This is a genomic window from Sphingopyxis sp. EG6 (assembly GCF_003609815.1).
GTDB lineage: Bacteria > Pseudomonadota > Alphaproteobacteria > Sphingomonadales > Sphingomonadaceae > Sphingopyxis.
Genome location: NZ_AP017603.1, coordinates 3,122,304 through 3,346,988 on the forward strand (window position 1 = coordinate 3,122,304; position 224,685 = coordinate 3,346,988).

Here is a 224,685-nt window from a genome sequence, read left to right on the forward strand (position 1 = left end):
ACCTCGACGGGCTTGTCGCCTTTTGCACCGCACACGCGATCGACTTCGTCGTCGTCGGCCCCGAAGCGCCGCTCGTCGCGGGGCTCGCCGACCGGCTGCGCGCGCGCGGCATCGCGACCTTCGGCCCCGGCGCCGCCGCGGCGCAGCTTGAGGGCAGCAAGGGCTTTACCAAGGATCTGTGCGCCCGCGCCGCGATCCCGACGGCAGGCTATCGGCGCTGCACCTCCGCCGCAGAGGCGCTGGCAGCGCTCGGCGACTTCGCCATACCCGTCGTCATCAAGGCCGACGGCCTCGCCGCGGGCAAGGGCGTGATCATCGCCGAAACGCGCGCCGATGCCGAAGCCGCGGTCGACGACATGTTCGATGGTGCCTTTGGCGGCGCGGGCGCCGAAGTGGTGATCGAGGAATATATGACCGGCGAGGAAGCGAGCTTCTTTGCCCTGTCCGACGGCACCAATGTGATGGCGTTCGGCAGCGCGCAGGATCACAAGCGCGTCGGCGACGGCGATGTCGGCCCCAACACCGGCGGCATGGGCGCCTATAGCCCCGCCCCCGTGCTCACCGCCGACCTCGAAGCGCAGGTGATGGACCGCATCATCCGCCCGACGGTCGCTACCCTCGCCGCCGAGGGGACGCCTTATGTGGGCGTGCTGTTCGCGGGGCTGATGCTCACCGACAGGGGGCCGAAGCTGATCGAATATAATGCGCGTTTCGGGGATCCCGAATGCCAGGTGCTGATGATGCGCTACGCGGGCGACCTTGCCGCCCTGCTTTACGCCGCATCGACCGGCGCGCTGGCGGATGCGCCGCCCCCCGCCTTCGCCAGCGACTATGCGCTGACGGTGGTGATGGCCGCGAATGGCTATCCGGCGACCCCCGAAAAGGGCGGCGTGATCCATGGCATCGCCGATGCCGAAAGCGGCGGCGTGCGCGTATTTCACGCGGGAACCGCGCGCGACGGCGATACCATCATTGCCGCGGGCGGGCGTGTGCTCAATGTCACCGCGACGGGGCGCACCGTTACCGAGGCGCAGGCGCGTGCCTATGCCGCGGTCGACAAGCTCGATTTCGCCAGCGGCTTCTGCCGCCGCGACATTGGCTGGCGCGAAGTCGCGCGCGAGGCGCGCTGAGGGGCTGGCGCGAAGTCGCGCGCGAGGCGCGCTGACGGGCTGGCGCGCCCGGCCAGGCAAAGCGTTGCTGGACGGCGCGGACGCGCGCGCATAGGCTGACGGCAAGACAGGGAGAACATCATGGCGTGGCTTCAGGAAAATTATGTCATCGCGGTCGTCGGGCTCGTCGTCGCGGTTGTCCTGCTCTGGTTCCTGTTCGGCCGCAAAAAGGCCGAGGATGCCGCGCCGATCGTCACCCCTCCCGCCGAACCGAAAAAGCCGCTCGAAGCGGCAAAGCCCGAGATCGTCGCGGCCGAACCCGCCCGTTTCAAGCCCAGGGAGCCGGCGCCCGCCCCCGCACCGCCGGTCACGCCCCCGGTCGCCGCCCCGCCGTCGGCGCCCCCGACATCCCCGGCACCCGAACCGGTCGTCGAGGTGGCACCCGAACCCGCAGCGCCGCCGCCCGCCGAACCGGCACCTGCTCCGGCGCCTGCGCCCGAACCTGCTCCGGCTCCGGCTCCGGCTGCCGCCAAGGCAGACAATCTGCAGTTGATCAAGGGGCTCGGGCCCAAGCTCGCGGGCCTGCTGAACGGCCTTGGCGTCACCAGCTTCCAACAGATCGCTGACTGGACCGACGCCGATATCGCCGCGATCGACCCCCAGCTCGGCGCCTTCCAGGGCCGCATCGCGCGCGACAATTTCGTCGATCAGGCGGGGTATCTGGCGCGCGGCGACAAGGCGGGGTTCGAAGCGAAATATGGCGCGCTGGGGGGCGAGCTGTAACGACAGGTTCCGACCGGTTGCGGACGTAGCCGATCCTCCCCCAACGGGGGAGGGGGACCACCCGAAGGGTGGTGGAGGGGCACAGGAGGTTACCGCAGCGCTGGGCTGGAAGAGCCAAGCGTTCCGGGAACGTAGCAATGGAGCACGACTTCGGCGGCAAGGCAAACCGATGGTGCCCCTCCACCAGCTTCGCTGGTCCCCCTCCCCGTTCCGGGGAGGATCGCTGCGTCCGCGCCCCAACCCAGACCCGACCGTTCGCCTCCGCCGAAAAAGTCCTTTCCTACATTATTTCACTATGTTCCAAACTGGTCCATGGAACATCCCGACTCGTCCGCCCCACTGCTCGCCGGCACCTGCCTCGCCTTCACCCCCGTGTCCGCACAGCGCCGCCGCGCCGGCGGGTGGACGCCCGAAATCCAGCTATGCTTCATCCGCGCCCTCGAAGCGATGGGGTCGGTCGGGCGCGCGGCGAAGGCCGTGGGCATGGGGCGCCGCTCGGCCTATCGCCTGCGCGAACGACCCGGTGCCGAAGACTTCGCAGCGGCCTGGGACCGTGCCCTGTCGATGGGCCGGATGCGCCAGTTCGACTATGCGATGGACCGCGCGCTCAACGGCGTGACCACCGTCCGCATCCTGCGCGGCGGCGCGATCGGCGTCACCGGTGGCCCCGACATGGATATTGTCCGCGCTTCGCTGCGCGAAGACGCGGCGCCGCTTAAAGCCACAAAGGACACATTTTGAATGCGCGCGGGCGAGGCTTTTGTGGCTTTAAGCCGCCAGCGGACCCTGTTCGGCCTAGGCTTCGTCGGCGTCCTTGGGCCGCGACAGCTCGGTCACCAGCAGCTTGTCGATCTTGCGCCCATCCATGTCGACAATCTCGAACCGCCAGCCCTTGTCGGTGAATTTCTCGCCCAGCTTTGGCAGGTGCTTGAGAATCGCCAGCACATGACCCGCGGCGGTCGCATAATCGCGATCATCGTCAAGCTCGATCCCCAACCGTTCGGCCATCTGGTCGGCTGGCATCGATCCGGCAATCAGCAGGCTGCCATCATCGCGTTCGACGACGAACGGCTCGCTGCCGATGTCCTGGTCCGACGCAAATTCGCCCGCAATCGCCGCCAACAGGTCGGCGGGGGTCACCAGCCCTTCGAAATGCCCATATTCGTCGTGGACAAACAGCATCGGCACGTCCGCGGCGCGCAGCGCCTCGAGCGCGTCCATCGCGTCGATCTGATCATGGATGACCTTCGCCGACCGCATAAGTTGCTCCAGATCGAGCGCTTCGCCGCGGAACAGCGCCGCCGCAATGTCGCGCGCCTGCACGACGCCGACGATGTCGTCGACCGATCCGCGCGCGACCGGCAGGCGGCTGTGCGGCGTTTCGACCAGCTTGTCACGGACCCCGCGCGCGTCGAGCGAAATGTCGATCCAGTCGACGTCCTTGCGCGGCGTCATCACTTCGCGGACCGGGCGATCGGCGAGCCGCACGACGCCCGAGATGATCGCGCGCTCGCTTTCCTCGATCACTCCCGATTTCGACGCCTCGGCGACGATCAGGTGGAGCTCTTCGGCGGTCACCCTGTCTTCGGACTCGCGGTTCAGTCCGAGCACGCGAAAAACCAACGCCGAGCTGCGGTCGAGCAGCCACACGAGCGGTGCGCCGATTTTCGACAACCACAGCATCGGCAGCGCCATGAAGATCGCGATCGGCTCCGGCGCACGCAGCGCAAATTGCTTGGGCACCAGTTCGCCTGCGATCAGCGAGAAATAGGTGGTGACGGCAATCACCACGGCAAACCCCGCGGTCAGCGCGGTTTCGTCGTCGAGGCCGAGCAGCGCCTGCAATCGGTCGCCGACCGGTCCGCCCAGGCTGGCGCCCGAATAGGCACCCGCCAGAATGCCGATCAGCGTGATGCCGACCTGCACCGTCGACAGAAAGCGCCCGGGATCGGCGGCGAGTTGGCGTGCGACCGCGGCACCGCGGCTGCCGCGCTTTTCGGCGGCCTGAAGGCGCGGCGCGCGCGCCGAGACGATCGCGAGTTCCGACATCGCGAAAACGCCATTCAAGAGGATCAGGACGGCGATGATCGCCACGTCGGACCAAGGAAAAGGGCTCATCGGGCGGTCGTGCGGCGCTTCAGCGCCTGGCCCCTGTCATCGTCGATCATGGCGATCCTATAGGGCAAAGCCACCGCAATGCAAAACGCCAGCTGAATTGGCGCATCAGCGGCGGTTCAGGCGAAATCGGGAACCAGATCGCCAGCCATATGTTATCGGCAGGAGCGGCGGTTTGCTCGGGACCAGATGCAGCCGCCAAAAAAGGGAGCGACCTATGAATATCAAGACGATCAAACTTGCGGCAATGGCCACCATGAGCGCCGTGGCGCTGGCGGGCTGCGTTACCGACCCGGTGACTGGCGAGCGCAAGATTTCGAAAGCCGCGATCGGCGGCGTTGGCGGCGCACTCGGCGGTTATCTGCTCGGCGACCTGATCGGCGGCAAAAACAGCCGCACCGAAGAAATCGTCGGCGCGGGCATCGGCGCGGTCGCCGGAGCCGGGGTCGGCTATTACATGGACCAACAGGAAAAGAAGCTGCGCGAGCGCACTGCCGGCACAGGCATCGATGTCGAGCGTCAGGGCGACCAGCTGGTGCTGAACATGCCGGGCGACGTCACCTTCGACCTCAACAGCGCGATGGTGAAAAGCCAGTTCCGCGGCGCACTCGACAATGTCGCCTCGACGCTGGCCGAATATCCCAGCACCTATATCGACGTCTATGGTCACACCGATTCGACCGGCAGCGACAGCTATAACCAGGGTCTGTCCGAACGCCGCGCCTCGTCGGTGGCCGACTATCTGGCCGGTCGCGGCATCCAGCGCGCGCGCATGGCGACGATGGGTTACGGCGAATCGCAGCTGAAGTGCACTCCGGAGCGCAGCGAGGCCGATTATCAGTGCAACCGCCGCGTCGAAATCCGCATCGCGCCGGTGACGCAGGCCGACGTCAACGCGGCGCGCTAACAGGGTTCCATTCCCGTGGAAAAGAAAGGGCCTCGCCGAAAGGCGGCGCCCCTCTTTATCCGAGGCTGGGGAAGCTGGCTTTCAGCCCGTCGATAACGAACTGCGCGGCCAGCGCGGCGAGCAGCACACCAAGTAGCCGGGTGATCACCGCCTCGCCCTTGTTGCCGATAAAGCGCATCAAGGGGCCCGCCGCGAGCAACGCGGCGAGCGTCATCAGCAGGACGAGCAGCAGCGCGGCGAAAATGACGAACGCGCGGTCCAGCCCGTTGTTTTGGGCGACGAGCAGCATCACCGATGCGATCGATCCCGGCCCGGCGAGCATCGGCATCGCCATCGGGAACACCGACACATCCTCGACATGCGAAGCCGCAACCTTTTCCGCCCGCTGCTCACGCCGCTCGGTGCGCTTCTCGAACACCATGTCGATCGCAATCATGAACAGCATGATGCCGCCCGCGATGCGGAAGCTGTCGAGATCGATGTGCAGGAAGCTGAGCAGCGCTTCGCCGAACATCGCGAAAAAGACGAGGATGCATCCTGCGATCACCGTCGCCCGGATCGCCATCGACCGGCGCTGCTGCGCGCTCGCGCCCGTCGTCAGGCTGGCATAAATCGGGGCGCAGCCGGGCGGGTCGATGACCACAAACAGCGTGACAAAGGCCGAGATGAAGAGGTCGATCATGGCTGTTTGGGCACCGCGACCTGATCGTCGATTACCGTCGCCATCGTCTTGCCGTCCCACAGCCGGATGGTGATCCGCCGCGATTGGTCGGGGCGAACGGTCGAGGTCCAGCTCAATGTCTGGTCGGGCGACAGGCCGACCGCCATATCTTCACCCTCGGCCCCTGCCTCGATTGGCACCGCAGGGCGCGATCCGCATACCGCCTGCTTCGACGCAATGAATTCGGGCGCTGCGCGCGGCGTGGTCAGCCCGTCGCCATGGTCGAGGATCCAGTTGATCTTGCCGCTTTTGGGATCGCGCAGCCAGACGGTGCTGAAGAAGCCGTTCGCCGGTCCCTTTTGCCACGCCCCGGTCGTCGCCCCGGCATTGCCGTCGCAGCTGACATAGACAGCATGCGGCTGCCACTTCACCGCCTCGGCAGGGTCGGCCTGCGTCTTCAGCCAATCGCGCGCCTTCACCCGCTGCGGCACAAACATCACCGCGTCGGGGGCCGATGTTTCGCGAAACGCGGTCCACTGGCCCTTTTCCTGCGCCAGCCGCGCGAACGCGATTTCCGCGGCGACAAAGGCGCTGGGGTTCGCCGCCAGCGGACGGTTGCGGAGGTCGTCGGGATTGCCGCCGCACCCGGCGAGCACGGACAGCGCGAGGGCAGGAAGCAGGACAAAGCGCATCAAAATCCTTCCGGATCAGCAAGCCCCGCGCGGCGGTGCGCGGCGACGAGCGTGTTGCGGAGCAGGCAGGCGATCGTCATCGGACCGACCCCGCCCGGAACCGGGGTGATCGCCGACGCCAGCGCCTGCACCTCGGCATAATCGACATCGCCGACCAGCCGGCCCTTGGCCGCGTCGTCGGCGGGGGGCAGGCGATTGATCCCGACGTCGATCACCACCGCGCCCGGCTTGATCCAGTCGCCCTTGACCATTTCGGCGCGCCCGACCGCGGCGACGACGATGTCGGCGCGGCGGACCAGCGCGGGCAGATCCTTGGTACGGCTGTGCGCCATCGTTACCGTGGCGTTCGCGCCGAGCAGCAATTGCCCCATTGGCTTGCCGACCAGGATCGAGCGCCCGACGACGATCGCATCCTTGCCGCTGAGGTCGCCGAGCCGGTCCTGGAGCAGCAACAGGCAACCATAGGGGGTGCACGGCACCATGCCTGGGATGCCGAGCGCCAGCCGTCCGGCGCTGACCGGGGTCAGCCCATCGACATCCTTGTCGGGGTCGATCGTTGCGACCGCAGCCTGTTCGTCAAGGTGGCCGGGAAGCGGCAATTGCAGCAATATGCCGTCGACCGCGTCATCGGCGTTGAGCGAGGCCAGCAGCGCTTCGACCTCGGCCTGCGTCGCCGTGGCGGGCAGGCGATGCTCGAAACTTTCCATCCCGGCGGCCACCGTCGCCTTGCCCTTTGAACCCACATAGACCGCGCTCGCCGGGTCGTCGCCGACCAGCACCACCGCCAGCCCCGGCGCGCGCCCGGTGGCGGCGACAAAGGCCGGGACAGCATCGGCGATCCGCGCGCGCAGCCCGGCGGCGAACGCCTTGCCGTCGATCACATGCGCCGTACCGTCGGCCATCGTCACGCCATGCCATTCGCATAAGCGAGGCGCCCGAGATAATTGAGCACCGGGCCATCCAGAATGATGATGATGATCAGCACCAGCATCGGGGTCAGGTCGAGCCCGCCGAAATCCGGCATGATGCGGCGGAACGGCCGGTACAGCGGCTCGGTGATCCGGTCGAGCACCGTCCACAGCTGATTGACGAAATCATTGTGCGTGTTGATCACGTTGAACGCGATCAGCCACGACATCACCGCCTGCGCGATGATGAACCACCACAGGACCGTCAGGATGATGTGGACGATCTGGAGGAGCATGAGAACCAAGGCGATTTCTCCGAAAAAGGATCTTGCCGCGTCTCTTAGCGGTGAATGAGCGTCCCCGCACCCCTTGCGGTGAAAATTTCGAGCAGCATCGCATGCGGGATGCGCCCGTCGAGGATGACTGCTGCCTCGACCCCGGCATCGACCGCGGCGACGCAGGTTTCGACCTTGGGGATCATCCCGCCGGTGATCGTTTCATCGGCCTTTAGCGCGTCGATCGCCGCGCGGTCGAGGTCGGTCAGGAGGTTCTTTTCCTTGTCGAGCACCCCGGCAACGTCGGTGAGCAGGAAAAACCGCTTGGCGCCCAGCGCCCCCGCGATCGCGCCCGCCATCGTGTCGGCATTGATGTTATAGGTCGCCCCATCGGCGCCGAGCGCCACCGGCGCGACGATCGGGATGAAATTGTCATTGGTCAGATTGACCAGGATCGTCGGATCGACCGCGACAGGTTCGCCGACAAATCCCAGATCAACGTGGCGCTCTATCCCCGAATTGGGGTCGGGCTCGGTCCGGCTAACCTTTTCGGCGAGCACCAGATTGGCGTCCTTACCCGAAATGCCGACCGCCCGCCCGCCGAGCGCGGCGATCCAGCTCACGATTTCCTTGTTGATCTTGCCCGCCAGCACCATTTCGGCGACCTCCGCCGTGGCGGCATCAGTGACGCGCAGCCCGCCGACAAAGGTTGATTCGATCCCGAGCTGTTTCAGCATCGCGCCGATCTGCGGTCCGCCGCCATGGACGACGACCGGATTGATGCCGACGGCTTTCAGCAGCACGACATCTTCGGCGAAATCGCGCTGCGCCTCCGGGTCGCCCATCGCATGGCCGCCATATTTGATCACGAAGGTCTGGCCCGCATAACGCTGCAGATAGGGCAGCGCCTCGACGAGCGTTTCGGCCTTGGCGAGCAGATCGGGCATTTTCGACGGATCGGTCATCGCCATCATCCGCCGTTCTTCGCATCGAGGCTGCGGCCCAGCGCGACCAGCCCGGTGATGACGAAGGGAATGACCGCGATCGACAACACGACCTTGGCCAGCATCTGGCCGCCCATCAGATTGGCGATCGGGAACACGCCGTAAAAGGCGATGGTCACGAACAGCAAGGTATCGACGATCTGGCTGAGCGCGCTCGCGACCGCGCCGCGGATCGCCAGCCAGGTCGTGCCGGTCCCGGCGCCTTCGCGCCCGCGCAGCTTGCTGAAGATCGTGACGTTCAGAAATTGCGAGGTGCCATAGGCGACGATGCCCGCCGCCATCAGGCGCGGCGTCTGACCCAGAATCATGTTGAAAGCGGCCAGCCGCGCAGGCTCCATCTCAGGCGCAGCGGGTAGCCAATAGACCAGCGACGTCAGCATGATCGACAGGACCAGCGGGACAAAGCCCCACAGCACCAACTTGTTCGCGGTGGATTGACCTTGCAGTTCCGACACTGCGCTCGACAGAGCAACGAGGATGAGGAACGGGAAGATCCCGGCTTCCACCGCCAGCCCGCCAAACAGCGCGACCTGCTTGTTCCCCAGCACCCCGGCGAGCACGACCATGCCGCCATAGATAATGGTGAAAAGAAAGAGCGAGGGCGAAAGCGTGCGCGGCAGCGCCGTCGATGTGGTGTCGGTCATGCCGCCCGATAGTCGCTTTTGTTCAGCGTGGAAAGATGCGCGTGGCACCGGCACTTGCCCCACCGCCAAAGCCCGCTAGACAAGGCGCAACAGATTGCGGGGGACGCACAAGAATATGGAACGCCTGATTGGTTTGGTTGGCATCGTCGCGCTGCTCGCGATTGCCGTGCTGTTTTCGTCGAACCGCCGCTGGATACGCCTGCGCGTCGTCATTCCCGCCTTCCTGCTCCAGGCCGGTTTTGCCCTGCTGGTGATCGGCACGCCGTGGGGCCGCGCGATCATCCAAGCGATGTCGAACGCGGTGTCGAACCTGCTCGGCTATGCCAAGGCGGGAACCGATTTCATCTTTGGCCCGCTCGCCTCGCCCGAAATCGGCGCCAATAGCTTTGCGATCGCCGCGCTGCCGGTGATCGTCTTCTTCGCCTCGCTGATCTCGATCCTCTATTATCTCGGCATCATGCAGCTGGTGATCAAATGGGTCGGCGGCGCCATCCAGAAGATCACCGGCATCACCAAGGTCGAAAGCCTCGGCGCGGCGGCGAACATCTTTGTCGGCCAGTCCGAATCGCCGCTGGTGATCCGCCCCTATCTCGCAGGCCTCACCCCGCCGCAGCTGTTCACGATCATGACCGTCGGCATGGCGGGGGTCGCCGGGACCATTTTGGGCGCCTATGCCAGCATGATCGGCGAACAATTGCTGCCTTATCTGCTCGCGGCCAGCTTCATGTCGGCACCCGGCGGCATCCTGATGGCCAAGATCATGATGCCCGACGATCCCAAGGATCTGGGCATCGAACCCGTGATCATGCCCGAGGCGAGCCATGACGAGGAGAAGCCCGCCAACATCATCATGGCGGCGGCGCAGGGCGCGCAGACCGGGGTCAAGCTGGCGGTCGCGGTCGGCGCGATGGTGCTCGCCTTTGTCGCCCTCGTCGCACTCGCCAACGGCATTCTCGCCGGGGTCGGCGGCTGGTTCGGCTATCCCGACCTGTCGTTTCAGGCGGTGATCGGCACGCTGTTCCGCCCGGTCATGTGGCTGATGGGTGTACCGTGGGACGAAAGCGCCGTCGTCGGCGGGCTGTTCGGCAGCAAGATTGTGCTCAACGAGTTCGTCGCCTTCATCGACCTCGGCAAGGTCCAGGGCGATATGTCGCTCGCCGCGGTCGCCATCGCCACCTTTGCGCTGTGCGGTTTTGCCAATTTCAGCTCGATCGCGATCCAGATGGCGGTAACCGGCGGCCTCGCCCCCAACCAGCGCCCGATGATCGCCAAGCTGGGGCTGAAGGCGCTGCTCGCAGGCAGCCTGTCGAACCTGATGTCGGCAGCGCTCGCCGGGTTGATGCTGGGCATCGCACCGCCGGTCACCGCGCCGCCCGCGGCACCCGCGACCCCCGCCGCCCCGACCGAAGCGCCTGCGGCGGCACCCGAAGCCGAGGCCGCTGCGACCAAGGCGCCCTGACCCGGCCAAAACCGCGCTTGGGAGAATTTGCAAGCCCCCGGCAAATGGCGTAACTTGCGGTTCGGAAACGAGTCCCGGGTCGCCGTCGCCAACAGGGAGTTTGCCATGAAAATCGCATATCGTTTGTCGATCCTCGCCGCCGCTGCCGTATCGATCGGGACGGGAGTCCTTGCGACCTCCAGCGCCCAGACGCCCGACGACAAGATGTACCGCCCGCCCGAAGCAACGATTTACCGCGATGCCGGTTATCGCGGCCCCGCGGTGTTCGTCGGCGAAGCCAAGCCGAACCTCGGGCTCGCGTGGCCAGTCAATTCGATCCGCGTGGCCAGCGGCCGCTGGGAACTCTGCGAAAAGACGCGCTTCCGGGGCAATTGCCGTACGGTCGAGCGCGACACGCCGATGCTGAACAGCATTTTGCGCGGACTGACCATCCAGTCGATCCGCCCGGCGGGTAGCGGTGGCGGCTGGAATCCCAACCCGCCCGCCAATGATCAGGTGGCACGCGGCAATTTCGCCGAATTCCACACCCAGCCATCGACCGGCGGCACCCGTGTGCTGGCCTGCACCAGCGGCTCGTCGACTGCGGCCTGTGCGGCGCGCGCGGCCGACAATTGGTGCCGGACGATCGGGTGGAACGGGTCGGCGCGCGAGCATATGGAAACCGTCGGCGGCCGCGAATATCTGGCCGACGTGCTCTGCGTCCGTTCGGGCTATTGAGGGAGGATGCGATGATGCACGGGATCAAATTTGCCGCGCCCGCGGTCGCGGTCGCCGCGCTGCTGTTGTCCGCCTGTATGTCGGTCGGCGGACCGGGGGTCAGCACCTATTATGAATGCGACCGCGGCACCCGGCTGAAGGTCGATTTCAGGGGCGACCGCGCGCTGGTCAGCGTCAACGGGGGCCGCCCCGAAGCGATGCGGTCGACCCCCGCGGCGAGCGGCGCGATTTACGAGAACCGCGCCGGCTGGCGGCTGCATACCAAGGGGAACGAGGCGATGTGGAGCACCGCGCTGCGCTCGTCGCCCGAAACCTGCCGTCAGGTGGTGGTGCCGCGCTAGCGCCAGTCTTGTTGCAGCACAATCATATGCTACCGGTAGCCCTGAGCCTGTCGAAGGGCGCTTATCGGCGATAGGCGCCCTTCGACAGGCTCAGGGCTACGGTATAATCTGAACAGAACGGATCGAGGTCCCTTGACCGCATCAAAGTGCCATCTTCGCCAGCGCGGCGCGGACCTCGCTGACGAACAGTTCGGGCTGCTCCCACGCGGCGAAATGGCCGCCGCGGGGCAGTTCGTTCCAATGGACAATATTCTTGTAGCGCCGTTCGGCCCAGCGTCGCGACAGCCGCATGATTTCGTTCGGAAACAAGCTGCACCCCGTTGGCACCAAGATTTCGCCCGCGGCGAAATTGCGGAAACTGTGCCAATAGAGCCGCGCCGATGACGCCGCGCTCGCGGTCAGCCAATAGAGGCTGATCGTGTCGAGCATCGCATACTTGGGCAGCGCCTTCTCCGGATGGCCACCGATCGACTGACCGCCCGGCTGATGCCCGCAATCGGTCCACCCGTGGAATTTTTCGGCAATCCACGCCATCTGTCCGACGGGTGAATCGGTCAGCGCATAGCCGATCGTCTGTGGCCGCGTGGCGTGCTGGGTCGAATAACCGCTGTCCTTTGCCTGATACCAGCCAAAGCGCGCTAGATAGAGTTTTTCCGCCTCGCTGAGGTCCGTCATCAGGTCGGGCGGCGGCGCGCCCACCACCATATTGACGTGGATCCCGGCGCAATGATCGGCGTGATTCATGCCGATCGCACAGGTCACCGCGCTGCCCCAATCGCCGCCCTGCGCAAAATAGCGATCGTAGCCGAGCGCGACCATCAGCGCATCCCACGCGGCGCCGATATGCTCGACGCGCCATTTCGCCTCGGTCGGCTTGCCCGAAAAGCCATAGCCGGGCAGCGACGGGATCACGAGGTGATAGTCGACCGACAAAGGCTCGATGACGTCGAGAAATTCCAGCACCGACCCCGGCCAGCCGTGGGTCAGCACCAGCGGCCGCGCGGCGGGATTGCCAGAGCGGATATGGAGGAAATGAATGTCGAGCCCGTCGATCGTTGCGAGATAATTCGGGAGCGCGTTCAGTCGCGCCTCGATCCGCCGCCAGTCGTAGCTGTCCCGCCAATAGGCCGCGAGTTCCTTCGCATAGGCGAGCGGGATGCCCTGATCCCAGTCGTCCACCGTCTCCTTCTCGGGCCAGCGCGTCCGCACCAACCGGTCGTTGAGATCGTCGAGCGCCGCCTGCGGCACATCGATCGCAAAGCTGCGGATATTGCCGACGTCCATCGCAATCCCCTCCTATTGCGCGCCGCGTGTCAGGGCCGCGCGGGTGCCTTGCATCCGCGTTGCAGGCCGACGCCTTTCAGGAAACCGCGCCGCACCGTCCCCGCGTACACCGCCGCAGCATAGCGCCGCCGTTCGGCATTGGCGCCAGTGACTTCGCCGATCAGGCCGCGAAAGGGGATGATCGATCCGGCCAAGCTGCCTGCAACGCGGCCCGCGGTTTCTTCGCGCTTCTTTTCGCGGTCCTTGTCGACCACTTCATTGACGTCGGGACCCAGCACCTCGTTGAGCTCGGTCACTTCGCGAATGATCGCCGAACATTTGCCCAGCCCCGCCAGCGAATAGGGATCGGCCTGGACCGCGACCAGTTTGGCGGGGGCTTCCTTGCCGTCGAACGGTTCGGTGACCTGATTGGCGGTGTCCTTGAGCGTCGAATCTTCGGGCGCCCCCTGCTGGGCAAAACCGGGCGCCGCGATGGCCAGTGCGGCGACCGACAATCCTGCGAGAATCTTCCTGAGCATATCAAGCCTCCTTGCGGCCCCCTGACCGCCAATCCGCTAACGCGTCGGAACCGGTTCGGCTCCCGTCCAGTCGTAAAAGCCGCGCCCCGCCTTTTTGCCGACCCAGCCCGCCTCGACATATTGGACGAGCAGCGGCGCGGGGCGAAATTTGGGATCGCCGGTGCCGCTATGTAGCACGCGGATGATTTCGAGGCAGGTGTCGAGCCCGATGAAGTCGGCGAGCGTGATCGGACCCATTGGGTGGTTGAGGCCGAGACGGCACCCGGCATCGATGTCCTGCATCGTCGCGACGCCTTCGCCGAGCGCGAACACCGCCTCGTTGATCAGCGGCATCAGCACCCGGTTGACGATGAAACCCGGCGCGTCGTTGGCGTGGACGATTTCCTTGCCGAGCCCGTGACCGAACGCCTCGACGGCTTGCAGCGTCGCGTCGCTGGTGGCGAGGCCGCGGATCAGCTCGATCAGCCCCATAACCGGCACCGGGTTGAAGAAATGGACGCCGATAAAGCGCGCCGGATCGGGCGACGCCTGTGCAAGGCGGGTGATCGGGATCGAGCTGGTGTTGCTGGCGAGGATGGCGGTCGCCGACAGATGCGGACCAACGCTGGCAAAGATTGCGCGCTTGATATCTTCACGTTCGGTCGCCGCCTCGATGACCAGATCGGTGGGCGCGAAGGCGCTGTGATCGGCGACGGGGGTGATGCGGGCGAGCAGCGCGTCGGCGTCACCCTGCGTCATCTTGTCCTTGGAAACCAGGCGAACGAGCGTCTTGGCAATGCCCGCCTTGCCTGCTTCGGCGCGCGCCAGGTCGATGTCCGACAGCAGCACGTCATGCCCCGCCCCCGCCGACACCTGCGCGATGCCCGCGCCCATTTGCCCTGCCCCGATGACGCCGACGATCATGTTCCTATTCTCCGAATATTCTTTAGCCCTCATCCGTCATCCCGGCGAAGGTCAGGATCCCGCCGTTTCGGTAAAGCGCTTCGGTGAGATCCCGGCCTTCGCCGGGCTGATGATTTGGTGATTGCCCTACGGTATCGCTCGTCTCGGTCAAGGGGCCGATCGGAACGCCATTGCTTCGGCGAGGATCAGCGCGAAGGCGGGATCGGCATCGTCCCACGTCGCGATCGGGGTCCACCCTCCGGCGCGCAGCAGCAGATTGGCGTCGCGCGGGCCATATTTGTGGCTGTTCTCGCTGTGGATCGTCTCGCCCTTCGCCATCTGATATTCGCGGCCGTCGACGGTGAAATTCATGTCGCACGCCGCCACCAGGTGCATTTCGATCCGCGCATGTACGTCGTTCCAGATCGCGCGATGGGTGAAATTTTCGACCGGAATGTCGCCGTCCAGCTCGCGGTTGATCCGTTCGAGAAGGTTGAGGTTGAACGCCGCGGTGACTCCAGCCGGATCGTCATAGGCGCGCTCCATCACCGCAATATCCTTGATCCGGTCGATGCCGATGAGCAGCAAAGACCCGTCGCCAAGCGCCTCGCGCCAGTTGCGGAGCAGGTCGATCGCGGTCCGCGCGACCATGTTGCCGATCGTCGAGCCGGGGAAAAAGCCGAGCTTGGGCAGCGGGCAAATCTCGCGCGGCAGCGCAACGCGCTGGGTGAAATCGGCCTCGACCGGATAGACTGAAAGGCCGGGGAAACGCGCGGCGAGCGCCGCGGCGCTGTCGCGCAGGAAATCGCCCGAAATATCGACCGGCACATAGGCGGCGGGCGCGATCGCGCCGAGCAGCAGCGGGGTCTTGGTCGAACTGCCCGACCCCAGTTCGACCACCGCCCGGCCCGGGCCGATTGCAGCGGCAATATCGGCGGCATGGCGCGTCAGGAGGTCGGTTTCGCTGCGCGTTGGATAATATTCGGGGAGCGCGGTGATATCCTCGAACAGCGCCGATCCGGTCGCGTCATAAAACCAGCGCGCGGGAATCGCCTTTTGTCGTTGCGCCAGACCGGCGCGGACGTCGGCGCGAAAGGCGATGTCGACCCCCGCGTCGTCCGCCGAAACCTGACGAAGATTGCGCACGACGCCCATGGTCTCAAATATCCTTTGCGAGGCGGAGGCCGGTGAACTGCCAACGCTGGTGGGGGTAGAAGAAGTTGCGGTAACTGGCGCGAAGATGGCCGCGCGGGGTGGCGCAGCTGCCGCCGCGCAGCACGAACTGGCCGCTCATGAACTTGCCATTATATTCGCCGACCGCGCCGGGCGCGGCGCGGAAGCCGGGATAGGGGCGATAGGCGCTGCCGGTCCATTCCCAAACGCTGCCGAACATCTGTTGCAGATCGGTGTCATCGCCGGTCGCCGCGGGTTGAACCGGCCCGGCGGCGTCGAGCTGCTGTCCCGCAGCCGGATCGAGCCCCGCCGCCGCGGCTTCCCATTCAAATTCGGTCGGCAGGCGCGCGCCCGCCCAGCTGGCGAAGGCGTCGGCTTCGAAAAAACTGATGTGGGTGACGGGCGCAGCGGGGTCGATGTCCTGCCAGCCCGCCAGCGTGAACTGGCGATCGCCATCCCAATAGGCGGGCGCGTCGACTCCCTCGGCCTGCACCCACGCCCAGCCGTCGCTGAGCCATAGCGAGGGGGTGTGATAGCCGCCGTCGGCGATGAACTGTTGCCATTCGCCATTGCTGACCGGGCGGCTGGCGAGCGCATGGCGCGCGAGGAGCGTATCGTGGCGCGGGCCTTCGCAATCGAAGGCGAAGCCGCCCCCAGCATGGCCGACGCCGACGATACCCGCCTTGCCCTCGATCCATTTCATCGCCGAAAACTGCGAAACTTTACGCGCGATTTCACGTTCCCAGACCGCCGGGCCGAGGGGGTTCTGCGCAAAGAGATGCTTGAGGTCGGTGAGCAGCAATTCCTGATGCTGCTGCTCGTGATGGATGCCAAGCTCGACCAGCGTCAGCGCAGCGGAGGGCAGGTCGGGCAAGGCGGTCTGCACCGCGGTGTCGACATGCGCGCGCCAGATGCGGATGTCATCGAGCGACGGCCGGGTCAGCAATCCGCGCTGCGGGCGGGCGTGACGCGGACCTTCGGCCTCATAATAGCTGTTGAACAGATAGGCGTAGCGGTCATCGAACGCGCGATAGTCCGGCACAGGATCGCGCAGGACGAAGGTTTCGAAAAACCAGGTTGTATGCGCGAGGTGCCATTTGGCGGGCGAGGCGTCGGGCATCGACTGCGCGCTGGCGTCGGCGTCGGAGAGCGTTGCAACGAGGTCGAGCGACAGGCGGCGCGTCGCGGCGAAGCGCTGCGCGAGCAGGCCCGGCTTGTCGGTCGTTGGCGCGATGGACGAAGCGTCGGTTTGGCTGGCCATGATGAGACAATCCCCCGCAGTGCGATTCGGTTTCGCTTGGAGAAGGAATATGGTTACGGCGGGAGGGATTGTCTAGAACATTAAGGGAACACGATCGTCGCCCCCGCGAAGGCGGGGGCCGCTGCCGTTTTACGCGGCAATGCAGAGATAGGCCGATCGCGGCCCCCGCCTTCGCGGGGGCGACGACACGCTATCGCGTCGCGCCGGGTTTCCAGAGGATGTCGCCGGCCACCGCCTCGTTCAGGTGGCGGGTCAGCACGAAGAGATGGTCGGAGAGCCGGTTGAGATAGGTCAGCGCGAGCGGGTTGAGGTCGCGGTCCGCACCGGCCGCGACCGCCGCGCGTTCGGCGCGCCGTGCCACCGCGCGGGCGACGTGCAGCCGCGCCGCGGCCTCGGTGCCGCCGGGGAGGATGAAACTGCGCAGCGCCTCGAGATCGTCGTTCATGCGGTCGATCTCGTCCTCCAGTCGCGCGATCTGGCCGGGGACGATGCGCAGCGCCATGTCGTGCGGCCCGAAGCCGAACTGGATGTCGGCGGGGGTGGCAAGGTCGGCGCCGAGGTCGAACAGCTCGTTCTGGATCCGCGCCAGCATCGCCGCGGCGACGCTGCCGGGATCGAGCGCGGCGACCGCGACACCGACCCAGCTGTTCGCTTCGTCGACATCGCCGATCGCCGCCATCAGCGGCGCCGATTTGGCAATCCGCGATCCGTCGACCAGCCCGGTGGTGCCGTCGTCGCCGGTGCGCGTGTAGATTTTGTTGAGCTTGACCATGTGAGGATAATCCGTTGTGCGACCGTCACCCTAACCCGTTCGTATCGAGCCCTTCGACCGCCTTGGCAGGCGCTCAGGATAAACTTGCGCCTTTGGCGGAAGTCGAGACACCGGGAAGGCGAGCATGAACGATGCGTGTCTCGACTTCGCTCGACACGAACGGAAAAAGAAGCGCCCCGATCAGCCGCCCGCGGCGAGCAGGCCGATCAGGACGAGCAGGATGATGGTGATCGCCTGCCATTTGACGCGCGCCATCATCATCTTGTTTTGCATCACCTGATTTTCCTCGACTTTCCCGTCGATCACCGCCTGATGACCTTGCGAAAAATAGAAGAGCCCCCGCGCGAGCGAGAACAGGACGAAGCCGGCCGCCACGACGACGCCGATGATCAGCAGAATGTTCATGCCCCCTATTTAGGGCATTTGCAGCGAATAACCAGTGGGAAGCCGCGCCGCGAGCAGATCGGCGGCGAGCGCGGGGCCGTCCACGCCCGCGGCGCGGAGCGACGCGAGCGAGGCCGCGGCGTCGCGCTTCGCCAGCCTTTTGCCGTCGGGGCCGCAGACGAGCGGATGATGCCGGTACAGCGGGGTCGGCAGGGCGAGCAGTGCCTGGAGCAGGCGGTGGACATCGGTCGACGCGAGCAGGTCGGCGCCGCGGATGATATGCGTGACCCCCATCATCGCATCGTCGAGCGTGCTGGCAAGGTGATAGCTGGCGGGCGCATCCTTGCGCGCGAGGACGATGTCGCCATGCGCGCGCGGGTCGGCGATCCGCTCCCCCTGCCCCTGTTCCTCCCACGTCAGCGCGCCGGTGGTCAAAACCGCGCGCGCCATGTCGAGGCGCCAGCAATGCGGCTCGGTCGCCATCCGCCGTTCGCGTTCGGCCGCGGGGAGGTCGCGGCAGGTGCCGGGATAGACTGGCCCCGAAGGTCCGTGCGGCGCGCTCAGGCTGGCGGCTATGTCGGCGCGGGTGCAGAAGCAGGAATAGACAAGGCCGCGTGCGCGGAGCGTATCGAGCGCTGTAGCATAATCGCCCAGTCGCGCCGACTGACGGACCGGCTCGCCGTCCCAGGCGAGCCCGAGCCACACAAGGTCGGCGAGCGAGGCGGCGACATATTCGGCGCGCGAACGGCTGCCATCGATATCGTCGATGCGGATGACGAACCGGCCGTTCGCGGCGCGCGCCGCATCATGCGCCAGTACCGCGCTATAGGCGTGGCCGAGATGAAGGTCGCCGGTCGGGCTGGGCGCGAAACGGGTCAGCATCGCGCTGGTAAAGATTCCATATACTGTGCCGCGCTCATCGAAATCCTTCCATATCTTGCGGCAGATGCCCCCTTGACGTCAGAATCTGATGCGGCATGTAATGATCGTGTCACGCAGGGAAGGCAGTGGCGCGCCATCCCGAGAAGCGAAGGGGGCTGCGTTACCAAGCCATGTTTCATCCCGATCTTGCCCGGCATCCCGATAGTTGTCCCGCGCTGGTCCTGAACGCCGATTATACGCCGCTCAGTTACTATCCCTTGAGCCTGTGGCCGTGGCAGACCGCGGTCAAGGCGGTTTTCCTCGACCGCGTCACCATCGTCGAAAATTACGAGCGCGAGATCCATTCGCCGACGCGGACGATGCCGATCCCCAGCGTCATCGCGCTGCGCCAATATGTGAAGCCGTCGCAGCACCCGGCGTTCACGCGCTTCAACCTGTTCCTGCGCGACCGTTTCGCCTGCCAATATTGCGGGTCGGGCAAGGATTTGACCTTTGACCATGTCGTCCCTCGGCGGCTGGGCGGGCGGACGACGTGGGAAAATGTCACCACCGCCTGCGCGCCGTGCAACCTGAAGAAAGGCGGGCGCACCCCGCAGCAGGCGCATATGCCGATCCACCGCCAGCCGTGGCGACCGACGAGCTGGCAGTTGCAAGACAATGGCCGCTGTTTCCCGCCCAATTATCTGCACGAAAGCTGGATCGACTGGCTCTATTGGGACGTCGAGCTGGAAGGCTGACCGCCGGGCAACAGGTCGGACAGACAGGGTTCATCGCGGCGAGGCTAATCGCCGCGCGCCATAACAGGAGAACAGCCATGGTCCGTATCGCCCGCGCGCTCGCGCTCAGCCTCGCCACCCTGCCGCTCGCCGCGTGCGCGACGCTGGGACCGTCCGAACAGCCGGTGTCGGTCACCGGCCAGATCAGCTATCGCGAGCGCATGGCGTTGCCGCCGACCGCGCAGGTGCAGATCCAGCTGAGCGACGTCAGCCTGATGGACGCGCCGTCGCGCACGATCGCCGAGCAGAGCTTTACTGCCGACGGACGCCAGGTTCCCTTCGCCTTTTCGTTCACCGTCGATCAAAACAAGCTCGATCCGCGGCACAGCTATGCGGTGTCGGCGCGCATCACCGACGCATCGGGGCGGCTGATGTTTATCACCGACACGCGCAACAGCGTCGCGTTCGATGGCCGCAGCCGGATCGACATGGGGACGCTCATGCTGGTGAAGACGCGCTGATCCCCCTGATCGTCTGATCGTCGCCCCTGCCGCGGGGCGGGAGCGACGATCAGATTACCGCGCCAAAGCCAGCAGTGGACGACCGGCGGCGAGGTTTGCGCGCGCGGTGCGGGCAGCCCAGCGCGAATCGACATAATCGCCATTCGCCAGTTCGAGATCGTACCGGATCGGGCTGGCGAGGGCCGCATCATAGGCGGCGGCGGCTTCGCTGGTGCGACCCAGACGAGCATAAGCGGTGCCGAGGTTGATCAGCCGCGACGGATCGCGGGCGTCGAGATTGGTGTCGCCGGTCAGCTTGGCGATCGCGGCGTGATTTTCGCCGGCGCGCAGTTCGGCATAGGCCACCGGCAGCGCGGCCGAATCGGCCTGCGGTCCGGTGACGACGATGATCGATTGCGCGGCAGCCGGGGTCGCGAAAGCCAATGCGATCAGCGGCAGCAATATTTTTTTCATCTCTCTATCCCCTCGAAAACTTTGGCCGATTTTCTCGCTCATCGGCGGAAAAGTCAATGTTTTCGGCACTTTGTAACACTCGTGTCACAATCACGAATTATGCTAGTCGCAAGGCGTATTATAAGTCAGGATTTTCAGAATCTTGGCTTGCCCGACTCGTTGTCACAATTTGGTGACGTCGATTGTCACAATTGCGCCTGCTGAAAATTAATTTTGGCGCCGGTGCATTTTGCGCCGCCGATTCGCGTGTCCGCGCCGTTCGGCGGATCGAGCCCGGATTGCGATATAAAGAAAAGTTTATATTTGATCGGCGGCGCGCTTTCGGCTAGAGCGCGCAACATAATTACCCATGACTTCGTGGCCGCTCGCCTGCGGTCGTACTTGCCGATATGGAGAATCCCCGTGGCCACTCTTGCCGCCGACACCCGTGATTATGTCGTTGCCGACATCAGCCTCGCCGATTTCGGGCGCAAGGAAATCAACATCGCCGAAACCGAAATGCCGGGCCTGATGGCGCTGCGCGCCGAATATGGCGCGGCGCAGCCGCTGAAGGGCGCGCGCATCACCGGATCGCTGCACATGACGATCCAGACCGCAGTGCTGATCGAGACGCTGACCGCATTGGGCGCCGAAGTGCGCTGGGCGACGTGCAACATCTTCTCGACGCAGGACCATGCCGCCGCCGCGATCGCCGCGACGGGCGTGCCGGTGTTCGCGGTGAAGGGCGAAAGCCTCGCCGATTATTGGGACTATGTCGGCCGCATCTTCGACTGGGGCGTGGAAGACGGCACCACCTGCAACCTGATCCTCGACGATGGCGGCGACGCCACGATGTTCGCGCTGTGGGGCGCGAAGCTCGAGGCCGGCGAGACGATGCCGGCGCCCGAGAATGAGGAAGAGATCGAGATGCAGCGCGCGCTGAAGGCGTTTGTCGCGGCGAACCCCGGTTACCTGACCAAGACGGTCAAGGCGATCAAGGGCGTGTCGGAAGAAACGACGACCGGCGTCCACCGCCTGTACCACATCGCCAAGAAGGGCGAGCTGCCCTTCCCTGCGATCAACGTCAACGACAGCGTCACCAAGTCGAAGTTCGACAACCTCTATGGCTGTAAAGAGTCGCTGGTCGACGCGATCCGCCGCGGCACCGACGTGATGCTGGCGGGCAAGGTCGCGACCGTCGCGGGCTTCGGCGACGTCGGCAAGGGCAGTGCCCAGAGCCTCCGCAACGGCGGCGCGCGCGTCCTCGTCACCGAAATCGACCCGATTTGCGCGCTGCAGGCGGCAATGGAAGGCTTCGAGGTCGTGACGATGGACGAAGCGGTGAAGCGCTCGGACATCTTCGTCACCGCGACGGGCAACGCCGACGTGATCACCGCCGAACATATGGCGGCGATGAAGAATATGGCGATCGTCTGCAACATCGGCCACTTCGACAGCGAGATCCAGATCGCGGCGCTCGCCAATTACAAGTGGACCGAAGTGAAGCCGCAGGTGGATTTGGTGGAATTCCCCGACGGCAAGCAGATCATCATCCTGTCGAAGGGTCGCCTCGTGAACCTCGGCAACGCGACCGGCCACCCGTCGTTCGTGATGTCGGCGAGCTTCACCAACCAGACGCTGGCGCAGATCGAGCTCTGGACGCGCAGCGAGAAGTACAAGAACGACGTTTACGTCCTGCCCAAGCATCTCGACGAAAAGGTCGCGGCGCTGCACCTCGAAAAGCTGGGCGTGCAGCTTTCGAAGCTGAGCCAGAAGCAGGCCGATTATATCGGCGTGCCGGTCGAAGGGCCGTTCAAGCCCGACCATTATCGTTACTGATTAAGTTCCACCAACGTGGATCAGAGCGGCCCGCTCCCTTCGCCGGGAGCGGGCCGTTTTACGTTCAGCGCGCGAGCGGCCCCAGCGCATCGCGCAGCGGCCCCAGCCATTCGGCATAGGGTTTCCACACGTCCATCCCGTCGCGGTTGAGCGGGCGGCGCACCTGCTCGCTCGATGGGGTACGCACGACGCGGTCGAGCTTGTGAAATTCGAGCAGCGCCGGATCCCAGTCGAGGCCGAGATAGCCAAGCGCCGGGCGCAGCTGCGCTTCGGGGTCGGCGACCATCGCTTCATAGTCGATATGATGAACCAGCGTCGGCGCGACGCGATCCAGATGCGCCATCATCCGCACATAATCGGTGTAGCATTGGCCGATGTCGGCGAGCCGGAACGATGAGGCATGGGCGCGCGAAAAGCTTTGCGAGAAATTCGAAAAGCAGCAGTCCATCGCATCGCGGCGGATATCGAGGAACTTCGCCTGCGGCAGGATGCGGCGGATGAAGAGGATGTTGCTCCAATTGTGCGGCAGCTTGTCGATGAAAAAGCCGCGGTCGGTCTTGCGATGGAGCGCGGCGCGGCGAAGATAGTCCTGCCCCATCGCGGCGGCGGCAGCGTCGGGGATCTGCGCGATCAATTGCGGGACCGTCACCTTGCCGCGCCGCGTCGCCATTTCCATCGCGCCGCGCAGGATCGCGGGGGCATAGGGTAGCTCGCCGACGGGTTCGATTGCGGGGTGGCTGCCGAGCATCTGTTCGAGCAGCGTCGAGCCCGAGCGCGGCAGGCTGACGATGAAGACCGGCACCGCGTCGCCGACCGGCTTGGCGCCAAGCCGCGCGACAAAGGCGGGGTCGACGGCCGCCTCGACCTCGGCGACTTCGGCGGTCAGTTCGCGCGCGTCATAGCCGATGTCGTCGGCGCGCTGCTGGTTGCCCTGCTCATAATGATCGAACGCTTCGCGATAACGCCCGCGATCGTGGAGCGCGCGGGCGAGCGCAAAGTGGAGCGGGGCGCTGTTGCGGACGTCGATCGCGATGCCGATCATCCGCTGCATATGATCGACATCGGCGTCGGTCAGCACGCGGCTCTTGATATTGGCGAGCGCCCACCAGGCCTCACCGCATTCGTCGTCGGCGGCGATCGCGTTGCGATAGGCGGCGATCGCTGCATCGACCTCTCCCGCGGCGCGCAGGCTGTGGCCATAGGCGATCCAGTGGTGCGGCTTGTCGCCATGCTGCTCGGCCAGCCGCTGCTGGATCGCCTGCGCGTCGGCATTGTGGCCCAATTTGTCGAGGATCAGCGCGTGCATCGCCGGGATGACGGGATCGTCGATCTCGGTTTCCAGCGCCGCGAACAACGCCGCCGCTTGGTCGAGCCGTTCCTGCTGGTTGAGCACCGACGCGAGGTGGCGGCGGACCTGGACATCGCGCGACCCGGCGGCGAGCGCGCGGCGCAGGAAATGTTCGGACTGGCCAAGCGCGCCGAGCAGCATCGCGATCTCGCCCAGCTTCGCGAGTCCCTGCGGCTCGTTGGGACGCGTCCGCAGATGGGCGATCACCTGCTGCGCCGCCTCTTCGAGGCGTCCGGCGTTGGCGAGCGAGGTGGCGCTGATCAGCAGCGGAAAGGCGCTGACGGTGCCGCCGATGGTCATTCGCTGTAGCCCAGCACGGCGCGCAGCCCCGGCGCCTGATAGTCGACCAGCGCGCGGTGGCGCGCGCCGAGCGTCGCGGGAAAGTCGAGCGCCACGCCGGTGAGGTTGCCGCGCGCGGTACCGCTTTGCGCCGGGTCGGCGCCGATGCGGACGCGCAGCCGCCAATCGTCGGGGCGATCGATGCCGCAGGCGGTGAGCAAGCCCGTGAAAAAGGCCTCGGCGGAAGGCGTATCGAGGTCGGCCAGATGCCGGATCAATTCTTCATAGGTCACGACATGGACGCGCGCGCCGAGCCACGCCGCGGCGTTCATTTCATAGATGTCGTTGAGCGATGGCGCCTTGCCGGGCAGGCCAAAGATCATCATCGTCAGCAGTTCATCGACCGTCAGTGCGCCGGTCTTGAAGAAATCCATGTTCCCGGAAAACTGCTCCGACGCGAAAAAGCGCGCGCGCGCGATCACCCAGTCATAGGGATCGCGATAGAGCAGGATGCGCCGCGCCGGCGCGGTTTCGATCGCCGAGGCATCGGCAAAGAACAGATGGCCCCAGCTGAGCTGCGGCCGCGCGGGATCAAAAGCGCCGCGATGCTGTTGCAGGTTGGGCCACTGGATGAAATCGCGCGCATATTGCTGTGCGACCGGCACGAACATGCGGATGATGTTGCGCAGCAGGTGGCTGCCGCTTTTCGGAACGCTGTTGAGGAACACCGGCTGGCGCAGCGGCGCCTGGACAAAGCGGCGGTTTTCGGCGTCGAGCGTGTCGGCTTTCACCGTGACTTCAGGCATCGGGCGCGGGCGTTCCTTTGGGATTATAAAAACAGTTGGGGCGGCATGTTGCCATGCCGCCCCAATGTTTGCGTTGTCAAATCGATCAGAACTTCGACTTGACGTTGATGAAGCCGCGGCGTCCGCTGAACCCATATTGCGACGCGGCGACCACCGGCCCGATCATCGAGATCGTGCCGCCGTTCAGCGTCGATACGCGCGGCGGGCGCGTGTTGAACAGATTGCTGACCCCCAGGGTGATTTCGAACCGGTCGCCCACTTCCTGCGTAATCGACGCATTGTGGTAGAAGACCGCTTTCGTCGTCAGCACGGGGCAATAGCGACCGCGCAGCGCGCTGTTCACGCAGACGTCGCCGTTGCGATCGACATATTCCTGCACGTTCGACGTACCGCCGATGACGTTCATGCCGTAAAACAGCGTCGTCCCGCCATTGGCGGCCCAGGTCATGCGGAAATCGCCGACCCACTGCGGCGACCCGACTTCACCCAAATCGTCCTCGACCGGCGAGGTCGGCAGCAGCTGGAAAATATCCTTGGTCTGCCAGGTCATGTCGGCGGTGAAGGACAGGCGTCCCAACCGGCCAAGATCGTGGCGGATATTGACGTTCAGATCGACACCGCTGTTACGCTGGCTGGCGATATTCACATATTGGTCGCGCACTTCGTTGATATTGTTCGGCGCCCCGGTCTGGCCGCGAGTGAACAGGTCACACAGCGGATCGGCCGGGAAATTGTCCGAATCATAGCAACCGAAGATGATGTTGCGGCCACCCAGCTGGGTGATCTGGCCCTTCACCTTGATGTCGAAATAATCGACCGCGATGTTGATCGTGGTATCGGGCAGGAAGCCGAGCTTGGGCGTGAGCACGCCGCCGACCACCAGCGCCTTGGACGTTTCGGCGTCGAGCAGGCCGATGCCGCCGCGCGACGTTGCGGTTGCGGTGGCGCCGCCGCCCGGATGGTTGTTCGGAATCCCGTCAGCCGCGCAATTGTCAGCGATACGCTGCGTGATGCGACCGGACGCCAGGTTCGCCGCCCAGTTGACGCAGGGATCGATGTCGGTCTGACGCGGGAAGCTGGTTTCGTCGGCGAGGAACTGTTCGAACAGCGCCGGGGCGCGGAACGAGGTACCATAGCTGGCGCGCAGGCGAAGGGTGTCGTTGAGCGCCCAGTTGGCACCCAGCTTGTACGTCCAGTTGCCATTGTCGCTGTCCGAGAAACCGTCCGACGCGCGCGTCGATTTGACGCTGGTGATGCGCGCCGCCGCCGAGAGCGTCAGATTCTGGAAGAAGGGCTTGTCGGCCAGCACGGGGACGTTGATTTCCCCGAACGCTTCCTTCGTCATGCTCTTGCCCGCGGTGATCCCCGACGTCGAGGCGCCCCAGGCGTTGCCCGCGCGGGTGATTTCGCCCGGAACGTCGTTGATGCGGTCCTGGCGGATGGTCGCGCCGAGCGCCACCTGCACCGCGCCCGCCGGCAGTTTGAACAGATCGCCGGTCAGCGTCGCTTCACCCGACTTCTGGGTATAGACGGTCTTACCCTCTTCCCACGAGAAGTAGAAATCCTTCTCGGCCTGCGTCAGGTCACCGGCGAGGAAGTTGGGATCGAGCCAGCGCATGTCGACGCACTGCTTGCCCGAAACCGGGGTGACGGTGCCGACGCACGATGCGGTCTGGAAATAGCCGGTGTCATAGGCGTCCTGCAGCGCCTGCTGCTGGCGGTACTTGCCGATGCTCTTGCTGTACTGGCCATAGACTTCCCAGCGCCAGTTTCCGGTGCCACCGAAATCGCCGCGGGCGCCCGCGACGCCGCGATAATAATCGACCTTCTGGCTGCTGTCCGACTGATCGGTGATTGCGGTCGGGCTGATCAGGTTCAGCCCCTGCCACCCCGCCGCCCAGCTGGTCGCCGGGGTGCCGGTGCCGTACAGGTCGCCGGTGTAGCCAAAGTTCCAGAACTGGCGCCAGCCGTTCTGGTAGGTTTCGCGGCGATTGAACAGGAATTCGCCGAACAGTTCGACCGAATCGCTGATTTCGAACGCGCCATCGACGAACGCCGTATAAAGGTCGGTTTCGGGGATCAGCGTCTGATCGGCCTGGAACGGGTGATAGGCGTTCTGGATCGCCAGCGATGCGGTGTCATAGCCGGTCGGGAACCAGCCGGCAGGCATGCCAAAGTCACCCGGATAGGCGGGCGCGCCATAGGTCGGCACGCCGAGCACTTCGCCGGGATATTGGAACTGCATCAGCACCGTCGCGCCGGTCGGCGAGGTGTTGAGCCCGGTGTTCGGGCCACCCGGACCGTCGAGCTGAAGATTGTCGATCAGATTGTAGGTCCAGGCGTGGCCCCAGCGCAGATCCTCGCATTTGAACTGACCGGTGCGCGGATCGATGATGTCGGCGCGGCTGCCATCTTCGCGGAAGGTATAGGCTTCCGGACAGGCGAGATAGGCGCGATCGCCGCGCTTGAGTTCCTTGACCTTGGTATAGTCGCCCGCGATCAGAATGTGGCCGCGGCTGAAGGTTTTACCCCAGATCGCGTTGATGCGATATTCCTCGCCGCCGCCGCCGAAGGGCGCCGAAACGGTGCCGTTGAGTTCGAGGCCGTTGGTGCTGGTCTTGGTCTTGATGTTGACCACGCCCGCGACCGCGTCCGACCCATAGACCGACGAGGCGCCGGTTTTCAGGATTTCGACGCTTTCGGCAATCGACTGCGGCAGGACGTTGAGGTCGAACGCCGACACGCCGCCGCGGGTACCCGCGGGACCGGCACGGCGACCATTGAGCAGCACGAGGGTGCGGTTGGGGCCGAGCCCGCGAAGGTTGATCGTCTGCGCACCCGGACCACCGTCGGTGACGAAGTTCGACGAAATGGCGGCGGTAATCTGGGTCGAGCCGGCCGCGATCGGCGAGCTTTGCAGCGTCGATGCCAGATCGAACTTGCCTTCCTTCGATGCGATATCGGGATCGATCACCGCGATCGGATCGGGGCTATTGAACGGCGTCACGCCGCGCAGGCGCGAACCGGTGACGACGATCGCGTCTTCGGGTGCGGCGGTTTCGGCGCTGGTTTCAGCCGGTGCGGTATCCTGCGCCATCGCTGGCGCCGCGATCACAACCGCCATGGCGGAAAGGCTCGCGAAACCCAGAATCCGACGCGCATGCAGCGACGCCCTGCTCAAATCATTCATAGATAATCCCCGGTTTTTAATGCCCCGACCAACCCGATCGGGTTGGCCGAAAAGTGAAAGGCGCGTCTTTTCAATCTCTTGGAGGATTTGTGACTTGCCGATGACACAAGCTATTCAAGCCCGCGCCGCGAAGTCAAGGGTAGCGCTATGCAATTCACCGCATTGTCAGTCGCCTGTGGCCCAATTGTCGCAGCGCATTTCATGGACGATCGCCAGCATGATCGGGCGTTCCGGCGCCTAGCGATTGAAACGGTCGGGGACAGTCGATAGGGCGGGCAGATGGGCCGACGCCGCTCTTTCCTGACCACCCGCCTCGCGGCGCGCGCTTCATGACGCTTTCGTCGGGGGCGCTCTTTGCGCTGGGCCTTTTTGTCGCGCTCTGGCTGCTTGCCGGATTGTGGGCGGTCGGGCGCGGGATTGCGATGCAGCGGCGCGCGGCATTTGTCGCCGGACAGGGCGAACGGCTCGCGAGCCTGGTCGAGGCGTCGCCGCAGCTGCCGGTCATCGTCCGCGCCGACTGGCGGATCGAGGCGAGCGAGAAATTGGGACGCTGGCTGGGTCTTGCCCAGGGACCGCGCAATTTCGACGAACTGCGCGGACTGGGCAGCGGGCTGGACCCCGATGGCCATGACGCGCTGCGCCAGGCGATCCTGGGCGCGCAGCGCGGCGCCAAACCCTTTACGCTGAGCCTGAAACCCCAAGGCAGCGAGCGGACGATCATCCTGCATGGCGCGCCGGCGCCGCAGGCCGTCGGCGGCCCGGGAAGCGTGCTGTTGTGGCTGAGCGATGCGACCGACGGCCAGCACGCGCTGGCGCAGGCGCGCAGCGAGCGCGACGAGGCGATGGCGGCGTTCGAAGCCTTGTCGGGACTGATCGAGGCCGCGCCGTTCCCGATGTGGTTCCGCGGCACCGACCTCAACCTCGCGCTCGTCAACGGCGCCTATGTCCGGGCGGTCGAGGCGAAAAGCGCGGTGGCGGTGATCGATGGCGGCATCGAATTGTGCGAAACCGTCGCCGGGGTCAGCGCCGCCGAGGCCGCCGAAGAGGCGCGCATCGCGGGCGCGGCGCAGGTCCGCACGATCCCGGTGACGATCGAGGGCGAGCGGCGGATCATGCGCGTGGTCGACGTGCCGCTGGCGCCGACGGGCGGACGGGTGATCGGGATCGCCGGCTATGCGATCGACATTCAGGAACTGGAGAGCGAGCGCGGCGCGCACCGGCGGTTCGTCGACACCCAGCGCGAATTGCTCGACCGTTTGTCGGCAGCGGTGGCGCAATTCGGCCCCGACCAGGGGCTGAGCTTTGCCAACCTGCCCTTTCGCCGCCTGTTTGGGCTCGAAGCCGAGGAGGTCGCCGAGGCGGCGCCCTTTGCGCGCCTGCTCGACGCGTGGCGCGAACGCGGGCGGACCCCGGAAGTGCGCAACTATCCCGAATGGCGGCAGGCGCATGTCGACTGGTTCGCGCAGCCGGGGGCGAGCGAGGAGGATTGGCTGCTGCGCGACGGCACCCACCTGCACGTCGTCGCCCAGCCGACCCCCGACGGCGGGCTGTTGCTGATCGCCGAGGACAAGACCGAGCAGGTCCAGCTGGCGGGTGCGCGCGACACGCTGCTGCGCGTGCGCACCGCGACGTTCGACAATTTGTTCGAGGCGATCGCGGTGTTCGCGCCCGACGGGCGCCTGCATCTGTGGAACCAGCGCTTCCGCCGCCTGTGGGGGATCGACGAGGCGACGCTGGCGGCGCATCCGCGCGTCGATGCGCTGATGGGCGGGCTGGCCGACCGGTTGGTGAAGCCGAACCAGATCAGCATCGTCCAGGAAGTGATCCGCGCCGCGACGCTGGAGCGGCAACAGCGCGGCGGCGAGATCGGATTTGCCGACGGGCGTTATTTCGACTTCGCGTCGATCCCGCTGCCCGACGGCAACGCGCTGCTGATCATGCTCGACATCACCCCGAGCCGGAAGATGGAGGGCGCGCTGCGCGAACGCAACGAGGCGCTGGAGGCGGCCGACAAGGTCAAGACCGCATTCCTGTCGCGGATGAGTTACGAACTGCGCACGCCGCTCACCTCGATCGGCGGGTTCGGCGAGATGTTGCAGGCGGGCTATGCCGGCAAGCTCAGCGAACAGCAGCAAGGCTATGTCAATGCGATCATGGATTCGGTCGGGGTGCTGGGGCGCCAGATCGACAATGTGCTCGACCTCGCGCAGGGCGAGGCAGGGTCGTTGGTTGTCGAGCGGGCGCCGGTCGATGTGCGCCAGCTGCTCGACCGGGCGCTCGCCGACGCGCAGGCGCTGGCTGCCGCCGAAAAGGTCGAGCTGGTCGGCAATATTTCGCCCGATCTGGGCCGCATCGACGGCGATGCGCCGCGCCTGTCGCGGCTGGTCGCGGGGCTGCTCGACAATGCGGTGCGCTACACCGCCCCGGCGCGCAAGACCGACGGTCGCGTCCTGCTGCACGCGACGGGCGATGCGCGCGCGGTCGAGATCATCGTGTCGGACAACGGCCCCGGGATGCCCGAGGCGGTCGCGGCGGTAACCAAGGGCCAGCAGGCGGGAACCGCGTCGGGGGGCATCGGCCTCGCGCTCGCACGCCAGCTCGTCGCTGCGCATGGCGGGACGATGGAAGTGGTGAGCGAGGCGGGACAGGGTACGTTGGTGCGGGTCAGCTTGCCGCGGCGGGTATGAGCCAACGATACGACTATACGCTGGCCGAGGCCGACCGCATCGGTGCCGCGATTGGCGCGGCGCTGCTACCCGGCGATGTCGTGCTGCTGTCGGGCGACCTCGGCGCGGGCAAGACGACGCTGGCGCGCGCGATGCTGAAGGCGCGCGGGCTGGCGGGCGAGGCGCCGAGCCCGACCTTTGCGATCGTTCAGCCCTATGCGCCGCCCGAGGTCGACTTGCCGATCGCGCATGTCGACCTCTACCGGATCGAGGATGAAGGCGAGCTGGTCGAGCTTGGCCTCGACGATTATCTGTACGACGGCGCGCTGCTGATCGAATGGCCCGAGCGGCTCGGGGCGCAGGGATGGCCCGGCACCCTGTCCATCACGATTTCGGGGAGCGGCGACGCGCGCGTCTTGACAGCCGACGTGCCGACGTCTTGGGGGAGCCGATGGCCGCTCCGATGATTCCGCCCCCCCATGCGCCCGCTTTCCTCGCCGCGCATGGCTGGGGCGATGCCCAGATTTTGCCGCTCGCCGGCGATGCGTCGTTCCGGCGCTATTTCCGCGTCGTCGACGGCGACCGGCAGGCGGTGCTGATGGACGCCCCGCCCCCGCACGAGGATCCGCAGCCGTTTATCGCGGTCGCCGAATATCTGTGCGGCGAGGGGTTGACCGCGCCGACGATCTTTGCGCGCGACCTGGCGCAGGGATTGCTGCTGATCGAGGATTTTGGCGATGTGCGGCTGCGCGAGACCGCCGATGCGGCGCTCGACCGCGAGGTCGAATTGTATAGCGGGGTGACCGACCTGCTCGTGCACCTTCACGCGCGACCGCCGATGCCGGGGCTGCCGGTGCTGGGGCTCGAGCAGTGGCTCGACGAGGTGATGCTGTTCAGCGACTGGTATTGCCCGACGCTGGGGATCGAGGTCGACCGCGACGCCTTTCGCGCCGCATGGGACGCCGTGCTGACCCCGGTCGAGCATGACGGCCTGCCGCGCGTCACGGTGCTGCGCGATTATCATGCCGAAAATATCATGCTGGTGCCTGGCAAGACGGGGGTCGCCCATTATGGCCTGCTCGATTTTCAGGACGCGCTGATCGGGCACCCTGCCTACGACCTTGCCTCGGTGCTCGAGGACGCGCGGCGCGACGTGACCCCCGCGGTCGAGACGGCGATGCTCGCGCGCTACCAGGGCGCGACCGGCCAAGACATCGAAAGCGCCTATTGGGCGCTCGCGGCGCAGCGCAACACGCGCATCCTGGGCGTGTTCGTGCGGCTGTGGAAGCGCGACGGCAAGCCCGGCTATCGCCAGTTCCAGCCGCGGATGTGGGGGCTGCTCGAACGCGACCTCGCGCATCCGGGATTGGCGCCGGTGCGCGCGTGGTTCGACGAAAATATTCCGGCCGACAAGCGCGCGGCGGCTTGGTGATGGACGCAAAGATCGACAGCGCGATGGTGATGGCGGCGGGCTTGGGCAAGCGCATGCGCCCGCTGACCGCCACCCGCCCCAAACCGCTGGTGCGCGTCGCGGGCAAGGCGTTGATCGACCATAGCCTCGACCGCATCGAGGCGGCGGGGGTCGGTCATGTCGTGGTCAACGTCCATTATCTCGCCGACGCGCTGGAAGCGCATCTGGCGGCGCAGAAACGCGCGTTCACGATCGCCATTTCGGACGAGCGCGACCTGCTCCTCGAAACGGGCGGCGGGATGGTCAAGGCGCTGCCCCAGCTCAGCGGCGATCCGATCCTGATCGTCAACAGCGACAATATCTGGACCGACGGGCCGGTCGACAGCATCCAGCATCTGGCGCGGCATTGGGACGGCGATCGGATGGACGCGTTGCTGCTGGTCATTCGGCAGGCAAGTGCGACCGGGCACGGCGGCAAGGGCGATTTCCATATGGACCCCAATGGCCAGCTGTCGCGGCGCAAGCCCGGCCGCATCGCGCCCTTTGTTTACACGGGCATCCAGCTGATCTCGCCGCGCCTGCTCGACGGCGCGCCCGAGGGCGCGTTTTCGACGAACATCCTTTGGGACCGTGCGATCGCGGCGGGGCGGCTCTACGGATTGTCGCATATGGGGCAATGGTTCGACGTCGGTACCCCGGCGCGCATTGCGCCGACCGAAGCCGCGTTGAGTGAGGTTTGACCACTTGCTCCTCCCTGTCGCGCAGCGATGGGGAGGGACACCGCTTGCGAAGCAAGTGGTGGAGGGGCCGCGACGTTAGCGCCACTGCCCCTCCGTCAGCGCTTCGCGCTGCCACCTCCCCATGGCTTCGCCACAGGGAGGAGCGGCTTGCGCATCACGGGCAAGCCTTGAATAACCGGGTCATATGACGACATCCCCCACCATCTTTTCTGTCCCCGTCCAGCGGGCCTTTGCCGATGCCCTCGTCGCTGGGCTGATCGACCGTTTTGCCAACGGCGCCTTGGGGCTGGCCGAAGGATTGATCCTGCTGCCCAGCAATCGCGCGCGGAGCGCGGTGCAGGCCGCGTTTGTGCGCGCCAGTGGGGCGGGGTTATTGATGCCGCGGCTGGCGGTGATCGGCGATGCCGACCTCGACGAAAGCGTCGCGCTGGCGCTCGATGTAATCGACGAGGCCGAACCGATCCCCCCCGCGATCGATCCGCTGCGGCGGCGGCTGATGCTGGCGGCGCTGATCGAGCGGCATAATCCGGCGGGCGAGGAAGCAATCACCGGCGCCGCGGCATTCCAGCTCGCCGAAGGGCTGGGCCGGGTGATCGACCAGCTGCATTATGAAGAGGTCGCCCCGGCGCGGCTCGGCGACATCGAAGCCGCGCTCGGCGATCTCGCGGGGCATTGGCAGGCGTCGTGGCAGCGGCTGCGCCTGTTGATCGACCATTGGCCCGCGATGCTCGCCGCGACCGGGCATATCGACCGTGCCGACCGCCGCAACCGGCTGCTCGCACGGGTCACCGACGGGTGGCGCGCAGCGCCGCCAGGGCGCTTTGTCGTCGCCGCGGGCGTCACTACCGCAGCGCCCGCGATCGCGCGGTTGTTGCGCACCGTAGCCGACCTGCCGCAGGGCATGGTGGTCCTGCCGGGGCTCGACCTCGGCATGGCAGCGGAGGAATGGGAGGCGCTGGGGCCGGTCAAGCCCGATCCCGATCAGCCGGGGGAGCGCCCGCTCGAAACGCATCCGCAGTATCATCTGAAGCTGTTGCTTGCTCGCATGGGAATCGCACGCGACGAGGTCGGCGCGTGGGCCGCGACGTCGCCGTTCGACGGCCCCGACGCACGCGCGCCCTTTCTGTCGCTGCTCTTTGCCCCCGCCGCTTATACCGCGCGCTGGCAGGCGGCGGCCGACGTCGCGCCCAGCCTGACCGGAGTCAGCGCCGCAACCTTTGCCGACGACGGGCAGGAGGCGCAGGGCATCGCGCTGATGATGCGGCGCACGTTGGAAGAACCGGGGCGCACCGCGGCGCTAGTGACCCCTGATCGCCTGCTCGCCGAGCGCGTCGCGGCGGCGCTCGCGCGCTGGGAGATTGCAGTCGATGACAGCGCCGGGCAGCCGCTAGGACAGACGCCGCCGGGCGCGCTTTTGTCGCTGCTCGCCGAATTTGCTGCGGCGTTCGATCCGGTGCGGCTGGTCGCGCTGCTCGGGCATCCGCTAGTGCGCGCGGGCGAGGGACGGCTGGGCTGGCTCGACCAGGTGCGGCGGCTCGATCTCGTTTTGCGCGGGCCGGGGTTGGTGCCGGGCTGGGGCGGGGTGACTGCGCGCATCGGCGAGATTGCGACCGACGGCGACCGGCGCGGGCATGGCGCCGCGCTGGCGATCGCCGATTGGTGGGACGAGGTGGCGATGGGGCTCAGCGCGATGCTTGCGCCTTTCGCGGCGGGCGTTCCCGCGCCGCCGTCAGTGCTGCTCGGCGCGTTACAGGACGCGCTCGGCTGGCTCACGGGCGAAGGGGCGTGGACGGGGCATGCGGGCCGCGCCTTGTCCGACCTGTTCGACCGCTGGGCGCTAGCGAAGGGCGATGGCCCGGCGCTGGTCGCGCCCGCCGATTTTCCTGCGATGCTCGCCGATCTGATGTCGGGCGAGAGCATCCGCCCGCCCTATGGCGGGCATCCGCGGCTGTTCATCTGGGGTCTGCTCGAAGCGCGGTTGCAGCGCGCCGATTTGATGATTTTGGGCGGGCTCGACGAGGGGCGCTGGCCGCCGCAACAAAGCCCCGACCCCTGGCTCGCCCCCGGCATCCGGCGGATGCTGGGTCTTGCCGCGCCCGAGCGGCAGCAGGGGATGGCGGCGCATGATTTCGCCGGTGCCTTTGCGGCGCACGCGGTGGTGATGACGCGCGCGATGCGCAGCGGCGGCGACCCGGCGGTGGCGTCGCGCTTCTGGCTGCGGCTCGCCGCCTTGGCGGGCGACTTGCCCGAAGCGATGCTCGGCGGGCAGCCGGTGACCGCGCTCGCCGCGATGCTCGATGTCCCGCCGGGGCAGAGCGAGCCCGCCGACAGGCCGCGCCCGTCGCCACCCCTTTCGGCGCGCCCCGACCGGATCAGCGTCACCGGGGTCGACCAGCTGGCGCGCGATCCCTTTGCCTTTTACGCCGCGAAGATATTGCGGTTGAGCGAACTCGAGCCGCTGAGCAGCGGCCCCGACGCCAAATGGTTCGGCACGCGGGTGCATAAATTCCTGCAGGACTGGCAGGCGGCGGGGCTGAGCGAGGCGGCGTTCGATGCCGAGATCGCGGCGCTGCGCGCCGATCCGGCGCTCGATTCGCTGGGCCGCGCCTTCTGGCTGCCGCGCATCGAGCCGTCGCTGCGCTGGGCCGCCGAGCGGGTGTGGGCGGCGCGCGACGAGCGCTGGCCGGTTGCCAATGAGGTCAGCGGCAAGCTTCTGGTGGACGGCATCATGCTGCGCGGCACCGCCGACCGCGTCGATCAGGCCGCCGACGGTACGGTGGCGATCGTCGATTACAAGACCGGCGCCGCGCCGTCGGCCAAGTCGGCGGGCGAAGGGTTGAACAGCCAGCTCGGCCTGCTCGGGCTGATCGCCGAGGAAGCCGGGCTCGGCGATCTGGCGCCCGAGCCGGTCGGGGCGTTCGAATATTGGGAGTTGAAGCGCGACCGCAAAAAGGGCCTCGATGGCGCGGTCAAGGTGATCAAGGGTCAAAAGCCGAAGCCATCGACCGCCGCAGCGGTGATCGAGCGGGCGCGCGAAGCCCTCGCTGACCTCAGCGCGCGCTTCCTGCTGGGGCAGGAGCCGTTCGTGCCGGGCGACAGCGCCAAACGCTATCCCGATTTCGACCAGCTGATGCGCCGCGACGAATGGTTCGGGCGCGGTGATCCCGATCCGGGCGTGACCGACGGGGGGGCGGCATGATCGATCCCGACAAGCTGCTCAAGACCCTCGACGGCGGGCAGCGCGCCGCGGCGCAGCCTCAGGACCATGTCTGGCTGGGCGCGTCGGCGGGGACGGGCAAGACGCAGGTGCTGTCGGCGCGCGTGCTGCGCCTGATGCTGGCGGGGGTGTCGCCCGAGGCGATCCTGTGCATCACCTTTACCAAGGCGGGCGCCGCCGAAATGGCGCATCGCATCCACGAACGGCTGGCGATGTGGGTGCGGATGGCTGACGGCGATCTGCGACTCGACCTCGCCGCGCTGGGCGCCGACTGGGCCGAGCCGGGCATTCTCGACCGCGCGCGATCGCTGTTCGCAACGGTGATCGACAGCCCCGGCGGCGCGGTGCGGGTGCAGACGATCCACGCCTTCTGCCAGACCTTGCTCGCGAGCTTTCCGCTCGAAGCGAAAATCCTGCCCGGATTTCGCGCACTGGAGGATAGCGAGGCGAGCGCGCTCCAGCGCGAGGTGCTGGGGCAATTGCTCGCGCGCGCCGATATCGACGGCGAAACGATGCGGACGATCGCGGCGATGCTGTCGCAGCGATTGGGGCAGGATGCAGCGATCGCTTTTCTGGCGCGCTGCGCGAGCAGCTTCACCGCCGCCAACACGCCGCGGCTGGCGCCGCGCGCCGCGGACCTGCGCGCGCAGTTGGACTTGCCGCAGGGCGATCCGCTGACCTGGCAGGCGGCGGCGCTGGGCGGGGGCGCGATTGCCGATGCCGACATCGCGGCGGTGGCTGCGAGCGGGCGCGGCTGGGGGACCAAGACCGGCGACGGGCGCGCCGACATCATGGACGACTGGTTCCGCGCCGACGCGCATGGCCGCGCCGCGATGTTGACCGCGGTGCGCGGCTGTTTCCTGACCGGCACCGGCGACATGCGCGCTGATTATACCAAGGACAAGGGCGGGATGCGCAGCTGCCTCGCCGCCGCCGAACGCATTGTCGCCGCGGCCGACGAACTGCTCGCGACCGCCACCGCGATGGCGGTCGCCGACGATCTGGCGGCGGCATGGGATCTGGGCAGCCGCTTTGCCGAGGCCTATGCGCTGGCGAAGCGCGAGCGCGGGCTCGCCGATTTCGACGATCTGATCAGCATCGCAGGGCATTTGCTGGCGCAGGGCGATTTTGGCGACTGGGTGCGCTTCAAGCTCGACCAGCGCACCGACCATATTTTGGTCGACGAGGCGCAGGACACCAATGCGCGGCAATGGGCGATCGTCGCCTCGCTGGCCGGCGAGTTTTTCGCCGGGGTCGGCGCGAAGGACGATCGCGTCCGCACGATGTTTACGGTGGGCGACCGCAAGCAGGCGATCTTTGGCTTTCAGGGGACCGAGCCCGCGGCATTCGAGGCAGCGCGGCTCAGCTTTGCCAAGCGCGCGGGCGAGGGCGGCAAACCGTTCGAGGATGTCGATCTCGACACCAACTACCGGTCGAGCCCCGCGGTACTCGACGTCGTCGATGCGTGGATCGCGGCGGGGGCGACCGAATTGATGGGCTTGGGCAGCGACGAGCCGCCGCACATTCCCGCCGAATTCAACCGCGACCGCGCCGGACGCGTCGAGCTGTGGGCGCCGCTGCCGGTGGGCAAGGCGCTTGATGCCGATACCGAGGATGAAAGCGTTGGCGAGTTCGAGAGCGATGACGAGGGGAGCAGTCTGCGCGATACGAGCGCGGCGGCGAGCGACCCGGCCAGTCTGCGGCTGTCGCGCGCGATCGCCGACGAGGTGCGCGAGTGGATCGAACATGGCAAGGACGGGCGCCCCGTCGCGCCGGGCGACATATTGATCCTCGTCCGCCGCCGCAAGGACGTCGCGGCGCGGATCGTCGCGCGGCTGCAGTCGCTGCATGTCCCGGTCGCGGGGGTCGATCGTTTTTCGCTGACGCAGTCGCTCGCGGTGCAGGATCTGCTCGCCGCGATGCGCTTTGCGGTGCAACCGCTCGACGACCTCAACCTTGCCAGCCTGCTAGTGTCGCCGCTGTTCGGGTGGAGCCAGGACGAACTGTTCGCCTTTGCTCATGGCCGCCAGAAACGGGCGCTGTGGGAGCAATTGCGCGCGCACGAGGAAGAGGTTCCGCCCGCAACGATGGCGGCGCTGCGCAGCCTGCTCGGCATGGGCGATTTCACGACGTCGTTCCGCTTTCTGGAACGCATATTGTCGGGGCCGCTCGATGGACGGCGCAAGCTGTATCACCGGTTGGGGCGCGAGGCGCGCGACCCGATCGACGAACTGCTCGCACAGGCGCTGGCGTTCGAGCGTCAGGAAGCACCGTCGCTGCTCGGCTTCCTGTCGCACATCGCCGCGAGCACCGCCGAGATCAAGCGCCAGAGCGAGGCGCGCGGCGACGTCGTGCGGGTGATGACGGTGCACGGGTCGAAGGGCTTGCAGGCACCGATCGTGATCCTCGCCGATGCGTCCGACGATCCCAAGCCAAAGCGGGTGAGCTTTGGCCTGTCGATGGGCAATTGGGACAAATTGCCGGTGTTTCCGCTCGGCAAGGACGAGCGCCATGGCGCGATTGCCGCCGCGCACGACGCCAAGGAAGCCGCAGAGCGCGAGGAGCATTGGCGGCTGCTGTACGTCGCGATGACGCGCGCCGAGGAATTGCTCGTCATCACGGGGACACGCAAGGCGGACGAGCTTCCCGAAAACAACTGGCACAGCGCGGTCGATGCGGTGCTGGCCGGCATGGGCGCCGAGTGGCAGGACGCCGGGCCGCGCTGGGGCCAGAAGCGCGTTCATGCGGTCGCGGGCAAGGCGCGGGCAGCGAAGGACAAGGTGCGCCCGATTGCGGCGCCGGTGGTCGTGCCGACGTGGGCGCGGCATGCGGCGCCCGAGGAGGCGCGTCCGCCGCGTCCGCTCGCGCCGTCGGCATTGGGCGACGATGATGTGGCGGTGGTGCCGCAGGGCGCAGCGCGCGCCGCGGCGGTGAACCGTGGGTTGTTGCTCCACGCCCTGTTCGAGCGGTTGCCGCCGGTGGCGCCCGAGCGGCGTCGCGCGGCGGCGCTGCGCTGGCTGGGCGTTCAAGCCGCGGATCTCGACGAAACGGCGCGCGCGACGATGGTCGATGAGGTCCTGGCCGTGCTGGACGACCCCGCACACGCCGCGCTGTTCGGGCCGGGGTCGCTCGCCGAAGTGCCGCTGTCGGCGGTGGTCGACGGCGCGGTGGTCGCGGGGATCGTCGACCGGCTGCTGGTCACCGACGATGCCGTGACGGTGATCGATTACAAGACCGGGCGCCACGTCCCCATCAGTACCGCCGAGGTCCAGCCCGCCTATCTGCGCCAGATGGCGGCGTATCGCGACGCGCTGGCGGCAATTTTCCCGTCGCGGCGGATCGCGGCCGCCTTGCTGTACACCGCCGCGCCGCGGCTGATCGACCTGAACGACGCGCTGCTCGACGCGCACAAGCCGGGCTTGCTGGCAACCAAGGCGAATTTGGGCGGTTGAGCCCTTGAGCCGGAGGCTGCAAGCCCTTAGCTTGAAGGCCAAGCGAAATTCAGGAGTTTTGATCATGGGTACCAAGGCAATCAGCGACGACAGCTTCCAGGCCGACGTCCTCGACAGCGACACCCCCGTGCTGGTCGATTTCTGGGCCGAATGGTGCGGCCCGTGCAAGATGATCGGCCCGTCGCTCGAGGAAATCGCCGATGAACTGGGCGAAAAGGTCGTGATCGCGAAGCTCAATATCGACGATCATCCGAACGCCCCCGCCAAATATGGCGTGCGCGGCATCCCGACGATGATCCTGTTCAAAAATGGCGAAGTCGCCGACACCAAGGTTGGTGCGGCACCCAAAAGCGCGCTCAAGGGCTGGCTCGAAAGCGCGCTTTGATCGGTCGTTCGTCGCCCCGCGCCTGAGCCGGGGCGGCGACCAGGTGCGCCTTTCGCGCGCACCGCATATTCCCCCTTGCACCCGCGTCCCATCGCGCGCAGACTTGACGTTAACGTCAACGATAGACGGCGAACGGGAGAGTTTGGGATGGCGAAACGGGTCTGGACGGCCGCGCTGCTCGGCGGCGCGGCTTTGGCATTGGCTTCATGCAACGCGTCGAAGAACGACAGCCTCTCGGGCACCGCCGCGCTCGACGAAGCCGAGAAAGCCAGCGAGACCCTGCTCAAGACCGGCGGCAGCGGCGACGATTGGGGCGCGATCGGCTTCAGCTATGACGAGCAACGCTTCAGCCCGCTGACCGACATCAGCGACAAGAATGTCGGCGAACTCGGCATCGCCTGGACGGCCGATCTGGAGGACGCCCGCGGCCAGGAAGCGACCCCGGTGGTCGTCGACGGGGTTATGTATGTCAGCCACGCCTGGTCAAAGGTCAGCGCCTGGGACGCCGCGACCGGCAAACCGCTGTGGAAATTCGATCCCAAGGTTCCGGGCGAACGCGCGGTTCACGCCTGCTGCGACGTCGTCAACCGCGGCATCGCGCTGTGGGGCGACAAGGTTTTCGTCGGCACGATCGACGGGCGACTGATCGCGCTCGACCGCAAGAGCGGCAACGAGCTGTGGTCGACGCAGACGGTGGACGCCGACAAACCCTACACGATCACCGGCGCGCCACGCGTCGTGAAGGACATGGTGCTGATCGGCAACGGCGGCGCCGAATTCGGGGTGCGCGGCTATGTCACCGCTTATGACGCCGATACCGGCAAGGAACGCTGGCGCTTCTACACCGCGCCCAACCCGACTAAGGCCAAGGACGGCGCCGCAAGCGACGAGATTTTCGCGACCAAGGCCAATGCCACCTGGTCCGACAAGGGCGAGTGGCAGACGTCGGGCGGCGGCGGCACCGTGTGGGACGCGATCGTTTACGACAAGGATCTCGACCAGATCTATCTTGGCGTCGGCAACGGCAATCCGTGGAACCACGGCACGCGCTCGAATGGCGAGGGCGACAACTGGTTCCTCTCGTCGATCGTCGCGCTCGATGCCACGACCGGCCAATATAAATGGCATTATCAGGAAACCCCCGGCGAGACGTGGGACTATACCGCGACCCAGCCGATCATCCTCGCCGAGCAGGCGGTGAACGGCACGCCGACCAAGGTGCTGTACCATGCGCCGAAGAACGGTTTCTTCTTCACCATCGACCGCACCAGCGGAAAGCTGATCGACGCCAAGCCCTTCGTCGACGGGATCAACTGGGCGAGCGGCTATGATCTGTCCACCGGGCGCCCGATCGAGAACCCCGAGGCGCGCTTCTACAAGACCGGCAAGCCCTTCATCGCGATCCCCGGTGCGCTGGGCGCGCACAATTGGCACCCGATGAGCTACAATCCCGCGACCGGCCTCGTTTACATCCCGGCGCAGCAAATCCCGCAGGGTTATCTCGCCGACATGAACGAGCTCGATCGGCGCAAGGTCCTGGGGTTCAACGTCGGCACGTCGCTGACCGGCACGCTGCTCCCTGACGACAAGGCGGCGTTCCGCGCCGCGGTCGCCGCGACGACCGGGCGCCTCGTCGCCTTTGACCCGCGCACCGGCAAGGTCGCGTGGGCGGTCGATCATCCCGCGGCGTGGAACGGCGGCACAATGACGACCGCGGGCAATCTGGTGTTCCAGGGGACCAGCCTCGGCCGTTTCCGCGCTTATACCGCCGACACCGGCAAGCAACTCCTCGATCTCGACATGCAGTCGGGGATCGTCAGCGCCCCCTCGACCTTCCGCGTGAACGGCGTCCAATATGTCGCGTTCATGACCAGCAAGGGCGGCGCCTTCCCGCTCGTCGCCGGGGTGGCGGGCGGCGCGACGCGCAAGATTCCGAACATCCCGCGGCTGGTCGTGCTCAAGATCGGCGGCACCGCCAAACTGCCCGCCCCGCCCGCGACGACGACGCTGGCGTGGAACCCGCCGCCGATGACCGCGAGCGCGGCGCAGGTAGCGGCGGGCAAAGCGCAGTTCGGGCGCTATTGCATGGTCTGTCACGGCGATAGCGCGATCGGCAACGGCTTCACCCCCGACCTTCGCGTATCGGGAACGCTGGCCAATGCCGACGCGTGGAAGGCCGTGGTCGTCGACGGCGCACTGAAGGAGCGCGGCATGGTGAGCTTCGCCAAGGTGCTCACCCCGCAAGACGCCGAAGCGATCCGCGCCTATGTCATCGAACGCTCGAACTGGACCAAGGCCAATTTGCCCGAGGCGTCGGCGCCGGTCGGGCGCTGATTGCCCAAATATTAGGCATCGAGATAATGCCGTTGCCCAGCCCTTGGGCAGCGGCGTCATTTCGTTTCAAAATTCTTACCGAAACCCCACGATTCGCCAATTGGCACGGCTTTTGATTGGTGCAAGATGGCGGGACATCGCACCGACTCGACGACAGACCGGGCAGCGCAGCTGATCCGGCTTGACGCGCAAGGCGCGGCGGCCAGCCCAAAGGGGGACGAAAAGCGTGAAGAAGATTGAGGCGATCATCAAGCCGTTCAAGCTCGACGAAGTGAAGGAAGCGCTGCACGAAGTGGGTGTCAGCGGGATCACCGTCACCGAGGCCAAGGGTTTCGGACGGCAGAAAGGTCATACCGAATTGTATCGCGGCGCCGAATATGTCGTCGACTTTCTGCCCAAGGTGAAGCTGGAAGTCATCGTCGAGGATTCGATGGCCGAACGCGTCGTGGAGGCGATCGCCGCCGCCGCGCAGACCGGCCGGATCGGCGATGGCAAGATCTTCGTCATCCCGGTCGAAACCGCGCTTCGCATTCGCACCGGCGAACGCAACGAGGACGCCCTTTAACTTTTCGCATTTTTCGAAAACCCGACAGTCACCGGCACGCCGGACCATTTCGCAAGAAGGAAGCATAGATCATGGCTACGAAGCCCAAGGACATCATCGCGCGGATCAAGGAAAACGACATCGAGTGGGTCGACCTGCGCTTCACCGACCCCAAGGGCAAGTGGCAGCATCTGACGATGGTCGCCTCGGTCCTCGGCGAAGACGAACTCGAAGACGGGCTGATGTTCGACGGATCGTCGATCGAAGGCTGGAAGGCGATCAACGAGTCGGACATGATCCTGAAGCCCGATCTTGACGCCGTCTATGACGATCCTTTCTCGGCCACCCCGATGCTGGTGATCTTCTGCGACATCGTCGAGCCGTCGACCGGCGAAGGCTATGCCCGCGACCCGCGCACGACGGCAAAGCGCGCCGAAGCCTATGTCGCCTCGACCGGGATCGGCGACACCGTCTATGTCGGCCCCGAAGCCGAATTCTTCATGTTCGACGACGTCCGTTTCGAGACCGGCTACAACAAGTCGGGTTTCGAGATCGACGACATCGAACTGCCGACCAACACCGGCCGCAGCTATGAAGGCGGCAACCTCGCGCACCGCCCGCGCGCCAAGGGTGGCTATTTCCCCGTCGCGCCGGTCGACAGCGCCGTCGACATCCGCGCCGAGATGGTCTCGACGATGCTCGAAATGGGCCTGCCGTGCGACAAGCATCACCATGAAGTCGCCGCGGCGCAGCACGAACTCGGTCTGACCTTCGGTACGCTGACCGAAACCGCCGACCGCATGCAGATCTACAAATATGTCGTGCACCAGGTCGCGCACGCCTATGGCAAGACCGCGACCTTCATGCCGAAGCCGATCAAGGACGACAACGGCAGCGGCATGCACACCCACATCTCGATCTGGGAAAAGGGCAAGCCGCTGTTCGCCGGCAACGGTTATGCGGGGCTCAGCGACATGTGCCTCTATTTCATCGGTGGTGTGGTCAAGCACGCCAAGGCATTGAACGCCTTCACCAACCCGACGACGAACAGCTACAAGCGGCTCGTCCCGGGCTTCGAAGCGCCGGTGCTGCTCGCTTATTCGAGCCGCAACCGCTCGGCCTCGTGCCGCATCCCCTATGGCGCGGGCGCCAAGGCGAAGCGCGTCGAGTTCCGCTTCCCCGACGCGATGGCGAACCCCTATCTCTGCTATTCGGCGCTGCTGATGGCGGGGCTCGACGGCATCGCGAACAAGATCCACCCGGGCGACCCGATGGACAAGAATCTGTACGACCTGCCGCCCGAAGAATTGAGCGAAGTCCCGACCGTCTGCGGCTCGCTTCGCGAAGCGCTCGACAGCCTCGCCGCCGACCACGACTTCTTGCTCAAGGGCGACGTGTTCTCGAAGGACCAGATCGAAGCCTATATCGAATTGAAGTGGGACGAGGTCTATCGCTTCGAACAGACGCCGAGCCCGGTCGAGTTCGACATGTACTACAGCGCCTGATCCGCAAGGGTCAGCGACGCCAAGGGGGGCGCCCGGTTCGGGGGAACCGGGCGCCCTTTTTGGTGGGCGTTTAGCGCGGCGCCATCATCCCGCGGCGGCCCGCCGCGACGAAGCAGGCAAGCAGCATCGATCCGAACGCCAACGACACCAAGTCGAGCGGCTGCGGACCGGCGGTCAATCCCGCCGCCGCCGCGCCGCCCCAGACGATCGCGACGAGCATCAACACATTTCCCGTGATCGCGGAAATCTCGACGGTCAGCTGCCGCCAAAGCTCGTCGAAACTTTGCCACATCCATAGCGACACCGCGGTGAAGCCGCCGAGCACGACGAGCAGGATCCAGTACGCCGCCGCGGGGCTGACCAACGCCGCGGCGCCCGCCGCCACCGAATATGCCAGCAGCATCAGCGCCGCGCCGAGGATCAGGCAACAGGCCGAGCTGGCGCCCATGCTCGATCGTTCCTCGACGATTTCTTCGGCATCGGCGACGTTGAGCAGTCGCCGACCGAGGAGGTTCGGCGCCGCGGTGCCGAGTCCGACGAACAGCCCCATCAAGGCAAAGATAAACCCGACCCCGAACAGGATGATCGACGAGGGTGCCCAATCGACCCCGCCCTGCCCCTCGGCGAGCGTGAGCCCCACCGACATGCCGCCCGCGCCCGCGATTGCGCCGACGGTCGCCTGCATCGCCGTCTTGCGCCATCCCGCCGTCTTGCCTGCCTGCGTCGTCATTTCATCACTCCTTCGGCGACCAATGGTCGATGAACAGCTCGCGCACTTCGAGCGCAAACAGGCCCGCCATGCGCAGCGCGAGCGGCAGGCTGGGATCATATTTGTCGGTTTCGACCGCGTTGATCGTCTGGCGCGACACGCCCAGACGGCGTGCGAGTTCGCCCTGGCTCCACCCCGCGGCCTCGCGATATTCGCGCACCCGATTTTCCACATCCGCTTCCTTACCTGTCAAGAGCTCTTTACAGAGACAGGGACCACTTGTCAAACACTCTTTACATGTAGCGAAATCGGTCGTTGACCCTTTTGCAAACTGTTGTCGCTATCAGGGCGCTGCATTTCAGGGGGAATTGCGATGCTACGTTCGACATTACTGGTCGCCGCGATGCTGCTGACCGCAGGTTGCGGCAAGATGGCCGAACTCGCCAACCAGACCCGCACGGTCGCGGCGCCGCGAGAAGAGGTGTTTGCCAAGATGTTCGGCGACGGCAGCGCCTTTACCGGCATGCCGCTGGTCACCAATGGCGGCTCGACGCGCCTGTATGAACTTGTCGCCGAAAAGGGCGATCCGGGTTTCGAAAAAATGGTCCCCGACGAACGGCCCGACGCGTACAAGATCAAGATCGCCGTTGCGATGGAAATCCCCCGCGAGGCCCATCTGATCTATAATGTCGACGACGGCGCGCTGACGACGGGGCTGAAATTCACCTTCGAAGAACTGGCGCCCGACCGCACCCGCGTCGATTTTGCGATCGACGATCTGGCCGGCGACGGCGCGAAGGGCTTGACGGTCAACCGATTGGTTTTGCGCAAGATCGCGCAAGAGGCGCTCGGCAAACTCGACGATTTCGAAGAAGCGAAAGAGCCCGCCTGAAGGCGCTGCGCGCGATCGCAACATGGTAAACCGCCAGGGTTGCGGTCGCCACCGACCAGTGGCAGGTTGCGCGCGGGGTGGCACGATCGCGAAAGGCATTCAGGCCATGCGGAAGCGCGTCCCCCTCCTGCTCACACCGCTGCTGCTTGCGTCATGCGGCGGCGGTAGTAGTGGCGGCGGCACCCCGCCCGCGGCCAATGCGCCGCCCAGCTTCACCTCGCTGCAAACCGCCAGCGTGACCGAGAACGGCACCGCCGCCTACCAGGCGACCGCGACCGACCCCGATGGCAATGCGCTGACCTTTTCCATCGACGGCGGCGCCGATGCAGGCCGTTTTGCGATCACCGGCGCGGGCGCGCTCAGCTTCAGCGCCGCGCCCGATTTCGACCTTCCCGGGGATGCCGACGGCGACAATGTTTATGCCGTGGTGCTGCGCGTCAGCGACGGGGCGGCAAGCGTCACACAGGCGGTGAACATCACCGTCACCAACAGCCGCGAGGGCATAGCGGTGGCCCGCGTCGGCACTGGTTTCAACCAGCCGCTCTACGTCGCCGCAATCCCCGGCGACAGCCGCGTCTATGTCGTCGAAAAGGGCGGCAACGTCTATCGGTTCGACCCCACGAACGGCAGCCGCACGCTGGTGCTCGACATCACCGACATTTCGACGAGCGGCGAGCGTGGACTGCTCGGCCTTGCTCCCTACCCCGACCATGCGACGTCGCAGCGGCTGCTCGCGGTCGCGACGGCCACCAATGGCAATGTCCAGGTGCGCCGCTACACGCTGGGCCAGCCGAACAGCTCGGCCAGCTATGACACCGTGCTCGACATCCCGCACCCGGGGTTCGACAATCACAACGGCGGGTGGATCGGCTTTGGTCCGGATGGTCTTGTCTATGTCGGGGTCGGCGATGGCGGCGGGGGCGGCGATCCGAACAACAATGCCCAGAACCGCAATGTGCAGCTCGGCAAGATCCTGCGCTTTGCCGTCGGCGCGGGCGGCAACAGCTACGCCCCCGCGCCCGGCAATCCTTTTATATCGGGGGGCGGCGATCCCTATATTTTCGCCTTGGGCCTGCGCAATCCGTTTCGCGCTTCCTTTTCGGGATCGACGCTGCTGATCGGCGACGTCGGTCAGGGTGCGATCGAAGAAATCGATGCGGTCACGACGGCCCAGCCGGGGCTCAATTTCGGCTGGCGCTTTCTCGAAGGCACCCAGCCCTATTCAGGCACCGCTCCCGCTGGCCTGACGCCGCCCGTCGCCGAATATGGCCATGGCAGCGGCCCGCGGCAGGGACGATCGGTGACCGGCGGCTATGTCTATCGCGGCCCGGTGACCTCGCTGGTCGGCCACTATGTCTTTGCCGATTTCGTCACCGGCAATATCTGGTCGGTTCCCTTGGCCAGCCTCGTCGCCGGGCAGACCCTCCCCGCGTCGCGTTTTGCGCGGCGCAACGAGGATTTCGCGCCCGACGCCGGGGCGCTCAGCAATATCGCCTCGTTTGGCGAGGACAGCGCGGGCAATCTTTTCCTTGTCAGCATCGGCGGCGATATTTTCATGGTGCGCCCCGGCTGACCGCTTGCCCCTGCAGATCAATGAAGGCACACACGTGCCGTCGCCCCCGCGCAGACGGGGGCCGCTGGCAGCTACGCGCCGCGCCGATAGCGGCCCCCGCCTGCGCGGGGGCGACGATGAGATGTAACCGGAGATTCCCCCCAATGAAATCCTTGCCGCTCACTGCCCTCGTCGCGCTTCAACTCGCGCTCGCGCCTGCCGCCGCGGCGAAACTCTCCAAAGCCGAAAGCGGGATGGCGAAGACGGTGGCGGCCGAACAGGAGCGGTCGCTTGCGCTGCTCGAAAGGCTCGTCAACCAGAACAGCGGCTCGCTCAATCTCGAGGGCGTTGAAAAGGTCGGCGCGATGATGCGCGCCGAGCTCGAACCCCTGGGCTTCAAGGTCGAATGGAAGCCGATGCGCGATACCGGGCGCGCGGGCCATCTGATCGCGACGCATGTCGGCAGAACCGACACCAAGCGCCTGCTACTCATCGCCCACCTCGACACGGTGTTCGAACCCGACTCGCCCTTCCAGACGTTCACCCGCAAGGGCGATATGGGCGAAGGCCCGGGCGCGGGCGACGACAAGGGCGGGATGGTCGTCATCGTCGCGGCGCTGCGCGCGATGCAGGCGGCGGGGACGCTGAAGGGCGCCAATATCGAGATCCACATGACCGGCGACGAGGAGGATGCGGGCCACCCGATCGAGAAGGCGCGCGCCGACCTGATCGCGGCGGGCAAGCGCAGCGACGTCGCGCTCGATTTCGAGGGGCTGGTCCGCGATGGCGGCGCCGACATGGGGTCGGTCGCGCGGCGCTCGTCGGACAGCTGGACCGTCACCGCGACGGGCAAGAGCGCGCACAGCTCGGGCATTTTCAGCGCCGCGGCGGGCGACGGCGCGATCTATGAGCTGACGCGCATCATTCACCGCTTCCGCACCGAACTTCCCGAACCGAACCTCACCTTCAACGTCGGGCTGATCGCGGGCGGGCAGCAGGCCGATCTCGACGCGGGCGGGATCCGCGCGACGGTGAACGGCAAGACCAACATCATCGCCCCGATCGCGGTCGCGCGCGGCGACCTTCGCGCGCTGTCGCCCGAGCAGATCGTGCGGGTGAAGGCGAAAATGACGGCGATCGTCGCCGACCATGCGCCGGGGACCGACGCAAGGATCGCCTTCGACCCCGGCGGCTATCCGTCGATGGCGCCGACCGACGGCAATCGCGCGTTGCTGGCGAAGCTCAACGGCGTGAACCGCGACCTCGGCCTTGCCGAAATGGCGCCGCTCGACCCGCTCAAGCGCGGCGCGGGCGATATCAGCTTTGTCGCCGCCGACGTCGACGGACTCGCGGGACTCGGCCCCTACTCGACCGGCGACCACGCCCCCGGCGAAGCGGTCGATATTCCCAGCATCGCCCGGCAGGCGACGCGCGCCGCCATATTGATGTCACGCCTTTCTGCTGAAAAGCGCTGAACTGCCGTCTTTGGCAGTTGGCTCAACTTGATTCATTCGCCACAGTGATTAGGTAGCAATCCGAGACGGAATTGACCGCCGATGGGAGAAGAATGATGAGCACCGAAACGCACCTCAAGCAAAATTACATCGGCGGCCGTTGGGTCGACAGCAAGGGCGGCAAGCTCCACGACGTCATCAATCCCGCGACCGAAGAAGCCGCCTCGACCGTCGTGCTCGGTACCGCCGCCGACGTCGACGACGCCGTGGCAGCGGCGAAGGAAGCGTTCAAAAGCTTCTCGCAGACCACGCGCGAGGAACGGCTCGACCTGCTGAACCGCATCGTCGAGGAATATAAGAAGCGCGGCGCCGACCTTGCCAAGTCGATGGCATCCGAAATGGGCGCGCCGGTCAGCTTCGCGGGCACCGCGCAAGTCGGTGCCGGCATCGGCGGCTTCCTTGGCACGATCGCTGCGCTCAAAGATTTCAGCTTCACCGAAAAATATGCCGCGGGCATGATCGCCTATGAACCGATCGGCGTCGTCGGCATGATCACGCCGTGGAACTGGCCGCTCAATCAGATTGCGCTGAAGGTCGCCCCCGCGCTCGCGGCGGGCAACACGATGGTGCTGAAACCGTCCGAAGAATGCCCCGGCAACGCGGTGATCTTCGCCGAAATCCTCGACGCCGCGGGCGTCCCCGCCGGCGTGTTCAACCTCGTCCAGGGCGACGGCCCGACCGTCGGCAACGCGATCAGCGCGCATCCGGGCATCGACATGGTGAGCTTCACGGGCTCGACCCGCGCGGGCATCCTCGTCGCCAAGGCCGCAGCCGATACCGTCAAGCGCGTCCATCAGGAACTTGGCGGCAAGTCGCCGAACATCGTCCTGCCCGACGCCGATTTCGCCGCCGTCCTGCCCCCGACGGTGCAGGGCGTGCTGGTCAACACCGGCCAGAGCTGCATCGCGCCGACGCGCATCCTGGTCCAGAAGGAGCGCGAGGCCGAGGCGGTCGGCGTCATCAAGGCGATGTTCGACGGGACGCAGGTCGGCGACCCGATGAGCGAGGGCGGCCACATCGGCCCCGTCGTCAACAAGGCACAGTTCGACAAGATCCAGGGATTGATCCAGTCGGCGATCGACGAAGGCGCAACGCTGGAAACCGGCGGCACCGGCCTGCCGTCGAACGTCAACCGCGGCTATTACATCAAGCCGACGGTCTTTTCGGGCGTCACCCCCGACATGCGCATTGCTAAGGAAGAGGTGTTCGGCCCCGTCGCCACGGTCATGGCCTATGACACGCTGGAACAGGCGGTCGATATTGCCAATGACACCGAATATGGCCTGTCGGCGGTGGTTTCGGGCGACCCCGCCAAGGCCGCCGAAATCGCGCCGAAGCTGCGCGCCGGCATGGTCGCGGTCAACGCCTGGGGGCCCGGCCCGGGCGCAGCGTTCGGCGGCTACAAGGCGTCGGGCAACGGCCGCGAGGGCGGCGTGTTCGGGCTCAAGGATTTCATGGAAGTGAAGTCGATCAGCGGTATTCCGGCCTGACACCAAAATCCTCCCTGCGGCGAAGCCGTGGGGAGGGGGACCGCCGCGAAGCGGTGGTGGAGGGGCAAGCGCGGGTAACGCCATCGCCCCTCCGTCAGCGCTTCGCGCTGCCACCTCCCCATCGCCGCGCGACAGGGAGGAACACCCCCTCCCTTGCAGGGAGGGGTTTTTCTTTGGGCGCTGGAAAGCTATGCGCCCGTGCATGACCACGCGCTCCCCCCTCGCCCCAGCCGCCTTCCCCGCCCTCCCCGACATCGCCGGGGTCACCCGCCGCGTCGCGCGCGCGCAGTATAAAAATTGGGATCGCTGCGACCTGACCTATGTCGAGCTCGCGCCCGGCACGACGGTCGCGGGCGTCTTCACACGCAATGTCTGCTGCTCGTCGGAAGTCGAGCTCGGCCGCGAACAGGTGAAGGGCGGCAAGGGCCGCGCGCTGATCGTCAACGCGGGCAACAGCAACGCCTTTACAGGCTATCGCGGGCGCGAGGCGGTCGAGCAGATCATGGGCCAGGTCGCCGCCCATCTCGGCTGCGACGCGAAGGAAGTGTTCGTCAGCTCGACCGGCGTCATCGGCGTGCCGCTGCCCAAGGACAAGGCGCGCGCCGGGGTCGCGGCCGCGCTCACGGCAGAGCCCTGCTCGTGGGAAGACGTCGCCGATACCATCGGCACCACCGATACCTTCGCCAAGGGCTCCGCCGCCAGCGCGATCGTCGGCGGCACGACCGTCCATGTCGTCGGCGTGGTCAAGGGATCGGGCATGATCGCCCCCGACATGGCGACGATGCTCGGCTATATCTTCACCGACGCCGCTGTCGCGCCCGCGCTTCTACAGGACATGCTGAGCGAGGCGACCGGCGGCAGCTTCAACAGCATCACCGTCGACAGCGACACCTCGACCAGCGACACGGTGCTGCTCTTCGCAACGGGACAGGCGGGCAATGCGCCGCTCACGACACGCGACGATCCGGGCGCCGATGCGCTTTATGCCGCGATCCGCGCGGTCGCGCTCGACCTCGCGCATCAGGTCGTCCGCGACGGCGAAGGCGCTTCAAAGTTCATCGAGATCGAGGTCAGCGGCGCGACCAGCGACGACAGCGCGAGGCGGGTCGCGCTGGCGATCGCCAATTCGCCGCTCGTCAAGACCGCGATCGCGGGCGAGGACGCCAATTGGGGCCGCGTCGTCATGGCGGTGGGCAAGGCCGGCGAACCCGCCGACCGCGACCGGCTCGCGATCCGTTTCGGCGATCATTGGGTAGCGAAAGACGGGCTGCCCGTCGACGGTTATGACGAGGCGCCCGTCGCCGCGCACCTCAAGGGGCAGGACATCCGCATCGGCGCCGACCTCGGCCTTGGCGATGGGCGCGCGACCGTATGGACGTGCGATCTGACGCACGGCTATATCAGCATCAACGCCGATTATCGCAGCTGACGCCTGACGCGGCGACATTGCCCGGACTGGTGGCGGGCGTGGCGCCCCCGGATGTCAATTCCAGGGCGGAGCGTTCAGTCCTTTGGGGCTCGCGGTAAAAATCTCGCAGCCCGTTTCGGTGATGCCGATACTATGTTCGAACTGTGCCGAAAGGCTGCGGTCGCGGGTCACCGCGGTCCAGCCGTCGGCGAGCATCTTCACCGCATATTTGCCGGTGTTGATCATCGGCTCGATGGTGAAGAACATGCCGGGGCGAAGCTCGGGGCCCGTCCCGGGGCGGCCCGCATGGACGACCTCGGGCGCGTCGTGGAACATCTGGCCCAGTCCATGGCCGCAAAAATCGCGCACGACCGAATAACGGTGGCGTTCGGCGTGGGTCTGGATCGCGTGCGCGACGTCGCCCATCCGATTGCCGGGCTTCGCCTGCTCGATGCCCAGCATCAGGCATTCGTAAGTGACTTCGACGAGGCGCTTCGCCTTGATCGGCACGTCGCCGACCAGATACATGCGGCTCGTGTCGCCATGCCAGCCGTCGACGATGGAGGTCACGTCGATATTGACGATGTCGCCCTCGCGCACCGGCTTGTCATCCGGAATGCCGTGGCAGACGACATGGTTGATGCTGGTGCAGCAGCTGTGCGTGAAACCGCGATAGCCGAGCGTCGCGGGGATGCCGCCGCCATCGAGCATCATCTGGCGCACAAGGTCGTCGATCGCCGCGGTGGTCACGCCCGGCTGGACGAAGGGGACCAGCGCGTCGAGGATTTCGGCCGACAACCGCCCCGCCTTGCGCATGCCCGCGAAGCCCGCTTCGTCGTGCAGCTTGATCGTGCCGTCGCGCACAGGCGTGGGGGCGCCAGCGTCGGCGGTGGTTACGGAGACATAGTCGTACATGGGGGTGATATAGGCTAGGCAGGCTCAAAAAGCGAGGGGTGGGCACCAGTCAACTGGGTACCAAGCGTTCACGAAACCATCGTGCCAATTCTGCTTCGCCGAGGTCGCCCGCCGCTATCGCGAGAACCGTCGCAATAGCGTCGTCAGGCCCAAACTCTAAATGATGTCCATTGAGTCGCAAAAAGAGCCGCGCGAGCACCCACGCGGTCCTCTTGTTGCCGTCACCAAAAGGATGATTCCGCGCTACGCCGAACGCATAGGCGGCGGCGAGCGCCATAGGGTCGTCTTCGCCATAGGCCCATTGGTTCCTTGGCCGGGCCAAGGCCGATTCCAGCATGCCCGGATCGCGCACTCCCGATATACCACCATGTTCGGCCAATTGTCGGTCATGGATTGCCAGTGCCAAATCGGCATCGAGCCAGACCGGCTCGATGCGATCGGTCACTTTGCCAGGACGCGCAATATATCGCGATCCTCACGCATGATTTCCTCGGCAACCGCCATTTTGGCGGCGAAATCCGGATTGGAGGCGGTCAGGCGCAAGCCATCGGGGGCTTCCGTGGCATAGAGTGTATCGCCCAATGCGACGCGCAACCGCGAGAGCAGTTCCTTTGGCAAGATTACCGCAGCGCTATTGCCGACTTTGGTGATTTTGAGCGGCGTGTTCATACGTTCGTTATAACACGCCGCTCCGAAAAATCAAGACAGCGCGTTACTCCGCCGCCTTCTTCGCCTTGTCGGCCTTTGGCGTTTTGGCCTTGCCCTTGCCCGCTTTTGGCGGGGCTGAGACGATTTCGAACGCCAGCGGGTTGCCGACATGGGCGTCCTCGCCGGTCTTCATCTTCACCTTGACCTCGCCGCCATGGACCAGCTTGCCGAAGAGCAGTTCCTCGGCGAGCGGCTGCTTGATCTTTTCCTGGATCAAACGGCCCATCGGACGCGCGCCATAGAGCTTGTCATAGCCCTTGCCGGTCAGCCATTCGCGCGCCGCATCGTCGAGCTGGATGTGGACGTTGCGGTCGGCGAGCTGCAGTTCGAGTTCGAGGATGAACTTGTCGACGACGCGCGCCACGACCTCGGGCGGCAGATAACCGAAGGGGACGATCGCATCGAGGCGGTTGCGGAATTCGGGGGTGAACATGCGCTTCACCGCCTCTTCCTGCACATCCTCGCGCGTCGACTGGCCGAAACCGATCGATTCGCGCGCCATGTCGCTCGCGCCCGCATTGGTCGTCATGATCAGGATGACGTTGCGGAAGTCGACCGTCTTGCCGTGGTGGTCGGTCAGGCGGCCGTTGTCCATCACCTGAAGCAGGATGTTGAACAGGTCGGGATGCGCCTTTTCGATTTCGTCGAGGAGCAGCACGCAATGCGGGTTCTGGTCGATCGCATCGGTGAGCAGCCCGCCCTGATCGTAACCGACATAGCCCGGCGGCGCCCCGATCAGGCGGCTGACCGAATGGCGCTCCATATATTCGGACATGTCGAAACGCTGGAGCGGGATGCCCATGATCGACGCGAGCTGCTTGGCGACCTCGGTCTTGCCGACGCCGGTCGGGCCGCTGAACAGATAATTGCCGATCGGCTTTTCGGGATCGCGGAGGCCCGCGCGGCTTAGCTTGATCGCCGACGACAGCACCTCGATCGCGGTGTTCTGGCCAAAGACGACGCGCTTGAGGTCGGTTTCGAGGCTGGCGAGCGTCGCCTTGTCGTCGGTCGACACCGACTTGGGCGGGATGCGTGCCATCGTCGCGATGACGGCCTCGATCTCCTTCGCGGTGATCGTCTTCTTGCGCTTCGACGGGGCGACGAGCATCTGCATCGCGCCGACCTCGTCGATCACGTCGATCGCCTTGTCGGGCAATTTGCGATCGTTGATGTAGCGCGCCGACAGGTCGACCGCGGCGTTGATCGCATCCTGCGTGTAGCGAACCTGATGATGCGCCTCGAACGCGCTGCGCAGCCCGGCGAGGATCTTCTTCGTATCCTCGAGCGTCGGCTCGACGACGTCGATCTTCTGGAACCGGCGGAGCAGCGCGCGATCCTTTTCGAAATGGTTGCGGAACTCCTTATACGTCGTCGAGCCGATGCAGCGGATGACGCCGCCCGACAGCGCGGGTTTCAGCAGGTTCGACGCGTCCATTGCGCCGCCCGACGTGGCACCCGCGCCGATTACGGTGTGGATTTCGTCGATGAACAGGATCGCGTGCGGCAGCCCTTCAAGTTCGGTGACGACCTGTTTCAGCCGCTCCTCGAAGTCGCCGCGGTAGCGCGTACCCGCAAGCAAAGCGCCCATATCGAGCGAATAAATGACCGCGGGCAGCAGCACTTCGGGCACGTCGCCCTCGATGATCTTGCGCGCGAGGCCTTCGGCGATCGCGGTCTTGCCGACGCCGGGATCGCCGACATAGAGCGGGTTGTTCTTGCTGCGGCGGCAAAGGATCTGGATCGTGCGGTCGACCTCGGCGCTGCGGCCGATCAGCGGATCGACCTTGCCTCCCTTCGCTTTCTCGTTGAGGTTGACGGTGAACTGGTCAAGCGCGGTTTCCTTTTTCGACTTGCCGTCGCCCTTGTCCTTCGTTTCTTCCTTTTCCTCGGGCTCGGCGGTGGGCGAGGGCTTGCCGCCCTTGCCGACGCCGTGGCTGAGGTAAGATACAGCGTCGAGGCGCGTCAGGTCCTGCTGCTGCAGGAAATAGACGGCATAGGATTCGCGTTCGGAGAAGAGCGCGACGAGGACGTTGGCGCCCGTCACCTCATCCTTGCCCGACGACTGGACGTGCAGGATCGCGCGCTGGACGACGCGCTGGAAACCCGACGTCGGCGACGGATCGCTGTGCCCCTCGACCTTCAGGCTGTCGAGTTCGGTGTCGAGATAGTGGACGACCGCCGATTGCAGGTCATCGAGCGCGACACCGCAGGCGCGCATCACTTCGGCGGCATGCTCGTCGTCGATCAGCGCATAGAGCAGATGCTCGAGCGTCGCATATTCATGGTGGCGCTCCGAAGCGGCCTTCAGCGCGTTATGGAGGGTCTTTTCGAGGCTTTCCGAAAAGGACGGCATGGGTCTCATCTCCTTGCGGGGACGACGCCGGGGAGATGGCGGCCCCCTTAGGCACGTAACGTGGCGATGCCGCCGCCCCACCGCAAGGGAAAAGCGGTCGGCATTGTGAAATTACGATGACGGGGTTGTATTATGGTTAACGAGATGTTCGGATTGGGTCGAGGTTCTGCAATTCGCCTCGCGACGATCCGTTCAAGGGTAGAAAACGCGACCCTGGGCTTTGGGCGCATGCGGTATTTGCGGTCCGTCGGGCCTTAAAGCCACAAAAGCCCCGCATGGGCGCCTCGAAACTGTGTCCTTTGTGGCCTTAAGGCGACAAAGGGCGCGGATGTTGATGTCGAAAATGTCTCCTGTGTCGCTTTGGGCGAGGGTTGCTGAAGCCGACCATTTCAAAGAGCGTGGCGGAGGCTGGCACGGCGGAATAAAGTAGGACAGCGATTTTTTGTCGCTCGCCCAATCTCTGTTTTGGGGTGGGAAGCGGCCGTTCCAACTGACCGTCGCCCCCGCGAAGGCGGGGGCCGCTAGCTGCCTATCCCTGCGTCGCTGCGTAAACCGACAGCGGCCCCCGCCTTCGCGGGGGCGACGTCATGATTCGGTCGTTACCTGCCGTCCTCCGCGCCCGTCCGATCCACCATATCCATGAAGTCGCGCGCCGTGTCGCGCTCGCTCTCATCCTTGAACGCGACGTCTAGGTCGGGGGCGACGCCGAGCATGTACATTAGCGCCCACAGGGCGAAGCGGCGGCCGGGGTTGGTTTCGAGGCCGAAGTCGACGCGCATGCGTTCGGTGCCCGCGGCGTGCGCCTCGGGATGGATCGCCGCCAGGTCGGCGGTGCCGAAGTAGCGGCGGAGCTGGTCGTCGAAATCCATGTCGTCCTTTTGGACGCTTCACGCCGCTTGGCAAGTCGGGCCAGCGTCGGTTCCGTTTCTTTCCCTCCCCCTTGATGGGGGAGGTAGCGAGACTTGGCAGCTTGCTGCCTAATCGCAGCGGTGGGGGTGATCTCTCGACCCGAAGCGGCGACGCAAGAACGCACCGTCACCCCCATCCAACTCCGCCTAGCCGCTCCGCGGCAAGGCTGCGTATCCTTCCCCCATCAAGGGGGAAGGTTGTTGATCCGGTTGTCATTGGCCAAGCGCGCCGATAGGGCGGCCAGTGTGAAAACCAGCATCGACATCGGGACCGACAGCGCGGGGCAAAATGTGCGCGTCGACGTGCAGGAGCTGCTCGCGACGCGTTTGCTCGTGCAGGGCAATTCGGGGTCGGGCAAGTCGCACCTGCTGCGCCGGATTCTCGAGGAAAGCGCCGCGCTGGTGCAGCAGATCGTGATCGATCCCGAGGGCGACTTCGTCACGCTCGCCGATGCGTACAGCCATGTCGTGATCAACGGCGGCGACTATAACGAGCGCGAGATCGCGGCGATGGGTGCGCGCATTCGTGAGCATCGCGCGTCGATCATCCTCAGCCTGGAGTCGCTCGACATCGAGGCGCAGATGACCTGCGCCGCAGCGTTCCTGAATGCCTTGTTCGATGCGCCGCGCGAGCATTGGTTTCCCGCGCTGGTGGTGGTCGACGAGGCGCAGATGTTCGCGCCGAGCGTCGCGGGTGACGTCGCGGACAATGTCCGCCGCGCAAGCCTGTCGGCGATGACGAACCTGATGTGCCGCGGGCGTAAACGTGGTTTAGCGGGGGCGATTGCGACGCAGCGGCTGGCGAAGCTCGCCAAGAATGTCGCCGCCGAGGCGAGCAATTTCCTGATGGGGCGCACCTTCCTCGACATCGACATGGCGCGCGCCGCCGACCTGCTCGGCATGGAACGGCGGCAGGCGGAGGCGATCCGCGATCTGGAGCGCGGGCATTTCCTGGGGCTTGGCCCCGCGATCTCGCGGCGCCCGATCGCGGTGCGGATCGGCTCGACGCAGACCTCGACGCGGCTGGGCACGCACGGGCTGATGCCGCTGCCGTCGGCGGGCGGCGACGATATGCGCTCGATGCTGTTCACCGAGATGGAGGCGCCGGTGGCGCCGCGCATCTTTGCGCCCGAACCCGAACCGGTCGCGGCGAGCGAGGTTATGGAGCGCATCGCGGCAAGCGAAGGACTTCACGAAGATCGCGATGCGCCGCCCGTCCTCGACATCATCGCCGCGGTCGAGGAAGCGGAGCAGAGCGACGCGGTGGTGGTTGCGATGCTCGAGGACATGCTCGCCGACCCCGACAGCGCTTTCCAGCCCGAATCCTTCCTCTACCAGGATTTTTCGGTGCGGTGCCGGATGGCGAAGCTGAAGAAGGTGCCGCTCGACCTGGCGGCGTTTCGGTACCGCTTCGCGCTTGCCAAGGGCGGCGTGTTCGACCCGTCCGCGCCGCGCTGGGCCGAGGCATTGCGCGTGGCCGAACGCCTGCCCGACGATATGCTCGCACCCTTCCTGCAAATCGCCCGCGCCGCGCTCGACGGCGAACCCTGTCCCGACGACGAGGTGCTGGGCCGCGCCTATGGCAGCCATTCGCCGGGGCGCATCCGGCGGCTGGTCGAATATATGGAGAAGCAGGGCGCGATTGTCGTGCGCTCGGATTTCGGTGGGCGGCGGTCGATCGGCATTCCCGAACTAGGGCTCAGCACCGAGGCGGAGTGAGGCGAACCGCTTGTTGACACGGCTGTCGAAAAAGCCGTTTGTGCCGAGCTTGTCGAAGCACTGCCCTTCTTCCCAACGCAGAAAGAAAGGAACGGCCCTTCGACAAGCTCAGGGCGAACGGATGATGGGAGCGGCCGCCAAATGCGTCGCCCCTACCCCTTTTTGAACAGCGCGTCGGCGATCGCCTTGTGGCTGGTGGCGGCGGCGCGGTGCGCCTTGACGCGCGCGATTTCGGCCTCGAGCGTCGCGATACGGTCATCGAGTTCGCTCACCGACAGCGGGTCGAGCGGTTGCCGGGTCAGCGCCGCGAGCGCATCGTCGCGGCGGCGGGGAAGATCGTCATCGTCCATGGCGGTTCCTCCTGAAAAGCCTCGCGACTGTTGACCCGGTGCGCCGCGCTGTCAATAAGGTGGCCGTAAGGGCGAAGTGAAAAGTGGGGAAAATCAACGTGACCAGCCTGCCAGCGAGCATGACCGCGATCGCCATCAGCGCGCCCGGCGGACCCGAGGTTCTGGTCCCCGAGCAGCGTCCGGTCCCGCAGCCGGGGCCGGGCGAAGTGCTGATCCGCGTCGCCGCCGCGGGGGTCAACCGCCCCGACGTGCTGCAACGGATGGGATTTTACCCGCCGCCGCCGGGCGCATCGGACCTGCCCGGGCTGGAGATCGCGGGGACGATCGTGGCGGTCGGGCCGGGCGGCGATCCCGAATTGCTGGGACAGGCGATGTGCGCGCTGGTCGCGGGCGGCGGCTATGCCGAATATTGCCTCGCGCCGGTCGGCAGCTGCCTGCCGGTACCGCCGGGCTTTACGATGGCCGAGGCCGCGGCGCTGCCCGAAACCGTCTTCACCGTCTGGCACAATCTGTTCGAGCGCGCGTGGATCGCGGAGGGTGAAACGGTGCTGGTCCATGGCGGCACCAGCGGCATCGGCACGACCGCGATCGGCCTTTGCAAATTGTTCGATATCAAGGTCATCGTGACGTGCGGCAGCGCCGACAAATGCGCCGCGGCAATGGCGCTGGGCGCGACCCAAGCGATCGACTATTCGGCCGAGGATTATGTCGACGCGGTCAAGACGTTTACCGGCGGCAAGGGGGTCAACGCCGTGCTCGACATGGTCGGCGGCGATTATGTGCCGCGCAACCTGGCGTGCCTCGCCGAGGACGGGCGCCACGTCACCATCGCGTTTCAGCGCGGTGCAAAGGTCGAGATCGACATTTCAGATGTCATGCGCCGCCGCCTGACGCTGACCGGATCGACGCTCCGCGCGCGCAGCGCCGACTTCAAGGCCGCGCTGGCCGACGAGATTCACCGTACGCTGTGGCCGCGCCTTGCCGCGGGCGGATGGAAGCCCGCGATGGATCGGATATTCCCGCTCGCCGAGGCAAGCGCCGCGCACGCGCGGATGCAGGCGGGCGAGCATGTCGGAAAGATTGTCCTGGCCGCGGCTTAGCCCGGACATAGTCCGCCGGGGCACCCCGGCTGCACGCGCGCGCGGTCCATGACTTCGCGGGTACCGTCCTGCGCATCGCGCGCCAGACGTTCGATGTCTTCGCGCGTCTGGCAGGTGCGAATCGCCTTGACCAGCGAGCCGGTGGTCCCTTCGCGCTTGCAGACGATATAATAGCGGTGATCCTTGGGCAGCTTCGCGTTGAACGCCCGGATTTCGGCCAGCGTCATCTTCGGCGCATCGGGGCGCTCGACGTCGGTGGCATCATTGGCCGAAACCGCACCGGCGCTGAGCATCAGCGCGATGCTGCTGATGATGGCAGCGCCCGACCTGATCGTCTTCATGAACTTCCGCTCCTGAAATATCTGTATTTGACGGATGATTGACACATATTCCGCAGAGGTCAACGCCCCAAGGCGTAACGCTTTGCAGATCGGGCGGCAACGTCAGCGCCGTACCGGTACGCTGGTCGCCGGTCGCGGCAATCGCCCGATATGGCTGGCCCCTTGCCCCTTTTGCCAATCCGGTTTACAGCCGCCGCCATTATTCGGCCGCTCCGCGAGGGGCGGCCCTTTTATTTCCGCTTGGAGAAATCGCCATGGCCACCGCCGACGCCACCCCGCTGATGCCGCATGCGACCGCCGCCTGGCTGGTCGACAACACCGGCCTGACCTTTGCCCAGATCGCCGAATATTGCGGCATCCATATCCTGGAAGTGCAGGCGATCGCCGACGAGACCGCCGCGACCAAATATACCGGCCGCGACCCCGTCCGCGCGCACGAGCTGTCGATGGAAGAAATCGAAAAGGGTCAGAACGACCCGAACTACAAGCTCAAGATGAGCAAGCAGGCGCAGGACACGATCCGCCGCACCCGCGGCCCGCGCTACACCCCGGTCAGCAAGCGCCAGGACAAGCCCGACGGCATCGCCTGGATCCTGAAGAATCACCCCGAGGTGTCGGACGGCGCGATCGGCAAGCTGATCGGCACCACCCGCAACACGATCGGCGCGATCCGCGACCGCAGCCATTGGAACAGCGCGAACATCGTCGCCAAGGATCCGGTGACGCTGGGCCTGTGCTCGCAGCGCGAACTCGATGCGCTGGTCGCCAAGGCGGCGAAAAAGGCCGGTATCGAAGCGCCGACCGACAACCGGCTGGAGGGTGATCGCGAAGCGCTGCTCGAAGAATTGCGCGCCGAACGCACCGCCGCCAACGAGGCGCGCGCCGCCGAGGAAACCGCCGAAACCGACGGCGAGGCGTAATCTATGCCGGGTAGCGATGACGACCAGATCCCGGCGGCCAGCGGCTCGCCGGACGCATCGCTGACCCAAGACGACAGCTTTACCGCGACCAGCCACGCCGGCCTGACCTATCCGTGGGGCGACGCGGCGCCGGGCGCCGGCGAGGTGATCCGTATCGCGCCGGGGATCAGCTGGGCGCGCATCCCGATGCCGGGGTCGCTCGGCCATATCAACAGCTGGCTGCTCGACGACGATGCCGATGGTGATGATGGCGCCGCGATCGTCGATACCGGCATCTGCCTGACCATGTGCTCGGACGCTTGGAAGGCGCTTTATGCGGGCGCCCTGAACGGCAAGCGGATCACGCGCGTCATCGGCACGCATTTACACCCCGACCATATCGGCCTCGCGGGCTGGATCGCAAAGAAACAAGGCGTCAAGCTGTGGATGACGCGCGGCGAGATGCTGACCGCGCGCGCGATCGTCGCCGATTCGGCGGACACCGCGCCCGACGAGGTGCTGGCGCAATCGCGCGCCGCGGGCTGGAACGATACGGCGATCGAGGCGCAGCGGTCGCGCGGCTGGAACATGTTCCAGCGCATGATCTTTACCCTGCCGCGCAGCTATGTGCGGATGCGCGACGGCGAGCGGCTCGGCTTTGGCGCGCACCAATGGCGCGTCGTGACGGGGTCGGGGCACAGCCCCGAACATGCGTGCCTGTGGAACGAGAAGGAAGGCGTGCTGGTGTCGGGCGACCAGGTTCTGCCGCGGATCAGTTCGAACGTATCGGTCAACATCACCGAACCCGACGCCGACCCGCTGGGCGAATGGCTGGCCTCGATCGACAAATTGCTGGCGACCATCCCCGCCGACGTCATCGTGTGTCCTGCACATGGCGAGCCGTTCAAGGGGCTGCACGTCCGGTTGATGGCGCTACGCGACGAGCATCGGATGCGACTGTATAATCTGGCCGAAGCCGCGGCCAAGGCGCCGATGCGTGCGATCGACAGCTTTCCGCTGCTCTTCAACCGCCCGATCGGCGAGCATAATCTGGGGCTGGCGACCGGCGAAGCGCTCGCGCACCTCAAGCGACTCGAAGTCGAAGGCCGCGTGAAACGCGAAGACCGCGACGGGGTGTGGTGGTATCACGGCGTCGCATAAGCGCGCGCAGGCGGCAAAACCCGCCCGGCCCGAATGACGAATAGCGCAGACGGCGCATAGCTATGCGCGGCTTGACGCTGCGCCTTCGCAGGTGCAGCAATCGCGCCATGGGGCCGCCGATCCAGATCTCGCAAAATCCCGACATCCGCTACCTGGGGCGGATCCTGGGTGATGTCATCCGCGCCTATGGCGGCGACAAGCTGTTTCGCCAGACCGAATATATCCGCTCGTCGAGCGTCGACCGCCACCGCGGCATAGCGGGGGCCGAGGCGATCGACCCGGGGCTCGATGCGCTCAGCCTCGACGACACGATCGCGTTCGTGCGCGGGTTCATGCTGTTTTCGATGCTCGCCAATCTGGCCGAGGACCGGCAGGGGGTCGCGGCGGAGCCCGAGGCCACCGTTGCGGCGGCGATCGAGAAACTGAAGGGCGACGGGATCGACAGCGACGCGATCGCGGCGCTGCTGAGCGCCTCGCTCGTCGCGCCGGTGCTGACCGCGCATCCGACCGAGGTGCGGCGCAAATCGGTGCTCGACCACAAGAACCGCATTGCCGAGTTGATGCTGCTGCGCGATGCCGGCGCCGACGAGACGCCCGAGGGCGATGTCGTCGAGGAGGCGATCCGGCGGCAGATCATCCTGCTGTGGCAGACGCGGCCGCTGCGCACCGAAAAATTGTTCGTTGCCGACGAGATCGACAATGCGCTGACCTATTTGCGCGACGTCTTCCTGCCCGTGGTGCCGAAATTATATGCGCGCTGGGAGGCCGAGCTCGGGCAGCGGCCCGCAAGTTTCCTGCGCGTCGGCAGCTGGATCGGCGGCGACCGCGACGGCAATCCGTTCGTCACCGCCGAGACGATGCACATGGCGACCGTGCGCAACGCGGCAGCGGCGCTCGGCCATTATATCGACGCGGTGCATGGGCTGGGCGCCGAATTGTCGGTGTCGGCGAGCCTTGCCGCGGTTCCCGATGCGGTCGAGGCGCTGGCCGAGGCGAGCGGCGACAATGCACCGAGCCGCCGCGACGAACCCTATCGCCGCGCGCTGTCGGGCATTTATGCGCGGCTTTGCGCGACCTATACGCAGATTGTTGGCAAGGCGCCGCCGCGACCATCGGCTCTGAAGGGGGAGGCTTACGCAACGCCCGCCGATTTTCGCCGCGGCCTCGTGACCATCGCCAACGGGCTGTCGGCGAACAGCCAGGGCCAGTTCGGCGGTATCGGTGCGCTTGGGCGGCTGATCCGCGCGGTCGAGGTGTTCGGGTTCCACCTCGCGACGCTCGACATGCGGCAGAACAGCGCGGTGCACGAGCGGGTGCTGGCCGAGCTGCTGGCGATTTCGGGCGTATGCGCCGACTATCGCGCGCTCGACGAGGAAGCGCGCGTCGCACTGCTGACTGCCGAGCTCGCCAGCGACCGACCGCTCGCCGCGCCGTGGCACGAATGGAGCGACGAGACCGCGGGCGAACTGGCGATCGTCCATGCCGCCGCCGATGTGCGGGCGCGGTTGGGCAAGGACGCGATCTGCCAGTGGATCATCAGCATGGCGCAGACTTTGTCCGACCTGCTCGAAGTCCATGTCCTCGCCCGCGAAGCCGGATTATGGCGCAGCGGCGAAGCGGCGGGGCAGAGCAACCTGATGGTCGTCCCCTTGTTCGAGACGATCGCCGATCTCGACAAGGCGCCGGACATCATGGCGCGCTACTTCGCGATGCCCGAGATCGGCCCGCAGATCGGCCAGCGCGGGCATCAGGAAGTGATGATCGGCTATTCCGATTCGAACAAGGACGGCGGTTACCTGACCTCGACCTGGGGGCTGCACCAGGCGTCGCAGGCGCTGACCTCGGTGTTCGAGGAAGCCGACACCGCGATGCAATTGTTCCACGGCCGGGGCGGCGCGGTCGGGCGCGGCGGCGGCAGTGCCTTTGCCGCGATCCGCGCGCAGCCCGCGGGTACCGTGCAGGGGCGCATCCGGATTACCGAACAGGGCGAAGTGATCGCGGCGAAATATGGCACCGCCGACAGCGCGGCGACGAACCTGGAGGCGATGGTGTCGGCGAGCCTGCTCGCGAGCCTCGAGCCCGAGGCACTGAGCGACGCCGACGCCGCGCGCTTTACCGCCGCGATGGACGCGCTGTCGGACAGCGCTTTCGCTGCGTATCGCGGGCTGGTGTACGACACGCCGACGTTCAAGGATTTCTTTCGCGCGATGACCCCGATCGCCGAGATCGCGACGCTGAAGATCGGTTCGCGCCCGTCGAGCCGCACCAAATCGAGCGCGATCGAGGATCTGCGCGCGATCCCCTGGGTGTTCAGCTGGGCGCAGGCGCGCGCGATGCTGCCCGGCTGGTACGGGACAGGCGAAGGCTTTGCAGCGTTCGGCGACAAGGCGCTGCTCGCCGACATGGCGCAAAGCTGGCCATTCTTCGCCGCGCTGCTCGGCAATATGGAGATGGTGCTCGCGAAATCCGATATGGGGATCGCGGCGCGCTATGCCGAACTGGCGAGCGGAGTCGAAGGCCATGCGGCAATCTTCAACCGCATCCGCGACGGCTGGAACCGCGCGCATGACGGACTGCTCGCCATCACCGGCCAGACGCGGCTGCTTGAAAAGAACCCGGCGCTCGAGGCGTCGATCCGGTTGCGGCTGCCCTATATCGAGCCGCTCAACCTGCTCCAGATCGAGCTGATGAAGCGGCATCGTGCCGGGGAAACGGACCCCAGAATTGCCGAGGGCATCCAGCTGACGATCAACGCGATCGCGACGGCGCTCAGGAATAGCGGTTAATAACCGTCGACCCCACGGAGGCGGGGGCCGCAATCGGTTTACGCGGCGAGGCAGGAACAGGGCAACAGCGGCCCCCGCCTTCGCGGGGGCGACGGCCAGTTTCAGCTATTTCGAAACGATCACCACCTGACCCTTGGCATTCGCGCCATCGGGAGCAAAGCTGATCGTGAAATCGTCGCCATCCTTGGCGGTGCCGCGCAGCGTCGTACCGGCGCGTTCGACCTGGATGTTGCGCTTGGCAAATTCGGCGCCCATCCAGTCCGCGGCGACTTTGGGCGCGGCGGGCGAGCTGAAGCCAAATTTCACCGTCGCGGTGTCGGCGCCATTCTTGTCGCTAGCGTCGATGTCCATCGCGTTGATCTTGCTGCCGGGATAGAGTTTCACCCCGTCGATATCGAAATCGGTGTTGATGTCCATGTCGCCCAGATCGGGGATGTCGAGGTCGATATTGACCCCTTCGCCGCCGATCTTGATCTTGCCGCCATCCTTGCCCGAGGTGATCTGGACCTTGCCGCCATTATCGCCGTCGGCGTTGATCGAAATATCGGGGCTGTCGGCGGCCTTCTCGTCCTGCCCGCAGGCGGCGAGCAGCATCATCGGGGGGATCAGGAAAGCGAAACGCATGGCACATCTCCTTGGTGCATTAGTTGAATAATACACCTTGGAGTTCGCGGAGTCAACTTCGCAGCTTCGTCATCCCGGACTTGATCCGGGATCCATCCAGCCACTTTAGTCGTGGACCCCGGATCAGGTCCGGGGTGACGACCGCGAGATCAGGCGTCGATGCTGGTCTTCAAATCGCCGTGCACCAGCCCGCCGTCGACGGTGATTGTGTCGCCGACGACATAGTCGCCCGCCTTCGACGCGAGGAAGATCGCGGCCCCGGCCATATCCTCGGGCACGCCGATGCGCTTCACGGGGATGCTTTTCGCGACCGCATCGCCATGGTCGCGCGCCGCCTTGTTCATGTCGGACTGGAAGGCGCCCGGCGCGATGGCGGTGACAAGGATATGATCGGTAACGAGGCGCGCCGCGAGCCGCTTGGTAAGGTAGAGAATCGCCGCCTTCGACGCGTGGTAGCTATAGGTTTCCCACGGATTGAGGCGCTGGCCGTCGATCGAGCCGATGTTGATGACCTTTGCCGGGCGTTCATGCGAACCGCCGGCCTTGAGCAGTCCGTGCAGCGCCTGCGTCAGGAAGAAGGGCGATTTGACGTTGATGTCCATCACCTTGTCCCAGCCCGCTTCGGGGAAGCCTTCGAAGGGTTCGCCCCACGCCGCCCCGGCGTTGTTGACGAGGATGTCGACGCGTTCCTCGCGCGCTTCGAGTTCCTTGGCGAGCGCGCGGCAGCCCTCAACCGTGGCGAGGTCGACGGGCAGGCCGATGACCTTGCCCGGATAGCGCGTTTCGAAATCGGCGACGGCCTCCTCGATCTGCTGCGTCTTGCGCGCCGAGATGTAAACGCGCGCGCAGCCCGCGGCTAGGTAACCCTCGACGATCATCTTGCCGATGCCGCGCGAGCCGCCGGTGACGAGCGCGATGCGGCCGTCGAGGCCGAACATGTCCTGGAGGTTCATAAAACTGTCCTTTCGACTCCCTCCCCTTCAGGGGAGGGTTGGGGTGGGGCCTGTGGGCCGTCTGCCCTCCCCGCTGCGACTAGGGAACTAGTTCCCAAGTCTCGCTGCCCCTCCCGCAAGCGGGAGGGGATGGATTCAACTCAATACCCGTTCATCCGCGCGACCTGGTCGATGTGATAATGCACGTCGCCCATAAACTCGGCGAGCGCGCGGTCACGCTTCATATAGAGGCCGATGTCATATTCGTCGGTCATGCCAATGCCGCCGTGCATCTGCACGCCTTCGCGCACCGCAAGGTTCGCGGCGCGACCGGCCTTGGCCTTGGCGACCGAGACCATCAGCTTTGCGCCTTCGCTGCCCTCGTCGAGCAGCTGCTGCGCCTTCATCACCGTCGCGCGCGCGACTTCCATCTCGCCATAGAGATGCGCGGCGCGGTGCTGGAGTCCCTGGAACTCGCCGATCAGCTTGCCGAACTGCTTGCGTTCCTTGAGGTAGGTGACGGTCATGTCCATCGCGCCCTGCCCGACACCGACCATTTCGGCGGCGGCACCGGTGCGCGTCGCAGCGAGCAGCGCGTCGAGGATCTCGCCGCCGGCATCGACCTCGCCGATCACCGCGTCGGCATCGACCTCGACGCCGTCGAGCGTGACATGGCTCGCGAGGCTGGAGTCGACGAGGCGGCGCGGGTTGGCGGTGACGCCCTTGGCGTCCTTCGGCACCGCGAACAGCGTAATACCGCCGTCGGTCTTCGCCGCGACGATGCTCATGTCGGCGACATGGCCGTGGAGGACGAAGCTTTTCTTGCCGTCGAGGCGGAAGCCGTTGCCGGCGCGCGTTGCGGTGGTGGCGATCCGGTCGGGGCGGTGCTTCGCGCCTTCGTCGATCGCGAGTGCGACGATCGCCTCGCCGCTGGCAATGGCGGGGAGCCAGCGGCCCGCCTGCGTGCCGCCCGCTTTCGCCAGCGCGGCGACCGCGCCGACGCTGGTCGACAGGAAAGGCGACGGAGTCAGGTTGCGGCCGATTTCCTCGAGCACGATGCCCGCTTCCACATGCCCGATGCCGAGCCCGCCATGGGCTTCCGGGACGAGCATCCCGGGCAGGCCCATTTCGGTGAACTGCGCCCACAGGTCCCGCGAGAAGCCGGTCGCGTCCGCGCTGTCGCGCAACTTGCGGAGATGCGAGACCGGCGCCTGTTCGGCGACGAAGGGCGCGACGCTGTCCTTGAGCATCGCCTGATCGTCATTGTGGTACAAGGGCATGGGTCAGGCTCCGGGCAGGTCGAGAATACGCTTGGCGATGACGTTGAGCATCACTTCGCTCGTCCCGCCTTCAATCGAATTGGCCTTGGTGCGCAGCCAGCTGCGCGCACGCGCGCCGCCCTTGCTTTCTTCGCTGTCCCATTCGAGCGCTTCGCTGCCGCCGCCCGACATCACCAGCTCATGGCGCCGCTTGTTGAGTTCGGTGCCGACATATTTCATCATGTTCGAGCTGGCCGGATGCGCGCGGCCGGTCTTCCACATGTCCATGAAGCGCTCGCCCATCGCGCGATAGGCAAAGACGTCGGTGTCGAACGCCGCCATCTCGGCGCGCAGGATCGGGTCGTCGAGCTCGCCGGCGGCGTTCTTGCCGAACGCCTTGGCAAAGGCGCCGCCGATGCTGATCATGTCGCCGCCGGAGCCGCCGCCCGAGATCATCTCGCGTTCGTGGCCGAGCAGATATTTGGCGACGTCCCAGCCGCGGTTGATCTCGCCGACGAACTGGTCCTTCGGCACCTTCACATCGTCGAAGAAGGTTTCGCAGAACGGGCTGTTGCCGCTGATGAGCAGGATCGGCTTGGTGGTAACGCCGGGGCTCTCCATGTCGAAGAGCATGAAGGTGATGCCCTGATATTTGTTCGCCTTGTCGGTGCGAACGAGGCAGAAAATCCAGTCGGCCTTGTCAGCGTAGCTCGTCCAGATCTTTGACCCGTTGACGACCCAATGGTCGCCCTTGTCTTCGCCGAATGTCTGCAAGCTGACGAGGTCGCTGCCCGAGCCGGGTTCCGAGTAGCCCTGGCACCAGCGGATTTCACCGCGCGCGATCGGGTTCAGATAATGGACCTTCTGCTCCTCTGTGCCGAATTTGAGCAGCGCGGGGCCGAGCATCCAGATGCCGAAGCTGTCGAGCGGCGAGCGCGCCTTGATGCGCTTCATTTCCTGCTTCAGGATTTTCGTCTGTTCGGGGGTCAGACCCGCGCCGCCATAAGGCTTCGGCCAGTCGGGAACGGTGTAGCCCTTGGCCACACAAGCTTCGAGCCACGCCTTCTGGGCATCGTTCTTGAATTTGAAGTTGCGCCCGCCCCAGCAGACGTCGTCTTCGTCGCGGATCGGCTCGCGCATTTCGGGGGGGCAGTTCGCCTCCAGCCATTCGCGCACCTCGGTGCGGAAAGCGTCCAGTTCGCTCATCCTTTTGGCTCCTCTTCTGGCCGCAAACCTACGTCGGCTTCGCTACTTTACGCAAGCGTCAACTTGGGCGGGCCCACCTGCCGTTACGGCGCCGTAGCGTCCGACAGGCCGCCGTTGACGCGTCCCCTTTGGCGCCTAAGCTAAGTGGCAAAAGAAAACGGGAGCAGGATATGCGATTCGCAGGCAAGGTCGCCGTCGTCACCGGCGCGGCATCGGGTATCGGCAGGGCCACGGTCCTGAAACTGGCGGGCGAAGGCGCGCATGTGTTTGCCGCCGACATCGACGAAGCGGGCGGGCGCGCGCTCGCCGAAGCATCGAACGGCAAGATCGATTTCGTCCGCTGCGACGTGACGCGGCCGTCGGACATCGAGGCGCTGATGAACGAAGCCGCGGCGAAGGCCGGCGGCATCGACATCGTCTTCAACAATGCCGCCGCGGGCGGCGACCGCGCGCCGATCGACGAGATCACCCCCGAAGGCTGGGACCGGACGATGGACCTAGTGCTGAAATCGGTCGCGATGGGCATCCGTTACGCCGCGCCGCACATGAAGGCGCGGAAGGGCGCGAGCATCGTCAACACCGCGAGCGTCGCGGCGCTGGGCGCGGGCTATTCGCCGATCGCCTATGCCGTCGCGAAGGCGGGGGTGCTGCACCTTAGCAAGGTCGCCGCCACTGATCTGGCGCAATATGGCATCCGCGTGAACGCGATCTGCCCCGGCTTCATCAACACCAATATCTTCACCGCGTCGCTCGACGTCCCCGGCGAGATGAAGGAACAGGCGAATGCGATCATCGCCGGGATGAGCGCGCAGGCGCAGCCGGTCGCGCGCGGCGGCCAGCCCGAGGACATCGCCAACGCGGTCGCTTACCTCGCGAGCGAGGAGTCGAGTTTCATGACCGGCACCCATCTGCTGGTCGATGGCGGACTGACGATCGGCCAGCGCCACGCGTGGGACAAGGAAACGCCGGGCATGTTCGACGCGCTGGTCCAGATGGAGGAGGCTGCCAAGGCCGGAGCGGCGGCGTGAACGCGTCGGCCGCGGCGGTGCCGAAAACCCGGCGCCTGCCCGTGTGGTTGAAAGCGACGCACGGGCTCGGCAGCATCGCCTATGGCGTCAAGGATAATGGTTTTTCGACTTTTCTGCTGCTGTTCTACAATCAGGTCGTCGGCCTCGACGCCGGGATCGTCGGCACCGCGATCATGGTCGCGCTGATCGCCGACGCCTTTGTCGATCCGGTGATCGGCGAGCTGACCGACCGCACGCGGAGCCGCTGGGGCCGCCGCCTGCCCTGGCTCTACATCGCCCCCGTGCCGCTTGCCATCGCATGGATGCTGCTGTGGCACCCGCCCGCCATGTCCGATTCGATGACCGTGCTCTGGCTGATCGGTTTTGCGATTATCGTGCGGACTTTGGTGTCGTGCTGCGAGGTGCCGTCGGTGGCGATCGTTCCCGAACTGACCGCCGATTATGACGAGCGGACGATCGTCATGCGCTATCGCTTCCTGTTCGGCTGGGGCGGCGGGCTGCTGATCCTGCTGCTTGCCTATGGGGTGTTTTTCGGCGGGCCTAAGGGGCTGGTCGATCCCGACGGCTATGGTCCCTATGCACTCACCGGGGCGCTGATGATGCTGGGCGCGGTAGTGATTTCGGCGGCGGGACAGCATCGGCGGATCGCGGTGTCGAACCTGGCCGACGTCAAACCCGTGATGACGCTGCGCCAGGTGCTCGGCGAAATGCGCGACACGCTGTCCAACCGCGCCTTCCTGTGGCTGGTGTTCGCTGCGCTGTTCGGCTTCGTCAACCAGGGCATCACCTTTTCGATGACCAATTATCTGCTCGGCTTTTTCTGGCAGCTGACGCAAGGCGAGCTGATCGCCTATGTCTTTCTGCTGTTCGGATCGATGATCGCCGCCTTTCTGTTCGTCGCGCCGCTGTCGGCGCGGCTCGGCAAGCGCGACGGCGCGATCGTCGCCGGGGCGATCGCGCTGCTCGTCAACAGCGGCATGTACTTGGCGTGGACCCAGGGGGTTTTTCCGGGCCTGCCCGGCAAGCCGAGCGCCGCGGTTATGTTCGCGCTGGTGTTCATTTCGAACAGCTTTTCGATCATGCTGATGATCCTGTCATCTTCGATGATGGCCGACGTCGTCGAGGCATCGCAAAGCGAGACCGGACGGCGGTCGGAAGGGCTGTTCTTTGCCGGTTATTTCTTCATGCAGAAATGCGCGACCGGCATCGGCATCTTCATTGCCGGGCTGATCCTGTCGTTCGCGGCGTTTCCGGCGTCGGCCAAGCCGGGCGAGATCGAGCGCGCGGTCCTCGGCGACCTTGCGCTCGGCTATGCGCTGGCGGTGCTGGTAATCGGGACGCTGGGGCTGATCGTGATGCGGCGCTTCCCGATTTCGCGCGCCGATCACGAAGCGCGGCTGGCGCTGCTCGACGATACGGCGCGCGCCGAACCGGACGGAAGCGGGGCGCATCCGTAACGGAAAATGTCGGCGCGCGACCAAATGAGGTAATAATCGGCCCGCAGGGGTTGGCAAAGCAGGACGAATCGGTCCAAAGGCTTACGCGAACGTAAACGGAAAGGATGCTCAGATGGATTTCGACCTTACCGACCGGCAGGTCTATTGGCGCGACCGGGTGCGCGATTTCATCGAGCGCAAGGTCCGTCCCGCCGTCCCCACCTATAACGAGCAGGACAAGGCAGGCGATCGCTGGAAAGTCATCCAGGTCGTCGAGGATCTGAAGGCCGAGGCGAAGGCCGCGGGCATCTGGAACCTGTTCATGCCGCCGCGCAGCAGCGCACACCACCATGTCGACGAGACCTTCGAGTTCGAAGGCCCAGGCCTCACCAACCTCGAATATGCGCTGTGCGCCGAGGAAATGGGGCGGATCGGTTTTGCGAGCGAAGTGTTCAACTGCTCGGCGCCCGACACGGGAAATATGGAAGTCTTCCACCGTTACGGCACGCGCGCGCAGAAGGAAAAATATCTCGGCCGGCTGATGAATGGCGAAATCCGTTCGGCGTTCCTGATGACCGAGCCCGCGGTCGCCTCGTCCGACGCGACGAACATCGAAACGCGGATCGAGCGCGATGGCGACGATTATGTCATCAACGGCACCAAATGGTGGTCGTCGGGCGCAGGCGATCCGCGCTGCGAGGTCGCAATCGTGATGGGCAAGACCGACTTTGCCGCCAAGCGTCACGCGCAGCAGTCGATGGTGCTGATGCCGCTCAACGCCCCCGGCGTGACCATCAAGCGTCACCTCCCCGTCTTTGGGTATGACGATGCGCCGCACGGCCATATGGAAATCGAGCTGAAGGATGTCCGCGTCAATGCCGAGGAAGCGATGCTGCTCGGCGAGGGTCGCGGCTTCGAGATCGCGCAGGGGCGGCTTGGCCCGGGCCGCATCCACCACTGCATGCGCACGATCGGGGTCGCCGAGGAAGCGATCGAGAAAATGGCGAAACGGCTCCAGTCGCGCGTCGCGTTCGGCCGCAAGGTCGCCGAATATAGCATCTGGGAACATCGCCTGGCGCGCGCGCGCATCGACATCGAAATGACCCGCCTGCTGTGTTTGAAGGCCGCCGACATGATGGACAAGGTCGGCAACAAGTCGGCCGCGGCCGAGATCGCGATGATCAAGGTGCAGGCGCCGAACATGGCGCTGAAGATCATCGACGACGCGATCCAGGCGCATGGCGCGGCGGGCGTGTCGGAGGATTTCGGGCTGGCAAAAGCCTATGCGCATCAGCGCACCTTGCGGCTGGCGGACGGTCCGGACGAGGTGCATGAACGCGCGATCGCCCGCATCGAGTTCGCCAAATATAGCGACGCCGCCGATCCCGGCTTTTCGTCGGGCGACGTCGGGGTGTCGCGCTAAATACAAACTCCCCTCCCGCTTGCGGGAGGGGTTGGGGGAGGGCTTATTCCTCTCCCGTTCGGAATTGACATGCCCTCCCCTAGCCCCTCCCGCAAGCGGGAGGGGGACTGAACGGAGATTTTGAATGACCAAAGCCGCAATTCTGATCGAACCCGGCCAGCCGCTGTCGATCGAGGATGTCGTCGTTGCCGACTGCGGCCCGCACGAGGTGCGCATCCGCACCGCCGCCTGCGGGCTTTGCCATTCGGACCTGCATTTCATCGACGGCGCCTATCCGCACCCCCTGCCCGCGATCCCCGGCCATGAAGCCGCGGGCATCGTCGAGGCGGTCGGCAGCGAAGTGCGTACGGTGAAGGTCGGCGACGCGGTCGTCACCTGCCTGTCGGCCTTCTGCGGCCACTGCGAGTTTTGCGTCAGCGGGCGCATGTCTTTGTGCATGGGCGGCGACACCCGGCGCGCTGCCGGTTCGGCGCCGCGCATCACGCGGCCCGACGGGTCGCCGGTCAACCAGATGCTCAACCTGTCGGCCTTTGCCGAGACGATGCTGGTCCACGAACATGCGTGCGTCGCGATCGACCCCGACATGCCGCTCGACCGCGCCGCGGTCATCGGCTGCGCGGTGACGACGGGTGCCGGGACGATCTTCAACGCGTGCAAGGTGACCCCGGGCGAGACGGTCGCGGTCGTCGGTTGCGGCGGCGTTGGGCTCGCGACGATCAACGCCGCGAAGATCGCGGGCGCGGGGCGGATCATCGCCGCCGATCCGGTTCCCGAAAAGCGCGCGCTGGCGATGAAGCTGGGCGCGACCGATGTGGTCGACGCGATGGATGCCGATGCCGCGAAGCAGATCGTCGAACTCAGCAAGGGCGGGGTCGATCATGCGATCGAGGCGGTCGGGCGTCCGGCGTCGGCAAGCCTTGCGGTCGCGTCGCTGCGCCGCGGCGGCACCGCGACGATCCTGGGCATGATGCCGCTGACCGAAAAGGTCGGGCTCGGCGCGATGGACCTCTTGTCAGGCAAGAAATTGCAGGGCGCGATCATGGGCGGCAACCGCTTCCCGGTCGACATCCCGCGCCTCGTCGATTTTTACCTGCGCGGGCTGCTCGACCTCGATTCGATCGTCGCCGAGACGATCCCGCTCGAGAAGATCAACGAAGGGTTCGACAAGATGAAGAAAGGCGACGCCGCACGGTCGGTGATCGTATTCGACCAGTGACCATCGACGCACAAAAGGCGTTCAGCGGCACCGTCGCGCCCGAAGGGGCGGACGTGCTCGACGAGGCGAAGCTGACCCAGTGGATGGAAGCGAATGTCGAGGGTTTCCAAGGCCCGCTGACGCAAAGCAAGTTCGCGGGCGGCCAGTCGAACCCGACCTATAAAATCTCGTCGCCGTCGGGAAATTATGTCCTTCGCCGCAAGCCCTTCGGCCCGCTGCTCCCCTCGGCGCATGCGGTCGACCGCGAATATAAGGTGCAGGCGGGGCTGCACAAAATGGGCTTTCCCGTCGCGCGCCAATATGGCCTCTGCACCGACGACAGCATCGTCGGCAGCTGGTTTTATGTGATGGGCATGGTCGATGGGCAGACGATTTGGGACGGGTCGATGCCCGGTTCGACGCCGGAAAACCGCCGCGCGACCTATGAGGCGATGATCGACACGCTCGCCGCGCTGCACAAGGTCGACGTCGAGGCGGCGGGGCTGTCCGATTTCGGCAAGCCGGGCAATTATTTCGGGCGGCAGGTCGACCGCTGGACCAAGCAGTACAAGCTCGCCGAGACCGAGACGATGGACGAGATGGAGCGGCTGATCGCCTTCCTTCCCGCGACGCTCCCCGAACAGACGCGCACCAGCGTCGTCCACGGCGATTACCGCATCGACAATATGATCTATGCCAAGGACCGGCCCGAGGTTCTGGCGGTGCTCGACTGGGAACTGTCGACCTTGGGCGATCCGCTCGCCGATTTCACCTATGTCGCGATGGCGTGGGTGACCGAGAATGGCGGGCGTTCGGGGGTGATGGATCTCGATCGGCAAGCGCTGGGCATTCCCGAACTCGATGAAATGGTCGAACGCTATTGCGCCGCCACCGGGCGCGACGGCGTGCCCGACATGAACTGGTATTTCGCCTATAACTTCTTCCGCCTCGCCGGGATCATGCAGGGAATCAAGAAGCGCGTCATCGATGGCACCGCTTCGTCGGCCCATGCCAAGGCGATGTCGGAGCGCGTGCAGCCGCTCGCGGCGCGGGCGTGGGAATTTGCACGAAAGGCGGGCGCATGAGCCTGTTCGACATGACCGGCCAGGTCGCGCTGATCACCGGATCGTCGCGCGGCATCGGCAAGGCCACGGCAGAAGCGATGGCCGAACAGGGCGCGAAGGTCGTGATTTCGAGCCGCAAGCAGGATGCCTGCGATGCAACCGCGGCCGAGATCAATGCGAAGTTCGGCGACGGCACCGCGATTGCCGTCGCCGCGAACATCTCGTCGAAGGACGACCTCCAGAACCTCGTCAACGAAACGCGCGCCGCGTTTGGCAAGGTCACGGCGCTGGTCTGTAACGCCGCGTCGAACCCCTATTATGGTCCCGGCCTTGGGATCAGCGACGACCAGTTCCGCAAGATCATGGACAATAATATCCTGTCCAACCACTGGCTGATCACGATGGTCGCGCCCGAAATGCTCGAACGCGGCGAAGGGTCGATCACGATCATCAGCTCGATTGGCGGGCTGAAAGGATCGCCGATCATCGGCGCCTATGGCATCTCCAAGGCAGCCGACATGCAGGTCGCGCGCAATTTTTCGGTCGAGTTCGGCCCTAGGGGCGTGCGCGTCAACTGCATCGCGCCGGGGCTGATCCGCACCGACATGGCGCGCGCCTTGTGGGAAAATCCCGACAATCTCAAACGATCGACCGCCGCTTCAACACTGAAGCGCATCGGCGAACCGCACGAGATCGCGGGCGCCGCGGTCTTCCTTGCCAGCAAGGCGGGGGCATTCACCACCGGCCAGACCATCGTGTGCGATGGCGGAGCCACGATTTCGGGAGGCGGATAATGGGCGCATTGGACGGCAAGATCGCAATCATCACGGGCGCCGGTTCGGGGATCGGCCGCGCGAGCGCGCTGCGCTTCGCCGCCGAAGGCGCGAAGCTGGTGCTCGGCGACAAGACGGCGGCGGTGCATGAGACCGCGCGGCTGGTGAAGGATGCGGGCGGCGACGCCGTCGCGCTCGAAATCGACGCGGGGATCGAGGCCGATGTGGCGTCGATGGTCGCCGCCGCGAAGGAAAATTTCGGCGGACTCGACGTCGCTTTCGCCAACGCGGGGATCATCGGCGACATGGGCGGCATTTTCGACTTCGATCCTGCCGCCTGGGCCGAGACCTTGCGCGTCAACCTGATCGGCCCCGCGCTGATGGTGAAACATGCGGGCAAGGCGATGGTCGATCAGGGCCGCGGCGGTGCGATCGTGCTGACTGCAAGCGTCGCCGGGATCAATTCGGGCGCGGGTCCGGGCGCTTACTCCGCGTCGAAGGCAGGCGTGATCAACCTCGCCAAGACCGCGGCGCAGCAACTCACCACCAGCGGCGTGCGCGTCAATGCGATTTGCCCCGGCCTCACCGAAACGGGGATGACCAAGCCGACCTTCGATTATGCGAAGGCGAAGGAGGTCACGCACAAGCTGGGCCAGCTCAACCCGCTGAAACGCGCCGCGCAGCCCGAGGAGCTCGCCAATGTCGCGCTGTTCCTTGCCAGCGATCAGGCAAGCTATGTCAACGGACAAGCGATCGCGGTTGACGGCGGGCTCACCAGTTCGCATCCGGTGACGCGCCAGCTGCTTGGCCAGACATCGCATTGACAGGATAGATATGGGTCACGGTTTCGATACGGCGCGGCTGAGCCGCATTCCCGCCTTTCTGGAGGCCAAATATGTCGGCCCCGGCCGCTTGCCGCATGCAGCGACCTTGGTGTCGCGGCGCGGCGAGATTGCGCACCTGTCATGCATCGGCGATGCGCGCCCGGGCGCGGCGCTGCAAGAGGATGCGATCTTTCGGATCGCCAGCATGACCAAACCGATCACCAGCATCGCCTTCATGATGCTGGTCGAGGAAGGCAAGGTCGCGCTGTCCGATCCGCTGGTCAAATTTTGCCCCGAGTTCAAGGATACCGGCGTCTTTGTCGCGGGCGGCGGCAATGTGCCGTTCCTGACCCGGCCGCCGACGCAGCCGATCCGCATGGTCGACCTGCTCCGCCACACATCGGGACTGACCTATGGTTTTCAGGAGCGCACCCCCGTTGATGCCGCGTACCGCAAGGCGCGGATCGACGATTTCGATGCCGATTATACGATGGACAGTTTCATCGAGGGGCTGGCCAAAATCCCGCTCCAGTTCGACCCCGGCGCGCACTGGAATTATTCGATGGCGACCGACGTGCTCGGCGCCGTGGTCGAGCGGATCGAGGGCAAGCCGTTCGCGCAGGTGTTGCAGGAGCGCATATTTGGCCCGCTCGCTATGGTCGATACCGGGTTCAAGGTGCCCGCCGATCAGCAGCACCGGCTGACCGATTGTTACGCCTTCGATCCCGTGGCCAAGATGAAGCCCTTCGATAGCGGCGACAAGAGCCGCTGGGCGAAGGATCGCAGCTTTCATTCGGGCGGTGGCGGGCTCGCTTCGACGCTCGCCGACTATCACCGTTTCTGCCTGATGCTACTCGGCGGCGGCGCGCTCGATGGCACGCGCATCATCAGCCGCAAGACGCTGGAACTGATGACCGCGAACCACCTCGTCGGCGGCGGCGACCTCGTCCAGCACAGCGTCGGTATCTTTTCGGAGGCCGAAAATGCCGGGGTCGGCTTTGGCCTTGGCTTTGCGGTGAACGAAAGCCCGGCGCAGACGATGACCCCCGGGTCAGTCGGCGATTTTTACTGGGGCGGCATGTTCTCGACCGGCTTTTTCGTCGATCCGGTCGAGCAAATCTGCATGGTGTTCATGACGCAGCTGATGCCATCCTCCACCTATCCCGTGCGGCGCGAGGTCAAGACACTGGTCCACGCCGCGATTGACGACTGATTTGAGAACCCACCCCCGTTCGTGTCGAGCGAAGTCGAGACACGCGAAGCGCAGCGCTAGACGCTTCTCGACTTCGCTCGAAGCGAACGGCATCTTTTAAGGAGCCTGAAATGTCCGAAGATACCCCTGTTTCCGTCACGATGGAAAAGGATGGCGAGGTCGCCGTCATCATCGTCAACAATCCGCCGGTCAACGCGCTGAGCTGGCACGTGCGTCAGGGGCTGGAAGATAATTTCACCGCCGCGCTTGCCGACGATAGCGTCAAGGCGATCGTGCTGCGCTGCGCCGGGGCGACCTTTATCGCCGGCGCCGACATCAGCGAATTCGGCAAGCCGCCGCGCGGCCCCGATTTCAACGCAGTGCTGAACTCCATCGAAGCGGCGTCGAAGCCGGTCGTCGCCGCGATCCACGGCACCGCGCTTGGCGGCGGACTCGAAACCGCACTGGTCTGTCATTATCGCGTCGCGGTGCCGTCGGCGAAGCTCGGCGTGCCCGAAGTGAAGCTCGGCCTTCTCCCCGGCGCGGGCGGCACCCAGCGCCTGCCGCGCGTCGTCGGCGTCGAAGCCGCGGCGACGATGACCTCGACCGGCGATCCCCTGCCCGCGGCGAAAGCCAAGGAACTCGGCCTGGTCGATGAATTGGCGGGCGAAGACAGCCTTGCCGCCGACGCCATCGCCTTTGCGCGCGCAAAGATCGCCGACGGCCCGCGCCCGACGCGCGAACGCCCGGTGTTCGGCGACGTCGCGGTGATCGAACAGCTGAAGGCCGCCAATGCCAAGCGCTGGCGCGGCTTTGAAGCGCCCTATGCCAACCTCGCTTGCGTCGAAGCGGCGACGCGCTTGCCGTTCGAGGAAGGCCTCGCGTTCGAGCGCGAGCAGTTCATGAAGCTGATGTTCGGCAGCCAGTCGGCGGCGCAGCGCCATATCTTCTTTGCCGAACGTCAGGCCGCGAAGATCGACGGCCTGCCCAAGGATACCCAGCTGCGCGACATCAAGAAGGTCGGCGTGATCGGCGCCGGCACGATGGGCGGCGGGATTTCGATGAACTTCCTGCAAAAGGGCATCCCCGTCACGATCGTCGAAATGGCGCAGGACGCGCTCGACCGCGGCGTCGGGGTGATCCGCAAGAATTACGACGCGTCAGCCGCCAAGGGGCGTTTCAAGCCCGAACAGGTCGACCAGATGATGGGCATCCTGACGCCGAGCCTCAGCCTCGACGATCTCGCCGATTGCGACCTGATCATCGAGGCGGTCTATGAGAATATGGACGTCAAGAAGGACATTTTCGGCAAGCTCGACACGATCGCCAAGCCCGGTGCGATCCTGGCGTCGAACACCAGCTATCTCGATGTCGACGAAATCGCGACCGCGACGAGCCGCCCCGGCGATGTGCTCGGCATGCATTTCTTCTCCCCCGCCAATGTCATGAAGCTGCTCGAGGTCGTGCGCGGCGAAAAAACCGCGCCCGACGCGCTCGCCACCGCGATGGCGATCGGCAAGAAAATCGGCAAGGTCGCCGTGGTCGCGGGCGTGTGCGACGGCTTTATCGGCAACCGCATGCTCAAGCCGCGCCAGATGGAGGCGATGAAGCTGCTGATGGAAGGCGCGACACCGGCGCAGGTCGACAAGGTGCATGTCGAATTCGGGATGCCGATGGGGCCGTTCCAGATGAGCGACCTCGCCGGGGTCGACATCGGTTGGCACCGCGACCCCAATCGCATCGAAAGCATCCGCGACGCGCTCTGCGCCGAAGGCCGCTGGGGCCAGAAGAAGCAGGCGGGCTTTTACGATTATGACGAAAAGCGCCAGCCGTCGGAGAGCCCGCGCGTTGCCGAGCTGATCGAGGAGTTCCGCGGCAAGGCGGGGGTCGAGAAGCGCGAGATCACCGATCAGGAGATCATCGAACGCACGCTGTACCCGATGGTCAACGAAGGCGCGCTGATCCTGTCCGAAGGCAAGGCGCAGCGCGCGAGCGACATCGATGTCGTGTGGATCTATGGCTATGGCTGGCCGGTCTATCGCGGCGGCCCGATGTTCTGGGCGGGGCTGGAAGGCACCGACAAGATCGTCGCGGCGCTCGAGAAGCACGGGTTCGAGATCGCACCGCTGCTCAAGGAAAAGGCCGAGGCAAAGAGCGGCTTCTAAACCCGCTTTCGATTACGATCAGCAGGCCGTCTGTCCCGACGCGGGGCAGGCGGCCTTTGCTTTTGCCGAATGCCGCAGCAGGTGGACGCAAATAGTTGCGATTCAGGGTTAAAGCGCTGGCAACACCTGCCGTTACGGCAGAGCATGATTGCCATGTCGTTTCTCGCCCTGTTGCTGCTCACGGGCAGCGTTCCGGTCGCCGCTCCGGTAGTCGCTCCGCCAGCAAGCGCGGTCGGAGTGGCGCGGGCGCGCATTCTGGCACCCGCTGAAGTGCGGCGCGTCGATGGCCGGATCGAGGTGCGGACGGGTGACCGTCGCGCGCCGACGCAGGTGCATCGCGGCGAACGCAAGGACGGCGGCCAGACGGCGGATTTTTACTAGAGTCTGTCCTGTTCAAATTGATCCGTAGCCCTGAGCTTGTCGGAGGGCACTTCTCGCCGAGAAGCGCCCTTCGACAGGCTCAGGGCTACGGTGACTTGATTCAGCCTGAGCAGGGCCGACCCTAGAACCGACCCGAACTCCCGTTCGTGTCGAGCGAAGTCGAGACACGCCAGCACAGCGCCAGACGCATCTCGACTTCGCTCGATGCGAACGAGGTTGGGTGTATGGTCTCAGCCCTGCAACGTCTGGATGATCGCCGAAAAATCGCGGCCGTCCTTGTCGGCCTCGACGAACGCTTCGTACAGCTCGCGCGCCTTCGAACCCATCGGGACATCGGCGTCGACGCTTGCCGCCGCCTCCATCGCGAGGCGGAGATCCTTGAGCATCAGCGCCGCGGCAAAGCCGCCCTTGTAATCATTGTCGGCGGGCGTCGTCGGGCCGACACCCGGAAGCGGCGCATAGCTGGTCAGCGACCAGCACTGCCCCGACGACACGCTGGCGATGTCGAAGAATTTCTGCGGGTCGAGCCCGAGCTTCTGCGCGAGCGCAAGCGTCTCGCACGTCGCGACCATCGACGCGCCAAGCAGCATGTTGTTGCAGATCTTCGCGCCCTGCCCCGCCCCCGCATCGCCTGCATGGATCACCGCCTTGCCCATTTCGGCAAGGATCCGCTCCGCGCGCGCAAAGCCCTCAACAGTGCCGCCGACCATGAAGGTGAGCGTGCCCGCATTGGCCGCAGCGATGCCGCCCGACACCGGCGCATCGACCGCGACGAGGCCTTTGGCCGTCGCTGCTTCAATATTGGCGCGCGCGGTCGCGACGTCGATCGTCGAGCAATCGAGGAGCAGCGTGCCCCGCGCGGCGTTCGGAAAGACGTCAGCCTCATATACCGACGCGACATGCTTGCCCGCGGGAAGCATCGTTACCACCGCTTCGGCGCCGGTCACCGCGTCGGCGGCGGAGGCGGCGCGGGTGCAGCCCGCCTCGACGGCGCGTGCGAGAGCTTCTTCGCTGAGGTCGAAGGCGCGGACGTCGTGCCCCGCCTTCGCGAGATTCGCGGCCATCCCGCCGCCCATATTGCCGAGCCCGATAAATGCGATTTTCATGTCAGCGACCTTTCCACACGCCCTCACGTTTCTCAATAAACGCCGCCATGCCCTCAGCCTTGTCCTCGGTCGCGGCGAGGATCTGGAACAGGCGGCGTTCGTAGATCAGCCCCTGGTCGAGCGTGGTTTCGAACGCCGCGTTGACCATGTCCTTGTTCACCATCGCGGCCATCGCCGGCATGCTGGCGATGACCGTCGCAGTCTTCACCGCTTCGTCGATAAGGCTCGCATGCTCGACGACACGCGCCACCAAGCCCGAGCGTTCGGCCTCCGCAGCGTCCATCATCCGGCCGGTCAGGCACATTTCCATCGCCTTCGCCTTGCCGATCGCGCGCGTCAGCCGCTGCGACCCGCCCATCCCCGGCGCAACACCGAGCTTGATTTCGGGCTGGCCGAATTTCGCCTTTTCGGACGCGATGATGAAGTCGGCCATCATCGCCAGTTCACACCCGCCGCCGAGCGCGAAGCCGTTGACCGCGGCGATCCAGGGCTTGCGCACCTTCTTCACAAAATCGCTCGTCCATTTCGCGAAGAAATCCTCGAGGTAGAAATCGGACGCGGGCTTGTCGGCCATTTCCTTGATGTCGGCGCCCGCGGCGAAGGCCTTGTCGCCCGATCCGGTGAGCACCGCACAGCGCTGGCTGTCGTCGGCCTCGAACGCCGCGAAGGCCGCGATCAGATCGTCGAGCACGCTGGAGTTGAGCGCATTCAGCGCCTGCGGGCGGTTGAGCGTCACCAGCGTGACGGCACCGCGCGTTTCGACGAGGAGGGTTTCGTAGGTCATTTTCAAATTCTCCGATCAATCGTCATGCCGGACTTGATCCGGCATCCATTCCAGCGAGGCCCGAATGGACCCCGGATCAAGTCCGGGGTGACGAGGCAGGGTAGCGGCAACGGCTCAGGTAAGCGGCGTCCATTTCTCATTCTCGGGCAGCGGCGCGAAGATCGCGTCGATCCAGTCGTCGGTCACCGCTTCGGGCGTCGGCGGGTCCCATTTCGGGCTGTTGTCCTTGTCGATAATCAGCGCGCGGACGCCTTCGAGGAAGTCGTGCATCGCGACGACGCGGCTGCCGATCGCATATTCCTGCGTCATCTGCGCGGCAAAGTCGTGCATCGCCCCGCCTTCCTTCAACTGACGAAGCGCGACCTTGCAGGTCTGCGGCGATTTGCTGTGCAGCGCCGCGAGTTCCTTTGTCGCCCAGTCGCCGCCGTCGGCTTCGAGCGCCGCGAGAATATCTTCATAGGTGTCGCTGGCGAACAGCCGGTTGATCTTGTCGATCTGATGCGTGATCGCGGCGGGCGGCGCGGTGACCGACAGTTCGCCCAGGATGCCGCCGATGCGGTCGGGGTGCTGCGCGATGCGCGCCTTCGCCTCGGCTAGTTTCTCCGAGAGCAGATAATGCGTCGCGAGTCCGAGCGCGAGACATTCGGCGCCGTCGAGCCGCGCCCCGGTAAGCGCAAGGAACACCCCGACGCGGCCTTCGAGTCGTGGGAGGTACCAGCCGCCGCCGACGTCGGGGAACAGGCCGATCCCCGTCTCGGGCATCGCAAAGCGCGTATGCTCGGTCGCGACGCGATATTTCGCGGGCTGCGAAATGCCGACCCCGCCGCCCATCGTGATCCCGTCCATGAAAGCGACGACGGGCTTGGGGTAAGTGAACAGCAGATGGTTGAGGCGATATTCGGTATGGAAGAAGGCGCGCGCTTCGACCCCGTCCTTCGCACCGCTCTCGGCGAGCATGCGGATGTCGCCCCCAGCGCAGAAGCCGCGCCCCTCGCTATGGTCGATGATCACCGCTTCGATCGCGTCGTCATCGCGCCATTTGATGAGCGCGTCGATCATCGCTTCGCACATCGCGAGGTTCAGCGCGTGAATCGCCTTCGGGCGATTGAGCGAAATGCGACCGATGCGGCCATCGGTCGAGATCAAGACATCTTCGGTCATTGGCGCAGCAGGTCCCTTCCGACGATCATCCGCATCACCTGATTGGTGCCTTCCAGGATCGAGTGGACGCGGAGGTCACGCCAGAAACGCTCGATCGGATAATCGCGCAGATAGCCGTAGCCGCCGAACAATTGCAGCGCGTCGTTGACGATCTTGCTGCCATTGTCGGTCGCGAGCCGCTTCGCCATCGCCGAGAAGCGCGACTTGTCGGGGGCGTTCGCGGTGACCTTGGCCGCCGCCATGTACAGCAGCGCCCGCGCGGCCTCGAGGTCGGTCGCCATGTCGGCGAGCATGAACTGGGTGTTCTGGAAATCGGCGACCGGCTGCCCGAACTGCTGGCGGTCCTTGGTATAGGCGATCGCCTCGTCGAGGCAGCGCTGCGCGCCGCCCAAGGAACAGGCGCCGATGTTAAGGCGACCGCCGTCGAGCCCCGCCATCGCAAAGCGGAAGCCGTCGCCCTCGGCACCGACGAGATTTTCGATCGGTACACGACAATCCTCGAAGATCACCTGCGCGGTCGGCGAGGCGTTCCAGCCGAGCTTTTTCTCCGGCGCGCCGAAACTCAGCCCCGGGGTGTCCTTTTCGATCACGAGGCAGGAAATACCCTTCGACTTTTCCTCGCCGGTGCGGACCATGCAGACATAGATGTCGTTGACCCCGGCGCCCGAAATGAACTGCTTCGTGCCGTTCAGCACATAATGGTCGCCATCCTTCTTCGCGGTCGTCTTGAGCGCCGCGGCGTCCGAGCCCGAGCCGGGTTCAGTGAGGCAATAGCTCGCGATCTTGTCCATGCTGACCAGGCTCGGCAGGAAGCGGTCCTTGATGGCAGCGCCGCCGAAACGGTCGATCATCCAAGTCGCCATATTGTGGATCGAGACATAGGCGGATGTAGCGGGACAGCCATAGGCCATCGCCTCCATGATCAGCGCCGCTTCGAGCCGCCCCAGCCCGATGCCGCCCGATTCCTCGGCCACATATATGGCGCCGAAGCCAAGTTCGCCTGCAGCCTTCCACACTTCGACCGGATAATGGCTTTTCTCGTCCCATTCGGCGGCAAAGGGCGTGATGCGGTCGGCGGTGAACTTGCGCGCCATGTCCTGAATGGCGAGCTGGTCGTCGGTAAGCTGGAACTGGTCGGTCATGGTCATTCCCAAGAAAAAATTGTTCGCAAATCGCAGCCGTCTGGGTCTTCACCCTCGTTGAAGAGATCGACCCGGTCGATTGCGGTCAATTGCGCATCGGTCAGTGGCTTCGGCGATGAAAAATAAGCAGCCCCGTGCCTGCGGTTCCAGATGGCAACCCCGTATTCGCCTCCGCTTTTCCGCGAAGCGTAACGGACGTGGCCCTTTGCATTTCGCTTTAACGCGACAGCACCTTTAGGTTTACTCGCCCACCCGTTGCCATGAACGACAAGTGATCCGAAATCGCCGCTCCAACGGAAGGAGCCACCATGGATTCCTCCAGTGAGCGTTTCGACACGCTCTCCAGGCAGGAGATCGATGATAGGCGAATAACCGCAAAACCGGGCCGGACCGTCCAATTCGGCGGCTATAGCAGGAGCGTCGCACGAGATCGCAGCAGCGCATCCTATCAGGAAAAGGCGCCATATCATCCGTTGCCCCCAACGATGGCTTCGGCTTCGATTTCGACTTTCCACTCGGGGCGGATCAGCGCGGGGATGACGAGCATCGTCGAGGCGGGGCGGATGTCGCCGAACATCGCGCCATGCGCCCGCCCCACCAGATCCGCGTCCGCCGGGTCGGTGATATACATGCGCGTGCGCACGACGTCGGCGGGCGAACCGCCAAGCGCTTCCAATGCCTCGCGAATGATCGTCAGGCAGCGCGCCGCCTGAACCCCCGCATCGCCGAGCGTTGAACTGCCATCGGCCTCGATCGGCGCGCAGCCCGCGACGTCGATCCGGTTCCCCACCCGAACCGCGCGGCTGTAGCCATAGACGGGTTCGAACGGGGACGCGGAACTGTGATTGCGGCGTCCCCCGATGCTCGACTGGTCGTCAGCCACAGGTGACCTGCGTGATCTTGTAGGCGTCGTCGTACATGATGTTCACGCGGTCCTGGCGGTAATCCATCGTCATCGCGCTGCGCGGCGGGCCCCAGCGCAAGGTGCGGGCGCCCGATTCCTTGAGGATCGCCGCGCCCATTTCCGCGCTCGCAACATGGCCGACATGGCTCTGCACCGCATCGGCCTTGCACGTCATTGCGGCTTCGGGTGCCGCCGGGGTCGACTCGACCGGGGCTTCGCTGCTCGCGCAGGCGGCGAGCGGCAGGGCGGCGGCAATTGCAATCCAGCGAAAATCCATCGTGAGTCTCCCTTTCAAAACCGTCATCCGGCGCAGCGCGTATAGCGCATCGCGCCCGCCGCGGCACCCTCACCCATATCGCGGCGGACGAGCATTTTGCCGCCATCGGCAAGCGTGAGCTCGATCCGCCGGTCCCATTCCTGCCCCTCGCCGCTGAACCGGTAATCGGCGACCAGCCGGTTCGCACCGCTTTCGCGCACATGCGTAAGTTCGCCATGCGATTCGTAGAAGCGCAGGTTCGCCGTATCGATCGTAACCGCGGTCAGATCGGCGCCCTTTTTCGCGGCGCAATCGGCAGCGTTCAGCGCCCAGCGGCCACGAATCGCCGCCGGGATCGCCGCGCCAGCACCCGCGATGGAATCGCTCGCGGGATTGGTCGACGCTTCCTGCTTGGCTGTCGGCAGGTCGGCATCGACTTCGGCATTCGGCGCATCGGCGGGGATCGCGGGCGCAGCCGTATCCTCCGCGTCAGATCGCTCGTCGCCACCGCCGCACGCCGCGAGCAGCAGCAGCGCGGGCATCGTCCAGATCTTCATCGTCCTTCTCCTTCGACAGGAGAAATGTCCGAGCCGGCTCACGGGTTGCCCCCGTCAACCCATCGTCGGAATCACGAACGCATTACCGCCGTCGGGCGACCCGTCGGGCCAGCGCGCGGTGATCGTCTTGACCTTGGTCCAGAATTTGACGCCTTCCATGCCGTGCTGGTTGGTGTCGCCGAACGCCGAACGCTTCCAGCCGCCGAAGGTGTGATAGGCGACCGGGACCGGGATCGGCACGTTGATGCCGACCATGCCAACCTGCACGCGCGCGGCGAATTCGCGCGCGGCGTGGCCGTTGCGCGTGAAGATCGCGACGCCATTGCCATATTGGTGCTTGCTGGGCAGTTCGAGCGCGGTTTCGAAATCGGGGGCGCGGACGATCTGCAGCACGGGGCCGAAGATTTCTTCCTTGTAGCTTTCCATGTCGGTGGTGACATGGTCGAACAGCGTCGGGCCGACGAAGAAGCCCTTTTCGTGGCCCTGCAAGGTGAAGCCGCGGCCGTCGACGACCAGCTCGGCGCCTTCCTCGGCGCATTTCGCGATCCAGCCTTCGACCTTTTCCTTGTGCGCCTGCGTCACGACGGGACCGTAATGCGCCTCCGCATCGGTCGACACGCCGACGCGCAGCGCCTCGATCGCGGGAACGAGCTTTTCGCGGAGACGGTTCGCGGTGTCCTCGCCGACGGGTACGACGACGGGGAGCGCCATGCAGCGCTCACCCGCCGAGCCGAAGGCGGCGCCGGTCAAGTCATTGACGACCTGGTCGAGATCGGCGTCGGGCATGACGATGCCGTGGTTCTTCGCGCCGCCCATCGCCTGCACGCGCTTTCCGTTCGCGACGCCGCGATTATAGACATAATGCGCGATGTCCGACGAGCCGACGAAGCTGACCGCGCCGATGTCGGGATGGTCGAGGATCGCGTCGACCATCTCCTTGTCGCCATGGACGGTCTGGAAAATGCCCTCGGGCAACCCGGCTTCGAGGAACAGCTCCGACAGGCGGACGGGCACCGACGGGTCGCGCTCGCTGGGCTTGAGGATGAAGGCGTTGCCCGTCGCGGTCGCGACGCCGCCCATCCACAGCGGGATCATCGCGGGGAAGTTGAACGGGGTGATCCCCGCGCCGATGCCGACCGGCTGGCGCATCGAATAGACGTCGATGCCCGGCCCCGCGCCCTGCGTATATTCGCCCTTCAGCACATGCGGGATGCCGCAGCAGAATTCGATGACCTCGAGCCCGCGCTGGATATCGCCCTTCGAATCGGCGATCACCTTGCCATGTTCGCTCGACAACATCTCCGCGAGCTGGTTCATATTGGCTTCGACGAGGCGCTTGAATTCGAACATCACGCGCGCGCGGCGCTGCGGGTTCGTTGCGGCCCAGGCGGGCTGCGCGGCTTTCGCCGCGGCGACGGCGCGGTCGAGGATAGCGCGGTCGCCCAATGCGACCTGCGCCTGCACGCCGCCATTATTGGGGTCGAGGACGTCGCCGAAGCGGCTGCTGCTGCCGGCGCCGCCGACGATGTGATGGTCGATCTGTCGCATATCCGAGTCTCCCAAAAAATGTTGCCGCTGCAACAGCCGAGTTAAGGGGCGATTGCAAGGGATAGACTTGCAGCCTTATCCTGCATATTTGCAGGCATATGGACTGGGACAAGCTGCAATATTTCCTGCTCGTCGCGCGTCACGGCACGCTGGCGCGTGCCGCGGCGGCGCTGCACGTCGATGCGACGACGGTCAGCCGTCAGGTCAGCGCGCTCGAAGCCGCGCTCCAGCAGACCTTGTTCGAACGGGCCCCGACGGGTTTCGTTCTGACGGCGGCAGGTCGGGCGCTCGTTCCGCACGCCGAGGCGATGGCGGCGGCGGCGGCGCGCATCCACATGGCGCCCGACGGCGGATCGCCGCTGTCAGGGCAATTGCGCATCAGCGTGTCCGAAGGCTTCGGCAACAGCTTCATCGCCCCGCGGCTCGGCAAATTCGTCGCCGCGCATCCCGAGCTCGAGATCGACCTTGTCGCCTCGTCGGGCTTTCTCAATCCGTCGCGGCGCGAGGCCGATATGGCGGTGCTGCTGGCGCGGCCACGCAAAGGCCCACTGATCACGCGCAAGCTGTCCGACTACAGCCTTGGCCTCTATGCGCCCGCGGACCGGAGCGACTGGCAGGCGGCTGTGACCGCAGCGCCGTTGTCGCGCGCGGGCATCCCGGTGATCGGCTATATGCCCGACATCCTCTACGCCCCCGAACTCGACTATCTGGGCGAAATCGAGCCGGGGCTGCGCGCCAACGTCCGGTCTTCGTCGATCCTCGCGCAGCGGCGGATGATCGCGGGCGGCGCGGGGGTCGGCGTCCTCCCCTGCTTCCTCGCAGCGGGCGATCCCGCGCTGGTTCGCGTGCGCCCCGATCAGGCGATCGCGCGCGCCTTCTGGCTTGCGCTCCACCGCGACGTCGCGCCGCAACCCCGGATGCGGGCGTTCATCGACTGGCTGGATGCCGAGGTGCGCGAAAGCCGGGGTTTGCTGGTTCCGGCTTAGTTTTTGTGTCCCCGCGAAGGCGGGGACCCATCTCCGGTCCGTGCAAGTTTGAACCGGCGGGTGATGGGCCCCTGCCTTCGCAGGGGCACAGGATCAGATTTCAGGGCGCCACCCGGAGGCGATCAGACCGCCTTCTCCGAACAGCATTTGCATCGCATCAGTAGCTGCAGCGACCGCGCGCAATTTGTCCGCGAGCGGATCGTCGATCGGATGGTCGCTCCGAAGAAAAGCGATCCAAGCGGCGATCGCCGCTTCGAGCGATGAGCAGCGCGCCCCGCGCGCCTGATGCCAGGCCAGCGTTTCGAGCCAGCGCTGCGGAATCTTCTGGCTGCCGTCCATCGCGATCTGGATCAGCCGGTGATCGAGCGCCGGATTGGCGAAGCGGTCCATCAGCGCATCGGCATAGGCGGCGAGATCCTGCCCCGGCGCGGCGTCGATCGTCGGCGCGGCCTCATCGCGCATCAGCCGTTCGATGAGCGGGCGGATCGCGGGATCGGCGATCGCCTGATAGACATAGTCATGCCCTGCCCCCAGCCCGATATAGGCGAGCGCCGAATGCGCGCCGTTGAGCATGCGCAGCTTTGCCGTCTCATAGGGGGCAACATCGGCGACGAGCTGCGCGCCGACCTTTTCCCAGCGCGGGCGCGGCCCCGCAAAATCATCCTCGATCACCCACTGGCTGAAGCCTTCGGTGACGACAGCGCCTTCGTCGCGGACGCCGAGTTCGGCCTCGATCGCCGCGCGGTCGGCGTTAGTGGTCGCGGGCACGATGCGGTCGACCATCGTCGCGGGACAGCGGCATTCGCGGTCGAACCAATCCACCAGAACGGGATATTCCACGGCAAGATACTGGCGCATCAGTGCCTTCAGCACCGCGCCATTGTTCGCCAGATTGTCGCAGCTGAGCAGGGTCAGGCCCGGCAAGCCCTTCGCCTTGCGTGCGGAAAGTCCGGCGCCGATAAAGCGGTAGAGGCTCGACGGTCCCTTGGCCGCATCGAGATCGAGCGTGCCGTCAGAGCGGCGCAGATAGCCCTTCTCGGTGACGGTGAAGCTGACGATGTGCGTCGGCGATGCGGCGATAGCGTCGATGACGGCCTGCGGCTCGTCGGCCGCGACAAGCACCTTCTGCACCGCCCCGATCAGGCGCAACCCGGTCCCCGCCGCGCTGCGCGTGCTGACCGTATAGAGCCCGTCCTGCGGATTTAGCTGCGCGGCAACACCGGGAGAACGAAGCGACACGCCGACTATGCCCCAATCGCGCTCACCCGCCCCCATCGCATCGTCGGTATAGACGGCCTGATGCGCGCGGTGGAACGCGCCGATGCCGATATGGGCGATCCCCGCCGCCTGCGAGGCGCGGTCGTAACCCGGCGCCTGCACCGACGCCGGGAGCGGCGTTTCAGCCGACAGCCTCACAGCTTGTAAGCAGCCTTGGCGAGATTGTAGCTGAGGTCGGCGGCGAGTTCGGCGGCCTCCCATTCCTCCATCCGGTGCTCGGCGACGAGCTGCGCGAGGAAACCGCAGTCGATGCGGCGTGCGACGTCGTGGCGCGCGGGGATCGACAGGAAGGCGCGCGTATCGTCGTTGAAACCGACTGTGTTGTAGAAGCCCGCGGTCTCGGTCGTCTGGCTGCGGAAGCGGCGCATCCCTTCGGGGCTGTCGTGAAACCACCAGGCGGGGCCAAGCTTCAGCGCCGGATAATGGCCCGCGAGCGGCGCCAGTTCGCGCGCGTAGCTTGTCTCGTCGAGCGTGAAGAGGATGATCGTCAGCCCCGCTTCATTGCCATAACGCCCAAGCAACGGGCGCAGCGCATGGACATAGTCGGTGGCCGTCGGGATATCGGCGCCCTTGTCGCGGCCATAATGGTCGAACAGCCAGGGATTGTGGTTGCGCAGGGCGCCGGGATGAATCTGCATCACCAGCCCGTCGTCGAGGCTCATCCCCGCCATTACGGTGAGCATGTGCGCGCGAAACAGTTCGGCATCGGCCGCGCTGACGTCGGCGCCGGTGACGCGCGCGAATAGCGCCTCGGCCTCCGCATCCGACAGGTCGGCGGTCGCCGCGGTCGGGTGACCATGATCGGTCGAGGTCGCGCCCATTGCGGCGAAGAAGGCGCGGCGGCCCCGGTGCGCGGCGAGATATCCGGCATAGGAGAAGGCATCTTCGCCCGAAAGGTCGGAGAAGCGTTGCAGATTGTCGCGAAAGCCTTCGAATTCGGGGTCGACGACCGGGTCGGGGCGGTAGGCGGTGACTACGCGCCCGCCCCATTCGCCGCTGTCGTTCGCAGCGCGGATGGCAGCGTGATGCTCGAGCGTATCGATCGGGCTTTCGGTCGTCGCGATCACCTCGATCCCGAAGCGGTCGAACAGCGCGCGCGGACGGAAAGCGTCGGCCGTCAGCGCCTCGGTGATGCGATCGTAATAGAGGTCCGAGGTTTCGGCGGAAAATTGCACGTCGAAACCGAACGCCTCAGCGAACACCCAGTCCATCCACATGCGGCTCGGGGTGCCGCGGAAGAGATGGTAATTTTGCGCAAACAGCCGCCAGCTTTCGCGCGGGTCGGCGTCCGGATTGCGGATACCGAGCGCATCGAGCGAAACGCCCTGCGAATAGAGCATCCGGAACACATAATGGTCGGGATGGAGCAAGAGCTCCGCCGCATTGCCGAACGGCGCATTGCCCGCGAACCAGCTCGGGTCGGTGTGGCCGTGCGGGCTGATGATCGGCAGGTCCGCAACCTCCGCATAGAGCCGGCGCGCGATGTCGCGCTGCGCCGGGTCGGACGGAAAGAGACGGTCGGGAGACAGCAGCGACGGACGCGGCATCGACTTATTTCACCACGCCCACGGTGACCGGTGCAAGCCGCGGGCTCAGGCTATGGATCGCAGCCACAGCGAGGAAATAGACGACGGTACAGGCCGCAAAGATGATCGTGTAATTGCCCCCCGTCGCGTCGAGCACGAGCCCGGTCGACTTCGCCATGATCATCCCGCCGACGCCGCCCGCAAAGCCGCCAAGCCCGATCACCGACCCGACCGCGCGCTTCGGGAACATGTCGGGCGGGATCGACAGGATCGTCGACGAAAAGGCCTGATGCCCCGCGAGCGCGATGCCGATCAGCACCACCGCGAGCCACATATTGTCGAGCCCCGAAACGAACAGCAAAGGCAGCACACAGCAACCCGCGCCGAGCATCGTCGCCTTGCGCGCGAAATTGACGCTATGTCCGGTCTGGATCAGCTTCGACGATACCCAGCCGCCAAGGATGCTGCCGACGTCCGACAGCAGATACATGATGATCATCGGCAACAGCACGACTTTCAAATCGACGTTGTAGGTGGTGCTGAAATATTTGGGCAGCCAGAAAAGCATCAGGAACCAGACCGGATCGGTCAGGAATTTGCCGATCGCATAGGCCCACGCCTCGCGCTTGGTGACGATCGCGCCCCAGCCGAGCCGCTCGATCTTTTCGGGCGGATCATGTTCGATCCACGCTAGCTCGGCTTCGCTCACCTTCCCGCTCTCGCGCGGGTTGCTGTAGAGCCAGAGCCAGAGCACAAGCAGGATGACGCCGAAGGCGCCGGTATACATGAAGGTTTCACGCCAGTCGAAACCCATCCACACCATGAACAATGCGATCGTCGGCGCGGTCAGGATGACGCCGATCGTCGTCGCGCTGTTCACCCAGCCGATCGCGTAGGAGCGTTCCTTTTGCGGGAACCATTCGCTCGACGCGCGCACGACCGACGGGAAATGCCCTGCCTCGCCGACGCCGAGAATCACGCGCGCCATCATGAAGGAGGCGACCGACGACGCGAAGCCGTGAGCGACATGGCCGACGGTCCAGATACTGATCGCGATCGCATAGCCGATTTTCGGTCCGAAACGGTCGATCAGCCAGCCCATGAGGAGGAAGCCAAGCGCATAGGCGGCCTGGAACGCGGTGACGATGTTGCCATAGTCATTCTCGCTCCACCCGAGCTCCTGCCCGAGCGTCGGCGCGAGCAGGCCGAGCATGGTGCGGTCGATATAGTTGACCGTGGTCGCGGCGAACAGCAGCGCGACGATCAGCCAGCGATACCGCCCCGATCGTGGCACTGGCGCCGCCGTCCCTCCGTCCGCGAATGCCTGTGCCATAAACCTCTCCCGTTCTTGCTTTAATAGCTTGTAATCGAGCAGCCGACGCGGATTTTTCCGTCGAACAGCGCTTCGGCGCGCTGCCCGGGCCTGACTTCATGGATGCCGGTGATCGCGCCCGCCGACACCAGGGTACCGGGCGGAATCGCGATATCGCGCGCGCGCAGGATTTCGATCAGGAACAGCGCCGATCCGAACGGACCGTCGAGCATCGCCTCCATCGTCGCGGCACCGACCGTTTCACCGTCGATCGCCATTTCGACCGGCATGCGAATAAGGTCGGCGTCCTGCCAGCCGACGATCGAAGGACCAAGCACCAGCCCCTTGTTGTTGCCATAATCCGACGCGGTGACCGCGGGGCCGTGGCGGTTGATTTCGGGAAAGGGCGAGCTTGCAATCTCGATCCCGGTGCGAACGTCGACGATGCAATCGCGCACGCTGTCGATGTCATAGTCGCGCGTTCCGACCTCGCCAAAGCAGAGCAATATCTCGGCTTCGGCGGCCGCGAAACCGTCAGCATAGACGGGCATCGCCGGCTGCGCGGACCCATCATGGATTTCGTCGACAAAAATCGGGCCGGTCAGGCGGTTGCCGCCATAGCGATCGACCAGATCGGGCGCGATTCGCCCGACCTTCCATCCGCCGACGCGGCGCCCGTCGAGCGCAATCGCACGATCCTGGATCGCATAGGCGTCGGCCATCGTTTGCGGCATCGCTCCCGGATACAAGGTAAGCGGTGTCTTTTTCGCGCGAGCGGCCAGAAACGCGCGGGCGACATTTTCGTGATCAGCTTTTGCCGGCATCTTTGTCATTTCCCTCTTCCGCGAAACCGTCTAAGAGACACCGGTGTCAAAAGCAAGCGAATATCCGATCGACAAGGCCATCCGCGTGCATGCGGCGGACAATGTCGCGACCGCGATTGCCGATATTGCGGCGGGCGCGAAGCCGATCGCACGCGACGATTTTTGCGCCGCAATTGCCGTCGCGCGCGGGCACAAGATTGCGACCGCGCCGATCGCGCGGGGCGCTGCGGTGATCAAATATGGCTTTCCGATCGGCATCGCGACGGGCGACATCGCGACCGGCGAGCATGTCCACAGCCACAATCTGGCGACCGCGCTCGGTAGCAACCGCGAATATCAATATGCCGGTGCGCCGGCCGACGCACCGCCGACCGCAGCATCGTCGTGTAGCTTTTCGGGCTATGTCCGCGCCGATGGGCGCGTCGGCACGCGCAACGAAATCTGGATCCTGCCGACCGTCGGCTGCGTCGGCAATCTCGCCGCGCGCGTCGCGCGCATCGCGGGCATTCGCCATGCCGGGCGCGTCGACGGCATCCATGCCTTCAAACATCCCTTTGGCTGTTCGCAGCTTGGCGACGACCTTGGCCATACGCGCGCCGTGCTCGCCGCACTGGCGCAGCATCCCAATGCCGGGGGCGTGCTGATCGTCGGGCTCGGGTGCGAGAGCAACCAGCTCGGCGCGCTCACCGCGCTGATCCCCGCCGACCGCCGCGCGCATATCCGCACCCTGTCGGCGCAGGCGGTCGAGGATGACGAGGCCGCGTGCCTCGCGCTGATCGACGAACTCGTCGCCGGATGCGCTGATACGCCGCGCCGCGAGGCGCCGCTCTCCAAGCTGACCCTGGGGGTGAAATGCGGTGGCTCGGACGGCCTCTCGGGCCTCACCGCCAACCCGCTCGTCGGGCGCATGGCCGATGCCGTTGCCGCCGCGGGCGGCCAGGTCATCCTTACCGAAATTCCGGAAATTTTCGGCGCCGAGCAGATATTGATTGACCGCGCCGTATCGCGCGCGGTGTTCGACGAAGCCGCGGCGCTGGTCCGCGACTTCAAGGACTATTTCATCCGCAACGGCGAGCCCGTGAGCGAGAACCCCTCGCCCGGCAATATCGCCGGCGGGATCACGACGCTCGAGGAAAAATCGCTGGGCGCGGTACAGAAGGGGGGGCAGGTGCCGCTCGTCGATGTCCAGCGCTACGGCGGCGAGGCGCGGCTGGCGGGGCTGACGCTGCTCGAAGCACCGGGCAACGACGCGGTGTCGTCGACCGCGCTGACCGCCGCTGGTGCGACGGTGATCCTGTTCACCACCGGACGCGGCACGCCGCTCGGCTTTCCGGCGCCGACGCTGAAGATTGCGTCGAACAGCAATCTGGCCGCGCGCAAGGCGGGGTGGATCGACTTTGATGCCGGGACGGTGATCGACGACGGGTTTGACGCGGCGTCGAACGCACTGCGCGATCTGATCGTCGCCACCGCGTCAGGCGCCATCACCAAGGCGGAAGCCAATGAGGAACGCGACATAGCGATCTGGAAATCGGGCGTGACGCTTTGAAGCCAACGTAGCGCTGGGAAAAATTTCGCACAAAGACACAAAGACACGAAGGGGTCTGCTCCATGGCCTGCCGTAGGTTGCGACTAGCGCGAAGCGCTTTCAAATATCGCCTTCGGCGGGAAACCGCCTTTGGGAAAAATGATGATCCCTCTTCGTGTCTTTGTGTCTTTGTGCGAAACGAAAAATCGCTACCCGAGCGCCTCAAAGCGAAAGTCGCGGAACCGCGCCTCGCCCGCCCCGGCTGAGTAAAGCCCGGGGCGCAACATCAGGAAACCGCCGCGGACATTGTGGTGGTAACCCGACACCTCCATGCCGCGGTCGAAACGGACCCAGGTCTTCCCGCCATCGCCGCTGGTGTCATAGGTCACGATATGGCGGTCGTTGGTGACGCGCATCCGCATCCGCCGCCCGTGCGGATTGGCGGGGCGCGCGCGTTCGATGCCATATTGGTGGGTGACGAAGCGCCCGCCGTCGAAGCCGAGCCCGCAATAGAGCCTCTCGTCGTAGAAGAGGATCAAGCCCGCAGTGCCGCCGGGTGCGATCTCGATGTCGCATTCAAAACGATAGGCCTGATCGCCCGCGATCAAGAGCAAGGGCGATGAATCGACCGGCGCCTTGCCGCGCGCCGTCAACACCAGGGCGTTATCCGCGACGCGCGCACGGCTGCGCTCGTCGGGGCCGGGCTTGAAGAAATTCCATTTCGCGCCGAGCGCCAGCGCGCCGAAATCATCCGACAGCGCCATGCCATGTGGGCCCGCGACGGTCCCGCCTGCCGGTTTGGCGATCGGCTGCGACAGGTCGCCGCCCTTCATGCGGAACCAGCCGTCGGCGGTCCATTCGATCGGATCGAGCAGCGCCTGCCGCCCCAGCGTCCAATAGCCGTTTTCGAACCCGTGATAGACGCTCCACCAGTCGCCCGCCGGGCCCTCGACGAGCGTCGCATGGCCGCGCGACCACCATTTTTCGGCGGCCGATGTGGTGCGAACGAGCGGGTTCGCGGGGCAGTTCTCCCACGGACCGTGGATCGACTTCGACCGCGCGGCGATCACCATATGACCCGTCGGCGGACCCGCGGTGCCGCCGACCGCGGTGATCATGTAAAAATAGTCGCCGTGGCGCGTGATCTTCGGCCCTTCGGGAGCGAAGCCCTCGACCACCCAGTCGGCGGGGTAGCGCCACGGATCATAGACATGTTCCGGCTCGCCGATCCGCGACAGCCCGTCGTCGGACAATCGCACGCGGTCGCCCCCCGACAGGAACAGCCAGCGCGACCCGTCCTCGCCGACCGCATGACCGGGGTCGATATGGTCGGGCAGGTTCAGATCGACCGGCTCGCTCCACGGCCCCTCGATCTTGTCGGCCCAGATCACCCAGCTGGTGTTCGGGCCTTTGGTGGGGATGTAGAGAAAGAAACGGCCGCCATGCTTCACCAGCTCGGGCGCCCACACCGATCCGATATTCTTGTGGAGCGCGGGACCGATCGGGCGCCAGTTCACCAGGTCGCGCGAATGCCAGATGACCAGCCCCGGATAGCTGTCGAAGGTCGAGAAGGTCATGTAATAGTCGGCGCCGTCCTTCAGGATCGACGGGTCGGGATGGTCGCCGGCCATGATCGGATTGAGAAAACGCCCGTCGCCAAGATCGGGCTTGCGCTGACCGTCGAAGCCCTTCGCCCAAGCCGGCGCCGATGGCGATGACGACGCGGCGGCCAGCGCCGACGGTCCGGCGAGGCCCGACAGACCGGTAGCCATCAATCCCGTCCCGGCCAGCTTCAGCATCTCGCGGCGATCGGTCACTTTGCTCTCCTTGAAAAAGAAAGGCCCGGCCCCCGCAAGCGAAGACCGGGCCTCACCGGGACTAACCTGTCGACGTCAAATCTTGACGCGCGCACCGAACAGGAAGGTGCGACCGAAATGGTTGTTCTCGTAATTGCGGTTCGCGTCGATATCGGTGAAGCGATAGCGATATTCGTCGGTCAGATTGATGCCCTCGACCGAGATTTCGATATTGTCGGTGATCGCATAGCGCATCGACGCATCGACGTTGATCGTCGAACCATAGCCTTCGAACACATTGCCGGTGCCGCTGTTGGCGTCGGCATAACGGCTGCGATAGCTGATCGAAGCACGGGCGCTGAACTTGCCGTCGTCATAATAGAGCGTGCCGTTATAGGCGCGCTTCGACAGGTTGAAGAGCGTGCCGTTGCGGATCGCCCCGACGTTGGCACCGCCAGGCACGACCGAGGGGCCCGCCACCGAATAGTTGGCGTCGGAGTCGATGAAGGTCGCGTTGACGATGCCGCCGAAGTTCGAAAGGAACCCTGGCAGGAAGGTGAACGGAGCCTGCAGCGAAACTTCGACCCCTTTCAGACTGGCGCCTTCGCCATTGCCGATCGAGTTGATCGTCCACAGCTGGCCTTCGGGGTTGATCGCGGCAGGGCTGCTCGGCGGGATGATCGACGTCGGCAGACCGGTCGAGGCAAAGGTGCCGCTGCTCGTGGTCGCGACCGGGAAGCTTGCGATGTCCTTTTTGAACAGCGCGACCGAAAAGATCGATTGCGGTGCAAAATACCATTCGAAAGCCAGGTCGTACGCGGTGGCGCGGAACGGATCGAGGAACGGGTTGCCGTAGTTGATCCGATAGTTGAACCCGTCGACCGAGCCGCCGGGGGTCAGGTTGCCGAGCGTCGGGCGCGTCATCACATCGGCGACTGCAGCGCGGATAATGATGTCCTCGTGCGGGAACAAGGCCAGGTTCACCGACGGCAGCCAATCTTCATAGCTGCGCTTCACGGTCACCGCAGCGCCGCTGCTGAGCCCGCTCGACGTCTGCGCGGTGTGGACGTAACGGATCCCGGCGTTGAGCGCATAGTCGAGCCCGCCCAATTCGCCCTTGGCGTCGAATTGCAGATAACCACCGGTGACCTCTTCACGCACGCTGCGGTTGTTGCCGGCGTCGAGCGCGGGGGTGCGGTTATACAGGCCGGTAAAGGCTGTCCCCGCCTCCAGATTCGGGACCAGCCATTCGGTGGTGGTTCCAGCAGGCTGCCCCGCCTTCCCCAGCGTGAACAGCTCGGCGAGCGACGACGTCACCGGGAAGCCGTAGATCGCGGTCGGGCCGAACGCCGACGACGGCGAGCAGGTCAGCGTGCCGAGCACGCGATCGACACCGCCATTGCCGCACACCACGGTGTCGCGGGTAAAGGCGACACTGGTGAAGTCGAAACGGCGATAGACGCCGCCTGCCTTGACCGTGAAGCCTTCGGTGACATCCCATTCGGTGCGCAGCTGCGCGGTGCGGAACTTGTTTTCGACCTCCGACGGGCGGTCGCGGATTTCAGCGAGCTGGAAATTCGCCGGGTTGGTGACGCTGGTGCCAAAGGTCAGCACCGGGTTCGCCATGTCGGTATAGTCGTAGCGATAGCCCTGCGCGTCGCGGTCGTCGAAGACCAGCGTGGTTTCCAGCGGGATCGACGCGGTCGATTTCGAAAGGCCGCCGAGCAGGGTGAAGCGGAAATTGTCGCCGACATCCTGATCCCAACTGCCGCCGAACTGATAAAATTCGGTCTTGGCCTGGCGCAGATAATGTTCGGTGCGCACCCATGCGTCGTCGAGCGTCGCCGAGATCATGTTATTGTCGTTGTCGATCACATAGTCGCGGACGTTGATCGAGCGTTCGTTGCTGCGCAGCAGCACTTCACCCCAACGCTCGCGGCGCTGGTGCTTGAAGCTCGAAAACAGCCCGTCGAGCGAAATCTTGGTCGCGTCGGTCGGCGCAAACTGGATCGACCCGGTGATGCCGAGCCGCTTTTTGTCGTGCGCGATCTCGCCATAGCGCGGAATGCGCGGGTGAAAGGCGAGCGCGACCGAATCGCACGCCGCCGAGCGGCCGTTGGTATAAACGCCGCCCGAATTGGCGACGCCGATGCCGCTCGTTGCGGTGGTGGTAAAGCACGGGGCGCCGTTGACGGAATCGAAGCGCGCCTGCGCCCAGCGCACCGTGTTGTTGCCAAGCTCGAGCGTCTTCTGGTCCGAATAGGCCGCCGACACCGCAAAGCCGAGCGTTCCGGCGTCGTTCACCCAGCTGAGCAGGCCCGCCACGCGCGGGCCGACCTTTTCGGACAGGTCGTTGTAGCTGCCCTGCGCCGACAGAGCCGCGGTAAAGCCGCTCTTGCCCGCCAGCGGATTGCCGGTGTTGAGGTCGACGACGGCGCCGAGCGAGCCTTCGTCGAGTTCGGCCGACGCGGTCTTGTGGACGACGATCGAGCTGAACAGTTCGGAAGCAAAGACGTTGAAGTCGAATGCGCGGTCGCGGTTCGCCGAGGCGCCGTCGGTCGAGGTCGCAACGGTTTCGAGGCCATTGACGCGAACGCGCGTGAATTGCGATCCCAGACCGCGCACGGTGATGCCGCGGCCCTCGCCGCCGTCGCGCTGGATGGTGATGCCGGGAATGCGCTGCAACGATTCCGCGAGGTTCTGATCAGGGAATTTGGCGATGTCCTCGGCGACGATCGCGTCGACCGCGGCCACCGAATCGCGCTTCACGTCGAGCGCCTTGTCGAGCGAGGCGCGAAAGCCGGTGACGACGATCTCGTCTTCGGTCGCGACCGCTTCGTCGGCGACGGGCGCGGCGGCGTCCTGGGCAAAAGCCGGTGACACCGCGAGCGCGGCAAGCGAAGCGCCGCACGCCAATTGGGTCAAAGCGCGAAGGCCCCGCGTTGCATGAATAGCCATTATCATCCTCCCTTGATCGGCCGAAACTCTTGCCGAAGCAAGAAATGACACCGGTTACTTTGCGAGACCAGACAAATCGGCATGATCGCCTGGCCGGAAATTTTTTTGAGAGTGATGATGGCGCCGTCGCCTGTCACGACTGGCCGCCCTATCCCCTCTCCCTTGAAAATTTTCTCGTTGACCGATTGGGGTAACCGGTGTCAGGAAGATAGAGGGATTGGAACAGCCGTGTCAATACCCCAAAGAATCGGAGAGACGGGATGCCCAAAAAACCCTGGTTGGCCGCGCTTTTTCTGGCGTTTGCGCTACCCGCAAGCCCGGTGCTTGCCGCCGATCCGGCGCCGCTGGCCTTCCCGGGTGCGGTCGGCCCCGCTGCGCACACCATTGGCGGTCGCGGCGGCCAGATCCTGCGCGTGACCACGCTGGCAGCCGACGGGCCGGGGTCGCTGAAGGCTGCGATCGAGACCCCCGGACCGCGCATCATCGTGTTCGAGGTCGGCGGCGTCATCGACATGGGACGCCAGACGATCAGCGTCACCCATCCGTTTCTGACCATCGCCGGGCAGACCGCGCCGGGGCCCGGGATCACGCTGATCCGCACCGGCATCGACGTAAAGACCCACGACGTCGTGATCCGCCACCTGCGCATCTACACCGGGGTCGATGGGCAACCGAAACGCAGCGGCTGGGAAGCCGACACTTTTTCGACCGTGGCGGCGCATAATGTCATTGTCGACCATTGCACGCTCATGTGGGGGATCGACGAAAATATGTCGGCGTCCGGCCCCCGCTTCACCGGCAACAGCGTCGCCGAATGGCGGGCGGGTACGAGCCACAATATCACCTTCCCGAACAACCTCGCCGCTGAAGGCCTCGCCGACGCGAGCCATCCCAAGGGCGAGCACAGCAAGGGGTCGCTGATCCACGACAATGCGACGGGCATCGTCTTTTACCGCAATGTCTGGGCGCATAATGTCGAGCGCAACCCGCTGATCAAGGGCGGCGGACAGGCGCTGATGATCAACAATCTGATCTATAACCCGCAGCACCGCGCGGTGCATTACAACCTCATGAACCTCGAATGGGTCGGGCATGATTATGTGACAGGGCAGATCACCGCGATCGGCAATGTGATGCGCGGCGGCAACGACACCGACGAGCAGCTGCCGTTCCTGATGCTGGGCGGCGACGGCGACCTCGAATATTTTGGCAAGGACAATCTCCACGTCGATCGCCACGGCGTGACGCTGCCCGAATTCGGCCGCTATGGCGAGACGCAGGCGAAGCTGATCCGCGCCAAGGCGCCGCTCGCGCCGGTGGGCGGCTATACCATCCTGCCGGTGCGCGATGTCGAAACATCGGTGCTGTCGACCGCGGGCGCGCGGCCCTGGGCGCGCGACGCCGAGGAAATCCGTGTGCTCTTTTTCGTCGCCGAGGGGCGTGGGCAAGTGATCGACGACGAGAAGGAAGTGAGCGCTTACCCCAAGGTCAAGGAGGTGCGCGCGCCCTTTGTCGAGGGTGACTGGGATCTTGCGACGATGGAGCCGAAGTCGGGAATCTATCCCGGGCAAACGGCACCGCTGCCGCAGGAAAATCTGTCGGCGCGCGACCGCGCGTCGCGGACGGGGAATTGACGATGAGCGCGCTGCTCGCCCTGCTCCTCGCAGGCGGAACCACCCCCGCGATGGTGGTGATCGATGAGACGACGACGGTCCGTGAGGAGGCGCCGCCGCATGGCGCAATCGGGATGTCGACTGCCTACCGGATCAGCGATTCGGTCCCGGCGCCGCGCAGCTTCGAATTTCGCAAGCGCGCGCTGCACGTGGGCGCTGCGATCGGCATCCACCCGATCGACCATGACGAGATATATTATGTCCTTTCCGGCACCGGCATCGTCCATTCGGACGGCGAGGAACAGGAATTGAAGGCCGGAACCGCGGCTTGGCTCTACAAGGGCGCAATGGTCGGTATCCGCCAGACGGGCGGCGAACCCCTGGTCTTGATTATCGCCTATCCCAACAAGGCGCCCGCGCCATGACGCTGGGTCGCCGCACGCTGTTGGCGGCGGGGCTGACGCTGCCCTTTGCGAGCGCGGCGGCCGAGGCGGTGTGGACGCGGCCCGTGGGCCTGTCGCCCGACGCGAGCATCGCGCTGTGGCCAGACGGCCATATCAAGCCGCCACCGGGCCTCGTCGAAGCGGTCGTCCAGCGCAGCGATGATCCGAACGCCAGCGACCGGATGCTCGAGAAGATCACGCGCCCGCGTCTCGACATTTTTCACCCGGCAAAGCCCAACGGCGCGGCGGTCATCCTCGCCCCCGGCGGTGGCTATCGCTATGTCGTGATCGACAAGGAGGGCTATGAGCTCGCGCGCTTGCTGAAGGATCGCGGCGTCACCGTCTATGTCCTCTTCTACCGCCTGCCCGGCGACGGCTGGACGAACGGCGCAGACGTCCCGCTCGCCGATGCGCAGCGCGCGGTGCGGCTGGTGCGCAGCCGCGCGAAGCTCGACGGCATCGATCCGGCGCGTGTCGCCTTTGGCGGTTTCTCGGCGGGCGGACAGGTTGCGACGAGCCTGCTCACGCGCTTCGACGCAGAGGTCTATGATCCGGTCGACGCTGCCGACCCGCTGCCCGCACGGCCCGACGCGCTTGCCGCCATCTATCCCGTCGTGTCGATGGACCCTGCGATCGCGCATGCGGTGAGCCGCGAGAAACTGATCGGCGCGACGCCCGATGCGGCGCGCGAGAAACTCTATTCGCCCGAGCTTAACGTCCGCGCCGACCAGCCGCCGCTGTGGCTGCTCCACGCCGAGGATGACAGCGTCGTCAAGATTGCGAACAGTGTGCGGCTCCGCGAAGCGACGCGCGGCATCGGCGCACCCGCCGAAGCGCATTTCTTCGAGCGCGGCGAGCATGGCTTCGGGTTGATGAAGACCGCATGGCTGCCCGTCGCGATCTGGCCCGAACTGCTGTGGAACTGGCTCGGATCGCAGGGGATCGTCTGATCTCCGTCATTGCGAGGAGCGAAGCGACGCGGCAATCCAGCGTGGCGTAAGCCGCTCTCGATTGCTTCGCTTCGCTCGCAATGACGCGTTAGGATCCCGGCTGGACATAGGGCACGCGCACGAACAGCTCGCGCTCCCACTTGCGCGGGTCATTTTCGACCCGGCTTTCCGTGTCGAAGATCATCGTCTGCCGCTTCGCCAGACCATAGGGCGGCCAGCCCGGATTGCCCGTGCGCGCAAAGCGGACGAAGGCGTCCATCATCCGCTCGCTCATCGCCTGCTGCGCCGGGGTCGGGTCAGCGACGGTGCCAAAACTGAGCGCAATATCGTCGGCGTGCTTCGCAGCCTCGAAATCGAGCTGATAGACGAACCCCGGATGCCCCGCCCGCGCGCGCGCTTCGGCCTCCTCGACCTGCCCGCGCCAGCTGCGCGCCGCGGTGACGATGCGGTGGAACAGTTCGAGCGGATCTGCCGCGGGATAGCGTCCCCGAAACTGCGCGACGACCCACGATGGTTCGATGTCGATCCGCATTTCGGGCGCGATGCGAGCCGCGAGATTATCGAAACCCAGCCCGGCAAGCTGTTTGCCATCGGGCGAATAGAAGGCGCGCGTTTCCATCACCGTATTGCCGAGCATCATCGGAATAGCGAGCGACTGCGGCGCGGCGTCGGGCCAGAAGGGGTGGCGCGTCAGATGCCTCATGTCGAGCACCGGCCCCATATAAACCCCGCCGCCGAGGATCGGATCGGTGGCCGACAATGCCGCGATCAATTGCTCGACCGGCACCGTCGCCGGATCGACATCCTTGCCGAGCTTTTCGAGAAACGCCTGCGCGCGCTTCGTCGCGTTGAGCGGACCCGACGCGGTGACCTGCTGCCCGCTCATCGTGATCGCCTTGTGGAACAGCCCCTTCGCCGCGGGCATCCCCATCAGCGTCGCGATTTTGGCGCCGCCGCCCGACTGGCCGAAGACGGTGACATTGGCCGGATCGCCGCCAAAGGCAGCGATATTGCGCTGGACCCATTGGAGCGCAACGATCAGGTCGAGTTGCCCCGCGTTGCCGCTGTCAGGAAAGCGCGCATCGAGCCCGGCGAGATAGAGATAGCCGAGCGCGTTCAACCGGTGGTTGACGGTGACGACCACGACATCGCCGCGCGCGGCGAGGCGCGCGCCGTCGTTGACCGGATCGGTGACACTGCCGGTCGAATAGGCGCCGCCGTGGAAATAGACCATGACGGGGCGCTTCGCTGGCCGTTCGATGTCGGGCGTCCAGACGTTGAGGAACAGGCAATCCTCGTCCTGCGGCTGGTAACGGCTGCCCGTCTGGGGGCAGGCGGGACCAAAGACGTCGCCGCGCAATTGCTCGGCGCTAGTCAACGCGACCGGCGCACGAAAACGCACGGCACGACCATAGCGGATACCCGTGAAGCCCCAGGACTGGCCGTCACCAAAGCTGCGGCGCTTACCTGAAAAATAGGAACCGTCGGGCGCGCTGACCGCCCCGATATGTTGGATTGGTGCCACAATCTCGGCGCGCGCAAACGCCGAAAGAAAGAGCGCGCTGCCAGCCGTAGCCAGTAGCGCGCGGCGGTCGATCGGGTCAGCGCCGGACATCAAGCCCGCCACCGTGGAACGCATCGATGTCGGCCTGCCCGAAACGGCTCGCGTCGCCCGGCAGCGAATGTTTGAGCGCGGTCAGCGCGAGGCCGCTTTCCGCCATCGCCCGCGCATCGCCGCCCGCGCGGTGCGCGTGGAGCACCCCGGCGGCGAAGGCATCGCCCGCGCCGATCCGGTCGACGATGCCCGTGACGTCGATCTCGGCGGTCTGGTGGCCACCGCTGCGCACATCGACGCGCGCCGCGATGCGGTGGTGGTCGGCGGTGACGGTGTGCCGCGCGGTCGAGGCAATCAGCCGGAGGTCCGGAAAGGCAGCGAACCCCGCCTCGGCGGCCTCGCGCCGCCGGTCTTCGCCATCGCCGCTGAATTCCTGCCCCAGCACCAGCGACAGGTCGCGGTGGTTGCCGAAAAGGATGTCGGCGAGGCCGATCAGTTCGGACAAGACGGCGCGCGGATCGCTGTCCCACGCGTCCCACAGCATCGCACGGTAATTGCCGTCGAAGCTTATCGGCACGCCGAGCCGTTTCGCCGCGCGCGCCGCCGCGAGTGCAGCCTCTGCCGAGCGCGGCCCGAGCGCGGGGGTAATGCCCGACAGGTGGAGCAGGCCTGCACCGGCGAGCAGGGCGTCCCAGTCATAATCTTCGGCGCCGGTCGCCGCGAAACTGGATCCCGCGCGATCATAGACGATTTCGGACGACCGCAGCCCCGCACCGACGCTCAGGAAATAGAGGCCCATCCGGCCGGGACCCGTGGTGACGGCGGTGCAATCGACGCCGCCGCCGCGCACCGCTGCCACTGCTCCGCGACCCAGAGCATTCGAAGGAACCCTGCTGACCATCGCGCAGTCATGGCCAAGGTGCGCGAGCCCGATCGCGACATTCGCCTCGGCGCCGCCGACATGCAGCGCCAGCGACGGCGACTGCATGAGCAGTTCGTTGCCCGGCGCGGTCAGGCGGATCAGCAATTCGCCGAAAAAGACTAGCTTGCCTTGCCCCATCCCAACTCCGTTCGCCGGATACCCGGCTTATATCTTGACCATAGCCCTGAGCCTGTCGAAGGGCGCTTAACGCGGATAAGCGCCCTTCGACTTGCTCAGGGCTACGGTGATGTTTTCGAGCCTAGCGCGCGAGCCAGCCGCCGTCGACGGCGAGGATATGCCCCTGCACATAGTCCGACGCGCCCGACGCGAGGAACACCGCAGCGCCGCCGATGTCGGCGGGGTCGCCCCAGCGGCCCGCGGGAATGCGCTCCATGATCTGACGATTGCGCGTTTCGTCGCCTTGCAGCGCGGCGGTGTTGTTGGTTGCAATATAGCCGGGTGCGATCGCGTTGACCTGCACGCCCTTCGCCGCCCATTCGTTCGCGAGCAGCTTGGTGAGCCCGCCAACCCCTGATTTCGACGCGGTATAGCTCGGCACGCGGATGCCGCCCTGAAAGGTCAGCATCGATGCGATGTTGATGATCTTGCCGCTACCGCGCGCGATCATGTGGCGCCCGACGCTCTGGCAGAGGAAGAACAAGGTCTTCAAATTGGTGTCCATCACCGCGTCCCAGTCGGCCTCGGTGAAGTCGACCGCATCGGCGCGGCGGATGATCCCGGCATTATTGACGAGGATGTCAATGCGGCCGAATTCGGCGAGCACCGCATCGACCAGCGGCTGCACCGCGCCGACGCTCGACAGGTCGGCGGCGAAGTTTTCGCCCTTGCGGCCAAGTGCGCGCACCTTGCCCACGGTTTGATCGGCGGCCGAGCGCCCCGCAGCGGCGACGTCCGCCCCCGCTTCGGCGAGCGCGAGGGCAATCCCCTGCCCAATGCCCGTATTGGCGCCGGTGACGAGCGCCACCTTGCCCGAAAGGTCAAACAGCTTGCTCATCTTAGGCGAGCGCCGGCTCCGCCGACAGGCTCTTGAGATAAGCGCTGATCGCCTCGTCCTGCGAATTGGCGTAGAAATAGTCGGCGAACTTCTCGCCCGCGATCGCGGCGCGCAGCAGGTCCTGGTCGACCGACTTCAGCACGGTCAGCATGTCGTGGGACGACGCGGCCTTCAGATCCTTCAGGATACCGCGGTTCTTCCGCATGATTTCGGCGCGTTCCTTGGGATAGCCCAGCCCGCGTTCGCCATCGAACAATTTGCGATAGACATCTTGCAGGTTGAGCTCGGCGGCCCAGCCGAAACCCTTCGCATAGGGCATCGAAATCGCGTTGCCGTCATTGATCTGACCGAACAGGAAGGCATCGGTCGGATCGATCACCAGCCCGCAGAATACCCCCGGCATCGCGTTGCACGCGAGCATCGAGCCCATGCCTGTGCCGCAACCGGTCACGACGAAATCCGCGGCCTTCGAGTTGAGCAGGATGCCCGCGAGCAGGCCGTTCATGATGTAGGTCAGCGACGCTTTGTCGTCGGCCGAATACATGCCGTAATTGAACACTTCATGCCCCAGCGGCTCGGCGACCGTGGTCAGCGCTTCGTGGATGATGGCGTTCTTGGCGGCCTGGCTGTTCTCGGTGATCAGCGCGATCTTCATGAACCTGTTCCTTTGCTGGGTTTGCGACACGCTAATCATTTTGGTAACCGGTGTCAATATCACTGCCTTGACGATTTGAGGCTTGCGCTGGACACCGGTATCAGTTTTCGGCAGATGGCGGTTGTCGCGGTTGATTTCGCCCGGCCCCGCGCCCATCACGGCGGGCGAACGGCGGGACAGCATCGGGAACCCGCAGAGGAAAAGGCGCATATGGCGGCACAGACCAAGGGGCCGGGGGGCAAGCAGCCGACGATCAACGATGTCGCGGCGCTCGCCGGGGTATCGAAAAAGACCGTCAGCCGGGTGATCAACCGGTCGGAATTTCTGACCGAAAAGACGCGCAAGGCGGTCGAACAGGCGATCGAGACGCTGGGTTTTGTTCCCAACCCGCAAGCGCGTGCGCTGGCGTTCCGGCGCAATTTCCTGATCGCGCTGCTGCACGACAACCCCAATGCCCAGACGGTGCTGAACTTTCAGCAAGGCGTACTCGACGCGATCAAGGACAGCGACTTGGCGCTGCTCGTCCGCCCGGTCGATCGCGGATCCGATCAGCTGCTCGACGACGTCCGCACCTTTCTCGAAAAGCAGCGCCCGATCGGTGCGCTGTTGTTGCCGCCGATCTCCGAGAACGACGACCTTGCCGCGCTGTGCGAAGATCTTGGTGTGCGCTATGTGCGCGTCGGATCGGCGCCGCTCGACGATGCCAAGCATTGTGTGTCGTCAAACGACCGTGAGGTGGTTGCCGAAGCGGTCCGCGCGCTGATCACGCTCGGCCATCGCCGCATCGGTTTTGTGCGCGGTCCGGTCGGCTTCCGCTCGGCCGCCGAGCGCGAAAAGGGATTTATGGAAGCGCTCGCCGAAGCGGGGCTCGACCTGCCGGACGCCTATAACGCGCCGGGCAATTACCGCTATGCCGCCGGGATCGAGGCCGGCGAGGCGCTGCTGTCGCTATCCGAGCCGCCGACCGCGATCTTCTGTTCGAACGACGAAATGGCCGCCGGGGTGATGAGCGTCGCGCACGCCAAGCGGATCGACGTCCCCGGCGCGCTGTCGATCATCGGCTTCGACGACAGCCCGACCGCGACGCATATCTGGCCCGCGCTCAGCACCGTGCGCTGGCCGATCCGCGAAATGGGGGTGCGCGCTGCGCGAACGCTTGTCCCCGACTTTCTGCCGTCCGCCAGCAAGATCGACGAGCAGGAAACCGCGGTACTTGCGTCAACTTTTGTCCAGCGCCAGTCGGTCGCACCACCCAAATAGCGGCCGATGCGCCCAAGCGGTCGGCGGAAGAAAATTGTCTTAAATTGTCGCAATCACCCGCATTGCCCTTGCATGCGTCAATTCAATGGGTTGAATAGGCGCCAACCCCTCCCCGCCGCGCGGCGTGCTGACATGAGAATATCCATATGCTGGACAAAAGGTCGCTGCTGCTGGCCGGAACATTATGCGCCGCGACCCTGTCGCTCGGCGCCTGTTCGAGCGAGGAAGAGGCCGGCAAGAACAGTCGCGGCGCGCCGGAAGTCGGCTTTGTCGTTGCGAGGGTCGAGGCGGTCCCGGTAACGACATCGCTCGGCGGGCGCACGGTGGCCTTCGAGACCAGCGAAGTCCGGCCCCAGGTGGGCGGCCTGATCCGCCGCCGCCTGTTTACCGAGGGCAGCTTCGTGCGCGCCGGGCAGCCGCTCTATCAGATCGACGCCAGCCTCTATCAGGCCGCGGTCGATCAGGCGGCCGCCAACCTCGCCAGCGCCCGCGCCAGCGCGCAGGCCGCCGACGAGCGCGTCCGCCGCTTCGCCCCGCTCGCCAAGATGCAGGCGATCGCGGAACAGGATTATACCGACGCCTTGGCCGAAGCCCGCGTCGCGCGCGCCGCGGTTGCACAAAATGGCGCAGCGCTGGAAACCGCGCGCATCACGCTGCGCTATGCGACGATCACCGCGCCGATCAGCGGTCGCATCGGCCGCAGCCTCGCCACCCCGGGCGCGCTGGTGAGCGCGAGCCAGGCGACGCCGCTGACGACGATCCAGCGCATCGACCCCATTTATGTCGATATGCAGCAGTCGAGCGCCGAACTCACGGCGCTGCGCCGCGCGATCGCAGCGGGGGGTGCCGCACCCGGCAGCACCGCGGTGCGGCTGCAGCTGGAAGATGGCAGCGCCTATGGGCTGACCGGGACCGTCGAATTTTCCGAAATGACAGTGAACGAGGCCACGGGCACCGTCACCTTGCGTGCACGCTTTCCCAATCCACAGGGGCTTTTGTTGCCCGGCATGTTCGTCACGGCGACGTTCGAGCAGGCGGTCGATCCCACCGCCATCCTGGTTCCGCAGCAAGCTGTACAGCGCGACTTCGACGGATCGGCATTTGTGTATCTGGCGGGACCAAACAACAAGGCGGTGCGGCGCAAGATCGAAACGTCGCGCACGGCCGGCAGCAACTGGATCGTGACCAGCGGGCTGAAGGCCGGCGACCGCGTCATCACGCAGGGGGTCGGCAATCTTCGCGACGGCGCCGACATTCGCGCCGTTCCCGCCAGCACGCCGCAACGGGTGGGGGCGCCCGCGGCGGCCAAGACAGCAGAAAAGAGTAAATAGCCCCCCATGTCCCGTATCTTCATCGACCGGCCGATCTTTGCCTGGGTGCTCGCGATCGTCGTCATGCTTGCGGGGTTCGGGGCACTGCGCGCGCTGCCGATCGAACAATATCCCGACATCGCGCCGGTGCAGGTGAACATCCGGGCGAGCTATCCGGGCGCATCGGCGGAGACGGTCGAAAACAGCGTAACGCAGATATTGGAACAGCAGCTGACCGGCATCGACGGGCTGCTCTATTTCAGCTCGCAATCCAGTTCGCGCGGACAGGCCAGCATCACCGCGATTTTCGACAAGGGCACCGATCCCGACATCGCGCAGGTGCAGGTGCAGAACAAGATCGAGTCTGCTGTGTCGCGCCTGCCTCAGCAGGTCCAGCAGCAGGGGGTGCGGGTCAGCAAGTCCAATTCGGACACGCTGCTGATTGTCAGCGTCTATGACAAGACGCGCACGCGCAACAATTATGACGTCTCCGATTATCTGACGACCAATATCCAAGACCCGTTGTCGCGGGTCGAGGGGGTCGGCGACGTCAATATCTTCGGTTCGCCGCACGCGATGCGGATCTGGCTGAACCCGCAGCGGCTCGCGGCCGTATCGCTGATGCCGAGCGACGTGGTTGCGGCGATCAGCGCCCAGAACAGCGAAGTCGCCGCGGGCGAGGTCGGCGGCCTGCCGTCGCCGCGGGGTCAGTTGCTGACGGCCACTGTCACCGCCCAGTCGCGCCTGCAAACCCCCGAACAGTTTCAGAATATCGTGCTCAAGACCTTGCCCGACGGTTCGGCGGTGCGGATTCGCGACGTCGCACGTGTCGAAATCGGCGCCGAAAATTACGGCTCGGTCGGTCGTCTCAATCGCCAGCCGAGTTCGGGCATGGCGATCTCGCTGTCGCCCGGCGCCGACGCGCTGGCGACGGTCGAGCGCGTGAAGGCACGCATGACCGAACTGGCGCAGAACATGCCCGACGGGCTCGACTATGCCTATATCAACGACACGACGACCTTTATCCGCCTGTCGGTCAGCGAAGTTCAAAAGGCGCTGTTCGAGGCGATCCTCCTCGTCATCATCGTGATGTTCGTGTTTCTGCAAAGCTGGCGCGCGACGCTGATCCCCGCGATCGCGGTACCCGTCGTGCTGCTCGGTACCTTTGGCGTCTTCTACCTTGCCGGGTTCAGCATCAACACGCTGACGCTGTTCGGGCTCGTGCTCGCCATCGGCCTGCTCGTCGACGACGCGATCGTGGTCGTCGAGAATGTCGAGCGGTTGATGGAAGAAAATCCCGGCATGTCGGCGCGTGAGGCGACGATTCAGTCGATGAAGGAATTGCAGGTCGCGCTGATCGCGATCGGGCTTGTGCTGTCGGCGGTGTTCCTGCCGATGGCCTTTTTCGGCGGATCGACCGGCGTCATCTATCGCCAGTTTTCGGTGACGGTGGTGTCGGCGATGGTGCTATCGGTGTTCGTCGCGCTGGTGCTCAGCCCGGCGCTGACCTCGACCCTCCTCAAACCCCGCGCGCACGGTGAAACGCCGCCGGGCCGCTGGCCGCGCGTCGATGCGGCGCTGACCCGCGCGAAAACATGGTTCAACACCCGGTTCGAGCGTACCACCGAAAGCTATGTCGGCAGCGTCGAAAAGGTCGTCGATCGCAAATGGCGCTTTCTGGGCCTGTACATGATCATTGTCGTGCTGCTCGCCTTTCTGTTCCTGCGCCTGCCTGGCGGTTTCCTGCCCGGCGAAGACCAGGGCCGCGTCCAGATCCAGTTTCGCCTGCCCGCAGGTGCGACGCAGGAACGCACGCTTGAGGTCCGCGACGCGATCGAGGACCATATGCTGAGCGCCGAAAAGGCGAATATCGAATCGCTTTTTCTGAACGCCGGCGGTGGCGGTGGCGGCGCGTCGGGGCAGAACACCGGCCAGGGCTTCGTCAATCTGGCACATTGGGATGACCGCCCGGGCAAGGAAAACAGCGCCGACGCGATTGCCGAGCGCACGCGCCGGGCCTTTTCGGGGCTGCGCGATGCACAGGTCTTTGCGCTGGTGCCGGGCGCGGTCCGCGGCCTTGGCGATACGTCAGGTTTCACGATGCAGTTTCAGAACCGCAGCGGACTGACGCGCGAAGAATTTGCCGCGGCGCGCGACCGGCTGCTCGCCGCGGCGAACGCCAATCCCAAATTGTCGTCGGTCCGGCTCAGCGACCTACCCGATCTGGCCACGCTGAAGATCGATATCGATACCCAGCGCCTGACCACCTATGGCCTGAGCAACGCCGATGTGAACAGCACGCTGGCGACCGCTTGGGGCGGCCGTTACGTTAATGATTTCATCGACGAAGGCCGGGTGAAGCGCGTCTATGTCCAGGGCGACGCACCCTATCGCGCCAAGCCCGAAGACCTCAGCCAATGGTATGTGCGCTCTGCCGATGGCGGCATGTCGCCCTTTTCGGCGTTCGCCCAGATCGGCTGGTCGACGACCCCCAGCACCACCTCGCGTTTTCAGGGTATTCCCGCGTTCGAAATTTCGGGTCAGCCCGCCGAGGGAACCAGTTCGGGCGAAGCGATGGACGAAATCGCGGCGCTGGCCGGCGAAATTCCCGGCACCAGCGTCGCTTGGTCCGGCGCCTCGTATCAGGAACGGCTGTCGTCGGGACAGGCGCCCTTGCTCTATGCACTGTCGTTGCTGGTCGTGTTTCTGTGCCTGGCGGCACTGTACGAAAGCTGGTCGATCCCGGTCGCCGTCCTGCTTGTCATCCCGCTCGGGCTGGTCGGCGCAGTGTTCGCGGTCACGCTACGCGGGCTCGAAAACGACGTCTATCTGCAGATCGGGCTGCTCACGACGATGGGTCTGGCCGCCAAAAATGCGATCCTGATGATCGAATTTGCCGAGCAGGAAGAGAAAAAGGGGAAGCGGGTGATCGAAGCAGCGATCATCGCGGCGCGCATCCGCCTGCGCCCGATCCTGATGACGAGCTTTGCCTTCATCTTCGGCGTTTTGCCGCTGGCCCTGGCCTCAGGCGCCGGGGCGAACAGCCGCATCGCGATCGGCACCTCGGTGATCGGCGGCATGCTGACCGCGACCCTGCTCGCGATCTTCTTCATCCCGCTCTTTTTCGTGCTCGTCCGCCGCGGGGTGCGCGACGGGCTTGCCGCGCTGCGTGCGCGCTTCGGCAGGAAGACGGACGATGGCGCGGCGGGGGTACCGGCATGATCGCGGCCCGCACGCTGTTGCTCGCGACGACGCTCGCGCTTGCGGGTTGCTCGCTGGCACCCAAGACCGTGCTCCCGCCCCCGCCGGTGCCGCAGAGCTGGCCCGTCGGGGACGCCTATCTGCTGCAAAGCGAGGCGGCGCTGCCGGTCCTGTCGTACCGGAGCGTCTTCACCGATCCCCGCCTCCAATCGCTGGCCGAGCAAGCGCTCGCGAACAACCGCGATCTTCGCATCGCCTATGCCAATGTCGCCGCGGCGCGCGCGCAGGCGCGCATCACCCGCGCTGGGCAATTTCCCGAAATCGGGATCAGCGGCGGCGCGGGCTATTCGGACAGCAATGGTGCGAGCGGCAGCGGCGACTTCTCGCTGCGCGGCGGAGTCACGGCGTTCGAGCTCGACCTGTTCGGCAAGCTCGCCAATGCCACCGAGGCCGATCGCAACCGCGCGCTGGCGACCGAGGCGGCATCGCGCACCGTGCGGCTGGCGCTGATCGCCAGCCTGGCCGACGCCTGGGCGACCTATGGCGCCGACCGCGACCTCCTGAAGATCGCCGAGGACACCGCCGCCAACGCGCGCGAAAGCGTGCGGCTGACGCGGGCGCGGCTCGACGGCGGGGTGGCGCCGCGCACCGACCTGCGCCAAGCCGAACAGATTCTCGCGACAGCCGAGGATGCGATCGCGCAGCAAAGGACCGCGCTCGCGCAGGACGAGAACCTGATCCGCCTGCTCGTCGGCGGCGATGTCGACCGCGCGCTGCTCCCCGCGGGCCTCACCGAAGTCACACCCTCGGTCGTGGGGTTGCCTGCAGGAGTCAGCTCCGAAATCCTGCTTCGCCGCCCCGATGTGATCGAGGCCGAATATGGCCTGCGCGCCGCCAACGCCGACATCGGCGTCGCGCGCGCGCAGCTGTTCCCGTCGATCTCGCTGACCGGGCTGCTCGGCTTTGCCAGCGACGCGCTGTCCAGCCTCTTCGACAGCGGATCGTTCAGCTGGTCGGCGGGCGGCGACGTGACCGCGCCGATTTTCGACGCCGGGGGCCGCCGCGCCGGAGTAGCGGTCAGCGAGGCGCAGCGCGACGCAGCGCTCGCAAGCTATGAAGGCGCAATTCAGACCGCGTTCCGCGAGGTCGCCGATGCGCTGGCGGTGCAGGGGACGATCGCCGACCGGGTGCGCGCGGCCGCCGCGAACACCGCCGCCGCCGCTGACACCGCGACGCTCACCGATGCGCGTTACAAGGGCGGAGTCGACAGCTTCCTCGCCAGCCTCGACGCACAGCGCAGCCTCTATGCGGCACGGCGCAGCGAAATCGCGACGCAGCTGCTGCTCGTGCAGACGCGCATCGCGCTGTTCCGCGCGCTCGGCGGCGATAGCGGCGCAGGGACGGCTTCCCCCACCCCCTGACGACCCTCGTCACCCCGGGCTTGATCCGGGGTCCATGACGACGGGCTGCAGGGATGCCGGATCGAGTCCGGCATGACGACAGGTTGGAAAGCCCGACTCATCTTGACATTCCCCCTCGCTCGCGCGCTAATAGAACAAATCAGGAACATATATGCGCGAGTCGTCTCAACCTCTCGCCGGGCTGCGCCAGCGCATCGCCCGGCTGGCCGCCAGCGGTGGCCCCGCAAGCCTGCCGACCCAAGGCTGGCTGGCGACGGGGCATGACGCGTTCGACGCGGCGATCGGCGGCGGATTGACGGTCGGGCGCACGCACGAGTTTTTCGCGGCCGATGCGCTCGATGGCACCAGCGCCGCGGCCTTTGCCACACTGGTCGCGCTGCGCAGCGGCGGCGATGCGCCGCTCCTGTGGTTGCGCACCGTCGACGCCGGACGCCGCACCGGGCATATCTATGCCCCCGGCATCGCTGAACTCGGCGGCGACCCCGACCGGCTTCTTCTCGTTGAGACCGCCGATCCCAAGATGCTGCTCGCCTGCGCCAATGATGCGGTACGCTGCGCCGGATCGGCAGCGGTGATCGTCGAAAGCTGGGGGAAGTTTCCGTTGCTCGACCTGACCGCCGGGCGCCGCCTGACGCTGGGCGCGCGCGACGCAGGAACGACGCTGCTGATGCTGCGCCTGAATGCCGTGCCGACGCCGAGCGTCGCCGAAACGCGCTGGAATATCGTCGCCGCACCGTCGCGCGAGCTCGAAGCCCACGCCCCCGGCGCCCCGGCCTTCGACCTTGAACTGCTGCGCTGGCGCGGCGGCCCTGCCGGAACGCGCTGGCGACTCGATTGGGATAAAGATGAGCAAGCTTTCCGGGACGCGGCGCTATCTGGCGCTGTTCTTCCCCTGGCTGCCCGCCGAACGGTTCACCCGCTCGGCGCCGAAGCCGCCTGACCTCCCGCTTATCTTTGTCGAGAAGCAGCGCGGCGCGCTGCGGATCGCGAGCGTCGATGCCCGCGCGCAAGCGCTCGGGCTGCGTGTCGGCATGCCACTCGCCGACGCGCGGGCGCAGGTCGGCGACCTCGCCATCGTGCCGCACGATCCGATCCTCGATCACGCTTGGCTCGACCGACTCGCGCAGGGCTGTGCGCGCTACACCCCCCTCGTCGCGCTCGATGCCTCCGACGGGCTGATCCTCGACATCACCGGCTGCTCCCATTTGTTCGATGGCGAGGCGGGGTTGATCGACGACATCGACCAGCGGCTAACCCGGCTCGGGATGACCTTGCGCCATGCGCTTGGCCCCACCGCCGACGCCGCCCGGGCGCTCGCACGTTATCAGACACGGCCCGCTCCCGACGAGGCCACCGCGATCCGCCGCCTGCCCGTCGCCGCGCTCGAACTCGACGCCGAAGCCACGACCGCGCTCGTCCGCGCCGGATTGAAGACGATTGGCGACCTCGCGAGCCGTCCGATGGCGAACCTCGCCGCGCGCTTCGGTGCCGATGCCGCGATGGCGTTGCGCCGCCTGCTCGGCGATGCGCCCAGCCCGCTCGACCCGCGCGTCGCGCCGCCGCCGGTCGCCACCGAACGCCGCTTTGCCGAACCCGTCGCCAGCCTGCCCCACGCCACCCGCATTCTTGCCGAGCTGGTTGGTGAGGCGATCGCAGAGCTTGCCGAACGCGGCCAGGGCGGCCGCCATTTCGGCGCGACCTTCTTTCGCAGCGATGGGCTGGCGCGACGTATCGCGGTCGAGACCGGCCATGCGACGCGCGACTCCGGCCTTGTCATGCGCCTGTTTGCCGAACGCATGGACGGCCTCGCCGATCCGCTCGACCCCGGCTTCGGTTTCGACATGATCCGCCTCGCGGTGCCGCGGCTCGAAGCACTCGGTGCAACGCAGCTGAAGCTCGAGGGCGGCGCGGCGCGCGCGGTACGCCAGGGCGCGGCAATGGACGAACTCACCGACCGGCTCACGACACGGCTCGGGCGCGCGCGGGTCCGCGCCTTGCGCCCCGCCGATACCCATATCCCCGAACAGGCGCAGCTCGCCCTGCCCGCGATTGACGCGCCGCCACCCATGCCTTGGTCCGCCCCCGAACCCGGCGAACCGCCGCTGCGCCCCTTCTATCTTTTCGATCCACCGCAGGTGATCGAGGTGATCGCCGAGGTTCCCGACGGCCCGCCGCATCGCTTTCGCTGGCGCCGACAGGCGCATGCGGTCCGCCGTTACGAAGGCCCCGAACGCATTGCCGCCGAATGGTGGCGGCGCCGCGACAATGGCGGGCTGACGCGCGATTATTACCGCGTCGAGGACGACCGCGGCCGCCGCTATTGGCTGTTTCGCCACGGGCTTTATGACGAAAAGCCCGATCCGCGCTGGTATATCCATGGGGTGTTCGCATGACGGGCGAGCCCGCACCACCCGCCTTCGCCGAACTGGTCGCGGCGACCAATTACAGCTTCCTGCGCGGCGCCTCACACCCGCATGAGATGGTCGCCGAAGCAATCAGGCTCGGCATGCCCGGCATCGGCATCGCCGACCGCAACAGCGTGGCGGGGGTGGTGCGGGCGCTCACCGGGCTGCGCAAGCTACGCGAGAAAGCCGACGCAGAGGGGATAGAGCTACCGCCCTTCAAACTCGTGGTCGGCGCGCGCCTCGTCTTCGACGACGGCACCCCCGACATCATCGCCTATCCGACCACGCGCCACGGCTGGGGCCGCCTGACCCGGATGCTGACCATCGGCAATCGCCGCACCACCAAGGGCGATTGCGTGATGAAATTCAGGAATCTGCTGATTCACTGTGAGGATATGATCCTGATCGCGATGGCGACGGAAAAGGATGAGGCGCTGCTGCAACGCCTCGCCCGGGCGGCACCCGGGGCGTTATGGCTGGGCGCGACGATGCCATATGGCGGTGCGGACCGGCGGCGCCTTACCCGACTTGCAGCATTGGCCGACCGCGTCGGCATTCCCCTGCTCGCGACCAATGACGCGCTTTACGCAACGCGCGAGCAAAGGCCTCTACACGATGTGCTAAGCTGCATTCTTGAAGGCACGAACCTGAACGAAGCGGGCCGCCTGTTGCGCGCCAATGGCGAGCGCCATCTAAAATCACCCGAAGAGATGCGCCGCCTCTTTCGCTCCTGCCGCCACGCCGTCGATGAGAGCGCCAGAATTCTCGATCGCATCGGCTTTTCACTTCGCGAACTGGAATATGAATATCCGCACGAGCCGGTTCCCGAAGGTTGGGACCCGCAAAGCTGGCTCGAACATAGGGTGCTGGATGCCGCGAACCGGCTCCACCCGCAGGGATTGCCGCAGCGCTGGCAGGAGGTCCTCGACGAAGAGCTTTCGCTCATCGGCAAATGCAATTTCGCCTGCTATTTCCTGACCGTCCACGACATCGTGAACTATGCCCGCACGCAAGACCCGCCGATCCTGTGCCAGGGACGCGGGTCGGCGGCCAATTCGCTCGTCTGCTATTTGCTCGAGATCACCTCGATCGATCCGATCGCGAACAATCTGCTGTTCACCCGCTTCCTGTCAGAGGAACGGCGCGAGCCGCCCGACATCGACGTCGATTTCGAGCATGAGCGGCGCGAGGAGGTGATGCAATATATCTATCGCCGCTACACGCGGCGGCGCGCAGGCATCGCCGCGACGGTGATCCATTACCGCCCGCGCAGCGCGGTGCGGGAAGCAGGCAAGGCGCTGGGGTTCAGCGAGGATGTCACCGCGCGGCTCGCCGACACGAGTTGGGGGAGCTGGGGCAGCGAGATGCCGGTCGAGCGCTTCATCGAAGCCGGGCTTGATCCCGAGCAAGATGACATCGCACGACTGCAGTGGATCGTCGCGCAACTGCTCACCTTCCCGCGCCACCTGTCGCAGCATGTCGGCGGTTATGTGCTGACCGAGGATCGGCTCGACGAAACGGTGCCGATCCACAATGCCGCGATGGCGGATCGCACCTTCATCGAATGGGACAAAGACGACATCGACGAGCTGAAACTGATGAAGGTCGATATCCTCGCGCTCGGGATGCTGACCTGCATCCGCAAATGTTTCGACCTCATGCGGCTCCACCAACTCAGCGACCACGACCTCAAGTCGGTCCCGGCGGAAGACCCGGTCGTTTACGACATGCTGTGCAAGGGCGACAGTATCGGTGTCTTTCAGGTCGAAAGCCGCGCGCAGATCAACATGCTGCCCAGACTGCGGCCCAAGGAATTTTACGATCTGGTCATCCAGGTCGCGATCGTCCGGCCAGGACCGATCGAGGGCGATATGGTCCATCCCTATTTGAAACGTCGCAATGGCGAAGAGAAGGTCGAGTATCCGTCACCCGCACCACCGCACGATCCCCGGGAGCTCTACAATCTTCTTCACCGGACCTTTGGAGTCCCGCTGTTCCAGGAACAGGCGATGAAACTCGCCATCGTCGCCGCCGAATTCACCCCTGACGAAGCCAATGGCCTGCGCCGTGCCATGGCGACCTTTCGCAACGTCGGCACCATCGATCAATATGAAGAGAAGATGATCGGCGGCATGATCCGCCGCGGCTACGATCGCGCCTTTGCCGAACGCTGTTACAATCAGATCAAGGGTTTCGGCAGCTATGGCTTCCCGGAGAGCCACGCCCAGTCGTTCGCCAAGCTCGTCTATGTCTCATCGTGGCTGAAATGCCACCACCCCGCCGTCTTCACCTGCGGGCTGCTCAATTCGCAACCGATGGGCTTTTACGCCCCCGCGCAGCTGGTGCGCGATGTGCAGGAGCATGGGGTCGAGGTGCGCGCGGTCGATGTCAATACGAGTGGGTGGGACAGCAGCCTTGAGCGCAGGGATGACGGCAGCCTGGCGCTACGGCTCGGCTTTCGGCAGGTCGACGGGTTTCGCGAGGCTTGGGCGGCGCAGATTGCGGCGGCGAGGACCACCCCTTTTACGAGCATCGAAGAAATCGCCCGCCGTGCCGACCTGCCTTCGCGCGCGCTGCGGCTGCTCGCCGAGGCCGATGCGTGCCGGTCGATGGGGCTCGATCGGCGCCCGGCGCTGTGGGACGCGCGGCGCGTGCGGCAGGGGGTGCTGCCGCTGTTCGGTGCTGCAGAAACCGATGAGCTGGGCGCCGAAGAAGACGCGCTGCTGCCCCCCACCCCGCTCGTTGAAAATGTGCTGACCGATTACCAGACGACGCGGCTGTCGCTCAAAGGCCATCCGATGGCGTTTCTGCGCAGTGACTTTGCACGCGAGGGTGTGTTGAGCGCGGCGGAGGTAGCGGCAGCGAAGAATGGGTCGATCGTTCGCGCCGCGGGGGTCGTGCTGATCCGCCAGCGACCGGGCAAGGGCAATGCGATCTTCATCACGATCGAGGATGAGGGCGGGGTCGTCAACATCCTGCTCTGGGCGCGGCATTTCGAACGCTACCGCCGCGCCGTCATGGCGTCGCGGCTGATGCTGGCCGAGGGCGAGGTGCAGCGGAGCAAGGAGGGCGTCATCCACCTGATGGCAACGCGCATCGTCGATCGCACCGCGATGCTCGACACGCTGGGCGACGGGCGCGAGATACGCCCCGACCTCTGCCGCGCCGACGAGGTTGCGCATCCGCAACTGCCGCGCGGCTATGCCGCAAAGCATGGTCATCCGCGCGATGTCCGCATCCTGCCCAAGTCACGCGATTTTCACTGAAGGCGTTTGTTTTCCGGCTGGCGCCGGGAGCGGGCTGGTACCGCGCCTTCGCGCAAAAAAGTTGATGCCCCGGCTGTGGGGGCCGGGGCATCGGATCAGGCTATCTAAGGGACCAACCGAATATAGCCTGAAAGTCGTTCGCGGATGTTAGCCGCGGAGCAGGTTCATCACGCCCTGCTGGCTCTGGTTCGCCTGGGCGAGCATCGCGGTCGATGCCTGCGACAGGATCCCGGCCGCGGCCAGCTTCGTCGATTCCGCCGAGAAGTCGGCGTCTTCGATGCGCGAGCGCGATTCGTCCAGATTGGTGACGCGGGCCGTCAAATTATCGACAGCTGCGCTCAGACGGTTCTGCTGCGCACCGAGGTTGGCGCGTTCGGTGGCGACCGTGGTGATCGCGGTGTCGAGCGTTGCCAGGGCACCGGTGGCGCCGGCGGCCGTGGCGACCGACAGGGCGTTGACGCCCAGCGAGGTGGCGGTCAGGCTGGCGACCGTGATGTTCACGTTTTCGCCGCTGTTGATGCCGGTCTGGATGTCAAAGCCGGTCGCGACGCTGCCGTTGAGCAGCGCGTTGCCGTTGAAGGTCGTCTGCGTCGTGATGTCGCCAATCTGCGAAATCAGCGCGGTAACTTCCTCTTGAACCAGCGTACGGTCGGCGTCGGCGAGCGTGCCGTTCGAAGCCTGCATCGCCAGTTCACGCATGCGGACGAGGATGTCCGAGATGCTGGCGGCGCCGCTGTCGGCGGTCTGGGCGAGCGAAATGCCGTCGTTGGCGTTGCGGATCGCCTGCGTGAAGCCACGCGAAGCAGCCGACATGCGCGTCGCAACGGCGAGGCCGGCGGCGTCGTCCTTGGCGCTGTTGATGCGCTTGCCGCTCGACAGGCGTTCCATCGCCTGCGACTGCATTTTGCCCGCAACGCGCGAGTTATTCTGGGCGCGAAGCGCGCTCACATTCGTGTTGATGACAGTCATCTTTGTTCCTTTCCGGCCTCGATGGCCATTCCCGTGATGTGAGGGCTCGAGGAGCGGTCACGAAAAGCAGTAACGGCGGGCGGTCGAGGCGCTTAAGGCCGCGCCGTCAAAAAAATGCCGAAGGTTGTTTACGGCGACCTTCGTTACAATTCAAAATATTGAAATATAACAATTAATTTTTTTGGCATGAGCTTTGCATTGTTCTTTGCGTACGGCGCACCGCTGCGCTCAGGACGGATGGAAAGCAATGAGCACGATTGACCCGAGCCGACTGCTGCAGATGCGCAGTTCGATCCTCAATCAGAACCAGGCGCTGCAACGCGCCGCCGGTCGCGGCGGCATCGGCGGCGTCGAGGGCGGCGTCGAGGGCGCTGGCGGAACCCCCGATTTCGGCGCGGCGATCAACAATGCGCTGCAACAGGTCAACGCCCAGCAGTCGAAGGCGAGCGCGATCACCGAAGCCTATGAGCGCGGCGACACCCACGACATCGTCAGCGTGATGATCGAACGGCAGAAAGCCTCGCTCGGTTTCGAAACCACGTTGCAGGTCCGCAACAAGCTGCTGTCCGCGTATCGCGACATCATGAACATGCCGGTGTAATCCATGGCCGATACCCAGATCCTTTCGCCCGTCGACGATGGTCATGCAAACCGCCTGCCCGCCCCCGCGGCGGGCAACCGCCTTGCGCCGCTGACCAGCTTCGTCCGCCAGCCCGCGGTACAGCGCGCGCTGCCCGCAATTGCCATGACGTCGGCGATCGGCATCGCCGCGCTCGCCTGGTTCACCATGCAGTCGGCCCCGCAGGCGCAGCTGTTCGCCGGGCTGGACGACAGCGACAAGGCCGCCGTCGCCGACGCACTGCAGACGCAGGGCATCGCGCACAGCATCGACGCGAGCACCGGCGCGCTGACCGTCGATGCCGACAAATTGCACCAGGCGCGCATCGCGCTGGCCGGGCAAGGCCTGCCCAAGGCGGCGCCGAGCGGCGACAGCCTGATCGCGGCGCTGCCGATGGGGTCGAGCCGCGCGATCGAGGGCGAAGCGCTGCGGTCGGCGCGCGAGGCCGACCTTGCCCGCACGATCGAGACGATCGACGCCGTCAAAAGCGCGCGCGTCCATGTCGCCGCTGCCGAGCCCAGCCTGTTCGTCCGCGACGACAAGCCGTCGACCGCGTCGGTGATGCTGACGCTGCAGAACGGCCGCTCGCTGAGCGATGGCCAGGTGCAGGCGATCCGCTTCCTCGTCGCGTCGTCGGTCCCCGGCATGAACGCCGATCAGGTTTCGGTGATCGACCAGCGCGGCGCGCTGTTGTCCGACACCGCATCGGGCAGCGACATGAAGGCGTTCCAGTTGCAGGTGCAGGTCGAGGACCGGTTCCGCCGCGCGCTCGACACCTTGCTCGGCCCGATGCTCGGCGTCGGCAATTACAGCGTCGAGGTCCACGCCGACGTCGACATGTCCGAAAGCCAGGCGACGCGTGAAAGCTTTCCCGAAAATGATCGCGCGATGACCAGCGAACAGATCACGCGCACCGTCAGCGGTCAGGGCGCGCCGCCCGCCGCGGTCGGCATCCCCGGTGCGCTGTCGAACCAGCCGCCGCAGGCGACGACGGTCACCGCCAATGCACCGACCCCGACACCCACCGCCGGCGCGGCCCCCGAAACGGCGAGCAATGAAAATGCCGCGCGCGCCTTTGAAGTCGGCCGCGAGATTTCGGTGACGCATTCGCCGCAGGGCAAGCTGCGCCGCGTCTCGGTCGCGGTCGCGCTCAATCAGGGCAAGAAGGCGCTGACCCAGGCCGACATGACCAAGATCGACAGCCTGGTCAAAGGCGCGATCGGGTTCGACGCCACCCGCGGCGATCAGGTCGCGATCAGCCAGCGGCCCTTCGTCCAGGTCGAAACCGAGGAACCGGCCTTCTATGATCAGGCCTGGTTCCTGCCGCTGGTCAAGCAGGTCGGCGCGATCCTCGCCGCGCTGCTCGCCTTCCTGTTCATCGGTCGGCCGCTGATCCGCGCCGCCAAGGCGCGCGCCGCCGAACGCGCCGAACGCAATGCGGCGCTCGAGGAAAGCCTGCTCGCCGCGACCGACGGACGTCCCGCGCTCGCCAGCCCCGCCGCGGGCCGCGAGATCACGCTGGAGATGATCGAACAGGCGCCAAGCTATGAAACGCGCGCCAATCTGGTCCGCGCCTTTGTCCGCCAGGATTCGGCCCGCGCCGCGCTCGTCGTCCGCCAGCTGATGCAGGAGGGCGCCCGTGCCTGATGCGGCCGAAACCATGGCGCCGCCTGCCAACCAGACCATCGAAGGATCGTCGGCCGCCGCGATCCTGCTGATGCTGCTCGACGAAAATGAAGCCGCGACAATCCTGAAGCATCTGGAGCCCGACGAAGTTCGCCAGCTGGCGAAATCGATGTTCGACACCGCCAACGCCAGCGAACAGCAGATCGGCCAGGCGCTCGACCGTTTCGTCGTGCGCAGCCGCGATGTCAGCGCGCTGGCGATCGGCGCCGACGTCCGCATCCGGACCGTCATCAACCAGGCCGTCGGCAACGTCCGCGCCGACAATATCCTGGCCGCGGTCGCGCCGCAGCGCAGCGCCGCGTCTCTCGAGATTCTCCGCTGGATGGATGTCGATGCAATCAGCGGGCTGCTGGCGCAGGAACATCCGCAGGTCGGCGCGCTGATCCTGTCGGTGCTGGTCCCCGATGTCGCCGCGCGCGCCATCGAAACGCTCGACGAAATCCTGCAGGCCGATCTGGTGCTCCGCGCCGCGATGCTGACCTCGGTCCCCGCCGCGGCGATCGAGGATCTGGAATCGGTGCTCGCGAGCGCCAATGTCGATGGCCAGCGCGTCGCCAAACAGGCGATCGGCGGCCCGAGCGACGTCGCCAAGATCATGAAGAAGATGCCGAAGTCGCTGAGCGAACGCACGATCCGCGCGCTCAAGAAGACCGACAAGCAGCTCGCCCAGGCGATCGAGGAAGAAATGTTCATCTTCGAAAATCTGCGCGATCTCGACAAGAAGAGCCTGGGTTCGGTCCTGCGTTCGGTCGACGCGGCGCAGCTGGCGGTCGCGCTGAAGGGCACCGACGACGAGATGATCGACCTGTGCCTGTCGACCATGTCGCAGCGCGCGTCGGAAACGATCCGCGACGAAATGGCCGAAATGACGATGGTCAAGCGCGCCGACGTCGACGATGCGCAAAAGAGCATCATGACGATCGTCCGCCAGATGGCCGCGTCGGGCGAGATCATGATCGCGGGCGGGGGCGACGATTATGTCTGATCGCACCGCCGAAACCGGCTTTGCCCCCGTCACCCTGGCCGCGGCGATGGCGCGCAGCAGCGGTTTTCGTCCGCTCGCCTTCGACGGCAGTCCCCGCCCGCCGCAGCCCGCCGCGAGCGGTCCCGCCGAACTCGACCTCGACGACCCGTTCGCTCGCGGTCTGGCCGAAGGGCAACGCGTCGCCGAAGCAGCCTATGTCGCCGAACGCCACCAACTGCTCGCGCTGCTCGCCGGGGCCGAAGCGTTGCAGGACGAACCGAGCGAAGAATTGGCGCAGCTGATCGCGCACACCGTCGAGCGGCTGGTGCATCAGATCGTCGCCGACGCCCCGATCGACGCCGCGTGGCTGCAGGCGCAGGCCGAGACCGCCGCGGCGATGGTCGCCGACGCCGACAAGGCGCGGACCTTGTGCGTTCACCCCGACGATGCCGCGCTGCTGAGCGATTGCGCGCTACCGCTGGCGCTCGCCAGCGACCCGGGCATGATGCGCGGGACCGTCCGCATCGAAACCTCGACCGGCTGGATCGAGCATGGCCGCGCCGTCTATCTCGACGAACTGCGCGTTGCGCTGGGCGAAGGGGCTGCCGCATGACGCGCCGCCTTGCCCTCTCTGCGCAGCAGTTGCTCGACCCGATCGACCTGACGGGCGCCAGCCCGCGCCGCATCGGCACCCTCGTCTCGCACGAGGGCATCATGCTCGAAGTGTCGGGCTTTCCGCAGCCGCTGGGCAGCAATGTCCGGATCAAGTCGGCGAACAATGATTATGTCTATGGCGAGGTTGTCGGCTTTCGCGGCCAGAGCAGCCTGGTCCTGCCGTTCGACACCAATATGCCGCTGGTTACCGGCGCGCCGGTCGAACCGCATGGCGCGAGCTCGATGGTCGCATGCGGCAAGGCGCTGCTTGGCCGGATCATCGACGCACAGGGCAATCCGCTCGACGGGCGTCCGCCGATCAAGTCGCAGTTCCAGTGGCCGCTCGCCGGGCGCAAGGTCAATCCGCTGCGCCGTGGCCGCGTCACCCGTCCGCTCAACATGGGCGTCCGCGCGATCAACGCGCTGCTGACCGTCGGCGAGGGTCAGCGCGTCGCGATCATCGCGGGGTCGGGCGTCGGCAAATCAGTGCTGATGGGCCAGATGATCGCCGGGACCGAATGCGACGTCATCGTCGTCGGGCTGATCGGCGAACGCAGCCGCGAAGTCAGCGATTTCGTCGAAACCAAGCTGCCCCCCGAAGTCCGCAAGAAGTCGGTGGTGGTCGCGGTTCCCGCCGACCACCCGCCGCTGCTCCGCCTGCGCGCCGCGATGCGCGCCACCGCGATCGCCGAGGCGTTTCGCGCCGACGGCAAGAAGGTGCTGCTGCTGATCGACAGCCTGACCCGCGTCGCGCATGCGCAGCGCGAGATCGGGCTGACCTTGGGCGAACCGCCGACGATGAAGGGTTACCCGCCGTCGGTGTTCGCGCTCATCCCCTCGCTCTGCGAACGCGCCGGGATCGACCGCGAAACCGGTGGGTCGATCACCGCGCTCTATACCGTGCTCGCCGATGGCGGCGACATCGACGATCCCGTCGTCGATTCGGCGCGCGCGATCGTCGACGGCCATATCATCCTGTCGCGGCAGCTGGCCGAACAGGGCGTCTATCCCGCGATCGACGTTGCGCGCTCGCTGTCGCGCACGATGGTCGACACGGTCGATCCCGAACATGCCGCCGCCGCCGCGCGCTTTCGCCAGCTGTGGTCCGCCTATGAAGAGAATCGCGATCTGATGCTGATGGGCGCCTATGTCGCCGGCGGCGATCCGGTGCTCGACACCGCGATCGCGCGTCACGCCGACCAGCTCGCCTTCGTGACCCAGCCCGCCAAGGTGCAGGTCGATTTCGACATTTCCCGCCAGACCCTGATTGAAGGATATTCCGCATGACCGCCCGCACCGCACGCCGCAAACGCATCATCCGCGTGCGCACCGTCGAACATCAGATGGCCGAGGCGAATCTCGCGCGCGCCACGGGCGAACTCGCCAGCCTGGTCGAGCTGGCCAAGCGGCTCGAAACGCTGCGCGTCGATCTGGCGATGGCCAAGGGTGCCGTCGCGGGCGGCGCGCTCAACACGATCGGCGAGCTCGCGATGCGGCTCGACATCGCGCAGGAAAATCTGACCGCGCCGCTGGTGAACGCCAGCGCCCGCCGCGACCAGGCCGGAATGCTGGCGCAAAGCGCGATGGCCAAGGAAGAATCGGCGGTCCGCCTGTACGAACGCAGCCGCAAATCGGCCGAAGCCGAAGCCGAGCGCCGCCGCGACGCCAACCGCCCGCACCGCGCGCGCGGCGGCATGCGCCTGCGCCTGATCGAAGGCGGCGCGGCATGATGGGCGCGGCTTCCCTCCCCAATCCGCAGGCATCGATGCCCGCGGGCTTTGCTGCCTTCCTGAGCACGATCGGCCAGACGCCGAGCGGCAGCGGCGAAGACGGTGGCTTCGAGCAATTGCTGGCGGCCGTGCCAAAGGTCGATGGCGCGGCGGTCAAGGCCGCGCCAGCGGCATCGGTTTCGCCTGCGCCGTCCGGAGCCGCGGCGGCACCGGCGATCCCCGCGATGACGGTGGCGCCGGCAGTGGCCGTGACGCCCATGATGACGGCGATGCCCATGACGAGCGCAGCGTCGGAAATGCCGATGACGCCGGTGACGCCCGCGGCGGCTGCGGTTGTAGCGGCCGTCTTGGTAGCCCCGGCGGCTGCCGCAGGCGACGTCGCCGCCCCGGAAATTAACGTCGAAGCGCCGATGGCCCTGACCACGGACGGTGCGCCCGTGACCGACGCCGACACCGCCGCGGCATCGGCGGCGAAACTGCTGATCGCGTTGAACGGCAGCGCCGCCAAGCCCGAAACAAAGCCGCTCAAGGCGCTCGACGCCGAAGCCCCGACCGACGGCAAAGCAGTGGCGGAAACCGGCAGCGGTGTTGCCAAGCCTGCCGAAACGGCGGCGGCGCCCGAAACACTTGCCGCGACGCCAGCCCCGCCACCCGCCGCGCCGTCGGTCGCGGCATCGCCTGCCGCTGCGGCGGTCGTCGCTGCGGTGGTCGTTGCAGCGCCGGGGGCTGCGGCCAGCCAGGGCAAGCCGGTGAAGGCGAGCGAGCCCGGCAAGCTTCCGGTCGCCGACGCGGCACCGACCGCCGCGGACGCCGTCACCGCCCCCACCGCCGACAAACCGCGCAGCGCCGAGGCCACGCGCGCGGCGCCCGAGGTCGAAACTGCGATCGCGGCGCCAGCGGCGAGCAAGCCGCGCGCCGCGCCGCAGCCGGACCCGGCGGTTATCGCTGGCGAAGCGGTCGCGGCCAAGCCTGCCGAAGCCGTTCCGGCCATGACGGTCCAGTTCGCGCAGCCGACGACCGCGGGGGCTGCGACGCTGGCCAGCGCGAGCGCGCCGGTCACGATCGCCGAACGCGTGCTCGACCTCGCCAGCGATGGCGCGTGGATCGACCAGCTGGCGCACGACATCGCGGCGACCAAGTCGGACAGCGGCGACATCAGCTTTCGCCTGATGCCGCGGCACTTGGGCCGCCTCGACGTCGCGATGCTCATGGGTGACGAGGGCGTGGCGCTGAAGCTCGACACCCAGCATGAAGCGACCGCGACCATCGTCACCGCTGCGCAGGGCCGCCTGGTCGAAGACCTGCGCCAGCAGGGCGTCCGCGTGACCGGCAGCGAAGTGACCTGCACCCCCGGCGACACGGGGCGCCAGATGCAGGGCCAGTCGCAGGGTCAGGGCCGCGGCGCCGCGCAGGACGTCAGCCATCTGATCGAAACCGTTACCGAGCGCGTCAAGGCGCGTGATCCCGAAGAGGCCGCCGACCGCCGCGGCCGCTTTGCCTGACCACAAAGGGTAGAAGCATGAGCAAGGAAAAAGACGAAGCCGCGCCCAAGAAGAAGGGCAAGTTCAAGAAGCTGCTGTTCATCGGCGTCAGCGCCGTGGCACTGATCGGCGCCGGGGCGGGCGCGGGCATCTATTTCGGCGCGCTGTCGGCGCACGAGGCCAAGCCCGAGGATAATTATCCCAAGCTCGTCCTGCGCAGCACCGGCGAGGAACCCGCCGCCGCCGAGGGCGAAGACAAGGAAGCCGCACCGAAGGTCGGCACCGTGTCGGTGCCCAACGACCGGTTCAAGGTCGACCCGCGCAAATATGACGTCACTTACTTTGCGATCCCCGATGCCTTCACGACCAACCTCGCCGACGGTTCGGGCTTTTTGCAGGCGGGTATCAGCCTTTCGACCTTTTACGACGGCAAGGTTATCAATAATATCAAACGCCAGGCCGTGCCGATCCGCTCGGTCGTGCTTATGGTCCTGTCCGAACAGGATCCGGCGTTGCTCTCGACATCGCAGGGGAAACAACGGCTGCAGCGGCAATTGACCGCTGCGATCAACGACGTGCTGCGCGAGAAAGAGGGTTTTGGTGGTATCGACAATGTCTATTTCACGAGCCTGGTGATCCAGTGAGCGTTCGCGAAAAATCCGTCAAAGCCGTAAAGCCGCCCGCCGCCCCGACCACCGAGGCGGCTGACGCCAAGGCGTCGTTGCTGCTGCGCAAGGCTGCGGACAGCTATGCCTTTCCGGCGCTCGACAGCGTCGCGGTCCAATTCGCCCGCTCGCTCCGCGACCTGATCCGCGCGCTCGGCGTGCCATCGGTGCAGGTCGAACGCGCCAGCGCCGAAACGATGAGCTTCGCGGACTGGACCGCGGCGAGCGCCCCCGCGATCTTCTGGCGCTACTACGCGCCGCCGCTCAAGGGACCGATATTGCTCGGCGCGCCGCGGCCGTTGCTGCTCCAGCTCGTCGACATCTTTTATGGTGGCAAGGGCAGCCTTGCCAGCGAGCGCGAAGAATTGACCGATGCCGAAGACCGCTTTGCGGCGCGGCTGGGCCGCGACATGGGGCTGCAACTCGCGGCCGCATGGGGCGACAAGCTGACCCTCGAGCCCGAGCTCGATTGCGTGACCGGCGACCCCGCCAAGCTTGCCGCGGTACGTGCCGACGACGAGCTGTTCGTCCAGCGCTTCATCCTGCGCGGGGCGCCGCTCGAGGGGCGGACGATCGCCTGCGCCTATCCGCTCGCCGCGTTGCGCGGAATTGCCGGGGCCGAACCGGTCGCCGAAATCCCGGGCAACGCCGACCCGGTCTGGGCGAGCGCGCTCCACAAGACGCTGCGCGAGGTGCGCCTGCCCGTCCGCTCGGTTCTGGCGCGCCCCGAAATCAGCCTGGTGAAACTGCTGGCGCTCGAGGTCGGGGACATCATCCCGATCGGAATGCCGCGCCATGTCCCGATAACCGTCGCCGGGCGCAGCTTTGCCCTCGGCAGCATCGGCGAAGCCAATGGCAATGCCGCCATCATGATCGAACAAATCGAAAAAGGACCGAACCATGACTGATCTGAGTGACGCGCCGACGGCGCCGCGCACCGAGCGCCGCGACAGCAAGAATATCGCCGCGGCGCCCAATTTCGACCTGCTCGCCGGGGTGTCGCTGCGCGTGTCGGTCGAGGTCGGATCGACCTCGATGACGCTCGCCGAGCTGCTCGCGATCGACGAAGGCAGCGTGATCGAACTCGACCGCGCCGCGACCGACCTGCTCGACATCTATGCCAATGGCACGCTGATCGCGAAGGGCGAGATCGTCAGCGTCGATGGTCGTTACGGCATTCAGGTCGCCGAAGTCGTCGCGCCCGCGCGCGGCCTCGAAGGCTTTGAACGGAGAGGCTGATGTTCGAATATATCCTGCGCCTGCTCATCCTGCTGCCGCTGATCGGCGGCATGGCGTGGGGCAGCCTGTGGCTGTGGAAGCGCGTCCAGATGGGTGTGCCGCTGGTCGGCGGCGCCGCGAAAGCACGCGCGGTCGAAATGGTCGACGTCCTGCCGCTGGGCCCGGGATCGAAGCTGGCGGTGGTCGAATTTGCCGGTCAGCGGATCCTGGTCGCGGTGTCGCGTAACGGCATCACCCGCATCGCCGACGACGCACAGGGGGATTTCCATGTCGACTGACCGCCGTTTCTGGCTTCGCGCCGCCGCGCTCGCCGGCGGCGCCGCGCTGCTGGTCGCCGCGCCCGCCGCCTATGCGCAGGCCGCCGACGGGCTCAGCCGCGCGGTAAACGACATTGGCGGCGACGGCCGCCCGCTGTCGCTGTCGTTGCAGATCCTGGTGCTGATGAGCCTGCTGACGGTGCTGCCGTCGCTGCTGCTGATGATGACCAGCTTCACCCGCATCATCATCGTCCTGTCGATCCTGCGCCACGCGCTCGGCCTGCAACAGACGCCGCCGAACCAGGTGCTCGTCGGTTTGAGCCTGTTCCTGTCGCTGTTCGTGATGCAGCCGGTGATCAGCGAAGTGAACCGCGTCGCGATCGAACCCTATGGCCAGGAACAGATCGATATCGGCGAAGCCGTATCGCGCTCCGGGGTCGCCCTCCATGGCTTCATGATGGCACAGACGCGCAAGTCCGATCTGATGATGTTCGCCAAGATCGCCAAGGCACCGGCCTATGCCAGCCCCAAGGACGTCCCGTTCTCGATCCTGCTGCCGGCCTTTGTCACCAGCGAGCTCAAGACCGCGTTCCAGATCGGCTTCCTGATCTTCCTGCCCTTCCTCGTGATCGACCTGATCGTGGCGTCGGCGCTGATGTCGCTCGGCATGATGATGCTGTCGCCAACGATCATCTCGATGCCGTTCAAGCTGCTGCTCTTCGTGCTCGTCGACGGCTGGGCGCTGACGATGGGCTCGCTCGCCGCCTCGTTCGGGACCTAGCAGGGGGTCTACCAATATGGGATTGGTCCACCTTGATTGCGCTGTGCAGGCCGCTGACAAGGAGCGGGGAGCAGCGCGGGCTGGTAGCCCGCGCAAGACCCGCGACGCTGCTCAGCGGGCTGCACAGCGCAACCCCTTCGGGGCGGGCCGATTTTGGCCCATTGCTGCGTTACTCGTCGGGCACGATGTCCCGCATCGCGCCTCTCCTCGCGCCTTGCACTGGGCCAAAATCGGCTCCGTCAAGGCGGTTCAATCCCATATTGGTAGACCCTGATGGAAACCGACTATTTCATCGGCATGGCGCAGCAATCGCTGTGGATCCTCGCGCTCGCCTCGGCACCGCTGCTGCTCCCCGTGCTCGTCATCGGGGTGCTGCTCGGCATGGTCCAGGCGGCGACGTCGATCAACGAACAGACGCTGACCTTTGTACCGAAACTGATCGTCGCGGCGATCTGCCTTGCGATTTTCGGCGGCAGCATCCTGGTGCTGCTCACCGATTTCACCCGCGACATCTTCGCGCAGATTCCCAACGTCGTCCGCTAGGGACCATGTCGATTCGACCCGCCACCTCCCTTTTCCTCCCCCTTGATGGGGGAGGCAGCGAGACTTGCCAGCTTGCTGGCTTAGTCGCAGCGGTGGGGGTGCGCTCTCGGCCTGAAGCGATGGTGCAAGGGCGCACCCTCACCCCCATCCAACTTCGCCTAGCCGCGTCGCGGCAAGGCTGCGTATCCTTCCCCCATCAAGGGGGAAGGCCGGTTGACACCCGACAGACAGCCGCACGTCGATGAACCCCGCCGACATCCCGAATATCGAGGCGATGCTCCAGCTGTGGATGCTGGGGATGATCCGCCCCGGCGCCGCGTTCATCGCCGCGCCGGTGTTCGGGGCGACCAGCGTGCCGATCCAGCTGCGGCTGGTGATCGCGTTGGCGGTCGGCGTTCCCGCGGTCGCCGCATCGGGGATGGCGCTGCCCCCCGAAGGCATCGTGTCGGTCCCCGGCCTGCTGTTCATCATCGGCGAAGTCGTGATCGGGCTTGGCATCGGCTTCGTCCTGCAGATGGGGCTCGCCGCCGCGCTGCTCGCCGGTGAAGCGATCAGCAACGCCATGGGGCTGGGTTTTGCATCGATGGTCGATCCCCTGAGCGGTGCGTCGAGCTCGGCGATCGGCCAGTTCCTGTCGATGATGGCCACGGCCCTGTTCCTGGCCGCCGACGGCCATCTGGTGCTGATCGGCATCATCGTCGACAGCTATGTCGCGCTGCCGCCCGGCAATGCCTTCCCCTCGTTCGAGGCGATCGGCGGGATATTGCGGTTCGGCAGCCTGATGTTTGCCGCGGCGCTGACGATCGCGATGCCGGTCGGCTTTGTCCTGATCCTGGTTCAGATCATCATGGGCGTCATCGGGCGATCGGCGCCCGCGCTCAACCTGTTCGCGGTCGGCATTCCCGCGACCCTGCTCGCCGGGATCGTCCTGCTGGGCGTCGCCACCCCGGCGATGGCCGAAGCGATCGCCCGCATCTTGTCCGACGCGCTCGACGGCGCGCGGATGTTCGCGGGGTTGTAAGCCGTGGCGAGCAAACCCGAACAGGACCAGAAAACCGAAAAGCCGACGCCCAAGAAGCTAGCCGATTCGGCGCGCGAGGGCGATGTGCTGATGTCGCGCGAGCTGGCGACCGCGCTGATGATGCTCGCCGCCGCCGGATGGATCGTCGCGGCGGGCGGCTGGTTCGTCCAATCGGCGAGCGACCTTGTCCGCCGCGGGCTGACGTTGATCGCCGCCGACGTCAGCGACTTTTCGCCCGCCGAGGCACTGATGCGCAACGGGGTCGAAATCCTGCTCCCGCTCGCCAGCCTGTTCGCGCTCGCGCTGGGGGCCGCGGTCGCGGGGCCAGCGCTGCTCGGCTCGTTCGGCTGGCGCAGCAAGGCGCTGGCGTTCAAGGGCAACCGGATGAACCCGATGGCCGGGTTCAAACGCATGTTCGGGCTGCAAGGCGCGACCGAGCTCGGCAAGGCGCTGGCCAAGGTCCTGCTGCTTGGCACCATCGGTTACTGGCTGGTCGATGGCAGCCTGCCCGCGATCATGACGATGGCGCAGGCCGATCTGCTCGGCGCGATCGGGCAGGCCGGTAAAGCGATCGGCCATGCCATGCTGGTGCTGGCCGGCGGGCTGGTCGTCATCGCGCTGATCGACGTCCCGGCGCAATGGTTCCAGCGCAACAAGCGGCTGATGATGAGCAAGCAGGAAGTGAAGGAAGAGATGCGCCAGTCCGACGGCGCCCCCGAGCTCAAGCAGGCGCAGCGCCAGCGCGCGCACGAGATGCTGAGCGGTTCGGCGCGCAAGGCGGTGTCCGAAGCGACGGTCGTGCTGACCAACCCGACCCATTTTTCGATCGCGCTGCGCTATCGTCCCGGCATCGACGCCGCCCCGGTGGTGGTCGCGCGTGGGCGCGGCGACGTCGCGCTGGCGATCCGCGAGCTGGCGCGCGGCGCCAATGTCCCGCTGCTCGAATATCCGGCGCTGACCCGCGCCATCTATTTCACCGCGCGCGCGGGGCGCGTGATTCCCGACGAATTGTTTGTCGCGGTTGCGACCGTGCTCGCCTTTGTCTTTCAGCTCGAACGCATGGTTGCCGAAGGCCATGGGCAGCCGGTAGTCGACGTGCCGCCGACGCATCGCTTCGATCCCGACGGTCGCCGCCAGGCTTAAAATCGCCGCCGCGCCGCCGTTAACAGGTGCGAAGGATATTTCGCGATGGTCAGTTCAATTGCAAACAGCCTCGGCTTTGGATCGGGCATCGACACCAAACAGCTCGTCACCGACCTGTCGAACGCGTCGCGCGATCCCAAGATCAAGCATATGGCGACGCTGACGCAGGCGAACCAGACGCGGATCAGCGCGCTGGCAAAGGCGCGATCCGATCTCGACGGCTTTGCCGACTCGCTCAGCCAGATGGTGAGCGACGGCACCTTGCGCAGCACGCCGACGGTGTCGGACGAAAGCGTGCTCGGCGCGACCAGCCGCGCGGGGCTGTCCGCCGACAGTTTTGCCGCCACGGTGGTGGTCAACCAGCTTGCCCGGGCGCAAACAAATTATTCGGGCGTCGTCGCCGACCGCACCGCCGCGATCGGCACGGGCACGATGACGCTGTCGGTCGGCGGGGTCGCCAAGACGATCACGATCGACGCCACGAACAACAGCCTCGACGGACTGGCCAATGCAATCAACGCAAGCGGCGCCGGGGTCACCGCGTCGATCATCGCCGACGACGGCGGTCACCGCCTGATCCTGAAAGGCCCGACGGGGGCGGCAAGCGCCTTCACGCTGACCGCCGACGCCGGCGCCGACCCGGGGCTGAGCGCCTTTGGCACGGGCACGATGACATTGGGCCAGAGCGCCGCCAATGCCGAATTCACCATCGACGGCGTCGCCTTCAGCCGCGCGAACAACATCATCGACGACGTCGTGCCGGGCATGTCGCTGACGCTGAAAAAGGCGGCACCGGGCCGGCCGGTGGACATCGGCGCCAGCCGCCCGCTGAACATGATCAAGCAGACCGTCGGCGACTTTGTCGCGGTGTACAACCAGCTGAAGCAAAGCATGGTGGCGGCGTCGAAGCTGCCCGGTGCGACAAGCTCGCTGCGCGAACTCGAACGCGAACTCGGCGGGCTGCTGCACAAGGTGATCTCGAGCCACGGCAGCATCAACAAGCTGTCCGATATTGGCATCTCGACGACCAAGGAAGGGCTGCTTTCGATCGACAATAGCAAGCTCGACAAGGTTCTGGCCGCCGATGCCGGAGCGGTCGAAGCCTTGTTCAACCCGCGACGCGACGCGACGCACACCGAATTCAGCGATCCCGGCATCGCCTTTGCGCTGGACGCCATTCGCGACAAGGCGGTCGGCGCCAATGGCACCATGGACCGCGTATCGAAGTCGCTCCAGGCGCAGAAGGAAACGCTGGCCGACCGGCTCGAGGCGATCGAGGAACGCGAAGACGCCTATCGCGCCCGGCTGGAGAAACAATATGGCGCGCTCGACGCCAAGCTGGCGGCGTTCAAGGCGACGCAGACCTATCTCGAACAACAGATCAAGCTCTGGTCCAACCAGGGTAATGATTAGGGACATCGAACGTGACGGCAACCGCTTCGACCGTCCGGGCGACCGGACTCTATCGCCGCTTGCAGCATGAAAGCCGCGCCGCCGCCGCCGATCCGATCGAGCTGGTAACGATGCTCTATGACGAGCTGGAAACCGCGATCGGCGTGCTCGGATCGATGGTGCGGCAGGGCCAGCGCATTTCGGCGACCGAGCCCGCGCACCGCGCGCGCACGATACTGATCGGGCTCGACGCCGGACTCGACCGCGAAGCCGGCGGCGATGTCGCGGAATCGCTGTCGCGCGTCTATCGCAGCATGCGCCGCAAACTCGACGAGTCGGTGGCCCAGAATGACGGCGAGGCGCTGGCCGAGCTGCTCGACGGCGTGCTGACGGTCAGCGCCGCGTGGCGCCAGCTGCGCTGAACCCACCGCGCGCGCACCTTCGAAACAGGATCGGCCCGCTCCCCGGGGTTGGGGGAGCGGGCCGATGCCGTTTCAAAAGATCCCGCTGGGTACCCGGCCGCCCTGGGTGGGGACGGGCGGCCGGGTGGTCAGGGGCGGACCAGAGCCCCCTATTTTTCAGCGGGTGCTGAAACTCGTGTCGCGGGCGCCGGTCAGGCCGCCTGCTGCTGAACCCCATATTTGCGCATCTTTTCGATCAAGGTCGTGCGCTTCAGCGTCAGCAGGCGCGCGGCTTCGGAAATGATGCCGTCGGCAAGGTCGAGCGCGACGTGGATCTGTTCGAGCTCGATCGTCTCGATCTCGCGCTTGAGGTCGATCGGGCGGCCCGGCGCGGGTGCCTTGGCATGCGGCATCGCGGGGGCGGGTTCATCCGCGCTGGCCTGCACCGCGGCAAAGCTGCTGGGGACAGCCTGCCGCGGCGCAAGCGCTGCGGTGGGGTTCAAAAGGATCGCGACATCGTCGGCGCCCAGCGTTTCACCGCCGTGCAGCACGCTGGCGCGTTCGACAAAATTCCTGAGTTCGCGGACATTGCCCGGCCAGCGGTGCTGCATCAGCAGCGCCATCGCATCGGCGTCGAAGCGGCATTTCGCTTCGCCCGGCATCTTGCGCTGGAAATGGCGGATGAGCGCGGGAATATCCTCGGCGCGGCTGGCCAGGCTGGGGACCTGGAGCACAACCACGCCGAGCCGGAAGAACAGGTCTTCGCGGAATTTGCCATCGGCGATCGCGGCGCCGAGATCCTGGTGGGTGGCCGAAATGACGCGGACGTCGACGGCCTTCACATCGCTGCTGCCGACGCGGACGATCGTCCGCTCTTCGAGGACGCGGAGCAGTTTGACCTGCATGTCGAACCGCATGTCGCCGATTTCGTCGAGAAACAAAGTGCCGCCCTCGCTCGCTTCGAAATGGCCGATGCGGCGGGCATGGGCGCCGGTGAAGCTGCCCTTTTCATGCCCGAACAATTCGGATTCGATCAGGTCGCCGGGGATCGCGCCGCAGTTGATCGCGGAAAAGGCCTTGCCCGAACGGACACCTTCGTCGTGGATGGCGCGGGCGACAAGTTCCTTGCCCGATCCCGACGGGCCGCAGAGCATGACCGAAGCGTTGGACCGTGCGACGCGGCGGATCATGTCGCGCAGCTGCGCGGCGGCCGCGCTGCTGCCGATGATCAGCGTCTCGAGCGCTGCGTTATGATTCTGCCCCACGGTCATTTCGGTCTCCACCGCGCCCCCCAATCGGCGCCTTTTCGATGGACCCAGAAATTGACGAAAGTGGTAAACAAAAGATTATCCAACCAGCCATAACCCATTCAAAACAAAGGGTTATTGCCAGATTGGATGTAATGGCGGCGCAATTGCGTCATTAATGATCCGATATGCTGCCAGATTGGCACTAATTACCCGAAGCGGTGCGCCAGCCGAGGGTGATCGAGATGCGGCGGTTGCGCGGATCGAATCGGTCGGCGGGGATATAGGGCTCGCGATCGGCGACCCCTTCGATGCGCTGGAAGCGCGTCTTGTCGATCCCGCGATACTCGAGGAAGTGGCGCGTGACCTCGGCGCGGTCGACCGACAGGCGCCAATTGTTGGTTCCCGACTTGGCCGACCAGGGCGCCGCATCGGTGTGCCCGCGCACCATGACCTGGTTCGGCACCGACGCGATCGGTTCGGCGATGGAACTGAACAGCCGCGCGCCGTCGGCGGTCAACTGGCTGGTGCCCATCACGAACATCGAAAAATCGGCGTCGTCGACAACATCGATCCGCAGCCCTTCGGCGGTCTCGGTGAAACGCAGGTTGCGCGCGAGGCGTTTGAGGTCGCCCTGTTTCTGGACGCGTTCGACCAGCGACTTGGCGACCTGCTGGAACTTCATCTTCTCGCTCTCGCGCCCCGATGCTTCCTTCGGCCCGCCGACCGCATCCTTGGGAATGGTGATCGAGCGCGTGCCGGTCTGCCCCGCGGCGTGCGGATAATCGTCCGCCGACACGATCGAATCGCCGCCGAACAGCCCGTTCGACCCGGCGCTGCCCTGTTTGGTTTCGACGATCGTCGGCGCGAAATAGTCGGCGAGCGCCTTGCGCTGCTTTTCAGTCGTGGCGCCAAGCAGCCACATCAACAGGAAAAAGGCCATCATTGCGGTCACGAAATCCGCATAGGCGACCTTCCACGCCCCGCCATGATGACCGGCATGGGCCTCCTGAATGATCTTCTTGACGATGATCGGGCGCGGCGGGGTGTTCGGACGCGCGGCCATTACCTGCCCCGCATTCCGTCAAACACTTCGGCAAAGCTCGGCTGGTTCGAATGTTCGACCCCCGAGCGCGCCGCCTCGATCACCAGCGGCTGCGGATGACCGTGCAGCGAGGCGATGATCAGCTGTTTCACCGTGTGATAGATCGCGCCGTCGCCTTCGATCACGGTCCGCGCACGCGTCGCGAACGGGCCGACCAGGCCATAGGCGAGGAGCACGCCAAGGAAGGTACCGACGAGCGCCGACCCGATCATGCCGCCCAGAATTTCGGGCGGCTTGTCGATCGACCCCATCGTCTTCACGACGCCAAGCACCGCGGCGACGATGCCGAGCGCGGGGAGCGCGTCGGCCAGATTCTGCAAACCGTCGGCGGGCTTGATCGCGTGATGGTGATGGTTCTTGAGCGCGGCGTCCATGACGTCCTCGACGGCATTCGGGTCGAGCGTCCCCGACGACACGACGACGAGGCGCAGCGTGTCGCAGATCAGGTGGATCAGCGTGTCGTCCTTCAGCAATTTGGGATATTGCTGGAACAGCGCCGAGTTTTTCGGATCCTCGATATGCGGTTCGACCGCGACCGGCCCCTCGGTCCGCATCATCTTCATCAGCGTCGAGACGAGCAGGATGCAATCGAGATAGTCCTGCTTTTTATACTGCGGTCCCTTGAACACCTTGGCGAGGCCGCCGCCGAGGGCTTTGAGGTCAGCGCCCGAATTGCCGATGATCAGCGACCCGATCGCGGCGCCGCCGATGATCAGCATTTCGTGCGGCAGGGCGTGCATGACGGGGCCAAGGTTGCCGCCCGTCAAAGCGAAACCCCCGAACACCAGCAGGATCAGGACGACGATGCCGATTGCGGGAAACATGCGGGGTCAACTCCATCCGGGCCGAAAGCCCCAAATTCAAAAGACGTCTTTATACTTAACGGCAGCCGCGCCGCTAAATTGAGCGCGATCAGCGCAAAAGATCGAACAAGGTCTGCCGGTTGATCTTGGCAAAGGCCGCCTGCGCGGCAGCCAGCGTCAGATCCTGCGCGTTGAGTTCGGCGATCGCGACCGACAGGTCGGTATCCTCGACCGACGAGCGCTCGTCCTTGAGCGTGATGCCTCGCGCCGCCAGCTCGTCGCCGATGCGATCGAGCCGCCCGCCCGCCAGACCGATGACCGCATGGCGGTCGGCAACATGGCCGATCGCATTGTCCAGCGCGGTGATCGCCGTGTCGATCGCGGGCTTGTTGCCGGCGGCCACCGCAGTGGCGGCATCGCGGATGCCGGTCGACAGGCTGTTGCCCGCGATCACGAAAACATCTGCCGCCGCGGGAACCGGGGCAAAGCTGATATCCGAATCAAAGCGCATGACGCGCGCCGCACCGGTGGCGAACAAGGGCTCACCGTTCGAATCGCGCGTCGCCGCGAGGCTGTCCATTTCGTCGGCGATCGTGCCGAGTTCGGCGGCGATCGTCGCGCGGTCGGCGGGACTGGCGGTACCGCTTGCCGCTGCGAGCGTCAGCTCGCGCGCCCGGGTCATCAGATTGCTGACCGATTTCATCACGCCGTCGGCCTGCGACACCAGCGCCGATGCGGCGTTGATGTTGGTATCCCATGCGGCGATGCTGGCCTGGCTGGTGCCGATCGTCGCGATCCGCCGCGCCGACACCGGATCGTCCGACATGCGCTGCAGCCGCTTGCCGCTCGAAATCTGGATCTGCGTCCGTTCGATCTGCTCGGCGAGTTTTTGCTGGCGCGCGATTTCGCGCGTCATGCGATTGCCCACGGCGTTAATCATCGTCGTCGCCCCCCTAGATCGAGCTCAAGAGCGTTTGCATGGTTTCGCGCGCGACCTGGATGGTCCGCGCCGCCGCCTGATAGGCCTGCTGAAAGCGCAGCAGCTCGGCCGCCTCCTTGTCGAGATCGACCTCGCTGACCCCGTCGCGCGCCGCCGCCGATGCATCGGCGCGCGTCGCCGCCGCGGCGTCCTGCGCCCGCGCTGCGGCCGTCGTCTGCGCCTGCGTCGCGAGGTGTCCGGACCAGCGCGTTTCGGGATCGCCCGCGCCGCGCATCGCACCGAAGATCAGCATATTGCCGTTGCTGCCCGATCCGTTGGCCGCCGCCACCTGATCGGGGGTCAGCGCGGTCGCGGTCAGCGTGGCAGCCGTCGCGCCCGCGAACAGCGGTTGGCCCGCATTGCCATTGGCGTCGGTGCCCGCCTGATGGGCCGCGTTGAGCTGCGCCGCGAACGATGTCGCCATCGTGTCGAGCCCAGCGCGCTGGTCGGCAACATGATTGGCGGCCTCCACCTGTCCGGCGAGCGAACCCGTCGTCACGGTGAGCGGCGATCCGCCGACGCTGTACGACAGGCGCCCGTCCGCCGCCGCGGTGACCGCGATCGGATTGACCGCACCGCCGCCGACGAGCAGGTCGCCCGAGCCCGCGGCGCGCAAGGTCACCGAGCCATTGTTTTCAAAGGTCGCGCTGACCCCGGCTTGCGACGACAATTTGTCGAGCAGCCGATCGCGTTCGTCGAGCAAGCTCGCCTGATTGGTCGATCCCGGCCGCGCCTTGCGCAGCCCGATGTTGATCTGTTCGAGCGCGTTCAGGTTGGCGTTGAAATCTTCGACCGTGCTCGCCGCCGCGCCCTCGATCCCGTCGCTCATCTTGTCGAGCTGGCCCGCGGCGGTGCGAAACCCCGATGCAATATCATCGGCGGCCTGCAGGAACTGGCTGCGCAGCGTCGTGTTCGCGGGATTGGCGGTCAGCTGGTCGGCGGTGGTGAACAGCTTGGTCAGCCCGGTCTTGATGCCGTTGGTTTCGTCGCTGAGCGCGCCTTCCACCTTGCCGAGCCAGCCGAGCTTGGTTGCCGCGCGTTCCGAATCGCCCGAGGACAGCCGCGAATCCTCGATCAGCCATGCATCGACCGAACGGCTGACGCCGCGGATCTCGACCCCCGCGGGGTTCACATTGCCGCGATAGAACAGCGAATCGCTGCCGCTGACCGGCTCCATCATTTCGAGCCGTCGCCGCGCGTAACCCGGGGTCTGGGCGTTCGCGATATTGTCGCCGACGGTCGACAGCGCGCGCGAATAGGCCTTCAGCCCGCTATAGCCGATGCCGAGGAGGTCGGTCATTGCACGCCTCCCGCCGCATTGCCCAGCTGCCCGCGGAACTGCCGCTCGACCATGTCGGCGATGCCGAACTGGCGCATCGCGGCGATCGAATCGGCGGTGCGCGCATCGGCCATTTCGCGGAAATTGTCGGTGGCGCTGGACCCCAGCATATCCTCGCCAAGCTTTGCCTGGCGCATCGATGCCATCAGCTGGCGCAGGATCACCGCTTCAAATTGTTCGGCAGCCTTGCGCAGTCCGCCGTCGCCGCCGCCACCCGCGAGGGTCGGGGTGGCCGAGGCCGGTACGAACGACCGCGTGGCGGGGATCGAAGATATGGGCATCATCATATGATCACCAATTCTGCTGTGAGGGCACCCGCTTGGCTGAGCGCCTCGAGGATTGCGACCAGGTCGCCGGGCGACACGCCCAGGCGGTTGATCGAATCGACGAGTTCGGACAGCGAGGCATTGGGTTTCATCAAAAAGGCGGGGCGAACGTCTTCGGCGACTTCGATCTCGCTCGACGGTTCTACCGCCGTCTCGCCGCGGCTGAACGGCGCAGGCTGGACGACCGTCGGCTGCTCCTTGATCGAGACGGTGAGCTTGCCGTGGCTGACCGCGGCGGTGCCGACGCGGACCGCGCCGTTGATCACCACCGTACCGGTGCGGGCGTTGACGATGACCTTGGCGGGCGGTTCGGCGCGCTGGACGGCGAGATTTTCGATCTGCGACATCAATCGCATGCGGTCGTCGCCGTTGCCGCCGGTGCGGATCGCGATGCTGGCGCCGTCGATCATCGACGCGCTGTTCGGGATCGCCGCGTTGATCGCATCGGCGACACGCTTGGCATTGGTCGCGTCGAACTGGTGGAGGTTAAACGTCAGCCAGTCGCTGGACGCAAAGCCGGTATCGACCGCGCGCTCGACCGTCGCACCGCCGGCGATGCGGCCGCTCGACGGGACGTTGACGGTGACCTTCGATCCGTCGGCGGCATCGACGCCGAGCCCGCCGATGACCAGATTGCCCTGGACCATCGCGTAAATCTGGCCGTCGGCGCCATAGAGCGGCGCAAGCACCAGCGTGCCGCCGCGCAGGCTTTTCGCCTTGCCGATCGCCGACACGGTGACGTCGAGCCGCTGGCCGGGTTTGGCAAAGGGCGGCAGTTCGGCAGTGATCATCACTGCCGCGGCATTCTTCAGCGCCGGATTGACCCCCGGCGGCAGGGTCAAGCCAAAGCGCGAAATCGCGCCCTTCATGCCCAGCGTCGAATAGTCGAGGCTGTCGTCGCCCGTTCCCGCGAGCCCGACGACGATGCCGTAGCCGGTGAGCTGGTTGGCGCGCAGTCCCTGGAACTGACCCATGTCCTTGATGCGCTGCGCCTGCGCGGGCGCCGCAAAGGCAAGGCTGGCGATCAAGAGCGCGATCAGGGCAAACAGGGTGGGACGCTGGGACACTTTGGGATCCTCTTCAGAACGGGCTGATGATCGAGAAGAAACGCTGCAGCCAGCCTTGCTGGCTGGCGCGCGCGATCTCGCCCTTGCCGACGTAACGAATGTTGGCGTCGGCGACGCGGGTCGACAGGATGCGGTTGTCGGGGCCGATGTCGATCGCGCGGATGATCCCCGAAATCTGGACGCGTTCGTCGCCGCGGTTGAGCGTGAGCAGCTTTTCGCCGCGCACCAGCATCGTGCCGTTGGGATAGACCGCCGCGATCGTCACGCTGACCTCGCCCGACAAGGCGTTCGATTGCGACGCGTCGCCCTTGCCCTTGAACTGCTGGCCGCCGCCCATCGCGATGTCACTGGGGTTGAACAGCGACAGCGGCCCGGTGGTCGGCGGTGTCAGGCCGATATTGCCGTCGCGCTGCGTGCCGGCAGCGTTGCTTTTGGTCGCGGCGGTGCGTTCGACGAGCTGGATGGTGACAATGTCCCCGACCTGCCCGGCGCGACCGCCCGAGGTCAGCGGGGTGTAGCTGCCCTGAAAGATCGAGCCATTGCCGGGCAGCGGCGCCGGGGGCACCGGCGTCGCCGCGGCAAAGGCGTCGGGCGGCAATTTGTCCTTCGCCGCCGCGCCAACGGGCACGAGCGCGAGGGCAAAGGCCACGCCGAGCAGATATTTAGAGCGTTTGCGCAGCATTTTTCATCATCTCGTCGGTCGCCTGGATCATCTTCGAATTGACCTCGTAGGCGCGCTGGGTCTCGATCATGTCGACCAGTTCCTCGACGACGTTGACGTTCGATCCCTCGAGCATCCCGCCGCGCAGCGATCCGCGACCTTCCTGCCCCGCGGCGCCGACCTGCGGCGCGCCCGACGCGGCGGTTTCGACCAGCATATTGTCGCCGATCGCCTGCAAGCCTGCCGGATTGGCAAAGCGCGCGAGCTCGATGCGACCCAATTCGGTGAGCGTGCCGTCGGCGCCCGTCGCCGACACGGTGCCGTCGGCGCCGATCGACACATTGCTGGCATCTTCGGGAATCTGGATCGCGGGGGTGAGCGGCTTGCCGTCGGAGGTCACGATCGTGCCGTCGGCGGCGCGGCCGAAATTGCCCGCGCGGGTGTAGCCGGTGCGGCCGTCGGGCATTTCGACCTGGAAATAGCCGGCGCCGTCGATCGCGATGTCGAGCCCGTTGCCGGTGGCGGCGAACGTCCCCTGCGTGTCGATCCGCGACGTGCCGCCGAGCGACACCCCGGTGCCGAGGTTGAGCCCGGTCGCATAGCGGTTTTCGGCCGACGACGGCGCGCCCGGCGCGGTCATCAACTGATAGCTCAATGTTTCAAAGCTGGCGCGGTCGCGCTTGAAGCCCGTGGTGTTCACGTTGGCGAGGTTGTTGGCGATCACCTGCATCCGGAAGCCTTGGGCATCCAGACCGGTTCGTGCGACGTGCAAGGCACCGAAGCTCATTTCATATTCTCCTTAACGGGGGAGCTGCATCAGATTGGCGGTCGCGTTGTCCATGTCGCGCGCGTCGCTGACCAGCTTGAGCTGGGTATCCCAGCTGCGGCTCGCCTCGATCATTTCGACCAGCGCGGTGGTGGCGGCGACGTTCGAGCCTTCGATCGAGCGGGTAATCAGCCGCGCTTCGGGATCGTCGGGCAGGATGCCGTCGCCACGCACGCGGAACAGCCCGTCGAGACCTTTGACCACGTCGGACCCGGTCGGGGTCGCCAGCCGCAGCCGGTCGACCTCCTGCGGATTTTCGGCATCACCGCCTGCGGGAACGATCCACACCCGGCCCTCGACATCGATCGTGACCGCGTCGGCGGGCGGAAGCGTCACCGGCCCCTGCGCACCCTGAACCGGGTGGCCGTCGCCGGTGGTGAGGAGCCCGCTCGGCGACACCTGAAGGTCGCCGCGCCGGGTATAGGCCTCGGTCCCGTCCTTCGCCTGCACCACGAGCAGCGCGTCGCCCTGCACCGCGATGTCGAGGTCGCGGCCGGTCGCGGTGACGGTCCCGGCGCGCATGTCGGCGCCGAGCACTTCTTCCGACGCCATGGCGCGGGCACCCGTGCCGCTGCCGTTCAGCCACAGCGCCTGCGCTTCGGCCATGTCGGCGCGAAAGCCGGGCGTCTGCGCGTTCGCCAGATTGTTGGCGATCGCCGTCTGCCGGGCCTGACTGCCCCGCATCGCGGTGAGGCTGGTGTAGATGAGGCGGTCCATGAAAGAGCTCCCGGCAGGCGGCTAAATGCGCTGGATCAGCGCATGTTGATGATGGTTTGCGACAGCTGCGACGCGCCCTCGATGGCTTTCGCATTCGCTTGGAAATTGCGCTGCGCACCGATCAGCATCACCAGTTCTTCGGTGATATCGACGTTCGAACGCTCGAGCGCGCCCGAACGGATCGCGCCCATCGGGCCGTTGGTCGCGGCGTCGATCGTCGGCGGGCCGCTTTCGCCCGACGACTGCCAATGCGCATCGCCGACAGGGCGCAGCCCCTCCATCGCGGGGAAGGTCGCCATCGCGACCTTGCCCAGCACCTGCGATTCGCCATTGGCAAAGGTCGCCGACACGAGCCCGTCGAGACCGATCGACACATTGACCAGCTGCGCGGTGGGATCGCTCGGGGCGCCCGCGGGCAGCACAAAGTCGAACGCGCCGGCCAGCGTGTTGTTGGTGACGTTGCCGCTGGCATCGACGGGCAGAAGCTGGAGTTTCTGGCCGGTCGAATCGATCACATTGCGGTCGGGGGTCGCGGTAAAGGCGCCGTTGCGGGTGTAGGTCACCTGTTCGCGCGGCGGTTCGCCCTTCACGACGAACATGCCTTCACCAACGATCGCCATGTCGAGCGTCTTTTCGCTCGATTCATACGATCCTTGCGTGAATTGCTGGGTGATGCCGTTGAGGCGCGTGCCCTGCCCCGCGACCATCTTGGTCGACTGGGTCGGCGAGGCGGCAAAGATGTCGCCAAACTGCGCCTTGCTGCGCTTGAACCCGATCGATCCCGCGTTGGCGATGTTGTTCGAGATGACCGACATGTCGGTCTGGGCGCCCTTGAGGCCCGAAAGCGAAGTGTAGAATGACATAGTCTTATCCTTCCTGCGTGGTGGGGGTCGGCGCCGGGGTGGCGGCCTTGATGTCTTTGAGCAGCTGGGTCTGCGCCGCGAGCTGTTCGGAAATCTGTTGCAGCGTCGTGTTGGTTTCGCTGATCCCAGCGAGGCTGGAGAATTGCGCCATCTGCGCAACCATCTGCTGGTTATCGACGGGGTTGAACGGATCCTGCTGCGACAGCTGCGCGGTCATCAGGCGCAGAAAATCGCCCTGCCCCATCTGCTGCCCGGCGCCCTTCGGCTGAAGCACGACATTGTTGGCGTTGGTGACGCTGTTGACGGCCATCTTACTGTCCCATCCTGAGGGTTTCGTTGATCAGGCCCTTGGCGGTTTCCAGGACCTGGACATTGTTTTGATATTGGCGCGCGGTTTCGACCATCTCGACCAGCTCGGCAGCGCTATCGACCGCGGCTTCCCAGATATTGCCGTCCTTGTCGGCGAGCGGGTTCGACGGATCGTGGCGTTTCGACGGCGCCATTTTCGACGTCGTCACCTGGTCGACCTGGACCGTCGCGCGGCCCTGGCCATCCATGACGGTGCGGAACACGGGCTTGAGCGAGCGAAAGGCTTCGGCCTCGCTGCCCGCGATCGTCCCGGCGTTGGCGAGGTTCGAGGCGGTGGTGTTGAGCCGGACGAGCTGCGCCGACATCGCGCGGCCGCTGATGTCGAAGACCGAGAAGTTCCCGTTCATTGTCATTCGCCCTTGATCGCGCGGGTCAGCGTGTTGACACGGCCGCTGAGGAACGACAGGCTCGAGCGGTAAGCGAGCGCGTTTTCGGCGAAGGCGGTCTGCTCGGTGGCCATTTCGACGGTGTTGCCGTCGAGCGATGCCTGCACCGGGACACGGTAGGCAATCGCGCCCGCCATCGCATCGGCGGTCGAACCGCCCTGCTGCGCCAGGTCGAGTGCTTTCGAAAAATCGAGATCGCGCGCCTTGTACCCCGGCGTCGCGGCATTGGCGATGTTCGACGCGAGCATCATCATGCGCTGGCTGCGCAGCTGAAGCGCCGTCGCGTGCAGGCCAAAGAGTTTCTCGGATGCCATCATCAAATTCCTTTCGCCGAGGTCCGGGCCGGGTGGAGGCACGGACGCGCGGAAAACACAAAGAACGATGCAATCGCCGTGCCAAACGCATTTTATTGTTGATTTCTAGATATTTAGATAAGCGCCACAATAGGCGACCAAGGCGCTCGTCAAAAAACCGACGATGTGCCGCCGTGCGGACGCCAATCGCGCCGCAAACCGCGACTGGCACGCTTCCTGCAAAAATGGCGCTGACCATTTTGGACCGAAGGAGATGGATCGTGTCCCACCCTATCACCGCCCGCCTGGCCCTGGGCCTTGCCGCATGTACCGCCGCCATTCCCGCTCATGCCCAGCCCGCCAATGAAGATTGGCAGACGATCGACGTGCTGACCGACATGGTCGCCAAGGCGATGGGGCGCACCGCGACGCCGGTCGACCGCCGCATCAAATTGGCGCGCTGTCCCGAACAGGCTTCGGTGACCGCAATCGATGCGAACGCACTGGCTGTTCGCTGCGCGTCGCTGGGCTGGCGCCTGCGTGTCCCGATGACCGGCCCGGCCGGCGCGGCGCCGGCCGCGGCCAGTTACAGCCGTCCCGCCGCCAGCGCGCCGGTCATTCGCCGCGGCGACAATGTCCGGGTCACCATCGATACCGAAAGTTTTTCGATCAGCTATGCCGCGGTCGCGGCCGAAGACGGCCGCGTCGGCGAGACGATCGCGCTGCGCGGCAACGACGCCAAGTCTTCGCTCAGCGCCACCGTGATCGGCCCCGGCCGCGCCCGCCTCGACGACTGACCCGCACCCCTTCCCCAGCCTCGGGCTGGCTTACCCTGCCCTCTGGCCCGGTGATTGTCGGCTTTCCGACATCGCCGGGCCTTTCTTTTGTCTTTTTTGCGGCGAACCGACTTAATCGCGCCGGGCGGCGTCCGTTAAAGCCTTCGTGAACCGCGTCGTCACTTTTCTGACGGCACCGGATGGAGGCGATTATGTCGGGTGACAGCAGCAAGATCGGACCCGTCGGCGGCATTGTCCGCACGACCCCGCTGCGCAGCGCCACCAGCGAAACGGCGACGCGCGCGGCGCAAGCGCCGAAGCAGCTCGCCGCGGTACCCGACAGCCTGCCCGCTGCGGGCCTGATCCGCCTCGCGGGTAGCCTCGCGACCCAGGCACCGCCGGTCGATGTCGCGCGCGTCGCTGCGCTGCGCACGGCGATCGCCAATGGCAGCTACGGCGTCCACCCCGCGATCATCGCCAGCGCGATGATCGATTTCCACACGCGCGGGGTCGAATGATGCTTGAAGACGTGCAATCGCGGCTCGACACGCTGGTCGATGCGCTCGACGGTCACGACGCCGGCGCGATCATCGCCGCGACCGAAGAGCTGGCGACCGCGGTCATCCTGTTTCGCGGCGCGGGAATCCCGCGCGGCAGCGAACAGCGCGCCGAACTGCTGATCGGCAAGACGCTGCGCCAGCTGGAGGCCGCGGCCATCCGCGTCAACGTCCTGAAAGACTGGACGCGTCAGCGGATTGACAGGAACCACGAAATCCGCGGTACTCATCAGCGCGGAGCCGCGTTAAGCTACTGATTAAACTTTAGGTTTCTGCCGTTAACTATAAATGGCACGATGATTGCTTTTGGTTTGCTGAGACAGCCCTGCTGCATCAGCGGAACCAGATTATGAACGCAATCAACAATCCCCAAGCCGCGCGCCGCGTCGCCGCACCCGTCATCGATGCGATGCAAACCGCGTCGGCGCGGACGGGCATCGATTTCGACTATCTGGTCGACGTCGCGCGGGTTGAAAGCGGCTATAACCCGACTGCCAAGGCAGCGACATCATCGGCGCGCGGCCTCTATCAATTTACCAAGCAGACCTGGCTCGCGACGCTCGACCGCCACGGCGCCAATCATGGCATGGCCTGGGCCGCCGACGCGATCGGCCGCGACGCATCGGGGCGGCTGACCGTCACCGACCCGGCGCTGCGCCAGCAGATTTTCGACCTGCGCGACGACCCTGCGGCGGCATCGACGATGGCGGCCGCGCTTACCGGCGACAATCGCGATTATCTGGAAAGCCGGATCGGGCGCAGCGCCGAGCCCGTCGACCTCTATCTCGCCCATTTCCTCGGCAGCGGCGGCGCCGCCAAATTCCTGAGCGCGCTCGACACCAATCCCGACCAGCCCGGCGCACCGATGATGCCCGAGGCCGCGGCCGCGAACCGGTCGGTCTTTTATGCTCCCGACGGCAGCATGCGCAGCCTCGCCGAAATCCGCGACCGCTTTCGCGCTAAGCTCGAGAACGGCGGCAAGATCGAAAATATGAAACCCTTTGCCCCCGCTGGCTGGCACGCTTCGGCGAGCAGTTCGAGCGGGCTGGCGGGCGGCGGGGGACGTCCCCCACTGCAGATGATGGATATCCAGCCGATGCCGCGAAAATTGTCGATGGGCTTTGCCGCCGATGCGTATAGGCGCCTCGCTTCGATGTCGGGCGGCGCGGCATGACCGGCGGCCTGAATCTCGGCAATGTCGGCCGCATCGCCGGCGCGTCGGCCCTCCCCGTCGGGATGCTCATCCTCGTCGGGCTGATGGTCGTCCCGGTGACGCCGTTGATCCTCGACATCAGCTTTGTCGCCAATATCATGATCAGCCTCGCGATCCTGATGGTCGCGCTGTCGGCGGCCAAGCCGCTCGACTTTTCATCCTTTCCGACGGTGTTGCTACTCGCGACCCTGTTCCGGCTGGCGCTGAACGTCGCCTCGACGCGCGTCGTGCTGGTCCATGGCCACGAAGGCACCGCCGCGGCGGGGCACGTCATCGAGGCCTTTGGCGAAGTGCTGATCGGCGGCGACTATGTCGTCGGCCTGTTCGTCTTTTTCGTGCTGATGATCATCAACATGGTCGTCATCACCAAGGGCGCGGGGCGCGTGTCCGAAGTGTCGGCGCGCTTCACCCTCGACGCCCTGCCCGGCAAACAAATGGCGATCGACGCCGACCTCAACGCCGGGTTGCTCACCCCCGACGAGGCCAAGGCGCGCCGCGTCGAAGTCGCCACCGAGGCCGATTTCTACGGCTCGATGGACGGTGCTTCGAAATTTGTGAAGGGCGACGCGATCGCCGGGCTGCTCATCCTGTTCGTCAATATCATTGGCGGCCTGATCCTCGGCATCTTCAGCCATGGGCTCAGCTTTTCGGAAGCGGGCAGCACTTATGTCACGCTCGCGATCGGCGATGCGCTGGTGGCGCAGATCCCCGCGCTGTTGCTGTCGATCGCCGCCGCCGCCATCGTGACCCGCGTCGCCTCGCCGCTCGACCTCAATGGCCAGATCGGCAGCCAGTTCGCCGCCCCGTCGGTGTGGATGGCGGTCGGCGGGATCCTGTTCATTCTCGGCATGGTCCCGGCGATGCCGCAATTGCTGGTGCTGCCCGCCGCCGCGCTGTCCTTCGCCGTCGGCTGGCAATTGCGCCGCACCGCGGTCGCCGTCGCCGAAGCGCCGCCGCCGGTCGCCATTGCGCCCGACCCGTCGCTGATCGAATGGGCCGACGTCAGCGACGCCAGCGCCTGCCAGCTCGAAATCGGCTATGCGCTCGTCAGCCTGGTCGACGACCGCAAGGGTGCGCCGCTGATGACGCGGATCACCGGCATCCGCCGCCAATTGTCGAAAGAACTCGGCTTTGTCGTCCCGCCGGTCAAGGTCAGCGACGATCTGTCGCTGCCCGGCAACGTCTATCGCATCTCGGTCGCCGGGGTGATCGTCGGCGAGGACGAGGTGTTCCCGCATGAAATGCTGGCGCTCGATTCGGGCGACCTGATCACCAAGGTCGCGGGACGCCCGTGCAAGGATCCGACCTTTGGCCTCGATGCACTGTGGATTCCGAAGGCGACGCAGAATGACGCGATCGCGGCGGGGTACACCGTGGTCGATCCGGCGACCGTCGTCGCGACCCACCTCAACAACAGCATCGTCGGTGCCGCCGCCGACCTGTTCGGGATCGACGATGCGCAGGCGCTGATCGACAACCTCAAAATCCATTATCCGCAGCTCGCGCAGAACCTCAGCCCGCAGGGCTATCCGCTGCCGCGCGTCGCCAGCCTGTGCAAATCCCTGCTGGTCGAGCGCGTCCCGCTGCGCGATTTCCGCAAGATTGCCGAAGCGATGGTCGCGACCGCCGCGCAGCAGCTCGGCGAAGTCGACCTGGTCGAGGCGGTGCGTCAGCGCATCGGCGCGCTGATCGTCCAGACGATCGTGCCGAGCCGGATGCCGCTGCCCGTCGTGACCTTCAGCCCCGAAATCGAAGTGCTGCTCAACCAGTCGGTGCGCGCCAATCCGGGGGCCGAATGGCCGTTCGAGCATGGCATGGCGATGAAGATCATCGAACAGGTCGGACAGGCGGTCGAGCCGCTGCTGCTCCAGACGCGCAGCTTTGCGCTGGTCGCCTCGCCGATCTGCCGCTCGGCGCTGTCGCGGCTGGTGCGCGCGACTTTCCCTGACGTCGCCGTGATCTCCTACCTCGAGATCCCGGCCAGCAAACAGACCGAAATCGTCGCGACGATCGGCGCCGAAGTGCCGCGCCTCGCGACCGGGCCCGACGCCCAAATGGAGGACCAACCGCATGAGAATTGAGCCCGCCGAGCAATTCGCCGCGTCGATGGCCCGTGCGCCGCGCGCGCGCGGCTATGGCGAAAGCGTCGAAGCGCTGGTCGAGGAATATGCGCCGCTGGTCCGCAAGATCGCGTGGCAGGTTTTTTCGCGCGTCTCGCGGACGAGCGAGCTCGACGATCTAATCCAGACCGGACTCATCGCGCTCATTGAGGCGAGAGAGAATTACGAGGAGCGCGGCTTTGCCTTTGCGACCTATGCGACGACGCGGATCCGCGGCGCGATGATCGACCAGCTCCGCCGCGAGGCCGATGTCGGCCGGTCGGCGATGGTCGCGGCGAAACGCATTCAGGCGACGCGCGCCGCGCTCGAACAGCAGTTGATGCGCGCGCCGGTCGCCGCCGAAATGGCGGCGGCGCTCGACATGTCGCCCGAGGATTATTTCGCGCTTGAACGCAACGCGACCCACGGCCGCTCGACCTCGCTCGACGAGCTGATCGATGTCGGCGCCTTCCTGCTGCCCGACGACGACATCGGTGCGGGCGAGCAATGCGAACAGGCCGATCTGATGGGCGCGCTGCGCCAATGCATCACCTGCCTGTCCGACCGCGAACAGATGGTTTTACAACTCTATTTCTTTGAGGAGCTCAACCTCCACGAAATCGGCCTGACGCTCGACGTCAGCGCGGCGCGCATCTGCCAGATCAAGCGCGAGGCGATGGCCAAGGTCGATCGCATGATGCGCCAGATGACCGAATAAGCGAGAGAGAGGAAAAGCGACCGGGTGCGGCGTGCGACCCGCTCGGCATCGCACCCGGTCGTCGGGGGGAGGTCAGGCGGCGAGTGTCCGGTTGTTCTGCCAGGCGACGCCGATTTTCTCGAAATAGCTTGCCATGCGTTCGCTGCCGCTGTCGGTCAGGCGGACGATCGTCCGGCGGCGGTCGCGTTCGTCGATCGAACGCTGCGCCAGCCCAAGCCGCTCCAGCGTGGTGATCATCCGCAGCCCTGACGACAGCGGCACCCCGGCGCCGGTCGCCAGATCGCTGGCGCTAAGCGCGCGGCCATGGCTTTCGGCCAGCATCAGATCGAGCATCATGTCCCAGATCGGCCCCGCCAGTTCCGCGCTGGCGAAATGATTGCGCCGGATGCGCCGCATCTGGATGCTGAGCGACAGCTGGTTGAGCAGCACCGACTGCGGCGAAGCATCGCCGGCACCGTTACGATAAGTGGGGGTCGCCGACAATTCGCCACCGCGGCCCGCGAGCAGCTCGTGGATCTCGTCGATGCGCGACTTTAGCTCGGCAACTTCTTGGTTCGAAAATTGCTGCATGCGCGGAAACCCCTTGGGGTGCCACAAACATCAGGCCGTAGCGTCACGGTTCCGATTGGACGAACTTGCTGCATAGATGATCAACAGCAGGATCGGGTACGATATATAAACGGACAGGAGCGAATAGGGTCGCGCCAATATCTCCGAAAACATGAACTTCTGCAGATGACCGAAGATGGCGATCAATTGCCAGCCGGTGATCCAATAAGGCCAGAAGCTTTGCGTTTTCAATGCGATGAACCAGAAGCTGATCAGCACCAGCACATCGATGACGAAGATATTCAGTTCAATATCGGTCCAGGTCGGAAAGGGTGACAAGGCACTGGTGAGAACCGAAGCGATCAGGGCGGTATAGGCCGCCCACCGCTCCAACGGGCCGCCGCGTCGGATCGCGACGGCAACCGTTATGAGCAGTACCAGATAGTAGATCGCCACGGACCACATTGTGGCTGCTAACCCTTCCTGATGATCAAACGGCCTGCGCGAACGGGACCGCGGCGACTTCGGCGCCCGCCTGATCGTTGCTGCCTTCGTCGACCAGCTTGGCGCTGGCGGGCTTCACCCCGGCACCGAACATGCGCGTTCCCAGGCCCACTTCCTTTTGCGTTACCGTCAGCGCGAGGTGCGCGTCGGTGAGCAGCTGGCGGACTTCGCCGGCGGCGGCGAGCGCATGGGCCACCTTGGACATCGCGGTCTGGCCGACGATCGCCGACATGTTGGTGTCGCGGCGCGCGGTGGGCAGGGTGGCGGCCAGCTGGGCGATACGGATCATCGCTTCGTCGATGGCGTCTTCGGCCTGGTGCAGGTCGGCGGCGATTTTCTTGGCTGCCGAAACTCGTTCATTCAGCATTTTCTTTTTCCTTGAAAAAGAATGCCACCGGTTTCCCCCCCGTAGCATTCGGTTCGGACTCAGGTCATTACCCGGCCAAGTCCGACAAGGATCGAATAGAGAGCGGAGAAAGCCAAAATGGTCGCGAATGCAATCAAGATTGGCCAGATAATCCTTTCCATCAACCCATGCCGATTGGCCGGCTGGGACGCGGTCGGGAACGGCGAACCGATGTCGAATAGTCGCCGCAACGAACTGCGCCCCGGCTCGGCATCGGGGGGCGCGGGTGCGTCGCCTAGGTCGATCAATTGATATGTCAAAGGCTGATAAGGGGTAACATGATCGAAGACACCGTTAACCGCCAAAATGCGCGCCGCCTCTATCCTGTTGGAAGCATTTAATTTTTTTAGCGACCGCCGTACCCTTTCGTCCACCGTATGCGGCGAAACATTCATCAGGCGCGCGATTTGTTTGGAATTTTTGTGCTCATAAACGTGCCGCAGCGTTTCAATCTGCGCGACAGACAGCAGGCTGATGTAATTGTCGGGGTCGCCGTGCACGGGATTTGAATAGAGCATCACGAGTCGAAATCAAGTTTTGTGGCGGCAACATCCGGCCGCGCAACGCTCGACCGAAACGAAAGTTTTCCCCCAAAAATACTCGCTTCGCGGCGATTGGCGCCCTTCGCACTCCCCCTGTCCCAAGGCAAATTATTTTTTTGCGCTCAAATTGTTTGATGTCTGACGAATAGCCTGCACCTGGCGTCAGTTGCGCCGTTCGACGAGCCCGCGCGCGATCACCTGCGCCTGAATCTCCGCCGCGCCTTCAAAAATGTTGAGGATGCGGGCATCGCACAGCACACGGCTGATTTCATATTCCAGCGCATAGCCGTTGCCGCCATGGATCTGCAGGCTGGCGTCGGCGTTCGACCAGGCGGTGCGCGCGGCGAGCAGCTTTGCCATCCCCGCCTCGATATCGCAGCGCTTGCCGCTGTCCTTCGCCCGCGCGGCGGCGTAGCTCAGTTCGCGCGCGGTGACGAAATCGACCAGGCTCATCGCCAACTTGTCGGCGACGCGCGGAAACTGCACGATCGCCCGGCCAAACTGCTTGCGGTCCAAGGCATAATCGCGCCCCAGCTCGAGCGCGCGCCGCGCCACGCCGACGGCGCGCGCCGCGGTCTGGATGCGTGCGCCTTCGAACGTCCGCATCAACTGCTTGAACCCCTGCCCCTCTTCGCCGCCGAGCAGCGCGTCGGCGGGCGCGGTCATCGCGTCGAATTGCAGCGCATATTCGCGCATGCCACGATAACCGAGCACCTCGATTTCGCTGCCCGACATCCCGTCGGCGGGGAAAGGATCGGCTTCGGTCCCGCGCGGCTTTGGGACAAGCAGCATCGACAGCCCGGCATAGCCCCTTGCACCCGGTAGGGTGTGCGCGAGCAGGGTCATCAGATCCGATCGTGCGGCGTGGGTTATCCACGTCTTGGCGCCGTCGATGACCCAATGATCGCCCTCGCGCCGTGCTTTGGTTTGCAGCGAGCCGAGGTCCGATCCGACATCGGGTTCGGTGAATACTGCGGTGGGCAGAATTTCGCCGCTCGCGATCCTTGGCAGCCATTTCGCCTTCTGCGCATCCGTGCCGCCTGTCGCGATCAGCTCGCCCGCAATTTCCGACCGCGTGCCGAGCGACCCGGCGCCGATCCAGCCGCGCGACAATTCCTCGGTGACGATACACATCACCAGCTTCGAGAGGCCGAGCCCGCCGAACGCCTCGGGGATGCAGACGCCGAAGGTGCCGAGATCGGCCATCGCGCGGACCGTTTCATCGGGGATCAGGTCGTTGGCAAGGTGCCAGCGATGCGCGTGCGGTATGATTTCGGCGTCGGTGAAACGACGAAACTGGTCGCGGATCGCATCGAGGTCGCCATCATGCAGCGTCTCGCTGGGCCAATCGCCACTCGCCAGCGCCGCCACGATTTCGGCGCGCAGCGCGGCATGGTCGGCGTCGAGCAGGTCGGCGCAAGCATCAGCGAGTGTCCGCGCCCCGAGGCCTATGCCAAGGTCGGCGGGCCGGAACATCTCGTTCTGCCCCATCGGCAGGCCGCCGACGAGCTGGCCGATCCCTTCGGCAAAGGCGAGCGTCGCGATCTTGGCGTCGAGCGGGTTGGCGCCTTGTCCGGCCTCGACCCAGCCCTGCACCGCTTCGAGTGCCGCCACCGTCGTCGCGACCCAGGCAAAGCCGTGCGCCGCGCGCTGCTCCTGATCGATCGGCCGTTCGGCCAGCCGTGCGGCGAGCGCGGTTTGTGCCGTCACCCGATAGGCCTGTGCGGCAGCCATTGCGCTGTTCAGATCCGCACAGATCGTCACGGCTCGTCCGCTTTTTCTTCGTCACCCCGGACTTGATCCGGGGTCCATGACTTCGGCGTCGCAATGGACCCCGGATCAAGTCCGGGGTGACGAGGAGGAAGGGTCTGGTTCAATTTGACCGGCTGGCGCTTGGTCATGCGCTGCTCAAACCGCGCGCTCGAAGATCGCGGCAATGCCCTGCCCGCCGCCGATGCACATCGTCTCCAGCCCGTAACGCCCGTCGCGGCGCACGAGCTCGCGCGTCAAATTCGCCAATATCCGTCCGCCGGTCGCGCCGATCGGATGACCGAGAGAAATGCCAGAGCCGTTGACGTTGAGGATGTCGTTCCGGCTGTCTTCGTCGCTCCACCCCCAGCCCTTCAGCACTGCGAGCACCTGCGGCGCGAACGCTTCGTTCAATTCGACGAGGTCAATGTCGCTCCACCCCAGCCCGGTGCGTGCAAACAGGCGCTCCACCGCCGGTACCGGACCGATCCCCATCCGGCTGGGGTCGCAGCCCGCCGCGACCCAGCTGTGAAACCAGGCGATCGGTTCGAGCCCGAGCTCGTCGAGCTTGTCCTCGGCGACGACGAGACATGCGGCCGCGGCGTCATTCTGCTGGCTGGCATTGCCCGCGGTCACCACCGCGCCCGGGATCGTCTTCGCCTCGATCGCGCGCAGTGCGCCGAGCGATTCGAGCGTCGCGTCGGCGCGATAGCCCTCGTCATGGGCAAAGATCACCGGATCGCCCTTGCGCTGCGGCACCGCGACCGGGACCAGCTCGTCGTCGAACAGGCCCTTCGCCCATGCCGCCGCGGCGCGCTGATGGCTCCGCACCGCATAGCCATCGGCGGCCTCGCGCGTGATGCCATAATCCTTTGCCAGATTTTCGGCGGTCTCGATCATCCCGCTGATCACCCCGAAACGCTCGATCGGCTGCGACATCAACCGCCCGCGCGTCAGCCGGTCGTGCAGCACCAGATTGCCGGCGCGCACCCCCTTGCGCACATCGATGCTGTAATGTTCGACGTTCGACATCGATTCGACCCCGCCCGCAACGACGACGTCGGACATGCCGGTCTGGACCATCATCGCGGCGTTGGCGATCGCCTGCAGCCCCGATCCGCAGCGGCGGTCGAGCTGATAGCCCGGCACCTCGAGCGGCAGGCCCGCGGCGAGCCACGACCAATGGCCGATGCTCGGCGCCTCGCCATTGCCATAGCCTTGCGAGAACACGACATCGTCGACGCGTGCCGGATCGATCTTCGTCCGCTCGATCAGTGCCTTGAGCACGACGGCGCCAAGCTGCCCCGCATCGAGGCTGGCGAGCGCGCCGCCGAATTTGCCGACGGCGGTACGGATCGGGGCAACGATGGCAGCGCGGCGCAGGGTCATGTCATTCTCCAGTTTCAGGCAATGCCGACAATACCGGCATCGATCAGCCGGGCAATCTCGCTGGACGGCAGCGACAGGCGATCCATCAGGATTTCTTCGCTATGCTGCCCGTTGCGCGGCGCCGGTCGGGGCGGCTGGCGCGCATCCTGCGGCAAGGTCGCAAAGGCACCCGCGGCGGGATAGGCGAAGCCGCTGGGATTGTCGGCCTGCCCGAAGATCGGATTGCCCGTGACCAGCGCCGGATCCTGCACGGCATCGAGCATCGTGCGATAGGGCGAATGCACGATCCCGCCCGCATCGAAAGCGGCGGCGAGATCGGAATGGCTTCGGCTAGCGATCGCGCGTTCGAACAGCGGATACAGCGCGTCGCGGTGGGTGAAGCGCAGCCCGTCGTCCTTCGCAAAGGACACCCCGCGCGCCGCCTCGACCGCCGCAATCGCATCGTCGAGACCGAGCGCCGCAACCAGATTCGCCCATTGGCGCGGGGTCACCACGACGATCATCGTCCGCTGGCCGTCGGCGGTGACGAAATCGCGCCCGAACAGGCCATAAACCGCGTTGCCCAGCCGCGGACGGTTGGCGCCACTGTACAGCACCTCGGCGACCCCGCCGAGATTGGCGACGGTGCCGATCGCGACATCGGACAGCGGTACCCGCACCTCGCCGCCCTTGCCCGTAACAGCCCGCCGCTGGATCGCGGCGAGCAGCGCGAACGCCGCATAGGCGCCGCTGAGCAAATCCCACGCGGGCAGCACATGATTGACCGGATCGGGTCCGGTGCCGGTGAGCATCGGGTAGCCGACGCTGTTGTTCACCGTATAATCGAGCGCGGGCGACCCGTCGGCCCAGCCCATGATGCGGACGGTGATCAGGTCAGGCCGTTCCGCCGCCAGCACTTCGTGCGCCAAAAAGCCTCCAACCGGGAAATTGGTGATGAACTGGCCCGTCGCACGCACCAGCGCCTGAAGCAGATCGCGCCCCTCGCCCCGCCCGAGATCGAGCGCGACCGATTTCTTCGCGCGGTTGAGGTTTTCCCAATACAGCGAGTCATTGCCATCGGTCACCGGCCAGCGCCGAAAATCGGGGCCGCCGCCGATCTGGTCGACGCGGATGACCTCTGCCCCCATCTGCGCGCAATAGAGCCCGGCGGTCGGCGAGGCGACGAAGGACGAGGCTTCGATCACCGACAGGCCGGTCAGCAGGTCGTACATCCGCTCCTATTCCCTCTCGCGCGGCGCCGACATCGGCACGATGGGGCATCTGGCGCACCCGCGCGCGCGAGTCAAACGGGTCGGGCTCAAAGGATCGGCAGCTCGTTCGTCGATTTGATTTCGGACAGCGCCACGGTCGAATTGATTTCCTGCACTCCGGGCAGCTTGCTCAATTTGTCGAAGAAAAACGCTTCATAGGCATCGATGTCCTTTGCGACGATGCGCAGCATGAAGTCCATATTGCCCATCAGCACATAGGCGCCGAGCACTTCGGGAAAGGCCGCGATCGCGTTACTGAATTCATCGAGGTTGGCGCGGCCGTGCGCGTTGAGCTTGACCTGCGCAAAGATATGCGCGTGCAGCCCAACCTTGCGCCGGTCTACGACCGCGACGCGCCCCTTGATATAGCCGTCGCGTTCGAGCCGGTCGATGCGGCGCCAGCAGGGCGACGGCGACAGCCCGACGCGCTCGGCAAGCTCGGCGGTGGTCAGGCTGGCATCGCGCTGGAGCTCACGGATGATATTCTTCTCGAAGGGATCAAGATCGGTCATTTCAACCTCAATTTTCTCAATTGTGAGAAACTCTGACCTTCATAACGCCAAAAACTCGAAATATCGAGCAAGATTGACCTGCTCCGGTCTGCGATAACAGGCGCAGAGCAGGAGGCTATGATGGTTGTGCAATTTTCGGGTCGTTTGCCCGCCCTTGAAACCGTCCGGCTGGAGGACAAGAGCGTCGGGCTGGACGGCGTCATTGTCGTTCATTCGACGACGCTAGGGCCGGGCGCCGGGGGCTGCCGCCTGTGGCATTATCCCGACCTGGACCAGGCGTTTACCGACGCCTTCCGGCTCGCCGAGGGTATGAGTTACAAGAATGCGATGGCCGGGCTGCCCTTTGGCGGCGCCAAGGCGGTGCTACGCCGCCCCGACGCGCCGTTCGACCGCGCCGCGCTGTTCGCCGCCTTTGGCCGCGCGGTCAAGGCGCTGGGCGGACGCTATGTCACCGCCGAAGATGTCGGCACGACCGTCGCCGACATGCAGGACGTAGCGCGCGAGACACGCCATGTCGCGGGGCTGGCCGCGGTCGGCGCCGCGGCGGGCGGCGATCCGTCGCCGTGGACCGCCGCGGGTGTGTTCGGCGCGATCGAGGCGGGTGCCACCTTCGCGCTGGGCTGCGACCTCAAAGGGCTCACCGTCGCGGTGCAGGGGACCGGCAATGTCGGCGGCGAACTCTGCCGCCGTCTCGCCGATGCGGGGGCACGGCTGGTCATCGCCGATGTCGCACCGGGGCGCCGCGACCGGTTGGCGACGATCCTCGGCGCGCGCGTCGTCGCCGCCGATGCGATCGCGTCGGTCGATTGCGACATCTTTGTCCCTTGCGCGCTCGGCGGCATTCTCGACGAACCGACCGTCGCGGCGATGAAGGCCAGGCTCGTGTGCGGCGGCGCCAACAACCAGCTCGCGGCCCCCGAGGTTGCGGCCATGCTGCGCGATCGCGGCATCACCTATGTCCCCGACTATGTCGCCAACGCCGGCGGGATCATCAGCGTTTCGGCGGAATATCTCGGCGAAAGCGCCGCCAGCGTGGCAAGCCGGGTCGCGCAGATCGGCCCGCGCGTCGCCGCCATCCTGGAAGAGGCTTCGCGCCGCGGCCTGTCGCCCGCGACCGTTGCCGACGAAACCGCCGAGCGGCTGATCGCATCGGCGGGCCGGATCGCGGCGTGACGCGGCAGTTCCGGATCGTCGCCTATCCCGATCCGCAAACGCTGCCGCGCATCATCGGCGTGTTCGCGCAGCGGTCGCTGATTCCCGCCACATTGGCGGCACGTCTGTGCGACGGTATGGTCCAGATCGAGGTCGGCTTCGACGATCTCGACCCCGCCACCGCCGCGATCGTTACCGCAAAACTGCACGAAGCGGTGCTGGTCGCCAGCGCGCGCTGCGATGTTATCGAAAACGCCGAGGACGGTTGCGGCGCACCAGCCACGCCGACCGCCGCCGCGGCATGATGAACCGGCACGAACGGCGGATTCTCTGGCGATCACAGGAAATGGCGCACCCGAAGGGATTCGAACCCCTGGCCTCTGCCTTCGGAGGGCAGCGCTCTATCCAGCTGAGCTACGGGTGCCAATAGAGCGCGGCCTCTAGCAAGAGCGCGGCCCGGCAGCAATGGCCTATCGACCGGGGCGCGGCAATGTGCGAAGCGGCGCCATGGGCATGGGGACCGCGGCGTGAACGCATCATCCGAACGAAACTGGCCGATGGCCGCCGACCTGTATGGCGAAATGCAGCTCGAGGCGCATCCTCCGGCCCGGCGGCGCTGGCGCGACTATCTGCCGGGGGTGCTCGTCACCTCGATCGCGGCGCTCGCCGCCGCCTGGCTCGCCGATCATTATGCGGCGCCGCTGGTGCTGATGGGGTTGCTCATCGGCCTCGCGATGAGCTTTCTGTCGCAGGACCGGCGGACGCACGCGGGGCTCGATTTGATGTCGCAGACCGCACTGCGCATCGGGATCGTGCTCGTCGGGGCGCGGATCACCGCCGACCAGCTCGCCGAACTGGGGCCGCTGCCCTTCGCGCTGCTCGTGCTGATCATGCTCGCGGTGATCGTCATGACCGTCGCGACCGCGCGGCTGTTCGCGCAGGATCGCCACGCGGCGCTGCTGGCGGGCGGCGCGACTGCGATTTGCGGCGCGTCGGCGGCGCTCGCACTCTATTCGCTGATCGGTGACAAGCGCGTCGACCAGGCGCGCTTCACGCTGACCCTGGTCGGGATCACCGTCGCTAGCGCGTTCGCGATGACACTCTATCCCGTACTCGCCGCCGAGCTTCACCTCACCGACGCGCAGGCGGGCTTCCTGATCGGCGCGTCAATCCATGACGTCGCGCAGGCGATCGGCGGCGGTTTCTCCTTCTCAGCCCCCGCGGGCGAGGTGGCGACGATCGTCAAGCTGACCCGCGTCGCGCTGCTCGCGCCGATGCTGATGCTGGTGGCGCTGTGGCTGGGACGGCGCGGCGAAGGCGATGGCGCGCGCAAGATCCCGCTGCGGCTGCCGTGGTTCATCGTCGGTTTTCTAGCGATAGCCGCGCTCAATTCGCTCGTGGAAATCCCCTCATCTGTTCAGGATGGCGCGGCGACCAGCGCGCAGGCACTCCTCCTGCTCGCAATCGTCGCCACCGCGATGAAGGCGCGGCTGCACCTGCTGCTCGATCAGGGGTGGCGGAGCTTTGCACCGATCATCGTCGCGACGGTGACCAGTTTCCTGTTGTCGCTGGGTGCTGCATTGAGCCTGTGACGCCGCGACGTCACGCCATACCTCTGGAAGAACTTAGCTTTTCGGCAATGCCCAGCTGACGGTCAGCTGCGTCGCGCGGCGCGGGATGTCGAGCTTTGCTTCGCTGAAATTGACCTTTTCGTTGGGCGGCAGCATCCGCACCGGCGGCTTGATCGTCCAGCTATAGACGATCGTCCCCTGCGCATCGCGCAGTTCGGCGAGGATCGGCGGCACGCGTTGTTCGCGGTCGGTCGGGTTGATGATCACCCCCGATGCGGCGAAATAGATCGTTCCGTCGGCGAGCTCGCGATGGTCCTGGTTGGGCGGCAGCTCGATCACCAGGTCGGGTTCGGCAGCCATGCCGGGCAGCCCTAGGCCTTGCGCCCAGCTGGGCAGGCCGAAATATGTGAGTCCAGCGGTTGCCGCGATCATCAGCACGGCGGCGCTCGCCGCGATCAGCGTCCAGCGCTTCGCCGGATTGCGCCGCGGGCGGCGAAAGGGCAGCGGCGCTTCGTCAAAGACCGGGGGCGCCGCCCGCGGCGCCGGGTCGGCGGCAAAGGCTTCGGGCGGCGGCGGCGGCGCAGGTTCGGCGACCGGGACCGGACGTTCGGGATGGGAAGGAACGGGTGCAGGTGCGGGCTCGCTTGCCGGAGCCGCGACCGGCGCGTCGACGGCCGCCGAAGCGGTCGGATCGATCGCCGCGGGCTCCTGAAACCAGCTGTGACGGCAGCTTGCGCAGCGCACGGTGCGCCCGGTCGGCCCGATCGCGGTATCGGGTACGACATAACGGGTGCGGCAGGACGGGCAGGCGAGGATCATGGTCCCCTTCTAAACACGCTGATTCGCGGTGTTGCAAGTGCCGCGTCGTCGCACGCCGCCCACTCCCCGCTTTACCTGACACTATAGCCGTGTAACAGGCGGGGCATGAGCGCCGCCGCGCCCCGATTATGTCCCACGCTTCCCGCGCCGAACCGCGTGCGCGTGACGCCATGACCGACGCCGCCGCTCCGCGCCCCGGTGGCGCGATGGTCGAATTCGACGGCGTGGGCCTGCGTTATGGCCCCGATGCCGAAGTGCTGAGCGACATCAGCTTCAACCTGCAACCGGGCAGCTTCTATTTCCTGACCGGCGCCTCTGGCGCGGGCAAGACCTCGCTGCTCAAGATGCTCTACCTCGCGCAGCGACCAAGCCGCGGCATCGTCCGGCTGTTCGGCGAAGATCTGGTGAGCATGCCGCGCCAGCGCCTGCCCGGCTTTCGCCGCCGGATCGGGGTGGTGTTTCAGGATTTCCGCCTGATCCCGCATCTGTCGGCACGCGACAATATCGCGCTGCCGCTGCGGATCGCGGGGGTCGGCGAAGACGATCTGTCGGGGCCAGTCGGCGAAATGTTGAGCTGGATCGGCCTGGGTGACCGCGCCGAGGCGCACCCGGCGACACTGTCGGGCGGCGAGCAACAGCGCGTCGCGATCGCGCGCGCGGTGATCGCGCGCCCGCAATTGCTGGTCGCCGACGAACCGACGGGGAACGTCGATCCTGAAATGGCGACGCGCCTGTTGGGATTGTTCGAGGCGCTGAATCGCCTCGGGACCACCGTCGTGGTCGCCACGCACGACATTCACCTGATCAGCCGCATCGAAAATGCCCAGATGATGCGGCTGGAAAAGGGCCGCCTCGCCGACCCCACCGGCGCGCTGCGCTATCCGCCGGCGAACCGGGCATGACGGGCCGCCGATGATCATCCCCCGCGTTCCCGTCCAGCACCGCCGCCTGCTTCCCGATCGCCGCCTGTCGGGCCCGACCCCGTGGGTGATCGCGATCCTGATGATGCTGACCCTGCTCGCCGCGGCGGCCGGTGTCGGGCTGGCGCGATCGGCGAATGCGATCGGCAGCGCCATCGCCGGACGGGTCACGGTGCAGATCGTCACCCCCAACCCGGTCACCCGCGCCGAACAGGCCGCGGCGCTGCGCCGCGCCGCCGCCGCCCAGCCCTTCGTCCTGTCGGCGCGCGCGGTCGATCGCGCGGAGCTGCAGGCGACGCTCGGACAATGGTTTGGCAGCGCTGATGGCGACGATCCGGTACTGAATTCACTTCCGCTTCCCGCGCTCGTCGATATCGATTTTGTCGGCGAAAACCGTAGCCGCCACATGCAGGAGCTGCGCGCATTGGTCGCCGCCGAAGCCCCCGGCGCGCGGATCATTCCGCATGCCGAATGGCTGGGGCCGGTCGCCCAGTTAATCGGTTCGCTCGCATGGATCGCCGGCGCGCTCGTCATATTGATGACGCTCGCCAGCGCCGCGGTAGTGATCATGACCGCGCGTGCGGCGCTTGGAACCCATTTCGCGACGATCGAGATGCTCCACCTGATCGGCGCCACCGACCGCCAGATCACCCGGCTGTTCCAGCGGCGGATCGCGATCGACACCGCCTATGGCATCGCGCTGGGCACTGCGGTCGCCGCGGCGCTGTTGCTCCTGATCGGCTGGCAATGGGCGGGGGTCACCTCGGGGCTGGCGGCGACCGCGTCGCTCGGGCCGACCGGCTGGGCGCTCTTGCTGGCGCTGCCGCTATTGGCTATCGCGCTCGCAGCCCTGACGGCGCGCCAGACGTTGCTCGCCGCGCTCAAGAAGATATTATGATCAAGCGCCTGCTTTCCCTTCTGTTTCTGGCTTGGGTGCTCGGCTTTGCATGGTTTGCGCTGCTGCCGCCGCTCCCCGCTGCGGCGCAAAAAACCGACGCCATCGTCGTACTCACCGGTGGGCCGGGGCGCATCGACCGGGCGCTCGAACGGCTCGAGGCAGGCGATGCCAAGCGCCTGCTGATCAGCGGCGTCGCGCGCGAGGTGAAACCGCGCGAGCTGGCGGCGGAATATAAACGCCCGCAGGCCTTGTTCGATTGCTGCATAGCGCTGGGGTTCGAGGCCGAGGATACGCGTTCGAACGCGACCGAGGTCGCGACCTGGGTTGCGCGGCGCAACTATAAAAGCGTGCGGCTGGTGACCACCGACTGGCATATGCGCCGCGCCGAATATGAGATCGCCCGCGCGGTTGGCGACAAGGTGACGATCCTGCCCGACGCGGTGCGCAGCGAGCCCAATTTCGCCACGCTGTTTCGCGAATATCACAAATATCTCGCAGGGCTGGCGGGCGGCCTGCTCGGTCTGTAAGCGCAAGGCCGATGCGTTACATCTTGGCCCTGGTTCGTTCGATCCTGTTCTGGATCCTGTTCGTGCTGATGAGCAGTTTCAGCTCGATCGGTGCGGTGATTTCGCTGCCGATCTCGCACCGCGCGACGATCTGGTTCGTGCGGATCTGGGCGCAGTTCCACCGGCTGACCTGCCGCTTCGTGCTGGGCCAGAAAATCGTCGTCGAAGGCGAGATGCCCGACATTCCGGTGCTCTATGTGTTCAAGCATGAGGGCGCGTTCGAGACGATCGAGCAGCCCGGCCTGTTCAAGCATCCGGCGGTCTTTGCCAAGGAACAGCTGTTCAACATCCCGGTCTGGGGGCAGGCGGCGCGCTTCTATGGCCTGATTCCGGTTGATCGCGACGGCGGCGGCAAGGCGATGCGCGCGATGCTGAACGCCGCCAAGGCCGCGCTGGCCAAGGATCGCCCGCTGGTGCTGTTCGCCGAGGGAACGCGGATTCCGCACGGGCTGGCACCGCCGCTCCGCTCGGGATTTGCCGGCATCTACCGCCTGCTCGGCGTGCCGGTGATCCCGGTCGCGGTGAACAGCGGCATCGCCTATCCGCCGCGCCGCTGGGTCAAATGGCCCGGGACGATCACCTATAAGGTCGGCGCGACAATCCCCGCCGGATTGCCGCGCGAGGAGGCCGAGGAGCGCGTCTGGCGCGCGATCAATGCGCTGAACCCGCCCGAGGCGTTGCTCGAAGGCTATAGCGCCCCCTAATTCCCGTTCGTGTCGAGCCCTTCGACTGCCTTGGCAGGCGCTCAGGATAAACTTCGGCCGCAGGCCGAAGTCGAGACACGTGGAAGCGCCGGCAGGGCGAGCGTATCTCGACTTCGCTCGATACGAACGGCGGTTGGGCGTGTGGTTTAATGTTTCCGCCCGAAATCGGGCGCTGCGTCATCCTGCCCCTGCTCGATGATCGACCGGCGGATCGCGCGGGTGCGCGTGAACCAGTCCTCCAGCTTGGCGGCATCGCCGCGGCGGATCGCCTGTTGCAGCACGGTCAGATCTTCGTTGAACCGCTGCAACGTCGCCAGCACCGCGTCCTTGTTCGCCAGAAACACGTCGCGCCACATCACCGGGTCGCTCGCCGCGATGCGCGTGAAGTCGCGGAAACCGCCCGCCGAATATTTGATGACCTCGCTTTCGGTGACCTCCTCCAGCTCGCTCGCGGTCCCGACGATCGTATAGGCGATGAGGTGCGGCAGATGGCTGGTCACCGCGAGCACCATGTCGTGGTGCGCAGCGTCCATGACATCAACCTTGGCCCCCAGCGCTTCCCAGAAGGTCGTGAGCGCAGCAACTGCATCCTCGGGCGCGCCCGCACGCGGGGTGATGATGCACCAGCGCCCCTCGAACAGGCTGGCAAAGCCCGCGGCAGGACCGCTGTTTTCTGTCCCGGCAACCGGATGCGCGGGGATAACGATGTGCCCGGGCAAGGCATGCGCCAGCGCCTCGGCCACACTCGCCTTCGACGATCCGACGTCGGAGATGATGGTATCCGCCGCCAAACCGGGTGCGATCGCGCGCGCCGCGGCGGCCATACCGCCAACCGGCACCGCCAATATGACAAGATCGGCGCCCGCGACCGCCGCGTCAGCGCGGTCGGCGATGATGTCGCACAGTGCGAGTTGCTGCGCGACGTCGCGCACGTCGGCGTCGGCGTCATAGCCTGTCACGCTCACGCCCGGCAGCCGCGCCTTGACCGCGCGGGCAATCGACGATCCGATCAGGCCCAGGCCGATGATCGCCAATCGCTCGACCGGACGCGCCATCGATCAGCCGTTCAGCGCGGCGCGGATCGCCGCCGCGAGCCCGCGCGTCTCGTCCTCGGTGCCGATCGTCATGCGCAGCGCGTGCGGCAATCCCTGCCCCGGCAGCCAGCGGACGATATAGCCCGCCTCCATCAGCCGGTTATACACCGTCTCGGCGCTGACATTGCCCTCGAACAGCACGAGCAGGAAATTGCACGCCGACGGCACGACGCGCAGCCCGTGATTGCCCAGGCTCTCGATCTCCTGCGCCAGCCAGGCGCGCCATTTGGCATTATGCTCGCGGCTGGCGGTCACAAAGTCTTCGTCGCCGATCGCCGCGATCGCCGCCGCCTGCCCCGCGCGCGTGACGTTGAACGGCAGGCGGATGCGGTGCAGCGCCGAAATCACCTCGGCCGCGGCATAGCCCCAGCCGATGCGTTCGGCGGCGAGCCCGTGGATCTTGGAAAAAGTGCGGGTGATGAACACGTTCGGCTGCGTCTTCGCAAGCTCGAACCCGCCGTCATCCTCGGCATCCGACAGATATTCCGAATAGGCCTGGTCGATGACGAACAGCACATTCTGGGGCAGGCCCGCGTACAAGCGCGCAACCTCGTCGCGCGACGCCAGCGTGCCGGTCGGATTGTTCGGATTGGCGAGATAGACGACGCGCGTCTTGTCGGTCACCGCTGCGAGCAACGCATCGACGTCGGTCGCATAGTCGCGGTCATCGGCCTCGACCGGCACCGCTCCGACGCGCCGCGCCGCAATCTCGTAAACCGCGAAACCATAGCGCACATACAGGATCTCGTCGCCCGCGCCGGCATAGGTGCCCGCCGCCAGATGCAGCAGTTCGTCCGACCCGTTGCCGCAGATGATCCGCGCCGGATCGAGCCCGAACTTCGCCGCGATCGTGGCGCGCAGCTCGTTCGAGCCCGGATCGGGGTAGCGCGACAGCGCGTCGGCCGCGCCCTGCGCCGCCGCAAATGCCGCGCGCGCCTTGGCACCCGTCCCGAGTGGATTTTCGTTGGCGCTCAGCTTGATCAGCGGGCGACCGTCGGCTCCCGCCGATTTGCCGGGAACATAGGGGGCGATGCCGCTGATCCACGGCTTCGGCTCAAGGGTTTGCGTCGTGTCGGTCATGCCGCGCCGTTTAGCGCGTCAGCCGTCTGAGTCCAGTACGTTGACAGGGTGGCTGCACCCGCTTAGCCCCGCGCCCATCATGGCGAGCCTGCTCCACCAGATTCAGCACCAGAGCGTGACGATCGCGGCGCCGCTCGCGCTCGACAGCGGCCAGAGCCTGCCCGCGACGACGATCGCCTATCAAAGCTATGGCGCGCTCAACGCCGACAAGTCGAACGTGGTGCTGATCTGCCACGCACTGACCGGCGACCAATATGTCGCGAGCGACCATCCGGCGACCGGCAAGCCCGGCTGGTGGGCGCGCATGGTCGGTCCCGGCAAGCCGATCGACACCGACCGCTTTCACGTCATCTGCGCCAATGTACTCGGTAGCTGCATGGGGTCGAGCGGCCCCGCGACCCCCGACGCCGCGACCGGTGCGCCGCTGGGCATGGCGTTCCCGGTCATCACGATCACCGACATGGTGCGGGCGCAGGCGCTGCTGCTCGACCATCTGGGCATCGCGCGGCTTCACGCCGTCGTTGGCGGGTCGATGGGCGGGATGCAGGCGCTCGCCTGGGCGGCAACCTATCCGCAGCGCCTCGGCTCGGCGCTCGTCATCGCCAGTGCGGCGCGCCATTCGGCGCAGAATATCGCGTTCCACGAAGTCGGGCGGCAGGCAATCATGGCCGACCCCGACTGGCAGGACGGCCAATATTATGGCAGCACGCGCGCGCCCACCAAGGGGCTCGCGGTCGCGCGCATGGCGGCGCACATCACCTATTTGTCGGAAGAAGGGCTGACCGAGAAATTCGGCCGCCGCCTGCAGGCGCGCGACATCAAGAGCTTCGGCTTCGATGCCGATTTCCAGGTCGAATCCTATCTGCGGCATCAGGGGCTCGCCTTCACCGACCGCTTCGATGCCAACGCCTATCTCTATATCACCCGCGCGATGGATTATTTCGACCTGGCCGAGCCGCATGACGGGCGGCTCGCGGGTGCCTTTGCCCGCGCAAAGGACGTGCGTTTCACCCTCGTCAGTTTCGACACCGACTGGCTGTACCCGACCTCGGAGTCGCGCCGCATCGTGCAGGCGCTGCAAAGCGTCGGTGCGGCGGCGAGCTTTGTCGAGCTGTCGGCGCCCTTCGGTCATGATTCCTTTTTGCTCGACGTCCCGGCGCTCGACCGCCTCGTTGCGGGCGCCCTGGGTTCGGGGTTCTGATGGCTCTCCGCCCCGATCTTGCGATCATCGCCGACGCCGTGCCGCCCGGCGCGCGCGTCCTTGACGTGGGCTGCGGCGATGGCGAGCTGATCGCGGCGCTGCGCGCCAAGGGCGTCGATGCGCGCGGGCTCGAGATCGACCCGGCAAACGTGACCGCGGCGATCGCGCGCGGCCAGTCGGTGGTGCAGGGCGATGCGAACCGCGACCTTGCCGACTATCCCGATGACGCTTTCGACTATGCGATCCTGTCGCAGACGCTGCAAACCACCGAGCGCCCCGACCGGGTGGTCGACGAACTGCTGCGCATCGCGCCGCGCGCCTTCGTCAGCTTCCCCAATTTTGCGCACTGGCGCGTCCGGCTCGCGCTGCTCTGGAACGGCCGCATGCCGGTAACGCGGCTGCTGCCCATCGCCTGGTATGAAACCCCGAACATCCACCATGTCACGGTCAGCGATTTTCGCGACCTCGTCCGCGCGAAAGGCATCCGGGTCGAGCGCGTGTGGCACTTGTCGGGCGACAGGCCGACAAGCGATGCGGCGGCCAGCTGGCGCGCCGAACATGCGATTTTTCTGATTTCGCGTCGCTGATCGGGGACGCTCGCGCCAACATCAGGCACGACGCGGTGCTGCCGCTACTCCGCAACCGGCACCTTGTAACGATCCATATGGGGGATGAAGTCCATTTTCCCGATGGCTAACCCCGCATTGCGCAGGAGAGCGTACACCATCGTTATGTGAAAATAGAAATTCGGCATGATCCAGTCTCGAATATCCTCCTCCGACGACATCAGGAAACGGACGCCGTTTGGCAACGTCAGGTCGACCGTCGAGTCCGCAGCAGCCCAGTCATCGCCATTCGCACGCTCGACAAGTGCGCGAACGACCGCGACGCGTTCGCGAGCTTGCGCAAGTGAATGATAGGTTGCCTCCTCAAGCGAGACTGCAAGTCCCCCCACCTGATTCAGTGCCAGCAAGACCTGGTTGATCGCGACGCGTATCTGCAGTTCGAGCGGAAACATGTCGTCGGTCAGCTTGGCCGCCAGCACATTATCCGCCATGTCCGCCTCCTCTGCTTTGCGCAGAAGGCGATCGAGCGTTCCGAGCATGTCATGGAAGATTGTCAGAGCCGAGCGGGCGTAAGCCATTTCCAACCTCTACAGCTTTCGGTTTGCCACGTTGCGCTATCAGCGGATGGCATTCAATCCCGCTTTTTCAGCCCGTTGGCGACAAAATCATTCGCGATGGCGGCAATCTCCGAAATATCGGCATCGGCGTCCCACAGGCCGTAACGCATGCCCAGAAACACGTTCATCCCGCCGATCGCCCAAGCGTGGATTTCGCCGACGTCGGCGCGAATCTCGCCGCGCGCAGCGCCGTCCTCAAGCCGCTGGCGCACGCGTGCAACGGTGGTTTCATAGTGACGCCGGTAGCTGGCGTAATCGACAAACTCGGCCTCGTCGATGATCCGGTAGATTTCCTTATGCTCGCGCACGAAGCCCAGGAAGGATTCAAGCCCGATGCGCTCGGCGCTGATCTCGTCGGGCGCCGCCTGCACCAGCGGCGTGACATGGTCGCGTAGCTGCTCGCTCATATAACGGACCAGCGCCTGGAAGATTTCCTCTTTCGAATCGAAATAGGTGTAAAAACTGCCGAGCGCGGTCCCGGCGCGGCGGGTGATGCCGCTGATCGATGCTTCGTGAAAGCCGCGCTCGCCAAACTCCACCGCCGCGGCGTCGAGCAGTTTGCGCAAGGTGCGGCGCCCGCGATCAGTGCGCGGGGTCTTGTCGCGCGCCTCACCCGCGGCGATCGGTGCTGCGTCTTGCGGCTGATCCATGGCTATCTTCCGTCTCCCCTCCGCACGCCCCCGCTGCATCGTGGCTTTTTCGCACCACTGGCAAGCAAAAAACGACGAAGTCATATTCCAAGTTGAAACTTGGTTCATGTTTCATTATTGGGTGCGTCGCGGCTTGGCAAGCACCGGGCCCAAAAAAACGACAGGGGCGGCAAGCGGTCGCTCCTTACATGGGAGAGTCCTACATGCGTCCTTTCGCTCGTCCGCTGCGCCGCGCCGTCCTTGCTTCGAGCGCGCTGTCCATGCTCGCCTTCACCCCGGCCGTCTTCGCCCAGGATACCGCTGCGCCAGCCGATGCGACGAGCACCGACGCCGGCGATGACGAGATCATCGTGACCGCCCGCCGCCGCGACGAACGCCTGATCGACGTTCCGGTCGCGATCACCGCCTATTCGGGCGACGCGCTGACCAAGGCGGGCGCGATCGATATCACCGACGTCGGGCAGACGACGCCGAACACCACGCTCGAAGTGTCGCGCGGCACCAATTCGACGCTCAGCGCCTTCATCCGCGGCGTCGGCCAGCAGGATCCGGTGTCGGGTTTCGAGCAGGGGGTCGGCCTCTATCTTGACGACGTCTATCTCAACCGCCCGCAGGCCGCGGTGCTCGACATCTATGACGTCGAACGCATCGAGATCCTGCGCGGGCCGCAGGGCACGCTCTATGGCCGCAACACCATCGGCGGCGCGGTCAAATATGTCACCAAACAGCTGCCGGAAGAATTTTCGCTCAAGCTCAAGGGCACGCTCGGCACCTATGACCAGGCCGACCTGGTCGTCACCGCCAGCGCCCCAATCGGCGACATCGTCCGCGTCGGCGGCTCGATTGCGCGGCTGTCGCGCGGCGGCTTCGGCGACAACCTCACCACCGGCCTCGAAAATTACAACAAGGACGTCTGGGCCGGCCGCGGCACGGTCGAGCTCGGCAGCTATGGCGCGCCGGTGCTGATCCGCATTTCGGGCGACTATACCAAGGACAAGAGCGCGCCGCGCGGCGGCCACCGCCTGATCCCCTCGCTGCGCACCAACGCGCCGGTACTGGACAATGTGTTCGACAGCCGCGGCGGCCTCAATGATCCGAAGCAAGAGATCGAATCCTATGGTCTGGCATTCAATGTCACCGCCGAATTGACCGACACGGTGACGCTGCGGTCGATCAGCGCCTGGCGCAAGGATACATCGGCGACCCCGATCGATTTCGACGCGCTGCCCGCGGTCGATGTCGACGTCCCCGGCTTCTATTTCAACGAACAGATCAGCCAGGAATTCCAGCTGCTCTACGAAGGCGACCGGCTGAAGGGTCTGCTCGGCTTCTACTATCTCGACGCGACCGCCGACACCCTGTTCGACGTCCGCATCTTCAACACCCTCGCCGGGCTGACCGCCTTTACCGAGGCCGATGTCGATACCACGACCTATGCCGTGTTCGGTGACGCGACCTTCGATTTCAGCGACCAGCTCAGCCTGTCGCTCGGTGGTCGTTACACTTGGGACACGCGCGAAGCGTCGATCCTGCGCCAGAACTATCTCGGCGGCGGGTCGCCGGTGTTTGGCGGCGCGGGAGTCGCTTTTGGCGCCCCCGGTACCGATTTCGACGGCAAGCGCAGCTTCAAGAAATTCACCCCGCGCGCGTCGCTCACCTTCAAGCCGACCCCCGACCATACGCTCTACGCCAGCTATTCGCAGGGCTTCAAGGGCGGCGGCTTCGATCCGCGCGGCGTTGGCGTCAACGCCCCCGATACCGATGGCAATGGCATCCGCAGCGACGCGGAAATCGCCGCTTTCCTGAGCTTCCGTCCTGAAAAGGTCGAAAGCTATGAAGTCGGCTACAAGGGCAGCCTGATGGACGGCGCGGTCAATGTCGCGATCGCCGGCTTCTACGCCGACTATACCGATGTCCAGATCCCGGGCTCGGTCGCCTGCACCGTCAGCGGCCTGCCCAGCTTCTGCGGCATCGTGTCGAACGCCGGCAAGGCGACCTTCAAGGGGGTCGAATTCGAAGGTCGCATCCGGCTGGGCGAGGATCTCGCCGCGGCGGGCGATCGGCTGACGCTGTCGACCGCGCTCGGCTACATCGATGCGCAATATAAGGAATATGTGTCGAACATCGGCGGTCGCCCGACCGACGTCGCCGAATTCCGCGAGGTGCAGAACACCCCCAAATGGACCGCCAGTGGCACCCTCGCCTATGCCACCCCGATCGGCGACGGCGACCTCAGCTTTGGCACAACCTTGTCGTACCGCAGCAAGACCTATCAGTTCGAAATCCCGAACCCCTACATCGATCAAAAGGGCTTTGCGCTGCTCGACGCGAGCGTCGTCTATACCGCCCCCGACGATCGCTGGAGCATCGGGCTGTTCGGCAAGAATTTGACCAACAAGGAATATAAGACCTCAGGCTATACCTTCATCAACGTCAACCCGACGACCGGCGCCCCGATCCTCGGCGGCAACGGCCTGCCCACCTCGGCGCTCGGCACCGAAGGAACGCTGACCGCTTTCTACGGCAACCCGCGGCAGATTTTCGTCACCGGCACGGTCAAGTTCTGAGCCACCGGCAATCGACAAAAAGGGGGAAAGGGGCGTCGGCGACGGCGCCCCTTTTTCGTTGCGCGGACACGATGGTGAAGTGGGATGGTGTCTAGACCAATCCCCCACCCCGTTCGTGTCGAGCGAAGTCGAGACACGCGCAGGCGGGCAAGAGCTCAGCGTGTCTCGACTTCGCTCGACACGAACGGAATACAAAGGACAGTTTGTTAGCTCCCGCGCGAAATCAGCTGCCCAGAACCGGCGCTCCGCCCGCCGCGACCATCCGCTCGCCATCGATGACGATCGGGCTGGCGAGCCCATCAACGAAACCCCCTTCCGGCCGGAACCGCATTCCGCGCGCGATCACCTGCGGGTCAGCAAACACCCCTGCAATATCGTTGATCGGCCCCGCAGGGACGCCCTCCGCCTCCAGCGCCAACGCCAGCGGCTGCGAATCCCAACCCGCGACCTTCGCCGCGAGCAGCGGAATCAGCGTCATGCGATTGGCCAACCGCGCCGCATTGTTCGCAAAGCGCACGTCATCGGCCCAGCGCGGCTCGCCCAAGATGGTGCATAATTTACGAAACTGCCCGTCGTTGCCGACCGCGATCACCAGCTGGCCGTCGGCGGTCGCGAACGCCTGATAAGGAACGACATTGGCGTGGCCATTGCCCAACCGCCGCGGCGACACGCCGCTCGCCAGATAATTAGCCGCCTGATTGGCGAGGACCCCGACCTGACAATCGAGCAGCGCCATGTCGATATGCGCGCCCCGACCCGTGGCGTCACGGCGCCGCAACGCTGCGAGGATCGCGACCGCCGAATACATCCCGGTAAAAATGTCGGCATAGGCGATCCCCGCCTTTTGCGGCGCGCCGTCGGGTTCGCCGGTCAACGCCATCGCGCCGCCCATCGCCTGGATGATGAAGTCATAGCCCGCGCGGTGGGCATAGGGGCCGGTTTGGCCGAAGCCGGTGATCGAACAGACGATCAGCTGCGGGAAATCGGCTAGCAGCGTCGCGGGGTCGAGACCATATTTGACCAGCCCGCCGACCTTGTAGTTTTCGATCACCACATCGGCGCCCGCGATCAAATCGCGTACGGCCGCCTGCCCCGCCGAGGTGGCAATATCGATCGCCACCCCCAACTTGCCGCGATTGGTGCTGTGATAATAGGCGGCGCCCAGATTAGCGCCGTCGGCACCGGTGACAAACGGCGGTCCCCAGCTGCGGGTGTCGTCGCCGACCCCCGGTCGCTCGACCTTGACCACCTCGGCCCCCAGGTCGGCGAGCAATTGCCCGCACCACGGCCCCGCCAGCACCCGCGCCAGTTCGACGACGCGGATGCCTGCGAGCGGTTTCGCGCTGTCAGCCGCCAAAGGCGGAGATGCCGGTGATCGCGCGGCCCAGGATCAGCGCATGGACGTCGTGCGTCCCTTCATAGGTGTTCACCGTTTCCAGGTTCACCGCGTGACGGATGACATGATAGTCGGCCGAAATCCCGTTGCCGCCGTGCATGTCGCGCGCGACGCGGGCGATATCGAGCGCCTTGCCGCAATTGTTGCGCTTCAGGAAGCTGATCGCATCGGGAATCAGGCGCCCTTCGTCGATCAACCGCCCGACGCGCAGCGCCGCGTGCAGCCCGAGCGTGATTTCGGTGAGCATATTGGCGAGCTTCAACTGGACGATCTGGTTCGCCGCGAGCGGGCGTCCGAACTGCTGGCGCTCGCCGGTATAGTTCCGCGCCGCCTCGTAACAGAATTCGGCCGCGCCCATCGCGCCCCAGCCGATGCCGTAACGCGCCCGGTTGAGGCAACCGAAGGGACCCTTGAGCCCCGATACGTGCGGCAGCAGCGCGTCTTCGCCGACCTCGACCGAATCCATGACGATCTCGCCGGTCACCGACGCGCGCAGGCTCACCTTGCCCTCAATCTTCGGCGCCGAGAGGCCTTTCATGCCCTTTTCGAGCACAAAGCCGCGGATCGCGCCGCCATGCGCTTCCGACTTCGCCCACACGACGAACACGTCGGCGATCGGCGAGTTGGTGATCCACATCTTTGCGCCCTTCAGGCGATAGCCGCCTTCGATCTTTTCGGCGCGCGTCCGCATCCCGCCAGGATCGCTGCCCGCATCGGGCTCGGTCAGCCCGAAACAGCCGACGAGTTCGCCCGAGGTCAGTCCGGGCAAGAATTTCCGCTTCTGCTCCTCGCTGCCGTAGGCGTTGATCGGATGGATCACGAGGCTGCTCTGCACCGAACAGGCCGAACGATAGCCCGAATCGACGCGCTCGACCTCGCGCGCGATCAGCCCGTAGCTGACATAATTCAGCCCGGCGCCGCCATATTCGGGATCGATCGTCGCGCCAAGCAGGCCCAGCGCGCCCATTTCGGACATGATCTCGCGGTCGAACCGCTCGTCGAGAAACGCCGAAGTGACGCGCGGCAGCAACGCATCGGTCGCGTAGGAACGCGCCGTATCGCGCACCATCCGTTCCTCTTCGCTGAGCTCGGCGTCGAGCTGAAGAGGATCGAGGGGGTCGAGCGCTTCGATGCGCTGCGGATCGGCGAGGGCCATGGAAAGGGGCTTTCTCTATATGGCGAGCAGCCCTTTCGGGACGCGCGCTAGGGGGTCGGGGCCGCGGTGCTGCGGGCGATTGCGGCAGCGGGGCTGTCGCGCGGCTCCAATATCGCGGCGGTCTCGATCAGGTCAAGCGCACGCCGTGCCTCATGATAGCGCCGCGCGTCGATCAGCCAGTCATTGGCGGCGGCCGCACCCGGCAGTGCCTCGACCTCGGCAATCGCGAGGTCGGCTTGGCCCGCACCCAGATAACGTCGCGCGCGATCGAGCCGCTCGGAAGCGCGCGGCGACTGCGTTCCCGCCGCGCGGACCACGAACAACTCGCTCAGCTCGCGGCGAAAGCCGGTCCACAGGCTGCCACTGTCGTCACCGCCGCGCCCGACGAGCTGCGGCGCCAGCGTGTCGAGTTCGGCGCGCAATTGTTCCAGCGTTACCGGATCGCGCGACGTTTCGATGATCGTCTTGACCGCGTTGGGCTGGTCGTCGCCGAAGCGCAGACGCAGCTGGGCGTCGAGATAGCCGAGCGACAGGCCGCGATCGAGCGCGCGGCGCACGGCGAAGGCGACGAGCAATCCTTCCGACCGCGATGCGTTGCCCGACGCCGATTCGGCCTCCAGCGTAATCCGCGACAGCCGCTGTTCGAGCTCCGCCACGCGCGCCGCCAGCGCATTGGCGCCATCGACGGGCGCGACGACCAGCGGCGCGCCTTTCGGTACCGCATCGGCGATCCGCACCGGATCGGCCATATCGCGAACCGCTGGCGGCGCGATGACGTTCGCCGCAGGGGCGCTATCGGTAGTGGTCAGCCAGCGATTCACCGCCCAGCCGCCCCCGGCAACACCGATCAGCAGCAGGAGCAGGGCAGCGATGGCGAGCAGCCGAAACGATGGTCCCCTGGCCGGGACCGCCTCGACCGCAGGCGAGGGGGTGTCGATGCTATCGATTGCCATATTTCTCTTTCGAACGACCCTATTTTCCGCCCTTGTGGCACAAAGCATGCGCCAGTGCCAACATTGCCGCGTCGGTGGGCGCTGCCGCCGCGACCTGTTCGGCCCATCCCGCGCCCGCCGCCGCGGCGACGGCAGGGCTGATCGCGACGAGCGCCAGATGCCCGCGCGATGCGCCGACGAGGTCGCCGATCCGCCGCGCCGCGCGCGCCGAATGGGCGAGCAGCACGGCAGGCGCGGCGATGACCTCGGCCCAGTCGCCCGGCGGTTCTGCCGGCTCGACACCATAGCAGGCGCGCGGGTCCAGCAGCGCACCACGCGGATCGAATTCGGACCGTTCGCGGCCGCAAAGCCATAATATCCGGCCGATTTTTTCTGACGCCATGGCGTCAAGTAAAGCCTGGCCATCGGCCGTGCCGGTCTGCACCACGGTCAACCCCGCCGCCCGCGCCGCGTTGGCGGTTGCCTCTCCCACCGCGTGGACGGGCAGCGCCGCCAGCTCGGCAAGCTGCACGCCCGCAAGCCGCACCGCCTGCGCGCTGGTCAGTAACAGCGCGTCGTAGTTGGTCGGCGCCGGGAGCGCCCAGTCGATCGGGTGCGCGGCAAACAAAGGCATTGCACGCGCGTCGAGACCAAGCGCGGCGGCGCGCCCGATCGTGGCGCTGTTGCCCGGTTCGGGGCGGGTGACGACGAGCGGCAGGCCGCCGCTCATGCGGCGAACAGCCGCCGCACCGTATCGGGAGCGTCGTCGAGCAATCGCCGCGCCAGCGCCGCTGCCGCATCGTCATGATCGATCAGCGCATGCCCCGCAGCCTGATCGGCGCCGTCGTCGGAGTAAATTTCGGCTTCCATTTGCAGCATGCCGTCATCGCGCCAATGCGCATGCGCGGCAACCGGCGAGCGACAATCGCCGCCCAGCGCGGCCAGAAAGCTGCGCTCTGCCGCGACCGCACGATGGGTCGGCGCATGATCGATTGCGAGGAGCAAGGCCAGCGTATCGCCATCGGCGGCGCGGCATTCGACTCCGATCGCGCCCTGCGACGCTGCCGGGAGGAGCATCGCGGTGTCCTGCGCCGTGCCGACCGCGTGCATCCCCAGCCGGTCGAGCCCCGCCGCCGCGAGCAAGGTTGCGTCGGCCTCGCCGGCCGCGAGCTTCGCCAGCCGCGTCGCGACGTTGCCGCGCAGCAGCACAGGCTCGAGATCGGGCCGGATCCGCCGAACCTGCGCCGCGCGGCGCGGACTGCTCGTGCCCAGCCGCGCGCCGTGCGGCAGATCGGCGATCGTCGTCGCCGCCATCCCTTCGCGCACGACCAGCCGGTCGCGCGGATCGGCGCGTTCGAGCATGGCGCCGAGGGCAAAGCGCGCATCGCGGATGGTTTCGACGTCTTTCAGCGAATGGACCGCAATATCGATCAGCTCGGCATCAAGCGCCGCGTCGAGCTCGCGCGTCCAGAGTTCCTTGCCGCCCACCTCGGCCAGCGCACGGTCCTGGATCCGGTCGCCGGTGGCGGTCATCGGCACGATGGTGAGCGCCTCGGGCGCAAGGCCATGCGCCACGATTAGCGCCGCAACCGTCATATGCGCCTGCGCCATCGCCAGCGGCGATGCGCGGGTGCCGATGCGAAGCGGGTTTTCGGGGGTCGGAAGGTCGATCATCGCAAAGCTGCTAGCGCGGCTTGCCCTGCCGATAAAGGGGCGGGTAAAGGAACGCGCAAGATAATGACTCTGATCCTCGGCCTTGAATCGAGCTGCGACGAAACCGCGGCAGCGCTCGTCGACAGCGACCGGCGCATTTTGGCGCATCGGGTCGCGGGGCAAGAGGCCGAGCATGGCCCGTTCGGCGGCGTCGTTCCCGAAATCGCCGCGCGCGCGCATGTCGACCGGCTCGCGCCGATCGTCGCCGGGGTGCTGGTCGATGCGGGCGTGTCGCTCGCCGATGTCGATGCCATCGCCGCGACCGCCGGCCCCGGGCTGATCGGCGGGGTGATGGTCGGGCTGGTCACCGGCAAAGCGCTTTCCCATGCCGCAGGCAAGCCGCTGATCGCGGTCAATCACCTTGAAGGCCACGCGCTGAGCCCGCGCCTCGCCGAACCCGATCTGAAATTCCCCTATCTGCTGCTGCTCGTCTCAGGTGGCCATTGCCAATTGCTGCTCGTCAACGGAGTCGGCGACTATCGCCGCCTCGCCACCACGATCGACGACGCCGCGGGCGAGGCGTTCGACAAGACCGCCAAACTGCTCGGCCTCGGTTATCCGGGCGGCCCGGCAGTCGAGCGCATCGCGCGCGAGGGAAACCCCCATGCGGTGCCACTGCCGCGCCCGCTCGTCGGCAGCGCCGAGCCGCATTTCTCTTTTGCTGGGCTCAAAAGCGCGGTCGCCCGCGCCGCCGCCACCGGCGCGCACAGCATTCCCGACCTCGCCGCCTCGTTCCAGCAGGCGGTTGTCGACTGCCTCGTCGATCGCAGCCGCATTGCGCTGACCGCCTGTCCCGACGCGACCGCGTTCGTTGTGGCGGGCGGTGTCGCGGCCAACGGCGCGATCCGCACGGCGCTAACCGATCTTGCCGCGCGCTTCGAACGCCCCTTCGTCGCGCCGCCCTTGTGGCTGTGCACCGACAATGGCGCGATGATCGCCTGGGCGGGGGCCGAGCGCTTCGCCGCGGGCCTGTTTGATGACCTGTCGGTCGCCGCTCGCCCGCGCTGGCCGCTCGATCCCGCGGCCGAAACCGTGCGCGGCGCCGGAGTCAAGGCATGACGCGTGAAAGCATGACGTCATACAAGAATTTCGGCGTCGTCGGCGGCGGCGCCTGGGGAACGGCGCTCGCCCAGCTGCTCGCCGCCGACGGTGCCCCGGTGCGCCTGTGGGCGCGCGAAGCCGAGGTCGTGACAGCGATCAATGCCGAGCATCGCAACCCGGACTTCCTGCCTGGCGCCGCGCTGTCGGCCTCGCTGACCGCGACCGGCTCCCTCGTCGACATGGCTGAGCTTGACGCGCTACTCATCGTCGTACCGGTGCCATTCCTGCGCGACGTGCTCGCCGATCTGCCCGCGGGCGACGCGCCGCTTATCTTTTGCAGCAAGGGGATGGAGGCGGACAGCTTTGCCTTCCCGATCAACATGGCGCGCGACCTCGCGCCGCAGCGTCCGCACGCGGTGCTGTCGGGGCCAACCTTTGCCAACGAAGTCGCCGCCGGGCTGCCGACCGCCATCACCCTCGCCGCCGCCGATCCCGACCTCGCCGCCGCGATTGCCGGAGCGATCGCGCGCCCGCATTTCCGCCCCTATGTGTCGACCGACGTCATCGGTGCCGAAATTGGCGGCGCGATCAAGAATATCCTCGCGATCGCCTGCGGTATCGTCGACGGCGCCGGGCTCGGGCTCAACGCGCGCGCTGCGTTGATCAGCCGCGGCTTTGCCGAAATGACGCGCTTCGGCCTCACGCGCGGTGCGCAGGCTGAAACGCTCGCGGGGCTCGCCGGGCTCGGCGACCTTGTCCTCACCTGCACCTCGTCCAATTCGCGCAACTTCGCGCTCGGCCAGGGGCTCGGACGCGGCGAGGATGCCGCCACGCTGATGGCCGACCGCCGCACCGTCGCCGAGGGCGCATTCAGCGCCCCGGTCGTCGCCGCCGCGGCGCGCGCCGACGGTATCGACATGCCAATCTGCGACACCGTCGCGCAGCTGGTCGCGGGTGAAACGCGTGTCGCCGATGCCATTCACGCCCTGCTCAGCCGCCCGCTGCGATCCGAGGGCCGGTGATCAAGTGTACGGATTTGCCTGCGCCCCCGCACCGCGCTAGACTGCGCGCCGGGGATCAGCAGAAGGGGCGGCGGGCTTGAGCCAGACGGATAGCGCAGCCGCGCCCGCATCGGCCGCAGCCCCATCGGGCGATGCCGACACCGCCGCGCTTGCCAAGGGCGGGCGCACCAACTTCTTCGGCTTCATCCTGCGCTTGGTCGCGCGCCTGCCTTTCCTCTATGTCGCCGGCCGCTGGTACGGCCCCGAAGCCGTCGGGCGCTTCGCCTTTGCCGTGCTCGTCATCGAGCTGGTCGCTCAGCTCGCAACCCTCGGCCTGAAGCGCGGGCTCGCCGAACAGCTCAGCGTTCCCGGCGCCGATCATCGCACGGTCGTCTGGGACGGCATGTTCGTCGCCTTTCTCGCGTCGGCGGCGGGGTCGGCGCTGCTATTCCTGTTGCCGCAGCTCATGTTTCCCGCCGGCGATGTCGGCGGCAGCGATCGCTGGATGGCATTGCTCGTCTTCGCGATTGCGGGAACTGACATCGCGCTCGCCGCCTGCGCCTATCGCTTTGACATCGGCACAACGGTGCGCGCGCGCGCGATCGTCGAACCCTGGGTGATCAGCGCGGCGGCGGCGGGATTCTGGTTCGTGTCGGTCCGCGACGGGTTGATGCTGTCCTACGCCGCCGCGATGGTCGGGGCGTTCCTGACGGCGCTGATCCCGATGCTGCGCCACTATGGCGGGCCGCGCGGCTGGCAACCGCATCCGGCCACGCTGATCGCAGTTGCGCGGCGCAACGCGCCGCTCGCCGCCGCCGATGCGATCGAATGGGGCACGCGCCGCCTCGACCTGTTCATCCTCGGCCAGTTCACCTCGCCGACCATCTACGGCATCTATTACATGGCGCAGCAGGTCGCATCGCTGCCGCAAAAGCTGAAAACGAGCTTTGAACCGATCCTCGGCCCCGTCATCACCCGCAACCTCGCCGAAAAGCGGCTTGCCGCCGTGGCGGCACAAGTCAGCCAGGTCGGCTTCTGGATCATCGCCGCGCAGGCCGGGGTCGCGCTCGCGCTCGGCATTCCCGGGGAGGCTGTGATGGGCCTCGTCGGCCCCGAATTCGTCAGCGGCACCGCCGCGCTCGCCTTCCTGCTCGCCGCCGAAGTCGTTGCCGCGACCGCGGTCGTCAGCGAAGCCGCGCTGGTCTATGTCGCGCGCCACCGTAACCTTTTGATCAGCATCGCGACGCTGGCGTTGCAGGCGGTGCTCAGCGTCACGCTGATCCTGGTCGCACAGTCGATGGGCCTGCCCCCGATCACCTACGCCGCCGCGGTCGCGCTCGCGCTGATGCTCGCGCTGGGCTTTGCTTCGGTGGTCAAGGCGCGACTGCTCGCGCGCGTCCTTGGCGCACCGGTCAACAGCCTGCGCTGGGCGCTCGTGTGGGCGACCGCGGGCGCCGCCATTCTCGGCTGGGGCGCGACACAGCTGCCCGAATGGGCCGAGCTGCTGATCGGCGTGCCGGTGATTCTCGGCATCTATTCATGGCTGATCTGGACGCGCGGCTTCGGCCCCGCCGACCGCGCGCTGTTCAAGAAACACCCCGAAGCGGCGGGGGCAGAGCCCGCCGCCACCTAGCGTCTGGCTTCGATTACTTCACCGCTTCCTGCGCGGCATCGCCGACGTCCTGCGCCGCATCGCCCACCTTCTGCGCCGCTTCGGTGATCGCACCAGTCTCGGCGCTGTCGTTGGCGAGGAACTGGAACGCAAAAAAGCCCGCGACCGCCAGCACGACGAGCAGGATCAGGCCCATGCCCAATCCGCCGCTGCGCCGCGGTTCGCGATCGATGATCGTCGTCGTGTGCGTCGTCCCGTCGGGCGCGCGCGTTTCATGAATCTCGTCGGCCATGCCATCCTCCTGTGCCATTCGTCTGGCGCATAGGACGCGTTGGCTGGCCGAAAGTTCCTAGCCGAGCCGCGCGGCGACCTTCGTGCGAAGGTCAGTCTGGGCACGCGGACCGACCTGCGCGATGATTTCGCGCGCGCACACCGCGCCCATCGTCAGGCAGTCGGCGATCGGGCGCCCTTCGGCCAGTCCCGCCAGGAAACCAGCGGCGAACAGGTCGCCCGCGCCGGTCGTGTCGACCACCTCGTCGATCGGCTCGGCGGCGACTTCGGTGCGTTCGCCCTGCTGAATAGCGACCGCACCATGCTCGCCGCGCGTCGCGACGAGCAGCGGCACCTCGGCGGCCACTTTGGCGAGCGCAGTTTCGAAATCGCCTTCCTGCGCCAGTTCGAGCAACTCGGCCTCGTTCGCGAACAGGATGTCGATGTCGCCCGCCGCCATCATGCGACGGAAATCCTCGCCATGGCCGGCGACGACAAAGGTATCCGACAAGGTGAACGCGACGCGGCGACCCGCCGCCTTGGCCATCCCGATCGCTTCGGCCATTGCCGCGCGCGAGGCGTCGGCATTCCACAAATAGCCTTCGAGGTACAAGATATCGGCGTCGGCGATCAGCGCCGCATCAAGCGATTCATGCCCCAGATTCTGCGACGCGCCCAGAAAAGTGTTCATCGTCCGCTGACCATCGGGGGTCACCAGAATCAGACAGCGCGCGGTCGGCGCGCCGCCGTCCGACGGCGGCGTGTCGAACGCGACGCCGAGCGAAGTGAGGTCGTGCGTGAACACCTGCCCCAGCTGGTCCTGCGCGACCTGGCCGATAAACCCGCAGCGGCGCCCGAGCGCGGCCATTCCGGCGAGCGTGTTCGCCGCGCTGCCGCCCGACATTTCGATCGCCGGGCCCATCGCCGCATAAAGCCGCTCGGCCTCGTCGGCGTCGATCAGCCGCATCGACCCTTTGACCAGATTTTCGCTCGCGATCAGCGAGTCGTCGGCGCGGGCAAGGACGTCAACAATCGCGTTGCCGATGGCAACAACGTCAAAACGGGCGGTGGCGGCCATGAAAGATCCTGTGATGCGTGGGAAAAAACTGCCGCGCTTTAGGGATGCGCGCCGGTCAAGGCAAGCGCGGCGCTTGACGCGCGGCGCGCCGCCCAGCATCCCCGGGGCGATGACCCGCGCCGTCCCCGCCTTTTTCCTCGCGCTTCGGGATCTGCCGAACCCGCGCGTGCTGCGCATCCTGCTGCAAAGCCTGGCGCTTACCCTGCTGCTGCTGATCGTTGCGGGCGCCGCACTCTATTTCGCGGCGCGCTGGGCGATGGACCATTGGGGGTGGCTGGGTGCCGCCGAACAGGACATGGCGGGCATCTTGGTTGTCCTCCTGATCGTCGCGGGCAGCTGGCTGCTCTTTCGCGCCGTCGCGATCGTCGTCGTCGGGCTGTTCGCCGACGCGATCGTCGCCGATGTCGAAGGACGCCATTATCCCGCCGCCGCGGCGCGCGCCGTCGATGTCGGCTGGCGGCAGAATATCCGCCTCGCGCTTGCATCGCTGGCCCGGCTCATCGGCGGCAACCTGCTCGCGCTGCCGGTCTATATCCTGCTGCTGGTTACCGGCATCGGCACCCCGATCTTTGCACTGTTCGTCAACGCGCTGCTACTCGGCCGCGATCTGGAGGCGATGGTGCTGGCGCGCCATCCCGACCGGCCGCGACTGGGCCGCCCCGCCCGCTGGTCACTCGGCCTGCTGTCCGCCGCAAGCTTTGTGGTACCCGTCGCCAATCTGTTGGCGCCGATCGTCAGCGCCGCTATGGCCGTCCACATGCTCCATTTGGCGAGCGGGGACCCGAACAGATGATCAAAAACAATCGCCTGGCGATTCTCACCGGGCTGGCCCTGCTGCTCGGCGGCTGCGCCGGAAACGCGATTCCGCGCGCCACCCCGCCCAAGGCGCCGCCCGCGGCAGGCCCGATCACCGCGCCGCGCCCGACGCAGAACAACAGCCTGATCGGGCGCCCCGCAAACGCTGCGCTCGGACTGTTCGGCAAGCCGCGCCTCGACGTCGCCGAAGGCGCCGCGCGAAAGCTGCAGTTTGCTGGCGCCGCCTGCATCCTCGACATCTATTATTACCCGCCCAAACAAGGCGCCGATCCACTCGCCACCCATGTCGACGCACGCACTCCCGACGGCCGCGATGCCAATGTCCCAAGCTGCATCGAAGCGCTGCGCCGCTAGAACAGGCGCTGACCAGACCAACCGTAGCCCTGAGCTTATCGAAGGGCGACTATCGCCGAGAAGCGCCCTTCGACAAGCTTAGGGCTACAGTAATGAAATCGATACTGACGTCACGACGCCAGCTCATCCAACGCCCACCGCGCCGCATCCGCGACTATCGGCGTGTCATCTTCCACAAGCCGCTCCAGCACCGGGCGGAATCCACGATCGCCGCTGTTCCCCGCCGCAATAGCGGCGTTGCGGACCATCCGCCCGCGCCCGATGCGCTTGATCGGCGACCCCGCAAACACCTGCCGAAACCCCGCATCGTCGAGCGCGAGCAGGTCGGCGAGCGACGGCGCGACGAGTTCGCCGCGCGGCAAAAAGGCGCGGTGCGCGTGCGCCGTCTCGGCAAATTTGTTCCATGGACACACCGCCAGGCAATCGTCGCAGCCATAGACGCGGTTGCCGATCCCGCGCCGCAGGTCGAGCGGGATCGGCCCGTCATGCTCGATCGTGAGGTACGAGATGCAGCGCCGCGCATCGACCCGATAGGGCGCGGGAAACGCCTGCGTCGGGCAAGCGTCCTGACACGCGGTACAACTGCCGCAGCGGTCGCGTCCGGGCCGGCTCGGCGACAGCGCCAATGTCGTGTAGATCGCACCCAAGAACAGCCAGCTGCCATGCTCGCGGCTGACCAGATTGCTGTGTTTGCCCTGCCAGCCCAGCCCCGCCGCCGCCGCCAGCGGCTTTTCCATCACCGGCGCGGTATCGACGAACACCTTGAGTTCGGTTCCGGGGACTTCGACGACCAGCCAGCGCGCCACCGCCTTCAGCGCCTTTTTGACGACGTCATGATAGTCGCCGCCCTGCGCATAGACCGAAATGCGCCCGCGACCCGGATGATCGGCGAGCGCCAGCGGATCGTGCGCCGGGGCATAGCTCATCCCCAGCGCGATCACCGATTTCACCTCGGGCCACAGCCCTTTCGGCGATCCCCGCTGCGCCGCGCGGCTTTCCATCCAGATCATGTCGCCGTGGCGTCCTTCGGCAAGCCACTGGTTCAACCGCGCGGCGGTCTGCGGCGCGGCATCGGCGTCGGCGATCCCGAACGCGACAAAACCTTGCGCGCGCGCCACCGCCTCCAGGTGGTCTTCGAGCGAAGGGGTTTCGGCAGGCAAAGCTTCTGCAACCATTGCCGCTCTATACGCGAGCCGTCCGTCCGTGCCATAGCTTGCGGATGATCAGATCAGGGACCGCAGTTTGAACGATTTCAGCGTCGAGGCGATCGGCCTCACCAAATATTTCGGCGATTTCAAGGCTGTCGACGATGTCAGCCTGACCGTGCCGACGGGCAGCATCTATGGCGTGCTCGGCCCCAATGGGGCGGGCAAGACCACCAGCCTGCGGATGACGCTAGGGATCATCGACCCCGACGAAGGCAGCAGCCGCGTCTTTGGCGAACGCCCACAGGCGGTGCGCCATCGGATCGGCTACCTCCCCGAAGAACGCGGGCTTTATCCCGGGATGAAAGCGCGCGAGGCGATCGCCTTCATGGGCGCGCTGCGCGGGCTCGACTGGTCCGAAGGCCGCCGCCGCGCCGCGACCTTCATGACCGAACTCGGGCTCGAGCGCGTGATCGACGAGAAGATCCGCAAAATGTCGAAGGGCATGGCGCAGATGATCCAGCTGATCGGCTCGATCGTCCACGCCCCCGATCTCATCGTCCTCGACGAACCTTTCTCGGGGCTCGACCCGGTCAATCAGGAACGGCTCGAAATGCTCGTCCGCCGCGAGCGCGATCGCGGCGCGACGGTCCTGTTTTCGACCCATGTCATGGCGCATGCCGAGCGCCTGTGCGACCGGCTCGCGATCATCGCGCGCTCGCAGCGCCGCTTCGAAGGCACGGTCGACGACGCGCGCAGCCTGCTCCCGATGCAGGTGCGCTACACCCCGCGCGCCGACGCCGACGCCGCAGCGATTGCCGCGCTGCTCCCCGTCGGTGCCGAACCGCGCGGCGACAGCTGGTTCTTCCCGATCGAAGATGCCGACGTCGAACCGCTGCTGGCGCGGATCACGGGCAGCGGCCTCGGCGTGGCGGGACTGTCGATTACCCGTCCCGCACTCCACGACGCCTTTGTCCATATCGTCCGCCAGGTCGATGCAAGTTTCGACGCCGATGCCGGAACCGACGCGGTTGAGGAGGCGCTGGCATGACCCCCTTCCTCAAAAATATGCTCGTCATCGCGCGCCGCGATTTTCTGGCGATCGTCGCGACCCCGACCTTCCTGTTGTTCCTGCTCGCGCCGCTGTTCATGGTCGGCATGGGGCTCGCGGGGGGCATGGGCGCCTCGCAGCTCGCCGACAGCGCGCGCGGCGCCGGGCGCATCGTCGCGGTGGTCGGCGCCGACGATGTCGAAGCGCTGCGCGCCGCCGATGCACGGCTGCGCGCGAGCGTTGCGCGCCGGGTGCCGGTGCTGGAGGTCCGCATCGCCAGCCCCGCCACCACCGACCCGGTCGCCATCGCGCGCGAAAAGGGCAGCGACACCTATGCCGTGCTCAGCGGCCCGCTCGCCGCCCCGCGCATCGTCGAGCGCGAGGCGGACAGCAACGCGGGCCATTATCTCGCACTTCTCGCCGATGATGTGCTACGATCCAAGGCCGCAGGGCCGCTACCCCCGGTCGCACCCAAATTCGAAGCCTTGTCGAGCGGCGGCACCAGCATCGCGCTCCAGCAATCCTTGGGCTTTGGCGCGGTGTTCATCATCTTCCTGCTCACCCTCCTCCTCGCGGGCCAAACGGTCAGCTCGCTCGCCGAGGAAAAGGGCAACAAGGTCATCGAAATTCTCGCCGCCGCGGTGCCGCTCGAAAGTGTCTTCCTCGGCAAGCTGCTCGGTTTCCTGGGCGTTGCGGTGCTGTTCATCGCCTTCTGGCTGATCATGGCGATCGCCGGCGGACTGATCGCGGCCTTGCAGGTTGACCCAGCGGCGCTCGCGTCGATGCAAAACGCCAGCAAGGCGGCGGCTGCCCTGACCGCGGCGCCCGCCACGGGCTGGCCCTTTTTCATCGGCATGGGCTTTGTCTATTTCATCCTGTCCTTCCTGCTGCTCGGCGCGGTGTTCCTCGGCGTCGGCGCGCAGGCGGCGACGGTGCGCGAAATCCAGATGCTCAGCCTGCCGATCACCATCTTCCAGGTCGGTATGTTCAGCCTGTCGACCGCCGCCGCGAGCGCCCCGGGCAGCAGCCTGTCGACGATCGCGCAGATTTTCCCCTTCTCCTCGCCGCTCGCCATGGCCGCCCGCGCCGCGACCGACGACAGCAAGGCGGTCCACCTGCTCGCGCTCGGCTGGCAGGCGATCTGGGTCGCGCTCGTCATCTTCCTCTCGGTCCGCCTCTTCCGCGCCGGGGTTCTGAGTGGCGGCAGCAGCTGGAAATTCTGGCGGCGCAGTGGACGAGCGGCAGCGCTGGCCGCCAACGCCGCCTCCACGACCAGCGACCGCTCCGCATAGTGTCGTCATCCCGGCGAAGGCCGGGATCTCACCCTATCGTATCGCTGCACCGGCGAGATCCCGGCTTTCGCCGGGATGACGAATAAGGGGTGGCCGGTACCCGCCACGCCCCCTCCTCCCTCATTGACAAAGCTGTAAATAGTGGCATTCTGCAACTGAATCGGCCGCGCGATGACGGCTGGACGGAGGATAGCCATGGCCACCCAAATTCGCACCGCCCCGGAAATCGCCAACCCGCTCGACGTCAGCCGCGCCGAATTGTGGAGCGAGGACCGCTGGCAGGAACCGATGCGCCAGCTGCGCGCCGAATCGCCGATCTACCATTGCGAAGATTCGAAATTCGGCCCCTATTGGTCTGTGACCACCTACAAGCCGATCCAGCATATCGAGGCGCTGCCGAAGATTTTCTCCTCATCGTGGGAATATGGCGGGATCACCGTCGCCGGCGACGGCGTCGAGCATCTGAAAGAGGGGGAGATCCCGCTGCCAATGTTCATCGCGATGGATCCGCCGCAGCACACCGCGCAGCGCCGTACTGTCGCCCCCGCCTTTGGCCCGTCCGAAATCGAGCGGATGCGCGCCGACACCGTCGCGCGCACCGCGGCGCTGATCGACACGCTGCCGATCGGCGAAGCGTTCGACTGGGTCGAAAAGCTGTCGATCGAACTCACCACCGACATGCTCGCCATCCTGTTCGATTTCCCGTGGGAGGAACGCCACCGGCTGACCGCCTGGTCCGACGCGCTGGGCGACATCGAATCCTTCGATACCACCGAACAGCGGCAGGCGCGCACCGCCAAGGCGTTCGAGATGGGCGCCGCGTTCAAGGAATTGTGGGACCGCAAGGCACTCAACCCCGGCGAACATGACCTCATCTCGATCATGCTGCAATCCGACGCGATGAAGCATATGAGCGAGCATGAGTTTATGGGGAACCTCATCCTGCTCATCGTCGGCGGCAACGACACGACGCGCAATTCGATGTCGGCCTATGCCTATGGCCTGCACTGTTTCCCCGAAGAACGCGCGAAGCTGGAGGCGAACCACGACCCCGAACTCGCGGTCAACGCGATGCACGAAATCATCCGCTGGCAGACCCCGCTGGCGCATATGCGCCGCACCGCGATGGAGGATACCGAGCTGTTCGGCCACCAGATCAAGAAGCGCGACAAGATCGCGCTCTGGTACGCCTCGGCCAACCGTGACGAAAGCGTTTTCCCCGATGGCGACCGCATCATCGTCGATCGCGAGAACGCGCGCCGCCACCTCGCCTTTGGTTATGGCATCCACCGCTGCGTCGGCGCGCGTGTCGCCGAATTGCAACTGACGACGCTGATTTCCGAAATGCAGAAGCGCCGCCTGCGCGTCAATGTGCTCGCCGAGCCCGAGCGCGTCCACGCCAGCTTCGTCCACGGCTATCGCCATATGCGGGTCGAGCTGGAGAAATATTGACGCGCGGTGAAACCTGGCGCCACAAGACCACGTATCTGACGTGAAGGCCCGGCGCCCGGGTCAGGAGTCCGCCATGATCGACCGTCGTTATGTCCTTGCTGGCCTCGCCCTCGGCGGCGGCATCATCGCCGCGCCGATGCTCATGGCCAAATCGTCGCGCCCGCAGGCCGCGCCCGGCTGGCGGCTTTCCGAAGCCGAATGGAAAAAGCGGCTGACGGCGCAGCAATATTATGTGCTGCGCGAGGCGGGCACCGAACGCCCGTTCAGCCATCCGCTCGATAAGGAAAAGCGCGCCGGCACCTTCATCTGCGCAGGCTGTGCACTGCCGCTCTATTCCAGCAAGACCAAATATGACAGCAAGACCGGCTGGCCGAGCTTCTGGGCGCCGCTGAAGGGCGGGATCGCGACATCGACCGACTATGATCTGGGCTACGCGCGCACCGAAGTGCATTGCAAGCGCTGCGGTGGCCATCTTGGCCATGTCTTCAACGACGGCCCGAAACCGACCGGCAAGCGTTACTGCATGAATGGTACCGCGCTGAGTTTCCGCCCCGCCTGACGCCGCTCGAATGACGTCGTAGCGTCATTTGGCTGCGGATTTCACCCGCCACACCGACAGTCCCGCGCGCGAGGCGATCGGCACCGGTTCGAGCCACGCGGGCGGCTTTCGCCTGTATAACTGCGCGGCCAGCGCGTCCTTGCGTGCGTGACGATACTCAGTCAGATCATTGGCGGTTCGGCAAAAGACGATCAACGTCGCCTGCTGCTTGCGCACCAATACCTCGGCCGCCGCCGGATCGCCCGCAAAGACGCGAATACTATGCGCCATCGCGTCCTTGTTGCGATGGTGCGGGGTCGCGACCAGGCTGTGGCGCGTCCAGAAGATCACCGGCGCGCCGAGGTCGATCGGGGTTAGGACCGTCGTCGGTGGCAGACCATCGAGCGCGGCAATCGCCGCCGGATCAAGGCATGTCGTCTGATACCGGTTGGCGGCCGCATTGCGGGCCGCCGCGGATTCGGTCGCAGCCTTGAGCGACGGCGCGAGCGCCATCAGCACGACCAGCACTGCTGTGCTGCCAATCAGTGGTAGGGTCAGCGCAGCAGCAGCGGAACCCAGGATGCGCGGGACAGTCGATGAAATCGACCTCGCCCATGTCCACAGGCGCAATCCCAGCCACGCGCAGCCAGGCAGGGCAAACAGATGCGCGGTCGCCGCGCTGCGCAGGACGAGCAGCGACAAGGCTGCGGCGCCCAACAGTGCGACGATCACCGTCGCCCAATTGCGCCGATCGGCGACCTCGCGGCATTGGCGCCAAGCCAGCACCGATCCGGCAAGGCCGACGAGCGACGGCACGAGGACGTGCACCGCATCGGGCGCCTTCGACGCCCACAGCGGCTGACCTTCGAGCACATTCTTGTACCAATATTTGACCACGATCGGATCGAGCGAAGCGAAGGGTCCGTTGGCGCAGCTTGGCTCGGTCCACACCAGGGCGCCCGCGGCCGCCAGACCGGCAATGCCCAGCAGACCGAGTCGCGCCCAAAATAGTTTAGGATTCGCGCGCGCCGCGGCGAAGATCAACGCCGCCGCGGCTACGAACGCGGCCATATAGGGCGCCGAGAGCGAATCGCACCAGTTTCCGACCAGCCCGACGGGACCACGCGTGGCGAACTGGAGCAGGATCGCCCCACCCGCCAGTGCAAGCATGAAGCCGCACAACCGGTCGCGATCGTTCGCGCGGCCATGCAACGCCCAGCGCAGCGCGGCCAGCCCCGCAAACAGCGCAACCATCGGCAATCCTTCGATCGAAACCGCCAGCAAAGCCGCGCCGAACAAGCCGCCCCATAGCCCCGCCCGCCAGCTCGCTGGCCGCAGCGCCTGCGCCATGATCAGCATCGCGAGCAGGATCTGCCAGCCATGATGGTCGACCCGCAGCGGTCGGAACTGGGCCACGATAAAGCCCGCCATGATCAGGAACAGCGGCGCGACATAGGCGATCCGCCAGTCGGACAGGTTGCGATAGCCCAGGGCACAGGCGGCGCACAGCGCCGCGCCCAACAGGGGCGGCCATAGCGTCATCACGACTCGTTCGGCCATGGCCTGTCCGAACAGCGGCTCGATGACCAAGATGCCGAGCGCGAGCGGTGCATCGACGATCCGCGACCAGTGCATCAGCACCCCGCCGCCCGCCGGATTGACGCGATATTGCGTGAGATCCCACCAGCCTTGCCCCGCCAGCAGGTCGCGCACTTGCGCCATCCGCATCGCGTCGTCGGTGTCGGACAGATCGATCGCGTCGATCGCCTGCCAGTTCACGACAATCGCGATCAGGCTCATCGCCGCCCACAGGATCAGCGCGATCCGTACCGGCGTCAGCCAGCCGCCAAGTGCAAAGCCCTCCGAAAGCGAGGCGGGCTTCGGCTCCACGGCGCCGACCGCAACAGGCGCGGCCGCATCGGTCACGCCGCGGCGGTCCGGAAAACAATATGCCGGCGCAGCAAATAGGTAGTCTGGAAACTGACGACGATCGCCGCCAGTTTGGCCAGCCGCGGATCGAGCCCCAGCGCGCTGCCGGTGCCGACGATCGCCGTCGTGACGGCAAGACCGACCAGCGCCGACCCGACGAACAGCATTTTCTGGCGATGTCGCTCACCGGTACCGCGCGCCGCAGCGCCGTCGGCAAAGACGAGGCGGCTCGACACCAGCCAATGGACCAAGATCCCGGCGCAATAGCCCACCGCCGACGCCGCCATCGGCGACAGTCCCGAATCGAGCAGCAGCAGGAACAGCGCCGCATCACTGCCTAGCGCGAGCACGCTGGCGAGCAGATAGTTCAGCCAGCGAATCTCGCCACGGCGAACCGCTCCGATCAATTTGGTGACAGGGAGCATGGCAAGAACCTCTCCGGCCAAGGCGTCAGGCGGCCTTAGTCACGCGCGCGGGGACGTCGCGCACCGACGCCAGCGCCGCCTGCTCACCCTCGGTGCCGCTCTCATGATATTCGGCGTCCTCGTTGACGTCCCAGATGTCGTAAACCCGCTCGCCCGCGACGATGTTGCGCACCGTCAGCATCGCAGTCATCATCGCATGGTCCTGGTTGTTGTAACGGTGCATGCCGTTGCGCCCGACCATGTGCAGCGTCGGATAGCGCGCCTCGAGCTCGCTGCGCATCGTTTCGACATGCGCGGCATAATCATCGTCATAGACCGGATAGGCCTTTTCCTGCCGCACCACCGCGCCGCCGACCACATCCTTGGGATCGCACAGGCCCAGGATCGCCATTTCCTTCGTCGCCAGCGCAATCAGATCCGCGTCGCTCGACGCCCACAGCCCGTCGCCCTCGAAACAGAAATATTCGAGGCCGACGCATGCAATCGCCGGGTCGGGCACCATTTCGGGCGACCAGCTGCGGAAATTCTGCACCCGGCCGACCTGCACCTTGCTGTCGTGGATATAGATCCAGTTGTCGGGGAACAGATCCTCCGACCGGATTTTCAGCGCGACGGTCAGAAAGTCGCGATATTTCAGGGATGGCGCCGCGGACAGCGCGCAGGCGGGTAGCGGATGGATACGCGCCGCCAGCTCGCGCATCGGCGCCGAGCTGATGACATGCGCCGCGTCGATCACGACATCGCCATCGGGGCCATTGGCGGTCAGCCGCCAGCGTCCGCTCACCTGGTCCTGCGTCAGCTGCTTGAAGCTGTGCGCCATCAGCACATGGTTGCCGCCCGCAACCACCTTGTCGCGCGCCGCATCCCACATCATGCCGGGGCCAAGCCGCGGATAACGAAAGGTTTCGAGCAAGGTCTTGGTCGCCATGCCGTCATTGGGCTTCTTGTTGAGCCCGAGGCTGCGCTTCAGCCCGTCGAGCACCGCGGCACCGAGGCTTAGCCCCTTGATCCGCTGCGCCGCCCAGTCTGCCGACATTTCGTCGCACGGCATGCCCCACACCTTCTCGGTATAGGTTTTGAAAAAGATCGAATAGAGCTTCCGCCCGAACTGGTTGATCGTCCAGTCTTCGAAACTGCGGACATTCCTGTTCGGCAGCAGCTTGGCCTGCGCATAGCTGATCATGCACAAGGTCGAGCGCACGACCCCGAGATTCCACAGCGCCTCAAACGCACGCAGCGGGTAGGAATAGAATTTGCCCTCATAATAGATGCGGCTCATCCGCGGGCGCTGGATGAAATCGTCGGGCAGAATCTCGTTCCACAGATCGACGACTTCCTGGCTCTTCGAAAAAAAGCGGTGGCCGCCAATGTCAAAGCGAAAACCCTCATGCTCGACCGTCCGACTGATCCCGCCGACATAGACCGGATCCTTCTCGATCACCGTCACCTTATAGCCCTGTTGGGTCAGCTGATAGGCAGCGGTGAGCCCCGCCGGCCCCGCACCAATGATGGCAACGTCGGCGCTGGTCGGACGGCTTTTCGAAATACGGGCGTCGGTCACTGAATATTCCCCCACAGACAGATTGGGCTCTAACTGGCGCAAGACGCGCTAAAAAATGGTTAATCACACACTAAGAAATCCTCCCATGCGCCGCCTAGTTCGTCGCCGACCGCCCTGTTGGAGGCAGGATGCGATACACACTGAGCGACTCGGACGAGAGGCGAGGGTCGTGCCGCAACCACGGCACCGGTTTTCGCTGGGCAAGCCTCGCGGCCAGTCCATCAGGCGCTGCGGCAGCAAAGCGCTGCACTTCGTAAAAGCCGCGACAGAAGACCAGAAAGTCGGCTCCCTCGGTACGAACAACCTGCTCAGCCACGGCGGGCTTGGCCAAAAAAGCCGAAATGACGCGCCGCATTGCCTTTTCGTTGCGATGGTGCCCGGTGGCCACAACGCTATGCGGGGTTCGCACGAGCAGCGCCGGACCAATGTCGATTGGGGCGAACAGATGTGCGCGTGGCTCATCGGCCAATGCGGCAGCGCTGACTGCGCTGGGACAGTCGCTCGCCTCGGCCTTCGTCGGTGCGGACTGGCCAACTAGCGTGCGCGCAACCTGGATGGCAATCGCCGCATCGACTGCGGGAAGAGCCGTAAGCACCAATAGCGCCGACCCGACCCTGCCCAGCGATGACGACCGCGTCCGGCTCCAGCGCCACAGCGCGAGCGCCATCACCGCAAAACCTGGGAGCAAAAAGGCGTGGGTCGTCGCGCCCATGCGGGTCACGAATGCCGACGCTACCGCGCTGCCCACAGCGATCACCGCAAGCCGCGTCCAATTCTCCGCGAACGGCCCGTTCCGACTCCGCCGCCACGCAAATGTCAGCGCGCCTAAGCCAATCAGCGTCGGCACGATGTAGACGACACCATAGGTGTTCGCGTGCGACCAGATCGGTCGCCCCTCGGACACCCATTCGTACCAATGCTGGCGCACCAGCGGATCAAGCGCGCCGAAAGGACCGCCCAGGCACTCCTGCCCGGTGAGAACAAAGACGAGTCCGCCAGCAAGGGCCGCAATCGTGAGTGCAAGGAGACGGCGTAACGGCGAACGCAACAGTCGGGTTGGTCCCAGCAGACTGGCAGCGAGCACCAGCCCTCCTGCAGCGACGGCGGCGCCATAGGGCAAGGAGAAGGCGTCACAATATACGGTGAGGGTCGACGTTGGCCCGCGCATCGCCAGCAGCCACACGGCTGGAAATCCGATCAAACCCGATGCAAAACCCAACAAGCGCCGTCCCGTTTGCGGATCGCGGAGCCACTCGCAAGCGAACAGGCCGCCAAAAATTGCCAGATAGGGCAAGGCTTCCAACGAAATCTCGGCATGCAGGGTGATGACGGCCGCCGCAGCCAAGCCATTCGCCAGACTTGGCGATCGCAGCGCGATCCACGCCATCGCGACCGATAGCAGCAGCTGCCAGCCATGGTGATCGATCCGCATCGGCGTAAAATATTGCAGGAAAGTGGCACCCGAAAAGGCGATCAAAAGCCCGGTGGCGACCGGATGGCGGTCGCCAAGCGCGGTGAGGATCCGGCCGAATATCAGGAACAGCGGCAGGATCAGTAACGGGGGAAAAAGCGCCACGGCCCAGCGCTCGCCCGACGCTTCGCCGAGCAACGACTGCAAAAGGAGGATGAAGCCGGCAAGCGGCGCGTCGACAAAGCGCGACCAATGCATCAGACCGCTGCCTTCCTGCGGATCGACGCGATATTGCATGATGTCGAACCAGTGCTGCCCGGCGATCAAGTCGCGGACCTGCGCCAATCGCATCTCGTCATCGGCGTCCGGAAAACGCATGGCAGCGACCAGGTCACGTTGGGCGATCATATAGAATGCGATCAGAACGAGCCAGAGGATCACCGCGAACCCGCTGGCGCCGAGAGCACCATATATCCTGGCCGTCTTCGCGGTCTGCTGCATTACCCAGTCACCCTATCTATCGGCGGTCGCCCGGATCGCCCCGCGTCCGATCGCAGGCCCAAGATTGCATTCCGCTGTGACCAAACATGGCTAAAGACCGGTTAATTTCGCAGCGCGATTCCCTCCGAAACGGACGTTCGCGGCTTGGGGCGCCGCCAGTCTTGCGGTAATGTCGGGGGACATCAAGGAGGCGCACGGCATGGCAGGCGGACTGGCAATCGTCTTGAGCGGCGGCGGCGCCAAAGGGGCGTTCCAGGTCGGTGTCGTCCACGAACTGGTCGTTAATCGTAGCGTCCGGCTCGATATTGTCGCCGGTGTATCGACCGGCGCGATCCAGGCGCTCGGCGTGGCGCAGGACGATGTGCCGGGGCTGCTCGACGCGTGGCTCGCCATCCGCGGCAACGGCTCGATCTACAAGTCGCGCCCGCTCGGCGTCGTCGGCGGTTTGCTCGGCGAAGATGCGATCTACGACACCGCGCCGCTCAAGCGCCTGCTGAAGAGTTTCGCCGACGACGCCAGGCTGCGCGCGAGCGGGCGCAAATTGCTGCTCGGCGTCGTCAATCTCGGTACCGGCACCTATCGCAGCATCGACGAGAGCGTCCCCGGCATTCACAATTGGGTCTATGCCAGCTGCGCGATGCCCTTGTTCTTCGATCCGCTCAAGACGCGCGCGAGCGACGGGACCGAGGAGCAATGGGTCGACGGCGGGGTGCGCGACGTGACCCCGCTCAGCGCTGCGCTCGACATGAATCCGCGCGGGGTGATCGTGGTGCGCGCTTCACCCGCGCCCCGCCCCGGACGGGTGCGCACATTCCCCAATTTGATCAAGATCGGCCTGCGCGCCGTCGACATCCTCCAGTCCGAAGTCTCGGCAAATGACGTGGCGAACGCCGCCTTGATTAACGACCTGATCGCCGCGCGCGAAGCGCAGCTGCGCGCGCTGCAAAACGAAGGCATCGGCGGCGCGCAGGCGGCGCGCATCCTTCGCCCGCTCGACGTCCAGATCTCCCGCTACCGTTTCGCGCCGATCCGTATCATCGAGCCCGAGGAAGAGGTTTCCGAAACGCTCGAATTCGACCTGGCAAAGATCCGCGCCGCTATCGACGCGGGCCGCCGCGCCGTCGATCGCGAATGGGACGCGTTGGAGCCGCTTTTGAGTTGAGAGATGCAAACGGCCGTTTGCGACCGATTGCGGACATAGCCGATCCTCCCCCAACGGGGGAGGGGGACCACCCGAAGGGTGGTGGAGGGGCACAGGCGGTTACCCCAGCGCCGGGCTGGCAGAGCCAAGCGTTCCGGGAACGTAGCAGTGGAGCACGACTTCGGCGGCAAGGCAAACCGATGGTGCCCCTCCACCAGCTTCGCTGGTCCCCCTCCCCGTTCCGGGGAGGATCGCTCCGTCCGCTCTCCACCCCAACGCCGACAATGACCCATTACGCTCGCCCATCCCCCGCATCGGGCGGCCCGCGCGCGCCATTGCCCTCACCCGTCACCGCCTCGCCCTGTACCGCCACATCGCGCATCAGCGGCTTGAGCGCCAGCGTGCCCAGCCGCACCCGCGGCGTCGCCTTGCCCGGCACGGCGGCAACCGCAAAACTGCCGTCGATCCGCAGTGCCGCCGCCGACGCCTTGCCCGGCCGCACCGTGTAACGGCCGTAAGCGACGCCTTCGAACAGGAAATATCCGTCGAATTCGGTCAGCGTCGTCGCGCGTACCCGGCCTTCGGCATCGACGAGTTCGAGCGCCAGCCCCTCGACCGGATTACCGCCATTGCGGCGCACATTTCCCTCGATTTCGCCTGCGGCGACCATCGGCAAGGCAACGCGTATTGCGACGCCGGGCCGCGGTGTCACCACGACGCCGGGCAGCGCGGGTTGCACATAAGGATCGGGCAGGCTGCCGGCGTCGATACCGATCAGCACCGGGCGGAACGGCTCGAGCCCGTCGATCGTCCCCTGACCATCCTTGCCGGTTGCTTGCTCGACATAGGCGTGGCCTGCGGTCAGCGGCACGCCCGCCAGCGCCGCCTCGCCCGGCTGGCGCATGCCGTCGCCATTGTCGTCCATCCACACGTCGGCGATCACCTGCCCGCGGCTCGCCAGCTTTTCACTCGACACGCGCCAGCCGCCGCTCGGCTTCGGTCCGAAGCTGAAGGCGAGCGACAGCGACGCCGCGACCGATCCGTCGCTCGCCACTTCACCAAAGCCGCTCAGCTGTAAGCGGTTGAAACGGCGCGTATATCCGGCGCCGACGCGCGCCCGCTCCAGCCCGCGGTCATAGCCGAGCTCGGCGCGCCATTCCGCGTCACCCTTCCCGGCCCATTCGCCGATCAACGCCACCCGCGTATCGCTGCTGTCGCCGGACAGCGCAAAGCGCGCCTCGCCGCGGAGACGCACACGCCCGATGCGGGCATTGGCGAGCAGAGTGGCGGTCAGATTGTCGGGCGGGTCGGGGCCGACCGGCACCTTGGTGCGGCTCCAGTCGAGCTGGCCGGTGAAGGTCAGCGCCCGGAAACTCGCCGACGCCCGCGCGCTGGCCTCCAGGCTGGAAATTCCGGCGCGCCGATCGATCTGGCGAACGTCGAAATGCAGCGGTAGTACGGTCCGCCCCAGCTTGACCGACTGGTCGATGGAAATTGAATAGAGACCATTGATATTGCTGAGAAAACGGTCAGAAACAAAGCCTTTCCAGCCGCGCATCGCATCGGCGCGAACATAGGTTTCGCCAAACGCCGCGAGCCAGCTCGCACGCACCGCGCCGCCGCCCCCAAAGCCCTTAGGAGCATCCGCATAGCTGGCGCCGACCTCGAGCAAGGTCGGCCCGATCGAACGGCGCAGCGCGGCCTCGGCATAATTGCGCCGCACATTCTCGATCATCAGGCTGTGCGCATAGGCGGCGACCGACGTGCGCGCATCGAGCCCGCGCTCGATGCCCAGCGTCCCGCGCCAGCCACGCCGGAACGGCCCACGCCCGCGCCCGCCAAATTCGATCAGGTCGGCGTTTTCCTGCGCAAATCCGGCCCAATACCAAGTCTGCTGGGGCGGGATCGAATCCATCCCCACCTGCACTTGCTTGATTTCTCGCCGGATTTGCCCCTGCGGACCATAGAGCACGATCTCGAAACGGTTCGCGCCATATTGCAGCGGTACGTCGAGAAATTCGTAGCGGCCGTCGCCATTGGGGCTGGTGAATGCCAGCAACTGGCCGTTGCGATACAATTCGGCATCCCACCCGGCGGGCAGGTCGCCGCGAAAATTCGTCTTGTCGAAGCTGTCGGGGCGCTCGATCGGACGGTTGGTGACCACCGCGCCGCGCCCTGGCGCCGACGAGGCGACGATCCCGGTCGACAACAGGCTGACGTCGCCCACCGCATAATGCGTTGCCTTCAGCGGCCCGAGTAGCCGCCCTTCGGGGTCGGTGCGGTACAGCCGCATCCGCAGGCTGTCGGGCACGCCCTCATTGTCCGACGACAGCCGCGCGTCGAAGCTCTGTTTCAGCACTTCGCCCGCGGCGAAAATCTCGTACCGGCCCTGGACGTAGGAGCCGCCGCGCTTGTCGGACACGAACCCGGCCGATGCGACGACATCGACCGAGGGTGTTGCCCAGCCCTGATAGGGCCGCGACGCCTGCGGCAGGCTGGCGAGGTCGAACCGCGCCGCGGGCCGGATGGCCGCCGCGCGCGCGCGCCTCTCGGCGGCGAGCTGGAACGGCAATTTGTCCTTGCTGTCGATGCGCAGCACCGCGTTCGACAGGTCGGCGACAATCGGTACCCCCAGCCATGCGTTGAGGCTGTCGAGATCGACGCACCAGCCTGCGGGGGTATCGCGGATCATCGTTGCGGAAAGCCGGAAACTCTGGCTACCCGCGCGCACTTCGCCCGCCTCGCGGTCGATCGTCAGGCTGCGCCGTTCGTCGAACACCCAGCCGGTTGCGCGGCGCAACTTCTTGTCGACGCGCACCGCCAGATCGAGCGCGAGCACGACATCGGCGAGGTCGACGCACACGCCCTGCGGCGTCTGATAGCCGCGCACCCCGTCGCCCAGCCGATATTGGCCCGACCGCATGTCAAATAGCCAGCTGTCGTCCTCGTTCGGCGCCCACCCGTCGCTCGTCAAGGAAACCGGCGCTTTATCAACGGCCTCGGCGCCGGCGGGAACCAGTCCCACCAGCGCGAGCCCGGCCAGGATCGCCGGTTTCCATCGGGTCAGCGCCGCGCGGATCACGGCTGTTTGGCTTTCGCCCCGCCCTTACGCCGTCACTTCACCACCCGCTCGGCCTCGTCGATCGTCCCGCCGCCAATATCGCGATCCTCGCTGTAGCGGATGCGCACCGGCCCCTTGAGCCGGGCGGCGAGTTCGGGCGGCACGCGCAGCGATACCTCGCGCGCGCCCACTTCGGGATAGACGGCGATGCCGCGCGCCACCAGCAATGGCTCGCTGACCCCCGGCCGCGTCACTTCGATATCGCCATAGACCGAGCGGTTGCCCGTGCGCGTCAGTCCGAAATTGAACGCGGGGCCGTCGGGCGTGTCGCCCACCCACGCGTCGCCAATCGTCGCTTCAGCGCCAAGGTCGCCGACGCGGATGATGACCGGGATCGTAATGCCATAGATCGGGATGAGCGCGATCGAGACGCCGTTGCCCGCGGGCTTGGCCGGATCGGCGGCGACCGCTGGCGCCGCATCGGGGACCGCGCGGAACAGCATGTGCGCGCGATATTCGCCGGGCGGCGTGCCTTCGGGAATGCGCACCCCGACGCGGATCACTTGCGGCTGGTTGGGCGGCAGCGTGACGCGGCGCGGGCTGAACGCGATCATGTCGAGCGCCAGCCGCTCGGCGGGGGTGACGTCCGCCTCGGCAATCTCGTCGAGCCCGCCCGCGGCGGTCATCCGTTTGATCTCGAGGCTGATGCGATAGGTCGCCGGTTCGGAACCAATATTGTTCAGCACCACCTCGGTGCCGCGCGAACCGTCGAGGACGACGCGCGTCGGCGCGACGAGCAGGTCCCCCGCCGCTTGGGCAGGCGTCGCGACCGAGCCAAGCAAAAATACGGAAAGCAGGCCGAAGCCCTTGAAAAAGCGCAACATCGATACGATCCCCACAATCGTTTGTCCGGAAAGGCCCACACCCCTCCGCTGGTCGCACCCTGCCTGCGCCAACATGGTTGATATTTCGCTAACCATGTCCGTCGCTTGCGCATCGCGCATGAAAAAGGGGTCGCCTGACCTGCGCCCGGCGACCCCTTATCTGGCTGGCGGGCCATTTAGCCCGCCATACCCCCCACCTTATTGATAGTTGGCGGTGACGTTGAACGTCCCGGTATAGTCGCCCGCGGTCTGGTTGGCGCCGACGCTCAGCGTACCGCCGACCTGGAAATTGCCGCCGGTCGCGCCGAGCGTGATGTTCGGCACCGAATAGGTCAGCGACGACGTCATCGTGCCGCCCAGCGACCCGTTGAGCGTGACGCTCGGGTCGCCGCCGACGAGCACGACCGCTCCGTCGGTGCCCTGCACGTCAAAGTTGGCAGCGGTCGTGGTGCCGGTGCAGGTCAGACCCGCGCCGCAGGTGCGGGCGCCGGCCGTGCTGACCTGTACGGTCGAAGCGGTGGCGCCGCTGATGATCGTGGCATATTGCAGGGCGCTGGTGTTGGTCAGCGTGATCTGACGCAGGATCTTGGCGGTGGCCGTTGCCGTTGCCGAAGCCGCATGCGCCGCCGGGGCGTTCAGGGCGAGGGCAGCAATCGCGGCGCCGACGACGGCGCGCTTCATTCCAAATTTGCGCATATGTTTGGTCCCTTAATTCGAAAACTGATTGTCGAAACGCGAATGGATATCCCACCCCATTCGCCGACCTCTTTAGCGGGCGACAGGTTCAGCTTTTGCCAGCAAGCTTGGTTAACAACGCAGTAGGAATTGACCCGCCTTACCCTTGGTAAGCGAGATAAATCAGGGGCTTATCCTGATATCGAGAGGGTCGTGGGGACCCTCCGCCCAACTTTAACGGCCCGGAGTGGCACAAATTTAGCGCCGCGGAGAGAATCAAATACCGGAGCAAAGACCGCGCCTGATTCGCACCACCTATTCGTCATCCCGGCAAAGGCCGGGATGACGGGCAAGCTTCAGATCCCCTCGCCGCTCAGCCGCTGGCAAATCATGTCGAGCTGATCGAGCGAGGCGAATTTCAGGGTCAGCTGGCCCTTGCCGCCGCCGCCATATTGGATCGCAACCCCGATCCCGAGCAGCTCGGACAGATGGCGCTCGACCGCGACGATGTCGGGATCGCGCCCGACCCCGTCCATGCTCTTATATTCGAGCGGCGCCTTGCGCCCGCCGCCCTTGCCGTCGCGCACCAGCGCCTCGACCGCGCGCACCGACAGCCCTTCCTTGACGATTCGCCGCGCGATCGCTTCGGCATCGGCGGCGCCGATCAGCGCGCGCGCATGCCCCATCGCGAGCGATCCGTCGCCGACCAGCGCCTGCACCACGTCGGGCAGGTCGAGCAGCCGCATCAGATTGGCGACATGGCTGCGCGACTTGCCGACCAGCTTCGCCAGCGCCTCCTGATTATGTCCGAAATCGTCGATCAGGCGGCGATAGGCGCCGGCTTCTTCGATCGCGTTCAGGTCCTGCCGTTGAATATTCTCGACCAGCGCAATCTCATAGGTCGCGGCGTCGTCGAGCTCGCGGATCAGCGCGGGTATCTGGTGCAGTCCGGCGCGCTGCGCCGCGCGCCAGCGACGCTCACCCGCGACGAGCTGATATCCCTCGCCATCGGGTGACCGGCGGACGATGATCGGCTGGAGCAATCCGCGAAGTCCGATCGAATCGGCGAGTTCGGCGATCGCCGCCTCGTCGAAATGGCGCCGCGGCTGGCCAGGCAGCGGGCGAATCGACCCCAGCGGCACATGCTGCACCGCATCGCCCGACACCGTCGGCGCGGCCTTTGCGGCACTTCCCGCCGTCGCCAGCACCGGCGCTTCGGCGGCAACGTCGCCGAACAGCGCGTTCAGCCCGCGCCCCAGGCCCGAGGGGCGCTTCCGCGCCGGAGAAGGAGGATTTTCATTTTTATTATCAGCCATTTATGCAGCCTTGCGGACGTTGGGCAGGCGATCGATCAGCTCGCGCGCCAGCGCAATATACGCCGCCGACCCGGCACAGCGATGATCATAGATCAGCGCCGGAAGGCCGTGACTCGGCGCTTCGGACAGACGGACGTTGCGCGGAATGACGGTTTGAAACACCACCGGCCCCAGCACTTCGCGAACGTCGTCCGAAACCTGGTCGGTCAACCGGTTGCGGCGATCGAACATCGTCAGCGCGACCCCCAAAATCGACAGCTTCTGGTTGAAGCGCTCGCGCACCCGCTCGACCGTGGTGAGCAGCTGGCTCAGCCCCTCGAGCGCAAAAAACTCGCACTGCAGCGGCACGATCAGCGATTCGGCAGCGATCAGCGCGTTGAGCGTGAGCATGCCCAGCGATGGCGGGCAATCGATCAGGCAGATGTCCCATTGCCCCGCCTCGGCACCGGTCAGCGCCTGTTCGAGCCGATGGAGCCGGTCGGCAAATTCAATGAGCTCGATCTCGGCGCCCGATAGGTCGACCGTTGCCGGAACGATGTCCAGCCGCGGCACCGCCGTCGGCACCGCGCAATCGGCGAGCGGCGCATCGCCGCGCAGCAATTCATAGCTCGAATATTCGCGCTGCGCCTGCTTGATCCCCAGCCCGGTCGAAGCATTGCCTTGCGGATCGAGGTCGATGATCAGCGTTCGCCAGCCCGTCGCCGCAAGCGCGGTGGCCAGGTTGATCGCCGTCGTCGTCTTGCCAACCCCGCCCTTCTGGTTCGCCACGGCAATGCGGATCATGCTTTTCCTCGCTGTTTTGCCGGGATTTTCCCGACACCAACCAGAATCTGGCTGTCGGCGTCGGTACGGCTTTGTTCCACGTGAAACAGATTCTGCCACGGCTGCGGCAACAACGCCAGTTCCTTAACTGCGTTTCGGCCCTTTGGCAGTAGCCAGTGCGTCGATTCGGTGGAAAAACGCGCGGATAAGTCGATCAGCCGGTCGAGCGGCGCGAACGCCCGCGCGCTGATCGTCGCCGCGGGCCGCGTTGCGACCCGCTCGAGCGACGCTTCGGCGACATCGACATGATCCAACCGCAGCTCAGCCGCGACGCTGCGCAGAAACTCGCACCGCCGTTTGCGCGATTCGACGAGCAACATCGGGCGGTCGGACAGGATCGCGACGACCAGCCCGGGCAACCCCGGCCCGCTCCCCAGATCGACCCAGAGCCCCTCGCCGCCCCCCCTGTCGAGCGCCAACAATTGCGCGCTGTCGGCGATATGCCGCACCCAGAGCGTCGGAATCGTCGACGCGGCGATCAGATTCTGCTGATCATTCTCAGCCACCAGCAGCGCCGCAAAACGCTCCAAGCGCGCCCATTGCTCCGCCGTGGGCGCGAACGCCCGATCCAGCCAGTCGCGCGCAGCGCCTTCATCATGCAATAGCTCGGCGTCCGCCACTGTCGTTCTTTCACCTTCCCCGCAACGCGGGCTTATCTTTCTTTGCGCCGTTGCGTGAGATTTTCGAAAACACGCCGCCGGGAAATCAAGCCGCCCGCCGCCGACTATGCACCATGATCGCGGTGAGCGCCGCGGGCGTCACCCCATCGATCCGCCCCGCCTGCCCCAGCGTTTCGGGCCGCGCCTTGGTCAGCCGCTCGACCATCTCGCGCGACAGTCCGCCGATAGCGGCATAGTTGAGCGCCGGGTCGAGCAATATTGCCTCATTCGCCGCCAAGGACCGCAATTCGGCGTCCTGCCGCGCGATATAGGGTGCATAATGGGCATCCTCGGCGACCTCCGACAGAATTGCGGGGTCGATCGCGTCGAGTTCGGACGCAAGCCGCGCGAGCCGCGCCATCGTCATCTCGGGATAGCGCAGCAGGTCGATCCGCTTGCGCGCGATCCCGTCGCCGGGCAGCGTCAGCTCGACCGCGGCATAGTCGGCGGTGCTCACCACGACATCGAGCAAAGCTTCGGCGCGCGCCCGCTTGGCCATCCGCGCCGCAAAAAGCGCCGAGGTCGCCGGGCGCACGAGCCCCAACTCGATCCCTTTCGGGGTCAGCCGTGTCGCGGCATTGTCGGCGCGCAGCCGCAGCCGATATTCGGCGCGGGCGGTCAGCATCCGATACGGTTCCGTCACTCCCTGCAGGACCAAGTCATCGACCATCACGCCGATGTATGATTCGCTTCGATCGAGGACCAGCGGATCGCGCCCCTGAACGGCGAGCGCCGCATTGGCGCCCGCGACCAGCCCCTGAGCCGCGGCTTCCTCATATCCGGTCGTGCCGTTGATCTGCCCCGCGCACCAGACGCCGGGCATCGCGCGCACCTGCAATGTCCGGTCAAGCGCACGCGGGTCGATATGATCATATTCGACCGCATAGCCCGGAACGACCATCTCGACCGATTCGAGCCCGTCCATCGTCCGCAGCATCGCGAGCTGGACATCGGCGGGCAGCGAGGTCGAAATCCCGTTCGGATAGACAAGGTGCGTGTCGAGCCCCTCCGGCTCCAGGAACACCTGATGCCCGTCGCGGTCGGCGAAGCGATGGATCTTGTCCTCGATCGACGGGCAGTAGCGCGGCCCCGCCGCGCCGATCGCGCCGGTGAATAGCGGCGAGCGATCGAGGTTCGCCGCGATGATCGCATGCGAATCGCTGTTCGTGCGCGTGATCGCGCAGAAAATCTGCGGGACCGTCCGGACTTTGTTCCACGTGGAACAGGTCCAGCTTGCCCCTTCGGCGCTGTCTGACGGCTGTTCGCCGAGCCGCCCCCAGTCGATCGTGCGCCCGTCGAGCCGCGGCGGCGTTCCTGTCTTGAGCCGCGCCATCGGCAGGTCGGCGGCGCGCAACTGGTCGGCAAGCCGGTGTGCGCCAGCTTCGCCGATGCGGCCACCTTCCATGCGCTCCTCGCCGCGGAACAATTTTCCACCGAGGAACGTGCCCGTCGCAAGCACGACTGCGCTCGCAGTCAGCGTCGTGCCATCAGCTAGCTCGAGTCCCTCGACGCGTCCTGCGTTTGACAATCGCAGCGCTGCCGCTTCACCGGCAATCACCGTGATGCCCTTCTCCGCGGCGAGCAGATTTTGGATCGCGTCGCGATATAATCTGCGGTCGGCCTGGATCCGCGGCCCCTGCACTGCCGCGCCCTTCGACGCGTTGAGCATCCGGTAATGGATCGCCGCGCTGTCGGCCGCGCGCGCCATCCAGCCGTCGAGCGCGTCGACTTCGCGCATCAGATGGCCCTTGCCGAGCCCCCCGATCGCCGGGTTGCACGACATCGTCCCGATCAGCGCTGGGTCGAAACTGACGAGCGCGACGCGTGCGTCGAGCCGCGCCGCCGCGGCAGCCGCCTCGGTTCCGGCATGCCCGCCGCCGACGACGATGACATCAAAAATCGCTGAATCCTGCATGATCGTGGGGCGCATAGCCGAAACCGCCGCTCGAATCCATCGGCGCGTAGGTCATGAAATATCTCACACAAAGACACAAAGATGGCGCGTCAGCCAACGGGGCGACACGCCATCTTTGTGCCTTGGTGTGAGAAGAAATTGGCTTACGTCCAGCGTCTCGGGAACCGCCGTTTCACGTGGAACATCATTTGCCGATGCAGAAACGCCCGAACAGCGTATCGAGCATATCCTCGACCCCGGCACGTCCGGTGATGCGGTCGAGCGCTGTCGCCGCGAGGCGCATCCGTTCGGCGAGCAGGATCAGGTCGCCAGCCTCGCGCGACCCGGATTCAATCTCAAGCCATTGTTTTGCCTCGGAAAGTTCTGCACGTTGACGCTGGCGCAGCGCCGCCTCGCCCTCGCGCGGCAACAATGTCCGCGCCATCTCGACGATCATGCGGTGGAGCCTGTCCATCCCCTCGCCCGTCGCCGCCGACAGCGTCAGGTCGCACCGCGCCGCGTCGGCTTCGGCAGCGGCATCGCCCTTCCAGCGATCGGCTTGCGCCGCGATCAGGATCGCGCGCGGATGGTCAGGCACTGCCTTCGGCGGCCCAAGCCAGAGCAAAATGTCGGCGGCGTCGACCGCCGCCTTCGCGCGGTCAATTCCGATCGCCTCGATCGCATCAGCACCTTCGCCGCGAATCCCGGCGGTGTCCGAAAAGCGCATCGCGATGCCGTCCAGCGCCAGCGGCGTTTCGATCACATCGCGCGTCGTTCCGGCCACGGGCGATACGATCGCGAGTTCCCTTTGCACGAAAGCATTGATTAAAGTTGATTTTCCGGCGTTTGGTGGCCCTGCGATCACCACCGAAAGTCCCTCGGCGATCACCTCGGCCGCGGGCCGCGCCAGCCATTCGTCCAGCTCACCCGCCAACGCTCCCATCCCCGCAATCAAGCGCTGCGCGACAACTTCGCCAACTTCCACATCATCTTCGTCGGCAAAATTGAGCTCGGCCTCGGCGCCCGCCATCAGCGTCAGCAGCCGCTCCTGCCACCCCGCGACGGCGCGCGATACATGTCCGCTAGCCATACCGAGCGCCTGCACCCGCTGGCTCTCGGTCTCGGCCGCGAGCAGGTCGGCCAGCCCCTCGGCCTCGGCGAGGTCGATCCGGCCATTGTCAAACGCGCGCCGGGTGAACTCGCCCGGCTCCGCGCGGCGCAGTCCGGACATCGCGCCCAGCGCGGCTTCGACCGCCGCGACGACCGCACGCCCGCCATGCAGATGCAATTCGGCGAGATCCTCGCCCGTCGCCGTCGTCGGCCCCGGAAACCACAGGACAAGCGCCCGGTCGAGCGGGGCACCTTCCCCGTCGCTGAGCACCGCCAGCGTTGCGCGGCGCGGCGCGGGCAAGCGTCCCGCCAGCGCCTGCAGCGCCGCCGCAGCGTTGGGTCCGCTGACGCGCACGACACCGATCGCCGCCGGCGGCATCCCGCTCGACAGCGCAAAGATCGTGTCGTTCACCTGGCTTTGGTTCAGCTCTTGCGCCCCTTGGCAGGCTTGTCGTCGCCGCTCTCGTCTGCCGACTTCGATCCGCCCATCAATCCGCCGCCGAACTGGCCGAGCAGCGACTGGACAAGCTCGAGGCCGCTGCCGCCCATCGGCACCCAGGTCTTGACCATCGACTGCACCATGTCAGGCGTGATCCCCTTCGCCATCAATTCCTTGACGCGCGAAAGATAGATGTCGTGCAGCGGTTCGAGGTCGGGAAGCCCGAACAGGCGCCGCGCCTCTTCGGGGGTGCAATCGATCTCGATATTGAACTTCATCGCCTGTCTCCGCCCCGAAATGCCGGTTAGCCGCTTGAGCCATGCTCGCGGCCCCGCTAGCTTCGCGCTTTCACAGCAAAGAAGCAAGAGACAGGAGAGCTCCCATATGGCCGCGACGAACACCACCATCCCCGCGCTCGATGGGACCAACGCTATTCCCGCCTATGTCGCGCGTCCCGACGCCGACGGGTCGCGGGCGATCATCGTCATCCCCGAAATCTTCGGCGTAAATGCCGGGATCCGCGAAAAATGCGAAGACTGGGCCGCGCAGGGCTATCTCGCGATCGCTCCCGACCTGTTCTGGCGTTTTGCCCCCGGGGTCGAGCTCAACCCCGATGTCGAGGCCGAACTGCAGGAAGCCTTCGGCTATTTCGGTCAATATGACACCGACGACGGGGTCAAGGACATCGAGGCGGCGATCCGCTGGCTTCACGCCCAGGGCGCCGCCAAGGTCGGTTGCGTCGGCTTCTGCCTTGGCGGACGGCTGGCCTATATGGCCGCGGCGCGCACCGACATCAGCGCATCGGTCGGCTATTATGGCGTGATGATCGACCAGATGCTGAACGAAAGCCACGCGATCGCGCATCCGCTGATGCTGCATATTCCCACCAGCGATCATCTGGTCGGGCCGGAAGCGCAGGCGAAGATGCATGAAGGGCTCGACCCGCATCCCAAGGTCACGCTCCACGACTATCCCGGGCTCGACCACGGCTTTGCCGCGACGAGCGGGAACCGCCGCGATGAAGCGGGCGCGCAGCTTGCCGATGGCCGCACCAAGGCCTTTTTCGCCGAGCATCTGGCATGAGCGGCGGCGGAACGGCCCACGCGGGCGTCGCGGCCTGGCACGCCTATATGGATGGCGGCGACGATCCGCAGGCGCTGCGCGACATGCTCGCCGCCGATGCCGTGTTCCACTCCCCCGTCGTCCACACCCCGCAGGAAGGGCGCGACAAGGTCTTCGCTTACCTTCATGCGGCGAGCCATGTGCTCGGCGGTGACGACTTCCGTTACGAACGCGAAATCATCGATGGCGACCAGGCGATGCTGGAGTTTGCGACGACGCTCGACGGCATCCACATCAACGGGGTCGACATCATCCGTTGGAATGGCGACGGAAAAATATCCGATTTCAAGGTGATGGTCCGCCCGCTCAAGGCGATCAACAAGGTATGGGAGAAGATGGGCGCGATGCTCGCCGCGCAAGGATGACGCGCTAGATCAGCATCAGCGCAGCGAGTTCGCGGTAGAGGTGCGGCGGCAGGTCTGCGGCGCCGTCCCGATCCGCCATGCCCTTCGGCGCATCCTCATCGGCGAGATAGCGCCACCCCTGATGCGCGCGCTTGGGCAGCGGCGGCAGGATTTCCAGATCGTCCGAACAGACGATATCGACCCGGCCATCCTTGCGATCGTCGAAGCACAAGATCCGTTGCCGCGCGACGATCCGGTGCTTGATGATCCAGTGCAGATAGCCACCGACCAGCTCGTCCATTCGCTTCGGCCGCATCCGTGTCGGTACGCGCAATTCGCCTTCGCTCGCCCGCGCCGCGACCCGGCGCGCAAAGGTTTCGACCTGCGCACAGCCGACCGCAACCTTGGTGAGATGAAGCAACGCCATCGGCAATAAATCGGGCGGCAACGGCGAAAACCAAGTCGTTTGGGGCAGAGCCTGTCGCGCGACCGGCCGCAGCCGGCCGCGCGAACATTTACCCGGGCTTGGTTTAGCCCAGCAGCGTCCCGAGCCCGACCGACGGGTCGACCCAGCCGTCGTAGATCATCTTGACCGCGACATAGACGATGACCGCGAGACCGATGTAGGCGATCCAGCGATAACGCTCGATATATTTGGCGATGATGTTCGCCGCGAGGCCCATCAGCGCGACCGCAACGATCAGGCCGACGATCATGATCCCCGGATGATCGCGCGCCGCCCCGGCGACCGCGAGCACATTGTCGAGGCTCATGCTGACGTCGGCGATGGCGACCGCCCAAGCGGCACCGGCGAAGCTCTTGGCAGGCTTCAGCCCCGAATGTTCGTCGCCGACAATTTCGGGCGAACCGGCCGAATGCGCACCATCACGCAATTCGCGCCACATTTTCCAGGCCACCCAGGCGAGCAGCAGGCCGCCGATGAAGATCAGCCCGACAATCTGCAGCAGCTGGGTGACGACCAGCGCAAAGGCGATGCGCAAGACGAGCGCGGCGAGGACGCCGATCAGGATCACCTTGCGGCGCTGTTCGGGCGGCAGGCCCGCGGCGAGCGCGCCGACGACGATCGCATTGTCGCCCGCCAGCACGAGGTCGATCAGCAACACCTGCAAAAACGCCGCCATCGCGGCGGGTTCGGTGATGTTCGAAAAATCATTGACGATATGGCCCCAGATTTCGCTGGGGCCGCCAAAGCCCTGTGCGGCCGTGGTGGCGGCGGTCAACAAAAGGTCAATCACACAGGCTCTCCGAAATAAAGCACGACCGGCATGGGGTCATAGAAGGGATGCAACAGCGCCCGCCACTGCTCATATCGTTCGGAGCGGCGGAAACCATCGCGATGGTCTTCCATGCGGTCCCAATGCACGATCAGCAAGTAGGTTTCCACCGCTTCGCACCCACGCCGCACTTCCATGCCCAAAAAACCGGGAGAGGCGGCGATCAGTGGGCGGGCGGTGGCAAGGGCGCGCTCGAAAGCGGCGCCCTGCCCGGGCCGAACCTGCAACCTGGCCTGTTCGACGATCATCCCGCCGGGCGCGACTATTGATTCATCGAATCGAAGAAATCTTCGTTGGTCTTCGAATCCTTGATCTTGTCGAGCAGGAATTCCATCGCGTCGATCGTGCCCATCTGCATGAGGATGCGGCGCAGCACCCACATTTTCGACAGCTTGTCCTTCTCGACGAGCAATTCTTCCTTGCGCGTACCCGACTTGCCGACGTCGAGCGACGGGAAGATGCGCTTGTCGGCGACCTTGCGGTCGAGCACGATTTCCGAGTTACCGGTGCCCTTGAATTCTTCGAAGATGACTTCGTCCATGCGGCTGCCGGTGTCGATCAATGCGGTCGCGATGATCGACAGCGAACCGCCCTCCTCGATGTTGCGCGCGGCGCCGAAAAAGCGCTTCGGACGCTGGAGCGCATTGGCATCGACACCGCCGGTCAGCACTTTGCCCGACGAGGGGACAACAGTGTTGTAGGCGCGGCCAAGGCGGGTGATCGAATCGAGCAGGATCACGACATCCTTCTTGTGCTCGACGAGGCGCTTGGCCTTTTCGATCACCATTTCGGCGACCTGGACGTGGCGCGTCGCAGGTTCGTCGAAGGTCGAGGAGACGACCTCGCCTTTCACGCTGCGCTGCATGTCGGTGACTTCCTCGGGGCGTTCGTCGACGAGCAGGACGATCAGGTAAACCTCAGGATGGTTGTCGGTGATTGCCTTGGCGATATTCTGCAGCAGCACCGTCTTACCCGTGCGCGGCGGCGCGACGATCAGCGCGCGCTGGCCCTTGCCCTGCGGGCTGACGAGATCGATGACGCGCGCCGACTTGTCCTTGACCGTCGGATCGACGGTGTCGAGCGACAGCTTCTGGTTTGGATAGAGTGGCGTCAAATTGTCGAAATTGACGCGGTGGCGAACGACGTCGGGATCGTCGAAATTGACGCTGATCAGCTTGGTCAGCGCGAAATAGCGTTCGCCGTCACGCGGCGCGCGGATTTCGCCCTCGACCGTGTCGCCGGTGCGCAGGCCATATTTGCGGACCTGGTTCGGCGAAACATAAATGTCGTCGGGACCCGCAAGATAATTGGCATCCGACGAGCGCAGGAACCCGAACGAGTCGGGGAGAACCTCGATCGTGCCCGAACCGATGATTTCTTCGCCCTCTTCGGCGAGTTCTTTCAGGATCGAGAACATCAGGTCCTGCTTGCGCAGCGTCGATGCGCCCTCGACGCCCAGTTCTTCCGCCATTTCGACGAGCTGGGCAGGCGCTTTGGTTTTGAGTTCTTTAAGATGCATGGGATGGATTCCGGGTGATATTCAGGAAAAAATGCCGTTGTTTTTCATTGCACCGCAAGGGTGCCTATCCGGCCGGGGGACGACCGTTTGCGATAGCTCCGACGCTGGGGAAGCGTCGCCCGACTGGCGGGATTGCCATGGCCACTATCCCTCGCGCCATGCCAAGTCAATCGGGCTGGCCTCGATCCCCGCGCCAGCGGCGCGCGATCAGGACCGAATGACAGCCAGGATCACGATGATCGCCGCGGCGACGCCGGGGATTTCGTTGAGCAGCCGGAGCTGCTTTTCGGTCAGCGGCCGCAAACCCTGTTGCAGCTTTTTGAAATAACCGATCATCCAGCCGTGATAGCCCGACAGCGCAAGCACCAGGATCAATTTGGCGATGAACCAGGTTTCACCCCAATAATTGCCGTTGAAGGCGAGCAGCAGCCCGAGCAGCCAGACGATCGTCAGCGACGGGTTCAGGATGATCCGGCGGAGCCGATCCTCGCGCTCGATCCATTTCTTATCTTCGTCCGACCCGACCGGGCATTGGTGGTGATAGACGAAGAAGCGCGGCATCATGAACAGGCCGGCCATCAGGAAAATCACAAAAATGATATGCGCGGCTTTGACCCAAAGCATCGTCGCCCCCAAAAATCCTGCCCAGTCTGCCATAACTACCCGCCGCGAACGCGCCTGATCAGATGCTCGACATGCGCGATCGGCGTGTCGGGCACGATCCCGTGGCCGAGATTGAAGATATGGGGACGCGCCGGGAAGGCCGCAAGGATGCGGTCGATCGCGGCGTCGAGCGCTTCGCCGCCCGCGACGAGCGCAAGCGGGTCGAGATTGCCCTGCACGGGAAGGTGCGGCGGCAGCGCCGCGTCGGCCCACACCGGATCGACCGTCTCGTCGAGCCCGATCGCGTCGACGAGGGTTTCGTCGGCATAGGCGCGGAGTTTCCCGCCTGCCCCCTTGGGAAAGCCGATCACCGGGGTGTCGGGATGGATGGCCTTCAGACGGCTGACGATTTCGGCATTGGGCGCGATGACCCAGCGTTCGAACTGCGCCGGGCTGAGGCTGCCCGCCCAGCTGTCGAACAATTGCACGGCTTCGACGCCATGTTCGATCTGGCCCGCGAGGTAATTTACCGTAACATCGACGATCGCATCGATGATGGTCTGGAAGCCGTCCGGATCGCCGAATGCCATGCGCCGCGCGGCGGCTTGGTCCTTCGACCCCTGCCCCGCCACCATATAGGTAGCGACCGTCCAGGGACTGCCTGCAAAGCCCAGAAAGGTCGTCTCGGGCGGAAGCGCCGACGCAACGCGCGCGACGGTTGCATAAATGGGATCAAGCCGCTCGGGCGCGGCTTCGAGCGATGCCAAGGCGGCATCCACCAGCGGCGGAGCAAGTCGCGGCCCCTCGCCCGCTTCGAACCACAAATGTTGGCCAAGCGCGTGCGGGACGACGAGGATGTCCGAAAAGAGGATTGAGCCGTCAAAACCAAAGCGCCGGATCGGTTGCAACGTCACTTCGGCCGCCGCTTCGGGATCGTAGCAAAGCTCGAGAAAGCCGCCCTTGGTTTCCCGCAGCGCGCGATATTCGGGCAGATAGCGCCCAGCCTGGCGCATCAGCCACAGCGCTGGACGTTCCTGCCGTGCCCCGCGCAGCGTTGCGAGCAGGTTTTTCGATGACGCCTTCACGCGGCCCCTCTTTCTCTCTTCATAAATATTTAAATAGGATTGTGGTGGTTTGTTGGTCGCCGGACAAGCGCGGCTTTAGGCCGGGGCGTCCCTTTTGCCAACAGCTTGACTCCCCGATCGATACGTCGGCGGCCAGAGTCGCAAGGCATGATCCCCCTAATTCACAGCCTGTGGATAAGATTCGTCCCTTGTGGAAAACAGGTGGAGCGGAATCGGCAGCGTCGGGGATGAATCCATCGTCCCGATTTGCTCCCGGCGCTTGCCCCAAACTTATCCACAGGCGGTGCCGTGGAGCGTTTTCGACGAGCCGCACGACATATCCCGTTCGTGTCGAGCGACGTCGAAACACCCGGTAGCCGTGCGCTCTCCAAGTGTGTCTCGACCTCGCTCGACACGAACGGAAATGGGGATGATCTGGAAATCGCCCGATCTTCTCCTCCACCTCCCTGCTTGCCTTTTTCCACGCCTTTGGCCCAAGTGGCGCGATGGGCCGACTTCACCTTCATCTCATATCCGACTCCACGGGCGAGACACTGGAAAATATCGCCAAGGCGGCGATCGCGCAGTTCGACGATGTCGAGGTGGTGCGCCATTTCTGGCCGATGGTGCGATCGGAATCGCATCTCGACCGCATCATGGCCGAGGTGCAGGCGAGTCCGGGGATGATCCTGTTCACGCTGGTGAACGGCGAGCTGCGCGCCAGCCTCGAACGCCGCGCCGGCGCGCTCAATCTGCCGCTCGTCCCCGCGCTCGACGCGGTGACCGACGCCTTGTCGCGCATGCTGGGCCAGGAAGCGAAGGCGCGGCCGGGCCGCCAGCATCAGCTCGACGCCGCCTATTTCGCGCGGGTCGAGGCGATCCAGTTCACCGTCGCGCACGACGATGGCATCGGCTGGGAAAATTGGGAACAGGCCGACATTGTCCTTGCAGGCGTTTCGCGCACGTCAAAGACGCCGACCAGCATCTACCTTGCCAACCGCGGCTTCAAGACCGCGAACATCCCGATCGTCCCCGAATCCCCGCCCCCCGACGCCCTGTACCGGCTCAAGCGTCCGATGGTCGTCGGGCTGACGACCGGGCTCGACCGGCTCGTGCAGGTGCGGCGTAACCGACTGCTCTCGCTCAATCAGGCACCCGAAACCTCCTATGTCGACGACGAACGCGTGAAGGCCGAGCTTGCCTATGCGCGGCGGATGTTCGCCGACAACGGCTGGCCGGTGATCGACGTGACCCGGCGTTCGATCGAGGAAACCGCCGCGGCGGTGATCAAGCTGGTCGAGGATCGGGCGAGCGCATGACGTTGCTGCTCGCCTCGCAAAGCAGCGGCCGCGCGGCGATGCTCCGCGCCGCCGGGCTGGAATTTGAAACCACCGCCGCGCATGTCGATGAAGAAGCGCTCACCGCGTCGTTGCTCGCCGCCGGTCAGACCGCGCGCAATATCGCCGACGCGCTCGCCGAGGCCAAGGCGATCAAAATCTCGTCGCGCCTGCCCGGCGTCACCGTGATCGGCGCCGACTCGACGCTCGCCCTCGACGATGGCGCGATGCTGTCCAAACCCGCCAGTCCCGAAGAGGCCGCCGACCATTTGCGCCGCATGGCGGGGACGCGCCACCGGCTGTTCAGCGCCGTGGTCGCGGCGCGCGATGGGTCGCCGGTGTGGCGCGCGGTGGGCGAGGCGAAGCTGTGGATGCGTCCCTTGTCGGACGCGTTCATCACCGCCTATGTCGCGGAGCAATGGGACAGCATCCGCTGGACCGTCGGCTGTTACGAGATTGAAGGAGCGGGCGTGCAATTGTTCGACCGGGTCGAAGGCGATCCCTGGACTATCGTCGGGATGCCGATGCTGCCGCTCTTGTCGTGGCTCCGCACGACCGGGCTGGCATCGTCATGAGCGGGCCATCCTATGCCGAGGTGATCGGCGATCCGATCGCGCAATCGAAATCCCCGCTGATCCACAAATTCTGGCTCGACGCCTTGGGCCTCGCGGGCGATTATCGCCGTTCCCACGTCACGCCCGACGCGCTCGCCGCCTTTGTCGAACAGCGCCGCGCCGACCCCGATTGGCGCGGCTGCAATGTCACGATCCCGCACAAGGTGGCGGTCATGGATCTGGTCGATGATCCGGGCAATATCCGCGGGACGATCGGCGCGATGAACACGATCGTTCGCCAGTCTGATGGGTCGGTCATCGGCACCAACACCGACGCCGCGGGTTTTTATGCGCCGCTGGCCGACCTCGATCTGGAGGGTGCGCCGGTCGCCGTGGTGGGCGCGGGCGGCGCGGCGCGGGCGGTGCTGTTCGCGCTCGCGCGCGCGGGGGTCGGACATGTGACAATCCTCAATCGCAGTCCGCTCAAAGCCATGGGGCTGCTCGCGACCTTTGGCCTCAAGGGCGAGGTTGTCGGGCTCGATTCATCGCTTCCGCCGGTATCGCTGCTGGTCAATTCGAGCAGCCTCGGGATGACCGGCCAGCCGCCGCTCGACCTCGACCTTTCGCCGCTCCCGGACGATGCGATCGTCTATGACCTCGTCTATGCGCCGCTCCAGACCGGGTTGCTGGGGGCCGCCGAGGCGCGCGGGCTCGACACCGTCGACGGCCTCGACATGCTGATCGGGCAGGCGGCGCTTGCCTTCGAGCTATTTTTTGGTGCTCCGCCGCCCGAAGGCCGCGACGACGAACTGCGCGGGCTGCTCACCGCATGAGGCATCATCCGCGTCCCGGTTCGCGGCTGCGGCGACCCTTCATCCTCGGCCTCACCGGATCGATCGGCATGGGCAAATCGACCGCGGCGGCGATGTTCGAGCATGAAGGCGTGCCGGTGTTCGACGCCGATGCCGAAGTCCACCGGTTGCAGGGGCCGGGCGGCGCGCTCGTCGCCGCGATCGAGGCGCGCTTTCCGGGCACCACCGGACCCGGCGGCGTCGATCGCCAGAAACTGGGCGGGCTGGTGCTCGGCAACCGCCATGAACTCGCCGCGCTCGAAGCCATCGTCCATCCTGCGGTGTTCCGGGCGCAGAAAAAATTCCTCGCCCGCCACCGCGCGCGCGACGTCGTGGTCCTCGACATCCCGCTCTTGTTCGAAAAGGGCGGCTGGCGCCGCGTCGGTGCGATCGCGGTGGTGTCGGCGCCGACCTGGATGCAGACCAAGCGCGTCATGCGCCGCCCGGGAATGACCTATGACCGTCTGAAGGCGATTCGCCGCCTGCAGGTGCCCGACCGCGTCAAGCGCGCGCGCGCCGATTTCATTATCGAAACGGGCGGACCGAAAAGCGAGACGCATCGCCAGATTCGCGCCATCGCCTCTTGTTTCCGCGCCCGATAGGGTCCAGATTAACCGCTCAATGCGCGAGATTATCTTCGATACGGAAACCACGGGATTCGATCCCAAGACCGGGGACAGGCTGGTCGAAATCGGGTGCATCGAACTGGTCGACCGCCGCGAAACCGGCCAGACCTTCCACGCCTATTTCAACCCCGAACGCGACATGCCCGCCGCCGCCGAAGCGGTGCACGGCCTGTCGATCCAGTTCCTGTCGGACAAGCCGTTGTTCGCAACCCGCGTCGACGATCTGCTCGAATTTCTCGGCGACGCGCCGCTGGTCGCGCACAATGCCGCGTTCGACTTCGGTTTCGTCAACGCCGAACTCGCGCGCGCGGGCCGTCCCGCGCTCGACATGGCGCGGATGTGCTGCACGGTCCAGATGGCGCGCAAGCTCCATCCGGGCGCCAAGCACAGCCTCGACGCGCTCTGCACGCGCTACGGCATCGACCGCAGCCACCGCGTCAAGCATGGCGCACTGCTCGATGCGGAACTGCTCGCGCACCTCTACATCGAAATGACCGGCGGCCGGCAGATCGGGCTGGGACTCGCGGCGTCGGCGACCAACGTCCCGACGCTCGCCGCCGCGGCCCCTGCGGTACCGCGCGGCGGCGATCGTCCGTTCCGCGAACCCCGACCCCATATGGCATCGGCCGCCGATCTGGCACGCCATGCCGAATTTGTCGCAGGGCTGAACCAGCCGCTGTGGCTCGATACGGTGTGATGGTGATCGCATAAGTCATCGCACCGGCCAAGAAGGAGAAGAAAAATGGAAATCCGCGTCTCTGGCCACCAGATCGAAACCGGCGAAGCGCTGCAGGCGCATGTGTCGGACCGGATGAACGCGATTGCCGACAAATATTTTTCGCGCGCGATCGGGGCGCACGCGACCTTTGGCAAGGGGCCGCACGACAGTTTCCAGTGCGACATCGTCGCGCATGTGATGCAGGGGCTGGTGCTCAAGGGGCATGGCCAGGCGCAGGACGCGCATGTCGCGTTCGAAGGGGCGGCCGAGCGCATCGAAAAGCAGCTGCGCCGCTATATGCGACGATTGAAAGACCGGAATAGCGGTCCGGCGCAGCCTTCACCGACGGTCGACGAGATCGACGACAATGCGAGCTATATCGTCTTTGACGGTGGCGGCGAGGAAGATGCCGGCGACGCCCCCGCGATCATCGCGGAAACACGCGTCGACATCCCCAACAGCAGCGTGTCCGACGCGGTGATGATGCTCGACCTTCGCAACACCAACGCCTTGCTGTTCGTCAACAGCAAGACGGGTTCGCACAATATGGTCTATCGCCGCGACGACGGGACGATCGGCTGGGTCGAACCACGATAGGGCTGGATTTTCTTCGCCAACCGGCATAAGGGCCGCGCCCAATACGTCCTATGCCGGTATGGCGGGGCTCCGGTATGACCTCGCCGCGATCGTCCTTGCGGAGTGCCCGGCCCAATTGCCCGGCGGCTACACAGATTTGACCAGAACCATGAACCTTTCTTCCCTTCTCTATCCCGCGACCGTGCGCGCGCACGTCCAGCTCGATTCGAAAAAGGCGCTTTTTCCCTTTGTCGGCGACCTCGCCAGCCGCTCGCTCGGGCTCGACGCGGGCGAAGTCAGCGAAGCGCTGCTCGAACGCGAGCGCCTCGGTTCGACCGGGTTCGGGCGCGGAATCGCTCTGCCGCACGCCAAGATGGCCGATCTGACCGGGGTGCGCGGGCTGTTTCTGCAATTGTCGCGCCCCATCGACTTCAACGCGGTCGATGGCCTGCCGGTCGATCTGTTGTTCGTGCTGCTGTCGCCGCTCGACGCGGGTGCCGATCATCTCAAGGCGCTGGCCGGGGTGTCGCGGATGCTGCGCAACGAAGCGATCGCCGAACGGCTGCGCGGGGCCAAAAGCGACGAAGCGCTCTATGCGCTGCTCGCCGATACCGAAACGCGTGACGCGGCCTGACGCCGCGGCGCGAACTGGCGCATGACGCGGCTGACCAGCCGCTTCCTTGTCGACCTGTTGCTGCGCCGCACCGAATCGGCGGGCGGATTTGCGACGATCCTCGTCAAAGGCGACGAGCATTCGGGGATCATCCTTGTCCAATGCGCCGAGCGCGGCCAGCCCGGGCCGCTGCTTGAACGGCGCTTTTCCCCGACTGGCGACTATATATGGGAGGCGGTCGGCCCCGCCGACCCCAAAGATGGTGAATCGCGCGCCAACTACCAGGACCGTCGGCAAAAGGCCGATCCTGATCTATGGATCGTCGAACTGGATATCGCAGATGCGCCACGACTCGTCGCGGAGTGGGCTGCGTTAACTTGACTCTGTTGCAGCGCACAATAAGTGGCGCGCATTCGATAACGCGTAGGTCGGCCCGCGGGTTGCATTGTCTTGACGATGCCCCGGCAGAACGGGCTGGACACGCAGTCGGACGATGACCGCAAGCGGCGATACTGGACCATAGTCCCCCGCTTGTTTTGAGAGGTTCGGTTCATCGGCCGCACTTTTGACGGACAATATGAGTCGTATCCTGAATACAGCCAGCGTGGCTGCCGTCGGCATGACTGCCGCGACCATGCTGCTTTTGGCGGAACCCGGTTTTGCGAGCGATCTTGCTGCCGACGCCAATCTTCCCGCCCTGCTCGCCCCGAGCGCACCTGCGCCGGTCGCGACCGATCAGGCGGATCTGTCGATCGAGGCCAATGCGCCGGTCGCAGACATCAGCAAGAACGACGACCAGACCCCCGCGCCGGAAGCGAAGCCGACCCCGGTGACCGCCGAATCGCTCGCCGCGCTTGTCGCCGCGACCCCGCGCCCCGCCGACATCGACCCCGAACTGCGCTGCCTCGCCGGTGCGGTCTATTTCGAATCGCGCGGCGAATCGCTCCCCGGCCAGCTTGCGGTCGCGCATGTCGTGATCAACCGCGCCGAGTCGGGCCGCTTCCCCAAGAGCCTGTGCGGTGTCGTCCATCAGAAAAGCCAGTTCAGCTTTGTGCGCGGCGGCAAGATGCCGGCGGTCCGCGAAGGCGCCCAGTGGAACAACGCCCTCGCGATCGCGCAGATCGCGCGCGACGGCAGCTGGAAGAATCATGCGCCGGGCGCGCTGTTCTTTCACGCCCGCTATGTCTCGCCGGGCTGGCGCAAGACGCGCATCGCGCAGATCGACAACCACATCTTTTATCGCTGAACCGGACGCCGCCGCGCCGCGGCGGCATCCCATTCATTGCCAAGCCATATTTGCTGGCGCATGATGACGCGATGACGCGTCAAATTTCTGTCGCCCTGCTTTGCGCAGCGGCGCTTTCGCTCGGCGGCTGTGCCACCGCGGTCCCGCCCGTCGAAGTCACGCGCTTCCACAATGCCGTGCCGGGCTGGGCGCCCGGAACGCGTTACGCGATCGCGACCGCGCCGCTCGATGGCCCGGCGGCGAGCATGCCGTCGCTCGAATGGAACAGCTATCGCGCCGCCGTCGACCAGCAGTTGCAGCGGCTGGGGATGGTCGCTGCAGGCAGCAACGAACGCGCGCCGCTGCTTGTCCGCATCGTCTTTGAGCGGAGCGAACAGCCGATGGCGGCGCGGCGCTCGCCGGTATCGGTCGGGGTCGGCGGTTCGACCGGCAGCTATGGGTCGGGGGTCGGGCTCGGTATCGGGGTCAACCTGGGCGGCGGTCCGAAGCGGATGGCCGATCTACAGCTTTCGGTGCGCATCGACAGTGCCGCGACCGGACAGGCCTTGTGGGAAGGCCGCGCGCTTGCCGCGATTCCGGTGAAGGCACCGGCCGCACAACCCTCGCTCGCCGCGGCAAAATTGGCCGAGGCCTTATTCAAGGACTTCCCCGGCGAATCGGGACGCACTATCAGCGTCCCATGACCATCACCATCAACGCCGCGTTCGACAGCGGCAACATCGTCGTGGATTCGATCGACGGCACCGCGGCGCGCCTGTCGATTCGCAAGGATCGCGAATCCGATTTCTTCCAATGGTTTCATTTCCGCGTGTCGTGCGCGATCGGCGACGCGCTCGATCTGGCGATCACCGGACTCGATGCCTCGGCCTATCCCGACGGTTGGCCGGGCTATGCGGCGTGCGCGAGCTACGACCGCGACTATTGGTTTCGCCTCGACACCAGCTATGATGCCGGCACGCTGACCATCCGGCATACCGCCGAAAGCCCGATCCTCTACATCGCCTATTTCGCGCCCTTCTCGATGGAGCGCCATCATGATCTGGTCGCCAGCGTTGCAGAGTGCGAAGGCGTCACCTACCGCTGCCTCGGCACCAGCCTCGAAGGCCAGCCGATCGACTGCCTCGAAATGGGCAGCGGCGACACGCAGGTCTGGCTCTATGCCCGCCAGCATCCGGGCGAGAGCATGGCCGAATGGTGGGTCGAGGGTGCGCTCGAAAAGCTCACCGACCCCGCCGATCCGCACGCGCGCTCGCTGCTCCGGAAATGCCGCTTCCACATCGTCCCGAACATGAATCCCGACGGGTCGTGCCGCGGCCATTTGCGGACCAATTTTGCGGGCGTGAACCTCAATCGCGAATGGGACAATCCGACCGCCGAACGCAGCCCCGAAGTCCTGTGCGTCCGCAATGCGATGGATGAAACGGGCGTCGATTGGGCGATGGACGTCCATGGCGATGAAGCTATCCCCGCGGTGTTCCTCGCCGGGTTCGAGGGGATCCCTTCGCTGAAGCCCGGACAGATGGAAAAATACAAGGCGTTCCAGGCCGCGCTCGCCGCGAACAGCCCCGATTTTCAGGTCGCGCTCGGCTATAGCGAAGCGGCGCCGGGCAAGGCCAATCTGTCGATGTCGACGACCCAGCTCGCCGAGCGTTTCGGCGCGGTGTCGATGACGATCGAAATGCCGTTCAAGGACAATGACGACCTGCCCGATCCGGCGGTCGGCTGGTCGCCCGAACGATCAAAATTGCTGGCGCACGCGTGCCTCGCGACGCTCGATCAGATGCTGTGACGACCGGCGCGGGGGAGGGCGACTGGCGGATCGTCGAAGACGATCTGTCGGGCGCCGCCATCCGCGCGCTGCTCGAACAGCATTTTGCGGGGATGCTCGCCAATTCGCCCGCGGGCAGCTGTCACTTCCTCGACTTCCACGGATTGCGCGCGGGCAATGTGACCTTCTGGTCGATCCACGACGGCGATACGCTGGCGGGATGCGGGGCGCTGAAGCAACTCGATGCCGCGCATGGCGAGATCAAATCGATGCGCACCGCCGATGCCTTCCTGCGCCGCGGCGTGGCAGCGCGGATGCTCGACCATATCATTGACGAAGCGAGGCGGCGGGGGCTGGCGCGGCTCAGCCTCGAAACCGGATCGGGGGCGGCGTTCGAGCCCGCGATCGCGCTCTACCGCCGCTATGGCTTCGACGATTGCGCGCCCTTCGCGGACTATAAACCCGACCCGTTCAGCCGCTTCATGACGCGGGTGGTCTGAGACAATAGTTTCGCACGAAGACACAAAGACACGAAGAAACAGCGATCGGTCGTCAGGCTCCCCGTTTTTGGCGGCGCTGCGCCTTGCTGCAACTTGGCAAGGAAAAGGCCGCTTCGCGGAAAGGCCGACATCTTCGTGTCTTCGTGCGAAACAACTGGTCAAAGCGACCTCGCTCAAGATGCTCCGCTTGTCGGGCAAGCTGCCCAAACGAAAAAGGGGTCCGGAAGGGACTCCGGACCCCGCTCATATACCCCGTGCGGGGTATGGACTGCGGCCAGATTACGCCGCCTGCTTGTCCTCGACCAACGTCGGGGTCGCATTGCCGCCGATCGCGATCTTGTGCGGCTTCATCGCCTCGGGCACTTCGCGCACCAGGTCGATGATCAGCAGCCCGTCAGCCAAGTCGGCGGCGCTCACGCGCACGAAATCGGCGAGCTGGAAGCGGCGCTCGAATGCGCGCGTCGCGATGCCGCTATACAGCAGCTGGCGGCCTTCGCCTTCGGCGACCGGCGCCTTGCGGCCGCTGACGGTCAGCATATTCTGCTGCGCAACGATCTCGATTTCGTCGCTCTTGAACCCGGCAACCGCGACGGTGATCCGGAAATGGTCGTCGGCGACCTTCTCGATGTCGAACGGCGGATAATTTTCGGCGCCCGAACCGCTTGTTTCCAGAAAATCGAACAGCCGGTCGAAACCGACGGTCGAACGGCGATAGGGGGTCCAGTCAAAGCTGTTACGCATGGTCTTTCTTCCTTTCTCAAAAGCGAAGTCAGGGACCGCGGCGGCGCGCCGTGATCGCCACCCGGCCCCGTATCGGCGACCGGATGCTGCAAATCTGGGAGCGCTTGAAACCATTTCAAGGGGGCGATTGGCGTTCGTCGAAAAGCCGCGCTAAGGGGCTGCGAAACCCTCCAGCGCAAGGATCCGAAATGCCCCAGCTCATCCTCATTCGTCACGGCCAGTCGCAATGGAATCTCGAAAATCGCTTCACCGGCTGGTGGGATGTCGACGTGACCGAAAAGGGCGCCGCCGAAGCTTGGGCAGCGGGCGAATTGATGAAGGCGAAGGGGATCGCGCCCGACACCTGCTTCACCTCGGTTCAGTCGCGCGCGATCAAGACGCTCAATCTTGCGCTCGAAGCGATGGGACGGCTGTGGCTGCCGGTGACCAAGGACTGGCGTTTGAACGAGCGCCATTATGGCGGGCTGACCGGGCTCGACAAGGCCGAGACCGCGGCGAAGCATGGCGATGAACAGGTCAAGATCTGGCGCCGCAGCTTCGACACTCCGCCGCCGCCGCTCGAAGCCGGATCGCCGTGGGATCTGGCGAGCGACCCGCGCTACGCCGGCATCGCGATCCCCTCGGCCGAAAGCCTGAAGGACACGATCGAACGCGTCCTTCCCTATTATGAAAGCGCGATCGCGCCCCAGCTTGCAACCGGCAAGACGGTGTTGATCTCGGCGCATGGCAACAGCCTGCGCGCGCTGGTCAAGCATCTGTCGGGCATTTCGGACGCCGACATCACCGGGCTCGAAATCCCGACCGGCCAGCCGATCGTTTACGAGCTGAACGCCGACCTGACCGCGCGCGAACGCTATTATCTGAGCGAGCGGTAAAAGGCGGCCTCACGCCCTTCTCTCGTCATCCCGGCGCTGCCGGGATGACGGTGCTCAAAGCGTCCCGGTCACGGTGAGCTGGAAATATCGCCCAAACTCGCGCCGACGGCTTTCGCTGAACGCAATCGGGCCGTTGCGCCGGTCGACAAAGACCGTGCGGTCGAACCGGTTCTTTTGCCCGGCAAGATTGCGGTACGTCAGCCTGACCGTGAAACCCGCAACATCCTTATGCTCGACAAAGGCGGCAACAAACGCGCCGTCGTTATATTCATTTTCGATCGCATTGAGCCGCACATTGGGGCTGAAATGTTCGTCGAA

219 protein-coding genes and 1 tRNA gene (2 of these 220 running past the window's edge) are annotated in these 224,685 nt (G+C 65.8%); 110 read left to right on the plus strand and 110 right to left on the minus strand.

Annotated elements, in window-relative coordinates; all coding sequences use genetic code 11:
* From purD to SPYCW_RS15140, 3 genes are all read left to right on the plus strand, one after another.
* Positions 1 to 1,130 carry the 3' portion of a phosphoribosylamine--glycine ligase gene (gene purD / locus SPYCW_RS15130; protein WP_120217495.1) on the plus strand. Its footprint begins 148 nt before the window's first position, so only the last 1,130 of its 1,278 coding nucleotides appear in the window; its start codon lies beyond the left edge, outside the window; the stop codon is at positions 1,128 to 1,130.
* 120 nt (positions 1,131 to 1,250) lie between these two features.
* On the plus strand, positions 1,251 to 1,892 hold the full coding sequence (locus tag SPYCW_RS15135; RefSeq protein WP_120217496.1) for a hypothetical protein: 642 nt from the start codon (positions 1,251 to 1,253) through the stop codon (positions 1,890 to 1,892).
* A gap of 312 nt (positions 1,893 to 2,204) precedes the next feature.
* Positions 2,205 to 2,633, plus strand: coding sequence for a hypothetical protein (locus tag SPYCW_RS15140; RefSeq protein ID WP_120217497.1), 429 nt, complete (start codon positions 2,205 to 2,207; stop codon positions 2,631 to 2,633).
* A 54-nt stretch (positions 2,634 to 2,687) separates the two neighbouring features.
* Here the strand turns inward: SPYCW_RS15140 and SPYCW_RS15145 are convergent, their stop codons facing one another.
* Positions 2,688 to 4,010, minus strand: coding sequence for a hemolysin family protein (locus SPYCW_RS15145; RefSeq protein ID WP_120217498.1), 1,323 nt, complete (start codon positions 4,008 to 4,010; stop codon positions 2,688 to 2,690).
* A 214-nt stretch (positions 4,011 to 4,224) separates the two neighbouring features.
* On the opposite strand from SPYCW_RS15145, the gene SPYCW_RS15150 reads away from it, so the two are divergent.
* The gene (locus tag SPYCW_RS15150) at positions 4,225 to 4,914 is read left to right on the plus strand and encodes an OmpA family protein (protein ID WP_120217499.1); all 690 of its coding nucleotides are present in this window, start codon (positions 4,225 to 4,227) and stop codon (positions 4,912 to 4,914) included.
* A 55-nt stretch (positions 4,915 to 4,969) separates the two neighbouring features.
* Here SPYCW_RS15150 and SPYCW_RS15155 read toward each other — a convergent pair whose 3' ends face one another.
* From SPYCW_RS15155 to SPYCW_RS15180, 6 genes are read right to left on the minus strand one after another with little or no spacing between them, the layout of a single operon-like run.
* Positions 4,970 to 5,596, minus strand: coding sequence for a MarC family protein (locus SPYCW_RS15155; protein ID WP_120217500.1), 627 nt, complete (start codon positions 5,594 to 5,596; stop codon positions 4,970 to 4,972).
* The gene (locus SPYCW_RS15160) at positions 5,593 to 6,267 is read right to left on the minus strand and encodes a hypothetical protein (protein ID WP_120217501.1); all 675 of its coding nucleotides are present in this window, start codon (positions 6,265 to 6,267) and stop codon (positions 5,593 to 5,595) included. The genes SPYCW_RS15155 and SPYCW_RS15160 overlap by 4 nt, the downstream gene beginning before the upstream one ends.
* Positions 6,267 to 7,169 (minus strand): bifunctional methylenetetrahydrofolate dehydrogenase/methenyltetrahydrofolate cyclohydrolase FolD, encoded by a 903-nt coding sequence (gene folD, locus SPYCW_RS15165; protein WP_120217502.1) that lies wholly within the window; start codon positions 7,167 to 7,169, stop codon positions 6,267 to 6,269. The genes SPYCW_RS15160 and folD overlap by 1 nt, the downstream gene beginning before the upstream one ends.
* Before the next feature lie 2 nt (positions 7,170 to 7,171).
* Positions 7,172 to 7,471: a YggT family protein gene (locus SPYCW_RS15170; RefSeq protein WP_088443299.1), complete on the minus strand. Its 300-nt coding sequence runs from the start codon at positions 7,469 to 7,471 to the stop codon at positions 7,172 to 7,174.
* 44 nt (positions 7,472 to 7,515) lie between these two features.
* The gene (argB, locus tag SPYCW_RS15175) at positions 7,516 to 8,424 is read right to left on the minus strand and encodes an acetylglutamate kinase (protein ID WP_443029449.1); all 909 of its coding nucleotides are present in this window, start codon (positions 8,422 to 8,424) and stop codon (positions 7,516 to 7,518) included.
* Complete coding sequence (locus SPYCW_RS15180) at positions 8,421 to 9,098, minus strand: queuosine precursor transporter (protein ID WP_120217503.1); 678 nt, start codon at positions 9,096 to 9,098, stop codon at positions 8,421 to 8,423. The genes argB and SPYCW_RS15180 overlap by 4 nt, the downstream gene beginning before the upstream one ends.
* 115 nt (positions 9,099 to 9,213) lie before the next feature.
* Here SPYCW_RS15180 and SPYCW_RS15185 point away from each other — a divergent pair, with 115 nt between their 5' ends.
* The 3 genes from SPYCW_RS15185 to SPYCW_RS15195 all read left to right on the plus strand — a co-directional run bounded on the left by SPYCW_RS15185 (position 9,214) and on the right by SPYCW_RS15195 (position 11,615).
* Positions 9,214 to 10,557: a NupC/NupG family nucleoside CNT transporter gene (locus SPYCW_RS15185; protein ID WP_120217504.1), complete on the plus strand. Its 1,344-nt coding sequence runs from the start codon at positions 9,214 to 9,216 to the stop codon at positions 10,555 to 10,557.
* Between the two features lie 105 nt (positions 10,558 to 10,662).
* Positions 10,663 to 11,274: a beta/gamma crystallin-related protein gene (locus SPYCW_RS15190; protein ID WP_120217505.1), complete on the plus strand. Its 612-nt coding sequence runs from the start codon at positions 10,663 to 10,665 to the stop codon at positions 11,272 to 11,274.
* A gap of 11 nt (positions 11,275 to 11,285) precedes the next feature.
* A complete protein-coding gene (locus SPYCW_RS15195) occupies positions 11,286 to 11,615 on the plus strand; it encodes an MliC family protein (protein WP_120217506.1) in 330 nt (109 codons plus the stop codon).
* Between the two features lie 141 nt (positions 11,616 to 11,756).
* Here SPYCW_RS15195 and SPYCW_RS15200 read toward each other — a convergent pair whose 3' ends face one another.
* The 8 genes from SPYCW_RS15200 to gluQRS form a co-directional block, all read right to left on the minus strand.
* The gene (locus SPYCW_RS15200; RefSeq protein WP_120217507.1) at positions 11,757 to 12,899 is read right to left on the minus strand and encodes an epoxide hydrolase family protein; all 1,143 of its coding nucleotides are present in this window, start codon (positions 12,897 to 12,899) and stop codon (positions 11,757 to 11,759) included.
* Between the two features lie 29 nt (positions 12,900 to 12,928).
* The gene (locus SPYCW_RS15205; RefSeq protein WP_120217508.1) at positions 12,929 to 13,417 is read right to left on the minus strand and encodes a hypothetical protein; all 489 of its coding nucleotides are present in this window, start codon (positions 13,415 to 13,417) and stop codon (positions 12,929 to 12,931) included.
* 36 nt (positions 13,418 to 13,453) lie between these two features.
* Complete coding sequence (locus tag SPYCW_RS15210) at positions 13,454 to 14,320, minus strand: 3-hydroxyacyl-CoA dehydrogenase NAD-binding domain-containing protein (RefSeq protein ID WP_120217509.1); 867 nt, start codon at positions 14,318 to 14,320, stop codon at positions 13,454 to 13,456.
* 147 nt (positions 14,321 to 14,467) lie between these two features.
* A complete protein-coding gene (egtD, locus tag SPYCW_RS15215) occupies positions 14,468 to 15,454 on the minus strand; it encodes an L-histidine N(alpha)-methyltransferase (RefSeq protein WP_120217510.1) in 987 nt (328 codons plus the stop codon).
* A 4-nt stretch (positions 15,455 to 15,458) separates the two neighbouring features.
* Entirely contained in the window at positions 15,459 to 16,733 is a 1,275-nt protein-coding gene (gene egtB / locus SPYCW_RS15220) for an ergothioneine biosynthesis protein EgtB (protein WP_120217511.1), read from the minus strand.
* Between the two features lie 190 nt (positions 16,734 to 16,923).
* On the minus strand, positions 16,924 to 17,505 hold the full coding sequence (locus tag SPYCW_RS15225; protein ID WP_120217512.1) for a cob(I)yrinic acid a,c-diamide adenosyltransferase: 582 nt from the start codon (positions 17,503 to 17,505) through the stop codon (positions 16,924 to 16,926).
* Positions 17,506 to 17,685: 180 nt separating this feature from the next.
* Positions 17,686 to 17,910: an HIG1 domain-containing protein gene (locus tag SPYCW_RS15230; RefSeq protein WP_120217513.1), complete on the minus strand. Its 225-nt coding sequence runs from the start codon at positions 17,908 to 17,910 to the stop codon at positions 17,686 to 17,688.
* A gap of 9 nt (positions 17,911 to 17,919) precedes the next feature.
* A complete protein-coding gene (gene gluQRS, locus SPYCW_RS15235; protein ID WP_120217514.1) occupies positions 17,920 to 18,771 on the minus strand; it encodes a tRNA glutamyl-Q(34) synthetase GluQRS in 852 nt (283 codons plus the stop codon).
* A 170-nt stretch (positions 18,772 to 18,941) separates the two neighbouring features.
* Between gluQRS and SPYCW_RS15240 the strand changes: the two genes are divergently transcribed.
* On the plus strand, positions 18,942 to 19,508 hold the full coding sequence (locus tag SPYCW_RS15240) for an HNH endonuclease (protein ID WP_120217515.1): 567 nt from the start codon (positions 18,942 to 18,944) through the stop codon (positions 19,506 to 19,508).
* Positions 19,509 to 19,585: 77 nt separating this feature from the next.
* Positions 19,586 to 20,008 carry a YbaY family lipoprotein gene (locus tag SPYCW_RS15245; protein WP_120217516.1) on the plus strand — a complete coding sequence of 141 codons (423 nt, stop codon included), beginning with the start codon at positions 19,586 to 19,588 and terminating at the stop codon, positions 20,006 to 20,008.
* Between the two features lie 54 nt (positions 20,009 to 20,062).
* Here SPYCW_RS15245 and SPYCW_RS15250 read toward each other — a convergent pair whose 3' ends face one another.
* Positions 20,063 to 20,461 carry a hypothetical protein gene (locus SPYCW_RS15250; RefSeq protein WP_120217517.1) on the minus strand — a complete coding sequence of 133 codons (399 nt, stop codon included), beginning with the start codon at positions 20,459 to 20,461 and terminating at the stop codon, positions 20,063 to 20,065.
* A gap of 185 nt (positions 20,462 to 20,646) precedes the next feature.
* The gene (locus tag SPYCW_RS18840; RefSeq protein ID WP_137871169.1) at positions 20,647 to 20,871 is read right to left on the minus strand and encodes a hypothetical protein; all 225 of its coding nucleotides are present in this window, start codon (positions 20,869 to 20,871) and stop codon (positions 20,647 to 20,649) included.
* Between SPYCW_RS18840 and ahcY the strand changes: the two genes are divergently transcribed.
* Positions 20,864 to 22,279, plus strand: coding sequence for an adenosylhomocysteinase (ahcY, locus tag SPYCW_RS15255; RefSeq protein WP_120217518.1), 1,416 nt, complete (start codon positions 20,864 to 20,866; stop codon positions 22,277 to 22,279). The genes SPYCW_RS18840 and ahcY overlap by 8 nt on opposite strands.
* Positions 22,280 to 22,343: 64 nt before the next feature.
* Here the strand turns inward: ahcY and SPYCW_RS15260 are convergent, their stop codons facing one another.
* From SPYCW_RS15260 to SPYCW_RS15270, 3 genes are all read right to left on the minus strand, one after another.
* Positions 22,344 to 23,927, minus strand: a complete 1,584-nt coding sequence (locus SPYCW_RS15260) for a tetratricopeptide repeat-containing sulfotransferase family protein (RefSeq protein WP_120217519.1) — start codon at positions 23,925 to 23,927, stop codon at positions 22,344 to 22,346.
* The gene (locus SPYCW_RS15265) at positions 23,924 to 24,712 is read right to left on the minus strand and encodes a hypothetical protein (protein ID WP_120217520.1); all 789 of its coding nucleotides are present in this window, start codon (positions 24,710 to 24,712) and stop codon (positions 23,924 to 23,926) included. The genes SPYCW_RS15260 and SPYCW_RS15265 overlap by 4 nt, the downstream gene beginning before the upstream one ends.
* Positions 24,713 to 24,797: 85 nt before the next feature.
* Positions 24,798 to 27,836 (minus strand): TonB-dependent receptor plug domain-containing protein, encoded by a 3,039-nt coding sequence (locus SPYCW_RS15270; protein ID WP_172595525.1) that lies wholly within the window; start codon positions 27,834 to 27,836, stop codon positions 24,798 to 24,800.
* Between the two features lie 395 nt (positions 27,837 to 28,231).
* Between SPYCW_RS15270 and SPYCW_RS15275 the strand changes: the two genes are divergently transcribed.
* The 10 genes from SPYCW_RS15275 to glnA all read left to right on the plus strand — a co-directional run bounded on the left by SPYCW_RS15275 (position 28,232) and on the right by glnA (position 44,156).
* Positions 28,232 to 30,589 (plus strand): PAS domain-containing sensor histidine kinase, encoded by a 2,358-nt coding sequence (locus SPYCW_RS15275; RefSeq protein ID WP_120217522.1) that lies wholly within the window; start codon positions 28,232 to 28,234, stop codon positions 30,587 to 30,589.
* A complete protein-coding gene (gene tsaE, locus SPYCW_RS15280; RefSeq protein WP_120217523.1) occupies positions 30,586 to 31,035 on the plus strand; it encodes a tRNA (adenosine(37)-N6)-threonylcarbamoyltransferase complex ATPase subunit type 1 TsaE in 450 nt (149 codons plus the stop codon). Before SPYCW_RS15275 ends, tsaE begins: the two co-directional genes overlap by 4 nt.
* Complete coding sequence (locus SPYCW_RS15285) at positions 31,032 to 32,000, plus strand: aminoglycoside phosphotransferase family protein (RefSeq protein WP_120218337.1); 969 nt, start codon at positions 31,032 to 31,034, stop codon at positions 31,998 to 32,000. Before tsaE ends, SPYCW_RS15285 begins: the two co-directional genes overlap by 4 nt.
* Entirely contained in the window at positions 32,000 to 32,719 is a 720-nt protein-coding gene (locus SPYCW_RS15290) for a nucleotidyltransferase family protein (RefSeq protein WP_120217524.1), read from the plus strand. The genes SPYCW_RS15285 and SPYCW_RS15290 overlap by 1 nt, the downstream gene beginning before the upstream one ends.
* A 184-nt stretch (positions 32,720 to 32,903) precedes the next feature.
* The gene (addB, locus tag SPYCW_RS15295) at positions 32,904 to 35,918 is read left to right on the plus strand and encodes a double-strand break repair protein AddB (RefSeq protein WP_120217525.1); all 3,015 of its coding nucleotides are present in this window, start codon (positions 32,904 to 32,906) and stop codon (positions 35,916 to 35,918) included.
* Entirely contained in the window at positions 35,915 to 39,388 is a 3,474-nt protein-coding gene (gene addA, locus SPYCW_RS15300; protein ID WP_120217526.1) for a double-strand break repair helicase AddA, read from the plus strand. The genes addB and addA overlap by 4 nt, the downstream gene beginning before the upstream one ends.
* A 64-nt stretch (positions 39,389 to 39,452) precedes the next feature.
* Positions 39,453 to 39,773 (plus strand): thioredoxin TrxA, encoded by a 321-nt coding sequence (trxA, locus tag SPYCW_RS15305; protein WP_120217527.1) that lies wholly within the window; start codon positions 39,453 to 39,455, stop codon positions 39,771 to 39,773.
* Positions 39,774 to 39,920: 147 nt separating this feature from the next.
* Positions 39,921 to 42,107, plus strand: coding sequence for a PQQ-dependent dehydrogenase, methanol/ethanol family (locus SPYCW_RS15310; RefSeq protein ID WP_120217528.1), 2,187 nt, complete (start codon positions 39,921 to 39,923; stop codon positions 42,105 to 42,107).
* 226 nt (positions 42,108 to 42,333) lie between these two features.
* Complete coding sequence (locus SPYCW_RS15315; RefSeq protein WP_037518110.1) at positions 42,334 to 42,672, plus strand: P-II family nitrogen regulator; 339 nt, start codon at positions 42,334 to 42,336, stop codon at positions 42,670 to 42,672.
* A gap of 71 nt (positions 42,673 to 42,743) precedes the next feature.
* Complete coding sequence (glnA, locus tag SPYCW_RS15320; RefSeq protein WP_120217529.1) at positions 42,744 to 44,156, plus strand: type I glutamate--ammonia ligase; 1,413 nt, start codon at positions 42,744 to 42,746, stop codon at positions 44,154 to 44,156.
* A 70-nt stretch (positions 44,157 to 44,226) separates the two neighbouring features.
* Here the strand turns inward: glnA and SPYCW_RS15325 are convergent, their stop codons facing one another.
* Positions 44,227 to 44,886, minus strand: coding sequence for a hypothetical protein (locus SPYCW_RS15325; RefSeq protein WP_120217530.1), 660 nt, complete (start codon positions 44,884 to 44,886; stop codon positions 44,227 to 44,229).
* Between the two features lie 4 nt (positions 44,887 to 44,890).
* Positions 44,891 to 45,097 carry a helix-turn-helix transcriptional regulator gene (locus SPYCW_RS15330; RefSeq protein ID WP_120217531.1) on the minus strand — a complete coding sequence of 69 codons (207 nt, stop codon included), beginning with the start codon at positions 45,095 to 45,097 and terminating at the stop codon, positions 44,891 to 44,893.
* Positions 45,098 to 45,238: 141 nt separating this feature from the next.
* Between SPYCW_RS15330 and SPYCW_RS15335 the strand changes: the two genes are divergently transcribed.
* From SPYCW_RS15335 to argJ, 5 genes are all read left to right on the plus strand, one after another.
* Entirely contained in the window at positions 45,239 to 45,757 is a 519-nt protein-coding gene (locus tag SPYCW_RS15335; RefSeq protein ID WP_145985998.1) for an SRPBCC family protein, read from the plus strand.
* A 106-nt stretch (positions 45,758 to 45,863) separates the two neighbouring features.
* On the plus strand, positions 45,864 to 47,330 hold the full coding sequence (locus SPYCW_RS15340) for a PQQ-dependent sugar dehydrogenase (RefSeq protein WP_172595526.1): 1,467 nt from the start codon (positions 45,864 to 45,866) through the stop codon (positions 47,328 to 47,330).
* Between the two features lie 143 nt (positions 47,331 to 47,473).
* On the plus strand, positions 47,474 to 48,784 hold the full coding sequence (locus tag SPYCW_RS15345) for a M20/M25/M40 family metallo-hydrolase (RefSeq protein WP_120217534.1): 1,311 nt from the start codon (positions 47,474 to 47,476) through the stop codon (positions 48,782 to 48,784).
* A gap of 95 nt (positions 48,785 to 48,879) precedes the next feature.
* Positions 48,880 to 50,313 (plus strand): aldehyde dehydrogenase family protein, encoded by a 1,434-nt coding sequence (locus SPYCW_RS15350; protein ID WP_120218338.1) that lies wholly within the window; start codon positions 48,880 to 48,882, stop codon positions 50,311 to 50,313.
* A gap of 202 nt (positions 50,314 to 50,515) precedes the next feature.
* A complete protein-coding gene (argJ, locus tag SPYCW_RS15355) occupies positions 50,516 to 51,742 on the plus strand; it encodes a bifunctional glutamate N-acetyltransferase/amino-acid acetyltransferase ArgJ (RefSeq protein ID WP_120217535.1) in 1,227 nt (408 codons plus the stop codon).
* 54 nt (positions 51,743 to 51,796) lie between these two features.
* Here argJ and map read toward each other — a convergent pair whose 3' ends face one another.
* The 5 genes from map to SPYCW_RS15380 form a co-directional block, all read right to left on the minus strand.
* A complete protein-coding gene (map, locus tag SPYCW_RS15360; RefSeq protein WP_120217536.1) occupies positions 51,797 to 52,636 on the minus strand; it encodes a type I methionyl aminopeptidase in 840 nt (279 codons plus the stop codon).
* Positions 52,637 to 52,685: 49 nt separating this feature from the next.
* Positions 52,686 to 53,081 (minus strand): type II toxin-antitoxin system death-on-curing family toxin, encoded by a 396-nt coding sequence (locus SPYCW_RS15365; protein WP_120217537.1) that lies wholly within the window; start codon positions 53,079 to 53,081, stop codon positions 52,686 to 52,688.
* Positions 53,078 to 53,305, minus strand: a complete 228-nt coding sequence (locus SPYCW_RS15370) for an AbrB/MazE/SpoVT family DNA-binding domain-containing protein (RefSeq protein WP_120217538.1) — start codon at positions 53,303 to 53,305, stop codon at positions 53,078 to 53,080. Before SPYCW_RS15370 ends, SPYCW_RS15365 begins: the two co-directional genes overlap by 4 nt.
* Positions 53,306 to 53,348: 43 nt before the next feature.
* Positions 53,349 to 55,697, minus strand: coding sequence for an ATP-dependent Clp protease ATP-binding subunit ClpA (gene clpA, locus SPYCW_RS15375; protein WP_120217539.1), 2,349 nt, complete (start codon positions 55,695 to 55,697; stop codon positions 53,349 to 53,351).
* A 599-nt stretch (positions 55,698 to 56,296) separates the two neighbouring features.
* A complete protein-coding gene (locus tag SPYCW_RS15380; RefSeq protein WP_120217540.1) occupies positions 56,297 to 56,566 on the minus strand; it encodes a hypothetical protein in 270 nt (89 codons plus the stop codon).
* Positions 56,567 to 56,851: 285 nt separating this feature from the next.
* Between SPYCW_RS15380 and SPYCW_RS15385 the strand changes: the two genes are divergently transcribed.
* Complete coding sequence (locus tag SPYCW_RS15385; protein WP_120217541.1) at positions 56,852 to 58,324, plus strand: ATP-binding protein; 1,473 nt, start codon at positions 56,852 to 56,854, stop codon at positions 58,322 to 58,324.
* Between the two features lie 152 nt (positions 58,325 to 58,476).
* On the opposite strand, the gene SPYCW_RS15390 is transcribed toward SPYCW_RS15385, so the two are convergent.
* Positions 58,477 to 58,674, minus strand: a complete 198-nt coding sequence (locus SPYCW_RS15390) for a DUF1192 domain-containing protein (protein WP_120217542.1) — start codon at positions 58,672 to 58,674, stop codon at positions 58,477 to 58,479.
* Between the two features lie 119 nt (positions 58,675 to 58,793).
* On the opposite strand from SPYCW_RS15390, the gene SPYCW_RS15395 reads away from it, so the two are divergent.
* The gene (locus SPYCW_RS15395) at positions 58,794 to 59,774 is read left to right on the plus strand and encodes an NAD(P)H-quinone oxidoreductase (protein WP_120218339.1); all 981 of its coding nucleotides are present in this window, start codon (positions 58,794 to 58,796) and stop codon (positions 59,772 to 59,774) included.
* Here the strand turns inward: SPYCW_RS15395 and SPYCW_RS15400 are convergent.
* Positions 59,771 to 60,115, minus strand: coding sequence for a hypothetical protein (locus tag SPYCW_RS15400; RefSeq protein ID WP_120217543.1), 345 nt, complete (start codon positions 60,113 to 60,115; stop codon positions 59,771 to 59,773). The genes SPYCW_RS15395 and SPYCW_RS15400 overlap by 4 nt on opposite strands.
* A 281-nt stretch (positions 60,116 to 60,396) precedes the next feature.
* Between SPYCW_RS15400 and SPYCW_RS15405 the strand changes: the two genes are divergently transcribed.
* From SPYCW_RS15405 to ppc, 3 genes are all read left to right on the plus strand, one after another.
* The gene (locus SPYCW_RS15405; protein WP_120218340.1) at positions 60,397 to 61,035 is read left to right on the plus strand and encodes a DUF1013 domain-containing protein; all 639 of its coding nucleotides are present in this window, start codon (positions 60,397 to 60,399) and stop codon (positions 61,033 to 61,035) included.
* Positions 61,036 to 61,038: 3 nt separating this feature from the next.
* Positions 61,039 to 62,175 carry an MBL fold metallo-hydrolase gene (locus tag SPYCW_RS15410; RefSeq protein WP_120217544.1) on the plus strand — a complete coding sequence of 379 codons (1,137 nt, stop codon included), beginning with the start codon at positions 61,039 to 61,041 and terminating at the stop codon, positions 62,173 to 62,175.
* Between the two features lie 107 nt (positions 62,176 to 62,282).
* Positions 62,283 to 64,961 carry a phosphoenolpyruvate carboxylase gene (gene ppc, locus SPYCW_RS15415; RefSeq protein WP_120218341.1) on the plus strand — a complete coding sequence of 893 codons (2,679 nt, stop codon included), beginning with the start codon at positions 62,283 to 62,285 and terminating at the stop codon, positions 64,959 to 64,961.
* A gap of 105 nt (positions 64,962 to 65,066) precedes the next feature.
* On the opposite strand, the gene SPYCW_RS15420 is transcribed toward ppc, so the two are convergent.
* The 4 genes from SPYCW_RS15420 to SPYCW_RS15435 all read right to left on the minus strand — a co-directional run bounded on the left by SPYCW_RS15420 (position 65,067) and on the right by SPYCW_RS15435 (position 68,982).
* Complete coding sequence (locus SPYCW_RS15420) at positions 65,067 to 65,585, minus strand: hypothetical protein (RefSeq protein WP_120217545.1); 519 nt, start codon at positions 65,583 to 65,585, stop codon at positions 65,067 to 65,069.
* Positions 65,586 to 65,734: 149 nt separating this feature from the next.
* Positions 65,735 to 66,538, minus strand: coding sequence for an SDR family oxidoreductase (locus SPYCW_RS15425; protein WP_120217546.1), 804 nt, complete (start codon positions 66,536 to 66,538; stop codon positions 65,735 to 65,737).
* Positions 66,539 to 66,678: 140 nt separating this feature from the next.
* On the minus strand, positions 66,679 to 67,797 hold the full coding sequence (locus tag SPYCW_RS15430) for an acyl-CoA dehydrogenase family protein (RefSeq protein WP_120217547.1): 1,119 nt from the start codon (positions 67,795 to 67,797) through the stop codon (positions 66,679 to 66,681).
* Between the two features lie 3 nt (positions 67,798 to 67,800).
* Positions 67,801 to 68,982: an acyl-CoA dehydrogenase family protein gene (locus SPYCW_RS15435; protein ID WP_120217548.1), complete on the minus strand. Its 1,182-nt coding sequence runs from the start codon at positions 68,980 to 68,982 to the stop codon at positions 67,801 to 67,803.
* A 170-nt stretch (positions 68,983 to 69,152) separates the two neighbouring features.
* On the opposite strand from SPYCW_RS15435, the gene SPYCW_RS15440 reads away from it, so the two are divergent.
* The 10 genes from SPYCW_RS15440 (at position 69,153) to SPYCW_RS15485 (ending at position 80,463) form a co-directional block, all read left to right on the plus strand.
* Positions 69,153 to 70,010, plus strand: coding sequence for an SDR family NAD(P)-dependent oxidoreductase (locus SPYCW_RS15440; protein WP_120217549.1), 858 nt, complete (start codon positions 69,153 to 69,155; stop codon positions 70,008 to 70,010).
* Entirely contained in the window at positions 70,007 to 71,467 is a 1,461-nt protein-coding gene (locus SPYCW_RS15445; protein ID WP_172595527.1) for an MFS transporter, read from the plus strand. The genes SPYCW_RS15440 and SPYCW_RS15445 overlap by 4 nt, the downstream gene beginning before the upstream one ends.
* Before the next feature lie 112 nt (positions 71,468 to 71,579).
* Positions 71,580 to 72,869, plus strand: coding sequence for an acyl-CoA dehydrogenase family protein (locus SPYCW_RS15450; RefSeq protein WP_120217551.1), 1,290 nt, complete (start codon positions 71,580 to 71,582; stop codon positions 72,867 to 72,869).
* A 124-nt stretch (positions 72,870 to 72,993) separates the two neighbouring features.
* Complete coding sequence (locus tag SPYCW_RS15455) at positions 72,994 to 74,085, plus strand: Zn-dependent alcohol dehydrogenase (protein WP_120217552.1); 1,092 nt, start codon at positions 72,994 to 72,996, stop codon at positions 74,083 to 74,085.
* 83 nt (positions 74,086 to 74,168) lie between these two features.
* Positions 74,169 to 75,149: a phosphotransferase family protein gene (locus SPYCW_RS15460; protein WP_232014940.1), complete on the plus strand. Its 981-nt coding sequence runs from the start codon at positions 74,169 to 74,171 to the stop codon at positions 75,147 to 75,149.
* The gene (locus SPYCW_RS15465; RefSeq protein ID WP_120217554.1) at positions 75,146 to 75,922 is read left to right on the plus strand and encodes an SDR family NAD(P)-dependent oxidoreductase; all 777 of its coding nucleotides are present in this window, start codon (positions 75,146 to 75,148) and stop codon (positions 75,920 to 75,922) included. Before SPYCW_RS15460 ends, SPYCW_RS15465 begins: the two co-directional genes overlap by 4 nt.
* Positions 75,922 to 76,725, plus strand: coding sequence for an SDR family NAD(P)-dependent oxidoreductase (locus SPYCW_RS15470; RefSeq protein WP_120217555.1), 804 nt, complete (start codon positions 75,922 to 75,924; stop codon positions 76,723 to 76,725). Before SPYCW_RS15465 ends, SPYCW_RS15470 begins: the two co-directional genes overlap by 1 nt.
* 10 nt (positions 76,726 to 76,735) lie before the next feature.
* Positions 76,736 to 77,938: a serine hydrolase domain-containing protein gene (locus SPYCW_RS15475; RefSeq protein ID WP_120217556.1), complete on the plus strand. Its 1,203-nt coding sequence runs from the start codon at positions 76,736 to 76,738 to the stop codon at positions 77,936 to 77,938.
* 110 nt (positions 77,939 to 78,048) lie between these two features.
* Positions 78,049 to 80,082 carry a 3-hydroxyacyl-CoA dehydrogenase NAD-binding domain-containing protein gene (locus SPYCW_RS15480; RefSeq protein WP_120217557.1) on the plus strand — a complete coding sequence of 678 codons (2,034 nt, stop codon included), beginning with the start codon at positions 78,049 to 78,051 and terminating at the stop codon, positions 80,080 to 80,082.
* A 153-nt stretch (positions 80,083 to 80,235) separates the two neighbouring features.
* Entirely contained in the window at positions 80,236 to 80,463 is a 228-nt protein-coding gene (locus SPYCW_RS15485; protein ID WP_232014735.1) for a hypothetical protein, read from the plus strand.
* Positions 80,464 to 80,693: 230 nt separating this feature from the next.
* Here the strand turns inward: SPYCW_RS15485 and mmsB are convergent, their stop codons facing one another.
* The 9 genes from mmsB to SPYCW_RS15530 form a co-directional block, all read right to left on the minus strand.
* The gene (gene mmsB / locus SPYCW_RS15490; RefSeq protein WP_120217559.1) at positions 80,694 to 81,569 is read right to left on the minus strand and encodes a 3-hydroxyisobutyrate dehydrogenase; all 876 of its coding nucleotides are present in this window, start codon (positions 81,567 to 81,569) and stop codon (positions 80,694 to 80,696) included.
* Position 81,570: 1 nt separating this feature from the next.
* Positions 81,571 to 82,353 (minus strand): enoyl-CoA hydratase-related protein, encoded by a 783-nt coding sequence (locus SPYCW_RS15495; protein ID WP_120217560.1) that lies wholly within the window; start codon positions 82,351 to 82,353, stop codon positions 81,571 to 81,573.
* 114 nt (positions 82,354 to 82,467) lie between these two features.
* A complete protein-coding gene (locus tag SPYCW_RS15500) occupies positions 82,468 to 83,514 on the minus strand; it encodes an enoyl-CoA hydratase/isomerase family protein (protein ID WP_120217561.1) in 1,047 nt (348 codons plus the stop codon).
* Complete coding sequence (locus SPYCW_RS15505) at positions 83,511 to 84,656, minus strand: acyl-CoA dehydrogenase family protein (RefSeq protein ID WP_120217562.1); 1,146 nt, start codon at positions 84,654 to 84,656, stop codon at positions 83,511 to 83,513. Before SPYCW_RS15505 ends, SPYCW_RS15500 begins: the two co-directional genes overlap by 4 nt.
* A gap of 2 nt (positions 84,657 to 84,658) precedes the next feature.
* Positions 84,659 to 85,126: a hypothetical protein gene (locus SPYCW_RS15510; RefSeq protein ID WP_120217563.1), complete on the minus strand. Its 468-nt coding sequence runs from the start codon at positions 85,124 to 85,126 to the stop codon at positions 84,659 to 84,661.
* Positions 85,123 to 85,539 carry a RidA family protein gene (locus tag SPYCW_RS15515; RefSeq protein WP_232014736.1) on the minus strand — a complete coding sequence of 139 codons (417 nt, stop codon included), beginning with the start codon at positions 85,537 to 85,539 and terminating at the stop codon, positions 85,123 to 85,125. Before SPYCW_RS15515 ends, SPYCW_RS15510 begins: the two co-directional genes overlap by 4 nt.
* A complete protein-coding gene (locus tag SPYCW_RS15520; protein ID WP_120217564.1) occupies positions 85,532 to 85,837 on the minus strand; it encodes an I78 family peptidase inhibitor in 306 nt (101 codons plus the stop codon). Before SPYCW_RS15520 ends, SPYCW_RS15515 begins: the two co-directional genes overlap by 8 nt.
* 23 nt (positions 85,838 to 85,860) lie before the next feature.
* On the minus strand, positions 85,861 to 86,373 hold the full coding sequence (locus SPYCW_RS15525; protein WP_120217565.1) for a hypothetical protein: 513 nt from the start codon (positions 86,371 to 86,373) through the stop codon (positions 85,861 to 85,863).
* Between the two features lie 54 nt (positions 86,374 to 86,427).
* Positions 86,428 to 87,921, minus strand: a complete 1,494-nt coding sequence (locus SPYCW_RS15530; protein ID WP_120217566.1) for a CoA-acylating methylmalonate-semialdehyde dehydrogenase — start codon at positions 87,919 to 87,921, stop codon at positions 86,428 to 86,430.
* Between the two features lie 98 nt (positions 87,922 to 88,019).
* Between SPYCW_RS15530 and SPYCW_RS15535 the strand changes: the two genes are divergently transcribed.
* A complete protein-coding gene (locus SPYCW_RS15535) occupies positions 88,020 to 88,907 on the plus strand; it encodes a LysR family transcriptional regulator (RefSeq protein ID WP_120217567.1) in 888 nt (295 codons plus the stop codon).
* A gap of 93 nt (positions 88,908 to 89,000) precedes the next feature.
* Here SPYCW_RS15535 and SPYCW_RS15540 read toward each other — a convergent pair whose 3' ends face one another.
* The 4 genes from SPYCW_RS15540 to SPYCW_RS15555 are packed head-to-tail and all read right to left on the minus strand — an operon-like array spanning position 89,001 to position 93,847.
* Positions 89,001 to 90,323, minus strand: a complete 1,323-nt coding sequence (locus tag SPYCW_RS15540; RefSeq protein WP_232014737.1) for a mannitol dehydrogenase family protein — start codon at positions 90,321 to 90,323, stop codon at positions 89,001 to 89,003.
* The gene (uxaC, locus tag SPYCW_RS15545; RefSeq protein WP_120217568.1) at positions 90,320 to 91,732 is read right to left on the minus strand and encodes a glucuronate isomerase; all 1,413 of its coding nucleotides are present in this window, start codon (positions 91,730 to 91,732) and stop codon (positions 90,320 to 90,322) included. The genes SPYCW_RS15540 and uxaC overlap by 4 nt, the downstream gene beginning before the upstream one ends.
* Before the next feature lie 4 nt (positions 91,733 to 91,736).
* Positions 91,737 to 93,044 (minus strand): MFS transporter, encoded by a 1,308-nt coding sequence (locus SPYCW_RS15550; protein ID WP_120217569.1) that lies wholly within the window; start codon positions 93,042 to 93,044, stop codon positions 91,737 to 91,739.
* A gap of 20 nt (positions 93,045 to 93,064) precedes the next feature.
* Positions 93,065 to 93,847 (minus strand): 2-keto-4-pentenoate hydratase, encoded by a 783-nt coding sequence (locus tag SPYCW_RS15555; RefSeq protein WP_120218344.1) that lies wholly within the window; start codon positions 93,845 to 93,847, stop codon positions 93,065 to 93,067.
* A 43-nt stretch (positions 93,848 to 93,890) separates the two neighbouring features.
* Here SPYCW_RS15555 and SPYCW_RS15560 point away from each other — a divergent pair, with 43 nt between their 5' ends.
* Positions 93,891 to 95,396, plus strand: a complete 1,506-nt coding sequence (locus SPYCW_RS15560) for a UxaA family hydrolase (protein ID WP_120217570.1) — start codon at positions 93,891 to 93,893, stop codon at positions 95,394 to 95,396.
* Positions 95,397 to 95,584: 188 nt separating this feature from the next.
* Here SPYCW_RS15560 and SPYCW_RS15565 read toward each other — a convergent pair whose 3' ends face one another.
* Complete coding sequence (locus SPYCW_RS15565) at positions 95,585 to 97,174, minus strand: family 43 glycosylhydrolase (protein ID WP_120218345.1); 1,590 nt, start codon at positions 97,172 to 97,174, stop codon at positions 95,585 to 95,587.
* A gap of 93 nt (positions 97,175 to 97,267) precedes the next feature.
* Entirely contained in the window at positions 97,268 to 100,135 is a 2,868-nt protein-coding gene (locus tag SPYCW_RS15570) for a TonB-dependent receptor (RefSeq protein WP_443029450.1), read from the minus strand.
* A gap of 254 nt (positions 100,136 to 100,389) precedes the next feature.
* Between SPYCW_RS15570 and SPYCW_RS15575 the strand changes: the two genes are divergently transcribed.
* From SPYCW_RS15575 to SPYCW_RS15585, 3 genes are read left to right on the plus strand one after another with little or no spacing between them, the layout of a single operon-like run.
* The gene (locus SPYCW_RS15575) at positions 100,390 to 101,763 is read left to right on the plus strand and encodes a pectate lyase family protein (protein WP_120217572.1); all 1,374 of its coding nucleotides are present in this window, start codon (positions 100,390 to 100,392) and stop codon (positions 101,761 to 101,763) included.
* A 2-nt stretch (positions 101,764 to 101,765) separates the two neighbouring features.
* Entirely contained in the window at positions 101,766 to 102,167 is a 402-nt protein-coding gene (locus SPYCW_RS15580) for a cupin domain-containing protein (RefSeq protein WP_120217573.1), read from the plus strand.
* Positions 102,164 to 103,135: an alpha/beta hydrolase gene (locus SPYCW_RS15585; protein WP_120217574.1), complete on the plus strand. Its 972-nt coding sequence runs from the start codon at positions 102,164 to 102,166 to the stop codon at positions 103,133 to 103,135. Before SPYCW_RS15580 ends, SPYCW_RS15585 begins: the two co-directional genes overlap by 4 nt.
* An 88-nt stretch (positions 103,136 to 103,223) precedes the next feature.
* Here the strand turns inward: SPYCW_RS15585 and SPYCW_RS15590 are convergent, their stop codons facing one another.
* From SPYCW_RS15590 to SPYCW_RS15605, 4 genes are all read right to left on the minus strand, one after another.
* Positions 103,224 to 104,750 (minus strand): carboxylesterase/lipase family protein, encoded by a 1,527-nt coding sequence (locus SPYCW_RS15590; RefSeq protein WP_120218346.1) that lies wholly within the window; start codon positions 104,748 to 104,750, stop codon positions 103,224 to 103,226.
* The gene (locus SPYCW_RS15595) at positions 104,737 to 105,750 is read right to left on the minus strand and encodes a sugar kinase (RefSeq protein ID WP_120217575.1); all 1,014 of its coding nucleotides are present in this window, start codon (positions 105,748 to 105,750) and stop codon (positions 104,737 to 104,739) included. The genes SPYCW_RS15590 and SPYCW_RS15595 overlap by 14 nt, the downstream gene beginning before the upstream one ends.
* 121 nt (positions 105,751 to 105,871) lie before the next feature.
* Complete coding sequence (gene kduD, locus SPYCW_RS15600) at positions 105,872 to 106,627, minus strand: 2-dehydro-3-deoxy-D-gluconate 5-dehydrogenase KduD (RefSeq protein ID WP_120217576.1); 756 nt, start codon at positions 106,625 to 106,627, stop codon at positions 105,872 to 105,874.
* 1 nt (position 106,628) lies between these two features.
* The gene (locus SPYCW_RS15605) at positions 106,629 to 107,282 is read right to left on the minus strand and encodes an RpiB/LacA/LacB family sugar-phosphate isomerase (RefSeq protein WP_120218347.1); all 654 of its coding nucleotides are present in this window, start codon (positions 107,280 to 107,282) and stop codon (positions 106,629 to 106,631) included.
* Between the two features lie 210 nt (positions 107,283 to 107,492).
* Here SPYCW_RS15605 and SPYCW_RS15610 point away from each other — a divergent pair, with 210 nt between their 5' ends.
* The 7 genes from SPYCW_RS15610 to SPYCW_RS15640 all read left to right on the plus strand — a co-directional run bounded on the left by SPYCW_RS15610 (position 107,493) and on the right by SPYCW_RS15640 (position 120,145).
* Positions 107,493 to 108,542, plus strand: a complete 1,050-nt coding sequence (locus SPYCW_RS15610) for a LacI family DNA-binding transcriptional regulator (protein ID WP_120217577.1) — start codon at positions 107,493 to 107,495, stop codon at positions 108,540 to 108,542.
* Between the two features lie 146 nt (positions 108,543 to 108,688).
* Entirely contained in the window at positions 108,689 to 109,873 is a 1,185-nt protein-coding gene (locus SPYCW_RS15615) for an efflux RND transporter periplasmic adaptor subunit (RefSeq protein WP_120217578.1), read from the plus strand.
* 6 nt (positions 109,874 to 109,879) lie between these two features.
* On the plus strand, positions 109,880 to 113,074 hold the full coding sequence (locus tag SPYCW_RS15620) for an efflux RND transporter permease subunit (protein WP_120217579.1): 3,195 nt from the start codon (positions 109,880 to 109,882) through the stop codon (positions 113,072 to 113,074).
* Entirely contained in the window at positions 113,071 to 114,474 is a 1,404-nt protein-coding gene (locus SPYCW_RS15625) for an efflux transporter outer membrane subunit (RefSeq protein ID WP_120217580.1), read from the plus strand. Before SPYCW_RS15620 ends, SPYCW_RS15625 begins: the two co-directional genes overlap by 4 nt.
* Positions 114,475 to 114,625: 151 nt before the next feature.
* On the plus strand, positions 114,626 to 115,414 hold the full coding sequence (locus SPYCW_RS15630; RefSeq protein ID WP_120217581.1) for an ImuA family protein: 789 nt from the start codon (positions 114,626 to 114,628) through the stop codon (positions 115,412 to 115,414).
* A complete protein-coding gene (locus SPYCW_RS15635) occupies positions 115,320 to 116,867 on the plus strand; it encodes a Y-family DNA polymerase (RefSeq protein ID WP_120217582.1) in 1,548 nt (515 codons plus the stop codon). Before SPYCW_RS15630 ends, SPYCW_RS15635 begins: the two co-directional genes overlap by 95 nt.
* Entirely contained in the window at positions 116,864 to 120,145 is a 3,282-nt protein-coding gene (locus SPYCW_RS15640; protein ID WP_120217583.1) for an error-prone DNA polymerase, read from the plus strand. Before SPYCW_RS15635 ends, SPYCW_RS15640 begins: the two co-directional genes overlap by 4 nt.
* 147 nt (positions 120,146 to 120,292) lie before the next feature.
* On the opposite strand, the gene SPYCW_RS15645 is transcribed toward SPYCW_RS15640, so the two are convergent.
* Entirely contained in the window at positions 120,293 to 121,114 is an 822-nt protein-coding gene (locus SPYCW_RS15645) for a flagellin N-terminal helical domain-containing protein (protein WP_120217584.1), read from the minus strand.
* 247 nt (positions 121,115 to 121,361) lie between these two features.
* Between SPYCW_RS15645 and fliE the strand changes: the two genes are divergently transcribed.
* From fliE to SPYCW_RS15735, 17 genes are all read left to right on the plus strand, one after another.
* Positions 121,362 to 121,715: a flagellar hook-basal body complex protein FliE gene (fliE, locus tag SPYCW_RS15650; RefSeq protein ID WP_120217585.1), complete on the plus strand. Its 354-nt coding sequence runs from the start codon at positions 121,362 to 121,364 to the stop codon at positions 121,713 to 121,715.
* 3 nt (positions 121,716 to 121,718) lie between these two features.
* Positions 121,719 to 123,380: a flagellar basal-body MS-ring/collar protein FliF gene (gene fliF / locus SPYCW_RS15655; RefSeq protein WP_120217586.1), complete on the plus strand. Its 1,662-nt coding sequence runs from the start codon at positions 121,719 to 121,721 to the stop codon at positions 123,378 to 123,380.
* Positions 123,373 to 124,404 (plus strand): flagellar motor switch protein FliG, encoded by a 1,032-nt coding sequence (fliG, locus tag SPYCW_RS15660; RefSeq protein WP_232014738.1) that lies wholly within the window; start codon positions 123,373 to 123,375, stop codon positions 124,402 to 124,404. Before fliF ends, fliG begins: the two co-directional genes overlap by 8 nt.
* Entirely contained in the window at positions 124,397 to 124,996 is a 600-nt protein-coding gene (locus SPYCW_RS15665; protein ID WP_120217587.1) for a FliH/SctL family protein, read from the plus strand. Before fliG ends, SPYCW_RS15665 begins: the two co-directional genes overlap by 8 nt.
* Positions 124,993 to 126,324, plus strand: coding sequence for a FliI/YscN family ATPase (locus tag SPYCW_RS15670; RefSeq protein ID WP_120217588.1), 1,332 nt, complete (start codon positions 124,993 to 124,995; stop codon positions 126,322 to 126,324). The genes SPYCW_RS15665 and SPYCW_RS15670 overlap by 4 nt, the downstream gene beginning before the upstream one ends.
* Entirely contained in the window at positions 126,321 to 126,767 is a 447-nt protein-coding gene (locus SPYCW_RS15675) for a hypothetical protein (RefSeq protein WP_120217589.1), read from the plus strand. The genes SPYCW_RS15670 and SPYCW_RS15675 overlap by 4 nt, the downstream gene beginning before the upstream one ends.
* Positions 126,764 to 128,269: a flagellar hook-length control protein FliK gene (locus SPYCW_RS15680; protein ID WP_120217590.1), complete on the plus strand. Its 1,506-nt coding sequence runs from the start codon at positions 126,764 to 126,766 to the stop codon at positions 128,267 to 128,269. Before SPYCW_RS15675 ends, SPYCW_RS15680 begins: the two co-directional genes overlap by 4 nt.
* A gap of 17 nt (positions 128,270 to 128,286) precedes the next feature.
* Positions 128,287 to 128,892: a flagellar basal body-associated FliL family protein gene (locus tag SPYCW_RS15685; protein WP_120217591.1), complete on the plus strand. Its 606-nt coding sequence runs from the start codon at positions 128,287 to 128,289 to the stop codon at positions 128,890 to 128,892.
* Positions 128,889 to 129,821 carry a FliM/FliN family flagellar motor switch protein gene (locus tag SPYCW_RS15690; RefSeq protein WP_120217592.1) on the plus strand — a complete coding sequence of 311 codons (933 nt, stop codon included), beginning with the start codon at positions 128,889 to 128,891 and terminating at the stop codon, positions 129,819 to 129,821. The genes SPYCW_RS15685 and SPYCW_RS15690 overlap by 4 nt, the downstream gene beginning before the upstream one ends.
* Positions 129,814 to 130,152 carry a flagellar motor switch protein FliN gene (gene fliN, locus SPYCW_RS15695; RefSeq protein WP_120217593.1) on the plus strand — a complete coding sequence of 113 codons (339 nt, stop codon included), beginning with the start codon at positions 129,814 to 129,816 and terminating at the stop codon, positions 130,150 to 130,152. Before SPYCW_RS15690 ends, fliN begins: the two co-directional genes overlap by 8 nt.
* Positions 130,152 to 130,430, plus strand: a complete 279-nt coding sequence (locus SPYCW_RS15700; RefSeq protein WP_120217594.1) for a flagellar biosynthetic protein FliO — start codon at positions 130,152 to 130,154, stop codon at positions 130,428 to 130,430. The genes fliN and SPYCW_RS15700 overlap by 1 nt, the downstream gene beginning before the upstream one ends.
* Positions 130,420 to 131,190 carry a flagellar type III secretion system pore protein FliP gene (fliP, locus tag SPYCW_RS15705; RefSeq protein ID WP_120217595.1) on the plus strand — a complete coding sequence of 257 codons (771 nt, stop codon included), beginning with the start codon at positions 130,420 to 130,422 and terminating at the stop codon, positions 131,188 to 131,190. The genes SPYCW_RS15700 and fliP overlap by 11 nt, the downstream gene beginning before the upstream one ends.
* Before the next feature lie 273 nt (positions 131,191 to 131,463).
* Complete coding sequence (locus SPYCW_RS15715) at positions 131,464 to 131,733, plus strand: flagellar biosynthetic protein FliQ (RefSeq protein ID WP_120217597.1); 270 nt, start codon at positions 131,464 to 131,466, stop codon at positions 131,731 to 131,733.
* A 241-nt stretch (positions 131,734 to 131,974) separates the two neighbouring features.
* On the plus strand, positions 131,975 to 132,754 hold the full coding sequence (fliR, locus tag SPYCW_RS15720) for a flagellar biosynthetic protein FliR (protein ID WP_120217598.1): 780 nt from the start codon (positions 131,975 to 131,977) through the stop codon (positions 132,752 to 132,754).
* A gap of 3 nt (positions 132,755 to 132,757) precedes the next feature.
* Complete coding sequence (locus SPYCW_RS15725; protein WP_120217599.1) at positions 132,758 to 133,897, plus strand: EscU/YscU/HrcU family type III secretion system export apparatus switch protein; 1,140 nt, start codon at positions 132,758 to 132,760, stop codon at positions 133,895 to 133,897.
* A gap of 45 nt (positions 133,898 to 133,942) precedes the next feature.
* On the plus strand, positions 133,943 to 135,310 hold the full coding sequence (fliD, locus tag SPYCW_RS15730) for a flagellar filament capping protein FliD (RefSeq protein WP_120217600.1): 1,368 nt from the start codon (positions 133,943 to 133,945) through the stop codon (positions 135,308 to 135,310).
* A gap of 11 nt (positions 135,311 to 135,321) precedes the next feature.
* A complete protein-coding gene (locus SPYCW_RS15735; RefSeq protein ID WP_120217601.1) occupies positions 135,322 to 135,711 on the plus strand; it encodes a flagellar export chaperone FliS in 390 nt (129 codons plus the stop codon).
* A 191-nt stretch (positions 135,712 to 135,902) separates the two neighbouring features.
* Here the strand turns inward: SPYCW_RS15735 and SPYCW_RS15740 are convergent, their stop codons facing one another.
* The 14 genes from SPYCW_RS15740 to flgB form a co-directional block, all read right to left on the minus strand.
* On the minus strand, positions 135,903 to 136,961 hold the full coding sequence (locus SPYCW_RS15740; protein ID WP_120218349.1) for a sigma-54 interaction domain-containing protein: 1,059 nt from the start codon (positions 136,959 to 136,961) through the stop codon (positions 135,903 to 135,905).
* Between the two features lie 181 nt (positions 136,962 to 137,142).
* A complete protein-coding gene (locus tag SPYCW_RS15745) occupies positions 137,143 to 138,003 on the minus strand; it encodes a flagellar motor protein MotB (RefSeq protein WP_120217602.1) in 861 nt (286 codons plus the stop codon).
* Positions 138,003 to 138,866, minus strand: a complete 864-nt coding sequence (gene motA, locus SPYCW_RS15750; RefSeq protein WP_120217603.1) for a flagellar motor stator protein MotA — start codon at positions 138,864 to 138,866, stop codon at positions 138,003 to 138,005. The genes SPYCW_RS15745 and motA overlap by 1 nt, the downstream gene beginning before the upstream one ends.
* 88 nt (positions 138,867 to 138,954) lie before the next feature.
* Positions 138,955 to 139,785, minus strand: a complete 831-nt coding sequence (locus SPYCW_RS15755) for a flagellin N-terminal helical domain-containing protein (protein WP_120217604.1) — start codon at positions 139,783 to 139,785, stop codon at positions 138,955 to 138,957.
* A gap of 13 nt (positions 139,786 to 139,798) precedes the next feature.
* Complete coding sequence (gene flgK, locus SPYCW_RS15760) at positions 139,799 to 141,124, minus strand: flagellar hook-associated protein FlgK (RefSeq protein ID WP_120217605.1); 1,326 nt, start codon at positions 141,122 to 141,124, stop codon at positions 139,799 to 139,801.
* On the minus strand, positions 141,121 to 141,450 hold the full coding sequence (locus tag SPYCW_RS15765; protein ID WP_120217606.1) for a rod-binding protein: 330 nt from the start codon (positions 141,448 to 141,450) through the stop codon (positions 141,121 to 141,123). The genes flgK and SPYCW_RS15765 overlap by 4 nt, the downstream gene beginning before the upstream one ends.
* On the minus strand, positions 141,447 to 142,556 hold the full coding sequence (locus SPYCW_RS15770; RefSeq protein WP_120217607.1) for a flagellar basal body P-ring protein FlgI: 1,110 nt from the start codon (positions 142,554 to 142,556) through the stop codon (positions 141,447 to 141,449). The genes SPYCW_RS15765 and SPYCW_RS15770 overlap by 4 nt, the downstream gene beginning before the upstream one ends.
* A gap of 13 nt (positions 142,557 to 142,569) precedes the next feature.
* Positions 142,570 to 143,238, minus strand: coding sequence for a flagellar basal body L-ring protein FlgH (locus tag SPYCW_RS15775; protein WP_120217608.1), 669 nt, complete (start codon positions 143,236 to 143,238; stop codon positions 142,570 to 142,572).
* Positions 143,219 to 144,004, minus strand: coding sequence for a flagellar basal-body rod protein FlgG (gene flgG, locus SPYCW_RS15780; RefSeq protein WP_120217609.1), 786 nt, complete (start codon positions 144,002 to 144,004; stop codon positions 143,219 to 143,221). The genes SPYCW_RS15775 and flgG overlap by 20 nt, the downstream gene beginning before the upstream one ends.
* A gap of 12 nt (positions 144,005 to 144,016) precedes the next feature.
* Positions 144,017 to 144,760 (minus strand): flagellar basal body rod protein FlgF, encoded by a 744-nt coding sequence (locus tag SPYCW_RS15785; RefSeq protein WP_120217610.1) that lies wholly within the window; start codon positions 144,758 to 144,760, stop codon positions 144,017 to 144,019.
* A 35-nt stretch (positions 144,761 to 144,795) separates the two neighbouring features.
* Positions 144,796 to 145,623, minus strand: coding sequence for a flagellar hook-basal body complex protein (locus SPYCW_RS15790; RefSeq protein WP_120217611.1), 828 nt, complete (start codon positions 145,621 to 145,623; stop codon positions 144,796 to 144,798).
* 4 nt (positions 145,624 to 145,627) lie between these two features.
* Positions 145,628 to 145,933, minus strand: a complete 306-nt coding sequence (locus SPYCW_RS15795) for a flagellar hook assembly protein FlgD (RefSeq protein ID WP_120217612.1) — start codon at positions 145,931 to 145,933, stop codon at positions 145,628 to 145,630.
* A gap of 1 nt (position 145,934) precedes the next feature.
* Positions 145,935 to 146,345 carry a flagellar basal body rod protein FlgC gene (gene flgC / locus SPYCW_RS15800; RefSeq protein ID WP_120217613.1) on the minus strand — a complete coding sequence of 137 codons (411 nt, stop codon included), beginning with the start codon at positions 146,343 to 146,345 and terminating at the stop codon, positions 145,935 to 145,937.
* Positions 146,342 to 146,692 (minus strand): flagellar basal body rod protein FlgB, encoded by a 351-nt coding sequence (gene flgB, locus SPYCW_RS15805; RefSeq protein WP_408021885.1) that lies wholly within the window; start codon positions 146,690 to 146,692, stop codon positions 146,342 to 146,344. The genes flgC and flgB overlap by 4 nt, the downstream gene beginning before the upstream one ends.
* A 260-nt stretch (positions 146,693 to 146,952) precedes the next feature.
* Between flgB and SPYCW_RS15810 the strand changes: the two genes are divergently transcribed.
* The 6 genes from SPYCW_RS15810 to SPYCW_RS15835 all read left to right on the plus strand — a co-directional run bounded on the left by SPYCW_RS15810 (position 146,953) and on the right by SPYCW_RS15835 (position 152,034).
* The gene (locus tag SPYCW_RS15810; RefSeq protein WP_232014739.1) at positions 146,953 to 147,468 is read left to right on the plus strand and encodes a flagella basal body P-ring formation protein FlgA; all 516 of its coding nucleotides are present in this window, start codon (positions 146,953 to 146,955) and stop codon (positions 147,466 to 147,468) included.
* A gap of 191 nt (positions 147,469 to 147,659) precedes the next feature.
* Positions 147,660 to 147,965, plus strand: coding sequence for a flagellar biosynthesis anti-sigma factor FlgM (flgM, locus tag SPYCW_RS15815; protein WP_168454696.1), 306 nt, complete (start codon positions 147,660 to 147,662; stop codon positions 147,963 to 147,965).
* Complete coding sequence (locus SPYCW_RS15820; protein WP_120217617.1) at positions 147,962 to 148,261, plus strand: hypothetical protein; 300 nt, start codon at positions 147,962 to 147,964, stop codon at positions 148,259 to 148,261. Before flgM ends, SPYCW_RS15820 begins: the two co-directional genes overlap by 4 nt.
* Positions 148,262 to 148,353: 92 nt before the next feature.
* A complete protein-coding gene (locus tag SPYCW_RS15825; RefSeq protein ID WP_120217618.1) occupies positions 148,354 to 149,178 on the plus strand; it encodes a transglycosylase SLT domain-containing protein in 825 nt (274 codons plus the stop codon).
* Positions 149,175 to 151,298 carry a flagellar biosynthesis protein FlhA gene (gene flhA, locus SPYCW_RS15830; RefSeq protein WP_120217619.1) on the plus strand — a complete coding sequence of 708 codons (2,124 nt, stop codon included), beginning with the start codon at positions 149,175 to 149,177 and terminating at the stop codon, positions 151,296 to 151,298. Before SPYCW_RS15825 ends, flhA begins: the two co-directional genes overlap by 4 nt.
* Positions 151,288 to 152,034, plus strand: a complete 747-nt coding sequence (locus SPYCW_RS15835) for a sigma-70 family RNA polymerase sigma factor (protein ID WP_120217620.1) — start codon at positions 151,288 to 151,290, stop codon at positions 152,032 to 152,034. The genes flhA and SPYCW_RS15835 overlap by 11 nt, the downstream gene beginning before the upstream one ends.
* Before the next feature lie 72 nt (positions 152,035 to 152,106).
* On the opposite strand, the gene SPYCW_RS15840 is transcribed toward SPYCW_RS15835, so the two are convergent.
* The 8 genes from SPYCW_RS15840 to SPYCW_RS15875 all read right to left on the minus strand — a co-directional run bounded on the left by SPYCW_RS15840 (position 152,107) and on the right by SPYCW_RS15875 (position 158,935).
* Entirely contained in the window at positions 152,107 to 152,604 is a 498-nt protein-coding gene (locus SPYCW_RS15840; RefSeq protein ID WP_120217621.1) for a MarR family winged helix-turn-helix transcriptional regulator, read from the minus strand.
* 30 nt (positions 152,605 to 152,634) lie between these two features.
* Positions 152,635 to 153,048, minus strand: coding sequence for a hypothetical protein (locus tag SPYCW_RS15845; protein ID WP_120217622.1), 414 nt, complete (start codon positions 153,046 to 153,048; stop codon positions 152,635 to 152,637).
* A gap of 25 nt (positions 153,049 to 153,073) precedes the next feature.
* On the minus strand, positions 153,074 to 153,454 hold the full coding sequence (locus SPYCW_RS15850) for a hypothetical protein (protein WP_120217623.1): 381 nt from the start codon (positions 153,452 to 153,454) through the stop codon (positions 153,074 to 153,076).
* Positions 153,455 to 153,513: 59 nt separating this feature from the next.
* On the minus strand, positions 153,514 to 154,011 hold the full coding sequence (locus SPYCW_RS15855; RefSeq protein WP_210423392.1) for a response regulator transcription factor: 498 nt from the start codon (positions 154,009 to 154,011) through the stop codon (positions 153,514 to 153,516).
* A 186-nt stretch (positions 154,012 to 154,197) separates the two neighbouring features.
* The gene (locus SPYCW_RS15860) at positions 154,198 to 155,769 is read right to left on the minus strand and encodes an acyl-CoA dehydrogenase family protein (RefSeq protein ID WP_120217625.1); all 1,572 of its coding nucleotides are present in this window, start codon (positions 155,767 to 155,769) and stop codon (positions 154,198 to 154,200) included.
* A 174-nt stretch (positions 155,770 to 155,943) separates the two neighbouring features.
* A complete protein-coding gene (locus SPYCW_RS15865; RefSeq protein ID WP_120217626.1) occupies positions 155,944 to 157,173 on the minus strand; it encodes an acetyl-CoA C-acetyltransferase in 1,230 nt (409 codons plus the stop codon).
* A gap of 14 nt (positions 157,174 to 157,187) precedes the next feature.
* A complete protein-coding gene (locus SPYCW_RS15870) occupies positions 157,188 to 158,384 on the minus strand; it encodes a CoA transferase (RefSeq protein ID WP_120217627.1) in 1,197 nt (398 codons plus the stop codon).
* An 86-nt stretch (positions 158,385 to 158,470) separates the two neighbouring features.
* The gene (locus SPYCW_RS15875) at positions 158,471 to 158,935 is read right to left on the minus strand and encodes an Lrp/AsnC family transcriptional regulator (RefSeq protein WP_120217628.1); all 465 of its coding nucleotides are present in this window, start codon (positions 158,933 to 158,935) and stop codon (positions 158,471 to 158,473) included.
* A 120-nt stretch (positions 158,936 to 159,055) separates the two neighbouring features.
* Between SPYCW_RS15875 and SPYCW_RS15880 the strand changes: the two genes are divergently transcribed.
* Positions 159,056 to 160,108 carry a Leu/Phe/Val dehydrogenase gene (locus SPYCW_RS15880; protein WP_120218350.1) on the plus strand — a complete coding sequence of 351 codons (1,053 nt, stop codon included), beginning with the start codon at positions 159,056 to 159,058 and terminating at the stop codon, positions 160,106 to 160,108.
* Positions 160,105 to 160,392 carry a hypothetical protein gene (locus SPYCW_RS15885; RefSeq protein WP_120217629.1) on the plus strand — a complete coding sequence of 96 codons (288 nt, stop codon included), beginning with the start codon at positions 160,105 to 160,107 and terminating at the stop codon, positions 160,390 to 160,392. The genes SPYCW_RS15880 and SPYCW_RS15885 overlap by 4 nt, the downstream gene beginning before the upstream one ends.
* Positions 160,393 to 160,434: 42 nt before the next feature.
* On the opposite strand, the gene SPYCW_RS15890 is transcribed toward SPYCW_RS15885, so the two are convergent.
* Positions 160,435 to 160,511, minus strand: a tRNA-Arg gene (locus tag SPYCW_RS15890).
* A 133-nt stretch (positions 160,512 to 160,644) separates the two neighbouring features.
* Here SPYCW_RS15890 and SPYCW_RS15895 point away from each other — a divergent pair.
* On the plus strand, positions 160,645 to 161,679 hold the full coding sequence (locus SPYCW_RS15895; RefSeq protein ID WP_120217630.1) for a YeiH family protein: 1,035 nt from the start codon (positions 160,645 to 160,647) through the stop codon (positions 161,677 to 161,679).
* Positions 161,680 to 161,712: 33 nt separating this feature from the next.
* Here SPYCW_RS15895 and SPYCW_RS15900 read toward each other — a convergent pair whose 3' ends face one another.
* Positions 161,713 to 162,477, minus strand: a complete 765-nt coding sequence (locus SPYCW_RS15900; protein WP_120217631.1) for a zinc-ribbon domain-containing protein — start codon at positions 162,475 to 162,477, stop codon at positions 161,713 to 161,715.
* A gap of 170 nt (positions 162,478 to 162,647) precedes the next feature.
* Between SPYCW_RS15900 and ftsE the strand changes: the two genes are divergently transcribed.
* From ftsE to SPYCW_RS15920, 4 genes are read left to right on the plus strand one after another with little or no spacing between them, the layout of a single operon-like run.
* Positions 162,648 to 163,379 (plus strand): cell division ATP-binding protein FtsE, encoded by a 732-nt coding sequence (gene ftsE, locus SPYCW_RS15905; protein ID WP_120217632.1) that lies wholly within the window; start codon positions 162,648 to 162,650, stop codon positions 163,377 to 163,379.
* Between the two features lie 10 nt (positions 163,380 to 163,389).
* Complete coding sequence (locus SPYCW_RS15910; protein ID WP_120217633.1) at positions 163,390 to 164,295, plus strand: cell division protein FtsX; 906 nt, start codon at positions 163,390 to 163,392, stop codon at positions 164,293 to 164,295.
* The gene (locus SPYCW_RS15915; RefSeq protein ID WP_120217634.1) at positions 164,292 to 164,822 is read left to right on the plus strand and encodes a YdcF family protein; all 531 of its coding nucleotides are present in this window, start codon (positions 164,292 to 164,294) and stop codon (positions 164,820 to 164,822) included. The genes SPYCW_RS15910 and SPYCW_RS15915 overlap by 4 nt, the downstream gene beginning before the upstream one ends.
* Before the next feature lie 11 nt (positions 164,823 to 164,833).
* Entirely contained in the window at positions 164,834 to 165,565 is a 732-nt protein-coding gene (locus SPYCW_RS15920) for a lysophospholipid acyltransferase family protein (protein WP_120217635.1), read from the plus strand.
* Between the two features lie 146 nt (positions 165,566 to 165,711).
* Here the strand turns inward: SPYCW_RS15920 and SPYCW_RS15925 are convergent, their stop codons facing one another.
* Together SPYCW_RS15925 and hisC are read right to left on the minus strand one after the other, a co-directional pair.
* A complete protein-coding gene (locus SPYCW_RS15925; RefSeq protein WP_120217636.1) occupies positions 165,712 to 166,620 on the minus strand; it encodes a prephenate/arogenate dehydrogenase family protein in 909 nt (302 codons plus the stop codon).
* A gap of 3 nt (positions 166,621 to 166,623) precedes the next feature.
* Positions 166,624 to 167,739, minus strand: coding sequence for a histidinol-phosphate transaminase (gene hisC, locus SPYCW_RS15930; RefSeq protein ID WP_120217637.1), 1,116 nt, complete (start codon positions 167,737 to 167,739; stop codon positions 166,624 to 166,626).
* 79 nt (positions 167,740 to 167,818) lie between these two features.
* Here hisC and metX point away from each other — a divergent pair, with 79 nt between their 5' ends.
* The gene (gene metX, locus SPYCW_RS15935) at positions 167,819 to 168,940 is read left to right on the plus strand and encodes a homoserine O-acetyltransferase MetX (RefSeq protein ID WP_120217638.1); all 1,122 of its coding nucleotides are present in this window, start codon (positions 167,819 to 167,821) and stop codon (positions 168,938 to 168,940) included.
* Complete coding sequence (gene metW / locus SPYCW_RS15940) at positions 168,940 to 169,527, plus strand: methionine biosynthesis protein MetW (RefSeq protein WP_120217639.1); 588 nt, start codon at positions 168,940 to 168,942, stop codon at positions 169,525 to 169,527. The genes metX and metW overlap by 1 nt, the downstream gene beginning before the upstream one ends.
* Before the next feature lie 44 nt (positions 169,528 to 169,571).
* On the opposite strand, the gene SPYCW_RS15945 is transcribed toward metW, so the two are convergent.
* Positions 169,572 to 170,084 carry a DUF1993 family protein gene (locus tag SPYCW_RS15945; protein ID WP_120218351.1) on the minus strand — a complete coding sequence of 171 codons (513 nt, stop codon included), beginning with the start codon at positions 170,082 to 170,084 and terminating at the stop codon, positions 169,572 to 169,574.
* Between the two features lie 53 nt (positions 170,085 to 170,137).
* Positions 170,138 to 170,773, minus strand: a complete 636-nt coding sequence (locus SPYCW_RS15950) for a TetR/AcrR family transcriptional regulator (protein ID WP_120217640.1) — start codon at positions 170,771 to 170,773, stop codon at positions 170,138 to 170,140.
* Between the two features lie 203 nt (positions 170,774 to 170,976).
* On the opposite strand from SPYCW_RS15950, the gene SPYCW_RS15955 reads away from it, so the two are divergent.
* A complete protein-coding gene (locus SPYCW_RS15955) occupies positions 170,977 to 173,340 on the plus strand; it encodes a TonB-dependent receptor (RefSeq protein ID WP_120217641.1) in 2,364 nt (787 codons plus the stop codon).
* Positions 173,341 to 173,563: 223 nt separating this feature from the next.
* On the opposite strand, the gene SPYCW_RS15960 is transcribed toward SPYCW_RS15955, so the two are convergent.
* The 5 genes from SPYCW_RS15960 to hemC are packed head-to-tail and all read right to left on the minus strand — an operon-like array spanning position 173,564 to position 178,498.
* Positions 173,564 to 174,697: a CaiB/BaiF CoA transferase family protein gene (locus tag SPYCW_RS15960; RefSeq protein WP_120217642.1), complete on the minus strand. Its 1,134-nt coding sequence runs from the start codon at positions 174,695 to 174,697 to the stop codon at positions 173,564 to 173,566.
* Entirely contained in the window at positions 174,687 to 175,892 is a 1,206-nt protein-coding gene (locus SPYCW_RS15965; protein ID WP_120217643.1) for an acyl-CoA dehydrogenase, read from the minus strand. The genes SPYCW_RS15960 and SPYCW_RS15965 overlap by 11 nt, the downstream gene beginning before the upstream one ends.
* A 47-nt stretch (positions 175,893 to 175,939) precedes the next feature.
* Complete coding sequence (locus SPYCW_RS15970) at positions 175,940 to 176,845, minus strand: mitofilin family membrane protein (RefSeq protein WP_120217644.1); 906 nt, start codon at positions 176,843 to 176,845, stop codon at positions 175,940 to 175,942.
* A 19-nt stretch (positions 176,846 to 176,864) separates the two neighbouring features.
* Positions 176,865 to 177,554 (minus strand): uroporphyrinogen-III synthase, encoded by a 690-nt coding sequence (locus SPYCW_RS15975; protein WP_120217645.1) that lies wholly within the window; start codon positions 177,552 to 177,554, stop codon positions 176,865 to 176,867.
* Positions 177,551 to 178,498, minus strand: a complete 948-nt coding sequence (gene hemC, locus SPYCW_RS15980; RefSeq protein ID WP_120217646.1) for a hydroxymethylbilane synthase — start codon at positions 178,496 to 178,498, stop codon at positions 177,551 to 177,553. Before hemC ends, SPYCW_RS15975 begins: the two co-directional genes overlap by 4 nt.
* 63 nt (positions 178,499 to 178,561) lie before the next feature.
* Between hemC and tsaD the strand changes: the two genes are divergently transcribed.
* The 3 genes from tsaD to SPYCW_RS15995 all read left to right on the plus strand — a co-directional run bounded on the left by tsaD (position 178,562) and on the right by SPYCW_RS15995 (position 182,212).
* Positions 178,562 to 179,596 (plus strand): tRNA (adenosine(37)-N6)-threonylcarbamoyltransferase complex transferase subunit TsaD, encoded by a 1,035-nt coding sequence (gene tsaD, locus SPYCW_RS15985; RefSeq protein WP_120217647.1) that lies wholly within the window; start codon positions 178,562 to 178,564, stop codon positions 179,594 to 179,596.
* Positions 179,593 to 180,600 carry an NAD(P)H-dependent glycerol-3-phosphate dehydrogenase gene (locus SPYCW_RS15990; protein ID WP_232014740.1) on the plus strand — a complete coding sequence of 336 codons (1,008 nt, stop codon included), beginning with the start codon at positions 179,593 to 179,595 and terminating at the stop codon, positions 180,598 to 180,600. Before tsaD ends, SPYCW_RS15990 begins: the two co-directional genes overlap by 4 nt.
* A gap of 76 nt (positions 180,601 to 180,676) precedes the next feature.
* The gene (locus SPYCW_RS15995; protein ID WP_120217649.1) at positions 180,677 to 182,212 is read left to right on the plus strand and encodes a lipopolysaccharide biosynthesis protein; all 1,536 of its coding nucleotides are present in this window, start codon (positions 180,677 to 180,679) and stop codon (positions 182,210 to 182,212) included.
* A gap of 13 nt (positions 182,213 to 182,225) precedes the next feature.
* Here SPYCW_RS15995 and SPYCW_RS16000 read toward each other — a convergent pair whose 3' ends face one another.
* Both SPYCW_RS16000 and SPYCW_RS16005 read right to left on the minus strand, forming a co-directional pair.
* Positions 182,226 to 182,483 (minus strand): hypothetical protein, encoded by a 258-nt coding sequence (locus tag SPYCW_RS16000; protein ID WP_120218352.1) that lies wholly within the window; start codon positions 182,481 to 182,483, stop codon positions 182,226 to 182,228.
* 57 nt (positions 182,484 to 182,540) lie between these two features.
* Positions 182,541 to 183,539: an adenosine kinase gene (locus tag SPYCW_RS16005; RefSeq protein ID WP_120217650.1), complete on the minus strand. Its 999-nt coding sequence runs from the start codon at positions 183,537 to 183,539 to the stop codon at positions 182,541 to 182,543.
* 109 nt (positions 183,540 to 183,648) lie between these two features.
* Between SPYCW_RS16005 and SPYCW_RS16010 the strand changes: the two genes are divergently transcribed.
* Together SPYCW_RS16010 and SPYCW_RS16015 are read left to right on the plus strand one after the other, a co-directional pair.
* On the plus strand, positions 183,649 to 184,332 hold the full coding sequence (locus tag SPYCW_RS16010) for an EI24 domain-containing protein (protein WP_120218353.1): 684 nt from the start codon (positions 183,649 to 183,651) through the stop codon (positions 184,330 to 184,332).
* Positions 184,329 to 184,709 carry a hypothetical protein gene (locus tag SPYCW_RS16015; protein ID WP_120217651.1) on the plus strand — a complete coding sequence of 127 codons (381 nt, stop codon included), beginning with the start codon at positions 184,329 to 184,331 and terminating at the stop codon, positions 184,707 to 184,709. The genes SPYCW_RS16010 and SPYCW_RS16015 overlap by 4 nt, the downstream gene beginning before the upstream one ends.
* A gap of 110 nt (positions 184,710 to 184,819) precedes the next feature.
* Here the strand turns inward: SPYCW_RS16015 and queG are convergent, their stop codons facing one another.
* Positions 184,820 to 185,884, minus strand: a complete 1,065-nt coding sequence (queG, locus tag SPYCW_RS16020) for a tRNA epoxyqueuosine(34) reductase QueG (protein WP_120217652.1) — start codon at positions 185,882 to 185,884, stop codon at positions 184,820 to 184,822.
* 67 nt (positions 185,885 to 185,951) lie between these two features.
* On the opposite strand from queG, the gene SPYCW_RS16025 reads away from it, so the two are divergent.
* The 4 genes from SPYCW_RS16025 to msrB all read left to right on the plus strand — a co-directional run bounded on the left by SPYCW_RS16025 (position 185,952) and on the right by msrB (position 190,208).
* Entirely contained in the window at positions 185,952 to 186,905 is a 954-nt protein-coding gene (locus SPYCW_RS16025; protein ID WP_120217653.1) for an ABC transporter ATP-binding protein, read from the plus strand.
* Complete coding sequence (locus tag SPYCW_RS16030; RefSeq protein ID WP_120217654.1) at positions 186,902 to 188,197, plus strand: ABC transporter permease; 1,296 nt, start codon at positions 186,902 to 186,904, stop codon at positions 188,195 to 188,197. Before SPYCW_RS16025 ends, SPYCW_RS16030 begins: the two co-directional genes overlap by 4 nt.
* 195 nt (positions 188,198 to 188,392) lie before the next feature.
* On the plus strand, positions 188,393 to 189,649 hold the full coding sequence (locus SPYCW_RS16040; protein WP_120217656.1) for a cytochrome P450: 1,257 nt from the start codon (positions 188,393 to 188,395) through the stop codon (positions 189,647 to 189,649).
* 73 nt (positions 189,650 to 189,722) lie between these two features.
* Complete coding sequence (gene msrB / locus SPYCW_RS16045; RefSeq protein ID WP_120217657.1) at positions 189,723 to 190,208, plus strand: peptide-methionine (R)-S-oxide reductase MsrB; 486 nt, start codon at positions 189,723 to 189,725, stop codon at positions 190,206 to 190,208.
* A gap of 24 nt (positions 190,209 to 190,232) precedes the next feature.
* Here the strand turns inward: msrB and SPYCW_RS16050 are convergent, their stop codons facing one another.
* The 4 genes from SPYCW_RS16050 to SPYCW_RS16065 form a co-directional block, all read right to left on the minus strand.
* Positions 190,233 to 192,113, minus strand: coding sequence for a hypothetical protein (locus tag SPYCW_RS16050; protein WP_120217658.1), 1,881 nt, complete (start codon positions 192,111 to 192,113; stop codon positions 190,233 to 190,235).
* Entirely contained in the window at positions 192,110 to 192,541 is a 432-nt protein-coding gene (locus SPYCW_RS16055) for a GtrA family protein (RefSeq protein ID WP_120217659.1), read from the minus strand. The genes SPYCW_RS16050 and SPYCW_RS16055 overlap by 4 nt, the downstream gene beginning before the upstream one ends.
* 25 nt (positions 192,542 to 192,566) lie before the next feature.
* Complete coding sequence (locus SPYCW_RS16060; protein WP_172595529.1) at positions 192,567 to 194,102, minus strand: NAD(P)/FAD-dependent oxidoreductase; 1,536 nt, start codon at positions 194,100 to 194,102, stop codon at positions 192,567 to 192,569.
* Between the two features lie 94 nt (positions 194,103 to 194,196).
* On the minus strand, positions 194,197 to 196,014 hold the full coding sequence (locus SPYCW_RS16065) for a hypothetical protein (RefSeq protein WP_120217660.1): 1,818 nt from the start codon (positions 196,012 to 196,014) through the stop codon (positions 194,197 to 194,199).
* Between the two features lie 199 nt (positions 196,015 to 196,213).
* Here SPYCW_RS16065 and SPYCW_RS16070 point away from each other — a divergent pair, with 199 nt between their 5' ends.
* On the plus strand, positions 196,214 to 197,176 hold the full coding sequence (locus tag SPYCW_RS16070) for a patatin-like phospholipase family protein (RefSeq protein WP_172595530.1): 963 nt from the start codon (positions 196,214 to 196,216) through the stop codon (positions 197,174 to 197,176).
* A gap of 271 nt (positions 197,177 to 197,447) precedes the next feature.
* Here SPYCW_RS16070 and SPYCW_RS16075 read toward each other — a convergent pair whose 3' ends face one another.
* From SPYCW_RS16075 to SPYCW_RS16115, 9 genes are all read right to left on the minus strand, one after another.
* A complete protein-coding gene (locus tag SPYCW_RS16075; RefSeq protein WP_120217662.1) occupies positions 197,448 to 200,237 on the minus strand; it encodes an MSCRAMM family protein in 2,790 nt (929 codons plus the stop codon).
* Positions 200,238 to 200,269: 32 nt separating this feature from the next.
* Positions 200,270 to 201,100, minus strand: a complete 831-nt coding sequence (locus SPYCW_RS16080) for a molecular chaperone (RefSeq protein ID WP_120217663.1) — start codon at positions 201,098 to 201,100, stop codon at positions 200,270 to 200,272.
* 198 nt (positions 201,101 to 201,298) lie between these two features.
* Positions 201,299 to 201,796, minus strand: a complete 498-nt coding sequence (locus SPYCW_RS16085) for a DUF4402 domain-containing protein (protein ID WP_120217664.1) — start codon at positions 201,794 to 201,796, stop codon at positions 201,299 to 201,301.
* A 335-nt stretch (positions 201,797 to 202,131) separates the two neighbouring features.
* On the minus strand, positions 202,132 to 203,091 hold the full coding sequence (locus tag SPYCW_RS16090) for a ParB/RepB/Spo0J family partition protein (protein ID WP_120217665.1): 960 nt from the start codon (positions 203,089 to 203,091) through the stop codon (positions 202,132 to 202,134).
* Positions 203,092 to 203,874, minus strand: a complete 783-nt coding sequence (locus tag SPYCW_RS16095) for a ParA family protein (protein WP_120217666.1) — start codon at positions 203,872 to 203,874, stop codon at positions 203,092 to 203,094.
* Entirely contained in the window at positions 203,871 to 204,533 is a 663-nt protein-coding gene (gene rsmG, locus SPYCW_RS16100) for a 16S rRNA (guanine(527)-N(7))-methyltransferase RsmG (protein ID WP_232014741.1), read from the minus strand. The genes SPYCW_RS16095 and rsmG overlap by 4 nt, the downstream gene beginning before the upstream one ends.
* A gap of 85 nt (positions 204,534 to 204,618) precedes the next feature.
* A complete protein-coding gene (gene mnmG, locus SPYCW_RS16105) occupies positions 204,619 to 206,487 on the minus strand; it encodes a tRNA uridine-5-carboxymethylaminomethyl(34) synthesis enzyme MnmG (RefSeq protein ID WP_120218356.1) in 1,869 nt (622 codons plus the stop codon).
* 184 nt (positions 206,488 to 206,671) lie between these two features.
* Complete coding sequence (mnmE, locus tag SPYCW_RS16110) at positions 206,672 to 207,988, minus strand: tRNA uridine-5-carboxymethylaminomethyl(34) synthesis GTPase MnmE (RefSeq protein ID WP_120217667.1); 1,317 nt, start codon at positions 207,986 to 207,988, stop codon at positions 206,672 to 206,674.
* Between the two features lie 11 nt (positions 207,989 to 207,999).
* Positions 208,000 to 208,293, minus strand: coding sequence for a DUF6489 family protein (locus SPYCW_RS16115; protein ID WP_120217668.1), 294 nt, complete (start codon positions 208,291 to 208,293; stop codon positions 208,000 to 208,002).
* A 106-nt stretch (positions 208,294 to 208,399) separates the two neighbouring features.
* On the opposite strand from SPYCW_RS16115, the gene SPYCW_RS16120 reads away from it, so the two are divergent.
* Positions 208,400 to 209,098 (plus strand): dienelactone hydrolase family protein, encoded by a 699-nt coding sequence (locus SPYCW_RS16120; protein WP_120217669.1) that lies wholly within the window; start codon positions 208,400 to 208,402, stop codon positions 209,096 to 209,098.
* Entirely contained in the window at positions 209,095 to 209,502 is a 408-nt protein-coding gene (locus tag SPYCW_RS16125; protein WP_120217670.1) for a nuclear transport factor 2 family protein, read from the plus strand. Before SPYCW_RS16120 ends, SPYCW_RS16125 begins: the two co-directional genes overlap by 4 nt.
* A 4-nt stretch (positions 209,503 to 209,506) precedes the next feature.
* On the opposite strand, the gene SPYCW_RS16130 is transcribed toward SPYCW_RS16125, so the two are convergent.
* From SPYCW_RS16130 to hemE, 6 genes are all read right to left on the minus strand, one after another.
* The gene (locus tag SPYCW_RS16130; RefSeq protein ID WP_120217671.1) at positions 209,507 to 209,908 is read right to left on the minus strand and encodes a DUF1489 family protein; all 402 of its coding nucleotides are present in this window, start codon (positions 209,906 to 209,908) and stop codon (positions 209,507 to 209,509) included.
* Positions 209,909 to 210,011: 103 nt separating this feature from the next.
* Positions 210,012 to 210,737 (minus strand): TerC family protein, encoded by a 726-nt coding sequence (locus tag SPYCW_RS16135; protein ID WP_120217672.1) that lies wholly within the window; start codon positions 210,735 to 210,737, stop codon positions 210,012 to 210,014.
* The gene (locus SPYCW_RS16140) at positions 210,734 to 211,024 is read right to left on the minus strand and encodes an antibiotic biosynthesis monooxygenase family protein (protein ID WP_120217673.1); all 291 of its coding nucleotides are present in this window, start codon (positions 211,022 to 211,024) and stop codon (positions 210,734 to 210,736) included. The genes SPYCW_RS16135 and SPYCW_RS16140 overlap by 4 nt, the downstream gene beginning before the upstream one ends.
* 14 nt (positions 211,025 to 211,038) lie before the next feature.
* The gene (gene rho / locus SPYCW_RS16145) at positions 211,039 to 212,295 is read right to left on the minus strand and encodes a transcription termination factor Rho (protein WP_120217674.1); all 1,257 of its coding nucleotides are present in this window, start codon (positions 212,293 to 212,295) and stop codon (positions 211,039 to 211,041) included.
* 207 nt (positions 212,296 to 212,502) lie between these two features.
* Positions 212,503 to 212,952, minus strand: a complete 450-nt coding sequence (locus SPYCW_RS16150; RefSeq protein WP_120217675.1) for a CopD family protein — start codon at positions 212,950 to 212,952, stop codon at positions 212,503 to 212,505.
* 2 nt (positions 212,953 to 212,954) lie between these two features.
* Positions 212,955 to 213,983, minus strand: a complete 1,029-nt coding sequence (hemE, locus tag SPYCW_RS16155) for a uroporphyrinogen decarboxylase (protein WP_120217676.1) — start codon at positions 213,981 to 213,983, stop codon at positions 212,955 to 212,957.
* A gap of 485 nt (positions 213,984 to 214,468) precedes the next feature.
* Here hemE and SPYCW_RS16165 point away from each other — a divergent pair, with 485 nt between their 5' ends.
* The 12 genes from SPYCW_RS16165 (at position 214,469) to SPYCW_RS16220 (ending at position 222,751) form a co-directional block, all read left to right on the plus strand.
* Positions 214,469 to 215,281 carry a pyruvate, water dikinase regulatory protein gene (locus SPYCW_RS16165; protein WP_120217677.1) on the plus strand — a complete coding sequence of 271 codons (813 nt, stop codon included), beginning with the start codon at positions 214,469 to 214,471 and terminating at the stop codon, positions 215,279 to 215,281.
* Positions 215,278 to 215,874 carry a Maf family protein gene (locus SPYCW_RS16170; protein ID WP_120217678.1) on the plus strand — a complete coding sequence of 199 codons (597 nt, stop codon included), beginning with the start codon at positions 215,278 to 215,280 and terminating at the stop codon, positions 215,872 to 215,874. Before SPYCW_RS16165 ends, SPYCW_RS16170 begins: the two co-directional genes overlap by 4 nt.
* On the plus strand, positions 215,871 to 216,686 hold the full coding sequence (gene aroE / locus SPYCW_RS16175; protein WP_120217679.1) for a shikimate dehydrogenase: 816 nt from the start codon (positions 215,871 to 215,873) through the stop codon (positions 216,684 to 216,686). Before SPYCW_RS16170 ends, aroE begins: the two co-directional genes overlap by 4 nt.
* The gene (gene coaE, locus SPYCW_RS16180) at positions 216,683 to 217,306 is read left to right on the plus strand and encodes a dephospho-CoA kinase (RefSeq protein ID WP_120217680.1); all 624 of its coding nucleotides are present in this window, start codon (positions 216,683 to 216,685) and stop codon (positions 217,304 to 217,306) included. The genes aroE and coaE overlap by 4 nt, the downstream gene beginning before the upstream one ends.
* A gap of 19 nt (positions 217,307 to 217,325) precedes the next feature.
* A complete protein-coding gene (dnaQ, locus tag SPYCW_RS16185) occupies positions 217,326 to 218,027 on the plus strand; it encodes a DNA polymerase III subunit epsilon (protein WP_120217681.1) in 702 nt (233 codons plus the stop codon).
* 45 nt (positions 218,028 to 218,072) lie between these two features.
* Positions 218,073 to 218,645, plus strand: a complete 573-nt coding sequence (gene hpf, locus SPYCW_RS16190) for a ribosome hibernation-promoting factor, HPF/YfiA family (protein WP_120217682.1) — start codon at positions 218,073 to 218,075, stop codon at positions 218,643 to 218,645.
* A gap of 148 nt (positions 218,646 to 218,793) precedes the next feature.
* On the plus strand, positions 218,794 to 219,258 hold the full coding sequence (locus tag SPYCW_RS16195; protein WP_088439859.1) for a PTS sugar transporter subunit IIA: 465 nt from the start codon (positions 218,794 to 218,796) through the stop codon (positions 219,256 to 219,258).
* 21 nt (positions 219,259 to 219,279) lie between these two features.
* Complete coding sequence (locus tag SPYCW_RS16200; RefSeq protein ID WP_120217683.1) at positions 219,280 to 219,618, plus strand: DUF1491 family protein; 339 nt, start codon at positions 219,280 to 219,282, stop codon at positions 219,616 to 219,618.
* A 196-nt stretch (positions 219,619 to 219,814) separates the two neighbouring features.
* A complete protein-coding gene (locus SPYCW_RS16205; protein ID WP_120217684.1) occupies positions 219,815 to 220,483 on the plus strand; it encodes a cell wall hydrolase in 669 nt (222 codons plus the stop codon).
* 71 nt (positions 220,484 to 220,554) lie between these two features.
* Complete coding sequence (locus SPYCW_RS16210) at positions 220,555 to 221,166, plus strand: DUF4136 domain-containing protein (protein WP_120218357.1); 612 nt, start codon at positions 220,555 to 220,557, stop codon at positions 221,164 to 221,166.
* Positions 221,163 to 222,272 carry a M14 family metallopeptidase gene (locus SPYCW_RS16215; RefSeq protein WP_120217685.1) on the plus strand — a complete coding sequence of 370 codons (1,110 nt, stop codon included), beginning with the start codon at positions 221,163 to 221,165 and terminating at the stop codon, positions 222,270 to 222,272. Before SPYCW_RS16210 ends, SPYCW_RS16215 begins: the two co-directional genes overlap by 4 nt.
* Positions 222,269 to 222,751 carry a GNAT family N-acetyltransferase gene (locus SPYCW_RS16220; RefSeq protein WP_172595531.1) on the plus strand — a complete coding sequence of 161 codons (483 nt, stop codon included), beginning with the start codon at positions 222,269 to 222,271 and terminating at the stop codon, positions 222,749 to 222,751. The genes SPYCW_RS16215 and SPYCW_RS16220 overlap by 4 nt, the downstream gene beginning before the upstream one ends.
* Positions 222,752 to 223,030: 279 nt before the next feature.
* Here the strand turns inward: SPYCW_RS16220 and SPYCW_RS16225 are convergent, their stop codons facing one another.
* Entirely contained in the window at positions 223,031 to 223,492 is a 462-nt protein-coding gene (locus tag SPYCW_RS16225; protein WP_120217686.1) for an Hsp20 family protein, read from the minus strand.
* A gap of 188 nt (positions 223,493 to 223,680) precedes the next feature.
* On the opposite strand from SPYCW_RS16225, the gene gpmA reads away from it, so the two are divergent.
* Entirely contained in the window at positions 223,681 to 224,367 is a 687-nt protein-coding gene (gene gpmA, locus SPYCW_RS16230) for a 2,3-diphosphoglycerate-dependent phosphoglycerate mutase (protein ID WP_120217687.1), read from the plus strand.
* 54 nt (positions 224,368 to 224,421) lie between these two features.
* On the opposite strand, the gene SPYCW_RS16235 is transcribed toward gpmA, so the two are convergent.
* Positions 224,422 to 224,685 carry the 3' end of a TonB-dependent receptor gene (locus tag SPYCW_RS16235; RefSeq protein ID WP_145985999.1) on the minus strand. It continues 1,860 nt past the right edge of the window, so the window shows 264 of its 2,124 coding nt (coding positions 1,861-2,124); the start codon falls outside the window, past its right edge; it ends in the stop codon at positions 224,422 to 224,424.

Coding starts and splice junctions, on each gene's coding strand:
- SPYCW_RS15570 (WP_443029450.1), bottom strand. CDS start 100,135: ATGATAATGGCTATTCATGCAACGCGGGGCCTTCGCGCTTTGACCCAA.
- SPYCW_RS16095 (WP_120217666.1), bottom strand. CDS start 203,874: ATGATCCGCATTGCCGTGGCGAACCAGAAGGGCGGGGTTGGCAAGACG.
- SPYCW_RS15900 (WP_120217631.1), bottom strand. CDS start 162,477: ATGATCCTCGCCTGCCCGTCCTGCCGCACCCGTTATGTCGTACCCGAT.
- SPYCW_RS15585 (WP_120217574.1), top strand. CDS start 102,164: ATGACGCTGGGTCGCCGCACGCTGTTGGCGGCGGGGCTGACGCTGCCC.
- SPYCW_RS15745 (WP_120217602.1), bottom strand. CDS start 138,003: ATGGCCGCGCGTCCGAACACCCCGCCGCGCCCGATCATCGTCAAGAAG.
- SPYCW_RS15610 (WP_120217577.1), top strand. CDS start 107,493: ATGGCGGCACAGACCAAGGGGCCGGGGGGCAAGCAGCCGACGATCAAC.
- flgG (WP_120217609.1), bottom strand. CDS start 144,004: ATGAGCTTCGGTGCCTTGCACGTCGCACGAACCGGTCTGGATGCCCAA.
- SPYCW_RS16225 (WP_120217686.1), bottom strand. CDS start 223,492: ATGCGTAACAGCTTTGACTGGACCCCCTATCGCCGTTCGACCGTCGGT.
- SPYCW_RS15270 (WP_172595525.1), bottom strand. CDS start 27,836: ATGGCGGTTGTGATCGCGGCGCCAGCGATGGCGCAGGATACCGCACCG.
- SPYCW_RS16040 (WP_120217656.1), top strand. CDS start 188,393: ATGGCCACCCAAATTCGCACCGCCCCGGAAATCGCCAACCCGCTCGAC.
- kduD (WP_120217576.1), bottom strand. CDS start 106,627: ATGAGCAAGCTGTTTGACCTTTCGGGCAAGGTGGCGCTCGTCACCGGC.
- ftsE (WP_120217632.1), top strand. CDS start 162,648: ATGACCGACGCCGCCGCTCCGCGCCCCGGTGGCGCGATGGTCGAATTC.
- rho (WP_120217674.1), bottom strand. CDS start 212,295: ATGCATCTTAAAGAACTCAAAACCAAAGCGCCTGCCCAGCTCGTCGAA.
- SPYCW_RS15210 (WP_120217509.1), bottom strand. CDS start 14,320: ATGATCGTCGGCGTCATCGGGGCAGGGCAAATGGGCGCGGGCATCGCG.
- SPYCW_RS15455 (WP_120217552.1), top strand. CDS start 72,994: ATGACCAAAGCCGCAATTCTGATCGAACCCGGCCAGCCGCTGTCGATC.
- SPYCW_RS15970 (WP_120217644.1), bottom strand. CDS start 176,845: ATGGCAATCGATAGCATCGACACCCCCTCGCCTGCGGTCGAGGCGGTC.
- SPYCW_RS15665 (WP_120217587.1), top strand. CDS start 124,397: ATGTCTGATCGCACCGCCGAAACCGGCTTTGCCCCCGTCACCCTGGCC.
- SPYCW_RS15700 (WP_120217594.1), top strand. CDS start 130,152: ATGTTCGAATATATCCTGCGCCTGCTCATCCTGCTGCCGCTGATCGGC.
- SPYCW_RS15675 (WP_120217589.1), top strand. CDS start 126,321: ATGACCGCCCGCACCGCACGCCGCAAACGCATCATCCGCGTGCGCACC.
- flgC (WP_120217613.1), bottom strand. CDS start 146,345: ATGACAATGAACGGGAACTTCTCGGTCTTCGACATCAGCGGCCGCGCG.
- SPYCW_RS15275 (WP_120217522.1), top strand. CDS start 28,232: ATGACGCTTTCGTCGGGGGCGCTCTTTGCGCTGGGCCTTTTTGTCGCG.
- SPYCW_RS16000 (WP_120218352.1), bottom strand. CDS start 182,483: ATGGCCGACGAGATTCATGAAACGCGCGCGCCCGACGGGACGACGCAC.
- SPYCW_RS15390 (WP_120217542.1), bottom strand. CDS start 58,674: ATGGACGATGACGATCTTCCCCGCCGCCGCGACGATGCGCTCGCGGCG.
- SPYCW_RS15285 (WP_120218337.1), top strand. CDS start 31,032: ATGATTCCGCCCCCCCATGCGCCCGCTTTCCTCGCCGCGCATGGCTGG.
- queG (WP_120217652.1), bottom strand. CDS start 185,884: ATGGTTGCAGAAGCTTTGCCTGCCGAAACCCCTTCGCTCGAAGACCAC.
- SPYCW_RS16080 (WP_120217663.1), bottom strand. CDS start 201,100: ATGTTGCGCTTTTTCAAGGGCTTCGGCCTGCTTTCCGTATTTTTGCTT.
- SPYCW_RS15265 (WP_120217520.1), bottom strand. CDS start 24,712: ATGCCTGAAGTCACGGTGAAAGCCGACACGCTCGACGCCGAAAACCGC.
- SPYCW_RS16115 (WP_120217668.1), bottom strand. CDS start 208,293: ATGAAGTTCAATATCGAGATCGATTGCACCCCCGAAGAGGCGCGGCGC.
- SPYCW_RS15950 (WP_120217640.1), bottom strand. CDS start 170,773: ATGGATCAGCCGCAAGACGCAGCACCGATCGCCGCGGGTGAGGCGCGC.
- flgM (WP_168454696.1), top strand. CDS start 147,660: ATGTCGGGTGACAGCAGCAAGATCGGACCCGTCGGCGGCATTGTCCGC.
- SPYCW_RS15790 (WP_120217611.1), bottom strand. CDS start 145,623: ATGTCATTCTACACTTCGCTTTCGGGCCTCAAGGGCGCCCAGACCGAC.
- SPYCW_RS16125 (WP_120217670.1), top strand. CDS start 209,095: ATGAGCGGCGGCGGAACGGCCCACGCGGGCGTCGCGGCCTGGCACGCC.
- SPYCW_RS16010 (WP_120218353.1), top strand. CDS start 183,649: ATGACCCGCGCCGTCCCCGCCTTTTTCCTCGCGCTTCGGGATCTGCCG.
- mmsB (WP_120217559.1), bottom strand. CDS start 81,569: ATGAAAATCGCATTTATCGGGCTCGGCAATATGGGCGGCGGGATGGCC.
- SPYCW_RS16065 (WP_120217660.1), bottom strand. CDS start 196,014: ATGCAGCAGACCGCGAAGACGGCCAGGATATATGGTGCTCTCGGCGCC.
- SPYCW_RS15635 (WP_120217582.1), top strand. CDS start 115,320: ATGAGCAAGCTTTCCGGGACGCGGCGCTATCTGGCGCTGTTCTTCCCC.
- SPYCW_RS15945 (WP_120218351.1), bottom strand. CDS start 170,084: ATGGCTTACGCCCGCTCGGCTCTGACAATCTTCCATGACATGCTCGGA.
- SPYCW_RS15140 (WP_120217497.1), top strand. CDS start 2,205: ATGGAACATCCCGACTCGTCCGCCCCACTGCTCGCCGGCACCTGCCTC.
- SPYCW_RS15325 (WP_120217530.1), bottom strand. CDS start 44,886: ATGACGACGCAGGCAGGCAAGACGGCGGGATGGCGCAAGACGGCGATG.
- SPYCW_RS16120 (WP_120217669.1), top strand. CDS start 208,400: ATGGCCGCGACGAACACCACCATCCCCGCGCTCGATGGGACCAACGCT.
- map (WP_120217536.1), bottom strand. CDS start 52,636: ATGTACGACTATGTCTCCGTAACCACCGCCGACGCTGGCGCCCCCACG.
- SPYCW_RS15535 (WP_120217567.1), top strand. CDS start 88,020: ATGGACTGGGACAAGCTGCAATATTTCCTGCTCGTCGCGCGTCACGGC.
- SPYCW_RS16205 (WP_120217684.1), top strand. CDS start 219,815: ATGAGTCGTATCCTGAATACAGCCAGCGTGGCTGCCGTCGGCATGACT.
- SPYCW_RS15420 (WP_120217545.1), bottom strand. CDS start 65,585: ATGCGTTTCGCTTTCCTGATCCCCCCGATGATGCTGCTCGCCGCCTGC.
- SPYCW_RS16170 (WP_120217678.1), top strand. CDS start 215,278: ATGACGTTGCTGCTCGCCTCGCAAAGCAGCGGCCGCGCGGCGATGCTC.
- SPYCW_RS16055 (WP_120217659.1), bottom strand. CDS start 192,541: ATGCTCCCTGTCACCAAATTGATCGGAGCGGTTCGCCGTGGCGAGATT.
- SPYCW_RS16195 (WP_088439859.1), top strand. CDS start 218,794: ATGAACCTTTCTTCCCTTCTCTATCCCGCGACCGTGCGCGCGCACGTC.
- SPYCW_RS16210 (WP_120218357.1), top strand. CDS start 220,555: ATGACGCGTCAAATTTCTGTCGCCCTGCTTTGCGCAGCGGCGCTTTCG.
- SPYCW_RS15450 (WP_120217551.1), top strand. CDS start 71,580: ATGGATTTCGACCTTACCGACCGGCAGGTCTATTGGCGCGACCGGGTG.
- SPYCW_RS15590 (WP_120218346.1), bottom strand. CDS start 104,750: ATGTCCGGCGCTGACCCGATCGACCGCCGCGCGCTACTGGCTACGGCT.
- SPYCW_RS15410 (WP_120217544.1), top strand. CDS start 61,039: ATGCCGGGTAGCGATGACGACCAGATCCCGGCGGCCAGCGGCTCGCCG.
- metX (WP_120217638.1), top strand. CDS start 167,819: ATGGCGAGCCTGCTCCACCAGATTCAGCACCAGAGCGTGACGATCGCG.
- SPYCW_RS15775 (WP_120217608.1), bottom strand. CDS start 143,238: ATGCTGCGCAAACGCTCTAAATATCTGCTCGGCGTGGCCTTTGCCCTC.
- fliE (WP_120217585.1), top strand. CDS start 121,362: ATGAGCACGATTGACCCGAGCCGACTGCTGCAGATGCGCAGTTCGATC.
- SPYCW_RS15250 (WP_120217517.1), bottom strand. CDS start 20,461: ATGAAAAAAATATTGCTGCCGCTGATCGCATTGGCTTTCGCGACCCCG.
- SPYCW_RS15850 (WP_120217623.1), bottom strand. CDS start 153,454: ATGCTGAATGAACGAGTTTCGGCAGCCAAGAAAATCGCCGCCGACCTG.
- clpA (WP_120217539.1), bottom strand. CDS start 55,697: ATGCCGTCCTTTTCGGAAAGCCTCGAAAAGACCCTCCATAACGCGCTG.
- SPYCW_RS15505 (WP_120217562.1), bottom strand. CDS start 84,656: ATGACCGACCAGTTCCAGCTTACCGACGACCAGCTCGCCATTCAGGAC.
- SPYCW_RS15290 (WP_120217524.1), top strand. CDS start 32,000: ATGGACGCAAAGATCGACAGCGCGATGGTGATGGCGGCGGGCTTGGGC.
- SPYCW_RS15825 (WP_120217618.1), top strand. CDS start 148,354: ATGAACGCAATCAACAATCCCCAAGCCGCGCGCCGCGTCGCCGCACCC.
- fliP (WP_120217595.1), top strand. CDS start 130,420: ATGTCGACTGACCGCCGTTTCTGGCTTCGCGCCGCCGCGCTCGCCGGC.
- uxaC (WP_120217568.1), bottom strand. CDS start 91,732: ATGCCGCGTCCGTCGCTGCTGTCTCCCGACCGTCTCTTTCCGTCCGAC.
- SPYCW_RS15640 (WP_120217583.1), top strand. CDS start 116,864: ATGACGGGCGAGCCCGCACCACCCGCCTTCGCCGAACTGGTCGCGGCG.
- SPYCW_RS15425 (WP_120217546.1), bottom strand. CDS start 66,538: ATGAACCTCCAGGACATGTTCGGCCTCGACGGCCGCATCGCGCTCGTC.
- SPYCW_RS15820 (WP_120217617.1), top strand. CDS start 147,962: ATGATGCTTGAAGACGTGCAATCGCGGCTCGACACGCTGGTCGATGCG.
- SPYCW_RS15205 (WP_120217508.1), bottom strand. CDS start 13,417: ATGCTCAGGAAGATTCTCGCAGGATTGTCGGTCGCCGCACTGGCCATC.
- SPYCW_RS15955 (WP_120217641.1), top strand. CDS start 170,977: ATGCGTCCTTTCGCTCGTCCGCTGCGCCGCGCCGTCCTTGCTTCGAGC.
- SPYCW_RS15530 (WP_120217566.1), bottom strand. CDS start 87,921: ATGCGACAGATCGACCATCACATCGTCGGCGGCGCCGGCAGCAGCAGC.
- SPYCW_RS15645 (WP_120217584.1), bottom strand. CDS start 121,114: ATGACTGTCATCAACACGAATGTGAGCGCGCTTCGCGCCCAGAATAAC.
- SPYCW_RS15260 (WP_120217519.1), bottom strand. CDS start 23,927: ATGACCATCGGCGGCACCGTCAGCGCCTTTCCGCTGCTGATCAGCGCC.
- SPYCW_RS15190 (WP_120217505.1), top strand. CDS start 10,663: ATGAAAATCGCATATCGTTTGTCGATCCTCGCCGCCGCTGCCGTATCG.
- SPYCW_RS16165 (WP_120217677.1), top strand. CDS start 214,469: ATGGGCCGACTTCACCTTCATCTCATATCCGACTCCACGGGCGAGACA.
- tsaE (WP_120217523.1), top strand. CDS start 30,586: ATGAGCCAACGATACGACTATACGCTGGCCGAGGCCGACCGCATCGGT.
- SPYCW_RS15680 (WP_120217590.1), top strand. CDS start 126,764: ATGATGGGCGCGGCTTCCCTCCCCAATCCGCAGGCATCGATGCCCGCG.
- SPYCW_RS15465 (WP_120217554.1), top strand. CDS start 75,146: ATGAGCCTGTTCGACATGACCGGCCAGGTCGCGCTGATCACCGGATCG.
- mnmG (WP_120218356.1), bottom strand. CDS start 206,487: ATGCAGGATTCAGCGATTTTTGATGTCATCGTCGTCGGCGGCGGGCAT.
- SPYCW_RS15990 (WP_232014740.1), top strand. CDS start 179,593: ATGACGCGTGAAAGCATGACGTCATACAAGAATTTCGGCGTCGTCGGC.
- SPYCW_RS16215 (WP_120217685.1), top strand. CDS start 221,163: ATGACCATCACCATCAACGCCGCGTTCGACAGCGGCAACATCGTCGTG.
- aroE (WP_120217679.1), top strand. CDS start 215,871: ATGAGCGGGCCATCCTATGCCGAGGTGATCGGCGATCCGATCGCGCAA.
- fliD (WP_120217600.1), top strand. CDS start 133,943: ATGGTCAGTTCAATTGCAAACAGCCTCGGCTTTGGATCGGGCATCGAC.
- hpf (WP_120217682.1), top strand. CDS start 218,073: ATGGAAATCCGCGTCTCTGGCCACCAGATCGAAACCGGCGAAGCGCTG.
- SPYCW_RS15835 (WP_120217620.1), top strand. CDS start 151,288: ATGAGAATTGAGCCCGCCGAGCAATTCGCCGCGTCGATGGCCCGTGCG.
- argB (WP_443029449.1), bottom strand. CDS start 8,424: ATGATGGCGATGACCGATCCGTCGAAAATGCCCGATCTGCTCGCCAAG.
- fliR (WP_120217598.1), top strand. CDS start 131,975: ATGAACCCCGCCGACATCCCGAATATCGAGGCGATGCTCCAGCTGTGG.
- SPYCW_RS16030 (WP_120217654.1), top strand. CDS start 186,902: ATGACCCCCTTCCTCAAAAATATGCTCGTCATCGCGCGCCGCGATTTT.
- SPYCW_RS15160 (WP_120217501.1), bottom strand. CDS start 6,267: ATGCGCTTTGTCCTGCTTCCTGCCCTCGCGCTGTCCGTGCTCGCCGGG.
- SPYCW_RS15870 (WP_120217627.1), bottom strand. CDS start 158,384: ATGTACGACCTGCTGACCGGCCTGTCGGTGATCGAAGCCTCGTCCTTC.
- SPYCW_RS15435 (WP_120217548.1), bottom strand. CDS start 68,982: ATGAGCGAACTGGACGCTTTCCGCACCGAGGTGCGCGAATGGCTGGAG.
- SPYCW_RS15335 (WP_145985998.1), top strand. CDS start 45,239: ATGCTACGTTCGACATTACTGGTCGCCGCGATGCTGCTGACCGCAGGT.
- egtD (WP_120217510.1), bottom strand. CDS start 15,454: ATGGGCGTCGTGCGCAATCTTCGTCAGGTTTCGGCGGACGACGCGGGG.
- SPYCW_RS15185 (WP_120217504.1), top strand. CDS start 9,214: ATGGAACGCCTGATTGGTTTGGTTGGCATCGTCGCGCTGCTCGCGATT.
- SPYCW_RS15975 (WP_120217645.1), bottom strand. CDS start 177,554: ATGAGCGGCGGCCTGCCGCTCGTCGTCACCCGCCCCGAACCGGGCAAC.
- SPYCW_RS15910 (WP_120217633.1), top strand. CDS start 163,390: ATGATCATCCCCCGCGTTCCCGTCCAGCACCGCCGCCTGCTTCCCGAT.
- SPYCW_RS15345 (WP_120217534.1), top strand. CDS start 47,474: ATGAAATCCTTGCCGCTCACTGCCCTCGTCGCGCTTCAACTCGCGCTC.
- SPYCW_RS15915 (WP_120217634.1), top strand. CDS start 164,292: ATGATCAAGCGCCTGCTTTCCCTTCTGTTTCTGGCTTGGGTGCTCGGC.
- SPYCW_RS15245 (WP_120217516.1), top strand. CDS start 19,586: ATGGTCCGTATCGCCCGCGCGCTCGCGCTCAGCCTCGCCACCCTGCCG.
- SPYCW_RS16070 (WP_172595530.1), top strand. CDS start 196,214: ATGGCAGGCGGACTGGCAATCGTCTTGAGCGGCGGCGGCGCCAAAGGG.
- folD (WP_120217502.1), bottom strand. CDS start 7,169: ATGGCCGACGGTACGGCGCATGTGATCGACGGCAAGGCGTTCGCCGCC.
- SPYCW_RS15785 (WP_120217610.1), bottom strand. CDS start 144,760: ATGGACCGCCTCATCTACACCAGCCTCACCGCGATGCGGGGCAGTCAG.
- SPYCW_RS15180 (WP_120217503.1), bottom strand. CDS start 9,098: ATGACCGACACCACATCGACGGCGCTGCCGCGCACGCTTTCGCCCTCG.
- SPYCW_RS15475 (WP_120217556.1), top strand. CDS start 76,736: ATGGGTCACGGTTTCGATACGGCGCGGCTGAGCCGCATTCCCGCCTTT.
- SPYCW_RS15485 (WP_232014735.1), top strand. CDS start 80,236: ATGTCGTTTCTCGCCCTGTTGCTGCTCACGGGCAGCGTTCCGGTCGCC.
- SPYCW_RS16150 (WP_120217675.1), bottom strand. CDS start 212,952: ATGGCAGACTGGGCAGGATTTTTGGGGGCGACGATGCTTTGGGTCAAA.
- hemC (WP_120217646.1), bottom strand. CDS start 178,498: ATGATCGACCTTCCGACCCCCGAAAACCCGCTTCGCATCGGCACCCGC.
- coaE (WP_120217680.1), top strand. CDS start 216,683: ATGAGGCATCATCCGCGTCCCGGTTCGCGGCTGCGGCGACCCTTCATC.
- SPYCW_RS15460 (WP_232014940.1), top strand. CDS start 74,169: ATGGAAGCGAATGTCGAGGGTTTCCAAGGCCCGCTGACGCAAAGCAAG.
- SPYCW_RS16140 (WP_120217673.1), bottom strand. CDS start 211,024: ATGATCGTCGAACAGGCCAGGTTGCAGGTTCGGCCCGGGCAGGGCGCC.
- ppc (WP_120218341.1), top strand. CDS start 62,283: ATGGGGCCGCCGATCCAGATCTCGCAAAATCCCGACATCCGCTACCTG.
- SPYCW_RS15845 (WP_120217622.1), bottom strand. CDS start 153,048: ATGTGGTCCGTGGCGATCTACTATCTGGTACTGCTCATAACGGTTGCC.
- flgK (WP_120217605.1), bottom strand. CDS start 141,124: ATGACCGACCTCCTCGGCATCGGCTATAGCGGGCTGAAGGCCTATTCG.
- trxA (WP_120217527.1), top strand. CDS start 39,453: ATGGGTACCAAGGCAATCAGCGACGACAGCTTCCAGGCCGACGTCCTC.
- SPYCW_RS15230 (WP_120217513.1), bottom strand. CDS start 17,910: ATGAACATTCTGCTGATCATCGGCGTCGTCGTGGCGGCCGGCTTCGTC.
- SPYCW_RS15920 (WP_120217635.1), top strand. CDS start 164,834: ATGCGTTACATCTTGGCCCTGGTTCGTTCGATCCTGTTCTGGATCCTG.
- SPYCW_RS15895 (WP_120217630.1), top strand. CDS start 160,645: ATGGCCGCCGACCTGTATGGCGAAATGCAGCTCGAGGCGCATCCTCCG.
- SPYCW_RS15310 (WP_120217528.1), top strand. CDS start 39,921: ATGGCGAAACGGGTCTGGACGGCCGCGCTGCTCGGCGGCGCGGCTTTG.
- SPYCW_RS15670 (WP_120217588.1), top strand. CDS start 124,993: ATGACGCGCCGCCTTGCCCTCTCTGCGCAGCAGTTGCTCGACCCGATC.
- SPYCW_RS15525 (WP_120217565.1), bottom strand. CDS start 86,373: ATGAAGATCTGGACGATGCCCGCGCTGCTGCTGCTCGCGGCGTGCGGC.
- SPYCW_RS15630 (WP_120217581.1), top strand. CDS start 114,626: ATGCGCGAGTCGTCTCAACCTCTCGCCGGGCTGCGCCAGCGCATCGCC.
- SPYCW_RS15575 (WP_120217572.1), top strand. CDS start 100,390: ATGCCCAAAAAACCCTGGTTGGCCGCGCTTTTTCTGGCGTTTGCGCTA.
- SPYCW_RS15605 (WP_120218347.1), bottom strand. CDS start 107,282: ATGAAGATCGCGCTGATCACCGAGAACAGCCAGGCCGCCAAGAACGCC.
- SPYCW_RS15395 (WP_120218339.1), top strand. CDS start 58,794: ATGACCGCGATCGCCATCAGCGCGCCCGGCGGACCCGAGGTTCTGGTC.
- argJ (WP_120217535.1), top strand. CDS start 50,516: ATGACCACGCGCTCCCCCCTCGCCCCAGCCGCCTTCCCCGCCCTCCCC.
- SPYCW_RS15145 (WP_120217498.1), bottom strand. CDS start 4,010: ATGAGCCCTTTTCCTTGGTCCGACGTGGCGATCATCGCCGTCCTGATC.
- SPYCW_RS15225 (WP_120217512.1), bottom strand. CDS start 17,505: ATGGTCAAGCTCAACAAAATCTACACGCGCACCGGCGACGACGGCACC.
- hisC (WP_120217637.1), bottom strand. CDS start 167,739: ATGACCGACACGACGCAAACCCTTGAGCCGAAGCCGTGGATCAGCGGC.
- SPYCW_RS15405 (WP_120218340.1), top strand. CDS start 60,397: ATGCCGCATGCGACCGCCGCCTGGCTGGTCGACAACACCGGCCTGACC.
- gluQRS (WP_120217514.1), bottom strand. CDS start 18,771: ATGCTGACCCGTTTCGCGCCCAGCCCGACCGGCGACCTTCATCTCGGC.
- SPYCW_RS15855 (WP_210423392.1), bottom strand. CDS start 154,011: ATGCTCTATTCAAATCCCGTGCACGGCGACCCCGACAATTACATCAGC.
- flgB (WP_408021885.1), bottom strand. CDS start 146,692: ATGGCATCCGAGAAACTCTTTGGCCTGCACGCGACGGCGCTTCAGCTG.
- SPYCW_RS15865 (WP_120217626.1), bottom strand. CDS start 157,173: ATGACCCTGCGCCGCGCTGCCATCGTTGCCCCGATCCGTACCGCCGTC.
- SPYCW_RS15880 (WP_120218350.1), top strand. CDS start 159,056: ATGGTTGTGCAATTTTCGGGTCGTTTGCCCGCCCTTGAAACCGTCCGG.
- SPYCW_RS15340 (WP_172595526.1), top strand. CDS start 45,864: ATGCGGAAGCGCGTCCCCCTCCTGCTCACACCGCTGCTGCTTGCGTCA.
- SPYCW_RS15200 (WP_120217507.1), bottom strand. CDS start 12,899: ATGGACGTCGGCAATATCCGCAGCTTTGCGATCGATGTGCCGCAGGCG.
- SPYCW_RS15840 (WP_120217621.1), bottom strand. CDS start 152,604: ATGCAGCAATTTTCGAACCAAGAAGTTGCCGAGCTAAAGTCGCGCATC.
- SPYCW_RS16085 (WP_120217664.1), bottom strand. CDS start 201,796: ATGCGCAAATTTGGAATGAAGCGCGCCGTCGTCGGCGCCGCGATTGCT.
- metW (WP_120217639.1), top strand. CDS start 168,940: ATGGCTCTCCGCCCCGATCTTGCGATCATCGCCGACGCCGTGCCGCCC.
- SPYCW_RS15440 (WP_120217549.1), top strand. CDS start 69,153: ATGCGATTCGCAGGCAAGGTCGCCGTCGTCACCGGCGCGGCATCGGGT.
- tsaD (WP_120217647.1), top strand. CDS start 178,562: ATGACTCTGATCCTCGGCCTTGAATCGAGCTGCGACGAAACCGCGGCA.
- SPYCW_RS15170 (WP_088443299.1), bottom strand. CDS start 7,471: ATGCTCCTCCAGATCGTCCACATCATCCTGACGGTCCTGTGGTGGTTC.
- egtB (WP_120217511.1), bottom strand. CDS start 16,733: ATGGCCAGCCAAACCGACGCTTCGTCCATCGCGCCAACGACCGACAAG.
- fliF (WP_120217586.1), top strand. CDS start 121,719: ATGGCCGATACCCAGATCCTTTCGCCCGTCGACGATGGTCATGCAAAC.
- SPYCW_RS15350 (WP_120218338.1), top strand. CDS start 48,880: ATGAGCACCGAAACGCACCTCAAGCAAAATTACATCGGCGGCCGTTGG.
- SPYCW_RS15430 (WP_120217547.1), bottom strand. CDS start 67,797: ATGCCCTTGTACCACAATGACGATCAGGCGATGCTCAAGGACAGCGTC.
- SPYCW_RS15795 (WP_120217612.1), bottom strand. CDS start 145,933: ATGGCCGTCAACAGCGTCACCAACGCCAACAATGTCGTGCTTCAGCCG.
- SPYCW_RS15510 (WP_120217563.1), bottom strand. CDS start 85,126: ATGATATGGCGCCTTTTCCTGATAGGATGCGCTGCTGCGATCTCGTGC.
- glnA (WP_120217529.1), top strand. CDS start 42,744: ATGGCTACGAAGCCCAAGGACATCATCGCGCGGATCAAGGAAAACGAC.
- SPYCW_RS15860 (WP_120217625.1), bottom strand. CDS start 155,769: ATGGCTGCCGCACAGGCCTATCGGGTGACGGCACAAACCGCGCTCGCC.
- SPYCW_RS15565 (WP_120218345.1), bottom strand. CDS start 97,174: ATGCTGAAGCTGGCCGGGACGGGATTGATGGCTACCGGTCTGTCGGGC.
- SPYCW_RS15480 (WP_120217557.1), top strand. CDS start 78,049: ATGTCCGAAGATACCCCTGTTTCCGTCACGATGGAAAAGGATGGCGAG.
- SPYCW_RS15135 (WP_120217496.1), top strand. CDS start 1,251: ATGGCGTGGCTTCAGGAAAATTATGTCATCGCGGTCGTCGGGCTCGTC.
- SPYCW_RS15400 (WP_120217543.1), bottom strand. CDS start 60,115: ATGAAGACGATCAGGTCGGGCGCTGCCATCATCAGCAGCATCGCGCTG.
- SPYCW_RS15765 (WP_120217606.1), bottom strand. CDS start 141,450: ATGATGATGCCCATATCTTCGATCCCCGCCACGCGGTCGTTCGTACCG.
- SPYCW_RS15620 (WP_120217579.1), top strand. CDS start 109,880: ATGTCCCGTATCTTCATCGACCGGCCGATCTTTGCCTGGGTGCTCGCG.
- SPYCW_RS15965 (WP_120217643.1), bottom strand. CDS start 175,892: ATGGCCCTCGCCGATCCGCAGCGCATCGAAGCGCTCGACCCCCTCGAT.
- SPYCW_RS16130 (WP_120217671.1), bottom strand. CDS start 209,908: ATGGCGTTGCTTCATCTCACCAAGGTTGCGGTCGGCTGTGCGCAGGTC.
- SPYCW_RS15875 (WP_120217628.1), bottom strand. CDS start 158,935: ATGACCGATCTTGATCCCTTCGAGAAGAATATCATCCGTGAGCTCCAG.
- SPYCW_RS15370 (WP_120217538.1), bottom strand. CDS start 53,305: ATGAACACGCCGCTCAAAATCACCAAAGTCGGCAATAGCGCTGCGGTA.
- SPYCW_RS15615 (WP_120217578.1), top strand. CDS start 108,689: ATGCTGGACAAAAGGTCGCTGCTGCTGGCCGGAACATTATGCGCCGCG.
- SPYCW_RS16015 (WP_120217651.1), top strand. CDS start 184,329: ATGATCAAAAACAATCGCCTGGCGATTCTCACCGGGCTGGCCCTGCTG.
- SPYCW_RS15195 (WP_120217506.1), top strand. CDS start 11,286: ATGATGCACGGGATCAAATTTGCCGCGCCCGCGGTCGCGGTCGCCGCG.
- SPYCW_RS15380 (WP_120217540.1), bottom strand. CDS start 56,566: ATGGATTTCGACGACCAGCTCCGCCGCTACTTCGGCACCGCCGACCTG.
- fliN (WP_120217593.1), top strand. CDS start 129,814: ATGACTGATCTGAGTGACGCGCCGACGGCGCCGCGCACCGAGCGCCGC.
- SPYCW_RS16005 (WP_120217650.1), bottom strand. CDS start 183,539: ATGGCCGCCACCGCCCGTTTTGACGTTGTTGCCATCGGCAACGCGATT.
- SPYCW_RS15625 (WP_120217580.1), top strand. CDS start 113,071: ATGATCGCGGCCCGCACGCTGTTGCTCGCGACGACGCTCGCGCTTGCG.
- SPYCW_RS15520 (WP_120217564.1), bottom strand. CDS start 85,837: ATGGATTTTCGCTGGATTGCAATTGCCGCCGCCCTGCCGCTCGCCGCC.
- flhA (WP_120217619.1), top strand. CDS start 149,175: ATGACCGGCGGCCTGAATCTCGGCAATGTCGGCCGCATCGCCGGCGCG.
- SPYCW_RS15685 (WP_120217591.1), top strand. CDS start 128,287: ATGAGCAAGGAAAAAGACGAAGCCGCGCCCAAGAAGAAGGGCAAGTTC.
- SPYCW_RS15595 (WP_120217575.1), bottom strand. CDS start 105,750: ATGGGGCAAGGCAAGCTAGTCTTTTTCGGCGAATTGCTGATCCGCCTG.
- msrB (WP_120217657.1), top strand. CDS start 189,723: ATGATCGACCGTCGTTATGTCCTTGCTGGCCTCGCCCTCGGCGGCGGC.
- SPYCW_RS15495 (WP_120217560.1), bottom strand. CDS start 82,353: ATGACCTACGAAACCCTCCTCGTCGAAACGCGCGGTGCCGTCACGCTG.
- addA (WP_120217526.1), top strand. CDS start 35,915: ATGATCGATCCCGACAAGCTGCTCAAGACCCTCGACGGCGGGCAGCGC.
- gpmA (WP_120217687.1), top strand. CDS start 223,681: ATGCCCCAGCTCATCCTCATTCGTCACGGCCAGTCGCAATGGAATCTC.
- SPYCW_RS15580 (WP_120217573.1), top strand. CDS start 101,766: ATGAGCGCGCTGCTCGCCCTGCTCCTCGCAGGCGGAACCACCCCCGCG.
- SPYCW_RS15925 (WP_120217636.1), bottom strand. CDS start 166,620: ATGGCGCGTCCGGTCGAGCGATTGGCGATCATCGGCCTGGGCCTGATC.
- SPYCW_RS15740 (WP_120218349.1), bottom strand. CDS start 136,961: ATGACCGTGGGGCAGAATCATAACGCAGCGCTCGAGACGCTGATCATC.
- SPYCW_RS15715 (WP_120217597.1), top strand. CDS start 131,464: ATGGAAACCGACTATTTCATCGGCATGGCGCAGCAATCGCTGTGGATC.
- SPYCW_RS15150 (WP_120217499.1), top strand. CDS start 4,225: ATGAATATCAAGACGATCAAACTTGCGGCAATGGCCACCATGAGCGCC.
- SPYCW_RS15240 (WP_120217515.1), top strand. CDS start 18,942: ATGTTTCATCCCGATCTTGCCCGGCATCCCGATAGTTGTCCCGCGCTG.
- SPYCW_RS15470 (WP_120217555.1), top strand. CDS start 75,922: ATGGGCGCATTGGACGGCAAGATCGCAATCATCACGGGCGCCGGTTCG.
- dnaQ (WP_120217681.1), top strand. CDS start 217,326: ATGCGCGAGATTATCTTCGATACGGAAACCACGGGATTCGATCCCAAG.
- SPYCW_RS15155 (WP_120217500.1), bottom strand. CDS start 5,596: ATGATCGACCTCTTCATCTCGGCCTTTGTCACGCTGTTTGTGGTCATC.
- addB (WP_120217525.1), top strand. CDS start 32,904: ATGACGACATCCCCCACCATCTTTTCTGTCCCCGTCCAGCGGGCCTTT.
- SPYCW_RS15555 (WP_120218344.1), bottom strand. CDS start 93,847: ATGCCGGCAAAAGCTGATCACGAAAATGTCGCCCGCGCGTTTCTGGCC.
- SPYCW_RS15550 (WP_120217569.1), bottom strand. CDS start 93,044: ATGGCACAGGCATTCGCGGACGGAGGGACGGCGGCGCCAGTGCCACGA.
- SPYCW_RS15500 (WP_120217561.1), bottom strand. CDS start 83,514: ATGACCGAAGATGTCTTGATCTCGACCGATGGCCGCATCGGTCGCATT.
- SPYCW_RS16090 (WP_120217665.1), bottom strand. CDS start 203,091: ATGGCTGATAATAAAAATGAAAATCCTCCTTCTCCGGCGCGGAAGCGC.
- motA (WP_120217603.1), bottom strand. CDS start 138,866: ATGTTTCCCGCAATCGGCATCGTCGTCCTGATCCTGCTGGTGTTCGGG.
- SPYCW_RS16200 (WP_120217683.1), top strand. CDS start 219,280: ATGACGCGGCTGACCAGCCGCTTCCTTGTCGACCTGTTGCTGCGCCGC.
- SPYCW_RS15755 (WP_120217604.1), bottom strand. CDS start 139,785: ATGATTAACGCCGTGGGCAATCGCATGACGCGCGAAATCGCGCGCCAG.